This window comes from Roseburia sp. OM03-7AC, from assembly GCF_003462625.1.
Classification (GTDB): domain Bacteria; phylum Bacillota; class Clostridia; order Lachnospirales; family Lachnospiraceae; genus Roseburia_C; species Roseburia_C amylophila.
On sequence record NZ_QTZJ01000001.1, the window covers coordinates 634,386 to 865,071 of the forward strand.

The 230,686-nt window shown below is 40.9% G+C and carries 222 protein-coding genes, 1 tRNA gene, 1 pseudogene and 2 other annotated features (2 of these 226 only partly in view); of the genes and pseudogenes, 37 read left to right on the forward strand and 187 right to left on the reverse strand.

From position 1 onward, the window contains the following. From pulA to galE, 3 genes are all read right to left on the reverse strand, one after another. On the reverse strand, nt 1-1,624 hold the 5' portion of the coding sequence (gene pulA / locus DXB39_RS03140) for a type I pullulanase (protein WP_117840998.1). It extends 1,094 nt beyond the left edge of the window; 1,624 of the gene's 2,718 nt are visible here — the first part of the coding sequence; the start codon lies at nt 1,622-1,624; its stop codon lies beyond the left edge, outside the window. A gap of 318 nt (nt 1,625-1,942) precedes the next feature. Next, nucleotides 1,943-2,014 (reverse strand) — tRNA-Glu (locus DXB39_RS03145). Between the two features lie 84 nt (nt 2,015-2,098). Further along, nucleotides 2,099-3,115 (reverse strand): UDP-glucose 4-epimerase GalE, encoded by a 1,017-nt coding sequence (gene galE, locus DXB39_RS03150; protein WP_022242586.1) that lies wholly within the window; start codon nt 3,113-3,115, stop codon nt 2,099-2,101. Nucleotides 3,116-3,299: 184 nt separating this feature from the next. On the opposite strand from galE, the gene DXB39_RS03155 reads away from it, so the two are divergent. Next, nucleotides 3,300-4,142: an AraC family transcriptional regulator gene (locus DXB39_RS03155; RefSeq protein WP_117840997.1), complete on the forward strand. Its 843-nt coding sequence runs from the start codon at nt 3,300-3,302 to the stop codon at nt 4,140-4,142. On the opposite strand, the gene spoIVA is transcribed toward DXB39_RS03155, so the two are convergent. The 9 genes from spoIVA to DXB39_RS03200 form a co-directional block, all read right to left on the reverse strand. Next, the gene (spoIVA, locus tag DXB39_RS03160; protein WP_117840996.1) at nt 4,122-5,609 is read right to left on the reverse strand and encodes a stage IV sporulation protein A; all 1,488 of its coding nucleotides are present in this window, start codon (nt 5,607-5,609) and stop codon (nt 4,122-4,124) included. The genes DXB39_RS03155 and spoIVA overlap by 21 nt on opposite strands. Before the next feature lie 52 nt (nt 5,610-5,661). Then, entirely contained in the window at nt 5,662-6,591 is a 930-nt protein-coding gene (locus tag DXB39_RS03165) for a diacylglycerol/lipid kinase family protein (RefSeq protein WP_117840995.1), read from the reverse strand. Between the two features lies 1 nt (nt 6,592). Beyond that, complete coding sequence (gene malQ, locus DXB39_RS03170; protein ID WP_117840994.1) at nt 6,593-8,110, reverse strand: 4-alpha-glucanotransferase; 1,518 nt, start codon at nt 8,108-8,110, stop codon at nt 6,593-6,595. A gap of 25 nt (nt 8,111-8,135) precedes the next feature. Further along, nucleotides 8,136-9,146 (reverse strand): LacI family DNA-binding transcriptional regulator, encoded by a 1,011-nt coding sequence (locus DXB39_RS03175; protein ID WP_117697153.1) that lies wholly within the window; start codon nt 9,144-9,146, stop codon nt 8,136-8,138. Between the two features lie 54 nt (nt 9,147-9,200). Further along, nucleotides 9,201-10,085 carry a carbohydrate ABC transporter permease gene (locus DXB39_RS03180; protein WP_117840993.1) on the reverse strand — a complete coding sequence of 295 codons (885 nt, stop codon included), beginning with the start codon at nt 10,083-10,085 and terminating at the stop codon, nt 9,201-9,203. Next, the gene (locus DXB39_RS03185) at nt 10,085-10,927 is read right to left on the reverse strand and encodes a carbohydrate ABC transporter permease (RefSeq protein ID WP_117697151.1); all 843 of its coding nucleotides are present in this window, start codon (nt 10,925-10,927) and stop codon (nt 10,085-10,087) included. Before DXB39_RS03185 ends, DXB39_RS03180 begins: the two co-directional genes overlap by 1 nt. 85 nt (nt 10,928-11,012) lie before the next feature. Beyond that, nucleotides 11,013-12,407 carry an ABC transporter substrate-binding protein gene (locus tag DXB39_RS03190; protein ID WP_117840992.1) on the reverse strand — a complete coding sequence of 465 codons (1,395 nt, stop codon included), beginning with the start codon at nt 12,405-12,407 and terminating at the stop codon, nt 11,013-11,015. 230 nt (nt 12,408-12,637) lie between these two features. Continuing rightward, nucleotides 12,638-13,048 carry a C-GCAxxG-C-C family protein gene (locus DXB39_RS03195; protein ID WP_117840991.1) on the reverse strand — a complete coding sequence of 137 codons (411 nt, stop codon included), beginning with the start codon at nt 13,046-13,048 and terminating at the stop codon, nt 12,638-12,640. Between the two features lie 90 nt (nt 13,049-13,138). Next, complete coding sequence (locus DXB39_RS03200) at nt 13,139-13,876, reverse strand: class II aldolase/adducin family protein (protein WP_117697145.1); 738 nt, start codon at nt 13,874-13,876, stop codon at nt 13,139-13,141. A 228-nt stretch (nt 13,877-14,104) separates the two neighbouring features. On the opposite strand from DXB39_RS03200, the gene DXB39_RS03205 reads away from it, so the two are divergent. Beyond that, nucleotides 14,105-15,379, forward strand: a complete 1,275-nt coding sequence (locus DXB39_RS03205) for a chloride channel protein (protein WP_117697143.1) — start codon at nt 14,105-14,107, stop codon at nt 15,377-15,379. Nucleotides 15,380-15,550: 171 nt separating this feature from the next. On the opposite strand, the gene DXB39_RS03210 is transcribed toward DXB39_RS03205, so the two are convergent. The 8 genes from DXB39_RS03210 to DXB39_RS03245 all read right to left on the reverse strand — a co-directional run bounded on the left by DXB39_RS03210 (nt 15,551) and on the right by DXB39_RS03245 (nt 25,249). Continuing rightward, nucleotides 15,551-17,254 (reverse strand): proline--tRNA ligase, encoded by a 1,704-nt coding sequence (locus tag DXB39_RS03210; protein WP_117840990.1) that lies wholly within the window; start codon nt 17,252-17,254, stop codon nt 15,551-15,553. 72 nt (nt 17,255-17,326) lie between these two features. Then, nucleotides 17,327-17,554 (reverse strand) — a binding site (T-box leader). Nucleotides 17,555-17,592: 38 nt separating this feature from the next. Continuing rightward, the gene (locus tag DXB39_RS03215) at nt 17,593-18,231 is read right to left on the reverse strand and encodes a DUF4340 domain-containing protein (RefSeq protein ID WP_117840989.1); all 639 of its coding nucleotides are present in this window, start codon (nt 18,229-18,231) and stop codon (nt 17,593-17,595) included. Beyond that, nucleotides 18,231-20,336, reverse strand: coding sequence for a Gldg family protein (locus DXB39_RS03220; protein WP_117840988.1), 2,106 nt, complete (start codon nt 20,334-20,336; stop codon nt 18,231-18,233). The genes DXB39_RS03215 and DXB39_RS03220 overlap by 1 nt, the downstream gene beginning before the upstream one ends. Next, nucleotides 20,336-21,277, reverse strand: coding sequence for an ABC transporter ATP-binding protein (locus DXB39_RS03225; RefSeq protein WP_117840987.1), 942 nt, complete (start codon nt 21,275-21,277; stop codon nt 20,336-20,338). Before DXB39_RS03225 ends, DXB39_RS03220 begins: the two co-directional genes overlap by 1 nt. A 113-nt stretch (nt 21,278-21,390) precedes the next feature. After that, nucleotides 21,391-22,038, reverse strand: coding sequence for an HAD family hydrolase (locus DXB39_RS03230; RefSeq protein ID WP_117840986.1), 648 nt, complete (start codon nt 22,036-22,038; stop codon nt 21,391-21,393). Nucleotides 22,039-22,048: 10 nt separating this feature from the next. Then, nucleotides 22,049-23,818 carry an arginine--tRNA ligase gene (argS, locus tag DXB39_RS03235; RefSeq protein WP_117840985.1) on the reverse strand — a complete coding sequence of 590 codons (1,770 nt, stop codon included), beginning with the start codon at nt 23,816-23,818 and terminating at the stop codon, nt 22,049-22,051. 67 nt (nt 23,819-23,885) lie between these two features. After that, nucleotides 23,886-24,734, reverse strand: coding sequence for a diaminopimelate epimerase (dapF, locus tag DXB39_RS03240; RefSeq protein ID WP_117697129.1), 849 nt, complete (start codon nt 24,732-24,734; stop codon nt 23,886-23,888). Between the two features lie 65 nt (nt 24,735-24,799). Beyond that, a complete protein-coding gene (locus tag DXB39_RS03245; RefSeq protein WP_118540617.1) occupies nt 24,800-25,249 on the reverse strand; it encodes a hypothetical protein in 450 nt (149 codons plus the stop codon). A 174-nt stretch (nt 25,250-25,423) separates the two neighbouring features. Here DXB39_RS03245 and sigG point away from each other — a divergent pair, with 174 nt between their 5' ends. Then, on the forward strand, nt 25,424-26,209 hold the full coding sequence (gene sigG / locus DXB39_RS03250; protein ID WP_022242606.1) for an RNA polymerase sporulation sigma factor SigG: 786 nt from the start codon (nt 25,424-25,426) through the stop codon (nt 26,207-26,209). Here sigG and DXB39_RS03255 read toward each other — a convergent pair. Further along, the gene (locus DXB39_RS03255) at nt 26,188-26,727 is read right to left on the reverse strand and encodes a biotin transporter BioY (RefSeq protein WP_117840983.1); all 540 of its coding nucleotides are present in this window, start codon (nt 26,725-26,727) and stop codon (nt 26,188-26,190) included. The two genes, sigG and DXB39_RS03255, sit on opposite strands and share 22 nt — an antisense overlap. 211 nt (nt 26,728-26,938) lie before the next feature. Here DXB39_RS03255 and DXB39_RS14625 point away from each other — a divergent pair, with 211 nt between their 5' ends. Beyond that, nucleotides 26,939-27,133 (forward strand): hypothetical protein, encoded by a 195-nt coding sequence (locus tag DXB39_RS14625; protein WP_147337963.1) that lies wholly within the window; start codon nt 26,939-26,941, stop codon nt 27,131-27,133. Nucleotides 27,134-27,391: 258 nt separating this feature from the next. Here DXB39_RS14625 and trpD read toward each other — a convergent pair whose 3' ends face one another. From trpD to trpE, 7 genes are read right to left on the reverse strand one after another with little or no spacing between them, the layout of a single operon-like run. Beyond that, nucleotides 27,392-28,405, reverse strand: coding sequence for an anthranilate phosphoribosyltransferase (gene trpD, locus DXB39_RS03260; protein WP_117840982.1), 1,014 nt, complete (start codon nt 28,403-28,405; stop codon nt 27,392-27,394). Nucleotides 28,406-28,419: 14 nt separating this feature from the next. Beyond that, on the reverse strand, nt 28,420-29,211 hold the full coding sequence (gene trpA / locus DXB39_RS03265) for a tryptophan synthase subunit alpha (RefSeq protein WP_117840981.1): 792 nt from the start codon (nt 29,209-29,211) through the stop codon (nt 28,420-28,422). Between the two features lie 10 nt (nt 29,212-29,221). Further along, entirely contained in the window at nt 29,222-30,409 is a 1,188-nt protein-coding gene (gene trpB / locus DXB39_RS03270; RefSeq protein ID WP_022242610.1) for a tryptophan synthase subunit beta, read from the reverse strand. Further along, nucleotides 30,402-31,013 (reverse strand): phosphoribosylanthranilate isomerase, encoded by a 612-nt coding sequence (locus DXB39_RS03275; protein ID WP_117840980.1) that lies wholly within the window; start codon nt 31,011-31,013, stop codon nt 30,402-30,404. Before DXB39_RS03275 ends, trpB begins: the two co-directional genes overlap by 8 nt. An 11-nt stretch (nt 31,014-31,024) precedes the next feature. Further along, nucleotides 31,025-31,837, reverse strand: a complete 813-nt coding sequence (gene trpC, locus DXB39_RS03280) for an indole-3-glycerol phosphate synthase TrpC (protein WP_117840979.1) — start codon at nt 31,835-31,837, stop codon at nt 31,025-31,027. A 3-nt stretch (nt 31,838-31,840) separates the two neighbouring features. Beyond that, entirely contained in the window at nt 31,841-32,410 is a 570-nt protein-coding gene (locus tag DXB39_RS03285; protein ID WP_117840978.1) for an anthranilate synthase component II, read from the reverse strand. Next, nucleotides 32,407-33,813, reverse strand: a complete 1,407-nt coding sequence (gene trpE, locus DXB39_RS03290) for an anthranilate synthase component I (protein ID WP_117840977.1) — start codon at nt 33,811-33,813, stop codon at nt 32,407-32,409. The genes DXB39_RS03285 and trpE overlap by 4 nt, the downstream gene beginning before the upstream one ends. Before the next feature lie 79 nt (nt 33,814-33,892). Then, nucleotides 33,893-34,195, reverse strand: a binding site (T-box leader). Nucleotides 34,196-34,379: 184 nt separating this feature from the next. Between trpE and DXB39_RS03295 the strand changes: the two genes are divergently transcribed. Continuing rightward, the gene (locus DXB39_RS03295) at nt 34,380-35,891 is read left to right on the forward strand and encodes a hypothetical protein (RefSeq protein WP_117840976.1); all 1,512 of its coding nucleotides are present in this window, start codon (nt 34,380-34,382) and stop codon (nt 35,889-35,891) included. Nucleotides 35,892-36,015: 124 nt separating this feature from the next. Here the strand turns inward: DXB39_RS03295 and DXB39_RS03300 are convergent, their stop codons facing one another. The 7 genes from DXB39_RS03300 to DXB39_RS03335 form a co-directional block, all read right to left on the reverse strand. Then, on the reverse strand, nt 36,016-36,273 hold the full coding sequence (locus DXB39_RS03300; RefSeq protein WP_117697112.1) for an HPr family phosphocarrier protein: 258 nt from the start codon (nt 36,271-36,273) through the stop codon (nt 36,016-36,018). A 111-nt stretch (nt 36,274-36,384) separates the two neighbouring features. Continuing rightward, nucleotides 36,385-38,295, reverse strand: coding sequence for a PTS fructose transporter subunit IIABC (locus DXB39_RS03305; protein WP_117840975.1), 1,911 nt, complete (start codon nt 38,293-38,295; stop codon nt 36,385-36,387). A 15-nt stretch (nt 38,296-38,310) separates the two neighbouring features. Beyond that, nucleotides 38,311-39,225, reverse strand: coding sequence for a 1-phosphofructokinase (gene pfkB, locus DXB39_RS03310; RefSeq protein ID WP_117840974.1), 915 nt, complete (start codon nt 39,223-39,225; stop codon nt 38,311-38,313). Beyond that, nucleotides 39,222-39,971, reverse strand: coding sequence for a DeoR/GlpR family DNA-binding transcription regulator (locus tag DXB39_RS03315; RefSeq protein WP_117901598.1), 750 nt, complete (start codon nt 39,969-39,971; stop codon nt 39,222-39,224). The genes pfkB and DXB39_RS03315 overlap by 4 nt, the downstream gene beginning before the upstream one ends. 298 nt (nt 39,972-40,269) lie before the next feature. Next, nucleotides 40,270-40,770: a GreA/GreB family elongation factor gene (locus DXB39_RS03325; protein WP_022242620.1), complete on the reverse strand. Its 501-nt coding sequence runs from the start codon at nt 40,768-40,770 to the stop codon at nt 40,270-40,272. A 25-nt stretch (nt 40,771-40,795) separates the two neighbouring features. Beyond that, nucleotides 40,796-41,779 carry a phosphate acetyltransferase gene (gene pta / locus DXB39_RS03330; protein WP_117697104.1) on the reverse strand — a complete coding sequence of 328 codons (984 nt, stop codon included), beginning with the start codon at nt 41,777-41,779 and terminating at the stop codon, nt 40,796-40,798. Between the two features lie 115 nt (nt 41,780-41,894). Continuing rightward, nucleotides 41,895-42,569, reverse strand: a complete 675-nt coding sequence (locus DXB39_RS03335) for a Crp/Fnr family transcriptional regulator (RefSeq protein WP_117697103.1) — start codon at nt 42,567-42,569, stop codon at nt 41,895-41,897. 86 nt (nt 42,570-42,655) lie between these two features. Here DXB39_RS03335 and DXB39_RS03340 point away from each other — a divergent pair, with 86 nt between their 5' ends. Continuing rightward, nucleotides 42,656-43,435, forward strand: coding sequence for an ATP-binding protein (locus DXB39_RS03340; RefSeq protein WP_117840971.1), 780 nt, complete (start codon nt 42,656-42,658; stop codon nt 43,433-43,435). Between the two features lie 29 nt (nt 43,436-43,464). Here the strand turns inward: DXB39_RS03340 and DXB39_RS03345 are convergent, their stop codons facing one another. Both DXB39_RS03345 and DXB39_RS03350 read right to left on the reverse strand, forming a co-directional pair. Further along, nucleotides 43,465-45,162, reverse strand: a complete 1,698-nt coding sequence (locus DXB39_RS03345; RefSeq protein ID WP_117840970.1) for an alpha-glucosidase — start codon at nt 45,160-45,162, stop codon at nt 43,465-43,467. A gap of 78 nt (nt 45,163-45,240) precedes the next feature. Beyond that, a complete protein-coding gene (locus DXB39_RS03350; RefSeq protein ID WP_117840969.1) occupies nt 45,241-45,543 on the reverse strand; it encodes a hypothetical protein in 303 nt (100 codons plus the stop codon). Nucleotides 45,544-45,843: 300 nt separating this feature from the next. Here DXB39_RS03350 and DXB39_RS03355 point away from each other — a divergent pair, with 300 nt between their 5' ends. Continuing rightward, nucleotides 45,844-46,785 carry an AraC family transcriptional regulator gene (locus tag DXB39_RS03355; RefSeq protein ID WP_117840968.1) on the forward strand — a complete coding sequence of 314 codons (942 nt, stop codon included), beginning with the start codon at nt 45,844-45,846 and terminating at the stop codon, nt 46,783-46,785. A gap of 85 nt (nt 46,786-46,870) precedes the next feature. Here the strand turns inward: DXB39_RS03355 and DXB39_RS03360 are convergent, their stop codons facing one another. From DXB39_RS03360 to DXB39_RS03370, 3 genes are all read right to left on the reverse strand, one after another. Beyond that, complete coding sequence (locus DXB39_RS03360) at nt 46,871-47,623, reverse strand: DUF6033 family protein (RefSeq protein WP_117840967.1); 753 nt, start codon at nt 47,621-47,623, stop codon at nt 46,871-46,873. A gap of 101 nt (nt 47,624-47,724) precedes the next feature. After that, nucleotides 47,725-48,555: an undecaprenyl-diphosphate phosphatase gene (locus DXB39_RS03365; protein WP_117840966.1), complete on the reverse strand. Its 831-nt coding sequence runs from the start codon at nt 48,553-48,555 to the stop codon at nt 47,725-47,727. Between the two features lie 90 nt (nt 48,556-48,645). Continuing rightward, the gene (locus DXB39_RS03370) at nt 48,646-48,903 is read right to left on the reverse strand and encodes a heavy-metal-associated domain-containing protein (protein WP_117840965.1); all 258 of its coding nucleotides are present in this window, start codon (nt 48,901-48,903) and stop codon (nt 48,646-48,648) included. Nucleotides 48,904-49,080: 177 nt separating this feature from the next. Between DXB39_RS03370 and DXB39_RS03375 the strand changes: the two genes are divergently transcribed. Genes DXB39_RS03375 through DXB39_RS03385 form a run of 3 tightly spaced genes read left to right on the forward strand, consistent with a single transcriptional unit; the run spans nt 49,081 to nt 51,503 of the window. Further along, nucleotides 49,081-50,052 carry a TAXI family TRAP transporter solute-binding subunit gene (locus tag DXB39_RS03375; RefSeq protein WP_117840964.1) on the forward strand — a complete coding sequence of 324 codons (972 nt, stop codon included), beginning with the start codon at nt 49,081-49,083 and terminating at the stop codon, nt 50,050-50,052. 11 nt (nt 50,053-50,063) lie between these two features. Continuing rightward, a complete protein-coding gene (gltS, locus tag DXB39_RS03380; RefSeq protein ID WP_117697084.1) occupies nt 50,064-51,254 on the forward strand; it encodes a sodium/glutamate symporter in 1,191 nt (396 codons plus the stop codon). Between the two features lie 15 nt (nt 51,255-51,269). Then, nucleotides 51,270-51,503 carry a hypothetical protein gene (locus tag DXB39_RS03385; protein ID WP_117697081.1) on the forward strand — a complete coding sequence of 78 codons (234 nt, stop codon included), beginning with the start codon at nt 51,270-51,272 and terminating at the stop codon, nt 51,501-51,503. A gap of 116 nt (nt 51,504-51,619) precedes the next feature. On the opposite strand, the gene DXB39_RS03390 is transcribed toward DXB39_RS03385, so the two are convergent. The 6 genes from DXB39_RS03390 to DXB39_RS03420 form a co-directional block, all read right to left on the reverse strand. After that, nucleotides 51,620-52,978, reverse strand: a complete 1,359-nt coding sequence (locus tag DXB39_RS03390; RefSeq protein WP_158565938.1) for a DUF5808 domain-containing protein — start codon at nt 52,976-52,978, stop codon at nt 51,620-51,622. Between the two features lie 5 nt (nt 52,979-52,983). After that, nucleotides 52,984-53,349 (reverse strand): GntR family transcriptional regulator, encoded by a 366-nt coding sequence (locus DXB39_RS03395; protein WP_117697075.1) that lies wholly within the window; start codon nt 53,347-53,349, stop codon nt 52,984-52,986. A gap of 127 nt (nt 53,350-53,476) precedes the next feature. Next, nucleotides 53,477-54,292 carry a hypothetical protein gene (locus DXB39_RS03400; RefSeq protein ID WP_117840962.1) on the reverse strand — a complete coding sequence of 272 codons (816 nt, stop codon included), beginning with the start codon at nt 54,290-54,292 and terminating at the stop codon, nt 53,477-53,479. Between the two features lie 695 nt (nt 54,293-54,987). Then, nucleotides 54,988-55,695 carry a nicotinamide riboside transporter PnuC gene (pnuC, locus tag DXB39_RS03405; RefSeq protein ID WP_199484358.1) on the reverse strand — a complete coding sequence of 236 codons (708 nt, stop codon included), beginning with the start codon at nt 55,693-55,695 and terminating at the stop codon, nt 54,988-54,990. A gap of 97 nt (nt 55,696-55,792) precedes the next feature. Beyond that, the gene (locus tag DXB39_RS03410; protein ID WP_071143405.1) at nt 55,793-56,293 is read right to left on the reverse strand and encodes a pyridoxamine 5'-phosphate oxidase family protein; all 501 of its coding nucleotides are present in this window, start codon (nt 56,291-56,293) and stop codon (nt 55,793-55,795) included. A 403-nt stretch (nt 56,294-56,696) separates the two neighbouring features. Beyond that, nucleotides 56,697-57,368 carry a helix-turn-helix domain-containing protein gene (locus tag DXB39_RS03420; RefSeq protein WP_025488760.1) on the reverse strand — a complete coding sequence of 224 codons (672 nt, stop codon included), beginning with the start codon at nt 57,366-57,368 and terminating at the stop codon, nt 56,697-56,699. 495 nt (nt 57,369-57,863) lie between these two features. Between DXB39_RS03420 and DXB39_RS03425 the strand changes: the two genes are divergently transcribed. From DXB39_RS03425 to DXB39_RS03435, 3 genes are all read left to right on the forward strand, one after another. After that, entirely contained in the window at nt 57,864-58,925 is a 1,062-nt protein-coding gene (locus DXB39_RS03425) for a replication initiation factor domain-containing protein (protein ID WP_278336361.1), read from the forward strand. Beyond that, nucleotides 58,925-59,128: an excisionase gene (locus tag DXB39_RS03430; protein ID WP_002610247.1), complete on the forward strand. Its 204-nt coding sequence runs from the start codon at nt 58,925-58,927 to the stop codon at nt 59,126-59,128. The genes DXB39_RS03425 and DXB39_RS03430 overlap by 1 nt, the downstream gene beginning before the upstream one ends. 78 nt (nt 59,129-59,206) lie before the next feature. Further along, nucleotides 59,207-60,400, forward strand: coding sequence for a site-specific integrase (locus DXB39_RS03435; protein ID WP_055157190.1), 1,194 nt, complete (start codon nt 59,207-59,209; stop codon nt 60,398-60,400). Between the two features lie 575 nt (nt 60,401-60,975). Here the strand turns inward: DXB39_RS03435 and ppdK are convergent. From ppdK to leuB, 15 genes are all read right to left on the reverse strand, one after another. Then, nucleotides 60,976-63,612: a pyruvate, phosphate dikinase gene (ppdK, locus tag DXB39_RS03445; RefSeq protein WP_117840960.1), complete on the reverse strand. Its 2,637-nt coding sequence runs from the start codon at nt 63,610-63,612 to the stop codon at nt 60,976-60,978. 205 nt (nt 63,613-63,817) lie between these two features. Beyond that, entirely contained in the window at nt 63,818-65,215 is a 1,398-nt protein-coding gene (locus DXB39_RS03450; RefSeq protein ID WP_022243038.1) for a glycine--tRNA ligase, read from the reverse strand. Between the two features lie 18 nt (nt 65,216-65,233). Beyond that, nucleotides 65,234-65,845, reverse strand: a complete 612-nt coding sequence (locus tag DXB39_RS03455; RefSeq protein ID WP_117697063.1) for a hypothetical protein — start codon at nt 65,843-65,845, stop codon at nt 65,234-65,236. A 104-nt stretch (nt 65,846-65,949) separates the two neighbouring features. Beyond that, nucleotides 65,950-66,690, reverse strand: coding sequence for a DNA repair protein RecO (gene recO / locus DXB39_RS03460; protein ID WP_022243040.1), 741 nt, complete (start codon nt 66,688-66,690; stop codon nt 65,950-65,952). Next, a complete protein-coding gene (locus tag DXB39_RS03465; protein ID WP_117697057.1) occupies nt 66,635-66,823 on the reverse strand; it encodes a YqzL family protein in 189 nt (62 codons plus the stop codon). The genes recO and DXB39_RS03465 overlap by 56 nt, the downstream gene beginning before the upstream one ends. A 78-nt stretch (nt 66,824-66,901) precedes the next feature. Beyond that, on the reverse strand, nt 66,902-67,813 hold the full coding sequence (era, locus tag DXB39_RS03470) for a GTPase Era (protein ID WP_022243042.1): 912 nt from the start codon (nt 67,811-67,813) through the stop codon (nt 66,902-66,904). Between the two features lie 45 nt (nt 67,814-67,858). Next, nucleotides 67,859-70,777: an insulinase family protein gene (locus DXB39_RS03475; protein ID WP_330416444.1), complete on the reverse strand. Its 2,919-nt coding sequence runs from the start codon at nt 70,775-70,777 to the stop codon at nt 67,859-67,861. A 151-nt stretch (nt 70,778-70,928) separates the two neighbouring features. Continuing rightward, on the reverse strand, nt 70,929-71,129 hold the full coding sequence (locus DXB39_RS03480) for a cold shock domain-containing protein (RefSeq protein ID WP_022243044.1): 201 nt from the start codon (nt 71,127-71,129) through the stop codon (nt 70,929-70,931). A gap of 120 nt (nt 71,130-71,249) precedes the next feature. Continuing rightward, nucleotides 71,250-72,161, reverse strand: coding sequence for a mechanosensitive ion channel family protein (locus DXB39_RS03485; RefSeq protein ID WP_117697049.1), 912 nt, complete (start codon nt 72,159-72,161; stop codon nt 71,250-71,252). A gap of 31 nt (nt 72,162-72,192) precedes the next feature. Continuing rightward, nucleotides 72,193-73,431: a DUF1015 domain-containing protein gene (locus DXB39_RS03490; protein WP_117697047.1), complete on the reverse strand. Its 1,239-nt coding sequence runs from the start codon at nt 73,429-73,431 to the stop codon at nt 72,193-72,195. Between the two features lie 120 nt (nt 73,432-73,551). Beyond that, complete coding sequence (locus DXB39_RS03495) at nt 73,552-74,715, reverse strand: phosphoglycerate dehydrogenase (RefSeq protein ID WP_117840958.1); 1,164 nt, start codon at nt 74,713-74,715, stop codon at nt 73,552-73,554. Further along, a complete protein-coding gene (gene serC, locus DXB39_RS03500; RefSeq protein ID WP_022243048.1) occupies nt 74,715-75,797 on the reverse strand; it encodes a 3-phosphoserine/phosphohydroxythreonine transaminase in 1,083 nt (360 codons plus the stop codon). The genes DXB39_RS03495 and serC overlap by 1 nt, the downstream gene beginning before the upstream one ends. A gap of 52 nt (nt 75,798-75,849) precedes the next feature. Next, nucleotides 75,850-77,523 carry a biosynthetic-type acetolactate synthase large subunit gene (gene ilvB, locus DXB39_RS03505; RefSeq protein WP_117840957.1) on the reverse strand — a complete coding sequence of 558 codons (1,674 nt, stop codon included), beginning with the start codon at nt 77,521-77,523 and terminating at the stop codon, nt 75,850-75,852. A gap of 58 nt (nt 77,524-77,581) precedes the next feature. After that, nucleotides 77,582-79,264, reverse strand: a complete 1,683-nt coding sequence (gene ilvD, locus DXB39_RS03510) for a dihydroxy-acid dehydratase (RefSeq protein WP_117840956.1) — start codon at nt 79,262-79,264, stop codon at nt 77,582-77,584. A gap of 50 nt (nt 79,265-79,314) precedes the next feature. Further along, nucleotides 79,315-80,415 (reverse strand): 3-isopropylmalate dehydrogenase, encoded by a 1,101-nt coding sequence (leuB, locus tag DXB39_RS03515; RefSeq protein WP_022243051.1) that lies wholly within the window; start codon nt 80,413-80,415, stop codon nt 79,315-79,317. Between the two features lie 449 nt (nt 80,416-80,864). Between leuB and DXB39_RS03520 the strand changes: the two genes are divergently transcribed. Next, on the forward strand, nt 80,865-81,206 hold the full coding sequence (locus DXB39_RS03520) for a phenylpyruvate tautomerase MIF-related protein (protein WP_117697038.1): 342 nt from the start codon (nt 80,865-80,867) through the stop codon (nt 81,204-81,206). A gap of 18 nt (nt 81,207-81,224) precedes the next feature. On the opposite strand, the gene DXB39_RS03525 is transcribed toward DXB39_RS03520, so the two are convergent. The 5 genes from DXB39_RS03525 to tgt all read right to left on the reverse strand — a co-directional run bounded on the left by DXB39_RS03525 (nt 81,225) and on the right by tgt (nt 85,135). After that, the gene (locus tag DXB39_RS03525) at nt 81,225-81,608 is read right to left on the reverse strand and encodes a PAS domain-containing protein (RefSeq protein WP_117697035.1); all 384 of its coding nucleotides are present in this window, start codon (nt 81,606-81,608) and stop codon (nt 81,225-81,227) included. Next, on the reverse strand, nt 81,592-82,572 hold the full coding sequence (locus DXB39_RS03530) for a nucleotidyl transferase AbiEii/AbiGii toxin family protein (RefSeq protein ID WP_117840955.1): 981 nt from the start codon (nt 82,570-82,572) through the stop codon (nt 81,592-81,594). Before DXB39_RS03530 ends, DXB39_RS03525 begins: the two co-directional genes overlap by 17 nt. After that, nucleotides 82,559-83,323, reverse strand: coding sequence for a type IV toxin-antitoxin system AbiEi family antitoxin domain-containing protein (locus DXB39_RS03535; RefSeq protein ID WP_117840954.1), 765 nt, complete (start codon nt 83,321-83,323; stop codon nt 82,559-82,561). Before DXB39_RS03535 ends, DXB39_RS03530 begins: the two co-directional genes overlap by 14 nt. 227 nt (nt 83,324-83,550) lie before the next feature. Next, nucleotides 83,551-83,886 carry a preprotein translocase subunit YajC gene (yajC, locus tag DXB39_RS03540; protein WP_022243061.1) on the reverse strand — a complete coding sequence of 112 codons (336 nt, stop codon included), beginning with the start codon at nt 83,884-83,886 and terminating at the stop codon, nt 83,551-83,553. A gap of 97 nt (nt 83,887-83,983) precedes the next feature. Continuing rightward, entirely contained in the window at nt 83,984-85,135 is a 1,152-nt protein-coding gene (gene tgt / locus DXB39_RS03545; RefSeq protein ID WP_117840953.1) for a tRNA guanosine(34) transglycosylase Tgt, read from the reverse strand. 145 nt (nt 85,136-85,280) lie between these two features. Between tgt and aroC the strand changes: the two genes are divergently transcribed. Further along, nucleotides 85,281-86,384 (forward strand): chorismate synthase, encoded by a 1,104-nt coding sequence (gene aroC / locus DXB39_RS03550; protein ID WP_117840952.1) that lies wholly within the window; start codon nt 85,281-85,283, stop codon nt 86,382-86,384. Nucleotides 86,385-86,471: 87 nt separating this feature from the next. Here aroC and coaBC read toward each other — a convergent pair whose 3' ends face one another. The 12 genes from coaBC to mtaB form a co-directional block, all read right to left on the reverse strand. Next, nucleotides 86,472-87,665 carry a bifunctional phosphopantothenoylcysteine decarboxylase/phosphopantothenate--cysteine ligase CoaBC gene (gene coaBC / locus DXB39_RS03555; protein WP_117840951.1) on the reverse strand — a complete coding sequence of 398 codons (1,194 nt, stop codon included), beginning with the start codon at nt 87,663-87,665 and terminating at the stop codon, nt 86,472-86,474. Nucleotides 87,666-87,670: 5 nt separating this feature from the next. Then, nucleotides 87,671-88,516 (reverse strand): ECF transporter S component, encoded by an 846-nt coding sequence (locus DXB39_RS03560; RefSeq protein ID WP_117840950.1) that lies wholly within the window; start codon nt 88,514-88,516, stop codon nt 87,671-87,673. A 235-nt stretch (nt 88,517-88,751) separates the two neighbouring features. Continuing rightward, nucleotides 88,752-89,804: a lactonase family protein gene (locus DXB39_RS03565; protein ID WP_117840949.1), complete on the reverse strand. Its 1,053-nt coding sequence runs from the start codon at nt 89,802-89,804 to the stop codon at nt 88,752-88,754. Between the two features lie 3 nt (nt 89,805-89,807). Beyond that, nucleotides 89,808-91,034: a peptidase U32 family protein gene (locus DXB39_RS03570; protein WP_117840948.1), complete on the reverse strand. Its 1,227-nt coding sequence runs from the start codon at nt 91,032-91,034 to the stop codon at nt 89,808-89,810. Nucleotides 91,035-91,069: 35 nt separating this feature from the next. Beyond that, complete coding sequence (locus DXB39_RS03575) at nt 91,070-91,711, reverse strand: O-methyltransferase (protein WP_117840947.1); 642 nt, start codon at nt 91,709-91,711, stop codon at nt 91,070-91,072. After that, nucleotides 91,708-92,097: an endolytic transglycosylase MltG gene (locus tag DXB39_RS03580; RefSeq protein WP_022243069.1), complete on the reverse strand. Its 390-nt coding sequence runs from the start codon at nt 92,095-92,097 to the stop codon at nt 91,708-91,710. The genes DXB39_RS03575 and DXB39_RS03580 overlap by 4 nt, the downstream gene beginning before the upstream one ends. Before the next feature lie 15 nt (nt 92,098-92,112). Continuing rightward, the gene (locus DXB39_RS03585; RefSeq protein ID WP_022243070.1) at nt 92,113-92,457 is read right to left on the reverse strand and encodes a YlbF family regulator; all 345 of its coding nucleotides are present in this window, start codon (nt 92,455-92,457) and stop codon (nt 92,113-92,115) included. Nucleotides 92,458-92,472: 15 nt separating this feature from the next. Then, the gene (locus DXB39_RS03590) at nt 92,473-94,137 is read right to left on the reverse strand and encodes a ribonuclease J (protein WP_117840946.1); all 1,665 of its coding nucleotides are present in this window, start codon (nt 94,135-94,137) and stop codon (nt 92,473-92,475) included. Nucleotides 94,138-94,203: 66 nt separating this feature from the next. After that, nucleotides 94,204-94,464 (reverse strand): DUF1292 domain-containing protein, encoded by a 261-nt coding sequence (locus DXB39_RS03595; RefSeq protein ID WP_022243072.1) that lies wholly within the window; start codon nt 94,462-94,464, stop codon nt 94,204-94,206. 2 nt (nt 94,465-94,466) lie between these two features. Continuing rightward, nucleotides 94,467-94,904 carry a Holliday junction resolvase RuvX gene (gene ruvX, locus DXB39_RS03600; protein ID WP_022243073.1) on the reverse strand — a complete coding sequence of 146 codons (438 nt, stop codon included), beginning with the start codon at nt 94,902-94,904 and terminating at the stop codon, nt 94,467-94,469. 10 nt (nt 94,905-94,914) lie between these two features. Next, nucleotides 94,915-95,178: an IreB family regulatory phosphoprotein gene (locus tag DXB39_RS03605; RefSeq protein ID WP_022243074.1), complete on the reverse strand. Its 264-nt coding sequence runs from the start codon at nt 95,176-95,178 to the stop codon at nt 94,915-94,917. A 136-nt stretch (nt 95,179-95,314) separates the two neighbouring features. Beyond that, nucleotides 95,315-96,667 (reverse strand): tRNA (N(6)-L-threonylcarbamoyladenosine(37)-C(2))-methylthiotransferase MtaB, encoded by a 1,353-nt coding sequence (mtaB, locus tag DXB39_RS03610; protein ID WP_117840945.1) that lies wholly within the window; start codon nt 96,665-96,667, stop codon nt 95,315-95,317. An 89-nt stretch (nt 96,668-96,756) separates the two neighbouring features. On the opposite strand from mtaB, the gene DXB39_RS03615 reads away from it, so the two are divergent. Next, entirely contained in the window at nt 96,757-96,987 is a 231-nt protein-coding gene (locus DXB39_RS03615) for an HPr family phosphocarrier protein (RefSeq protein WP_022243076.1), read from the forward strand. A gap of 182 nt (nt 96,988-97,169) precedes the next feature. Here the strand turns inward: DXB39_RS03615 and thiI are convergent, their stop codons facing one another. The 15 genes from thiI to gpr all read right to left on the reverse strand — a co-directional run bounded on the left by thiI (nt 97,170) and on the right by gpr (nt 115,099). Next, nucleotides 97,170-98,357: a tRNA uracil 4-sulfurtransferase ThiI gene (gene thiI / locus DXB39_RS03620; protein WP_117697007.1), complete on the reverse strand. Its 1,188-nt coding sequence runs from the start codon at nt 98,355-98,357 to the stop codon at nt 97,170-97,172. Nucleotides 98,358-98,374: 17 nt separating this feature from the next. Continuing rightward, the gene (locus DXB39_RS03625; protein ID WP_117840944.1) at nt 98,375-99,541 is read right to left on the reverse strand and encodes a cysteine desulfurase family protein; all 1,167 of its coding nucleotides are present in this window, start codon (nt 99,539-99,541) and stop codon (nt 98,375-98,377) included. A 30-nt stretch (nt 99,542-99,571) separates the two neighbouring features. Further along, the gene (locus DXB39_RS03630; protein ID WP_117840943.1) at nt 99,572-100,312 is read right to left on the reverse strand and encodes a 16S rRNA (uracil(1498)-N(3))-methyltransferase; all 741 of its coding nucleotides are present in this window, start codon (nt 100,310-100,312) and stop codon (nt 99,572-99,574) included. A 5-nt stretch (nt 100,313-100,317) separates the two neighbouring features. Next, nucleotides 100,318-101,274 carry a 50S ribosomal protein L11 methyltransferase gene (gene prmA, locus DXB39_RS03635; RefSeq protein WP_117840942.1) on the reverse strand — a complete coding sequence of 319 codons (957 nt, stop codon included), beginning with the start codon at nt 101,272-101,274 and terminating at the stop codon, nt 100,318-100,320. A gap of 240 nt (nt 101,275-101,514) precedes the next feature. Further along, a complete protein-coding gene (locus DXB39_RS03640; protein WP_242986051.1) occupies nt 101,515-102,045 on the reverse strand; it encodes a molecular chaperone DnaJ in 531 nt (176 codons plus the stop codon). Between the two features lie 284 nt (nt 102,046-102,329). Beyond that, nucleotides 102,330-103,505, reverse strand: coding sequence for a molecular chaperone DnaJ (gene dnaJ / locus DXB39_RS03645; RefSeq protein ID WP_117697001.1), 1,176 nt, complete (start codon nt 103,503-103,505; stop codon nt 102,330-102,332). A gap of 77 nt (nt 103,506-103,582) precedes the next feature. Then, nucleotides 103,583-105,463, reverse strand: a complete 1,881-nt coding sequence (gene dnaK, locus DXB39_RS03650; RefSeq protein ID WP_117840941.1) for a molecular chaperone DnaK — start codon at nt 105,461-105,463, stop codon at nt 103,583-103,585. An 18-nt stretch (nt 105,464-105,481) separates the two neighbouring features. Continuing rightward, nucleotides 105,482-106,135, reverse strand: coding sequence for a nucleotide exchange factor GrpE (grpE, locus tag DXB39_RS03655; RefSeq protein WP_022243084.1), 654 nt, complete (start codon nt 106,133-106,135; stop codon nt 105,482-105,484). A gap of 20 nt (nt 106,136-106,155) precedes the next feature. Further along, entirely contained in the window at nt 106,156-107,199 is a 1,044-nt protein-coding gene (hrcA, locus tag DXB39_RS03660) for a heat-inducible transcriptional repressor HrcA (protein WP_022243085.1), read from the reverse strand. 206 nt (nt 107,200-107,405) lie between these two features. Next, on the reverse strand, nt 107,406-108,593 hold the full coding sequence (hemW, locus tag DXB39_RS03665; protein WP_117840940.1) for a radical SAM family heme chaperone HemW: 1,188 nt from the start codon (nt 108,591-108,593) through the stop codon (nt 107,406-107,408). Nucleotides 108,594-108,610: 17 nt separating this feature from the next. After that, on the reverse strand, nt 108,611-110,422 hold the full coding sequence (gene lepA, locus DXB39_RS03670; protein ID WP_022243087.1) for a translation elongation factor 4: 1,812 nt from the start codon (nt 110,420-110,422) through the stop codon (nt 108,611-108,613). Between the two features lie 4 nt (nt 110,423-110,426). Continuing rightward, nucleotides 110,427-111,314 (reverse strand): GDSL-type esterase/lipase family protein, encoded by an 888-nt coding sequence (locus DXB39_RS03675; protein WP_117840939.1) that lies wholly within the window; start codon nt 111,312-111,314, stop codon nt 110,427-110,429. 12 nt (nt 111,315-111,326) lie between these two features. Beyond that, a complete protein-coding gene (locus DXB39_RS03680; protein ID WP_117840938.1) occupies nt 111,327-112,661 on the reverse strand; it encodes an MBOAT family O-acyltransferase in 1,335 nt (444 codons plus the stop codon). Between the two features lie 116 nt (nt 112,662-112,777). Continuing rightward, on the reverse strand, nt 112,778-114,091 hold the full coding sequence (locus DXB39_RS03685) for a stage II sporulation protein P (RefSeq protein WP_242994194.1): 1,314 nt from the start codon (nt 114,089-114,091) through the stop codon (nt 112,778-112,780). A gap of 60 nt (nt 114,092-114,151) precedes the next feature. Continuing rightward, complete coding sequence (gene gpr / locus DXB39_RS03690) at nt 114,152-115,099, reverse strand: GPR endopeptidase (RefSeq protein WP_117840937.1); 948 nt, start codon at nt 115,097-115,099, stop codon at nt 114,152-114,154. 192 nt (nt 115,100-115,291) lie between these two features. On the opposite strand from gpr, the gene rpsT reads away from it, so the two are divergent. After that, on the forward strand, nt 115,292-115,555 hold the full coding sequence (gene rpsT, locus DXB39_RS03695; RefSeq protein ID WP_022243092.1) for a 30S ribosomal protein S20: 264 nt from the start codon (nt 115,292-115,294) through the stop codon (nt 115,553-115,555). Nucleotides 115,556-115,628: 73 nt separating this feature from the next. On the opposite strand, the gene holA is transcribed toward rpsT, so the two are convergent. The 12 genes from holA to argC form a co-directional block, all read right to left on the reverse strand. Beyond that, nucleotides 115,629-116,606 (reverse strand): DNA polymerase III subunit delta, encoded by a 978-nt coding sequence (gene holA / locus DXB39_RS03700; RefSeq protein ID WP_117840936.1) that lies wholly within the window; start codon nt 116,604-116,606, stop codon nt 115,629-115,631. Nucleotides 116,607-116,649: 43 nt separating this feature from the next. Further along, nucleotides 116,650-119,124 carry a DNA internalization-related competence protein ComEC/Rec2 gene (locus DXB39_RS03705; RefSeq protein WP_158565940.1) on the reverse strand — a complete coding sequence of 825 codons (2,475 nt, stop codon included), beginning with the start codon at nt 119,122-119,124 and terminating at the stop codon, nt 116,650-116,652. Nucleotides 119,125-119,243: 119 nt separating this feature from the next. Beyond that, entirely contained in the window at nt 119,244-120,206 is a 963-nt protein-coding gene (locus tag DXB39_RS03710) for a GerMN domain-containing protein (RefSeq protein ID WP_117840934.1), read from the reverse strand. 10 nt (nt 120,207-120,216) lie between these two features. Beyond that, a complete protein-coding gene (locus DXB39_RS03715; protein WP_022243096.1) occupies nt 120,217-121,665 on the reverse strand; it encodes a sensor histidine kinase in 1,449 nt (482 codons plus the stop codon). A gap of 32 nt (nt 121,666-121,697) precedes the next feature. Then, a complete protein-coding gene (locus DXB39_RS03720) occupies nt 121,698-122,387 on the reverse strand; it encodes a response regulator transcription factor (protein WP_022243097.1) in 690 nt (229 codons plus the stop codon). Between the two features lie 8 nt (nt 122,388-122,395). Beyond that, complete coding sequence (locus DXB39_RS03725) at nt 122,396-122,971, reverse strand: helix-hairpin-helix domain-containing protein (protein WP_117696976.1); 576 nt, start codon at nt 122,969-122,971, stop codon at nt 122,396-122,398. 106 nt (nt 122,972-123,077) lie between these two features. Continuing rightward, nucleotides 123,078-124,223 (reverse strand): hypothetical protein, encoded by a 1,146-nt coding sequence (locus DXB39_RS03730; RefSeq protein WP_117840933.1) that lies wholly within the window; start codon nt 124,221-124,223, stop codon nt 123,078-123,080. Nucleotides 124,224-124,232: 9 nt separating this feature from the next. After that, the gene (locus DXB39_RS03735; RefSeq protein WP_117696970.1) at nt 124,233-125,426 is read right to left on the reverse strand and encodes an aspartate aminotransferase family protein; all 1,194 of its coding nucleotides are present in this window, start codon (nt 125,424-125,426) and stop codon (nt 124,233-124,235) included. Continuing rightward, on the reverse strand, nt 125,419-126,318 hold the full coding sequence (gene argB, locus DXB39_RS03740) for an acetylglutamate kinase (protein ID WP_022243101.1): 900 nt from the start codon (nt 126,316-126,318) through the stop codon (nt 125,419-125,421). The genes DXB39_RS03735 and argB overlap by 8 nt, the downstream gene beginning before the upstream one ends. Nucleotides 126,319-126,383: 65 nt before the next feature. Beyond that, entirely contained in the window at nt 126,384-127,607 is a 1,224-nt protein-coding gene (gene argJ / locus DXB39_RS03745) for a bifunctional glutamate N-acetyltransferase/amino-acid acetyltransferase ArgJ (protein ID WP_117840932.1), read from the reverse strand. 63 nt (nt 127,608-127,670) lie between these two features. Next, complete coding sequence (locus DXB39_RS03750) at nt 127,671-128,132, reverse strand: GNAT family N-acetyltransferase (protein WP_117696967.1); 462 nt, start codon at nt 128,130-128,132, stop codon at nt 127,671-127,673. Nucleotides 128,133-128,144: 12 nt separating this feature from the next. Then, nucleotides 128,145-129,200 (reverse strand): N-acetyl-gamma-glutamyl-phosphate reductase, encoded by a 1,056-nt coding sequence (argC, locus tag DXB39_RS03755; protein ID WP_117841242.1) that lies wholly within the window; start codon nt 129,198-129,200, stop codon nt 128,145-128,147. 315 nt (nt 129,201-129,515) lie between these two features. On the opposite strand from argC, the gene DXB39_RS03760 reads away from it, so the two are divergent. Continuing rightward, entirely contained in the window at nt 129,516-130,742 is a 1,227-nt protein-coding gene (locus tag DXB39_RS03760) for an argininosuccinate synthase (RefSeq protein WP_022243105.1), read from the forward strand. 70 nt (nt 130,743-130,812) lie between these two features. Here DXB39_RS03760 and pdxR read toward each other — a convergent pair whose 3' ends face one another. From pdxR to DXB39_RS03780, 4 genes are all read right to left on the reverse strand, one after another. Further along, the gene (pdxR, locus tag DXB39_RS03765) at nt 130,813-132,222 is read right to left on the reverse strand and encodes a MocR-like pyridoxine biosynthesis transcription factor PdxR (protein WP_117840931.1); all 1,410 of its coding nucleotides are present in this window, start codon (nt 132,220-132,222) and stop codon (nt 130,813-130,815) included. A 12-nt stretch (nt 132,223-132,234) separates the two neighbouring features. Continuing rightward, entirely contained in the window at nt 132,235-133,086 is an 852-nt protein-coding gene (locus DXB39_RS03770) for a DUF2225 domain-containing protein (RefSeq protein WP_117840930.1), read from the reverse strand. Between the two features lie 15 nt (nt 133,087-133,101). Continuing rightward, nucleotides 133,102-134,772 carry a glutamine--tRNA ligase/YqeY domain fusion protein gene (locus tag DXB39_RS03775; protein ID WP_117840929.1) on the reverse strand — a complete coding sequence of 557 codons (1,671 nt, stop codon included), beginning with the start codon at nt 134,770-134,772 and terminating at the stop codon, nt 133,102-133,104. Nucleotides 134,773-134,873: 101 nt separating this feature from the next. Then, on the reverse strand, nt 134,874-135,734 hold the full coding sequence (locus DXB39_RS03780) for a hypothetical protein (protein ID WP_117840928.1): 861 nt from the start codon (nt 135,732-135,734) through the stop codon (nt 134,874-134,876). Nucleotides 135,735-135,984: 250 nt separating this feature from the next. Between DXB39_RS03780 and DXB39_RS03785 the strand changes: the two genes are divergently transcribed. The 3 genes from DXB39_RS03785 (at nt 135,985) to htpG (ending at nt 143,524) form a co-directional block, all read left to right on the forward strand. Further along, a complete protein-coding gene (locus tag DXB39_RS03785; RefSeq protein ID WP_117840927.1) occupies nt 135,985-140,232 on the forward strand; it encodes a 2-hydroxyacyl-CoA dehydratase in 4,248 nt (1,415 codons plus the stop codon). Nucleotides 140,233-140,239: 7 nt separating this feature from the next. After that, entirely contained in the window at nt 140,240-141,196 is a 957-nt protein-coding gene (locus tag DXB39_RS03790; protein WP_117840926.1) for a glycosyltransferase family 2 protein, read from the forward strand. A 216-nt stretch (nt 141,197-141,412) separates the two neighbouring features. Continuing rightward, nucleotides 141,413-143,524, forward strand: a complete 2,112-nt coding sequence (gene htpG, locus DXB39_RS03795) for a molecular chaperone HtpG (RefSeq protein WP_117840925.1) — start codon at nt 141,413-141,415, stop codon at nt 143,522-143,524. 98 nt (nt 143,525-143,622) lie between these two features. Here the strand turns inward: htpG and DXB39_RS03800 are convergent, their stop codons facing one another. From DXB39_RS03800 to DXB39_RS03905, 22 genes and pseudogenes are all read right to left on the reverse strand, one after another. Continuing rightward, nucleotides 143,623-144,612, reverse strand: a complete 990-nt coding sequence (locus DXB39_RS03800) for a peptidylprolyl isomerase (protein WP_117840924.1) — start codon at nt 144,610-144,612, stop codon at nt 143,623-143,625. A 47-nt stretch (nt 144,613-144,659) separates the two neighbouring features. Then, nucleotides 144,660-146,063, reverse strand: a complete 1,404-nt coding sequence (locus tag DXB39_RS03805) for an NAD(P)/FAD-dependent oxidoreductase (RefSeq protein WP_117840923.1) — start codon at nt 146,061-146,063, stop codon at nt 144,660-144,662. A gap of 18 nt (nt 146,064-146,081) precedes the next feature. Then, a complete protein-coding gene (locus DXB39_RS03810; RefSeq protein ID WP_022243115.1) occupies nt 146,082-146,342 on the reverse strand; it encodes a hypothetical protein in 261 nt (86 codons plus the stop codon). Nucleotides 146,343-146,360: 18 nt separating this feature from the next. Continuing rightward, on the reverse strand, nt 146,361-146,966 hold the full coding sequence (locus DXB39_RS03815) for a Maf family protein (RefSeq protein ID WP_117840922.1): 606 nt from the start codon (nt 146,964-146,966) through the stop codon (nt 146,361-146,363). A 536-nt stretch (nt 146,967-147,502) separates the two neighbouring features. Next, on the reverse strand, nt 147,503-151,120 hold the full coding sequence (gene addA, locus DXB39_RS03820) for a helicase-exonuclease AddAB subunit AddA (RefSeq protein ID WP_117840921.1): 3,618 nt from the start codon (nt 151,118-151,120) through the stop codon (nt 147,503-147,505). 3 nt (nt 151,121-151,123) lie between these two features. Then, nucleotides 151,124-154,552, reverse strand: a complete 3,429-nt coding sequence (addB, locus tag DXB39_RS03825) for a helicase-exonuclease AddAB subunit AddB (protein ID WP_117840920.1) — start codon at nt 154,550-154,552, stop codon at nt 151,124-151,126. Nucleotide 154,553: 1 nt separating this feature from the next. After that, complete coding sequence (locus DXB39_RS03830; protein WP_117699096.1) at nt 154,554-155,564, reverse strand: LacI family DNA-binding transcriptional regulator; 1,011 nt, start codon at nt 155,562-155,564, stop codon at nt 154,554-154,556. Between the two features lie 44 nt (nt 155,565-155,608). Beyond that, entirely contained in the window at nt 155,609-156,202 is a 594-nt protein-coding gene (locus DXB39_RS03835; RefSeq protein ID WP_117840919.1) for a ribonuclease H1 domain-containing protein, read from the reverse strand. A 105-nt stretch (nt 156,203-156,307) separates the two neighbouring features. Further along, nucleotides 156,308-156,985, reverse strand: coding sequence for a DUF6198 family protein (locus DXB39_RS03840; protein ID WP_117840918.1), 678 nt, complete (start codon nt 156,983-156,985; stop codon nt 156,308-156,310). A gap of 14 nt (nt 156,986-156,999) precedes the next feature. Continuing rightward, entirely contained in the window at nt 157,000-157,542 is a 543-nt protein-coding gene (locus DXB39_RS03845; protein WP_117840917.1) for a DUF3877 family protein, read from the reverse strand. A 94-nt stretch (nt 157,543-157,636) separates the two neighbouring features. Further along, nucleotides 157,637-158,512 carry a hypothetical protein gene (locus tag DXB39_RS03850; protein ID WP_117840916.1) on the reverse strand — a complete coding sequence of 292 codons (876 nt, stop codon included), beginning with the start codon at nt 158,510-158,512 and terminating at the stop codon, nt 157,637-157,639. Between the two features lie 291 nt (nt 158,513-158,803). Further along, on the reverse strand, nt 158,804-159,040 hold the full coding sequence (locus tag DXB39_RS03855) for a hypothetical protein (protein ID WP_117699318.1): 237 nt from the start codon (nt 159,038-159,040) through the stop codon (nt 158,804-158,806). A gap of 266 nt (nt 159,041-159,306) precedes the next feature. Then, on the reverse strand, nt 159,307-159,621 hold the full coding sequence (locus DXB39_RS03860; protein ID WP_242986319.1) for an XRE family transcriptional regulator: 315 nt from the start codon (nt 159,619-159,621) through the stop codon (nt 159,307-159,309). 250 nt (nt 159,622-159,871) lie between these two features. Further along, the gene (locus tag DXB39_RS03865) at nt 159,872-160,093 is read right to left on the reverse strand and encodes a hypothetical protein (protein ID WP_242986320.1); all 222 of its coding nucleotides are present in this window, start codon (nt 160,091-160,093) and stop codon (nt 159,872-159,874) included. Then, nucleotides 160,080-160,328: a hypothetical protein gene (locus tag DXB39_RS03870; RefSeq protein ID WP_117840915.1), complete on the reverse strand. Its 249-nt coding sequence runs from the start codon at nt 160,326-160,328 to the stop codon at nt 160,080-160,082. The genes DXB39_RS03865 and DXB39_RS03870 overlap by 14 nt, the downstream gene beginning before the upstream one ends. A 4-nt stretch (nt 160,329-160,332) precedes the next feature. Then, entirely contained in the window at nt 160,333-160,890 is a 558-nt protein-coding gene (locus DXB39_RS03875) for a hypothetical protein (protein WP_242988719.1), read from the reverse strand. A gap of 474 nt (nt 160,891-161,364) precedes the next feature. Continuing rightward, nucleotides 161,365-162,252, reverse strand: a pseudogene (locus DXB39_RS03880) (type IV secretory system conjugative DNA transfer family protein); the annotation flags it as partial. A 105-nt stretch (nt 162,253-162,357) separates the two neighbouring features. After that, the gene (locus DXB39_RS03885) at nt 162,358-162,630 is read right to left on the reverse strand and encodes a hypothetical protein (RefSeq protein WP_242986327.1); all 273 of its coding nucleotides are present in this window, start codon (nt 162,628-162,630) and stop codon (nt 162,358-162,360) included. A gap of 448 nt (nt 162,631-163,078) precedes the next feature. Then, entirely contained in the window at nt 163,079-163,390 is a 312-nt protein-coding gene (locus tag DXB39_RS03890; protein WP_117699360.1) for a type II toxin-antitoxin system RelE/ParE family toxin, read from the reverse strand. Beyond that, on the reverse strand, nt 163,380-163,640 hold the full coding sequence (locus tag DXB39_RS03895) for a type II toxin-antitoxin system Phd/YefM family antitoxin (protein WP_117840913.1): 261 nt from the start codon (nt 163,638-163,640) through the stop codon (nt 163,380-163,382). The genes DXB39_RS03890 and DXB39_RS03895 overlap by 11 nt, the downstream gene beginning before the upstream one ends. Before the next feature lie 417 nt (nt 163,641-164,057). Continuing rightward, entirely contained in the window at nt 164,058-165,353 is a 1,296-nt protein-coding gene (locus tag DXB39_RS03900) for a tyrosine-type recombinase/integrase (RefSeq protein WP_009321335.1), read from the reverse strand. A 160-nt stretch (nt 165,354-165,513) separates the two neighbouring features. Continuing rightward, on the reverse strand, nt 165,514-166,143 hold the full coding sequence (locus DXB39_RS03905; protein ID WP_009243739.1) for a helix-turn-helix domain-containing protein: 630 nt from the start codon (nt 166,141-166,143) through the stop codon (nt 165,514-165,516). A 175-nt stretch (nt 166,144-166,318) separates the two neighbouring features. Between DXB39_RS03905 and DXB39_RS03910 the strand changes: the two genes are divergently transcribed. The 6 genes from DXB39_RS03910 to DXB39_RS03940 all read left to right on the forward strand — a co-directional run bounded on the left by DXB39_RS03910 (nt 166,319) and on the right by DXB39_RS03940 (nt 171,669). Then, nucleotides 166,319-166,549 (forward strand): helix-turn-helix domain-containing protein, encoded by a 231-nt coding sequence (locus DXB39_RS03910; protein WP_002578307.1) that lies wholly within the window; start codon nt 166,319-166,321, stop codon nt 166,547-166,549. 144 nt (nt 166,550-166,693) lie between these two features. Further along, the gene (locus DXB39_RS03915) at nt 166,694-167,008 is read left to right on the forward strand and encodes a DUF3847 domain-containing protein (RefSeq protein WP_002578306.1); all 315 of its coding nucleotides are present in this window, start codon (nt 166,694-166,696) and stop codon (nt 167,006-167,008) included. Nucleotides 167,009-167,336: 328 nt separating this feature from the next. Further along, nucleotides 167,337-169,058: a MobA/MobL family protein gene (locus DXB39_RS03925; RefSeq protein WP_109214826.1), complete on the forward strand. Its 1,722-nt coding sequence runs from the start codon at nt 167,337-167,339 to the stop codon at nt 169,056-169,058. Then, nucleotides 168,997-169,746 (forward strand): DUF6040 family protein, encoded by a 750-nt coding sequence (locus tag DXB39_RS03930; RefSeq protein ID WP_009243742.1) that lies wholly within the window; start codon nt 168,997-168,999, stop codon nt 169,744-169,746. Before DXB39_RS03925 ends, DXB39_RS03930 begins: the two co-directional genes overlap by 62 nt. 155 nt (nt 169,747-169,901) lie before the next feature. After that, nucleotides 169,902-170,360, forward strand: coding sequence for a MarR family transcriptional regulator (locus DXB39_RS03935; protein ID WP_024738910.1), 459 nt, complete (start codon nt 169,902-169,904; stop codon nt 170,358-170,360). Continuing rightward, the gene (locus tag DXB39_RS03940) at nt 170,350-171,669 is read left to right on the forward strand and encodes an MATE family efflux transporter (RefSeq protein ID WP_117840911.1); all 1,320 of its coding nucleotides are present in this window, start codon (nt 170,350-170,352) and stop codon (nt 171,667-171,669) included. Before DXB39_RS03935 ends, DXB39_RS03940 begins: the two co-directional genes overlap by 11 nt. 133 nt (nt 171,670-171,802) lie before the next feature. Here DXB39_RS03940 and DXB39_RS03945 read toward each other — a convergent pair whose 3' ends face one another. Continuing rightward, a complete protein-coding gene (locus DXB39_RS03945) occupies nt 171,803-172,039 on the reverse strand; it encodes a DUF6061 family protein (protein ID WP_002578301.1) in 237 nt (78 codons plus the stop codon). 313 nt (nt 172,040-172,352) lie between these two features. Between DXB39_RS03945 and DXB39_RS03950 the strand changes: the two genes are divergently transcribed. Continuing rightward, entirely contained in the window at nt 172,353-172,955 is a 603-nt protein-coding gene (locus DXB39_RS03950; RefSeq protein ID WP_117901599.1) for a Type 1 glutamine amidotransferase-like domain-containing protein, read from the forward strand. Nucleotides 172,956-173,200: 245 nt separating this feature from the next. On the opposite strand, the gene DXB39_RS03955 is transcribed toward DXB39_RS03950, so the two are convergent. Next, complete coding sequence (locus DXB39_RS03955; protein ID WP_117840909.1) at nt 173,201-173,461, reverse strand: type II toxin-antitoxin system Phd/YefM family antitoxin; 261 nt, start codon at nt 173,459-173,461, stop codon at nt 173,201-173,203. A gap of 292 nt (nt 173,462-173,753) precedes the next feature. On the opposite strand from DXB39_RS03955, the gene DXB39_RS03960 reads away from it, so the two are divergent. From DXB39_RS03960 to DXB39_RS03970, 3 genes are all read left to right on the forward strand, one after another. Further along, complete coding sequence (locus DXB39_RS03960; RefSeq protein ID WP_117840908.1) at nt 173,754-174,335, forward strand: methyltransferase family protein; 582 nt, start codon at nt 173,754-173,756, stop codon at nt 174,333-174,335. Between the two features lie 140 nt (nt 174,336-174,475). Then, nucleotides 174,476-174,976, forward strand: a complete 501-nt coding sequence (locus DXB39_RS03965; RefSeq protein WP_197420879.1) for a helix-turn-helix domain-containing protein — start codon at nt 174,476-174,478, stop codon at nt 174,974-174,976. 60 nt (nt 174,977-175,036) lie between these two features. Then, a complete protein-coding gene (locus DXB39_RS03970) occupies nt 175,037-175,480 on the forward strand; it encodes a GNAT family N-acetyltransferase (protein ID WP_117840906.1) in 444 nt (147 codons plus the stop codon). 477 nt (nt 175,481-175,957) lie between these two features. Here DXB39_RS03970 and prfA read toward each other — a convergent pair whose 3' ends face one another. From prfA to rho, 5 genes are all read right to left on the reverse strand, one after another. Further along, nucleotides 175,958-177,031, reverse strand: coding sequence for a peptide chain release factor 1 (gene prfA / locus DXB39_RS03975; protein ID WP_022243126.1), 1,074 nt, complete (start codon nt 177,029-177,031; stop codon nt 175,958-175,960). 1 nt (nt 177,032) lies between these two features. Further along, the gene (gene prmC, locus DXB39_RS03980; protein WP_117840905.1) at nt 177,033-177,863 is read right to left on the reverse strand and encodes a peptide chain release factor N(5)-glutamine methyltransferase; all 831 of its coding nucleotides are present in this window, start codon (nt 177,861-177,863) and stop codon (nt 177,033-177,035) included. A gap of 18 nt (nt 177,864-177,881) precedes the next feature. Continuing rightward, nucleotides 177,882-178,802, reverse strand: a complete 921-nt coding sequence (locus tag DXB39_RS03985) for a DUF1385 domain-containing protein (protein WP_117840904.1) — start codon at nt 178,800-178,802, stop codon at nt 177,882-177,884. An 80-nt stretch (nt 178,803-178,882) separates the two neighbouring features. After that, nucleotides 178,883-179,083 carry a 50S ribosomal protein L31 gene (rpmE, locus tag DXB39_RS03990; protein ID WP_022243129.1) on the reverse strand — a complete coding sequence of 67 codons (201 nt, stop codon included), beginning with the start codon at nt 179,081-179,083 and terminating at the stop codon, nt 178,883-178,885. 129 nt (nt 179,084-179,212) lie between these two features. Then, nucleotides 179,213-180,691: a transcription termination factor Rho gene (gene rho / locus DXB39_RS03995; protein WP_117840903.1), complete on the reverse strand. Its 1,479-nt coding sequence runs from the start codon at nt 180,689-180,691 to the stop codon at nt 179,213-179,215. 208 nt (nt 180,692-180,899) lie between these two features. On the opposite strand from rho, the gene DXB39_RS04000 reads away from it, so the two are divergent. From DXB39_RS04000 to DXB39_RS04010, 3 genes are read left to right on the forward strand one after another with little or no spacing between them, the layout of a single operon-like run. Continuing rightward, nucleotides 180,900-182,051 carry an NAD(P)-dependent malic enzyme gene (locus tag DXB39_RS04000; protein WP_117840902.1) on the forward strand — a complete coding sequence of 384 codons (1,152 nt, stop codon included), beginning with the start codon at nt 180,900-180,902 and terminating at the stop codon, nt 182,049-182,051. Next, nucleotides 182,051-182,995 carry a TIGR01212 family radical SAM protein gene (locus DXB39_RS04005; protein ID WP_117699011.1) on the forward strand — a complete coding sequence of 315 codons (945 nt, stop codon included), beginning with the start codon at nt 182,051-182,053 and terminating at the stop codon, nt 182,993-182,995. Before DXB39_RS04000 ends, DXB39_RS04005 begins: the two co-directional genes overlap by 1 nt. Nucleotides 182,996-182,999: 4 nt before the next feature. Next, on the forward strand, nt 183,000-183,515 hold the full coding sequence (locus DXB39_RS04010) for a DUF4364 family protein (RefSeq protein ID WP_022243133.1): 516 nt from the start codon (nt 183,000-183,002) through the stop codon (nt 183,513-183,515). Nucleotides 183,516-183,644: 129 nt separating this feature from the next. Here the strand turns inward: DXB39_RS04010 and DXB39_RS04015 are convergent, their stop codons facing one another. From DXB39_RS04015 to acgA, 16 genes are all read right to left on the reverse strand, one after another. Further along, nucleotides 183,645-184,244, reverse strand: a complete 600-nt coding sequence (locus DXB39_RS04015; RefSeq protein WP_117840901.1) for a flavin reductase family protein — start codon at nt 184,242-184,244, stop codon at nt 183,645-183,647. An 82-nt stretch (nt 184,245-184,326) separates the two neighbouring features. Next, nucleotides 184,327-185,979 carry a putative manganese-dependent inorganic diphosphatase gene (locus tag DXB39_RS04020; RefSeq protein ID WP_117840900.1) on the reverse strand — a complete coding sequence of 551 codons (1,653 nt, stop codon included), beginning with the start codon at nt 185,977-185,979 and terminating at the stop codon, nt 184,327-184,329. Between the two features lie 24 nt (nt 185,980-186,003). After that, nucleotides 186,004-186,798 carry a hypothetical protein gene (locus DXB39_RS04025; protein WP_022243136.1) on the reverse strand — a complete coding sequence of 265 codons (795 nt, stop codon included), beginning with the start codon at nt 186,796-186,798 and terminating at the stop codon, nt 186,004-186,006. Between the two features lie 53 nt (nt 186,799-186,851). After that, nucleotides 186,852-187,598, reverse strand: a complete 747-nt coding sequence (gene trmD / locus DXB39_RS04030) for a tRNA (guanosine(37)-N1)-methyltransferase TrmD (RefSeq protein ID WP_117840899.1) — start codon at nt 187,596-187,598, stop codon at nt 186,852-186,854. 8 nt (nt 187,599-187,606) lie between these two features. Further along, nucleotides 187,607-188,152, reverse strand: coding sequence for a ribosome maturation factor RimM (gene rimM / locus DXB39_RS04035; RefSeq protein WP_117699014.1), 546 nt, complete (start codon nt 188,150-188,152; stop codon nt 187,607-187,609). 162 nt (nt 188,153-188,314) lie between these two features. After that, complete coding sequence (locus tag DXB39_RS04040; RefSeq protein ID WP_117840898.1) at nt 188,315-188,722, reverse strand: hypothetical protein; 408 nt, start codon at nt 188,720-188,722, stop codon at nt 188,315-188,317. 93 nt (nt 188,723-188,815) lie between these two features. Further along, nucleotides 188,816-189,268 (reverse strand): transcriptional regulator NrdR, encoded by a 453-nt coding sequence (gene nrdR / locus DXB39_RS04045; RefSeq protein WP_022243140.1) that lies wholly within the window; start codon nt 189,266-189,268, stop codon nt 188,816-188,818. A gap of 164 nt (nt 189,269-189,432) precedes the next feature. Continuing rightward, entirely contained in the window at nt 189,433-189,684 is a 252-nt protein-coding gene (locus DXB39_RS04050) for a YlmC/YmxH family sporulation protein (RefSeq protein ID WP_022243141.1), read from the reverse strand. 61 nt (nt 189,685-189,745) lie between these two features. Further along, nucleotides 189,746-190,846: a redox-regulated ATPase YchF gene (gene ychF / locus DXB39_RS04055; RefSeq protein WP_117840897.1), complete on the reverse strand. Its 1,101-nt coding sequence runs from the start codon at nt 190,844-190,846 to the stop codon at nt 189,746-189,748. A gap of 219 nt (nt 190,847-191,065) precedes the next feature. Continuing rightward, a complete protein-coding gene (locus tag DXB39_RS04060) occupies nt 191,066-191,329 on the reverse strand; it encodes a Txe/YoeB family addiction module toxin (RefSeq protein ID WP_117840896.1) in 264 nt (87 codons plus the stop codon). Beyond that, nucleotides 191,322-191,588 carry a type II toxin-antitoxin system Phd/YefM family antitoxin gene (locus DXB39_RS04065; protein ID WP_117840895.1) on the reverse strand — a complete coding sequence of 89 codons (267 nt, stop codon included), beginning with the start codon at nt 191,586-191,588 and terminating at the stop codon, nt 191,322-191,324. The genes DXB39_RS04060 and DXB39_RS04065 overlap by 8 nt, the downstream gene beginning before the upstream one ends. 110 nt (nt 191,589-191,698) lie before the next feature. After that, nucleotides 191,699-192,628: an SIR2 family NAD-dependent protein deacylase gene (locus DXB39_RS04070; RefSeq protein WP_117840894.1), complete on the reverse strand. Its 930-nt coding sequence runs from the start codon at nt 192,626-192,628 to the stop codon at nt 191,699-191,701. A 28-nt stretch (nt 192,629-192,656) separates the two neighbouring features. Continuing rightward, nucleotides 192,657-193,439 (reverse strand): protein-ADP-ribose hydrolase, encoded by a 783-nt coding sequence (locus DXB39_RS04075; RefSeq protein WP_117840893.1) that lies wholly within the window; start codon nt 193,437-193,439, stop codon nt 192,657-192,659. Between the two features lies 1 nt (nt 193,440). After that, nucleotides 193,441-194,055 (reverse strand): 4Fe-4S binding protein, encoded by a 615-nt coding sequence (locus DXB39_RS04080; protein ID WP_117840892.1) that lies wholly within the window; start codon nt 194,053-194,055, stop codon nt 193,441-193,443. A gap of 43 nt (nt 194,056-194,098) precedes the next feature. Then, on the reverse strand, nt 194,099-195,160 hold the full coding sequence (gene acgM / locus DXB39_RS04085; RefSeq protein ID WP_117840891.1) for a radical SAM/SPASM domain protein, ACGX system: 1,062 nt from the start codon (nt 195,158-195,160) through the stop codon (nt 194,099-194,101). A gap of 29 nt (nt 195,161-195,189) precedes the next feature. Next, the gene (gene acgA, locus DXB39_RS04090) at nt 195,190-195,384 is read right to left on the reverse strand and encodes an ACGX-repeat peptide (RefSeq protein ID WP_117840890.1); all 195 of its coding nucleotides are present in this window, start codon (nt 195,382-195,384) and stop codon (nt 195,190-195,192) included. A 200-nt stretch (nt 195,385-195,584) separates the two neighbouring features. Between acgA and DXB39_RS04095 the strand changes: the two genes are divergently transcribed. Further along, complete coding sequence (locus tag DXB39_RS04095) at nt 195,585-195,914, forward strand: winged helix-turn-helix transcriptional regulator (RefSeq protein ID WP_117840889.1); 330 nt, start codon at nt 195,585-195,587, stop codon at nt 195,912-195,914. Nucleotides 195,915-196,060: 146 nt separating this feature from the next. Here DXB39_RS04095 and DXB39_RS04100 read toward each other — a convergent pair whose 3' ends face one another. The 10 genes from DXB39_RS04100 to DXB39_RS04145 all read right to left on the reverse strand — a co-directional run bounded on the left by DXB39_RS04100 (nt 196,061) and on the right by DXB39_RS04145 (nt 204,934). Continuing rightward, nucleotides 196,061-198,688, reverse strand: a complete 2,628-nt coding sequence (locus DXB39_RS04100; RefSeq protein WP_117840888.1) for a hybrid sensor histidine kinase/response regulator — start codon at nt 198,686-198,688, stop codon at nt 196,061-196,063. Nucleotides 198,689-198,766: 78 nt separating this feature from the next. Next, nucleotides 198,767-199,702, reverse strand: coding sequence for a cysteine synthase A (gene cysK, locus DXB39_RS04105; protein ID WP_256385699.1), 936 nt, complete (start codon nt 199,700-199,702; stop codon nt 198,767-198,769). Nucleotides 199,703-199,718: 16 nt separating this feature from the next. Beyond that, a complete protein-coding gene (locus DXB39_RS04110; protein ID WP_022243145.1) occupies nt 199,719-200,621 on the reverse strand; it encodes an NAD(P)/FAD-dependent oxidoreductase in 903 nt (300 codons plus the stop codon). After that, on the reverse strand, nt 200,615-201,025 hold the full coding sequence (locus tag DXB39_RS04115) for a M67 family metallopeptidase (protein WP_117840886.1): 411 nt from the start codon (nt 201,023-201,025) through the stop codon (nt 200,615-200,617). Before DXB39_RS04115 ends, DXB39_RS04110 begins: the two co-directional genes overlap by 7 nt. A 60-nt stretch (nt 201,026-201,085) precedes the next feature. Further along, nucleotides 201,086-201,892, reverse strand: coding sequence for a HesA/MoeB/ThiF family protein (locus DXB39_RS04120; RefSeq protein ID WP_117699072.1), 807 nt, complete (start codon nt 201,890-201,892; stop codon nt 201,086-201,088). Continuing rightward, entirely contained in the window at nt 201,876-202,097 is a 222-nt protein-coding gene (gene thiS, locus DXB39_RS04125; RefSeq protein ID WP_022243148.1) for a sulfur carrier protein ThiS, read from the reverse strand. Before thiS ends, DXB39_RS04120 begins: the two co-directional genes overlap by 17 nt. 29 nt (nt 202,098-202,126) lie before the next feature. Further along, nucleotides 202,127-202,450: a thioredoxin gene (gene trxA, locus DXB39_RS04130; protein WP_022243149.1), complete on the reverse strand. Its 324-nt coding sequence runs from the start codon at nt 202,448-202,450 to the stop codon at nt 202,127-202,129. Nucleotides 202,451-202,471: 21 nt separating this feature from the next. Continuing rightward, entirely contained in the window at nt 202,472-202,723 is a 252-nt protein-coding gene (locus DXB39_RS04135; RefSeq protein WP_022243150.1) for a sulfurtransferase TusA family protein, read from the reverse strand. Nucleotides 202,724-202,800: 77 nt separating this feature from the next. Further along, the gene (locus DXB39_RS04140) at nt 202,801-203,667 is read right to left on the reverse strand and encodes a 4Fe-4S binding protein (RefSeq protein WP_117840885.1); all 867 of its coding nucleotides are present in this window, start codon (nt 203,665-203,667) and stop codon (nt 202,801-202,803) included. 16 nt (nt 203,668-203,683) lie between these two features. Beyond that, nucleotides 203,684-204,934 carry an O-acetylhomoserine aminocarboxypropyltransferase/cysteine synthase family protein gene (locus tag DXB39_RS04145; RefSeq protein ID WP_117840884.1) on the reverse strand — a complete coding sequence of 417 codons (1,251 nt, stop codon included), beginning with the start codon at nt 204,932-204,934 and terminating at the stop codon, nt 203,684-203,686. A gap of 289 nt (nt 204,935-205,223) precedes the next feature. On the opposite strand from DXB39_RS04145, the gene DXB39_RS04150 reads away from it, so the two are divergent. Beyond that, complete coding sequence (locus tag DXB39_RS04150; protein WP_199535112.1) at nt 205,224-206,228, forward strand: FecCD family ABC transporter permease; 1,005 nt, start codon at nt 205,224-205,226, stop codon at nt 206,226-206,228. Continuing rightward, nucleotides 206,221-206,979, forward strand: coding sequence for an ABC transporter ATP-binding protein (locus DXB39_RS04155; protein WP_117840883.1), 759 nt, complete (start codon nt 206,221-206,223; stop codon nt 206,977-206,979). Before DXB39_RS04150 ends, DXB39_RS04155 begins: the two co-directional genes overlap by 8 nt. 5 nt (nt 206,980-206,984) lie before the next feature. Here the strand turns inward: DXB39_RS04155 and larE are convergent, their stop codons facing one another. The 23 genes from larE to def form a co-directional block, all read right to left on the reverse strand. Beyond that, on the reverse strand, nt 206,985-207,818 hold the full coding sequence (gene larE, locus DXB39_RS04160) for an ATP-dependent sacrificial sulfur transferase LarE (protein ID WP_117840882.1): 834 nt from the start codon (nt 207,816-207,818) through the stop codon (nt 206,985-206,987). An 11-nt stretch (nt 207,819-207,829) separates the two neighbouring features. Beyond that, nucleotides 207,830-208,774 carry an Rpn family recombination-promoting nuclease/putative transposase gene (locus DXB39_RS04165; RefSeq protein ID WP_117699068.1) on the reverse strand — a complete coding sequence of 315 codons (945 nt, stop codon included), beginning with the start codon at nt 208,772-208,774 and terminating at the stop codon, nt 207,830-207,832. Nucleotides 208,775-209,153: 379 nt separating this feature from the next. Next, a complete protein-coding gene (locus DXB39_RS04175; protein ID WP_117840880.1) occupies nt 209,154-210,851 on the reverse strand; it encodes a sulfate adenylyltransferase subunit 1 in 1,698 nt (565 codons plus the stop codon). A gap of 1 nt (nt 210,852) precedes the next feature. Then, complete coding sequence (gene cysD, locus DXB39_RS04180) at nt 210,853-211,752, reverse strand: sulfate adenylyltransferase subunit CysD (RefSeq protein WP_117840879.1); 900 nt, start codon at nt 211,750-211,752, stop codon at nt 210,853-210,855. Nucleotides 211,753-211,785: 33 nt separating this feature from the next. Next, complete coding sequence (locus tag DXB39_RS04185) at nt 211,786-212,100, reverse strand: 4Fe-4S dicluster domain-containing protein (RefSeq protein ID WP_117840878.1); 315 nt, start codon at nt 212,098-212,100, stop codon at nt 211,786-211,788. After that, nucleotides 212,084-213,796 (reverse strand): adenylyl-sulfate reductase subunit alpha, encoded by a 1,713-nt coding sequence (locus DXB39_RS04190; protein WP_117840877.1) that lies wholly within the window; start codon nt 213,794-213,796, stop codon nt 212,084-212,086. The genes DXB39_RS04185 and DXB39_RS04190 overlap by 17 nt, the downstream gene beginning before the upstream one ends. 6 nt (nt 213,797-213,802) lie before the next feature. Continuing rightward, the gene (locus tag DXB39_RS04195; RefSeq protein WP_117698499.1) at nt 213,803-214,864 is read right to left on the reverse strand and encodes an ABC transporter ATP-binding protein; all 1,062 of its coding nucleotides are present in this window, start codon (nt 214,862-214,864) and stop codon (nt 213,803-213,805) included. 1 nt (nt 214,865) lies between these two features. Beyond that, nucleotides 214,866-215,729 carry a sulfate ABC transporter permease gene (locus DXB39_RS04200; RefSeq protein WP_022243162.1) on the reverse strand — a complete coding sequence of 288 codons (864 nt, stop codon included), beginning with the start codon at nt 215,727-215,729 and terminating at the stop codon, nt 214,866-214,868. A gap of 12 nt (nt 215,730-215,741) precedes the next feature. Further along, nucleotides 215,742-216,590: a sulfate ABC transporter permease subunit CysT gene (cysT, locus tag DXB39_RS04205; RefSeq protein WP_117840876.1), complete on the reverse strand. Its 849-nt coding sequence runs from the start codon at nt 216,588-216,590 to the stop codon at nt 215,742-215,744. A 14-nt stretch (nt 216,591-216,604) separates the two neighbouring features. After that, nucleotides 216,605-217,594 carry a sulfate ABC transporter substrate-binding protein gene (locus tag DXB39_RS04210; RefSeq protein WP_243005995.1) on the reverse strand — a complete coding sequence of 330 codons (990 nt, stop codon included), beginning with the start codon at nt 217,592-217,594 and terminating at the stop codon, nt 216,605-216,607. 89 nt (nt 217,595-217,683) lie between these two features. Then, the gene (cysK, locus tag DXB39_RS04215) at nt 217,684-218,616 is read right to left on the reverse strand and encodes a cysteine synthase A (RefSeq protein ID WP_117698496.1); all 933 of its coding nucleotides are present in this window, start codon (nt 218,614-218,616) and stop codon (nt 217,684-217,686) included. A 130-nt stretch (nt 218,617-218,746) separates the two neighbouring features. Further along, nucleotides 218,747-220,162 (reverse strand): uroporphyrinogen-III C-methyltransferase, encoded by a 1,416-nt coding sequence (gene cobA / locus DXB39_RS04220; RefSeq protein ID WP_117840875.1) that lies wholly within the window; start codon nt 220,160-220,162, stop codon nt 218,747-218,749. Between the two features lie 48 nt (nt 220,163-220,210). After that, nucleotides 220,211-221,251: an ABC transporter substrate-binding protein gene (locus DXB39_RS04225; RefSeq protein ID WP_117840874.1), complete on the reverse strand. Its 1,041-nt coding sequence runs from the start codon at nt 221,249-221,251 to the stop codon at nt 220,211-220,213. 199 nt (nt 221,252-221,450) lie between these two features. Continuing rightward, complete coding sequence (locus tag DXB39_RS04230; protein WP_117841239.1) at nt 221,451-222,098, reverse strand: thiamine diphosphokinase; 648 nt, start codon at nt 222,096-222,098, stop codon at nt 221,451-221,453. A gap of 1 nt (nt 222,099) precedes the next feature. Continuing rightward, entirely contained in the window at nt 222,100-222,759 is a 660-nt protein-coding gene (gene rpe, locus DXB39_RS04235; RefSeq protein WP_022243170.1) for a ribulose-phosphate 3-epimerase, read from the reverse strand. Between the two features lie 105 nt (nt 222,760-222,864). After that, nucleotides 222,865-223,743 (reverse strand): ribosome small subunit-dependent GTPase A, encoded by an 879-nt coding sequence (gene rsgA / locus DXB39_RS04240; RefSeq protein ID WP_022243171.1) that lies wholly within the window; start codon nt 223,741-223,743, stop codon nt 222,865-222,867. Nucleotides 223,744-223,751: 8 nt separating this feature from the next. Further along, a complete protein-coding gene (pknB, locus tag DXB39_RS04245; RefSeq protein WP_117840873.1) occupies nt 223,752-225,815 on the reverse strand; it encodes a Stk1 family PASTA domain-containing Ser/Thr kinase in 2,064 nt (687 codons plus the stop codon). Next, nucleotides 225,809-226,552 (reverse strand): Stp1/IreP family PP2C-type Ser/Thr phosphatase, encoded by a 744-nt coding sequence (locus tag DXB39_RS04250; RefSeq protein WP_022243173.1) that lies wholly within the window; start codon nt 226,550-226,552, stop codon nt 225,809-225,811. Before DXB39_RS04250 ends, pknB begins: the two co-directional genes overlap by 7 nt. 10 nt (nt 226,553-226,562) lie before the next feature. Beyond that, nucleotides 226,563-227,600 carry a 23S rRNA (adenine(2503)-C(2))-methyltransferase RlmN gene (rlmN, locus tag DXB39_RS04255; protein ID WP_117840872.1) on the reverse strand — a complete coding sequence of 346 codons (1,038 nt, stop codon included), beginning with the start codon at nt 227,598-227,600 and terminating at the stop codon, nt 226,563-226,565. Continuing rightward, nucleotides 227,597-228,907 (reverse strand): 16S rRNA (cytosine(967)-C(5))-methyltransferase RsmB, encoded by a 1,311-nt coding sequence (gene rsmB, locus DXB39_RS04260; protein ID WP_117840871.1) that lies wholly within the window; start codon nt 228,905-228,907, stop codon nt 227,597-227,599. The genes rlmN and rsmB overlap by 4 nt, the downstream gene beginning before the upstream one ends. Continuing rightward, the gene (locus DXB39_RS04265; RefSeq protein WP_117840870.1) at nt 228,900-229,604 is read right to left on the reverse strand and encodes a zinc metallopeptidase; all 705 of its coding nucleotides are present in this window, start codon (nt 229,602-229,604) and stop codon (nt 228,900-228,902) included. Before DXB39_RS04265 ends, rsmB begins: the two co-directional genes overlap by 8 nt. 15 nt (nt 229,605-229,619) lie before the next feature. Next, nucleotides 229,620-230,561 (reverse strand): methionyl-tRNA formyltransferase, encoded by a 942-nt coding sequence (fmt, locus tag DXB39_RS04270; RefSeq protein WP_117840869.1) that lies wholly within the window; start codon nt 230,559-230,561, stop codon nt 229,620-229,622. Nucleotides 230,562-230,563: 2 nt separating this feature from the next. Further along, nucleotides 230,564-230,686 carry the 3' portion of a peptide deformylase gene (gene def, locus DXB39_RS04275; RefSeq protein ID WP_117698487.1) on the reverse strand. The gene runs 348 nt beyond the window's last position, so the window shows 123 of its 471 coding nt (coding positions 349-471); its start codon lies beyond the right edge, outside the window — the gene reads right to left on this strand; it ends in the stop codon at nt 230,564-230,566.

A 230,686-nucleotide genomic window follows, 5' to 3' on the forward strand; every position in this document is an offset into this window, starting at 1 on the left:
TATGATATTCATCTGCCCAGTATTTTACTGAGTCCACAATATATTTCTTCACCATGGAACGCTCGGATGCGGTGTCATTTCCACAGCCGGAACCATTAGAATAAGTCCCATTATCATTTACTCTCGAGAAATACTCCGGCACAATTACGTTAAAACAGAATTCTCCTGCATTGTATACATGATTGTAAACCACGTCCATAACGACACTGATATCATTATCATGTAACGTCTTTACCATTTCTTTAGCTTCTTTCACCCGGACTTCTCCATGATATGGATCCGTGGAATAAGAGCCTTCCGGTACGTTGTAGTTGACCGGATCATATCCCCAGTTAAATTGCGGTGTATCCAGCTTTGTTTCATCTACGGAACCATAATCATAAAACGGAAGTAAATGTAAATGTGTGATTCCCAAATCCTTGATATGGTCAAGTCCGGTCGGAACACCATTTTCAGTTGTGGTTCCGGTCTCTGTCAGTCCTAAATATTTTCCAACGTTTTCAATTCCGGAACTGGAACCTGAAGAGACGTCACGGATATGCATTTCATAAATAACAGCATCATTAATACCCTCTCCGGCATGTGGATTACTGTCACTGTCCCACCCTTCTGGATTGGTGGATTCCAAATCAATTATCATGGCACGTTTTCCGTTGACACCTGTGGTTCTTGCATATGGGTCATTGGCTTCTTTTTCCTCACCATTAATGGTAACGGTATAAGTATAATAGGTACCATTTAAATCTCCATCCTTTGATGCCACCCAGGTTCCGTTTATATCTGCAGTCATTGGAATGGATTCGATTAAATCATCGGTTCCTTCTGTTCCTGATTCATAGAGATTTACAGAAACAGCCTGTGCGGTTGGTGCCCAGAGACGGAACGCTGTGCTGTCTTTTGTCCAGGTTGCACCAAGGTCATCTCCGTCATAAGTATATTCTTCTTCAAATTCTTTGGTGGAATATACGCTCGGCATCACTACTTTATATTCAGTTCCTTCGTATGTAATCTGATAGCTCTTATAAGCATCTAATGGTTCTTCCACAACTACCTGATATACGAAATCATCATCTTGTGTTACTTCTTTGATAGTAACCGCCACACCATCGGCACTCTTAATGGAAAATGCCTGCATCAGATCCCCTTCAACTGCTCCGGTCATCTGAACGGTTACTGCGCCTTCCCCATCATATTTGGCTCCGGATAATTTAGTTCCGGTTACAGCATCATCACCATATTCTTTGGTATATCCTTTCACACCGGACTCCACATAAATATCCACAGTGCCGGATACCATCTCAGAAATATCAATGAACTGGTCTTCATCAACATCCTTGGTCCAGTCTGCTGTACGCACAATAAATCCCACAGAGGTTGTACCCGGTGTTACTTCCATGGTTGCCACATGGTCACCATCTTCCTCTGCCAGTTCATAAGCTGCACCATCCGCACCTTCTCCCCACATCCAGACATCCCATCCATCGTAATTGTCGTCTGCTCTGTGGTAATGCAGCTTAATCAAAAGTTCGTCAGCCTTTACCATTGCCGCATCTGAGACTACTGAAAAAACAGTCATCATGATAAGCAGCAATGCCATCCCCAATGCTTTTCCTCTTCTCTTCATGTCACCCTCCATCATACATTTGTTAGATTTGCTTATTTTTTCCTTGTTTATTACCGGAAACATAGTAAATTATAACATAATATATGCTGATTTGGAAGAGATATTTTCGTAAATTTTAGTTAATTATTGCAATTCGAATTTTTACGCAAAATAGTATAAACACACTTTGCGAGTTTCTCGAGTTATCGCAGTGCTTGCCAAATATGCATGCAAGCATGCGATTTTTCTCGCTACTCGCGTAAATAAAAAATGCTGTAAAACCATTATCTGGCTTTCAGCATCTTCTATGGGTTGGGTTATTAAATTATTAATAGTGAGCAGTTCATAGGGGAATCGAACCCCTGTTTCCGCCGTGAGAGGGCGGCGTCTTAACCGCTTGACCAATGAACCGGACAAGTGATACTATAACACGACGCCCTCTAAATTGCAAGCACTTTTTTTAATTTTTTTGTAATTTTTTTCTTCAGCTTCTTTCTAGTCCTCATATCCATTCGGATTATTCTTCTGCCATCTCCAGGAATCGGCACACATTTCACGAATGCCAAACTCTGCTTTCCAGCCAAGCTCCCGCTCTGCCTTTGAAGGGTCGCAATAACAGGTCGCAATGTCGCCGGCACGACGTGGCTTAATGGAATAAGGAATCTTTACGCCTGTTGCTTCTTCAAAATTCTTTACAATATCAAGTACACTATAACCATGTCCGGTACCAAGATTGTAAATACTTAATCCGGCATTTTCCTCAATCTTCTTTAATGCCTTTACATGTCCCTTTGCCAGGTCTACTACATGAATGTAGTCTCTTACCCCGGTTCCGTCCGGTGTATCATAATCATTTCCAAATACGCCAAGCTCTTTTAACTTTCCAACTGCCACCTGGGTAATATATGGCATCAGATTGTTCGGAATTCCATTCGGGTTTTCTCCCATAGTTCCGCTCTGATGTGCTCCGATTGGGTTAAAATATCTTAATAAGATAACATTCCATTCCGGATCAGCTTTCTGCATATCCATAAGAATCTGCTCTAACATGGATTTCGTCCAGCCATATGGATTGGTACACTGTCCCTTCGGGCATTCCTCTGTGATTGGAATCTGTGCCGGATCACCATATACGGTCGCGGAGGAAGAAAAGATAATATTCTTGCAGCCGTGCTGGCGCATCACATCTACTAATGTCAATGTTCCTGCAATGTTGTTATTATAATATTCCCATGGCTTTACCACAGATTCTCCAACTGCTTTTAATCCTGCAAAATGAATGCAGCAGTCAATCTTCTCTTTTTCCATGATTTCATTTAAGATATCACGGTCTAATATATCTCCACGGTAAAATGTAACTTCTTTTCCAGTAAGCGCTTTTACACGCTCCAATGATTTTTCGCTGGCATTGGATAAATTATCCAGCACTACTACGTCATAGCCTGCCTGCTGTAATTCCACGCAGGTATGACTTCCGATATAACCTGCTCCACCTGTAACTAAAATAGACATATTCTCCACTCCTTTGTACTAAAATATGTATTTTCGTGTTCCTTACAAATAAGAGTATACCTTATATTCCTGTATTTGAACAGTATCTATTGTATAAACAATATGTATTTTTGTTGCATCTGCAAAGGACAGCCTCTATAATATATCTATAATCTATCTGCAAATTCCAGAAGGGAGGCATACGATGGACCCAAAATATAAGAATTCTTATAAAGTAAATAAAAAAGAACTGGTTTCCCTTTCCGTCTATAATGTCGGTTTCCAGAAATGTGAACCTCTTTACCAGTGGGGACCGGGAATCCGTGACCATTATCTGATTCATCACATTCTATCCGGCAAAGGATATTATTCTGTTGGTGGTAAAGTTTATGCCCTTTCCACCGGAGATACCTTCCTTGTCTACCCTCAGACCGAAATCACCTATTATGCAGACGAAAAAGACCCGTGGGAATATGCCTGGGTAGGCTTTAATGGCAGTGACGCTGCCATTATTTTGAATGCCACAGATTTTTCCAGGGAGTTTCCACTGATTCACCAGACGCCGCTTTCCGAATCCATCCGGGAACACCTTCTCGGTATCTATGAAGCCTGCGGAAATGATTTCATGGATTCTGTAGAAATGACCGGACGGCTCTATCAGACGCTGGCTCTTTTTATGAAACATGCCAGCAATAATGAACAGTATAACAGTTCCAGCAACTATGTCCAGAAAGGAATTGCCTATATTTCCGCCAACTATTCCTACCCGATTCATGTAGAAGATATTGCTGATTATGTAGGCGTAAGCCGGAGCCATCTGTACCGCTCTTTTGAAACCATACTGGGTCAGTCGCCGAAAAATTATCTGACCCAGTTTCGTTTAAAACAGGCATGCTATCTCTTAGAACACTCCAGCCTATCCATTACTGCTGTAGCTAATTCCGTAGGCTTTGACAATGGGCTGCATTTTTCCAAGACGTTCCATAAGCTGAAAGGAATATCGCCCCGGGATTACCGGCTTGCATCCTTAAATAATAATACAGACTAATCCGCCATTATTATCATTTACAACCTTCTGCATGGTATCCTGCAGTTTCATCTGGCTTTCATCATCCATCATGCCAATCTTGCTGCGGATACCGTCTTCCATCAGTTCTCCAATGGATTTTCCAAAAATGCTGGTTCCCCAGACTCCATCTTCTGTGCTCTGTCCCTCTTTGATATAATGAATCAAGTCGTTTGCCTGCTCTTCACTTCCTACAATCGGTGCAATCTCCGTTTCAATATTTGCCCGGATCATATGAACAGACGGTGCTACTGCCTTGATTTTTACACCAAACTTATTGCCATGTTTAATCAGCACCGGATCATCCATTTTAATATCTGAAAGCTTCGGACTCACCACTCCATATCCTTTCATTTCTACCGATTGTACCGCATCCGCTACCTTCTCATATTCCTTACGTTTCTCAGAAAGCTCTTTTATCATGGAAATAAGCTGGTATTCCCCGGTCACTTCTGTTCCGGTCAGTTCACTGATATTTTCATAATAATACTGATCTGCAATATCCAGCCGGATATCTGCTGTGCCATTTTCCAGATTCACCGCCTGCATCATCATATTGGAAATGTAATCTCCCTCCGGAGCCATCTTGTAATCCATCAAATCTTTAATCAGAGTTACTTCCGACAGCATTTTTCCAGCATTTGCAACCACATTTTCTTTGATTGGATGACTCATTTCCAACATTTCTACCCATTTCGGAAGAAAGAAATTCATCTTCACCACCGGGAATTCATAGAGGATACCCTTCAGCACTGCATAGACATCTTCTTTTCGAAGCTGCTCACAATTCAGTGGAAATACACTGACTTCATATTTTTCTTCTAATTCTTTTGCCAGTTGTGCCGTTTCCTCGCTGTATGGTTTTACGGAATTCAGTACCATAACAAAGGGTTTTCCGATTCTCTGCAGCTCTTTTATGGTTTCTTCCTCACCTTTCACATAATTCTCCCGCGGGATATCTGTGAAACTGCCATCTGCAGTTACTACAATTCCAATGGTTGCATGGTCATTAATAACCTTTCTGGTCCCGACCTCTGCTGCCTTTGTAAAAGGAATTTCCTCTTCAAACCAAGGCGTCTTTACCATTCGCTCCACACCATTTTCCAGATGTCCGGTGGCACCCTCTACCATATAACCCACACAGTCAATCAGCCTCACTTTTACTTCGGCATCTTCGCCAAGCCGGATTTTTGCAGCATCTTTTGGAATAAACTTCGGCTCTGTTGTCATAATGGTTTTCCCCTGGGCCGCCTGTGGCATTTCATCCACCGCACGCTGGCGGCTGTTTTCATCCTCCATAAACGGAAGTACCATCAGCTCCATGAAACGTTTGATAAAAGATGACTTTCCGGTCCGCACAGCTCCAATCACACCTATGTAAATTTCCCCATTTGTCCTTGCACTGATATCTTTATACATATCATAAGTGCCTGTATTAAAATTTTCCATATAAATTCCTCCTGCCTATACTGTTATATGTATATGCAGGAGGAAGTCACCTTTATAACAAAATATTCAGTTTTCCAGAAAGACATCTAAACTCTGCGTGCGTCACATCCCCGCAATATTCTCCGTCAGCATGCAATACCATTGGTTTTTCCAAATCCACGCTGAATTTTCTGCAGTTATGGATATCAAAGCACTTAAATCCTGTATGTTTTCCCTTTACCAGAAATGGCAGCAGAAAAAAGGTACGCCACCTTGCCACTCCATAGCCACAGCAGACCGAAAATTCTCCGTCCGTAGCCACTGCATCCGGAGCCATCGGCACTCCGCCGCCTTCACAATACTGATTCATTCCAGCAATAAAAATCATCCGGGAAATCGGCTCTTCCACTTCATCATCAAATACTATCTTCGCCTCTGCTGTCGGCATGGTAAACAGGGATTTTATCGTAAGACAGACGTAGGTTAATGAACCAAGTCCCAGTTTATTTAATGCTTTCTTTAATCCGGAATGCAGTGCCTGTTTACATACATCCGCATCCAGTCCAAGACCGGAACTAATTGCAAAAATCTTCTGTTCCTTCTGTCCTTCTTCCACCCAGCTGACACAACCTAAGTCAATCGGCGTTGTCTCTTCCGCCTGAAGTATCCGCTCTAAATTTTCTGTAGGTGTTCCATTGATTTTCATACCTCTTGCGAAATCATTCCCGGAGCCGGTCGGTATGTAGCCAAACCGGATTTTTTCAAAATCATGCATCCCGTTCAGTACTTCATTTAACGTACCATCACCACCGACCACAATAAGATACACTTTTTCTCTATCAATATCACATACACGGTCTGCAAGCTTCTTCGCATGGCCCTCATACTCTGTAAAATGTGCTTTATACCTTATTTCATGCTCCAGAAGGTAATTCTGCAGTTCCTCCCAGACCCGTTTGGACCTGCCGCCTCCCGAGGTATTGTTTACTATAAAATGATACATTTTATTCTGCTGTTTCTAAAGCTTCCAGCTCTTCTTTTGTTTTTCTCTTTCTACAGTAGATTTCCATATTTTTGCAGACTTTCTTTGCAAGTGCCGAAGTAATCTGTCCATCTACTGCACGCCATTTCCAGTTCATGCCAAGTGTAGATGGTGTATTCATACGTCCTTCACTGCCAATTCCAAGAATATCCTGCATCGGAACAATAGCCATATCACCAACACAGCCCCATACTGCTTTCATGGTGCCCCAGTTATATCCTTCTTCTTTGTTTAATCTTAAATATTCTTTGGCATATTTAACGCTTTCCTTTGGAGCCGTCTTGAACCATCCCATAATGGTATCATTATCATGAGTTCCAGTATAAACAACACAATTCTTTTGATATGTATGTGGAAGGTAATCACTCTCTTCTCTGCTGTCAAAAGCAAACTGGATTAACTTCATTCCAGGGAAACCGGTATCCTTTAACAACTGTTTTACGGACGGTGTTAAATAACCCAGATCTTCTACAATAATATTTAATCTGCCAAGTTTCTTTTCCAGAGCATTGAACAGGTCCATACCAGGACCTTCTCTCCACTCTCCATTTCTTGCTGTCTTATCCTTTGCAGGAATTGCGTAATATGAATCAAAACCTCTGAAGTGGTCAATACGAACAACATCATACAATTCAGACATTGCTTTGATACGTTTTGTCCACCAGGTATAACCATCCTTCTTCATAGCATCCCAACGGAATAACGGGTTACCCCATAACTGTCCATCATCAGAGAATGCATCTGGAGGACATCCGGATACATCAATCGGATCCAGGTTCTCATCTAAATAGAACTGTCCCGGATTTGCCCATACATCTGCGCTGTCACCAGCAACATAAATAGGTACATCACCGATAATCTGAATGCCTTTTTCATTAGCATATGCTTTCAGCTCTGTCCACTGTTTGAAGAACAGATACTGCAGCATTTTCCAGAATTCAACATCATCTGCAAATTCTTCTTTCGCATTTTCAATTGCTGATGGTTTGCGGAGTTTTAAATCTTTCTTCCATTCAAACCATGCAACCCCGCCATTTGCATCCTTCAATGCCATAAACAGTGCATAGTCCTCTAACCAGTCACTGTTTTTCTCACAAAAGTCCGCAAAATCATCCGGTAATGCTTTTTTAAAGCGCTGATATGCTTTTTTCAATAAAGGAAAACGGTTTTCATAAAGTGTTCCATACTCTACAAATTCCGGATTTTCTCCCCATTCATAGCTTAAACATTCCTTTTTTGTCAGTAACTTATCCTTACAAAGATAATCTAAGTCAATAAAATATGGATTCCCCGCAAAGCTTGAAAATGACTGATACGGAGAATCTCCATAACTGGTTGGGCATATCGGTAATATCTGCCAGTAAGTCTGTCCTGCTTTATCCAAAAAGTCTACAAATTTTCTGGCTTCCTTTCCCATTGTACCAATTCCGTATGGTGACGGAAGTGAAGATATATGCATTAATATCCCACTTGTTCTCATAATTAAATTCCTCCTGCAAACTAGATTATTTTCCTATCTCACGAACACTTTCCCCCAGTGCAAGTTCAAAAGGTATTATCTCATGTACTGCCTTGGTTTTCAAGTCAATTGTACGAAATAGTATTTCAAGACTGCGTTGTGCCATCGTCTGGTACCGCTGTCTTATAGTGGTCAGCTTTGGATTATAGTAATCCGCCATTGGTATTCCGTCAAACCCCACAACGGAAATATCATCCGGTACCAACAGACCTCTGTCTCGTATCGCACGAATTGCTCCAATTGCCATGACATCACTCATCGCAAATATAGCAGTCACATCCTTTGCCTTCTCCAAAAGTTTTTCCGTAGCCCGATATGCACTTCCAAAGTCAAATCTTGCTTTCACAAAATATTTATCGTAATCAAATATTCTTCCCTTTTCACCAAAGCATTTCTCGCACCCGATATAACGCTGTTCACTGACATAAGAGGAACTTAAATTTCCTCCAATTACCCCAATATGAACATGCCCCTGATTCACCAGATAATTCATGGCACATTTCGCTGCTTCCACATCATCTGTTGCTACACTGGACAGGTTCGGAAAGCCAAGATCTTTTCCTGCTGTAGACACTAATACCGATGGAACTTTTACTTCATGAAACTTTTCCCTGAAAAATGCAGGATTACCTCCGAGGAATAAAATCCCCAGAGGTTTTCTTTCACGACACTGAATAATTGCCTGTTCTACTTCATTTTCTTCTTCATCCAGATATATCATATTCAATGTATAACTGGTCTTATTTACAATCGTCTGAATTTCTTCTGCTATCCCTGAAAAAACCATATTTGACGTACCTTTTACCAGTACGCAGATGGTTTTAGAGGCAATCTGTTTCAAATGTTTGGCATTTCCATTTGGAACAAAATTGTGTTCTGCAACAATCCGCCGAATCTTCTTTTCTGCTTCCGGACTCACATCATCCCTGTTATTCAGAACCCTCGACACAGTACTTACTGAATATCCGGATTCTTTTGCAATATCTTTTATTGTCATGTTTTGTCCTGCCTTTACACTATATCTATAGCGAAATACTTATTATATAAATGCTTAACCTTTTACAGCTCCTGCAACAACGCCTTCGATAATATATTTCTGGCAGATTCCATAGAAAATGATAATTGGAAGAATTGCCAGTACCAGCATAGCCATCATTGCACCCCAGTCGATAGAGCCATATCCACCTTTCAAATACTGAATTGCAATCGGAATCGTTTTCCATTTTCTGATATCGAGTACCAGATATGGAAGAAGGTAGTCATTCCAAATCCACATTACCTGAAGAATTGCAACTGTAATTGCCGTAGGCTTTAAAATCGGGAATACAACCTGGAAATATGTCTGAATCGGGCTGCATCCATCAATCATTGCTGCTTCTTCGATTTCAAGCGGGATACTCTTTACAAAGCCGGTAAACATGAATACCGCAAGTCCTGCTCCAAATCCAAGATATACTAAAATGATTCCAACCGGATTTCCAAGATGTAACATATTGGACAGCTTGGATAATGTAAACATTACCATCTGGAAAGGTACAATCATGGAAAACAGGCAAAGGCAATATAAACCTTTTGAAAACTTATCATTCACGCGGATGATATACCATGCACACATAGATGTGCAGAGAATAATTACTGCAACAGAACATACTGTGATAAATAATGATGTTCCAAACGCATTAAAGAAGTTAATCTTGCGGATACCTTCTGCATAGTTGGTTAATCCAACAAATGCCTTCTGTACTCCGGCAACAAATCTGTCCCATCCGTCAGTCATTTTAAACGGTCCTAACTGGAACGGGAATCGGTTAATATATGCCTTTAATTTAAAGGAGTTCATAAATACGATTACAATTGGAAGTACCCACAGTACACTTAAAATAGTAAATATAATGGTAAAAATCCAGCCATGTTTTGCTTTTCTTACATTACTCATTACTGCTGCACCTCCTTACGTCTGGTCAGATAGTTCTGTCCAAGTGCAATTATTGCTACCAGAATAAAGAATACAACTGCTTTTGCCTGACCAACGCCTTCCCATCCGTTTCTACCATAGAAAGTATCATAGATGTTCAATGCTAAAAGCTGTGATCTCTTTGCAGGTTCACCTGCTGTCAATGCTAAGTTCTGGTCGAATAATTTAAATCCGTTGGTCAGTGTTAAAAATGTACATACGGTAATAGATGGCATTACCATCGGTAAGGTTACATTTTTAAGTACCTGCCAGGAAGTTGCCCCGTCGATTTCTGCAGCTTCAATCAAATCTCCAGGAATATTCTGGATACCTGCGATATAGATAATCATCATATAACCTATCTGCTGCCAGCACATCAGGATAATCATACCCCAGAAACCATATTTTTCATTATATACCAATGTTCTGCTGTAATTTGCGAGAATACCATTGAAAATCAACTGCCAGATATATCCTAATACAATACCACCAATCAGGTTCGGCATGAAGAAAATGGTACGGAACGCATTTGTTCCTCTAATACCCTTTGTTAAAAGCATCGCAATTACGAATGCAAAAAAGTTAATGGCAAGCACAGAAACAATTGTAAAGAGTGCTGTATACCATAATGAGTGAACAAATGTCTCATCTCCAAAGATTTTGGTATAGTTAGATAGTCCTACAAACTTTGCATCCGTAACAGTTGTGAATTTACAAAAAGAAAGATAGATACCCATAGCAAAAGGAATTATAAAACCAATTGTAAATGCAACTAACGTTGGAAGTGCAAAAAGAGGAAAATATTTTTTAATTGATTTGTTCATAATATTTTTCCTTTCCCTTTATAAAGGGCAGGCGATATCCGCCCGCCCTTTTTTCACATATTGTTTTAATTATATGCGATAAGTCTTACTCGTTTGCTGCTGCGTACTCAGAAGCCCAGCCATCAACGAATGCAGTTACAACATCATCCCAGGAACCTGTTCCAGCAGCATAAGCTGTTAATGCAGAACCTACGCCATCTTTCCAAGCCTCAGAAGGCATTGTTGTAAAGCACCAAGCTACAGAAGTCTTACCATCTGCAATGTACTGGTTAGCTGCATCCATGAATGCATTGCTTGCCTGATATCCATCATCAAATGAATCAAATGGTGTTGTGAAGCCCATCTGGTTAGCAACAACGTCACGTCCTGTGTCACTTGTAATAACCCAGTTCAAGAAATCTTCTGTTGCTTTGATGTTTTCTTCAGAAGCATTAGCATTAATACACCAGTAGTTCTCAGATCCTGTACAAAGTCCCTGATTCTCTTCTCCATCAACTCCGATGTAGATAGGCATCATTCCAAGGTCATCATCTGTTAATACACCAGCATTGATAATATCATTGTATGCCCATGTACCATTCTGATAGAATACAGCTTCGCCTAAGCCAAATTCAGCTGTTGCATCATCACCAGTCTTGCTTGCTAACATAGAGCCTTCGCAAGTAGAATCTGTTGTGTATAAATCCCAGATCTGTTTGTAGTTATCAAGGTAAGTTCCTTTGATAGCATCTGTAGATCCGATTCCATCTGCTTTGTATTCATAGTAGATTGGAAGGTTTGCTAAATGGGTTTTGAATCTCCAGTCAGAAGATGAATCCATACCAGCTGAAGTAAATGCACCCTTAAGGTCATATTCAGGACCAGCTGCTTCACTTACTTCTGCAAGTCTTGACTGAATATCATCTGCTACTTCTTTTAATTTTGCAAAGCTGTTGATTTCATCGATAGAAGTAACTTTAGCTCCGTCCATTCCGCAATATGCGTTTAATACGGTTTTGTTGTAAATAAGACCATAAGTCTCAAGTACATATGCGATACCTTTTACTTCGTCTCCATCTTTCAGTACAAAGTCATCACTCTTAACATGTGAATAAACATCTGTTCCTGATAAGTCTGCGCAGTAATCTTTCCATGTTGCAAGACCAACCGGTCCGTTTACCTGGAAAAGTGTAGGTGCATCAGATTTAGCCATCTCAGACTTTAAAGTCTCTTCATATGTACCAGATGCTGCTGTAACAACTTCAACTGGGACACCAGTCTCATCTGTGTAAGCTTTTGCAAGATCCTGCCACTGCTGATCCTGTTCTGGTTTGAAGTTCAAGTAGTAAACAGAACCACTTGCTGCTTCTTTGCTGTCATCTGTCTTCTCTGTTCCTGCTGCATTATTGTCAGCTGCTTTCTTGTCGTCGCTTCCACATCCAGCAACCATAGCTGCTGTCATAGATACAACTAACATAAGAGATACTAATTTTCTTTTCATAGTACATCCTCCTAAAATATAATATGCTGTCCTTCCTGAAAACCTCTTCCCCAATCTGTATACCGACTTGTCTGGAACCTAGTTGGTTACGTTCTCGGTAACGTTTTCAGTGGATGTATATAATATAACCCCATTACTCAAAAATAGCAATGGGGTTTTCAACATTTTGTACACTTATATAATTTTGACATTCTGTTTTTGTGCACTTTTACCATAAAATTGTGTTTTTTCTATGAAAACAAGTGCTCTGCTATACGGACTGCATCTTCAATACAGCCATCGCAGCTCCGCAAAACCTTTCCGGTTTCAATTCCTTTCAATTCTTTACAGATATGAGAGCCGTTTTTTTCATCAAATGCTGCTGTCAGTCCCTTTACTGTCTGATATGTTCTGCCTTTGGTCATGCCCTTTTCAATTGCTCCCGAGCTTCCCAGTGCTCCTGCAATCATATACATGCCGGTTACTGCTCCACAGGTTCCCTGCATATCTGCCATTCCTGCGCCGAATCCTTCGGACAGACGGAATAAAGTTTCCTCGTCAATTCCAAGCTTATCACTGTAACTGCATAATACTGCCTGTGCACAGTTATAACCACTGTGATGTTTTTCTTCTGCTAATTTTACTCTTTCTTCTATTGTCATCTTCTAATCTCCTTTTTCTGTTTCCTGCTATTCTCTGTAATAACTTTTTCTTGCTTATAAAATGCTGCCTTCTGCCAAACGTTTTCTTTTCTATCCATCTGGTAAAAGATTTTTCCTGCGGATACACTCACGGCAGCTTTCAAATAATAATTTCTTACTGCCACAGACTGTTTCCGGATTCTTCATTCCTGCCTTTTCCCGCATCAGACATAATTTGTGTACCGTATCTGCATCCAGCTCCCGGTCCATTTCCATCATTTTACTCTGGTAAAGAAGTCTTGCATATAATTCTACCGACTCCATCCGGTAATAAGCTTCCGTCAGGTCCTTTCCATAAGTCAGTGCCCCATGATGCGCTAAGAGCAACGCATCAAAATAGTCAAGATATGGTGCAATGGCATCCGGTATTTCCTGCGTAGACGGCAGCCCATATTCTGCTACCGGCACACAGCCAAGACTTACAATGGATTCTGATATGATTGCACGATTTAATGCCTGACCGCCAATCGCAAAGGTTGTGGCATATGGCGGATGCGCATGTACAACTGCTCTTACATCCGGACGTTTTTCATATACTTTCAAATGCATCTTCATTTCAGAAGACGGGCGGAACCCATCCTGACAGGATAAGACTTCTCCCTGCAGATTTATCTTACATAAACATTCTTCCGTCATATATCCTTTAGATATTCCGGTTGGCGTACACAAAATTTCATTCTCTGATATACGCACAGAAAGATTACCATCATTGGCAGCCACCATTCCACTCTGATAAATTCTTTTTCCAATCTCTATCATCTGCCGGCGTATCCTGATTTCTGATTCCATCTTTCTTCCTCCATTGCCTGTAATTTCCAGATTTTATAGAAAGCCTTCACTTATTATAGTCACCCCGGTTATTTTTTGCAAATAAAATTCTCTTCATTTATCTCTTCATTCATCTTGTAAATTTATTTCCAGAATGCTACTATTTCTTATAGAATATATATTTTTCAAAAAATACAAACAATTTCTGCTTATAATATTTACTTTATATAAAAAAGGAGTTACTACATCATGAACGAACCAGTTACCAAAGAACTTGTGATACATAAAATCAAACACAATCTGCGTCGTCTGCGTACCGCCATAAAATGGATTATTTTTTCTATTCTGTCCGGTCTTCTCATCGGTATGGTGGGAATTGCCTTTTACTTTGGCATGACATGGGTCACCGATACAAGAACTGCTTATCCATGGCTCATCTTCTTTCTTCCGCTGGGTGGAATCGTGATTGTACTGCTCTATCATCTTCTCCATGATGAAAAGGATACTGGAACCAACCTGGTGCTTTCCGCCATCCACTCTGGGGATGAAATTCCACTGCGTATGGCTCCGCTTATTTTTATCTCCACCTTAATCACACACCTCTTTGGTGGTTCTGCCGGCCGGGAAGGTGCAGCACTTCAGCTTGGCGGAAGCATCGGAAATTCTCTCGGAAGACTTTTCCGTTTTGATGAAAAAGATAAACATATTATGATTATGTGCGGCATGAGTGCTGCTTTTTCCGCCTTATTCGGAACACCGATGGCTGCCGCTATTTTTCCGCTGGAAGTAGTCAGTGTCGGCATCATGCACTATTCTGCATTAGTGCCATGCGTTATCTCTGCTTTAGTAGCACATGGTCTGGCATTACACTTTCAGATTGCGCCGCCGTCCTTTGCTATTTCAGACATTCCGGAATTCGGAATTTCTTCTGCAGTTACCGTAACGATTCTTGCCGTTTTATGTGCATTGGTCAGTATCCTGTTCTGTATTTCCTTACATTACAGTGAAACCATTTACCGTAAATTTATCAAAAATCCTTACCTTCGTGCTGCGGCAGGCGGCTGCATCATTATTCTCCTCACCCTTCTGGCAGGTAATCAGGATTACAACGGAACCGGCGTTAATATTATTTCCAAATGCTTTGACGGCACAGTGGCACCGGAAGCTTTTCTTTTAAAAATTATTTTTACTGCCCTGACTCTTGGTGCCGGCTTCAAAGGTGGCGAAATTGTTCCTACTTTCTTTATCGGTGCAAGCTTCGGCTGTCTCTTTGGAACGTTGACCGGTTTCTCCCCAACCTTATGTGCCGCCATCGGTATGGCCGCCATTTTCTGTGGTGTCACCAACAGCCCGATTACTTCTTTGCTGATCAGCTTTGAAATGTTCGGCTTTGCTGCAATGCCGTTCCTGCTTCTTGCGATTGCATTCAGTTATATGCTCTCCGGCTATTACGGACTGTACCGCAGCCAGAAGATTATGTATTCAAAATTTAAGACAAGCTATATTAATAAACAGACGCACTAACTACGAGAAACACGCTTTGCGAGTTTCTCGAGTTATCGCGGTGCTTGCCAAATCTGCATGCAGGCATGCGATTTTTCTCGCTATTCGCACAAAAAGAACTTCTGCTGATTGTTTTCCAACCGGCAGGAGTTCTTCTCATATCATTCACAATATGCTATTTTTAATCTCTTCTTATAAGTACTTCTGAATCTCTTCAAATACGTTTTCTACCGGAACCTGTTCCTTTAAAGTCTTATCACGGGATGTCACTTCAATGATTCCCTGCTTCATATTTCTTGGGCTTACGATAACACGAAGCGGAATTCCAAGAAGGTCTGCATCGGCAAACATAACGCCGGCACTTACGGTACGGTCATCATAGATAACTTCAATACCGGCATTCTGCATTTTCTCATATAAATCATCAGCAAAAGCCTTTACTTCTTCATTGTCCGGTCTTACTGCACAAAGGTGGACCTGCCATGGAGCAATTTCCTTTGGCCAGATTGGACCATACTCATCATGATGGGCTTCACATACAGCAGCAGCAAGTCTTCCGACACCGATTCCATAGCAGCCCATGATTGGAGTCTGTCTCTCACCATCTTTATCTACATAAGTCATCTTCATGGACTTGGTATATTTGGTTCCGAGCTGGAAGATATTTCCCACTTCAATACCTTTAGAAATACGGACGGTCTTCTTACCACATTTCGGGCAGATTCCGCCTTCGTATACCTTAGCAAAATCATGATATTCTGCGTCTTTTACATCACGCTCCATATCAAGTCCTTTGAAGTGGTATTCCTCTTCATTTGCTCCGCAGGATAAGTTATTTCTTCCTTCCAGAGACTTATCATATAAAACCACATGAGGTGCATTGATATGTAAGCCAACTGGTCCGATATAGCCTGCATTTAATCCGCATTCTTCTGTAATAACAGCAGCATGAATCTGATCACCAAGATAATTAACAAGCTTGGTCTCATTGATTTCCAGATCGCCACGGATAAATACAACCACATAGCTGTCATCTGAATTTTTCTGATAAACAACTGCTTTACAGGAGTTGTTTGTCTTATCGCCAAAGAATTCACAGATATCTTCAATAGTATGGATATTTGGTGTATGAACCTTTTCCAGTTCTGCTGATTCTGCGGCTCTTGGAATATCAGAAATATTTTCTGCAGCTTCCATATTTGCTTTGTATCCACAATCATCACAAAGTACAATGGAATCTTCTCCAATCGGAGTAAGAAGCATGAACTCATGGGAAAGGCTTCCGCCCATCATACCGGAATCAGATGCAACGGATACCACTTCCGGAATACCGGCTCTTTCAAAAATACGCTCATATGCCTTGTGTACTCTCTGATAATACTGCTCCAAATCTTCCTGGCTGGTATGGAAGGAATATGCATCCTTCATGGTAAACTCTCTTACACGGATTAATCCGGCACGAGGTCTTGCTTCATCACGGAATTTGGTCTGAATCTGATAAATCATAAAAGGATATTTGGTATAGCTCTGTGCATACTCACGAACCAGCTGTACGGCTGCTTCTTCGTGGGTCATGCCAAGTACCATCCTGGCACCGTTTCTGTCTGTGAAACGAAGCAGCTCGTCTCCGATGCTTTCATATCTTCCGGATTCTTCCCAGATAGATGCAGGCATAACAACCGGGAACTGAACTTCCTGTCCGTCTACCTTGTCCATCTCTTCACGAAGAATCTGCTCAATCTTACGTGTAATTCTCTTTAATGGCAGGAATGAAGAATAGATACCATTTGCCACATATTTGATGTATCCACCTTTTACCATAAGTGCATGACTGTCAATCACACAATCTGCCGGTCTCTCTTTAAACCGGTCACCAACTAATTTTTCCAGTTTCATTTTCTTATCTCCTTTTTCTATTCTTGCAACTCATCTGCTTAAAGCAATATAAAAGCCCTAAGCTATGATTTAGCTTAGGGCGAATGTTTCATCCGTGGTACCACCTAAATTCAGGACTGCTCCTGCACTCCGGCACATCTTCTTATGCCTTCTCTCTGTAACGGGAGAACCCGACATACCTTCACTTCTGCTTGGATATGCAGCTCCAAGACTGGTTCATCATCTTCCGTCAAAAACTCTCACCTGCCGTTTTCTCTCTGAAGGCTTCCAATGATTACTATTTCTCTTCCACACTTTCTCATATATTTTACCAACGGATATTTTACTTGTCAATCCTTTTATTCCGCAATTTCGGTTGTGCTTTCCGTATCCCCGTCTTGTAGAGTATCAGCTTCTTCTGTCTCTTCCGGCTGTTCAGTCGCCGATTCCTCAGTACTCTCCGTTACTGTAAGATCCGCGATTCCTTTCTGATAAGTGGTATATACTGCACTTCCTGCCAGATAAATACTATTAGACTGATCCGTCTTTACATAATACTGGCTCAGCATGTCATTTTTATTTCCAATCAGAAGTGTTGTTGTTCCATCCCCTGTCGTCAGGGTAATGGTATTTGACGGCGTTTCAAGCCCATACTCTGATAAGTCCTCATAATCCTTGATTTCCTGCTCTGCCGTAAGCTGTGCTGCGGTGGTAACCAATGTTTCCACGGCATCCTGGTCTAATGCAATGCTTTTATCTGCCTCATAATACCATGTATCATCTTCTTTTACAAAAGACAGTGTCTCATTATTATATTGATAAGAAAATGCATTTACATCTTCTGTGTTAACATCTGTCACCGTTACTTTTGAAGATTCTTCCTCTTCCTGTTTTTTCTGTTCCTGGCTCTTATTCCACTTCGTCAGGCCAACCCATGCCACAATGCAGATAAGAAGCAGGATGCATAAAGCAATCAACTGTTTTTTCTGTTTCTTCATTACTTCTTTCTCCTTCTCATCCAGATTACGATACCGATTGCAAGAAGCAATAACGGAATTACTGCAATGCCGATTACAGCTGATGCAATGACAACCGAAGCCGGTACGGTCAGGGTACTGCTGTCATATTCTTTGACCGGAATCACAACTGCTGAACCGCTGTCTTCCGGAATATAGTTTGCAATGGATTTTGAAAATACGGATAAATTATTTCCGGATACCATACTGTCTGCATCATCCGTAAACATACTCATGGAAGAATATACAAGAATATCTGCGCTTGTATCATCCATGGTTTTTTCCGCCTTTAATCCTACCGTAAACGGTCCTGCAATATCATCCTCCGTCTGCTCTAAGGAACTTGTAGCATCTGTCTTACTGTACGCTGCATCCGAAGTGGTAAGTAAAGGTGTATAGGTTACATTTTCGGTATCGGTATTATAGGTAAGACCTACTGCATACGGTGTAAATACATAGCCATCCACACCGGAAGTCAGTGCACCGCTTTCTACATTTGGCAAAAGATAATATGGTGCCTGATAATAAGAACCGGTATTGCTCTCCATCACCATTCCATCTACTGCAGTAATGCCAAACTCATTTAAAACCGAATAAAAATTACTCATATCAGCATCTGTATAAGATAGCGTTACAAAAAGTTTTCCACCTTTATTGATATAATCAATTACTTTTGACGCATCATCGGATGAAAAATCAGAGGTCGGTCCATTGATAATAAGTGCCTGTGCATCTTCCGGAATGCTGTCTGCCTGCATCAGGTTGAGGCTGTTTAAAGTGACATTTGCTTTCTCAATAGCATCTTTAAAATCACCACTCAATGCTGTCTCACCATGTCCCTGTAGTTCGTACATAACCGGCATTTCATCCGATGTGACATAGGAAATGGCACTGGTAAGCTGTCCCTCTCCATCATAACCTGTAGTCTGGCTGCTATAAGTACTGTAATCTATACTGGTCTCATAAATATTGCTGTAATTAATTACTTTGGAACGTTTGCTGCTTTCTACAATCAGACTCTTTCTGGTGATAGAGGTATCATCCGTATAATCCCGGTAAAAATTCGGATAAACGGATGGGTCTTTATATTCTACTGAAATATGGGAAGATTCGCCTTCATAACGCTTTAATGTCGTTGCAAGGGTATCATCCATATTTCCTTCCGCTTCCAGAACATAAATTGTGACATCCTCATCCAGATTATGAAGAATCTCTTTTGTATCATCAGAAATGGAATACATCTTCTGGGCTGTCAAATCAATAGACGTAATGGAAGATGGCAATGCATTTGCTACAAGGTTTACTGCAACTGTAACAACGATTCCGATTACAACCATGGCTGAACTGAATACGCCAAGCTTTAATTTCTTACTGCTCATGCTCCAGCGGCGCTTCTGTATGGACTGTACTGTCAGGAATAAAAACAGGATAATCATGGATAAATAATATACAATGCCGGATACATCAAGAATTCCCTGCATCAGCATATCCATGTGTTTTGTCAAATCATAACAGCCTAAAATCTTTGTAATCATATTTCCATTCTGTGAAATCAGATTGGTAATTCCGGTCATCAGATATCCCACAAAGAGAAATACAAAGGTTAATACTGCAGAAATTACAATACTTTCTGTCAGTGAAGATACAAAGGTTCCAATGGCAATACAGGTCATACCATATAACCAGAAACCCAGTACTCCCACATAGCTCTTTGCAAAAGCAACGTTTCCATATGCTGACATAATTAACGGTGCCAGACACATAACCGCTACACTGATGGTAAATACGGTTCCGGTGGCGAGATATTTTGCCAGAACCACTTTTTCTACTGATACCGGCGAAGTTAAAATCAGCTGGTCTGTCTTATTCTTCCGCTCCTCTGCCAGGGTACGCATCGTAAGAATCGGCACAGTAACCAGAAACAGAAACGTTACTGCTGATAAAGTACTGCTGATATCTGTCGAACCATAATACATATTGTATACATAAAAATAAAGGCCAAACAGTGCCAGTGTTGCTGCAATAAAAAGCCATCCTGTCACCGTCTGAAAATAAGATTTTAATTCTCTTTTCCATATTGCACGCATTATTCTTCCTCCTTTGAAGTAAGTTCAAGAAAGATATCTTCCAGTGATTTACCACCATTTATCATTTCCAAAATCGGCATATCACTTTCTGCGCAAATATGAAAAATCTCTTCTCTGACATCTTTATTTTTTTCTGCCGTTACAGTCACCTCAGTAACTCCATCCTCCGGCAGTTCTTTCGTCTCTACTGCAGTAATATGTTCTGCATCTGCAAAAACTTCTTTTACTTTTTCTTCTTCAGCTTTTAATTTAAGCTCGATTACCTGTCCACCGGACATCCGCTCTACCAGTTCTTCTGTTTCTTCCGATGCAACTAATTTTCCATGGGAAATAATAAATATGTAATCACATACTGCCCGGACTTCCGAAAGGATATGGGAACTTAAAATTACAGTATGCTTCTTGCCAAGACTCTGAATCAAATCACGGATTTCAATAATCTGTTTCGGGTCTAAGCCTACTGTAGGCTCATCTAAGATAATAACTTCCGGATAACCTAAAATTGCCTGTGCCAGTCCGACTCTCTGCCGGTATCCTTTGGACAGATTTTTAATCAGTCTGCCTTTCATATCAGTAATCTTTGTGGTTGCCATGGCATCTTCTACATATGGTTTCCGGTTCTCCTTTGGAATCTTCTTAAGTTCTGCTGCAAACAAAAGATATTCTTCTACCGTCATATCCATGTATAAAGGTGGCAGCTCTGGCAAATAGCCAATACATTTCTTTGCTTCCTCCGGCTGTGCCAAAATATCAAATCCATTGATTTTAATGGTTCCCTCTGTTGCCCCCAGATATCCGGTAATCATGTTCATTGTAGTTGATTTGCCTGCGCCATTCGGTCCTAAGAAGCCATAAATTCTTCCCGGCTCAATAGTAAGATTCAAATCATCTACCGCTACATGCGTCCCGTATTTTTTCGTCAAATGACTAATCTCTATCACGCCTCTTCCTCCTTATAACATCTTACCTCAGAAAGTTTATGAGAAAGTTGTGTTAAAAAGACGATGTTTTTGTGATAAAAATGCGGTCAAACTGTGTTTTTTGTGTGACGGAATTAATCTAATAATTCTTCAAAGCTTAGGATATAGCGGTCAGATAGCTGCATGATTTCATTTTTCTCATAGGAGGAATGGATATCTTCCACACCTACCACATAGAAATCATCCATCTTTGCACCTTCCACACCTTTTAAAATATCTTCATATACCACACACTGCTTTGGTTTCAAAGAAAGCTTTTCTGCTGCAAGCTGGTACACATCCGGGAATCCTTTTCCCCGCTTCACTTCCTGCGTCACTGTAAATGCATCAAAATATTCCATGATGCCGCAATGGGTAAGACAAGGACGAAACAGCCTCTCATCGGAAGAAGTTGCTGCTGCAATCTTAATTCCTTCTGCCTTCAATTGCTTCAGATAATCTATAACACCGGCTTTCAACTTTACTTCATTGGTATAAGCTTCAATCGCCATATCAAACCATTCTTTGATAATCTCTTCTTCGGACTCCGGCAGATTGAAACGCTCTTTGGTATATTCTGCTGCCGCATCAAAGTTCTTTGAAGTAATTGCTACCAGATAATCATCCGGCACTATAAATCCTCTTTTTCCAAGAAAATCCTCATCAATTTTCCGCCATACTCCCATAGAGTCTAAAAGAGTGCCATCTAAATCAAAGATGGCACCCATTCTATTGTCAATCATATATTTTCCTTTACATTCTGTCTGGTGCAGAAAAACCTAATACATCGATACAAACCTCTAATGTCCGCCTGGTCAGTGTTAATAAACGAACATAGGAAGCCTGCACTGCCTCGTCTTCTTCTGCCATAATCTTTGTCTCATGATAAAAATGATTCAATGCATTTGCCAGGTCATAGATATAAGAACATACCTTATGTGGTGCTGTCTCTTCGTAGGCATTTTCCATCATGGCATTGAAACGGGTCAGCTCTAACATCAATGCCTTCTCGCTTTCGGAATGTGCCGGAAGAATTGCTGCTGTTCCTGCTTCTTTTCCTGCTTCTTTATATTTGTTCAGAATGGATTTGATCCGGACAATCGTATAAAGAATATATGGGCCTGTATTTCCTTCAAATGAAGTAAAACGGTCGATATCAAAAATATAATCCTTGGAAGCCTGATTGGAAAGGTCTCCGTATTTTACTGCAGAAAGTGCAACTACTTTTGCGGTTGCCTTTGCTTCCGCTTCTTCTACCGTACGGTTCTCTGTAATCTTGCGGTACATCTCATCATTGATGCTGGAAAGCAGTGTCTCTAACCGCATGACACCACCCTCTCTGGTCTTAAATGGTTTTCCGTCTTTTCCATTCATGGTACCAAAACCTAAAAACTGAAGCTCTGTATCATCATCCACAAGATGTGTCTTTCTGGCACAACGGAACACCTGTGTAAAATACAGCTCCTGACGTTTATCCACTACATAGATAATTTTATCCGGATGATAGTCTTTCATACGCCATACAATCGTCGCAAGGTCTGTTGTGTTATAAAGAGAGGCCCCATCGGATTTTAAAATCATACATGGCGGGATCTCTTTCGTATCAGTCTCTTCTTTGACATCTACTACCAGTGCACCATCACTGATATATGCATAACCGTCATCCTTCATCTTCTGTACCATGTCCGGGATATATGGCTGTGCGTCAGACTCACCCTTCCATAATTCAAAAGATACATTTAAATTAGCATAATTCTTCTTTAAATCCGTTACAGATACATTTAAAATATGGGAAAGTAATGCCTGATAGCCTCTTCTTCCATGCTGCAGTTCATAGGTTGCCTGCATGGCAGCTTCTTTATAAGCTGCATCCTCTTTGGATTTTCCGCTGGCTGTCGGATAAATTTCTTCCAGCTCGGAAATGGTAAATGGAGGCTCAACTGGATATTCTCCCTCATAATCTTCATCAAAATAGCAAAGTTCCGGTTTACGGAGCTTTAGCTCAGTAATAATCAGTCCCATCTGAAGACCCCAGTCACCCAGATGCACATCACCAATCATATTGTGTCCCATGAATTTACCAATACGTTTGATGCTTTCACCGATAATAGCAGAACGTAAATGTCCTACATGAAGTGGTTTTGCAACGTTTGGTCCGCCATAGTCAATCATGATGGTCTTTGGATGTTCCACCTTATCACAGCCTAAACGCTCTGTATCCTCCTGCATCTTACTGATATAGGAAGCCACAAATTCATTATTCAGCTTTAAGTTAAGGAAGCCAGGTTTTACAGCTTCTACGGATTCAAACATTGCGTTATCCTTAAGCTGTGCTACTACTTCCTCCGCAATCATAATCGGTGCTTTCTTATATTCTTTTGCAGCAGCCATAGCGCCGTTGCACTGATATTCACATAAGTCCGGTCTGTTTGAAACAGTTACTTTTGCATATTTTGCATCAAGTCCGGCTGCTTCAAATGCTTTCACCATCTCATCTGTTATTAAATCCAGTATCTTTCTCATTCTTTCTCATGTTCCTTTCTGAGCATTCTATTTTTCCATTTTATACTCAAAGGCAAGCAGTTGTCAACTACGCCAGAAAGTGTTCTGCCATCAGAATTGTTCCGATTTTCTGCACCTCTCCGGTAAGGAACACACTGCCATCCTCTCCGATTTCTATCAGTAACTGCCCACCCGGCATCGTGACTTCAATTCTGTCATCCACCAGTCCCAGCTTATGGGATGCTGCCGCTGCTGCACAGGCTCCGGTTCCGGAAGCTAAGGTATATCCGGCTCCCCGCTCATAGATTTCCACCCGGATATGACCTCTATCCATTACTTTACAAAGCTGCATATTAATCCGGTTTGGAAAATAAGATGCATTTTCCACATAAGGTCCTAATTCCATTGCCTTTTCTTTACTGATTTCATCTAAATGAATCACGCAGTTCGGATTTCCCATGGAAACACAGGTTGCCCGGTAAGGATGGTCATGAAAAACCAGAGGCCTGTTTATAATTTCCGGAGGCGTACCTACATAAGCAAGTACCCCTCCGGTAAATTGTGGTATTCCCATATTTACTTTCATAAGACTTCCGTCTTCATTTAAAAAATCAATCCTTACTTCGCCTGCCTTGGTATAAAGGCTAAACGGTCTGTGTCTGATATATCCGGCATCTAATAAATATTTTGCAAAAATCCGAACACCATTTCCGCTGCGCTCTGCTTCACTTCCATCCGGGTTAAATATCTTTACATAAAGCTTCTCATCCTGCCATATCGGTCCATATAAAATGCCATCAGCTCCTGCACCAATATTTCTTCTGCATAGCTTTACAATATGACGTTCCAATAAATGTATCTTATTCTTATTCGGGTCGAGTACAAGATAATCATTTCCTAATCCATGATACTTCTGTAACAGCAAGGCATCATCCATACTTATGCTCCAGTTTTACTTCTTATTACAATATATGAATGAGATATTGTCCGTTAGAACCCGACTTATTCCTGTTCTGTTTCAACGGTCGCTTCTATGACCTCAGGCACTTGTTCTCCACTGTCTGTCTGTTTCTCCACCACCTGCGGTGTTTCCACCTCCTGTGACACTTCCGCTGCCTGCGGTGTTTCTTTTCGTTCAGGACTCTTTTCTCCTAAAATAGCAGATAACTTATCATCTGAAATCGTTCCATCTGCTTCTTCTTTCTGTAAACGTGCTCTTTCTTCCTCAATCTGCTGCCTTACTGCCGCATCAATCTCACGCTGCTTTTTTTCTTCTTCCTCTGCAGCCACTCTTGCAAGACGATCAAGAATCTCCTGTGCCCGCTGTTCATCCTGCTGTTTCTTGCGTGCGGCTAAAATCTCTTCTTCCGACATGTAATGAACATTCCAGCGTTTCACAATACTATGAGCAATTCGATCTCTTTCATTTCTCTTATCTATTGCATCCTGCATATTATTCCACTTCCATTTTTTCTCTTTATATATATCATAGCTTTCACTCATTCGTTTTTCAAGATGAAAAATTATTAAATTTTTATTGTTTCCGGCATATTTTTATGTAAATAAGGACATCCTTTCTGTATCAGCCAATGGCTGCAAAAACATTTTAACCCGGAGGTACGCATCATGTCCGTCTACAAAGTTGAAATCTGCGGCGTAAATACCGCAAAGCTTCCAATCCTAAAGGAAGAAGAAAAGGCTGCTCTATTTGCCAGAATCAAACAGGGGGATATGACTGCAAGGGAAACATATATCAAAGGGAATCTTCGTCTGGTCTTAAGTGTGATTAAACGTTTTTCCGGAAATCAGGAAAATATTGATGACCTCTTTCAGATTGGATGTATCGGACTGATTAAGTCCATTGACAATTTTGATGATACACTGGGGGTAAAATTTTCCACCTATGCCGTTCCTATGATTATTGGCGAAATCCGCCGCTATCTGCGGGATAACAACAGCATCCGTGTCAGCCGTTCCCTGCGGGATACTGCCTATAAAGCCATTCATGCCAAAGAAATCCTGATGAAAAATTCCATGCAGGAGCCTACTTTACAGGAAATTGCAAAAGAAGCCGGACTTACCAAAGAGGAAATCGTCTATGCCCTAGATGCCATTCAAAGTCCGGTCAGTCTTTATGACCCGGTCTATACGGATGGTGGTGATACACTCTATGTGATGGATCAGATTAGTGATAAAAAGAATAAAGAAGATAACTGGGTGGAAGGGCTTGCCCTTTCCGATGCAATGAACCGGCTCAACGACAGAGAAAATCATATCGTTAAGCTACGGTTCTTTGAAGGCAAAACCCAGATGGAGATTGCTGATGAGATTCATATTTCCCAGGCTCAGGTCAGCCGTCTGGAAAAAACTGCTCTTAAGACTATGAAAAATTATCTTGCCCTGCATACCTGAGCTCTGATTTTTGGTGCAATTAAAATTGCCAGTGCCATTTTTACCAGGTCACCAGGAATAAAAGGAATTACACCAGCCCATAATGCTGCCATCATGTCCATCTTTGCTTCATAAGCAAGCCATGCTGTTCCTAACGCATAGCAGACAATCGTTCCAATAATCATTGCCAGCAGACATAAAAGCCATTTCTCAGTATATTTATCAATTACAATACCGGCAATGATTGCCATTGGAATAAATCCGATTAAATATCCACCGGTTGGGCCAAAAAGTTTCGCCGGTCCTGCGGTAAATCCTGAAAATACCGGTACACCAACCAGTCCAATCAGAAGGTAAATGACGTAGCTTAACGTTCCAAGCTTCCAACCCAGTAAATACAATGAGAAGTAAATAACCAGATTGGTAAGGGAAATTGGTACCGGACCAATTGGCAATGAAAATGGTGCCAGGATACAGGTCAGTGCTGTCATGATTGCTACCAGTGCCATCTGCTGTGTTGTTATTTTTCTTTTTTCCATAATAATGCTCCTATCATTGTGTTTTTTTCAGGCGATTATGAAAGGAAATACCCTATCATTCACTAAAATTTCAGCTATTCAAAGGACATATCTTTTAAGCCACCAGATGCCGCAATTCTAAACAGCATGTTTTCCTTTTTGCTATGAAAACAGTCTTTCCAATGTTTGACAAGATAGCGGCACTGTCCGTTGAAGGTACGGATGCATTAGAATGACTGTTAGGGGCACTTGGAATTTCGTCTGTCACCCGGCAACGCTGGCACAGGGATGTGCCAGCGAGGCGCATCTGAACATGGATGTGAATATGCGCCGGTTGCCAGACGAATCCATATATGTTCCGAAATTCTTAGTGCCCCTTGCAGACGTTCGGCTGCATCCGTATTCAACGGACAGTGCCGCTATCTAAGTCAAAGCAACGGAAAGACAGTCTGCATTCAAGGAAAACATGCCGCTAAGAATTGCTGACATCTGGTGCCGTATAAAATATAGTCCTTTGAATATCTGAATATTTTATTGGTAATATTGGTATTTCTTTTCACAATCGCCTAAAAATACCCTATAGATTTTATCCATAGGGTATTATATGGTATTCTGGCTTATATTGTCAACCTATATTTGTAAAAGGTTAACATTCCGTTTTTACGGTGCAGATTTATTTCTGTTTTTACGCTTCGTTTGATACCTTCACCAGCTCCGCTAACTTCCCTGCTGCTTTTCCACTGTCGATTGCTTCTTTTGCAAGGGTGATTCCATCTTCAATGGTGGATGCTGCTCCACCAACATACAGGGTTGCACCGGCATTCAGTAATACGATGTCACGTTTTGCGCCTTTTTCTTCTCCGGAGAGAATTTTCTTTGTGATAACGGCGTTTTCTGTTCCATCACCACCACACAGTTCTTCTAAGGAAGCACGTTTTAAACCAAACTGCTCCGGTGTTATGGTAAATGTATTTACTTTCCCGTCCTTGATTTCAGATATTACGGTCTCAGTTGTTGTTGTGATTTCATCCATATTGTCTTTGCCGCTTACTACAAAGGCACGTTCAACGCCAAGTCTGCTCATGGCAAGGGCAATTTTTTCTGTCAGGGCTGCATCATAAACACCTACCACCATATTTTTTGCTCTGGAAGGATTGGCAAGAGGTCCTAAAATATTGAACACAGTACGCACACCCATTTCCTTTCTTGCCTGACCTACATATTTCATGGATTTGTTAAAGAGCTGTGCAAACATAAATCCGATTCCGGCTTTCTCCACGCAGGCTTCTACTTTTGCAGGCTCTGCCATAATATTTACGCCCAGTGCCTCTAATACATCACCGGCTCCGCTCTTTGAAGAAATGGAACGATTACCATGCTTTGCTACCGGGAGTCCGGCTGCTGCAACGACAAATGCAGAAGTGGTAGACACATTAAAAGTATAAGTACAGTCTCCACCGGTTCCAACCAGATCCACATAATCAGAAACCTTCGGTAAAATAGTATCTGCCTTATCCCGGAGTACTCCTGCAAACCCGGTTAATTCATCTAAGGTCTCACCTTTCATACGAAGTCCCATTAAAAAAGCACCAATCTGAGCTTGGGATGCTTCCCCGCTTAATAAGATTTCCATTGCTGCTTTTGCCTGTTCTTCTGTTAAATCTTTTCCTTCTGCAACCAGTTCAATATATTCTTTCATCGCAAATTTCTCCTTTACTGATTCAGTTCTTTTTTAAATGTGCCACAATAAGTTCCAATTTTCTGTAAATCATAATCATTTTCTTCCATCAGCCTGATGAAATGTGAGCCTACAATCGCTCCATCGATAATATCCTTCATCGGTGCAACATCCTCTGCAGTACGGATACCAAAGCCCATCATAACAGGAATCTTTGATACTTCTTTTACACTGCCAAGATAATCAATTACACTCTTATGGAAGGTTGCTTCCTGTCCGGTTACACCCATGGAAGATACGCAGTAAACAAATCCTCTTGCATCCTTTAAAATCTCAGGGATTCTGTCTTTCGAAACCGGAGATACCAGTTGGATAAGAATCGGTGCATTTTCCTTCTGTAAAAATTCCTTTATCTCATCCTGTTCCTCTAATGGCAGATCCGGAATAATCAGTCCGTCTACTCCGCTTTCAATACATGCATCCACAAAGGCTTCCACACCATAGTGAAGTATGGTATTGTAATACATCATAAATACAATTGGAATCTCAATTTTTGCACTGCGAAGCTTTTTCATGGCTTCTAATACTTTCTTTAAATTCACACCTTTTAAGATGGCATGATAGGAAGCATCCTGAATAACCGGACCGTCTGCTACCGGGTCTGAAAATGGAATTCCAAGCTCGATGATGTCTGTCCCCGCCTGCTCCTGTGTGCGGATAATCTCCTGCATTTTATCAAAGTCCGGCATTCCTGCTGTCATATATGTAATAAATGCTTTTTTGTTCTGTTCTTTTAACTGTGCTAATTTTTCTTCGATTCTGTTCATGCTGCACCTCCTAGTTTAAATAACCCTTTCCTGCAAGATAATCTGCAATTGTATTTACATCCTTGTCGCCTCTTCCGGAAAGACAAACCACCATAATATCATCCGGTTTCATTTTCTTCGCCTGCTTCTTTGCATATGCCACTGCATGGGCACTTTCGATTGCCGGTATGATACCCTCTAATTTACAAAGCTCCATTAAGGCATCCATGGCTTCATCATCCTTGATTGCAACATATTCTGCTCTGCCGCTGTCCTTAAGGTATGCATGCTCCGGTCCAACACCCGGATAATCCAGTCCTGCGGAAATGGAATGGGCAAGCTGCACATTTCCATCCTCATCCTGTAATAAATAGGAACGCATACCATGTAATACGCCAGGCTCGCCCAATGCCATGGCACTGGCATGCTCCCCTGTCTCAATTCCCTTTCCGGCAGCTTCTACACCAATCAGTTTTACATCCTTTTCTTCAATAAAATCTGCAAACATTCCGATAGAATTAGAACCTCCGCCAACACATGCCATAACCACATCCGGCAGTCTTCCTTCCTGCTCTAAAATCTGTTTCTTTGCTTCTTTGCTGATGACGCTCTGGAAATATTTTACCATCTTCGGATAAGGATACGGTCCAACAGCGGAACCGATTACATAAAAGGTATCCTCTGCGGTTTTTGCCCAGGTACGAATTGCCTCATTAGTAGCATCCTTTAAGGTATTACTTCCGGATGTAACCGGCACTACTTTAGCTCCCAGCATTTCCATACGCATTACATTCAGTGACTGACGTTTCATATCCTCCGCTCCCATATATACGGTACATTCCATATTAAAAAGAGCTGCTCCGGTTGCAGTTGCCACACCATGCTGACCGGCTCCGGTTTCTGCGATTACCTTGGTTTTTCCCATTCTCTTTGCCAGAAGAATCTGACCGATTACGTTGTTAATCTTATGGGCTCCGGTATGGTTTAAATCCTCTCTTTTTAAATAAATCTTTGTTCCATATGCCTCACTCAGACGGCTGGCAAAATAAAGTGGTGTCTCTCTTCCTACATATTGTTTCAGATAATAGTCCACTTCCTTTAAAAATTCTTCATCCTTTGTATACTTTTCAAAAGCATCATCCAACTCTTTTAAAGTATTCATCAATGATTCTGCTACATACTGTCCACCAAATGCTCCATAATAACTCTTCTTATTCATGTTCTCTCACCTTTCTTACAAATGCTTCTACTTTTTTATAATCTTTTCCATGTTCTCCTTCTACCGAAGAACTGACATCTACTACATCAGGTTCAAATAACCGGATACCTTCTTCTACATTTTCACTGCTTAAGCCGCCGGCTAAAATAAATGGTATCCTTCTTTCCTGCCATTCCCTTCTTTTTTTCATCGGAAAATCCTGCCAGGAAAAAGTCTTTCCACTGCCATATTCCGGTGCGTCTAATAAAATGCCGGAAGTACCATCCAGAACATTTATTTCTTCTGCTTCTTTCCTGCTTCGCACCTGATATGCTACCCAGACCGGAATTTTAAGATTTTCAGGGAATTCCTGCATCTTATGAATCTGCAGAATATCAAAACCTGCTTCTATGATTTCATCTATCAAATCCAGTGCCGGATTTACAGTAACTGCCACAGTTTTAATAGAAGGCTTCAAATGTTTTTTAATTTCTTTTGCCTGCTCTATCGAAACGTTTCGTTTGCTTTTTTCAAAGAATACAAAGCCTGCATAATCTACCTGCATCCGGTTCAGCACTTCTGTCTCAGATTCTCTTGTGATGCCACAAATCTTAATCTTTGCCATGCCAGTTCTCCTTACTTTGCGGCTTCCTTATAAACCTGTTTCCAGTGGGCTGCCAGTGCCTTGGGGTTTTCATGTTCCATAAATGCTCTTCCGATTAAGAATCCGCTGACACCGCAATCTGCAAGATATGCCACATCATCATCTCTTACAATTCCGCTTTCTGCGATTAAGAGTTTATCCTTTGGCACCATCTTAGAAAGTGTTTTGGTTCGTTCCAGCGAAATGGTAAAATCTTTAAGATTACGGTTGTTGATTCCAATGATGTCTGCATCCAGCTTCAATGCCCGTTCCATTTCCCATTCATCATGGGTTTCCACCAGTACATCTAACTTTAATTCCTTTGCAAGCTGATAAAAGTCATACATTTCCTTGTCATCTAAGATTGCTGCTATCAGTAATACCGCATCTGCATCAATGGCTTTTGCTTCATAAAACTGATATTCTTCAATCATGAAATCTTTCCGTAACATTGGAAGCGGAGTCAGATTTCTTACTTTCCGGAAATAATCAGTATTTCCAAGGAAATGCTTCTCTTCTGTCAGGCAGGATACCGCATCCACAGAAGCGGTATAATCTTCCATCCGCTCTTCCAATGTAATCCTGCTTTCTATCTTTCCAAGGCTTGGGGATGCATTTTTAAATTCTCCGATAATGGAAAGTCCATCTTTGGCAAGATTCTGATAAAAGCTTCTTACATTTTCTTTCTTTGCTGCTTCTTCCCTTAACTTCTCTTCTGCCAAAGTCCGCATCACGGTCAGATCTGTTTTCTGCTTATCACGAAATAGCTGCTCTCTTTTATCTGCAACAATTTCATCTAATATCATGTTCTATATCCTCCCATTCAAGAAATTCTCTATCATACGCTTTCCATGCTGTGTATAAATGGATTCCGGATGGAACTGTAATCCAGCTACCGGATAATCTTTATGGCGCATTGCCATGATTTCTCCATCCTCTGTCTCCGCCGTTACCACAAGGCACTCCGGAAGACTATCTTTCTGAACAGCCAGGGAATGATATCTTGCCACCTGAATCGGGCTTTCAATTCCCTGAAAGATTCCTGTGCCGTCATGGGCAATCAGGGACTGTTTTCCATGATATAATTCCTTTGCATAGCTCACTACGCCGCCAAAGGCTTCCCCGATACACTGATGTCCTAAGCAGATGCCAAGGATTGGAATTGTCTTATAAAATTCCTTCACCACATCCATACAGATGCCGGCATCCTTCGGTGCTTTTGGTCCCGGAGAAAGAATGATGCGTTCCGGGTTTATGGTGCGGATTTCTTCTATTGTAATCTTGTCATTCCGTTTTACGATAATGTCCTTCGTAAAAGTTCCTATATACTGATACAGGTTATAGGTAAATGAATCGTAGTTATCAATCAGCAGTATCATAAGTTCTCCTCCTCAACCAAAGTCTTTGCCAATGCCATTACTTTATTGCAGCATTCATAATATTCATTTTCCGGTACGGAATCTGCTACGATTCCGGCTCCTGCCTGAAGGTATACCTCATTTCCTTTCTTTACCATGGTCCGGATTGTAATACAGAAATCCATGTCTCCACCGAAATCAATATATCCGGTTGCTCCACCATATAAGCCTCTTCGTACACTTTCTAATTCATCAATGATTTCCATGGCCCGAATCTTTGGTGCTCCGCTTAAGGTTCCTGCCGGAAGGAAGGATGCCACCAAATCTAATGGATGGGATTCTCCTTTCTTGCGTCCCTCTACCTGGGAAACAATATGCATTACATGGGAATAATTCTGTACTTCCATAAACTGTGTTACCTTTACGGTTCCAAATTCACTGATTCTTCCCATATCATTTCTTGCAAGGTCTACTAACATAACATGTTCTGCCCGCTCTTTTTCATCGGAAAGTAGTTCATCCCGTAGCCGTTTGTCTTCTGCTTCATCTTTTCCTCTCTTCCGGGTTCCTGCAATCGGACAGGTGAACACTTTATTTCCCTGCTTCTTTACAATCATTTCCGGTGAACTTCCGATTACTTCAAAGGTTCCGTAATTAAAATAATAAAGATATGGAGAAGGATTTAATTCTCTTAATTCCTTATATAATTCAAAACCGGTCTGTCTGGTTTCAATCGTCCAGCGCTGTGACAATACGGTCTGGAACACATGGCCTTCTCTGATATAATGTTTGATTTTCTCTACCTTTTCGCCATATTCTTCGATACTGTCTGACTTCTTAATAATTTTTCCATCGTGGTAGAAGTTCCGTTTGCATTCCTTCTTCTCCATGGCTTTCTTTATCATCTGTCCTGCCTTTTCCATTGCCTGCTCTCTTCCTTCTTCCGAAGGCTCTTCTAATACTACAGCAGTCAGTGTTTCTGCTACATGGTCTACCATAAGGAAAGAAGTCATCAACATCATCTGTATGGTTTCGATTCCGATTTCATCCGGGTTATTGTCCGGAAGCACTTCAGAATATCTTACGAAATCATATCCAAGATTTCCAACCAGTCCACCGGAGAAGGACAGCTCTTCATCTTCTTTTTCGATATGAAATTCACTGTAATATTCTTTCAGACGCTCCAGCGGATTTCCTTCTCTTACTTTCTCTGTGCCATCTGCTTTTGTAATCACCAGTGCATTTCCTCTTGATGTTACAATTTCTTCCGGCTCCATGCCAAAGAAAGTATAGCGGTCATAATTCTTATCGTAACTTTCTAACAGGAAGCCTTTTTTATCTCCTACCAGACTTTCGTACATGTCTGTTGATTTTTCATTGACAATGCTCACTGTTTTTTTGAATACTTTTCTGTTTCTTACCATAATCATCCTCCTATAAACCGGCTTTATAAATGCTGCTCGTGCAAAGAAAAAGTCCCTGACCGGAAAATGTTCTTTTCCAGTCAGGGACGCTTATCGCGTGGTGCCACCCATCTTCGCTATGTCTGCTTTTTACCTGCAAGTAACTAAAAAAGCGGATATTTTCAATCAGAAAATATCCGCCACTAATTCAAACACAACCTCTTGGATACAGAAGTCTCCTTCGATATCCTCGTCCCTGTAACGTGGGAAAACGGCATCCGCTACTATTGTTCACTTTGCATCTGACAAATCCATTCCGAATAAACTATCTTACCGGCTTCCACCAACGCCGGCTCTCTGTAAAGAAATCATTTACCGTACTACTTTTGCTCACTGATTTTATTTATTCAGTTCATTAATTGAGCATAGTTTATCACTGTAAAGTGATGATGTCAATGTATTTTTATAAATTTTTGATTTTTTTCTGTAAAAAAACGCAAAAAAAAGAAAAACATTGTCAAGCTGACTTTAATATGATACCTTAGTAGAGTGTAACCATTCACATAATATATGAAAAGGAGAAAGTTATGTATAATTTAAATGGAGAAAATGTAAACGACAACCCAAATGGTTTTTCCGGAAATGAACCTGCCGGAACTCCAAACCCAGACAACAATGCTCAGATGAACTATGGTCAACCGGCTCCTGAGCAGCAGACGTACAACCAGCCGGAAAATGGTCCTCAGACCTATGATGCCCCAAATGCAAATCAGCAGCAGGCATTCAACCAGAACGATTATAATCCAAACAGCTTTAATCAGAGTGACTATAATCAGAACGCTTATAATCAGTCGGCTTACAATCAGCCAGATTACGGACAGCAGGCATTTAACAATGGAAACACCTATAATGGAAACAGCTACAATGCAGCACCTTCCTACAATATCAACGGTGATGCGCCGAAAAAATCCTGTGTTTTTGGTGTCCTTGGTCTGATTCTTGGTATCGCAGCTTTACCTTTCGGATGGTTTGTTCCAATTATCGGAATCATTCTTGGTATCGCTGCTATCATTCTTTCCATTCTTGGAATGGGTAAGAACCGTGACCTTCGTGGTGCAGCAATTGCCGGATTAATCATTTCCATTCTGGCAACCATCTTTTCTATCGGTGTTATTGTATATGCAGTTATCAATGTTTCTAAAACCTTAAGCAATGCTGGAAAAGAACTTTTTGACAACAGTGGTATCACATCTGATCTTGATGACTTTGATTTTGATTCCGATTCAGATGATAGTGATGACTATGATGACAGTGATTACAGTGATTACAGCTATGGCGATGACAAAGAAGTTCCTTTAGATAATGTTGTATTATACTCAGCTAATGATGTTACCATTACAGCTACCAGTATTGTATACAGCTACTATGATGATTCTGTAATTCCGGAAATTAAAGTTACTGTTGAAAACAATACTTCTAACGACCTTGGAATCAATGTTGATTATTGTGCAATCAATGGTGTAACCATGTATGGTTATATTTCAGGTGACGTCGCTGCCGGCAAAAAAAGCAACGAAGAACTTAGCATTTCTTCTGATGATTTCACTTTAACCGGTTTTGACAGCATCGATAATATTAAACTTCAGGTAAGCTTCTATGATTCTGATACTTATGATACTTTGATTGATGATGGTGTTGTACAGGATATCAATCTTTCCGATTCCTATACCCCATTCTCTATTTCCTCTGTTCCGGGTGCAGTTGCATTAGATTCCTCTAATGGCATCAATGCATATTATGTCGGCACAACAACCGGTTGGGATGATACACTTGTATTTGTATTCTATATTGAGAACACTACAGATAAAACCTGTGTTGCTGAATCCGATGATTTCTCAATCAATGACTTTATGCAGGATGATTACGGATATGGATATCTTCTTCCTGGAACCGGTACCTTTATGTCAATTGAAGCAAATGATGATATTACATCTATTGATGATGTAACCAATGCTTCTATTAAATTTGAAGTACGTGATTATGATTCTTATGAGACATTCTATTCCTCTGATGAATTAACATTTATCTCAAATAACTAAGGAATTTTAAAATAATACAAATCATCATAAAAGGACCTGCCACTTATCATAAGTGACAGGTCCCTTTTCATCGCTGTGAACACCTTTTCCGAAATGCACTTCAGCTTAAATATTCTTCCTGGCTTTACAGATTCTCCTGTAAGAATGCACTTAATTTTTCAATTGCTGCATCTTCATCTTCACCTTCAGCACGAAGTGTGATTTCTGCACCTTTCTTAGCACCCAGCCCCATAACGCCAAGGATTCTCTTTGCATCTACTTTCTTACCATCCTTTTCAATGGTAATTGCACTTGCAAATCCTGCAGCTTCCTTTACCAGTAATCCTGCCGGTCTTGCATGGATTCCCTGCTCATCTGTGATTGTGTAAGTAAATTCCTTCATGTTCTTCCTCCTAAAAAGTTATATTTTTTCCCGTTTTTTATACCATAGTTTTAATTTGCAAGTATTTTGACTCGCTTATGCTCACTATTCGTGAGTACATCATTTATTATATCATACAATCTTCTTTTTTAACAATCCCAAAAGCAGACAAGATACTGCTGAACCTACAATCAATGATAAAAGATACCAGATTGCATTACCCATTACTAAGAATACGAAGATTCCACCATGTGGTGCCATCAGTGTACAGTTAAATGCCATAGACATTGCTCCTGCAATTGCAGAACCTACCACACAGGCTGGAATCACGCGCAGCGGATCCGCTGCTGCAAACGGTATTGCACCTTCTGTAATAAAGGATAATCCCATAATAAAGTTTGTCGGTCCGGCTTTTCTTTCTTCTGCTGTAAATTTATTTTTGAAAAATAAGGTTCCAAGTGCAATGGCAATTGGTGGTACCATACCTCCAATCATAACGGCTGCCATAATATTATAGTTTCCAGCGGCAATGGATGCAGTTCCAAATACATATGCTGCCTTATTTAAAGGACCACCCATATCCACAGCCATCATTCCAGCTACCAATGCTCCCAGTAATACCGAGCTTACACCATTCATATGTGCCAGTCCTGTATTAATTGCAATATTCAAAGCTCCGACCGGTGGTTCGATGATAAAGGTCATCAATGCACCTATTAACAATACACCAAGCAGCGGATACAGTAGAACCGGTTTCAATCCATCCAGGCCTTTTGGCAGTTTGTCAAAGATTTTCTTTAATAACTGGATGATAAGACCTGCGGCAAATCCGGCTACTAAGGCTCCAAGGAAACCTGATTTTCCATTTGCTGCAATTGCTCCTCCAACGAAACCTACTACCAGTCCCGGACGGTCTGCAATACTCATGGCAATATAGCCAGCCAGTACAGGAAGCATAAAGCCAAATGCCAGTCCTCCAATGGACTTAAAGAATGCTGCTGCCGGAAGAATTGTACCAAAATTAGCACGCTCATCCGTAGGAAGTGATGCAAGGTCTACACCAAAGCTGTCGATTAAGAATGCAATGGCAATCATAATACCACCACCGACAACAAACGGAAGCATATGGGAAACACCATTCATCAGATGCTTGTAAACTTTGTGTCCAAAACTTTCTCCGCCCATGCTTTCACTTTCTGATGCTTCGCCGCTGCCTTTATAAATTGGTGCATCCTTTGCCATAGCGCGCTGTATTAATTTATCTGCTTTACTGATTCCATCGGAAACCTGACAGATGATAACCGGTTTTCCGGCAAAACGATCCATCGGGACTTTGGTATCGGCTGCAACAATAATGCAGTCTGCTTCTTCAATTTCTTTTGCAGTAAGCACATTTTTTGCTCCGCCGGAGCCTCTTGTTTCCACCTTAATAAAGCAACCTAATTCTGCTGCCTTCTTTTCCAGACTTTCTGCTGCCATGTATGTATGGGCAATTCCAGTCGGACATCCGGTTACTGCAAGAATCTTTTTCTGATTTTCTTCCGGTTCCTTTATTTCTGTTTCCTTCTGTTCTTCCTTTTCTTCCTTCTCAGACTCTGCTTCATCAATGACTTTTAAGAATTCTTCAACCGAAGCAGCCTGTTTTAATCCGTTGGTGAAATTCTCATCCATCAGAAGAACAGACAGACGGCTTAATACGTCAAGATGTACATTATCTTCTGTATCCGGTGCTGCAATTAAGAATATTAAATGAACTTTCTCTCCATCTAAGGCATCAAAATCTACCCCATCCTTTAATACCATTGCACTTAATCCCGGTTTCTTTACGGCTGCTGATTTGCAATGAGGAATTGCAATGCCCTCTCCAATTCCTGTGGTACTCTCTTCCTCTCTTGCAAAGACTCCTTTCCGGTAATTCTCTTCATCTGTAATTTTTCCACTCTTTACCATCAGGGAAACCATCTGGTTTAATACATCTTCCTTTCCGGTTGCTGAGCCATTCAACTGAATGCTTTCCGGTGCCAGCAAATCTCTGATTCTCATATACCTTCCTCCTTCTTAAAATGGAAATGCATGATTCTTTAATAATTGTTCTACTTCTTCTTTCGTTGCAAGTTCTTCTGAAAATGCACTGGCACTTCCGGTACAGATTCCCATCTTATACGCCTGCGCATAATCCTTATTCTTTAAATATCCTGCCAGAAAACCTGCCACCATGGAGTCTCCTGCTCCTACGGAATTCTTTACTTTTCCCTTCGGAGCTTCGCTCTCATAAGCTTTTCCCTCTTCTGTCAAAAGCACAGCTCCGTCGCCAGCCATGGAAACAAGGACATTTCTTGCACCCTGCTCCTGTAGTTGTGCTGCGTATTTCTTTACATCCTCTTTGCTGTTGATTGTCACACCAAATAACTGTCCTAATTCATGATTATTTGGTTTAATCAGGAATGGATGAAGCGGAAGTACATTTGCCAGAAGTTCTCTGGTTGCATCTACAGCAATCATGACATCCTTTCCTTCCAGGTATTTCATGATATCCATATATATGGACTGCGGCATAACATCCGGTATACTTCCTGCCAATACCAACACATCACCGGCTTTTAAAGCATCTAATTTAGCATAAAGTTTCTCGATATCTGTGCTGCGAATCATCGGTCCCTGGCCATTGATTTCTGTTTCTTCAGTGGACCGAAGCTTCACATTAATTCTTGATATTCCTTCCTCTACCTGAATGAAATCGGTATTTACACCCTCTTCATCCAGACGCTTACTGATTTCTTCTCCGGTAAAGCCAGCTAAAAAGCCCCAGGCGGTACTCTTTAATCCCAGATGATTCAGTACGATGGATACGTTGATTCCCTTTCCTCCCGGGAACATTTTCTCCTGTTCCGTCCGATTTACCTGACCGGTTTTGAAGTTTTTTACATCCACCACATAATCCAATGACGGATTAAACGTTACGGTATAAATCATTCTTCCACCTCCTTTATATTTTTATACTTCCGATAAGATTCCAACGTAAGACCTGTTGTAATCACATCTGCTGAAGCAAATGGTGCAAATGTCACACTGGATATCTGTGCAAATTTGCTCTTATCTCCCAGAATATAACACTGTCTGCAATTTGCCATTGCTTTCTTCTTTACCATAGCCTCTTTCACATCTGGTGTGGTATATCCTTTTTCTACATTAATTCCATTAGTTCCGAAGAAACCTTTTGTAAAGTTATATTTATCCAAGGACTCCACTGCCTCAGCACCTACCACAGCTTCTGTGGATGCCTTGAACTCTCCGCCGATGATATAAACCTCACATCCCAGTTCAGAGAGCCGTTTTGCATGGGCTACTGCGTTGGTTACCACACAGGATGGCTTCACATCCATAAAATCAATCATGCAGTCTGTTGTGGTTCCTGCATCCAGATAAATAAAATCATCTGCTGTAATTAAGGATGCTGCATACTTCGCTATGGCTGCCTTCTCATCACGATGCATGTTTCTTCGAAGTAGCACATCATCATCCTGTGTATGAAAAACTGTTCCTCTTAAAATTGCACCGCCATGAACCTTCAAAAGCTTTCCATTTTCGTCTAAAGTATTCAAATCTCTTCGTACCGTTGACTCGGAAGCATCGAAAAGCTGCATCAGCTCAGTTACTTTAACACTGCCCTGTTCTTCCAGCAGGGAAAGGATTTTTCCATATCTTTCCTCTGTCAGCATATCATCCCTCCCATTCCTTTTTTCTATTTTCTGCTTTCTATGGTTTTATTATACGTTCAAAAACCGTCATGGTCAATCATATTCCGTCATTTTCATTCACAAAAATCCATTTCACAATTTGTGCAAAATATACAAAACAGGATACACCTTGGTACATCCTCGCGGAGCTTTTTTTACTTTACAGGAAAGCAATTTCCTGTAAAGTAAAAAAAGAAGCCTGCAAAAGCATCACCTTTTACAGACCTCTTCTCGCCTTTTTAAACCGTTTTCCGGTTCTTATTCTTATTCTTATTATCTTTTAGAAGCTTCGGATTTTCTCGTTCTCTTCTCCGGTATTTTCAATTTTACGGATTATAACATCATAACTGTAATCGTCATTTACCTTCACACTGACACGGTCTCCTACCTTATGACCAAGCACTGCTTTCCCCATAGGAGATTCGATACTGATTAATCCTTTCAGCGAATTTCCACGCATGGTAGTCACCAATTTGAAGGATTCTTCCATATCATCTTCTTCAATATAAACCGTCACCGTATTATTGATACCTGCCTCGTCTTCCTTAGAGTCATCTGATACCACGACTGCAGTACGAATCATGCGCTCTAAATAACGAATTCTGCTTTCGTTTTTATTCTTATCTTTCTTGGCGGCATAATACTCGAAGTTTTCACTTAAGTCACCCTGTTCTCTTGCTTCCTGTACAGCACGGATTGCATTCTTTCGTACCACTAATTTCCGATATTCAATTTCTTCTTCCATCTTCTTGATATCACTTTGTGTTAATTCGTTATGCATACCGTCACCTTTTCATTCTAACAGTTTAAGCTAATGCAGCTGTAATAATTGCCATGGAATATACTTCTGACGCATTACATCCGCGGGATAAGTCATTGATTGGTGCATTCAATCCAAGAAGAATCGGACCATATGCATCGAAGTTACCAAGACGCTGTGCAATCTTATATCCGATATTTCCGGCATTGATATCTGGGAAAATAAAGGTATTTGCATGTCCTGCCACTTTGGATTCCGGACATTTGGTACGTGCAACTCTTGGAGATACGGCTGCATCAAACTGAAGCTCTCCCTCGATTGGAAGCTCCGGATATTTTTCTCTTGTCTTGTTTGCAGCATTACGCATCTTATCTACATCCTCGCCCTTTCCGGAGCCTAATGTAGAATAGCTTAAGAATGCCACCTTTGGATCTACACCGAATATCTTTGCACACTCAGCTGCTTCTCCGGCAATTTCAACCAGCTCATCTTCTGTCGGATGAATGTTGATTGCACAGTCAGCCATTGCCAGTACTTCATTCTCGCCGGTTGCAGAAGGACGTACCAGAATAAAGCAGGATGATACAATGCTGTTACCCGGTTTTGTCTTAATTAACTGTAATGCTGGACGAACAGTATCTGCTGTAGAATAGGTTGCTCCACCTAACAGTGCATCAGCATATCCCATTTTTACTAACATGGTTCCGAAATAATTAGCCTGTGAAAGAATTCCTTTTGCCTGCTCCGGTGTTACGCCTTTGCTCTTTCTTAAATCACAGAACATGGTAACCATTTCATCAAATTTTTCAAAATGTAATGGATCGATAATTTTGGCTCCACGAATATTAAATCCGCTCTCCTCTGCTGCTTTCTGAATCTCAGCCTCATTTCCAACCAGAATCGGGCTTAAGAAATTACTTGCCAGCAGACGGGATGCTGCCTCTAAAATTCTTGGGTCATTTCCCTCTGTAAACACAATTTTCTTTGGGCTTTTCTTCAAAATATCAATCAGTTGACCAAAACCAAACATATCTTTCTCTCCTCTTTTTCTATGTATTATTTTAACTGCATATTATTGTACCCTCTTTTAAATAAAAATCAAGTTTTGAATTCAATACAATTTCTCAAGAGTGCATTTTCTTCTATTACAAATATGCATCTCTGTTCAGGCAAAAATGATTCTTCCGGAAAGAAAGCCGTCCCTCATCTCTTAATTTTCCAAGCTCCGTTGACATCGCACTCCGTTCCACAGAAAGATAATCTGCTAACTGCTGTCTGGAAAATGGAATATCAAACTCTGATGTTCCATGCTTCTGTGCCTCTGCTGACAGATAGGACAATAACTTTTCCCTGGTATTGCGTTTTCCCATATGGGTTAATTTTTCATTAAAGCGAAGATTCTTTTCTGCCATATTCTCTAATAAATTCCGAAGCAGAACCAGCTTCCAGCCTTCCGTTTCTCCATCTGCATCCAATATATTCCGAACGTTCAGCCACAGCACATTTGCTGCCTCTTCTGCAATCACACTTACATTAATATTCCGCCTCTGCATACAGGCAAAAGTCTCTGCAAAAACATCCCCCGGTTCTATTTTTGCAACCAGATTCCGGTTTCCCCAGAAATCCTCCTGCACAATCAAAAGTCCGCCAGAAACCAGCAGCCCCATTTCTTTTACCTGCTCTCCGCAGTGCAGAATATAATTTTCTTTATCATAAGTCATCTCATGGGCATCTAATCCCTTTAAGACTTTCTCCTCTTCTGTTTCCTCAATTCCTTCAAAAAAAGGTGAATTTTTCATTTCTACAGGAAATTTTTTCATTTTATAACCTCCGTTGTTTTTCCAACCGATTATTTATTGCTATTATAGTATACTGACTATACAAAATCAACGAGGAGGAATCTAAAATGATTCGTAAAATAATTCATATTGATAAAGAAAAATGTAATGGATGCGGTTTATGTGCATCCGCCTGCCACGAAGGTGCCATCGGCATGGTCGATGGAAAAGCCCAGCTTTTAAGAGAGGATTACTGCGATGGGTTAGGTGACTGTCTTCCGGCATGTCCTACCGGTGCTATTACCTTTGTACAGAGGGAAGCCGCAGCTTATGACGAAGCCGCTGTAAAAGAGCACTTAAAGAACCGTGAAGCGGCTTCGGTAAAACCTGCAGTTTCAGCCAATCACGCAGCTCCGGTTTTCAGCGGATGTCCGGGCAGCCGGATGCGCTCCATGCAGCGTAAAAACACGGAAAATACTTCTGCAGGCTCTAATACCGCATCCGATACTGCATCCAACGCAGTCACAGCAGGAAACGCACCGGAAAGCCAGCTTACCCAGTGGCCGGTTCAGATTAAATTAGCACCTACAAATGCTCCGTATTTTGACAATGCAAGACTGCTGATTGCTGCAGACTGTACAGCTTTTGCCTATGGCAATTTCCATGAAAAATTCATAAAAAACCACATCACCCTGATTGGATGTCCCAAACTGGATGATGTGGATTACAGTGAAAAGCTTACTGAAATTATCCGCAATAACAATATCAGAGATATCAGTATTGTGCGCATGGAGGTTCCGTGCTGCGGCGGCATTGTAATGGCTGTCCAGAATGCCTTAAAGCAAAGCGGGAAAATGATTCCATGGCAGGTTGTTACCATCTCTGTTGATGGCAAGATTATGGAATAAATTTCCAGATTAAATTGCTTCCACAAATCTTACTTTTCTAATTCTAAGACAACGGTTTCACAGCTGTCTAATGTAATTGTTCCATTTAAGGCTGCCTCAGCATTGATTGCTTCCTGGCGGCCTTCATTGGTTAACAATACCTTGGCAATTCTTTGCTCTAATGTGATGGTATGCTCTTCTGTTCCAAAGTTTGCAAGAATCAAAAGCTTCTGACCGCTTTCTTCATTTACCCGTTCAAAAGCAAATATGTCATCTGCATTTTCATATTTTGGTTTAAAAATACCATAAGTGAAAGTATCTTTGTATTCTTTTGCCTTACGCAGTGCAATTAATTTCCTATAATAAGCCAATACAGAATCTGCCTTATGTTCCTGGGCTGCTACGTTGATTTCCATGTAATTCGGATTCATGGCAAGCCATGGAGTTCCATCTGTAAATCCGCCATTTTTTCCATCGGACCACTGCATTGGTGTTCTGGCATTATCACGGCTGTTCTCATAGCAGCATTTCAAGGCTTCTTCTTCACTGAGTCCTGCACGCAACGCCTCCTGATACTGGTCGATGGTGCTGATGTCATCATATTCTGAAATATCATTTCGTTTGCAGTTGGTCATCCCGATTTCCTGTCCCTGATAGATAAATGGAATTCCACGCAAAAGAACGGATACGGTTCCAAGCATCTTCTTTCCTGCATCATTTCTGGCATGCTCCGGCAGATAATGAGTTGCTCCTCTTGGTTCATCATGATTTTCAATAATGTTTGCCTTAAAGCATTTTCCCTGTAATTCCTGCTGGGAATCGAAAATTACTTTCCGCCATTCCTCAAAACGTAATGGTTTCTGGTCGTACCAGCCATGCTCACCAAAAGTAAGCACATGGGCGCTGAAATCAAACATCGTAGAGAAATGTCCATCCTCTCCGATAAATTCCAAGAGTTCATCTTCCTTCATATTAAAGACTTCTCCTACTGTAAAGGCATCGTGCTTCTCAAAGGTCTCATGCTTTAATTCCTCTAAGAAATCTCCTACTCCATTTACCTCTTCTACCATCCTGATGCAGGTTACAAGTCCGTCCGGTCCATCCGGCTCAAAGGACGGGAAATTAATATCTTTCTTAATATTGATAATTGCATCAATACGGAATCCCGCCACGCCTTTGTCTAACCACCAGTTCACCATTTCATAGATTTTCTGACGTACTACCGGATTCTCCCAGTTTAAATCCGGCTGCTCTTTGGCGAACATATGAAGATAGTATTTATCACTGTTTGGCACCTTCTCCCAGGTGCTTCCGCCAAAATAGGAACGGTAATTACTTGGAGCCTTGCCATCTTTTCCTTTCACAAAATAGAAATAATCTGCATACTCTCCATCCGGGTCTGCCAGTGCTTTCCGGAACCACTCATGCTGGTCGGAGCAATGATTTACCACCAGATCCATTACGATATACATATCACGTTTCTTTGCTTCCGCAAGCAGCTCATCAAACTCTTCCATGGTTCCGAATTCTTCAGCAATATTATAATAATCTGAAATATCATATCCCTGGTCTACAAATGGGGATTTATAAATCGGTGAAAGCCATACGATATCGATACCCAGTTCCTTTAAATAATCCAGTCTGGATATGATTCCTCTCAAATCACCGATTCCATCTCCGTTGCTGTCCTGAAAGCTCTTTGGATAAATCTGATATGCTACCTTGTCATGCCACCATTTTTTCTTCATGTTCTCATCCTCCATATTTCCATTATTTCTGTATTTACACTTCGTTCTTTGTATGATACTGTTATTATATACGAAGTTTTAGGAAGTTTCTTCCGTGATATTTGCGTTTTTATTGCACAATCCTGCTCTTTTATGTAAAACAAAATAAACGATATGATTATGGATTTCAGATGCAGACGGTGGAAGGTAGGTTATAGGATACAAAATAGCAGCATTTCTTAGATACATTTTTTCTTGATTATAAACTGTCTTTCCGCTTGCTTTGACGAGGATATCTGCACCGTCCGTCGAGTGTGGATGCTGCATAAAGATAGTAAGGCGCACTAAGAATTTCAGTATTAATATTATTTTATCTGCCAACCGGCGCAAATTCACATCCATGTTCATATGCGCCTCGCCGGCACGTCCCTGTGCCAGCGTTGGCTATTGCTGTATGAAATTCTAAGTGCGCCTAACAATCCTTATCATGCATCCATACTTCGGCGAACGGTACAGATATCTTGTCAAACATTGGAAAGACTGTTTTTATCATAGAAAGAAAAAATGTATTTTAGAAATGCACTGTTTTGCATCAGACCTACCTTCCATCGTCTGCATCCAAAATTCCATTTCTTTCATTTTGTTTGTATAAAAAATCAGGATAAATGCTGTTTAAATAAGCAACATTAAAAGGAGATTCCCATGAAAGATAAAAAACAACTCCCTCTGGAACAAAAAGAAAAGGCCGTTCATGGCGAACGAATTTTTCCATTAAAGAAATATCTTACTACGTTGCAGGAACGGTATCCCATTGTTACGCCACACTGGCATGAAGAGGCTGAATTTACTCTGATTACCAGCGGTGTCTGTACGTATCAGGTTGACCTTGAAAGCTTTCAGGCTATGCCTGGAGATTTCGTTTTCATTCCTCCTCTGGCTCTGCATTCCATTGCCATATTACCTGCCGGGCATATGCATTCGGAAACATATGTCTTTCACCTTGATTTCCTTGGTGCATCCTCTGCAGATATCTGTGCCATGCGATATCTGATGCCCCTTGCCAAGCAGCAGCTGATTCCCCCTTTTCATATAGTAAAAGAGCACCCGGTCTACCCGGATGCCCTCGCATTGTTCTATGAAATCAGCAGCTGTTATTCCGCTGCCCAGCCGGGATATGAACTGATGTTAAAATCCCTGCTGTTAAAGCTTCTTACCCTTCTACTTCCGTACTGCAGCAAAAGTTCTGAGCAGCCACAGCTTCAAAGCGAACATACCCAGAAGATTAAGGGTGTCTTAGAATATATCGGATTACATTATACCGAAAATATTTCTATTGAAAGCCTGGCATCCTCCTGCTATTTCAGCGAATATCATTTCATGCGCTTTTTTAAGAAATATGTCGGAATGTCATGCTTAGATTATATCAAGAGCCTGCGCCTGCAAAAGGCTGCCGACCTCTTAGAACAGCAGGAGCTATCCATTACAGATGCCGCCATGACTGCCGGTTTCAGCAGCCTTTCCTACTTCTACCGGGAATTTAAAAAACGCTATGGCATGACACCACGCCAGTTTATCCATTCCCTTCCGGAACGTCAGCATACGAATCGTACCTCTACTCCAGGCAGTCCTTTTTCTCCACTTTGATTTCCCAGTGGATTAAGAAAGTCAGGGCTGCCCGGAGTGCAATATATAGGGGTTCTTTTCCATATTGTATCCTGCCTTTTATTAATTATCCACGAAAATCTACATTCCAGCCAACCTGTTTTTCCCGTGGTGTAAATACATAATCGCTCATGCTGTCATATAACATATCCTGGATTTTCTTTTCCAGTTCTTCCAACGAACCAGCAGTAACCGTTACAAGCTCTTCACTCTTACCAGTTTTATCCGTGCTGTCAGTCCTGTCCGATTTCTTAACGGAAGATGTATCTTCATCCTCCTTATTCATTCGTTTCTCATAAGCTTCCTTCTGAGCTTTCTTACGTTCTGCACGGTTTTCTTCCTGTTTCTTTTCGATACGTTTCTTCTGAAGAGATAAAGACTTATCTACAACTGCAAAAAATGATGCATTGCCGCCATCATTTACCTGAATGCCATATGCCTTCACACCACTCTGTCCATTAGCAAACCGACTCTGCATGGTTGCAAGCTGACTGGATGCATTGGCTATGATTCCCTCGTACTGTTTCCGGTAAGACTCATCTTCTGCCATCCGCTCAATCTTCTCTTCATCAATCAGGACCACCATTTTGTTGGCATTGGCATACTGTCCTGCATTGGCTTTTGCTGTCTCTTTCATATCCTTGGATACCAGAATGAAATCCATCGTGCTAAATTTCTTTTTCAGCTTCTCATAATACTCTTTCGCCTTATCCGAAAGCTTTGGCTCTCCAATGGTTTTTCCGGAGACTTTGCTGCTCTTTTCCGATTCCGTATAACCAGAAACGTTTTCTGCCACCTGATTTACTGCGTTTGTGTTCATAAAAATTCCTCCTTGAAAATATCTATAAGCAAATCCTTTTGCTTAAAACAATCTGTTCCATTCTTTATATCGGAAGAATCTCTCATTTTCTTAAGCGGTTCCTATAGTGCAAAATAGCCTAAAACAATGGCTCCAAGAATAATCCGGTACCAGCCAAATACTTTAAAATCGTGTTTTTTGATATAGCCCATCAGAAAACGAATGACTACTACAGATACCGCAAATGCTACCACGCAACCTAAGCCTAAGACACAAAGTTCCTGAGTAGAAAACGCAAAGCCGAACTTAATAAGTTTGATCAGGCTCCAGCCAAACATAACCGGCACAGCCAGGAAAAATGTAAACTCTGCTGCAGCCACACGGGATACTCCGATTAAAAGTGCTCCGATAATGGTTGCACCGGAACGGGAGGTTCCCGGAATAATTGCAAGTACCTGAAAAAGTCCGATAAAAAATGCTGTCTGATAAGTAATATCATTTAAGCTTTCCACCCTTACTTTCCGCTTTTTATTCCAGTTTTCAATCAGAATAAACGCAAAACCATAGAAAATCAATGCAGCAGCAATCACAAGCGGTGTATGAAAATGTGCATCCACATAATCATCAAACAAAAGCGTTACCACAGCTCCCGGTATGCAGGCAGCTACAACCTTAAACCATAAAGAAAAAATATCTTTCCGGATGACCGGCTGTGTCTTGTCTTTAAACTGAAACGGGAACATTTTCTTCCAGAACAAAAGCACTACCGCAAGAATAGCTCCCAACTGTATCACCACGAAAAACATCTCTTTGAATGAATCTGTCATATCAAGCCTGATAAATTCATCCACTAAAAGCATATGTCCTGTGCTGCTGATTGGAAGCCATTCTGTAATTCCTTCTACAATTCCAAGAAAAATAACCTTCAGCATTTCTACAAAATCCAATAACATTTCGTTGTCCTCTTTTCCTATTATTTCCGATTCCTCATTTTAACATACTATGCCGATAATATATATATTATTTTTCTTAAGATATTCTGTTTATTTGCGGAATGCTGAAAATAATCCCTTCTTCTCATATGGTTCTTTTGTTACTTCTAACGCATCATATCCACTGTTTTTAATCACTTCCTTGATTTTTTCCTCCGGAATATCAGTATCGGTAATAATTACGGTCTCTTTTTTACTGTGGGATGAAGTTACTTTCTTTACCGGAAACGCTGCCCGCACTGCATCATTTACATGTGCCTCACACATTCCACACTGCATACCATCTACTTTTACTGTTATTTTCTGCATAAATCCTTCCTCCTTCATTTCCTTCCATCACATTATAATCTCTTTTTTTCTAAAAAAATATAGGATTAACGATATTTTTTCTCACCACTTTGCCACTATTTTCGCTCTTCCTTTTCTGAAAAAATTATTGTAAAATATTTCTTTGGGATTAAATTTTAAAAAGAAAGGATTTTATATATGAAAAAACCATTCCGTCTTCTTCTATGTCTTGCGCTGCTTTTTGTGAGTGGATGCAGTGGTTATCAGAAAACCATCCGCTTTGGTGCCGCTGACATAGGTGGAATCTACTATACCTTTGCCAATACCTTTACCGGACTTGCCTCCTCGGAGGATGATACCTATCAGTTTGAAGTTAAGACAACCGCAGGCTCTGCTGCCAATCTAAGGCTGCTCTCCGGTGGATATATCGAACTTGGATTAGCCCAGTCTGACCTGATTGCCTCCGCCTATGAAGGCAGTGGAATTTTTGAGGGAGATCCTTGTCAGGGATATTCCGCTATTGCCGGGCTTTATACGGAAGCCTGTCAGATTGTCGTCCGTGCAGACTCCAATATTCAGACGCTGGATGATTTACAGGGCAAAACCGTCAGCATCGGTGCAGAGGATTCCGGTACTGAACAGAACGCTAACCAGATTCTGACCATGAGCGGACTTACCACTGAGCTGGTGAAAACAGTAAACCTCGATTATACCGATGCTGCTGACCAGCTTATCAATGGAAAAATCGATGCATTTTTCTGTACTGCCGGTATCCAGACAACTGTAATCGAAGAATTAGCCAAAGAATGTGATATCCGTCTTTTGGATATTGATGAGAAATGCAGGAATAAATTGCTGTCTGCTTATCCATCCTATAGTGAATATACCATTCCTGCCAATACTTACACCGGACAGACGGAAGATATCCATACCCTTGGTGTCAAAGCGGTTCTCCTTGCTTCCGACAAGCTCTCTTCCGATACGGTAGAGCACTTGACGGAATGGCTTTTTTCCCATGCGAAGGATTTACAGTATGCAACTTCTTTAAACCTGCAATTAGATGAAACTTATGCTACTGATGGCATACCGATTCCATTCCATCCGGGTGCTGTTGCCTATTATGAGAAACAGGGCATTACGCTTTCTTCCGAAAGCAATACACCAAACTAGAAAGGAACACTATGAATATACATTTAGATATGTACCAGACCTTAGCTGTTGCTGTGCTGGTACTCATGCTGGGAAGTTTTTTACGAAAAAGAATACATTTTCTGGAAAAATTCTGTATTCCGGCACCCGTTATCGGCGGTCTGCTCTTTGCGATTTTCACCTGTATCTGTTACAGCACCGGAGTTGCAGAATTTTCCTTTGATGATACCCTGCGGGAAGTATGTATGGTATTCTTCTTTACTTCCGTAGGATTTCAGGCTAACTTAAAAGTCTTAAAAAGTGGTGGGAAATCCATGGCAGTATTTTTAGGACTGGTCATTACCCTTATTATTACCCAGAACTTTCTTGCCGTTGGATTATCCAAACTATTAGGATTAAATCCATTAATCGGTATGTGTACCGGTTCCATTCCAATGGTGGGCGGACATGGTACAGCAGGTGCTTTTGGACCGGTACTGGAGGATTTCAATATCCATGGTGCCACTACCATCTGTACCGCTGCTGCTACCTTCGGTCTGATTACAGGAAGCCTGATTGGCGGTCCTTTAGGAAAACGCCTGGTAGAAAAGAAAAATCTTCTCTCTACTGTTGCTTCCGAAGATGACAGCCTCTTAGTGGAAGATGAGAAAAAACACGAACGCCATACCAACATGTATGCTTCCGCTGTTTTCCAGCTTATCCTTGCCATTGGACTTGGTACTATTTTCTCCTATTTTCTAACAAAAACAGGACTGACTTTTCCAATTTATATTGGTGCCATGTTAGCAGCCGCACTGATTCGTAATATTGTGGAATACTCCCATGGCAATGCCACGATCCACATGGGAGAAATTAATGACCTGGGTGGTATTTCCCTGTCATTATTTCTTGGTATGGCTATGATTACTTTAAAATTATGGGAACTGGCTTCTCTGGCACTTCCGCTTATCATTTTATTAAGCTCACAGGTCATTCTGATTGCTGTATTTACTTACTTTATTGAGTTCAATATTATGGGGCGGGATTATGATGCAGCAGTCCTTGTTGCAGGTACCTGCGGATTCGGTATGGGTGCCACACCAAATGCCATGGCAAATATGCAGGCTCTCTGCGACCGCTATGTTCCATCCGTCAAAGCATACCTTCTGATTCCACTGGTGGGAAGTCTGTTTGCCGATTTCATCAACAGCCTTGTAATTACATTTTTTATTAATATTTTGTAAATAAAGGAGCACCTTATGTTTCATTTTAAAAATAAAATCAAGAATGCAAGAAAAGAACGTGAAAAGAAAAATTATGATCTGACTTATGATAATGTTGCCATTCCAGAGGTGCACAAGACATCTTCCACTCCGGATACAGCAGAAAATACCACTGCTGCCTTTCCATCTGAATCTTCCGATGAACAGACTTCCAGTGTCAGCTTTGATAATGTTGCGATTCCGGAAATTCATATACGAAAGAAAAACTAATTTCACTTTTGAATACAGACCGCCGGCAGGAAAAACACATTCCTTTCTTATGTGTTTTTCCTGCCGGCCGTTTTCAATCTTTCCTATTTTTTCAATTTTCTATTTTCAATCTCTTTCTATCTGCTCAGAATTTCCTTATAAATTTCTTCTGTCTGTGCATCATCCACTCCACTCATATAATATTGTTTTCCATTTGCCGAAAAATGCAGAAATTTCTTATTCTGCGGATTTAAAAACTCCTGACATTCTCCCTGCTCATAAATCTTAAATGTTCCTTTCTCAAGATTATCCATTCCTGTTCCATTTATCTTAGACCTGCGCGGAAGTTCTGTCACCATTTCCACCTCTTCTATGGTATCCAGCGGAAGCTCATAATCGGTGCGGATATGCTCTGCACAAAGATTGCCATTTTCTATTTCCAGATGAATCGGTGTAAACTCTTCTGCAATCACCCAGGCACATAAAATTGGAATAGTAAGAAATACCAGTGCTGTAAATAGCATTGTTGCTTTTCCAGCTTTTGACGCCATATTTACAGTTGTTCCAATGCCGACTTTTTTATCTACCATCGTATGCGGATCATTAGGATTATAATAAAGAACACCGCCTATCCAGTTTCTATCATCTTCTGTTCCGTTGCTTAAATCATGTTTGCCTGCATAAGCCTTTTCCACTTTTCCCAGTCTGATAAATACCGGAATGCATATCACCAGCAGGAGAACTGCATACACTATCATGGCAATAAGCATTATGCTTTCTACCTTCTTATCTACGAATGAAATTGCCAGAAGAAATAATATCAATATGGTATTCATCCAGATACAGCAAAGCCAGAAATTTTTCCAGATATTTTTCTTTGCCCTGCTATAATTGATATTAATGTCACTATCTGAACTGATGACCTGTATCGGCTGTCTGTCCATAATAACTGCGACCAGAAAATAAATGAATCCACAGGCAGCTCCAATCAGACAGGATATTCCAACCATTTTATAAACCGGCAGTGCTAAAGCTGCGCCTATAATGCCTATGGCAAGCGGAAGAAAGAATTGGAAAAAATGTATGCACCGAATGGCTCCCGCATTCTTTAGTTCCACATATCGCTCTGTTGACTGTGTCTCATAGTATCCCTTTTGCCGCTTCCATTCTTTCAGCCGGCTATTGGCAAAGACCAATGGCAGCATCAGTAATATAATTGCTCCAAACATCCATACCAACCAGATCGTCATCTGGATGGAAAAATACGGTGTCAAAAGACTGCTAAAAGGAATTACCGCAAGCAGCAGCCCATACCATCTCATTTCTCTTTTAAACCGCTTCTGAATTGCCTTTACTTCATCCTCTTCGAACCATTCCGGTTTCATATTTACACCAAAAATACTTCCATTCTTCTGTCCGCTTTGCAGCGCCATTACCACATATACAATAAATAATACCGGATACAATGTTGCAAAAAATATAATATTAAGAAACATCTTCATCACCCCTTATACATATTCCTGCATAATGCTAAAAATTCTTCCTGCGTTATGCCACATATCTTTGCCTCGGAAATCACCTGTTGTAATATTATTTTGGATTTCTCCTGCAGTTCCTTTGTCTCAGTAAATTCATTCCGCACATGAGCGCCATTCCGCCGGTCGGTATAAATATATCCTTCCTGCTTTAATAATGCATATGCCTTATTTACTGTCATAGAATTGATTCCTATCTCTCCTGCCAAAGCCCGGACCGTTGGAAGCTGCTCACCTGGCTTTAACCTGCCATCCGAAATTCCCAGTACAATCTGATTACGAATCTGCTGGTAAATCGGCACTTCCGCTGTCTCATCAATCGATATGACCATCTGAAAACTTCCTTTCTAAATTTTCTTTCTAAAATTTTCTTTGTCTCATTTGTGTTATTAATTATAATACAAATGAGACAAAGATGCAAGGAATATATTCACATCATATATCCAATCTGACAGCATATTATTCTGTTTCATCAATCATCATATGTATCATCTTCTTTACACCTGAAATATCAAATGGACTTTCCGAAGATTCATAAGTAAAAATAACATCCCGCCCCGGCATAAGATAATTTTCTATATATAAATTCTGCTTTCGGATAAAATTTCCTACATAAGATATATTATCCATCATTCCCGCATGTTCCCAATAAAGAATCCGCCCGGTTTCCTTATTTAAAATTGTAAAATCCGGATATATTTCTATCTCTTTTCCTTTCTTTTTTAACTTTAATGGGCGTTCATACTTATATAGCAGAATGTCTTTTTTCTGATGCAGCATATTAGCTATAAGCACTTCTGACTTGGAACGCACCAGTTCCCCATGCTCCGTCTCATATCGTAAATTCTCCGGATATTCTATATTCTGCTCATATTTTTCCTCTTCCCATTCCTTCAAAACAACTTCTTCCGGTTTTAGATATGGTGTGATCAGCTTCTTCCTCTGGTATTCCTGCTCCTCATAAATCTCTCTCATCCATCCTATATCATAATCAGCCTCCACCTGCTGAAGTATTTTTAAATTTCTCTCTGCTTTGGTCTTAAGCTTTTTGCAATAGCTCTTCTGTGCCAGAATACGAATAAAATTCATTTCTCTTAGTGGAAGATATTGTTGTATCATCTTCCCTTCTTCATCTTTCATCTGCCTGTAATAATACGTTTTTCCATTTTTATTATGAATTCTCAGCGTACCACTTGGTGCTTTCTCTTCAAAATGCTTTATATCATTGAGTATCTTCTGCAATTCATTTATTTCATTTTGTATCCAATTTTTCATAAGCATTATTCCTTTCTTTTATAAGATTTAAAGTTCTTATATTCTTTACAGTTCTTGTATTCTTCACAGTTCTTATAGCTTTTACAATTCTTGTATTCTTTACAGTTCTTATAGTTTTTATAGCTCTTATATTTTCATATTTAAACAATGATTCCTATTGTCACATACTTCGCATGATAGTCTGCCTTATGCCATAATCATACTTCTTTTTCTTGCAGCATATATCTGGTATGATTTTTTCAACACTTTTTCAGCTTTCTTCATACTAAAAAAATAGATTCTACTGTTTAGTATGATTTTTTTCATTTTTCAGGGATTTTTTTGATATAAATGGAGATTTTTTCATACTAGAAACTTTAAAAGAACTGAATTAGTATGATTAGACTAAACAATATGATTTGACTATATAATATGATTAAACCAAACAATATGATTTGACTATATAATATGATTTTACCTAAATTTTATATATAATTTTCGATTATTCGCATAAACACTATACTTTCAAGCAATTTGAAGTATAGAAAATTATTCAATTTACCACGAATTTACCACGATTGAGTGAGCCTTGATATGACAATAAAATAGCACTAAAAAGACACCCTTAACACCTAAGCGGTGTCTTTTATTAAAAAGCAGTCAATCCTAAGACTAACTGCTTTGTGTGTATGGATATGAAATTGTCAAACTGGAATTTACATTATGCTCACAACATTAGTTATTTCTTGCTGTCTGGTTTTCATTTTTCTCCAACTTACAAATCCGTATATATCATTAGCAAAGAACGCAATAAAACATACTACCACCGAAACATATCTAATATCATACAGACTTGCCAATATCCATAATATAATCAAAACAATATCATTGGCAGCGTATGCCAATGCAAAATACGGACTTCTCCTAAAGGTAAGGTATACTGCAAGAAAACTTGTTGTTACCGATATAGTGCTCGGGATGATGTTAGCTGTATTAAAACACTTCAAAATCAAATAGAATAGAAATGTAACAACAAATGTCACAATCCACATACAGACATTTTCTCTTTTTCCAATGCTATTAACTTTAACCTCCGCTTTGTTTCCGTTATACGGATTCTTCAGCCATGATATTAAGGCAAAAATTGCCATCGGCATTGTCATTCCAAGATATGTAATCATCTCCCCATAATACGAAAAGGTATATGAAATAATCCCATACAGCAAACTGAATACAACCATAAGTAATTGTCCAAACGGATTTCCCTTTGCGTTAAATATCAAAGATGTTACTCCTATTAGCGATGCACACAAAGTCATATAATTTATTCTGTCAAAAACACAGAATGAAATTATAATAACCATTACAGAAGAACTCCACAAAACAATTTCACTTTTTGAAAAATAGTCCTTAAACTCTTTCATAATAACCTCCAAAAAAATAAGCATCCGAATATACATCTTCAAAGACCTAACGATGTACAGTCGAATGCTTTACGCATCTACTACCCGGTGGCAGTGCTTATTCTTTATCAACTTTTTTCATTTTAACCAGGTCAATTGCTTCTTTACCAGTCAGGTGTTCAATTGTCATTTCAATGATTGCCATGTTTCTGATAGAAGAATCAATTTCTTTAGGAATTCCATCTTTGTAATCTGCTGAATATTTCATAAAAAGCAAGGTTGCAATACGACGCATTTCATTCATATCTTCTACAAGATGTACTTTACCGAACGCAATGACGCTTCTGAAATATGTAGTATATTTCTCCGGCACAATATGATCTTGATCAATTACGCAAAAAGATGCTTTTTCATGTTTAATAATTGCATCAATTTTGTGTCCGCTTTTAGCAGAATGGAAATACAGTTTTCCATCTATATAAACATAGCTTATAGGAACGGCGTATGGATAATCATTATCTCCGATTAACGCTAAAGTTCCGCTTGTATTTCTGTTCAAAATTTCTATAGCGGTTTCTTGTGGCAATAACTGCTTAAATCTTCTCATTTCTCTAAACATGGTTCTTCTCCTTTTAATGTTATAAAAGAAAAAGCATTTGAATGCACATCTTCAAAGACCTAACGATGTACAAACAAATGCTTTACGCATTCACTACCCGTTGGCAGTTTTTATTCTATATTAACATTATCTATTATAATAAATAACACCTCAAAAAACAATAGAAAATTCTAATTTGTCCTTTTCTTCATACCATATTATAACAGTTCCATATATCCGCCACAATAAAAATCAGCATACCCTTTGAATATTTTCTGCATTGAACATACACACTTTTTCTTTCTTCCTCTTGATTACCTACCACAGAAAAGAAAAAGCCCTGTCAAGAGCCTTGCCACCATTGGTGGTGCTTTGCACTCTTTACTGGGCTTTTTGTTTGCTGTATCTTCCATGCAAGAGGAAATTAAAGACCTCTGTTCCATTTCGCCTTTAGATAATCTTCATAATCTCCCTCGTTAAAGTCTACTTGTGGAGAAGTATTAGGAATATTATTTCTGTTGTCAATATCCGCAAGCTGACGGAATATCCAATCATCATAAGGGTCGTGGTATTTATATTCTTTAGGCTGTTCTCTGTATCGGTCTAAACCTCGCATTTCCTTATGCACTTTCATTATGCGTTCCAATTTCTGACGCTGTATCAACTGCTTGATTTCCATAAGTTCTTCCAACTCCGTAACCTCATTGGTAATGTAGTTATGAATATACTGTATGAGTTTATATTCCATGTAAAATCTACATTCTCTTTCGTCATTGAAAAATTCATTTTCAGACAGATAATCTAAAGAAACATTAAAATCCTGTTCCCGTTTGATAACGTCCATGATATATGGCTCGGTGTGGTCGATATATTTCCATTCCCCTGATAACAATTCATTGGGCGTTACACCCAGCACGTCCATTATCTTCTCCAACGTATCAAAGGTAGGATAATTCACACCACGTTCAATCTTGGAAAGGCTCTGCATATTGATACCGATTTTGTCCGCAAGTTCCTGTTGTTTCATTTTCCTGTGTTTTCTTATGGTTTGTATGTTCTCTCCTAAGAAACTGATTTTCTTTTCATAATGCTCCATAACTTAGTATAACCGCTCCTTTCGTTGCTTTTCTTGGTATTTATAAGCATATCATACTTAATATATATCCAAAAGTCAACAAAAACTTCTTGACAAGTAATTCTAATGGCGTTATTATCGTATTAGAAAGAGTGATTAAGCACGCTAGGGTCAATCACATGCTTGAGTAAGCATATAGAATAGATATTTTCACTTTGATAGCATGAATAGGCATGGACTATCAGACTGAAAATCGGGTTTCTGACTGGGCTGTTCCGTTTAGCCACGAGCCTTACAAGGCTCGTGAGCGTTAAGAACGGGGCAGACACAGGAAGAAAGGGAACGCCTTTCGGCGTTCGTAAAGGGCGTATATGTAACACCGCCCTGCGTATACATGTCATAGTACCTAGAAACTGTGATAAATAAAGGAAAAAACACAATTTTTACCCCGCAAAAAAACGGGGCATACGAAAGGAGAAATGCACTATAACTACACACAAAAATTTATCCGTTAAGATTGATTACATCAGCATTGTATTTGAAACGGCAACCGCTGAAGATGTAATCATGCACATTTTAGATTTACCGACTGACATTTTCAATGTTTATCCAGCAATGATAAAATTCAAGACTTATCAAGCACGCTGGCAGATTGGAGATATTTATGTATCGGGGGACGCAAGAAAGACAGAGGATAACCCACAGGGGCTAGGCTGTTATCTTGTTATGACTGGCAGAGGTTGTGATGATATTTTCCGTATTCTCGATAGTAGGAATTGTACCTTTGGAGATATGTTCCGACGCTGTGAGCGAAGATACGGACTGGATAACTTCCATTTTACAAGACTTGATATTGCCATTGATGATAAGAACGAAAAGCCATTCTTTATCATAGAGCAGATAAAGAAGAAATGCGAAAAAGAGGAATTTATTTCTAATAGTGAGGGCTACCACTTTGACGAAAGCAAGTTTGATGATTTCGACACCGCAAAGACTGTTTATATCGGTGCTGGTAAATCGGGATTGTCCTACCGCTTTTATGATAAAGATAAGGAAGTCTGTTCAAAACATAATAAGACACTTGATGAAGTTGGCAGTTGGAAACGGACAGAAATGCAACTGCGTGATGATAAGGCTCATGCTTTTGCCATGACATTCAAAGACAGACCGCTGGAACTTGGGGAACTGGCTTTCGGGCTATTGGCAAACAACCTACGCTTTGTCGTGCCAAACAGAAATGAAAGTAATAAGAGCAGATGGAAAACGTGTCGGTTTTGGGAACGCTTTTTAGGGGCTGTGGAAGTCTTGAAAGTGCAAGTACCGAAACTACATAATTCTCTTGAAGAAACACAGCAATGGCTCACAGAGGGTGGCGTGATTTCCGCTGTCAAAAGTTTTTACTTCTTAGAAGAACATGACGCATTAGGTGGACTGGAAAAAGTGGGAACTATGCTTGATAAGGCAAGATACAGTAATTCCCTTTCCAGCAAACTAACCGCCCACTTACAGAGGATAAACCGCACCGACCTTATCCCCTATATCCAGTATGACACAAAACAAGGGAAAGGGGGTATCTAATGAATAACAACGATATTCCTGTATGGGAAAAGTACACCCTTACCATTGAAGAAGCGTCAAAATATTTCCGTATCGGAGAAAACAAGTTAAGACGATTGGCAGAGGAAAACAAGGACGCTGGCTGGCTCATTATGAATGGCAACCGCATACAGATTAAACGCCGACAGTTTGAAAAGGTCATTGATAAATTGGACGCAATCTAATGCAAATGAGCCTTGTATGTGTTATGATGAACACAAGTCATATCAAGGCTCTTTCCAACAAGGAAAGGAGCAGACACCATGAAAGAAAAAAGACGGGATAGCAAAGGACGTATCCTGCATACTGGAGAGAGCCAGCGAACAGACGGAAAATACTTATATAAATATGTGGACGCATTTGGAAACACAAAATATGTGTATGCTTGGAGATTGACACCCACAGACCCGACACCAAAGGGAAAACGGGAAAAACCCTCACTTCGTGAACTGGAACAGCAGATAAGACGGGATATTGAGGACGGTATCGACAGCACAGGCAAGAAAATGACGCTTTGCCAACTCTACGCTAAACAGAACACACAGAGGGCAAACGTGAAGAAAAGCACACAGAAACAACGGGAACAGCTCATGCGGTTATTGAAAGAGGACAAGTTAGGTGCTAGGAGCATTGATACGATAAAACCCTCTGACGCTAAGGAATGGGCATTACGCATGAAAGACAAAGGCTTTTCCTATAACACCATTAACAACCATAAACGCTCGTTAAAAGCGTCATTCTATATCGCCATACAAGACGATTGTGTAAGGAAAAACCCTTTTGATTTCAAGTTAAGTGAAGTCCTAGAAAATGATACCAAAGAGAAAGTCGCATTGACAGAGGAACAGGAACAAGCCCTACTCTCATTCATCAAGACGGACAATGTGTATCACAAGTATTATGATGATGTGCTGATACTGTTAAAGACAGGACTTCGTATCTCGGAACTGTGCGGACTGACAATCATGGACGTTGATTTTATCCATGAGGTTGTGGTTATCGACCACCAGTTACTAAAGAGCAAGGAACAGGGTTATTATATTGAAACGCCTAAGACAAAAAGCGGAACAAGGCAAGTGCCATTAAGCAGAGAAACGATACAAGCATTTCAACGGGTTATGAAGAAACGCCCAAAGGCAAAACCATTTGTGATAGACGGACGGGGCAACTTTCTATTTGTCAATCATAAAGGCAAGCCCAAAGTTGCCATTGATTACAATATGCTTTTTGTCCGTATGGTAAAGAAATACAACAAGCACCACAAAGACAATCCCTTGCCACATATCACACCGCATACACTACGCCATACATTCTGCACAAGGCTGGCAAGCAAGAACATGAACCCGAAAGATTTACAGTATATCATGGGGCATTCAAATATCAGTATCACAATGAACTGGTATGCTCATGCGTCCATAGATACCGCAAAATCAGAGGTTCAGCGTCTAATCGCATAAGAAGTATTTACCACGATTTTAACCACGCTTGATAGCGAAAATATAAGAAGATAGACCTAGATATGTGAGGTTTACCACAAAAGAAAAATGCCCGTAGAGCCGATAAAATAAGGCTTTGCGGACATTTAAGAAGATATAAAAAGATAGTCAAAAAGACATATATAATTTAAACTAAATAATATAATTAAACTAAATGATATGATTACTTTCAAAATATAATTACTTGAATATTATGCCTTAACTGAATTTTGTAATTAAATGGAATTTGATAAAGAAACTTAAGATTTTTTAACAAATAAGCGAATGGATTCGTAATAAGAATATTCTGTTATCATCCTGCCGGAAGAATAAGAACCTGGCAGCAAGCGAAATATAAGGTCATATAACAATCATGCTGCACAAGCTAAAAAGCACTATGCAATATAAAAATGCTATGCAATACAAAAATACTATACAATATAAGTACCATTTCACAAGATAGATAAGCCTCACCATACGGTGAGGCTTATCCTGCATATACAGCATTCCCACGATATATGAGATATGCTGTATATTATATTGTTCCTGTCCAATAATTATTTGTTAGCGATTGCTGCCTGAGCTGCTGCTAATCTAGCGATTGGTACACGGAATGGTGAACATGATACATAGTCAAGACCAATCTTGTGGCAGAATTCAACAGATGAAGGATCTCCACCGTGTTCTCCACAGATACCAACGTGAAGGTTCGGATTAACTGGCTTACCAAGTTTCAGTGCCATATCCATAAGTTTACCAACACCAGTCTGGTCTAACTTAGCAAATGGATCGTTCTCGAAAATCTTCTTGTCATAGTAAGCATCTAAGAACTTACCAGCATCGTCACGGGAGAATCCAAATGTCATCTGAGTTAAGTCGTTAGTACCGAAGCAGAAGAAGTCAGCTTCTTTAGCGATTTCATCAGCTGTAAGAGCAGCTCTAGGAATCTCGATCATAGTACCAACTTCGTACTCTAATTTAACGCCTGCAGCTGCGATCTCAGCGTCTGCTGTCTCAACAACTACTTTCTTAACGTATTTAAGCTCTTCAACTTCACATACTAATGGAATCATGATTTCAGGTTTCACATTCCAATCTGCATGCTCTTTCTGAACTTCGATTGCTGCACGGATAACAGCTTTTGTCTGCATCTTAGCAATTTCAGGATATGTTACAGCAAGACGGCATCCTCTGTGACCCATCATTGGGTTGAACTCATGAAGTCCATCGATGATTGTCTTAATCTGCTCAACAGTTTTGCCCTGAGCATCTGCTAATTTCTTAATATCAGCTTCCTCTGTAGGAACGAACTCATGAAGAGGTGGATCCAGGAAACGAATAGTAACCGGGCATCCTTCCAGTGCTTCATAAAGAGCTTTGAAGTCTCCCTGCTGATATGGAAGAATCTTCTCAAGAGCTGCTTCTCTTTCTTCTACAGTGTCAGAACAGATCATCTCACGGAATGCTGCAATTCTGTCTTCTTCGAAGAACATATGCTCTGTACGGCAAAGTCCGATACCTTCTGCTCCAAGCTCACGAGCTTTCTTAGCATCTGCAGGAGTATCTGCATTAGTACGAACTTTAAGTTTTCTATATTTGTCAGCCCAAGCCATAACACGGCCGAACTCACCAGCGATGGTAGCGTCAACTGTCTTGATTTCGCCATCGTAGATGTTACCTGTTGTACCATCGATAGAGATGAAATCTCCCTCATGGAATTCTTTTCCAGCAAGAGTGAATTTCTTATTCTCTTCGTCCATAGCGATATCACCACATCCGGATACACAGCATGTACCCATACCACGGGCAACTACAGCTGCGTGAGATGTCATACCACCACGAACAGTTAAGATACCCTGGGAAGCTTTCATACCTGTGATGTCTTCCGGAGATGTCTCAAGACGAACAAGTACAACTTTCTCTCCGCGAGCGTTCCAAGCTTCTGCATCTTCTGCTGTAAATACGATCTTACCACAAGCTGCTCCAGGAGAAGCTCCTAAACCTTTTCCGATTGGTGTAGCTGCTTTTAATGCTGCTGCATCAAACTGTGGATGAAGAAGTGTATCTAAGTTACGAGGATCGATCATAGCTACTGCTTCTTCTTCTGTCTTATGTCCTTCATCAACAAGGTCACATGCAATCTTAAGAGCTGCTGGAGCAGTTCTCTTACCATTACGGCACTGAAGCATGTATAACTTCTTGTTCTCTACTGTAAACTCCATATCCTGCATGTCATGGTAGTGATTCTCAAGAGTCTCACAAACCTTGATGAACTCAGCATATGCTTCTGGGAATTCCTGCTCCATCTGAGCGATTGGCATAGGTGTACGAACACCAGCAACTACGTCCTCACCCTGAGCATTGATTAAGAACTCACCCATTAATTTCTTCTCGCCTGTAGCAGGATCACGGGTAAATGCAACACCTGTACCAGACTCATCATTTAAGTTACCGAATACCATAGGCATTACGTTAACAGCTGTTCCCCAGGAATATGGGATATCGTTATCACGACGATATACGTTTGCACGTGGGTTATCCCATGAACGGAATACAGCTTCGATAGCTAATTTTAACTGCTCTACAGGATCAGATGGGAAATCGGTTCCTAACTGGTTCTTGTACTCAGCTTTGAACTGCTCTGCTAATTCTTTTAAGTCAGCGGCTGTAAGTTCAACGTCGAACTTAACTCCTCTGTCTGCTTTCATCTTATCGATGAGCTGCTCGAAATATTTCTTACCAACTTCCATAACAACGTCAGAGAACATCTGGATAAAACGTCTGTAAGAATCATATACGAAACGCTCGAATTTAGGATCTGGGTTTCCAGCGATCATTGCTGCAACTACTTCGTCATTCAGTCCAAGGTTTAAGATGGTGTCCATCATACCTGGCATAGATGCTCTGGCACCGGAACGAACAGAAACAAGTAATGGATTCTTGAGGTCTCCGAATTTCTTTCCATTGATCTCTTCCATTTTCTTAACGCCTTCCATAGCCTGTGCCATGATTTCGTCGTTAATCTTGCGGCCATCCTCATAATACTGAGTACAAGCCTCTGTTGTGATTGTGAATCCCTGTGGTACTGGAAGACCGATATCAGTCATCTCGGCAAGGTTAGCACCTTTTCCACCAAGGAGATTACGCATGGACATGTTTCCTTCACTGAACATGTAAACCCATTTGTTTGCCATTTTGAATTCCTCCTAATAAATTTACTTTGGTTTATTGATATGCGAACATCGTCTGTTATCAACAACAATTGATATCCACAATGTCACCCATTATGCGTGCCACTTGTCCACAAGCGCACATATTTATTTTATCATAATTTTATAGTTTCGCAACCATTTTTTCGAAATCAGACCATTCAGTCATGTAAAAAATAAAGTGTTTGATTTAGAAAGTGAATTTTTCTGCAAAATATGTATCTAAATCTTCGATTTTGATACGCTCCTGCTCCATGGTATCACGGTCACGTACCGTAACTGCTCCGTCTGTTTCAGATTCAAAATCGTAAGTTACACAGAATGGAGTTCCGATTTCATCCTGACGACGATAGCGCTTACCGATATTTCCTCTGTCATCAAATTCGCAGTTGTATTTCTTGGAAAGCTGTGTAAATACTTTCTCTGCACCTTCATTTAATTTCTTGGAAAGCGGAAGCACACCAATCTTAACCGGTGCAAGTGCCGGATGGAAATGAAGAACGGTTCTCATATCCGGTTTCTCTTCTGTTCCGATGTTCTCTTCGTCATATGCTGCACAAAGGAATGCCAGTACCACACGGTCTGCGCCAAGAGACGGCTCAATAACGTAAGGAATGTATTTTTCATTCTTGGTATCATCAAAGTAAGACATATCCTGGCCGGATGTATTCTGATGCTGTGTCAGGTCATAGTCGGTACGGTCTGCAATTCCCCACAGTTCGCCCCATCCGAATGGGAATAAGAATTCAAAGTCGGTAGTTGCTTTACTGTAAAATGCAAGCTCTGCTGGATCATGGTCACGAAGACGTAATTCTTCATCTTTCATGCCAAGGCTTAACAGCCAGTTATGGCAGAAGGTTCTCCAGTACTGGAACCACTCAAGGTCGGTACCCGGCTCACAGAAGAACTCCAGCTCCATCTGTTCAAACTCTCTGGTACGGAAAGTAAAGTTACCAGGAGTAATCTCGTTACGGAAAGATTTTCCAATCTGTGCAATACCGAAAGGCACTTTCTTACGGGATGTTCTCTGCACGTTTTTGAAGTTAACAAAAATACCCTGTGCTGTTTCCGGTCTTAAGTATACCGTATTCTTTGCATCTTCAGTTACACCCTGGAAAGTCTTGAACATCAGGTTAAACTGACGGATATCTGTAAAGTTATGTTTTCCACAGGATGGACATGGAACACTGTTATCTTTGATGAAGTTCATCATTTCTTCCTGACTCCAGCCATCTACGGAAGTCTCTAATGTAATGCCATGCTCTTCTGCATAATCTTCAATAATCTTATCTGCACGGAAACGTTCATGACACTCTTTACAATCCATAAGAGGGTCTGAAAATCCGCCTAAATGTCCGGAAGCTACCCATGTCTGCGGGTTCATAAGAATGGCACAGTCTACACCAACATTGTATGGATTTTCCTGTACGAATTTCTGCCACCAGGCACGTTTCACATTATTCTTTAATTCTACACCAAGGTTACCGTAATCCCATGTATTTGCCAGTCCACCGTAAATCTCGGAACCCGGATATACAAAACCTCTTGCCTTTGCTAAAGCTACAATTTTTTCCATTGATTTTTCCATAAAATTCTTCCTCGCATTCTATTTATAAATAATATATCTTGCTTCTGCTGTCTCACCAGCAGGAATTTCATCCACGGTTGCAGTGTTCTTATCCTTGACGGTTACTCCGGAAGAAACATACTGCAGTGTTCCATCTACCGTAACATCTACACCTTTGCTTAATACGATAACATGATAGTCATCATTTTTCATGACATCTTTGCTGTCCGCTGCATCTCCGGCAGCTCCATCTGTTACCGCTACGAAATCTGTATTAAAATCATATCCGGCAGCAATTGCCTGTACCACCGTTCCGGTAAATACGGTATCTCCCACAAATGCAGAATATGCTGTGCTGTCACTGTAATGCATACCAAGCTTTGCGACTCCGTCTTTTACGGAAAGATTTTTTAATTTTACTGTCCCGGCTCCATCATTGTCTTCATATTCTTTGATGGAATCCTTTACATACTGTTCTAACTCATTCTCATCATAATTGTCTTTGTCAAAGTCACCTACTGCAACTTCTGTGATTCCACCCTTTTTCTCCGGAAAGAGTGTTGTGGTATCTGCATCTTTTGTAGCACCGCAGCCGCCAAATATTCCACAGGCTAACAGCATTACAAGGAGTGCACTTATCTTCTTCTTCATACGAACCTCCAAATCCCTGTATCTCATAATCTCAACAATTATACTATTTTCGGTTTGGTATTTCAAGCGTTACCTCAGGCAAAATGCCCGGCTTCTCCTATAAATCAGAAAAGCCCTTCTAAAAATTGCTCTGATTTAAATGTATGGGGTGCATATTTTTCCCGAAATTCCTTCACCGTCCGAATCAGTTCAAACAACACTTTTTCTGATACTGCAAAATGAAAAAGCTTTGCTGATTCCGTGGTAATAATATACTGCATCGTATAAATGGTAGATGCATCTAACCGTCTGCCATGCTCGGTTTCGCTGCAGGAATCACAAAGAAGCCCGGCGCGCTGCACACTGAAAAACTGCATCGGTTCCTTTCTTCCACATTTCTGGCAGGAAAAAAGATTCGGATATACTCCATTTAGCACCATCATTTTCAATTCATAAATCACGCGGACCAGCCGGTTATCAAAATTCTTCTTTCCAAGTGCCTTTAAGGACTGGTAAAGAAGCTTTAGCATTTCCCGGTCATCACTGTTTTCCTGGGCATAATATTCTGCCATCTCAAGAAAATAAAATCCATAGTATGTATCATTCAAGTCTGTGGTGAGTTCGGTAAAATAATTTTTAATTTCTGCCCGCACCACATTGTAGGAGGTACGGCCCTCATAGACTTCAAACTGTCCGAAGGAAAAGGGATTGCAGGCTGCCAGCAGTGTACTGTTCGGTCTTCTCGCACCTCTGGCAAACGCCGTAATCTTTCCCCTCTCCAGGGTCAGTATCGTAATTCGTTTGTCATATTCACTGATTGGCATTGCGGTAAGCACCATACCCGTAACCATCACGTTTGTGCCCACGGTCCTGTTCACCTCTTACTTTCTCTTTCAGGCTGCCCAATCCATCCTGTTCTTCTTTTTCCTGTTCCTTAAACTTAAGATAATCATCTACACTTCCGGTCAAAGTAAAATGATTCCAGCTTGCTCTTACCATATGCTTCCTTCCTGCCCTTTCTTCATACTTGTATGAAATTAGGTTTTCCAGAAGCACTTAAGATAATACTGTCAATATTTAGAATTCCTCTTCCCGGTATCCAAAGTTCTTAATCATATAATCGCTGTCACGCCAGTCTTTTTTCACTTTTACCCAAAGCTTTAAATTAACCTTGGCATCTAAGAGGTGCTCAATCTCATATCTGGCATTGGTACCAATCTTCTTTAACATGGCTCCCTGCTTGCCGATAATAATTCCCTTGTGGGAATCCCGCTCACAGATAATCGTGGCATCAATATCAAACATTTTCCTGCCTTTGCGTTTCTTCATCTGGTCAATAGAAACGGCAATTCCATGAGGAATTTCTTCATTTAAAGCATGTAAGGCTTTTTCACGAATCAGCTCTGCCACAATCTGACGCTCCGGCTGGTCGGTAATGGTATCTTCATCATAGAACATCGGACCATACGGCAGATATTTAAAAATCAAATCAATGATAACATCCGTATTTTCTCCCCGCAGTGCAGATGCCGGTACGATTTCCGCAAAGTCATAAACTTTACGATAAGTGTCAATATACTCAAGCATCTTATCCTTGTTATCCAAGGTATCTAATTTATTGATAACCAGAATAACCGGTGTCTTTACGGTCTTTAATTTTTCGATAATATGCTGCTCTCCTGCACCGATAAAATCACTCGGTTCCACCAGCCATAAAATGACATCCACTTCATTCAATGTGTGTTCTGCCACATTTACCATAAATTCGCCCAGCTTATTCTTTGCCTTATGGATACCAGGTGTATCCACAAAAATAATCTGTCCTCTGTTTTCATCCGTATAAATAGTCTGGATACGGTTTCTGGTAGTCTGCGGTTTATTGGATGTAATTGCAATCTTCTGTCCAATCAGATGATTCATCAAGGTGGACTTTCCTACATTCGGCCGTCCAATCAGTGTTACAAAGCCTGATTTAAAATTTTCCGTCATACTTACTCCTTCTTATGTATGCTGCGGGACTATTACCCACAGCTTTTAATAAAGATTCTTTACTTCTAAGAACATATCTTTTTCTGCTTCTACATTTTCCTCTGCACCGATGACACACAAGGCATCCTGTGCGAGTACCGCTTCAATAAGTCCTGCGAGATTTTTGATGTTTTCCGGCTGTGCATCTAAAACTTCATTTCTCTCACGCTGTAATTCCTCATAAGAAATATTGGTAAGATAAGCACTTACGGAACGCATGCCCTTGGCAGCCGGATTCAACGGGGTATCCATATCACTTACTGTTCCGATGATATATTTTGTCATATCACGTTCATCTGCATCAAAAGCTCTTAAATATGCCGGGATACCTTCGTAAATCTCATTGGTGCTCTTAAGGTTCGGGTCACGGTAAGAAGTGAAATATGCATCTCCGTTCCGCATAAATCCGCTCATACAGCCATATGCACCACCCTTTACCCGGACATTAATCCAAAGGTAATCATAGCTTAAAATTACTTTTAAGATACGAAGTGCTCCGGTATAGGAATATCCTTTCGATAAATAATTTCCGGCTCTGGATACATACTGTACTTTGGATGCATCTAAGAAGCCTTCATTCTTTTTCTCACAATGGAAGGTAACTGCTTCTCCCTCTTTCTCTCCATCCGGTAAAACAGTTAAGAACTGCGGGAATTTTTTTTCTAACAGCTGATATCCTTCTGCGTCTGCCGTCAGGGAAATCAACAGTCTGTTCTTTACAAATATTTTCTCTGTAAGGCTTCTTAATTTATCCATTAAGAACTGCTTCTTTTCTTCAAAATGTTCTTCTAATTCTGCAATCGTCCGGTACAGTGCAATTCCGCCAACCAGGTCATTGAATCGGGCTACCGGTGAGAAATAAGACATTGCCCGCATGGCAGATACGGAATGTCCGGCAGAGCTTAAGGACATCTGCAGTCTCGATTTGATACGCGCTAAAATCTCATAGAGACGTTTTTCATCTGTAATCTGTGTGCCCATCAGAATCTCAGAAAGAAGTCTAAGCCCCTCTTCTAAATTCTGATAAAGAATCTTGGAACGTACTTCGTATTTTGCATGGAAACTGTCTTTTTTCTTGGTATCCGCATAAATATTAATCTGGGATGAGATACCGCCGGTCTTAAGATCAATCTCATTTGCTAAGTCTGCATAGTTATAATGCTCCGTATCCATATAACCAAGTACAGCTTTTAACACCCCAAGGTATGGCAGTTCTTCTTCTGTAATATCACCGATATCAAACATCAGATTCAGATAATGAATGCCATTGGAATAAATGTTGGTATGAATGGTTTCGATGCCATTGCAGCTTACCTTTTCATATACCAGCGGCTGTGCTTCACGCTTCATGTCCTGCCGTTTTAACATCGGAATCTTCATCAGGTCTTCCTTTGGTGACGGCTCTTCCTGATACTGTTTTAAATGCTTTGTATCCTCTACTAACTTATCAATCTCTTCTTCTGATAAGTCTCTCTTATAAGCAGCCAGTTTCTCTTCTAATTCTTTTTCCAGCCTGGCATTTAAGCCTTTTTCCGGTTCAATGGATACATAGGATTTATGGCTGTTATCCAAAAGATATTTCTGAATCAGTTCTTCAAAATATCCTGTTTCAATCTTTTCCTTTAATGCTGCAAATACGTCTAATATTTTAAGATATAAGAATGGTTCGTCATCATCATAAAGCCAGCTGTCCATACAGGATAATCCATAAATTAATCCCTTCGGGAAATTACCGTAATCTGCTTCACGGAATTTGAATTCTTCACTGTTGATTCCTGCTAACAGGGATTTTCTATTGAGACCGTCTTTGACGATTTTCTTTAAAGTATCTTCGATAATTCCTACAAACTTCTCTTCGTCTTCTTTATTGGCATTCTTTGCCACCACTGAAAAGATTGGCTGTAAGGTGCTGTTATCAAATCCACCCATGATATCTTTTCCGATTCCTGCATCAATAAGTGCCTGCTTCAACGGTGCTCCCGGTGCACTTAACAGTGCATAATCCAAGACATCAAATGCCAGAGTCAGTTCACTCTCAAGATTCGTTCCGATTGCCACATTATAGGAAAGATATGCATTATCCTCTAAGCTTTCGGAAGATGCAATGGAATATGGCTTGCTGATGGTTACCGGCTTTTCAAAAGGAGCCTGCAGCTGAATTGCGGAATCTACTTCGATTTTATCATAATGGCTTAAATATTCTTTATCGAGAAATTCCAGTTTTTCGTCCATATCCATATTTCCATAAAGGTAAATATAAGAATTACATGGATGATAGAATTTCCGGTGGAAATCAAGGTACTGCTCATAAGTAAGCTCCGGAATTACTTCCGGGTCACCGCCGGACTCATTACTGTATGTGGTATCCGGGAACAGGGAATTTAATACTACACGGTCTAAGACACCTTCCGGAGAAGAAAATGCGCCCTTCATCTCATTGTATACCACTCCATTGATGGTAACCGGTGCATCTTTATCCTCTAATTCATAATGCCAGCCTTCCTGTTTGAAGATTTCTTCTTTCTTATAGATATTCGGATGGAACACAGCGTCTAAGTATACATCCATCAGATTAGCAAAATCTTTATCATTGCAGCTTGCCACCGGATAAACGGTCTTGTCCGGGTAAGTCATGGCATTTAAGAATGTATTTAAAGAACCCTTCACCAGTTCCACAAACGGGTCCTTCACCGGGAACTTGTCTGAACCGCACAATACCGTATGCTCAATGATATGTGGTACGCCGGTGCTGTCCTCTACCGGAGTACGGAATCCAATATAAAAGACCTTATTTTCATCATCATTGGAAATAAGGCTGATTTTAGCTCCACTCTTTTTATGTCGAAGCAGATATCCCTTTGCATGGATGTCTGTCAGATTTTCTTCTTTGATTAATTCATATGCTGTTAACGCTGCTAAATTCAAATGTTTTATCCTCCATGTTCTCATAATCTGACTCACAGTCTTTATCAGTATAACACATTTTTTTTACATTTACACCTGATAAACCTAAAAACAGGAAGACGGATATCCATCTTCCTGCTCTGCGCTTATTTCATATTCAACTCTATACGAATTAACCTAAGCGAACTACGTTAGCTGCCTGAGGTCCTTTTTCTCCTTCTACTACCTCAAATTCAACTGCTTCTCCATCTTTAAGCTCTTTGAATCCATCCATATTTAATGCGGAGAAATGAACGAATACATCATTTCCTTCTGCATCTGAGATAAATCCATAACCCTTCTTTGCGTTAAACCATTTTACAGTTCCCTGCATTTCTTTTTCCTCCTAATACACAATAAATCTAAAAAGTTGCACAAAATTGTGCACGACTACATGGCTAACAGTAGCATATTTTCCAATATTTGTCAAACTTTTTCACTTTTTTGCCCGATTTTATACCGGATTCTTTACGTTGACATCAAGCTGCGGGAACGGAATTTCGATTCCATTTTCATCCAGAGCATTTTTCATCTCCTCAGTCAGTGCCCAGCGGATATCCCAGTATAAATCAGTCGGCACCCACACTCTTGCACCAATGGTAACACTGCTGTCTCCCAATTCCGATACAAAGACCTGCACCGCCTCATCCTTAAGCCGGCGTTCTTCGGAAAGAAGCAACTGCTCTATCACAGCCTTCGTCTTCTTTAAATCCGCCGAATAGGACACCCCTACTTCCAGGTCAATCCTGCGTTTCTCACTGTAGGTTACATTGGTAAGGCTGCTGTTAGCTAAGATTCCATTTGGAATTACGATAATCTTATTGTCAACACTCTTTAACTTGGTGTAGAAAATCGAAATCTCTGTTACCGTTCCTTCGTTGCCATGGCTGTCTTCTACAATATAATCCCCCACTTTAAACGGTTTTAACATCAGTATTAATACGCCGCCGGCAAAGTTGGATAAGCTTCCCTGCAGTGCCAGGCCTACCGTCAGTCCTGCAGAACCTGCAATTGCCATTACAGATGTGGTTGCAATTCCAAAGAGCGAAAGAATGATTACAATCAAGAAGAAATATCCAATGCACTTGACCAGTGCATCCATAAACTGTTTTACACCCTTGTCAGCATCCTTTTTATCCAGCCATTTCCGGACGAGTTTCCGGAAAAGTTTGATTAACTTTACGCCAATGGCATATACCACGCAGGCAATCACCACCTGAAAGAGAAACGCCAGTAAATCCGGCACCAGCCCCTCCAGGTAAGTACGTATCACGCCCGGTTTCTTCATCTGTTCAATAGCATCGCTGACTTCTTCCGCTGTAATGCCCTCTGTGCTGGCCTCTAATGCGGTCAGATAAAATCCCATTTTAATATCCTCCAGTTATTTATGAAAGTTATTATGAAAGTGCATGAATAAATAATCCACTGCGAAGTTTTGGCTCAAACCAGGTGGATTTCGGCGGCATCAGTCTTCCGGCATCTGCTACTGCAAACAACTCTCCGATGCTGGTCGGATACATGGCAAATGCCACTTTACAGTCACTATGTACTCTGCGCTCCAATTCCTCCAGTCCACGAATTCCACCTACGAAATCAATCCGCTTATCGGTCTTCGGGTCTTCAATGCCAAGTACCGGATGCAGTAACACATTCTGTAAAATTGATACGTCCAGCCCATCTACCGGGTCACTGCTTAAATCCGCCTCTTTCATCCGGCAGGCATACCAGTTATCCCCAAGGTACATGCTGAAACTTCCTTTTTCAGCCGGATGAACCGCTTTCTTCTGTGGTGCTCCCACTTCAAACAGGTCGTTCATCTTTCCAAGGAATTCCTCTTCTGTCATTCCATTTAAGTCTTTTACCACACGGTTATAATCCATAATCATAAGCTGGTCATCCGGGAATAATACGGATAAAAAATAGTTAAATTCCTCAGTTCCGTCATAATCCGGATGCTCTGCTCTCCGCATCAGTCCTACCTTTACTGCGGATGCTGCACGGTGATGACCGTCTGCGATATAAATTTCTTTTATCTTTGCAAATGCTTCCTCGATAGCCGCAATATCTTCTGCCTCTGCAATTCTGTATACACGATGTCCGATTCCATCCTCTGCCACAAAATCATAAAGAGGTGCTGTCTTCTTTACCTTCTCTACCACTGCATTGATGACATCATTGGAACGGTATGCTAAGAAAATCGGTCCGGTCTGTGCATCACAGATATTTACATGGTTGATTCTGTCCTGCTCTTTATCTGCTCTGGTATTCTCATGTTTTTTAATGACCTGATTCTGATAATCATCAATCGAAGCACAGGCTGTAATACCGGTCTGCACCCTTCCGTCCATGGTCAGTTCGTAAATATAATAGCACGGTTTCTCTTCTTTTACGAAATCACCTTCTGCTACCATATCCCAGAGCATGTCATGGGCTTTCTTATATACCTCCGGTGCATAAGTGTCTACGGAATCATCAAACTGTGTCTCGGCACGGTCAATGCGAAGAAAGCTTTTGTCATGTCCTTCTACCGCTTTCTTTGCTTCTTCTCTGTTATATACATCATACGGAAGTGCTGCAATCTCTGCCGCCTCATCCTCTCTTGGTCTGATACATAAAAATGGTCTGATATCTGCCATTATTTTCTCCTTCCTGCGTAATTGCGAAAAACACGCTTTGTGAGTTTCCTGCGTAAGAGAAATGGACTGTCGCGGCGTAACCGGGCAGTCCATATATTATCTTTTTCTCACCTGCATTTATTATTTTACAATACGAACCTTTAATACACCATCTAAGGTCTGAAGTTTCTCTTCTACTTCTTTGGTAACAGGTGCATCTACATCAAGCAATGTACATGCATAATCGCCACGGCTCTTATTGGTCATATCAGAAATGTTGATATTTGCATCTCCTAAAATAGAAGTATAGCTGCTGATCATTCCCTTTACGTTACGGTGTAACAGTAACAGTCTTCCTGCACTCTTGCACTCGCCCATATTGCAGTCCGGATAGTTTACAGAATGTGTAATATTTCCATTCTCTAAGAAATCACGAATCTCTTTTACTGCCATTACTGCACAGTTATCTTCGGATTCTTCGGTAGAAGCTCCAATATGAGGAGTTACGATACAGCCTTTCTTTCCAACTGTGGTTGGATTTGGGAAGTCGCTGACATATTTTGCAATCTTTCCTTCCTCTAATGCTACTACCATTGCCTCTTCATCAACCAGTAAGTCTCTTGCAAAGTTCAATACTACAGTGGTAGGTTTCATCATTGCAATTGCTTCTGCATTAATCATTTTCTTGGTAGAATCTAAAAGCGGAACATGAATTGTGATATAATCACAGTTCTTGTAAATTTCTTCTACAGCATTTACATGATTTACATTGCGTGATAAGCTCCATGCAGCATTTACAGAAATGTATGGGTCATATCCGTATACTTCCATACCAAGATGTGTCGCAGCATTTGCTACTTTAACACCGATGGCACCAAGTCCGATAACGCCAAGCTTCTTTCCTGCAATTTCGCTTCCGGCAAAGTTCTTCTTCTGTTTCTCAGCAAGTTTTGCAACATCTGCATTGCCTTCCTCGCCTTTTACCCATTCGATTCCGCCGACTACGTCACGGGCTGCCAATAACATTCCTGCAAATACCAGTTCCTTTACACCATTTGCGTTTGCACCCGGTGTATTGAATACTACGATACCTGCTTCTGCACATTTATCCAATGGGATATTATTTACACCTGCACCGGCTCTTGCAACAACTTCCAAAGTCTTTGGAAGTTCCATATCATGCATTGCTGCACTTCTTACCAGGACTGCCTGTGCATCTTTGATATCATCTACTTTGTTATATTCATCTGACAAAAGGTCTAAGCCTACACCAGCGATTGGATTTAAACATGTATAGTTAAACATTATGCGTTCTCCTCCTCAAACTTCTTCATAAATGCTACCAGCTTCTCAACACCCTCTTTTGGCATTGCATTGTAAATGCTGGCACGCATACCGCCAACGGTTCTGTGTCCCTTTAAGTTTACAAAACCGGCTTCGGTTGCTTCTTTGACGAATTTTGCATCTAAGTCAGCATCACCGGTAACGAATGGTACGTTCATAAGAGAACGGTCTTTTGGAACTACAGTTCCCTTGAATAACTTGCTCTGATCTAAGAAATCATAAAGAATCTTAGCTTTCTCTTCGTTACGCTGTTTCATAACTTCGAGTCCGCCCATCTTCTTTAACCATTTGAATACTTTACCACAGATATATATGCCGTAGCATGGTGGTGTATTGTAAAGAGAATCTGCGTCTGCCTGAGTCTTGTATTTTAACATGGTAGGTGTTCCCGGAAGAACATCATCTGTAATTAAGTCTTCACGAATGATTACGATTACAACACCTGCAGGTCCAACGTTCTTCTGAACGCCGCCGTAGATTACTCCGTATTTGGTTACATCAACCGGTTCTGATAAGAAGCAGGAAGATACGTCTGCAACAAGTGTATGTCCTTTGGTATTTGGAAGTTCTTTGAACTTGGTTCCATAAATCGTATTGTTTTCACAGATATATACATAATCTGCATCTTCCGGAATATCCAGATCTGAACAATCCGGAATATAAGAGAAGGTCTTATCTGCTGAAGATGCTACTTCTACTGCATCCCCATACATTTTTGCTTCCTGGTAAGCTTTCTTAGCCCACTGTCCAGTTACAATGTATGCAGCTTTCTTATTTTTCATCAGGTTCATTGGAATTGCAGCAAACTGCTGGGAAGCTCCACCCTGTAAGAATAATACCTTGTAATTATCCGGGATATTCATTAAGTCTCTTAAATCAGCTTCTGCCTCTTTGATGATGTTGTCATATACTTTGGAACGATGACTCATCTCCATTACGGACATTCCACATCCTCTGTAGTCTAACATCTCATCTGCTGCTTCCTGTAAAACTTCTTCCGGTAATACTGCCGGACCTGCAGAAAAATTATATACTCTGCTCATTTTCTAATTCCTCCTCACTTCTTACACATATCTTTCTATATGTAATGGCTTATTATTTTAAATCTTCCTCGGTAAACACCTCAGATATAGCTGCCCCCGGTGCTACCATTGGCCACACCTTATCATCACTATCAATTATACAGTCTATAACAACTGGTGTACTACTTGCAAGTGCTTTTTTCAAAATATCGACAAATTCTGCCTGACTGGTTGCCCGATATCCCGTTGCTCCCATGGCTTCTGCCAGTTTTACAAAATCTACTCCATCGTCTAAAACAGTTGCAGAATAATGCTTCTCATAGAAAAGTGTCTGCCACTGTCTTACCATTCCAAGCACATGGTTATTAATGATAACTTCGATTAACGGAAGCTTCTGACGGACTGCTGTTGCAATCTCATTCATATTCATACGGAAACATCCGTCACCGGCAATATTGATAACCTGTTTATCCGGATTTGCTATCTGCGCACCGATTGCTGCCCCCAGTCCATAACCCATGGTTCCAAGTCCGCCGGATGTCAGAAGTGTTCTCGGCTGTTTGTATTTATAATACTGTGCTGCCCACATCTGATGCTGTCCGACCTCCGTTACCATGATAGCATCTCCGTTGGTCTGACGATAGATTTCTTCGATTACGAACGGACCGCTTAATCCTTCCGGATGATAGCTCAATGGATATTCTTTCTTGTATTCCATGATGTGCTCCATCCACTCTTTATGCTCCATCGGAGATAACATCGGATTGATTCTTGCAAGAATCTTCTTTAAATCACCAATTACGCTGTTTGTTACCATGATATTTTTATTAATCTCTGCCGCATCCACATCAAACTGTAAGATTTTTGCATGATGGGCAAATTTCTTAGCATTTCCAAGCACACGGTCTGAGAAACGGACACCTACTGCAATCAGAAGATCGCACTCGCTGACTCCTAAGTTTGAAGTCTTGGTTCCATGCATTCCAAGCATTCCGGTATAACGTTCATCGGTTCCGTTAAATGCACCTTTTCCCATCAGGGTATCACAAACCGGTGCATCCACCTTATCCACAAACTCTCTCAATTCATCCGAACAATCGGAAATCACGGCACCGCCGCCCACAAAGATATATGGTTTTTTCGCTTTCTGAATCAAAGCAACTGCTTCTTCTAAATCTTCCTCCCGGATGGTTTCTGTCACACGCAGTACCGGTTCAATACGCTGTGCGTTATATTCTGCCCTGTTAGCAGTGACATCCTTTGGAATATCCACAAGAACAGGACCCGGTCTTCCTTTTTTTGCAATGCGGAATGCCCGGCGGATGGTATCTGCCAGATCATTGACATCTTTTACAATAAAGTTGTGCTTGGTAATCGGCATGGTAATTCCTGCAATATCAATTTCCTGGAAACTGTCTTTGCCAAGAAGCGGCACATTGACATTACAGGTAATTGCTACCATTGGAACAGAATCCATATATGCGGTTGCAATTCCGGTTACCAGATTAGTTGCACCCGGTCCGCTGGTGGCAAAGCACACACCAACTTTTCCGGTACTTCTTGCATATCCGTCTGCCGCATGGGAAGCTCCCTGCTCATGGGAAGTTAAAATATGTTTTATTTCATTACTATGTTTATATAACTCATCATATACATTTAAAATTGCACCGCCCGGATAACCAAATACCGTATCCACGCCCTGCTCTTTCAAACATTCTATTACGATTTCAGCACCTGTTAAGAGCATTGAAATTTCCTCTCTTTCCAACTTATCTTTCTGCTGTATATTTACAGATTACCGGTTCTTATTTTTCTTCCCCGGTACCTGGAATCTGTAAAATTGCACCGCGGTTTCCTGAAGTAACCATGGAAGCATAACGTGCCAGATATCCGGTTGTTACCTTCGGTTCTCTTGGCTGCCATTTTGCTTTACGGGCTGCCAGTTCTTCATCGGATACTGCAAGTTCTAACTTCATTTCCGGAATGTTAATCTTAATGATGTCGCCTTCTTCTACCAATGCGATTGGTCCGCCTACGGCTGCTTCCGGTGAAACATGACCGATGGATGCTCCACGGCTTGCGCCGGAGAAACGTCCGTCTGTAATCAATGCTACGGAAGAACCAAGTCCCATTCCTGCGATTGCAGAAGTCGGATTTAACATCTCACGCATACCAGGGCCGCCTTTTGGTCCTTCGTAACGGATCACGACTACATCACCGGCAACAATTCTACCACCCTTGATTGCTGCAATGGCATCTTCCTCACAGTCAAATACTCTTGCCGGTCCTTCATGAACCATCATCTCTTCTACGACTGCGGAACGTTTTACAACGCCGCCGTCCGGAGCAAGATTTCCTTTTAATACGGCAAGACCACCGGTCTTACTGTATGGATTATCCAGTGGACGGATAACTTCCGGATTCTTATTGACTGCATCTTTGATATTCTCGCCTACGGTCTTACCGGTTACGGTCATACAGTCTGTATGTAAAAGTCCTGCATCTGCTAATTCTTTCATGACAGCATAGACACCGCCGGCTTCATTTAAGTCTTCCATATAGGTCGGGCCTGCCGGTGCCAGGTGGCAGAGGTTCGGAGTCTTCTCACTGATTGGATTTGCAAAGGAAATATCAAAATCAAATCCTACTTCATGTGCGATTGCAGGCAGGTGAAGCATACTGTTGGTAGAGCAGCCTAACGCCATATCTACGGTCAGTGCATTTAAAATAGCATCCTTTGTCATAATATCTCTTGGACGGATATCTTTCCGATACATATCCATAACTGCCATTCCGGCATGTTTTGCTAATTTGATACGCTCGGAATATACGGCAGGAATAGTTCCGTTTCCACGTAAGCCCATACCAAGTGCCTCGGTCAGACAGTTCATGGAGTTTGCGGTATACATACCGGAACAGGAACCACAGGTCGGACATACTTTCTCTTCATATTCTCTTACTTCTTCCTCTGTCATTGTACCTGCTGCATAGGAGCCTACTGCCTCAAACATGGAAGATAAGCTTCTCTTGCGTCCCTTTACATGACCAGCTAACATCGGGCCACCGGAAACAAATACGGTAGGAACATTAATTCTTGCTGCTGCCATCAGAAGTCCCGGTACGTTCTTATCACAGTTTGGCACCATAACCAGTGCATCAAACTGATGGGCTAATGCCATACATTCGGTGGAATCTGCAATTAAGTCTCTTGTTACCAGGGAATATTTCATTCCGATATGTCCCATGGCAATTCCATCACAAACTGCAATTGCAGGGAATACAACCGGTACTCCACCTGCTTCTGCAACACCTAATTTTACAGCGTTTACAATTTTATCCAGATTCATATGGCCCGGTACGATTTCATTATAAGAACTTACGATACCAACCATTGGTTTCTTCATTTCTTCTTCGGTAAATCCCAAAGCGTTAAAAAGACTTCTGTGCGGAGCCTGCTGCATTCCGGCTTTTACATTATCACTCTTCATCTTTATTCTTCCTCTCTTTTTTATTGTTCTGTCTGAAAATTTCTTATCTCTTACAGATTCTCTACGATTAAGTCACCCATTCTGGCTGTTCCTACCTGGGTTACGGTTGCTTTCTTTGCTTCTTCCTGTGGCATAATGTCAATAGTACGATAGCCTGCCTTTAATACCTTCTTTACGGCATTTTCAATGGCATCTGCTTCTTTATCGAGATCAAAGGAATATCTTAACATCATCGCTGCACTTAAAATGGTTGCAATCGGGTTTGCAATTCCTTTTCCTGCGATATCCGGTGCAGAACCGCCGCTTGGCTCATAAAGACCGAATTTCGTATCATTTAAGCTTGCAGAGGATAACATTCCGATGGAACCGGTTACCATACTTGCTTCATCCGATAAAATATCTCCAAACATATTCTCAGTTAAAATTACATCGAACTGCTTCGGGTCTTTTACCAACTGCATGGCACAGTTATCTACCAGCATATGCTCATATGTTACTTCCGGATAATCCTTTGCTACTTCTTCTACAATCTTTCTCCAGAGTCTGGAGGAATCCAGTACGTTTGCCTTATCCACGCTGGTTACTTTCCTGCGGCGTTTCATGGCAATGTCAAATCCACGTTTTGCAATTCTGCGGATTTCATTTTCGTTATATGTCAAAGTATCGGTTGCCGTCATCACACCGTCCACTTCTTCTGTCTTTCTCTCGCCAAAATAAAGTCCGCCGGTCAGTTCACGCATAATCATCATGTCAAATCCGTCTCCGATAATATCATCACGCAGTGGACATGCTTCCTTTAATTCTTCATAAAGGTATGCCGGTCTTAAGTTAGCAAAAAGGTTCAATGCTTTTCTCAATTTCAAAAGGCCTGCCTCCGGGCGAAGGGATGGCTCTAATTTGTACCAAGGGGATGTTGCTGTATTTCCTCCGATGGAACCCATCAGAACTGCATCTGCCGCTTTTGCATGTGCAATGGCATCATCGGTCAGCGGTACACCGGTTGCATCGATAGAACAACCGCCCATCAGTATCTCGTCATATGTAAAGGTGTGTCCGAATTTTGCTCCAATGGCATCTAACACCTTTCTTGCTTCGCTTACAATCTCCGGTCCGATTCCGTCACCGGCAATTACTCCAACATTATAATTCATGGGTAAATCCTTCTTTCTTTTCCTATTGCATGCATCCCAATTTCATAACTACTGATTATGGTAATGCTCATTATCCTATATCATAGCTTATTTATCCGAAGAATTCAATAAATTTTACCATTATAGTTTCTCATAGTATTTATAATCTGTGGTTATATTCTATTCTTTTGGTATGATTTGTTGTTATTATACAAATCTTTTTCTTGTCAGAATGGGATTGGTACAGTAGACTTGAGGTAGGTATTTTATAGGAGATGAGAAAGGTTCTATGATTCATCAGATATGGATGCGAGGCAAAACGGTAAGGGGCAGCAGGCATTTCTACCGCAATACTAATACCGTACGGCAACCGGTGCAGATTCACATCCATGTTCTGATGAATCATAGCTTTTTCACTCTCACCTATATAACGAGCCAATTAACTTATCCATTCGTAAGGAGGACTAACAATGCCATTTATTAACATGAAAACTACTGCTACTTTAGATATTGCCAAAAAAGATACCCTGTCCAAAGCACTCTGCACCATTACCAGAGACTGCATTGGCAAAGGCGAGAACTGGGTTATGACCGGGTTCGAGGGTAATGCTTCTCTTTGTTTTTTAGGGAGCACCAAAGATATTGCTTATGTAGAAGTGAAATGCTACGGCTATCCGACTAAGCCACAGATGAATCTTATGACAAGAAAAGTCTGCTCTCTCTTAGAAACTGAACTTGGTATTCCGAAGAAGCGAATCTACGTTGCTTACTTCCCGACCGAGGACTGGGGATGGAATGACAGTAATTTCTAGGGGATTAGAAAAGGGATTTTACCACAAATCATATTTTTCCATGGTTTCCGCATTTCTGAATTCGTGCTTCTCATAGTAGCCAATCAGCTTTTCTTCAGCATCCCTTAACGCAACCATATACACATCTTTATTCTGCTTCTCATTATGGGAGGTATAGATGAGATTGTGGCTTTCATCTGCTGCGAACCAGTCGATTACCTGCTGGATGCGTTTTTGCGATTCTTCATTATGGCAGTTTAAAAGACTTCTTCCAATAAGGCTTTCACCGCCCCATTTCTCATAGCTTTTTACTGCAGTTGGATTCATATAAATGATTTCGTGCTTTAAATTGCATATCACAACGGAACAACGATCCTGGTCAATGATGCTTTTAAAATATGTTGCGTTAATGTCTGTCTGCATGGTTATGCTCCTTTTCTTTCTGTTCTTTCATTTTCCATATTGCCATAGGATGACTACAAATATTATCTAAAATTACTTTATCATCAAACAACAACTCTGGTCTATACTCTTTTCTTTCAAATGCCTCTAAATATTCCCTTTCTTCTGGTGTCAACATCATAAGTTCCTGTATATATGTTTTTGCCTTCTTCTTTCTCTCTTCCAGATTAAAATTATCTTTCTTCCTCAAAACCGGAAACAAATCTCTCCTGATTTTCGTAAAATTCAAGCCATCAATTGCAGATGTGTCAAAATTCCTGTTAATTACTTCTGCTGATACTGAAGCATAAAATATAATACATTTTCGTAGAAGAATTTCTTCCTCTTTTCCAAATAAACCATATGTTATCATATTATTGAAATCATATAAGTCCCTCGCTGCAGCCCTGCTCATTAATGCATTTGCCTTGGCAGCAAAAATTTCCATCGGATGTAACGTCCGAATCATCACATCTTCCTGAAACATATCCGTCACAATTTTCCTGTTTGTGGGTTCAAACAAATGCGACCGCAAGGAATAATTAATTTCCACCTTGATATTATCCCTATTTCCGCCTGCATTTTGATATAAAAACAAAAATGCATCTAAGCTATGGCTATATCTTGATGCTTCAGACCGGTGATACCCCAATTCTTCCATGTATTCACATAATTGCTCTGTAATCTGTTTTCTATGCATCTGCGTATCATCTTTGGATAAGTTCGGAGTAAAATCCAAATCAATATCTACCGACAAACGTGGCAGATTGAATATTGTCATATTAATTGCTGTACCACCTTTTAACGCCAAATGCTCCCTTAAATACGGATCACTGTTAATATATTTCAACACTTCTTTCAAACGTAGCACTTTTTCAAATGTATCTCTGACAAATCCTGCCTGTTTTGCCGCTTTTTCTAATTCAATTTTTTTATATGCTATCATGTAACACCCCATTTTTCATGCCATATATATCATTTGGAACAACCAGCTTCCAACTGTTGTCATATTTTCCACCCGTCATCTCCTTCGTCAGATATCGCTTACTTTTTCCGATTTTTCCCCTGCAAAATTCAAAAAAATCATCACTTAATCCAAGCTTATTTTTATACGCCCAAAGCAGATACCCTGTCTTTTGATACAGGAACTGATTATGATACGCTTGCAGATACTGTAACAAACGTTTTTCCTGTAAGTGTGTCACTGCTTCTATATCTGCTATTACCTCCTCAATGCCGGCTATTTTATCCATATCTTTAATACTGTCAACAACTGTCCTCTCCTTAGTTGTCACCCGTATACCACCACTGTACATAATCTCATCAATACCGATATCACACTTTGAAGCAACATAACAATAATTATAACCATCAAATTCAAACTCTTTAAATGGTGTTTTAGACGAAACATATATATCATAATATATCTGATCACCCATACCATAATATTCCATTGCTGTATGATGCGATATATACGATGATTCCGTAATAGCACATCCTATCTGGTACTTGTTTGCAACAGGACTATCTGTTTCTCCACTTATGCAAGTGTACATATTCTTTTTTATCCGAACAATGCGCCCCTTATTCAACAACCGTCGAACTGCTGAACTGGCTGATTCCATATTATGATAAAACTGATTCACATCATTTAATGTAAATACCGGTTTTTTTAGCAGTTCATAATATACATTCATAAATGATTAACCTCATTTTTTCTTTTATTATTATCTATACTAACTTATTTAACAGTGTATTTCAAGTTTATTTTTTATTTCAAACAGTTTGTTTTTAAACTGTTTGTATGTTTTTTTAAACTTTTTTTCTTTGCAAACTATAAGAAACACGATTTGCGGGTTTCTCACATAAAAAAATCCGTGGCTTGTACATCTCGCACACTCCACGGATTTTCTAAGGTCTTATCTTATTTCTTCTCTTTGGTTTCTTTTGCTTCTACTGCTTCTTCCGGTTTCTCGATTGCTGCAATTGCGGCTTTCTGCATTGGGATACGGCAGTTTCTGTTGCTGCCAAACTCAACGATAACAGTATCATCTTCAGATACGTCAATTACGATTCCGTAGAAACCGCTGGTTGTCAGTACGGTATCTCCTACTGCTAACTCTGACATCATCTGCTCTTTCTTCTTTGCTTCTTTCTTCTGTGGACGAATCATGAAGAAGTATACAAATACAACCATAATTACTACCCACATAATAATGCTTCCCCAGGCCTGTGCCTGCTGTGATGCTAAAATAGACATTTCTTTTCCTCCTGAATTACAAACTTAAGTTCATGAAAAACATTGTACACAAAAAGACTGCGTTTCACAAGTATTTTCCCGATATTTCATTCTTTTTTTAGATTTGTGCCTCTTTTTCCCTGTTTATCTGGTTCATACCATAGAGTTTTTCCTCTTTGTATGACTTGTAGCTGCCGGCATCGATGGCGTCTCTGATTTCTTCCATCATGGTATTGTAGAAATACAGATTGTGCAATACGCAAAGGCGCATGCCAAGCATTTCCTTTGCCTTTAACAAATGGCGGACATAGGCTCTGCTGTAACGGCGGCAGGTCGGACACTGACAGCCTTCCTCGATTGGGCGCATATCCTTTTCATATTTCTTATTGAAAAGGTTAATCTTTCCCTGATTGGTATAAAGATGTCCGTGGCGGCCATTACGGGTCGGATATACACAGTCAAAGAAATCCACGCCACGGTCTACTGCCTCTAAAATATTTGCCGGAGTTCCGACACCCATAAGATAGGTTGGTTTCTCAAGTGGCAGATATGGAACGGTCTGGTCTAAGATATCATACATCTCTTCGTGGGTCTCGCCTACTGCAAGTCCACCTACTGCATAGCCATCTAAATCCAATTCACTGATTCGCTTTGCATGGTCAACCCGGATATCCGGATAAATGGCTCCCTGGTTAATTCCAAACAGCATCTGATTTTTATTAATGGTATCTTCCAACCCATTCAGTCTTGTCATTTCCGCCTTACAGCGTGCCAGCCAGCGGGTTGTTCTGGCTACGGATGCCTCTACATATCCACGGTCAGCCAGTGCCGGTGCACATTCATCAAATGCCATGGCAATGGTGGATGCCAGATTAGACTGTATCTGCATACTTTCTTCCGGTCCCATGAAAATTTTTGCTCCATCAATGTGGGAATGGAAATAGACTCCCTCTTCTTTGATTTTACGGAGTCCTGCCAGTGAAAATACCTGGAATCCACCGGAATCGGTAAGGATTGGTTTGTCCCACACCATGAACTTGTGCAGTCCGCCCAGCTCTTTGATTAATTTATCTCCCGGACGTACATGCAGATGATAGGTATTGGATAATTCCACCTGTGTCTTAATCTGCTCTAAGTCTTCGGTAGAAACAGCTCCCTTTATGGCAGCGACCGTTCCTACATTCATAAACACCGGGGTCTGTATATCACCATGTACAGTATGAAAAATGCCCCTCTTTGCTCTTCCATCCTGTTTTAATAATTCGTACATATAATCTCCTGTTTCTGTTCTTTTTACAAATACTATCCTAGCATACCTTGTTTTCGTACTTTTTGCAACTGTGGGATTGCCAGTATCTGAAAAATCTTCTATAATAGAGTCTGACTTTTTTACAAAAACAAATCAGGAGGATGCTATGGCAGGCTCAACTATTGGAACTAACTTTAAAATTACAACCTGGGGAGAATCACACGGATCAGGAATCGGTGTCGTAATTGACGGCTGTCCTGCCGGACTTTCCCTTTGTGAAGAAGATATACAGACCTATTTAAACCGGCGTAAACCGGGACAATCTGCTTTCTCTACCCCGCGAAAAGAGGATGATGCAGTACATATTCTTTCCGGTGTCTTTGAAGGCAGAACCACCGGAACTCCAATCTCACTGATTGTGGTAAATGAAAACCAGCATTCCAAAGACTACCGTGAGATTGCTTCCTACTATCGTCCGGGACATGCTGACTTTACCTTTGATGCCAAATACGGTTTCCGGGATTACCGTGGCGGCGGACGTTCTTCCGGCCGTGAGACTATCGGACGTGTGGCTGCCGGTGCGGTTGCCGCAAAAATTTTAAAGGAACTTGGCATTGAGATTCTCACCTACAGTAAGAGCATCGGTCCCATCACCATTGACGAAACCAGATTTGACACCGCAGAAATCACGAAGAATCCGCTCTATATGCCGGATGCAGATGCTGCTGCAAAAGCTGCTTCCTATCTGGAAGAATGCAAAGCCATGCAGAACTCTGCCGGCGGTATTATCGAATGTGTTATTACCGGTGTTCCTGCCGGAATCGGTGACCCGGTATTCGAAAAAATCGATGCAAATTTAGCCAAAGCAATTTTCTCCATTGGTGCTGTAAAAGGCTTTGAAATCGGTGATGGATTTGCCGTTGCTGCTGCTACCGGACTTACCAACAACGATGCCTTTGTAACGGATGAAAACGGTTCTGTCACAAAAGAAACCAACCACGCCGGCGGTATCTTAGGCGGCATGAGTGATGGCTCGCCGATTGTATTCCGTGCTGCCATCAAGCCGACTCCTTCCGTTGCCTCCACCCAGAAGACCATAAAGAAAAACGGCGAGGAAATCGAAATCAATATCAAGGGACGTCACGATCCGATTATCGTTCCAAGAGCTGTTGTGGTTGTCGAATCCATGGCTGCCATTACTATTTTCGATGCCATGCTTTCTAACATGAGTGCCCGGATGGATGGAATCAAAGATTTCTACAAGAAATAAAGGCTTCTATCAGAAATAGCAAAATCCCTGTCTGCTACAAGTCACAAACTCAGGTGACCTTCCGCTGACAGGGATTATTATTATTTTCTACGCCTGCATTTTGCTTAGAATCTCATCAAAGATAGCTGAGGCAACTTCATCCTTCGACATAATCGGAAGCTCTTTTTCTTCTGATTCTGTAATCAAAGTTACCACATTGGTATCGGTACCAAATCCGGCTCCCGCTGTCTTAAGATTATTGGCAACAATCATATCAAGCTTCTTCTTTTCTAACTTGGCTTTGGAATTTTCTTTCAGATGCTGTGTCTCCATGGAAAATCCACACAGGAACTGGTTTTCCTTCCGGGCAGAAACTGTTCCTAAAATATCTTTCGTGCGTTCCATTTCCAACGCCAGTCCGCCATCGGCCTTTTTGATTTTTTCATCCGCAACGGTCTTTGGACGGTAGTCTGCTACTGCTGCAGCCATGACTGCAATATCCTGTTCTGCAAATGCATCTGTAACAGCCTGATACATCTCTTCTGCCGTAACCACCGGAATTGTATTTACAAAAAAAGGCTTTTCAAGGCTGGTCGGTCCGGTGACCAGTGTTACCTCTGCCCCTCTTCTTGCCGCATTCTTTGCCAGTGCATAACCCATTTTTCCAGTGGAATGGTTGGTCACATAACGTACCGGGTCAATTGCCTCCTGGGTGGCTCCTGCTGTGATGAGAACCTTCTTTCCTGTCAGGTCTTTCTCACAGGCAGCTTCCTGCAGAATATATTCTAACAGTTCTTCCGGTTCCGGAAGTTTTCCCCTTCCGGTATCACCACAGGCAAGATAGCCTGAGGACGGCTCAATGATGTGATAACCATATTCTCTTAGCTTCTTAAGATTATCCTGTGTTACCGGATTGTCAAACATATGTGTATTCATTGCCGGGGCAAGATATATCGGAGCCTCACAGGCTAACATAGTAGAAGTGAGCATATCATCTGCAATTCCGTGTGCCAGCTTTGCAATAACATTTGCAGAAGCCGGAGCAATCATCACCACATCTGCTTCCTGTGCCATGGCAATATGTGCCACATGATATCCGCTGTTGCGGTCAAAGGTATCGTCAATCACCTTATTTCCGGTCAGTGTCTCAAAGGTAACCGGTGATATAAACTGCTCTGCATTTTTCGTCATAATCACATGCACATCTGCGTGCTGCTTTACCAGCATACTGGCAAGCGAAGCCGCTTTATATGCTGCAATACTGCCTGTCACTGCCAGTAATATATTCCTGCCCTTTAACATATGAATTACCTCCTGTGTACTTTATTCAATACCATTCCAATTGCGGCTACCAGAACGGCTGCTACAATTGCTTCTATAATTCCATTAAAGCTGATAACGCCAAGGATTACGCCCATAACTGCGCCCGGCTCAATGCTCAATGCGTTGGCATATGCCTCTTTATAGAAAATATAAATCATCGGCATTACAAGCAGTGTATTGGTCAATGCTCCGGTTACGCCGGCATAGACATAGCCCAAGAATCTACCATCCTTCTTTCTTCCGGTCAGTTCCATTACAATAAAATAAATAACTGCTGCAGCTGCACCTGATATCCAGCCAATCATTTCCTTCGAATCTGTTGTCAGCATTTTAGCAAAGAACGCATGGATACCAACCAGTAAAAGTACGCTGATTACAAGATTACTGATTACCTTTGCAGCCTTTGCATGGCTGGATGTGGTTAATTTTACAATTCCACGATATACGAAATATGGGATGATACCTACTAAAATTCGTGGTACAAAACAGATAATGGTACTCTTTACCACTCCTGCTGCGCCATCAATGCTGCTTGCCAGTATCGGTGAAAATACAAATGCTGACATTGAAGTTGGCATCAATGTATTTTTAATAAAACTGGTTAATCCAAATACAAATCCCAAAAAGGCACCTTTTTTCGGTCCGCAGAAAATTGCACCTAAAATAACCGGTATATGGATAATCGTTGCATTAATTACTACTAAAGGAATAAATCCTAACGGGGTAAAAGCCATTACGACGATAATGGCGGTAAATAAAGCTGTCAGAACCAGCTCATAAGATTTTGGGATACTTCTGTCCCTGGTAAAAGCTACGTTTTTTTCACTCATAGTCTCTTCCTCTTTTCTTAAATTTTCTTTTTTCTCCGCATTTTAAGGCTTTGCGGCCAAGCACTTCCATTGATAGCCTCCGGACCGGTAGGCTTCAACCGTGTTATTCTATCATAGTTTTTCCAAAAAAGAAAGATGTCGTCTGTTATTTTTTTAACAAATGACATCTTTTTTTACCCTTTTTACATGAATACCGAAAAATGCCTGATTAAAGCATGTTTCCTGCAGTTCGCTTTTAACTTAGTTTATGAATATAAATGCAATTCGGCTTGTCTACCGGAATCGGCTTCTCTTCCATCAGAATGTATTTCTTCTCATAATCTACCTTAAACATGGTAATCTCATTGGTCTCATTATTAAGGCTCATGAAATGCATTCTGTCCGGACAGATACCAATCATTTTCGGATAATCACCACTGATTTTCGAATTACACATCATGGTAAGACATCCACTCTCTTTATCAATTTCATAAATCGATACGGAGTTTGCACCTGCATTACTGCAGAATAAATATTCACCATCCATTGTCACTTCCAGACCGGATGCAGCACAGACATCAGCTTCCTTCGGTGTGGTCGTTGTAATGGTCTGAACCTTCTCGAAATGCGGCTGGTCATTTTCTAACATATAGGAAAATACCTCTATCTGATTCAACAGCTCATAGAGAATATAAGCAAATCTTCCATCACGGCTGAAGCGAATCATATGCGGTGCAGATTCCAACGGACAACGGATGATATCTGCAAGCTTCATCCTGCCATTCTCATAGTCAATCCGGTAAATCTTTACATGATCTAATCCATTATCCACTGCACACAAGAACTTCTCGTCCGGTGTCAGCTTCACGCAGTCTACATGTGGCTTGGAACTTCGCTCTGCAATGGTCCGTCCTATTCCCTTATGAAAGATACCGTCTGCGATTTCTCCGATGCTGCCATCTTCTTCCAACTTCATCATGGTCACTCTGCCATCATGATGACCGCCTACGAAAAGATAACGGTTCTTACTGTCCACTTCCACATAACAGCCACGCATACCGCCAATCCACTGCTTGTTCATTGGCTCAAGGTCTCCGTCCGGCAGAATGTGAAATGCTTCCACGCCTTCATCTGCGATGGAATATAAGAATCTGCCATCCTTCGATACCAGCAAATCGGAAGGATTATTGATGGGAACCACTTTCCGTTCCTTCATTTCTCCGCTTTTTGCATCCAAATCATATAAATGGATTCCGATACTGTTCTCATGGGTATACGTTCCGACATAAACAACATACTTTTCTTCCATAGGTCATTCCTCCTGTCTGCGTAAAATATCATACATCTCCAGTTCCTGTCCTAAATCAATGTAAAGCACCTGTTTGGGATGTGGTGCTGATTCCATTTCATTTCCATCTTCGTCCACAATCCGTTTTACGGTAACCGGAATATTTCTTCCATCCGGTTTCATGACTTCAATCTGTTCCCCTACGGAGAATTTATTTCTCTGTTCAATTTGATATAATCCCTCTTCGTTGCGTTCTCCTACAATTCCAAGGTAGGTATACTCTTTGATATAAGTGTTATTATCGTAAATCTGGCTCTCTTCCGAAGGCTTTCCAAAGAAAAAGCCGGTGGTAAACTGGCGATAAGTACAGTTAGAAATCTGTTCTAAATACCAGTCCATATTTTCTTTATATTTCTCCGGTGAGGTAAGATAATCATCAATGGCTTTCCGGTAAGTACGTGCTACAGTAGCAACATATAGTGCTGTCTTCATACGTCCTTCTATCTTAAAGGAATCAATACCTGCCTCAATCAGTTCCGGGATGTGCTCAATCATGCACAAATCCTTGGAGTTAAAAATATAGGTACCACGTTCATTTTCATAAACCGGCAGATACTCTCCCGGACGTTTTTCCTCTACCACTGCATATTTCCAGCGGCACGGATGAGTGCAGGCTCCCTGGTTGGCATCTCTTCCGGTAAAATAATTACTTAAAAGACATCTTCCGGAATAGGAAATACACATTGCTCCATGCACAAATGTCTCGATTTCCATTTCATCCGGAATATTTTTGCGAATCTCAGCAATCTCATTTAAAGAAAGCTCTCTTGCTGTTACCACACGCTTTGCGCCCTGGTTCCACCAGAACTGATACGTTCCATAGTTGGTATTATTGGCCTGGGTACTGATATGACACTCGATTTCCGGGCAGATTTCTTTTGCAATGGTATAAATACCCGGGTCAGAAATAATCAGGGCATCCGGCTTGATTTCCTTTAACTGGGTAAAGTACTCTCTTACACCTTCCAAATCCCCATTGTGAGCCAGTATATTTGCTGTTACATAAACTTTTACGCCATGCTCATGGGCAAACTGGATGCCCTCTGCCATATCCTCCATGGAAAAGTTTTTTGCCTTCGCACGAAGTCCAAATACTTCTCCGCCGATATATACGGCATCTGCTCCATAAATGACTGCAATTTTTAATACTTCCAGACTGCTGGCTGGAATCAGTAATTCTACCGGTCTCATTGATTTATTTCTCCTAATATTTCAATCTGTATCATCTATTTCTTAATGCTAATGGTAACACCGTCTCCAATCGGAAGCACCGATGTGGTAAGACTGTCATTGTGTGTCAGTTCATAAAGATATTCCCGCATTCTCTTATGAATGGTCCGGTTTCTTCTGGTTACTGCATAATGGGATTCGATAATATCTCCCTCCTGCAGCACATTGTCAGATACCAGTAATGCACCAGGCTTCATCAGCCGAAGAATATCCGGCAGGAAATTGATATACTGTCCCTTTGCCGCATCCATAAAAAGAAAATCATAAGGATCTTCTAACGTCTTTAACACCTCTGTGGCATCTCCCGGAATCAGTGTGATTTCTTTCTCTTTTCCGGCACGTTTAAAATTTTCCTGTGCAATAGGAATTCTTTTCTCGTAATTTTCTATAGTTGTAATCCGGCATGGCACCGGATTATATTCTTCCATCAGAAGTGCAGAAAATCCTACTGCAGTTCCCACTTCCAAAATCCGCTCCGGCCGCTTTAATGCCAGCATGGATTTTAAAAAGCTCTGCATTTCCTTACGAATAACCGGCACATAATTCTTCTTTGCCTCTGCCTCAATTTCCTCTAAAAGCGGTGTATTTCCACTGTCTAAGGAATTGATATACGTTACTAATCGTTCCTCTACTATCACGTTGTACCCTCTGTATCTTTTTCCGAAACCGGTGACATGGCTTCCATCATTTCTTTCGCTGTCATGGAAGTATTCAGCGTATATATTCCCGGTTTGATTTTTTTAGAATACGCAGAAAGCTTTAACTGCACTGCAAAAAGCCTGGCATCACGGATAAGTCCTTTCTCCTCTAACATACTTCCAATATCACTACCGGACATTCCAGCCTCTATCTGAACCACAATATCCTTGCCATCACCGGATGACACCGGCTGCTCTGTATACACGCGATATCCGAAATCATATGCATAGCTTCCTGCCTTAAAAAGTACAAAAATCACCAGTACAACAACAAGAACAGAAAAACTGATTCGGACAATTTTCATCACAATCTTACTGGCACTCATCGCACAACCTCTCCATTATCTTTCGTTTACAAAACCTACTTCAAAATTCAGGCCGCCAACCAGTCTGAAATTAATTTTCTGCAGCAGACGGCAGAATGCAAGCTCTGCTGTCATAAATTCTTCTGCAACCGGATTCTTGCGGATATCTATATTTTCCCGCTCCAGCTGGTCTACTTCCCAGAACAGATCCACATTTTTACTGTTCTGGATCTGGTAATTCTTCTGGCGGAATGCAAATACAATCTGCTCTAATTCCGGATTCGCATGCAGCTTATTCTTTGCTTCCTGATAACGCTTATATTCATTGGTATCCTGAATTGCATTTACAAGTTCTGTTACCTTATCTTCTACTACGCTCATGTTCATCCACCCACATTAAACTTCCATAATAATTGGAATAATCATCGGTCTGCGCTTTGTCTCTTTCCAGACAAAATCACCTAAAGCATCTTTGATTTCTGTCTTAATCTTGCTCCAGTCTGTAATATTCTTATCCATGCAGTGTTCCATGGTTCCCTCTAATACATGACGAGCTTCCTCCATCAGGCTTTCTGCCCCACGTACATAGACAAATCCTCTGGATACGATGTCCGGTCCTGCCAGCACCATTCCGGAGCCACTTTCCAATGTCATTACAACAATAATGATTCCTTCTTCTGCCAGATGCTGTCTGTCACGCAATACAATATTTCCTACGTCACCAACACCAAGTCCGTCTACCATGACATCGCCTACCTGTACATGTCCGGTAACTGCTGCGCTTTCCTCATCCAGTTCTAATACATCACCGGAAGACAAGAGGAAAATATTTTCTTTATCAATGCCAAGTTCTTCTGCAATCTTAGCCTGGGCAACCAGATGACGGTATTCTCCATGAACCGGAATTGCATATTTCGGTTTTACCAGTGAGTAAATCAGTTTGATATCCTCCTGACAGGCATGACCGGAAACATGAACATCCTGGAAAATAACCTCTGCACCTTTCATGGTCAGTTCATTAATGACACCGGACACTGCTTTTTCATTACCCGGAATCGGGTTGGAACTAAAAATAATGGTATCCTTTGGTTTAATTGTTATCTTACGATGCATGCCGGATGCCATACGGGATAATGCCGCCATGGATTCTCCCTGGCTTCCTGTTGTAATGATAACCGTCTGCTCATCCGGATAATTCTTCAGCTGTTCAATATCAATCAGGGTCTGCTCCGGGATGGTAAGGTATCCCAGCTCAGACGCAATCGTAATGATATTTACCATGCTTCGTCCTTCAATCACTACTTTTCTGCCATACTTATTGGCAGAGTTCATAATCTGCTGTACACGGTCTACATTGGATGCAAAGGTTGCAATAATGATTCGTGTGCTCTTATGGTCTGCAAAAATATTATCAAAGGTCTTTCCTACGGTACGCTCCGACATGGTAAAGCCAGGACGCTCTGCATTGGTGGAGTCACACATCAATGCCAGTACACCCTTCTTACCAATCTCACCAAAACGCTGTAAATCGATAGCATCACCATATACCGGTGTATAATCCACTTTAAAGTCTCCGGTGTGGACAACTGTTCCTGCCGGTGAATAAATGGCAAGGGCTGCCGCATCCTGAATACTATGGTTGGTACGGATAAATTCCACGCGGAAGCAGCCTAAGTTAATATGCTGTCCGTATTTTACTACCTTACGTTTTACTTTCTTGAGCATATTATGCTCTTCTAACTTGTGTTCGATAATTGCAATCGTAAGCTTGGTTGCATAAATCGGCACATTGACTTCTTTTAAAATATAAGGGATTGCTCCGATATGGTCTTCGTGACCATGGGTAATAAAAAATCCCTTTACTTTGTCAATATTATCTTTTAAATAAGTCACATCCGGGATAACAAGGTCTACACCAAACATGTCATCCTCCGGGAATGACAAACCGCAGTCCACAACAATAATACTGTCTTCGTATTCAAAGGCAGTTATGTTCATTCCAATCTGCTCTAATCCGCCTAATGGAATGATTTTCAATTTTGAATTTGCTTCTTTTTTCAAAATATTACCTCCATAAATTCTTTCTTTTCGCGCTCATTGCATTTGTCCGCAATTACATAAGTTCTCCTAGAATTCAATGTCTACATCTTCCATTAATTCTGCGAAAATTTTTGCAAGTGCTTCTAACTCTTTATCATCTTCCACCATTTCATAGATGGTATTGTGATCATCTTCATTCTGTGTTTCTTTTAAAATAAATGCATCCGAATCACCCTCTTCGTCTACTGTGACAAGAAGGTAATTGATTCCCCGTATGGTTGTCTGCTCTAATACATAAAATTCTGCTGACTCATTGGTATCCGGGTCTGTAAAATTTACTTTTTCCATATTTACTCCTGATTCTTTTCATTCTGCAGATAGTCAAGGTATCCCTGTAAAATAAAGGATGCCGCTATCTGATCCACATATTCTTTGCGATTCTCTCTTCGGATTCCGGCTTCCATCATAAGATTATCCGCCGCAACAGTAGTAAGGCGTTCGTCCCACAGTTCTACTGTAAGTCCGGTACGCCTTTCTAACATTTCTTTAAATTCTAAGGTTTTTTCACAACGCTCGCCTTCACTATTATTCATATTTTTCGGAAAGCCGAGAACAATTTTCTCCACGTTATATTCTTTGATTAATTCTTCAATACGTGCCAATGTCTGACGCAGCTTATTTTCTGATTTTCTGCGCACAATCTCAATTCCCTGTGCAGTAATAAGCAGTTCATCGCTAACGGCAACTCCAACGGTTTTAGAACCGAAGTCAAGACCGATTATCCGCATCAACTGCCTCCTACTTCCATGAATTTGTATGGATATATTCCTTTAATATCTCTTCTACAAGTTCGTCACGTTCTACTTTCATAATCAGACTTCTTGCATTATTGTGACTGGTAATATAAGTCGGATCACCAGACATAATATATCCAACAATCTGATTGACCGGATTGTATCCTTTCTCAGATAATGCCTCGTATACAATCTTAAGTACATCATGTACCCTGATTTCCGGTTCTTTTTCAACTCTAAAATATTGTGTGTTATTCATGTTCTGCATTTTTTCACGCCCTTATTTTGCTCTTTTGTTCTTCCTAATGAAAAAGCATCGCTAAATCTATTCTAATATAAAGTACTGCAAAATTCAACCATTATTCAAAATACACTTCTCATACACTTATCTTTTCCCGATAATTCTACTCTGCTTTTTCCATATTTTCCATCCGGTATACATCCGCTGAAATCCGTCCGGTCACTACACCTTTCACCAAAATATTTTCTTCCCCTTCTGCCTCCGGCACTGCTATCTTTACATATTCTTTGGTATATCCGGTAAAATATACATTTCCTGCGATTTCATCGGTTTCTTCTAATAATATTTCTTCCGGTCTGCCAACATAATACTCCCGGAATTCTTCTGACATTTCCTGTGCCAGTGCCAAAAGCACCTTACTGCGTTCTGTCTTCACCTGTTCTGGCACCTGATCCGGCATCACTGCTGCCTTCGTACCTTTGCGCTTGGAATACTTGAAAATATGCATCTCATAAAAATGAATCCGCTCTAAGAATTCCTTCGTTGCCTCAAATTCTTCCTCTGTTTCTCCCGGGAATCCTACGATAACATCTGTGGTAATTGCCGGATGGGTAAAATATTTCCGAATCAGCTTACAGCCTGCTTCATAAGTGGCTGTATCATATTTCCGGTTCATCCGCTTTAAGGTTGCATCACATCCGCTCTGCAGGGACAGGTGAAAATGCGGACAGATTTTTTCTAATTTTGCCAGCTCTTTCACAAAATTCTCATCGATGATTCCAGGCTCCAAGGAACCCAGACGAATCCGGCGGATACCTTCTACTTTATGCACTTCCTGAATCAGATGTAAAAGATTATCTCCATGGTCTAATCCATAGGAACTTAAATGGATTCCGGTCAGTACCACTTCCTTACAGCCATTTGCTGCAAGTGTCTCCACTTCACGCACGACCTCTTCTGCCTTACGGCTTCTGATTCTACCTCTCGCATATGGAATAATACAATATGTGCAGAACTGGTTGCAGCCATCCTGCACCTTTAAGAAAGCTCTGGTATGTTCTTCCGTCCGGCTGATAGACAGTGCTTCATATGCTCTGCCTTTCTCATTAATATCGCAGATATTTTCCTTCCAGTCATCCACTCCTTCGGTTTCTTCGTTTGCATTTTTCTTCTGGTTCATACAGTTTTCAATAAGCTCCACCAGTTCATGTTTCTTGTCATTTCCGATAATGATATCCACGGATAAATCCCTTGCTGCTTCTTCCGATGAAGTCTGGACATAACAGCCGGCAGCGACAACGATACTGTCCGGATTTTCTTTTTTTGCTTTATGAAGCATCTGGCGGGATTTCCGGTCTGCCATGTTGGTTACCGAACAGGTGTTAATCACATAGACATCCGCCTGTTCCGTAAAAGGAACAATCTCATAACCTGCCTGTTCTAATAACTGCTGCATAGCCTCCGTCTCATATGCGTTCACCTTGCATCCCAAATTGTGCAATGCTGCTTTTTTCATTCGATTTTTTCCTCACTTCTAGTTGACTTTTACCTCCAAAGAAGTTACTATTAAGAAAAAGTATTTATAGCAACCAAGGAGGTCTTACTATGAAAACAGTTCAAATTTCATTAAACTCAATCGATAAGGTGAAATCCTTCGTAAACGCAATCACACAGTTCGAATTTGATTTCGACTTAATCTCTGGAAGATACGTTATCGATGCTAAATCTATCATGGGTATCTTCAGCTTAGATTTATCCAAACCAATCGACTTAGCAATTCATGCAGAGTCTAATCTGGATGAGATTATGGAAGCATTAAAACCTTATCTTGTATAATTGAATTGATGTAAATGAATTGGGGGGATTGCGAAAGCAATCCCTTTTTTTATTTGTGCAGGAACCCGCTACGCTGTGCGAGTCCCTTATTTAATTCCGTTTCTATATATTGCTCTGCTTTTATATATTATCTGTTTCTACGTAATATTCTGCTTCTAAACAGCATTCTATTTCTATTCACACTACTCTGCTTCTACGTGAATCACTTCTACCGTATCAATTGCAGTCTGCATCAGTTCATCAATCTTCTCTTCTAACTTTGTTTCAGATTTCTTGATGTATTCAATGTTCGGTTTGGTAACCGGATGCTTTGCCACAAAAATGGTACAGCAGTCTTCAAACGGCTGGATAGATGTCTCATAGGTATCAATTTTTTCTGACACTTCTACGATTTCCTGCTTGTCAAATCCAATCAATGGGCGGTATACCGGCATGGTACATACTTCATTGGTTGCCGCTAATGACTGCATAGTCTGGCTTGCAACCTGTCCGATACTCTCTCCGGTAATCAGTCCTAAACAGCGGTTTTCTTTAGCAAAATGCTCTGCCAGTTTCATCATATAGCGGCGCATGATAATGGTAAGCTCCTCATGTGGACATTTCTCATAAATATAAAGCTGGATATCGGTAAAATTCACTACATGAAGATTGATAGGTCCGCTGTATCTTGCTACCAGTTTTGCCAGATCCACTACCTTCTGTTTTGCACGTTCTGAAGTATATGGCGGTGCATGAAAATAGGTTGCGTCCAGCGCTACTCCACGTTTTGCAATCATATAACCTGCTACCGGACTGTCGATTCCGCCGGATAATAATAACATTGCTTTTCCGTTAGAACCTACCGGCATTCCACCCGGTCCCGGAATTTCCTTGGAATAAATATTGATAAGGCTTCTGATTTCAATGCAGACCATAACCTCCGGGTTATGCACATCTACCTTGCTCTCCGGGAACGCATCTAAGATTTTTCCACCCAGTTCAGCATTGATTTCCATGGAATCAAGGGGATAATTCTTTCTTGCTCTCCTTGCATTTACTTTAAAGGTAAAGTTCTTTTCCGGATATTCTTTACCCAGATAATCTACCACTGTCTCCGCTAATTTATCGAAGCCTTCATCCTCTACCTGAAGTAATGGACAGAATCCTACAATACCAAATACACGGCTTAATGCTTCTACGGTCTCGTCATAATCATAGTCATCGGATACTACATTGACATAGATTCTTCCCTGCTCTTTGGTTACTTCAAACTCGCCCTCTGCTGTCTTTAACGCATGGCGGATCTGCTCCATTAACATATTTTCAAAAATATAACGGTTCTTTCCCTTTACTCCGATTTCTCCATATTTTACCAGAAATGATTTATACATATGATTTCCTTTCTCTTTTAATGTCTTGTATATTTCTTCAATACCGGAAGCAGCTCTCCCAGTACTTCTAATGCGTAATCAATCTCTTCTTCCGTTGTATGCACACTGAAGGAAAAACGCAGTGTGGAATCCAGAAGGTTTTCCTTTAAATGAATGTTTCTAAGGGTCTTGCTTCCCTTCTGTTTGCCTGCATGATTATTGGAAGAACAGGCAGAACCGGAAGATACATAAATCCCCCTGTCTTCCAGTGAATGTAATAATACTTCACTTCGGATTCCTTCAAAGCTGACGCTGACGATATGTGGTGCAGAATCCTCTCCGGTCTTTCCATTTACATGGGTTCCTTCCAGCTTTTCGATTCCGTCGATAAAACGCTGCTTTAATCCGTAAAGATGTGCTCTCTTTTCATCGAGATTCTCATAGATTTCTTCTGCTGCTTCTCCAAGACCTGCAATTGCCGGTACATTTTCCGTTCCGGAACGCATTCCCTTCTGCTGTCCACCGCCTAATATCAGCGGCTTTAATTTCGTCTTTTCCTTCACCCAGAGGAATCCGCTTCCCTTTGGACCGTGAATCTTATGTCCGCTGACGGAAAGCATGTCTATGCCAAGCTTCTTTGGATAGATATACATTTTTCCATAAGACTGGATTGCATCTACATGAATCAGTGTATCCGGATTCTTTTTCTTAATAAGCTCTGCAGCTTCTGCAACCGGCTCAATGGCTCCGATTTCATTATTTACCTGCATCATGGAAACAAGAATAGTCTGTTCCGTCACTGCTTCTTCTAACTCTTCCAGTGAAATAATTCCATTCTCATCCACAGAAAGATAAGTAATGTCAAAGCCCTGCTCCTTTAAGAATTCCATTGGATTCTCTACGGATGCATGTTCAATGGATGTGGTTATAATATGATTTCCCGCTCTGCGGTTTGCCATTGCAGCACCGATAATCGCAAGGTTATTTGACTCCGTTCCACCGGATGTAAAGATAATTTCTTTTTCTAATACTCTTAATGTTTTTGCTATTTTCTTCTTTGCAGTCTCAACAAATCGTTCTGCCTCAATTCCTTTCATATGAAGGGAAGATGGATTGCCATAATCCTTCGTCAGAAGGTCTACCATTAACTGACACGCCCGGTCACTGCAGCGGGTGGTCGCAGAATTATCCAGATATGCTTCCATACTTTTCTACACTTTCTTACTGTTTTTTCGTTATATACGGCTCTCTAATTGCAGCATCAGCATGGACATCATGCAGATACCTGCTGTATCTGTCCGAAGTATTCTTCTTCCTAAGGAAATGGACTGCATGGTCTCTCTTGCTTTTGCAATCTCTTCCTCTGCAAATCCGCCTTCCGGTCCTATCATAATGCTGATACTCTTCCCCGGTTCGATTTGCTCTAATACTGTCCTGGTTCCTTCCATGCCATTTTCATTTTCATAAGGCACTAAGCGGATATCACAGTTTTCTGCCAGCTTTACGGCTTCCTTGAAAGATACTACTTCATGAATCTTTGGAATGATACTGCGCTTTGACTGTTTTGCTGCAGTCTCTGCCTGCGCCTGCCATTTTTGTACCCGTTGTGCTGCCTTTTTTCCTTCCAGCTTTACCACACAGTATTTCATGGCTACCGGAATGATTTCATAGACACCAAGTTCTACTGCCTTTTCAATCACCGTTTCCATCCGATCTCCCTTCGGCAGTGCCTGAAATAAATAGATTTTAGACGGAAGTTCGGTTCCTTCTTCGTCCACAGATACTATGTCTGCCTGCACGAAATTTTCTCCGGTTTCTGCAATCTTACAAAAATAATTGCCACCTTCCCGGTCACTGATGCGAATCGTCTCTCCGATTTTCATACGCAGTACATTCCGGATATGATTTACATCGCTTCCGGTTATGGTAACATATTCTTTGCCCACCTGGCTTTTTTCAACAAAAAACTGATGCATCTATTTTACCTCTGATTTTTCCGTGCAGTTACATTGACCCATTCGCCCTGATGGTTGACTTCTAAGATTTCAAAGCCTGCCTGCTCTAAAGCTTCTTTTACTTCGTTTTCTTTAAAATCAATAATTCCGGAAGTAATAAGCACTCCCTGCTCTTTCGCACACTGATAAAGTGCCGGTGCCATCGGAATAATAATATCCGCCAAAATATTCGCTACGACCAGATCATAACCTGTGCCAATCTTTTCCTGAAATGCTTTATCGTCAATCAGGTTTCCAACATAAAATTCACCTGAATTTTCTGCCAGATGATTGACTGTCATATTTTCATGAGTTGATGTGATACAATCTCCATCCACATCCGTACCCACTACGCTGCCTGCACCAAGCTTTAATGCTGCAATGGATAAGATTCCGCTGCCGCATCCTACATCCAGAACACGCTCGCCCTCTTTTAAATATTTACGAATCTGGCGGATACAAAGCTGTGTTGTCTCATGCTTTCCGGTTCCAAAGGAAATACCCGGGTCAATCTCGATTAAGAATTTATTTTTATCCTCTTCCTTTAATGGTTCCCAGGTTGGTTTGATTAAAATATCATCGATATAAAAAGACTGAAAAAACTGTTTCCAGTTATTAATCCAGTCAATATCCTCGGTCTGGCTGGAGGTAATATCTCCGCTTCCGATTTCTACCATGCTTCTTAACTGCTCTAAACCAATGCGGACTGCCTTTAAAGTCTCGGTATGGTCTTCGCCTGCCTCTAAATAAAAGCTGACTTTGCTTTTTCCTTCGTCTGGTGGAAGCTCCGGCGGAAAATCAATAAACATTTCTCCTGTTTCTTCTTTCGTCAATGGTACATTATCTTCGATTTCAATTCCTTCAATGCCATTTTCTGATAACATCATGCTGATAAAATCCTCAGCTTCTGTTGTTGTATCTATTGTATATTTATCCCATTTCATAGTTTCTGCTCCTGTTCTTATCTTAACCTTCTATTATAAAAAGCAAACATTTTAATCTTAACATAGCTTTTTATTTTTCGCAACTGTAAGGGAATCAACGGCAACCAGCAGACAGCTTCTTTAGATACATAGCGACGCCTATGCATGTCTGGTAACACAAAAACAGCGGAACATATTTCTTCTGCCCGCTGATTTTCCTGTTTATTGCTATGTCATTGCTGTGCTATTATTGCAATCTTATTACTGATATTTTACTTCCAGTTTCTGCATCAGCACCTGATATTCCCGGTTAATTTCCTGAATGGTACCGGTGTCTCCATTGAGATTATCCGGATGATATATTTTAATCAAATCCTTATAACGCTTCCGCAATGATTTTTCATTGCCCACGCCCATAAAGAACATTTCTCCCTTCACCACATTGGATGATTGGTTTCTATTCTCCTGTTCAAATTCATGTACTCTGCTGTAAAAGTCTCTCTGACGCTCCATTTTCTGCTTTTCGGCAGCAAGTTTCTGAAGTTCACTTTCTAATATTTTCCACTTCATGTCAAAAAGATGCTGTTCCCGCTTCATCCGCTCCTGTTCAAGATTCTTCTCCATCTCGAATTTCCGCTTCTGACGTTCTAACTCCCTCTGATGGTGTTCCATCTCGCGTTTGGAATTTTCCAGTTCTCTCCTTGTATGTTCCAGTTCCACAGTCTGCTGAAAACACCATTTATCAAACTGTGCTGCATCCTTCTTAATCACAGCGCTGTTATGCTGCTTCATAAATCTCTCTCCTTGTCTCATAAACGGTTGCCTAAATCAACATATGGTTACAAAAAACTTATGAATCAGAAACAGTATACAATATGTTGTCACAAAATGCAACAACGAGAAACTCACTTTTGCAGTTTTCCCGAGTTATCACAATACTCAACTACGAGAAACACGCTTTGCGAGTTTCTCGAGTTATCGCGGTGCTCGCCAAATCTGCATGCAAGCATGCGATTTTTCTCGCTACTCGCGTAAAAAAAGCTGCCTCCATTTTTCAGGAAACAGCTTTATCATTTTTATAAATCATCGAAGGACTCTTTAATTTTTCCCATAAATCCCTTTTTCTTTTTCGTGCCTGCCGCACCATTCTGTGTCTTTAATGAATTACCGGTCTCTGCATCAAACTGGCGCAGTGCCTCCTTTGCAGCTTCATTTAATCCGGTCGGAACCTGAACCACAAGTGTAACATACTGGTCACCACGGACTGCCTTGTTACGCAGGGATGGGATTCCTTTTCCTTTCAGACGGATTCTGGTGTCGGTCTGTGTACCAGGTTTTACTTCGTAGACCACATCGCCGTCAATGGTTGTAATTCTTACTTCTCCGCCCAATGCTGCCTGTGCAAAACTGATTGGTGCTGTTGAATATACATCCATGCCCTGTCTCTGAAGGATTGGATGGCGGGATACTACTACTTCTACCAGAAGATCTCCTCTTGGTCCGCCATTTACACCCGGCTCACCTTTTTCACGGATTCTTACACTCTGACCGTTATCAATTCCGGCAGGAATGCTGACCTTAATCTTCTTCCTGCTGGCAATGTAGCCGGTTCCACGACAGTCCGGACATTTGTCACGAACAATTTTACCGCTTCCGTTACATTCCGGACAGGTCTGTACATTCTGTACCATACCAAATAAGGACTGCTGGGTATATACCACTTTTCCTTTTCCCTGACATTTGCTACAGGTCTCCGGACTGGTTCCCGGCTTCGCTCCTGTACCATGACAGGTCTTACATTCATCCTTTAATACTAAATCAATTTCTTTCTCACAGCCAAATGCTGCCTCTTCAAATGTAATTCTGACACTGGCACGTACATTGGCTCCCTTCATCGGTCCGTTGCTGCTGCTGCGTCTTCCGCCGCCAAAGAAATCTCCGAAAATGTCTCCAAAGCTTCCAAAAATGTCTCCCATATCCATACCTGAGAAATCAAATCCGCCTGCTCCGCCGGCACCTCCATCAAAGGCTGCATGACCAAACTGGTCATACTGTTTTCTCTTCTCCGGGTCGCTCAGTACTGCATATGCTTCAGATGCTTCCTTGAATTTCTTTTCTGCTTCTTTATCCCCCGGGTTCATATCCGGATGATATTTTTTGGCAAGGACACGATATGCTTTTTTTATTGCTGCGTCATCTGCGTTTTTATCAACGCCTAAGACCTCGTAATAGTCTCTTTTCTGTTCTGCCATAATCTATTCCCTCTTTACCGTTTGTAAGGGTTGACAGTAAAACTGCCAACCCTTTCTACTGCTTTTTATCTGTAGAATTATACTTCTTTGTAATCAGCATCTACCACATCATCATCTGCAGAACCTGCAGCTGCTCCACCGGCTGCACCTGCTCCCATATCAGGGCCTGCACCAGCGGCTCCCTGAGCTGCCTGAGCATTCTCATACATCTTAGCAAATACTTTCTGTGCACTTTCCATCAGTTTCTCTTTTGCTGCTTTCATCTCAGCAACCTGATCATCTGTCATGTTTTCAGCCTGTGGATTTGCATCTACTAAAGCTTTCAGTGCATTTAAGTCAGCCTCTACTGCAGATTTATCTGCCGCATCAAGGTTATTTCCAACCTGGTCTAATGCCTGCTGTGTCTGGAATACGAAGGCATCTGCATCATTTCTGGTGTCAATTGCTTCTTTTCTCTTCTTGTCCTGTGCTTCAAATTCAGCTGCTTCTTTTACTGCTTTATCGATATCTGCATCAGACATGTTAGATCCGGCAGTAATTGTAATATGCTGTTCTTTTCCGGTTCCTAAGTCTTTTGCTGATACGTTTACAATACCGTTTGCATCGATATCGAAAGTAACTTCAATCTGAGGAACTCCACGACGTGCTGGTGGGATACCATCCAGACGGAACTGTCCAAGGGATTTGTTATCTCTTGCGAACTGACGCTCACCCTGTACTACGTTGATATCTACTGCTGTCTGATTATCTGCTGCTGTTGAGAAAATCTGGCTCTTTCTTGTAGGAATTGTTGTATTTCTCTCAATCAGTCTTGTTGCAACTCCACCCATGGTCTCGATAGACAGTGACAATGGCGTAACATCCAGAAGAAGGATATCGCCTGCGCCGGCATCTCCTGCTAATTTACCACCCTGGATACAAGCACCAAGTGCTACACACTCATCCGGGTTTAAGGATTTACTTGGCTCTTTGCCTGTTAACTGTCTTACTTTATCCTGAACAGCCGGGATACGTGTAGAACCACCAACCAATAATACCTGGCCTAAGTCTGCATTGGTTACGCCTGCATCTTTCATAGCGTTCTGTACCGGGATTGCTGTTTTTTCTACTAAGTCATGTGTCAACTCATCGAATTTTGCTCTTGTCAAGTTCATATCAAAGTGCTTTGGTCCTTCTGCTGTTGCAGTAATGAAAGGCAGGTTGATATTGGTTGTTGTTGCTGAAGACAACTCTTTCTTAGCTTTCTCTGCAGCTTCTTTTAATCTCTGAAGAGCCATCTTATCAGTAGATAAATCAACGCCTTCTGCTTTCTTGAATTCGTCAATCATCCACTGTGTAATCTTGTTATCGAAATCATCTCCACCTAATCTGGTATCACCATTTGTAGATAATACTTCGATGACTCCGTCACCGATTTCGATGATAGATACATCAAATGTACCACCACCTAAGTCGTATACCATAATTTTCTGTTCTTTTTCGTTGTCCAGTCCATAAGCAAGTGCTGCTGCTGTCGGCTCGTTGATGATACGTTTTACATCAAGTCCTGCAATCTTACCTGCATCCTTGGTTGCCTGACGCTGTGCATCATTGAAGTATGCCGGTACAGTAATAACTGCTTCTGATACTTTTTCTCCTAAATATCCTTCTGCATCAGCTTTTAATTTCTGTAAAATCATTGCAGAAATCTGCTGTGGAGAATACTGTTTGTCATCAATGCTTACTTTGTAATCGGTTCCCATATGTCTCTTAATGGAAGAGATTGTTTTCTCTGCGTTGGTTACTGCCTGACGTTTTGCTGGTTCACCAATCAGACGCTCACCTGTTTTTGTAAATGCTACGATAGATGGTGTTGTTCTTGCACCTTCCTGGTTTGCTATAACGGTAGGTTTTCCACCTTCCATAACTGCCACACAACTGTTTGTTGTTCCTAAATCAATACCAATAATTTTACTCATGTTCTTATCCTCCTATGCTTAATTCGCTACTTTTACCATGCTATGTCTGATTACATTTTCTTTGTACTTGTAACCTTTCTGTAACTCCTCGGCTACTACATTCTCACCGAGTTCTTCATCTTCCACATGCATTACTGCATTATGGAGATTCGGGTCAAACTCCTGACCGGCTGCTTCAATCGGTGTTACACCAACCTCTGTCAGCACTGTCATCATCTGCTTATAAATCTTATCCATACCTTCTACGAAGCCATTGTTTTTGTCTTCTTCCGGTACAGCTGCAAGCCCTCTTTCAAAATTGTCGATAACTGGAAGGATTTTCTCTAAGATTGCGCTGGCTCCCATGTCATACATCTGGCTCTTTTCCTTTTCCGTTCTCTTACGGAAGTTTTCAAATTCTGCCATCTGACGTTTCAGCCGGTCGGTTAAATCTTCAATCTGTTCGTCCTTCTTATCTTTCTTGTCTTTCTTTTTAAAGATACCTTTCTTTTTCTCCTCATCTTCTTTCTCTATTTCTTCCGGTTCAGATTCGGTATCTTCCGTTTTTTCTTCTGCCTCAACTTCTTTTTCTTCTGAGGCGGTATTCTGTGCTTCTTCCTGCTTTTTTGCATCCTCTGCTTCTAAGTCTTCTAATACTTCCTCAAGCACTTCTTCTTTCTTTTCTTCTGCCACTTCCTTACCACCTTTCTATGCTATTCTTTCTTCGGCTTATCAAATATGCCTTCTAGTTGTGATTTCAAATTTTTCAGATTATCCATGACGTTCTCATAATCCATACGCTTTGGTCCGATAATTCCTATCGTTCCCTTCACGCCTTTACCAAGTTCATAGGTAGCTGTTACCACACTGCAGTCCTTCATGGTCTGAATTGGAGATTCATCTCCTATATAAACCTGTATGCCGTTCTCCTCATTGCTGAGGTTATCCGTCACCAGACTTACTAACTGTTTCTTCTCTTCTAACGCATCTAAAAGCTCTCCTGCTTTCTGCGAATCCGATAACTCCGGATATTTTAAGATATTCGTTGCACCGCTGGTATATATCTCCAAATCCTCGTCTTCGCTGATTGCTTCTGCTACTGCATCCAATACATCACTGATGACTTTGGAATGGATACCGGCTTTCTCTTTCAACACTGCTATGGTGCCCAGATTAATCTGATCTAATGACAATCCATTTAAATGTGTATTCAAAAGCATGTTAAGTTTTAACATATGCTCATTATCTATCGGCTCTTCTATCGGAATCATCTTATTTTTCACAAGATTGCCTTCCAATACGACAACTGCCAGAATATGTTCATCATCCACATTGGATAACTGGATGAACTTCAGGCTGTTGTGGTGATACTGCGGTGCTGTTATCATGGTGGTGTAATTCGTATTGTTCGCCAACAGCTTTGCCACCTGCTGCAATACCTGTTCCATCTTCTCCGTATGTTCAATTACGAACTCTTTCATATCGGATACTTCTTTGTCCTTCTCTGCAATCAGATTATCTACATAGAAGCGATATCCCTTATCGGATGGAATTCTTCCTGCCGATGTATGTGGCTGCAAAATATATCCCATCTCTTCCAAGTCCGACATCTCATTCCGGATTGTTGCGGAACTTAAGTTCAAATCCGTATACTTGGAAATGGTTCTTGAACCAACCGGCTCACCTGTTTCCAGATAGTTGCGAATGATTGCATTTAAGATTTTTGTTTTTCTTTCATCTAATTCGTTCTCGTTCATTCACGTTCTCCTGAAAATGAAACTTTTATAGGTATTTGAAAAAGCTTTTTGTACTGCTTTTTCTTAGTTGTTAGCACTCAACTTGAAAGAGTGCTAATTTCTATGTACTTAAGATAGCACCATTCGTTTTTTTTGTCAACAGAATTTTATAATTTTATATTTTCTTTAGATTTGTTCTGATTCAATGCGGTTCAACACCGCACTACTTAATCCAGTAAAAACTGGGCGAGTACATAGTTGCTGATGTCCATGCCATGGTCGCTGAGCTTTATTACACCGGCTTTTTTCTCGATTAAGTCCTCTTCCTGAAGCTGGTTTAAGACTTCGCCATATACTGCTTCTATTTCCACGCCAAAAGTCTCTTTGAATTCTGTTCTTGTAACTCCCTTTAACATACGCAGGCCTAAAAACATGAATTCTTCCATCTGGGCATGGCGGCTGATTGCATCTGCACTCTCATGGAGATTCAATGCCGGTACTCCATCTATTTCCTTCGCCGAAATATTACCACATGCTTTGATATACGCTTCAATCTCTCTTATATTACTGTAGCGTACTTCTCCAATCAGGGACGCTGCCCCAAGTCCTACCCCAAGATACGGCACCCGCTTCCAGTATCCGATATTATGCCTTGCCTCTTTCCCCGGCTTTGCATAATTGGATACTTCATAATGCTCATAACCTGCCTCTGCAAGAATCTCCTGAGTCTTTTTATAAATCTCATACTCTGTCTCTTCAGATGGCAGATGCTCTGTCGGCTTTCCGGCTTCCCGGAGCACTGCCTCGAATTTGTATTTTTCATAAAATGGTGTTCCCTTTTCGATAATCAGGGAATAGGCTGAAATATGCTCCGGTTTTAATGCTATGACACGCTTTAAGCTGGTAACAAATTTCTCCGTACTCTGATAAGGCAGGGCACTCATCAAATCAACATTGATATTTTCAAATCCACATCTTCTGGCACATTCATAATTCTCCAAGAACTGCCGGTAAGTATGGATTCTTCCTAATATCTTTAATTCATCATCAAAGGCAGACTGTAACCCTATGCTGAGACGGTTAATGCCTGCTTCTTTATAAGTAAGAAGTTTTTCCTCATTTAAAGTTCCGGGATTACATTCTATGGTAATCTCTGCATCTGCTTCCACCTCAAAGCTTACCTGAATCTGTTTTAAAAGAAGTGCGATATATTCCGGTGCTAAAAGAGACGGTGTTCCGCCCCCTATATATATAGTAGAAAGAGCCGGACGTCCCATTATCTGTCCGTAATATCTGATTTCATGCAAAAGAGCACCCACGTAGCGGTTTTGTAGCCGCTCGTCCGCAGGTGCTGATAAGAAATCACAATATTCACATTTTCTTACACAAAAAGGAATATGCACATAAAGTTCCATCTATGTTCTCCTGTCATCTATTTCTCATCTAACTTCAGTACACTCATAAATGCTTCCTGTGGAATCTCTACATTTCCCACCTGACGCATACGTTTCTTACCTTCCTTCTGTTTCTCTAACAGTTTACGCTTACGGCTGATGTCACCGCCGTAACATTTTGCCAGCACATCTTTTCGCATTGCTTTTACTGTCTCACGGGCAATTACCTTGCTTCCAACGGCTGCCTGAATCGGGATTTCAAATAAATGTCTCGGAATCTCTTCCTTTAACTTCTCACACATCTTTCTTCCACGCTCATAGGCGGTATCCTTAAATACAATAAAGGAAAGAGCATCCACTTCTTCTTTATTAATAAGAATATCCAGCTTCACAAGCTCTGACTGCTCATAACCCTTCATCTCATAATCAAAGGACGCATATCCTTTAGAACGGGATTTCAATGCATCAAAGAAATCATAAATAATTTCATTTAACGGAAGGTCATATTTAATAACTGCACGGGTCTGCTCAATATATTCCATACTCTTATAGATACCACGGCGTTCCTGGCACAAATCCATAATGGCACCTACATATTCGGATGTCACCATAATTTCTGCTGCAACCATCGGCTCTTCCATATATTCGATTTCGGATGGATCCGGAAGATTGGATGGGTTTGTCAATTCTATCATGGTACCATCCGTCTTATGTACCCGGTATACAACGCCTGGTGCTGTCGTTACTAAATCAAGATTAAATTCTCTCTCTAACCGCTCCTGAATTACCTCCAAATGAAGCAGTCCCAAGAAACCACAGCGGAAACCAAAGCCCAATGCAATGGAAGTCTCCGGTTCAAACTGTAAGGCTGCATCATTTAACTGTAATTTTTCCAAAGCGTCACGAAGATCCGGATATTTGGCTCCATCTGTTGGATATAATCCACAGTATACCATCGGATTAACTTTCTTATATCCCGGCAATGGTGCATCACAAGGACGCTTTGCTTCTGTTATGGTATCACCCACACGGGTTTCTTTCACATTCTTAAGGCTGGCAGTAATATAACCTACCATTCCGGCTTCTAACTCATCACATGGAATGAACTGTCCGGCTCCGAAATATCCTACTTCTACTACATCTGCTTCTGCTCCGGTTGCCATCATGCGGATGGTTGTCCCCGGTTTTACGGAACCTTCCCGGATTCTGCAGAATACAATAACACCTTTATAAGCATCATACACAGAATCAAAAATCAACGCCTGAAGGGGCGCTTTGGCGTCCCCTTTTGGTGCCGGTAATTTATGCACAATCTGCTCTAATACTTCTTCCACATTCAACCCTGTTTTGGCAGAAATCCGTGGTGCATCCTGTGCCTCAATTCCAATCACATCTTCAATTTCTTCTACTACTTCTTCCGGCCTTGCACTCGGCAGATCAATTTTATTAATGACTGGAATCACTTCCAGATCATGGTCTAATGCCAGATATACATTGGCAAGGGTCTGTGCCTCAATCCCCTGTGCCGCATCTACTACCAGCACAGCACCGTCACAGGCAGCAAGACTTCTTGATACTTCATAGGTAAAGTCCACATGTCCCGGTGTATCAATCAGATTGAAAATATATTCTTCTCCATCTTTGGCATGATATATAATACGGACTGCCTGGGACTTAATGGTAATTCCACGTTCCCGCTCCAAATCCATATTATCTAAAACCTGTGCCTGCATTTCGCGGCTAGTCAGAAGTCCTGTCATTTCGATAATACGGTCTGCAAGGGTTGATTTACCGTGGTCAATATGGGCAATGATACAAAAATTACGAATCTTACTCTGGTCGATTGACATATATTTACTCCTTCTTTATTCCATGTTTCAAAAGGAAATCCGTCCACAGGGAATAATATTTTCCCAGCAGGTGAATCTCATCATAAGTATATTCCGGATTCAGATTTCCTGTTTCGTCAGTCACTACTTCATTTACATCAATATAAAATATATCGTGATTATTTGCAAGCATTGCAATTCTGTCATTCCGTTCTTTGATTGCCGGATTGTTAAAAATCGGGTCGGTCTCTGACTTTTCCTGTTTTACATACATAATGCCCTGTAAGAAAATCAGTGCATCCGGCTGTAATTCCCGGATATGATTGACAGCTTCTTCATATGCTTTCATAAAGCTGTCTACTGTACCGGTTCCCATTTCGTTGATTCCAATCATCAGATAGACTTTACCAAACTGATGCTCGCTTAATGCTTCTTCAACGGTAATCTTCGCGCCGTTTTCCTCGACAATCGGCGTATCAAACATATCATAGACCGTAAGTCCGATACTGGCATAATAAGTTGCATTATCCCAGCCGCCATAATCCCTTAATCCAACGGTTCTGGAATCTCCGATAAATACTGCATCATCAAAATAATCCTGGGTTACATCGGTAAAAGTATAAGTCTTATCCTCTTCTGCCTCCGTATCTGCAACTGCTTCTGCTGCTTCTTCCGTTGCCGGCTCCTCTTTGTCAGCATATACGCTTTCCAAATCCTCCTCCGGTTCTGCCTTATCCCATGGCAGAACGCCCTCTTTGGATGCCTGCATCATGCCAGCCACCGCCGGAACCTTCGGCCAGTCCTTATTATATTCTTTATATGCGCCCTTTGTTCCGGCTAAGGCAACACCGCTTACCAGCAGCATACTGATTGCCGTAACAATAAGAAGCGGACATTTCTTCCATTTCTTCATGGCAGCCTCCCATTAAAAACTAAAATACATAAACGGATTGTTCAGTCCATTTGCAATCTGATAAATACAAATCCATAATACAACAAACAAAATTGCTTTCATCCACCACTTCTTCCAGCATTTTTTTAATATCTTATCCATAAAAGGAAGTGATACCACAAATGCCAATAGGAAAAACACTCCATAGGTTCTGCCGTATTTCAGATAATCGCCTGCATTGACTGCGATTCCGGTTCCAAAGAACGGGAACAGTCTTGCAAAATATACTTTCAAATCAGATAACTTCGTAATTGCAAACACGACCCAGGTCAGAGGGATTACAAACCAGATGTAAAGGTGTGCCAGCCATCCATGTTTCTCTAAAAAATTTCTGATTACAAATCGTTCCAACGCAATAAATACAAATAAAATCAAGCCCCATAATGGAAAATTAATGGTAGAACCATGCCACATTCCGGTTACAACCCAGACAATCAGCAGATTGAAAAATGTCCACGCATTTCCCTTCCGGTTGCCTCCCAAGGGAATATATAAATAATCACGGAACCATCTTCCCAGTGTAATGTGCCACCGGCGGTAAAACTCAGACACTGTCCTGGAACGATACGGATGGTCAAAGTTCTTCGGCAAATCAAATCCAAGCATCTCTCCGATTCCGATTGCCATCAGGGAATATCCCTGGAAATCAAAGAATAACTGTGCAGAATAACCGAATGCTCCCATCCACGCTAACGGTGTGGAAATACTCTCAAAACCAATGCCCTGAATATCACGCCAGAGAATTGCCAGATGATTTGCAATAATTACTTTATATCCCAATCCTATGATAAAAAGAGTCAGACCATGTTCGATTTTCTCCAGACGGATTGGATGTTTCTTTAACTGCCCTGCCATATTGGCAAACTGGGCAATCGGTCCGGATATCAGTTTTGGGAACAAAAGGATATAAGTTCCATATTCCAGATAATCCCTCAACGCTGCAGTTTTCTTCTTATAGACATCCAGCACATAGGAAAGCATGGTAAAAGTATAAAAGCTGATTCCAAGCGGAAGCGACAATCTTGTATATTTAAATATACACAATAATCCGATATTATAGCAAAGCAAAATCACAAGCATGGTATTTCTGCTGCTCTTCCTTCTTATATGATCCATCAGTAATACTAGAATATAGTTCAGACTCATGGAAAACAGTAAAAGAAGTGCATCCTTCCAGCTTCCCATGGCATAAAATACCAGACTGCCAAAGAAAAGTACCGGATTTTTATACTTTACCGGTACCAGATAATATATAATAAGAAAAATCGGCAAAAACCGAAATAAAAATTCTAAGCTTGAAAATTCCATGATAACTCCATATCTTTCGTTTTATTTTACGCATCTCTTTTATTATATAAGAAATGCAAGTGATTTCAATGTGTTTTTCCGAAAAAGTTATTACATTTTCATTACGAAATATTTTTCTAATTTTCTCCATGCAACACTCTGTTCAAAAGGTCTGCCAGTGGAACCATGGCATTGCGTGCCTCCTCCTGCGTGTTGGTATAGGAACCCATTTCGATCAAAAGATATTTCTCTTTAAAATGCATATTATACCGGTATCCTTTTAAATAAATCGGGCGGGTAAGATTCGGATAATACTCTGCCGCTGCAATCTGCATCTGCAGGGAAAAAGCAAGATTCCCGGTAAGGTTTGGATTATTGAGATAAGAAATATCTCCCAGCGCTTTTGTCCGGCTCAGTCCGTTAAAGAACATAATCGGTGCCATCTGCACCCCGTTTACCTCCCGCACCATATGCTTATCCACTGCATCACGATGTAAATCTATTACCACTTCTATGCTCGGATTCTCTGCTAACAGCTGCTCAATGGGCCCCTCCGCATTGGCATAGGCGTGATCTCTGTCTCCCACATCATACTGTCCCATATGATGCATGACCTGAAATCCATATTTTTCCTGTAACAGGCTGGTAAGATATTCCCCTGTTCCCATAACGCCCGTCATTACATCATTTGGGTCGGAATCTGCAAACATTTCCTGGGAATGGGTATGGTAAATCAGAATCTGTGGCTGGTCTGCCGGCGTTTTTATGGTTAAATCCATATTTAACAATTCTTCTGCATTTAACTGACTGCTATTGATGGTTGTTGTATTGTCCACCTGATAAAAATTCTGAATCAGATAATCAAAATCATTTAATTTTTCTCTTGGAATCTCCACCAACGGCTGAGAACTGACTGCTGTATTATCCGGGGCTGCCGGCTGCTCTGCCGCTTCTGCTGCCGCATCTGCTCCTGCCTGCGCATTTTCCTGCTCCATTTCTGCCACTATGCAGTCCTGATTCTCTCTGCTGGCTGCCTCCGCCATCTGTCTGGCCTCTACTTCCGCTTCATCCTTTCCTTCCAGTGCAACAATCTCTTCTTCTGAAAGGCTGCTCTCAATTGTCGTTTCATAAGTCCTTATGGTATCTGCATATCCGATAAGTGGTATCTGGTCTGTCACTTTTTCCAGCAAAAAATCACTCAGTGTCTGTTCCTGCCTGCCCTCTGCCATATAGGCAACAGTCGGAATATACTGTCTGGTCATGGACATGGATATCTCATTTTGTATATAGGAAAAAAAACGTTTTGCCAGTGTTTCCCTTCCGGTTCCCGCTTTCACCATAAGAAAAAATGCATACAACAGAAAAAGTGCAATAGCAGACTGCCTGTACCATTTTTTTCGTTTCCTGACCAGTTCCGTTTTTCCCTGATATCTTTGCCCATAGACTCTCATGCTGCCAGCACCTCCTGTTCTGCCATAGCAAACACTATATTCTATGCAGCTTCTGTCCCTTTAGAACCGGGAGAATGCCAGATTCAGTCCCTCTGATATGGTATAGCTCAGCCTTTTTACCGCTTCATCAATATCTTTTGGGGTTACAAACATTGCATTCAAATGTGGAGATAAAAGTTCTCTTGCCAGCTCATGCTTTTCAATTTCATCCAGACCTGCCAGCCCATTTCCCACACTTTTTAGCTGCGCTGACTCCCGCATGGCTCCGATTAAGTCACTCATGGTATCTGAAACTATCGTTGCGGCATCTACTACGGTAGGAATTCCTATGGCAATTACCGGAATTCCCATGCTTTCTTTATTAATGGCGTGCCTGTGATTGCCCACACCGGAACCGGGATTGATTCCGGTATCCGTAATCTGGATGGTACGGTTCAGACGCTTCACGCTGCGGGCCGCCAGTGCATCCACCACAATTACAATATCCGGTTTCGTCTCTTCAATGACTCCCCGGACAATCTCTCCTGATTCCATGCCGGTCTGTGCCATTACGCCCGGCACAATTCCGCTTATCTGGCTCCTCACCTTATTTCCAAAGGCATATTGTCCATATTCCTTGATAATGTGCCTGGTAATCATCATATTATCTACTACATAAGGTCCTAATGCATCCGGTGTCACTTCCCGGTTACCAAGACCCACTACCAATATCTTGAGTTCTTCTTTTTTCCCCGGCAGCATGGTTTCAATCACTTTTGCCAGCTGCCCGGACACTTCTCTGTGATAATCCTCATCTTCTTCCATCATGTCCGAAGCCTCAATGGTAATATAGGTTCCCTTCGGTTTTTTCATTGCCTTTGCTCCGTTTTCTGTGTCAATGAACACTCTTGTAATCATGATTTCCGGTGAAATTCTCTCCTCATCTACCCGTACTCCCTTTACTTCAATATGATCTTCATCAAATTTTTCTCTCGTCTCTAATGCGAGGTCTGTTCTTATCTGAAACATAGCTTCACTTCCTGTAAACAATTTTTCCAAATAAATTTTCTTTATTATTTTTTACATTTTTTCTCCAAATATGTATTGACAGATGTAAATATGTGGGATAAACTATCATAGTATGTTTACATTAGAACGTCCGTGTCCGGCTTTAATGAAACAACCAAAAACAATAAAACAATCATATTGGAGGTGTACAGGTTGGCTAACATTAAATCTGCTAAGAAAAGAATTCTTGTAAATCAGACCAAAGCTGATAGAAACAAGGCTATTAGATCAAAAGTTAAAACATCTATTAAGAAAGTAGACGCTGCAATCGCTGCAAACGATAAAGAGGCTGCTGCTGCTGCATTAGTTGCTGCAACATCTGAAATCAACAAAGCTGCTACTAAGGGTGTTTATCACAAGAACACTTCTTCCAGAAAGATTTCACGCTTAAACAAAGCTGTGAACAAGATGGCATAATTGCCGGAAGAGCATAGATTATAAACGATTATAAAAAAGAACGTTTCGTACCGTCATTCGAAACGTTCTTTTTTTATGCACTGTATTTTACAATCAGAAGTTCTACGGCTAACTGGTCTGCCATTCTTCCCGTCTTGACATCCTCTTCTGCCTGTCCGCAGTCTTCAATTGCTTCCTTTAACTGATTTATTTTAAAAGCTCCTGCCTGCCGAAGATTCTTCTGCACTGCAAAGCTTGGCATCCCTGCAGTCTTTGCAATACTGACAGCAGGATATCCTTTTGCTGACATACTTTTTATCAAAAGCAGATTCTGGAACTGTCTTGCAATCAGGAATAAAATCCGCATGGGTGCTTCCTTTAATGCCAGTAAATCGTAATATAAGTCCAAAGCCTTCTTCTGATTCCTGGCAGAGATGGCATCAATCATTTCAAAGATTTTATTTTCCGTCTGTCCGGTACAGATTGCCTCTACATCTGCCGCAGAAATCTCTGTCTTATCCAATGTATAACAGATAAGCTTTTCTAATTCCTTATCAATATTTTCCATATCGGAACCGGTCTTTGACAGGAAAAGCTGCATCACGGACTGGGTAATTTTCTTCCCTTCCCGCTGGATTCTGCCCAGTATCCAGCGGACCAGCATATCTTCCTTCGGGGTCTCAAATTCTACGGCACTTCCAGCCCTGGATGCCGCTTTAAATAATTTGGAACGCTTATCCACTTCTTCTTCCACAAAAACAAAGCAGGTGGATTCCGGCACCTGGCTCATATATTCTGCCAGGTCATCACAGCTGTTTTTAAAGAAGCCACTGTTTTCCACCAGAATCATACGCTTTTCTTTAAAAAATGGCAGTGTCTCCGATAAATCAATCAGTTCCTTTGGATTAATATCCTTTCCCTCATATGCTGAAAAATTCATCGTATCATCCGGCTCTACCAGTGCATGTTTTAGCTTATCACGATACTGCCGTTTCAGATAGTCTTCCGTTCCATATAAAAGATATACGTTTTTTAATTGTCCCATTTTAATGTCATTATCTATTGTTTTCATAAAGGATATTATACTATATTTTTACTTCTTTATCAAAGCATACTTACCGAAAGCTTTGAATTGTGATCCTTCCCTTTTCCTCTTCCAGCGAAATCTGACCGCCTTCCATCGTATCAAAAATTTCTGCCGAAGCTTCTTTTAATCGATTTATGGTCTCCTGATGAGGGTGTCCATATCGGTTGTTTTCCCCACAGGAAATCAATGCCAGTTCCGGCGAAAGTGCTTTTAAAAATTTTTCTGTCGAGGAATACTTTGAGCCATGATGTCCTACTTTAAGAAAATCTACTTTCCACAACCGCTGCTTTTCTAAGAGCCAATTTTCTTCTGCTTCTCCGGCATCTCCGGTAAATATCCCGGAAATATATTTCGTCTGATAGAGCAATATCATGGATTTTCCATTCTCATCCTCTGCCTGATACTCTCCGTCCGGAAGGAGGCAGCTTATGGTATCCTCGCCACTTCTTATGCAATCTCCTTCTTTCATATATACGATGGGAATGTTTCTCCGCTCTGCCAGTGCACATATGCTCTGATAATTCTTTACATCCGGCTGTTTTCCAGGCAATATAATATTTTCAACAGAATACTCCGTCTCAAGAACTTCTAACAATCCGTTCACATGGTCTTCGTCATAATGGCTTATAAACCAATAATCTATCTTTGTGATTCCATTGCTTTTTAGAAATGGCAAAATCCGATACGTTCCCACCTTAGACACATCAGTGCTTCCGCCATCCAGAAAAAGATTGGTATCTTCCCCCAGTCGTACATAGATGCCATCTCCCTGCCCCACATCAAGAACTGCCATAAGATGATTACTCTTTACCGGACGAAGAACCAGAAGTAACACCACGCTTCCAATCAAAACAATCGGAAACTTTCTAAGGAGTATATTTGTATTTGTATTTGTATTTCTATTCCCATCTCTGTTTCCGCTTTTCTTTGTCCGGTTTTTTATCAGCAAGCAGGTGGCTGCAAGCATCAGATAATAGAATATGATGCGCTGTATCGGCCACTGTCCTACTATCTTCGTAGCTCCCGGGAGCCGGCTGCACCAGCTGACTCCAACATAAATTCCGTCCAGCAATAATTCCAACATCATGATTACCGGTCCCGCAAACAGCCTTCCTACAACAATTTTTCCCATACACATGAGCAATGTTGCAGTTATTCCATTTATTAAAACTACACTTAACAAAGAAACTATCAGTAGATTCAGAAGCAAAGCATAGACCGGCACTTCATAATAATAGTATGCCACCAGTGGAAGTGTTGTAAGTTGAACGGAAAGCGAAACTAAAAAGTTCTGCCGGATTTGCCGTTTCCATATTTCCCGTATTTTATTTGCCGCCTTATCGCCTGTTTTCCGTTCCTGTGTTTGCTGTTTTTGCTCCCTTGGAAACAACTGTTCAATACATTTTGCCACTACTACCACACCAAGAATTGCAGCTACCGAAAACTGGAGTCCTGCATTTTCAACCAGATACGGGTTTTTCCATAAAAGCACCAGCACTGCCACAGAAAGAGCGGTTCTGCTATCATAGCTTCGCCCGGACAGCTTGGCTGCCATAAGAAGTGCAAACATAATCCATGCCCGGATAGCAGATATTCCCATCCCGGTCATTTTCACATAACAGAACAAAAATACAACCGCTGCCGTACAGGCACAAAGAGAATTTCCTTTTTTTCTAAGAAGTCCATAACAGAACAGTCCAATGCAGGAAATATGCATTCCACTGATTACCAGCACATGGCTGGCTCCTGCCTGTTGAAAGACTGTTGAAACTTCCTTTTCCAAAAGTTCTTTATCTCCTAAAAGCATTGTTCCAAGAATCCCAGCATTTCTTTTCGATAAATTATTTATATAATCTTCTTTTAATTTTTCTTTTATCAAAAATAATTTCTCTGCCAGTACATCTTCTCTTCCATATTCCTCACAAATCCTTTCGGCATCAAAATGATAATCCATATTCAGACTGTGATAATATTGAAATTCATCATAATTACCATCATTGGCAGCGTGATTCAGTTGTCGGATATTTCCTTCTAATACAATGGTTGTTCCAATACGACACGATTGGTCAGATGGTTCTTGCTTCAGTCGAACCAGGACAGAATTGGTTTTATAGGTTTTATCTCCAATCCGCAAGAAAACATGATTAAGATATAATCTTGTCTGATTGTTTTTTCGTTCTTTCTTCTCTATCTTCCCCTGTAAAATTGTCTTTTCATTTTCCGTCTGCCAGCCTCTGGAAGCATCTGTTTCTACAGAAAGGCTGGTCTCCTGCTCTTTTAAAATCGTCTCAATGGTATAGCTTTGCTGCTGCATATACCAGATTCTTGCAATTCCCAGCAGAAAAAATCCTATTCCAAGTACTGCTGTAAACCGGTATACCCTCCGTTTTCTTTGCCGCAGGGCATACAGCAGATACGTCTGACACCCTGCCACAAAGCTGATAAGGATAACTTTTATGACCGTCGGAACAGACAGGCAGACAATAATACCACACAGGAACAATATCGTTCCATAGCATAAGGGGCGTTTTATAATTTCGATATAACCCCTCCTAAATATTTTTCTAAGATATTTCTTCTTAATATGTTACTTATAAGATACTTCTTCTTAAGACCTTCTCCTTAAGGTGTCTCTTCTGTTTGTGCTTCTGTAGATACCGTCTCGTTCTCATCTGCACTTACCACATAGTCAAGGTTCCGTTCATAAAGCTGGTCTAATGCAAAACTATCCCGGTAAACACCGCTGGTCTTTCCATTTACAGAAATCTGCACCTTACTGATGGTTGAAATCTCCGATAAAGAGTCTACAATAGAATAAATGACAATTGGCTCCTGTATTTCATAATTCTGATTCAGGAACGCCTCATCTAATGTAACATAGCAGGTTCCATTGGTTGTCGTAACATTGACAAGATTTGTTCCTTCCGGAAGTGGTGCTTTCAAATTCTTATCATCCGGTCCCTTTAAAAGATTCTCCATAATCAGTTTTTCCAAGGAAATGTTACTGCTATACTGTACTTCTTTTTCGCACTCTACCAGTCCGTTTCCATCAGCATTTGCATAATATAAATGTAATGTTGTTGTCTGAATGGAATTAATCTGTTTTCCCGGATTCTCAACAAAGCTTTCTTCTGTCATCAGTCCGATTACATTATCCCGGCTGTCTGCCAACGGTGCATCTCCCACATAAAAAGATACATATTTTACATCCGGAAGCTGTACCAGTGTCTTTACCACTGCTGCCCGGCACAACACCTCATCCGTAGACTGCATTTTGGAATAATTATCATTAAAGTAAAGGAACAGCTGATTGCTTTCCAGTGACCAGTCTGTAATTGTAACATCACCAGGAACCGGTTTCTGATACTCCACACTATCCGTATTGGTGCACAACGCATCTAAAAGAGTGGCTATCATGTCCTCTGTCTTGCCCTCTTTTAAATCATATGGCTGCTCTACCACTTTTGTTTTTTCTTTATTCAGATAATAAATATGATACGCCGAGTCATCTGTCTCCTGTCTGCCACACCCTGTGAACAGCGATACCAGAAGGATAAAACTCAGCCATCCTGCAATTTTCTTCATGCCAGACCTCCTAGGCAATGTAATTCAGCGGAATCCGCACAGTAAAGAGCGTTCCCTCACCCTCTGTACTAAATACCTTAATTGCACCACGGTGCATTAATATTGCATTTCTTGTAATGGCAAGTCCAAGTCCGGTTCCACCTATTTCTCTGGAATGGGACTTGTCTACGCGGTAGAATCTTTCATAAATATGCTCTAAGGAATCCTCCGGAATACCGATGCCGGAATCCTCTACCTTAAGATAGAAATACTGATAATCTGCATTCAGGGACACATGTACCCAACCGTCTTCCTTATTGTATTTGATTGCATTTTCCACCAGATTGGTAATGGCAAGCGTCAGCTTTACCTCATCAATTTCCGCTGTAACAGGCCGGAAGCTTTCCAACACCAGATCTACATGCTGTTTTTCCGCAATCGGTTTTAATCTCTTTAAAATTAAATCCAGCATCTCATTGATGTTAACTGACGTGATATTCAAATCTGATGCAGACTTATCCATCTTAACCAGCGAGAGCAAATCATTGATAATTTTATTTTCACGTTCAATTTCATTTCCAATGTCTAACATAAATTCACGATACAGTTCTACCGGAACATCTTCCTGTCCATTCAGTGAGTCTGCCAGTACCTTCATAGAAGTAAGCGGTGTTTTCAGCTCATGGGACACATTGGACACAAATTCCTGTCTGGAGTCATCCAGCATCTTCATTCTGCTATAAAGTTTATTAAATTTTTCCGAAATCTGAACTGTTTCAGAATAATCCTTAATCATCAGCTCCCCATCACTGGTTCCATATCCATTCTGAATCTCAGCAATAGAGGATGCCATATTCTTCAACGGGTTTGTCAGACGAACGGATAAAAATACGCTGACTGCAAACAGTAAAACTGCCCCGAAAATCTGAAGCACTAATGCAGCATTTCTCATATATTCCAGATTGGCAAGAATACTATCTGTCGAAACACTGATAAGAAGCACTCCGATAATACTCTTCTCCCCTGACTCTACGTTATCTGTAGTCAGCGGAATCGTCATTTCCACATAATGATTATCCACATCATAATTCATAGAATCCTCACCGCGGAATGACTTTATGACTTCTTCTGAAATAATTGTTTTATCGGTATCCAGATCATAAGTATCTTTTATAATATGAAAAGAAGAATCTATCAGAAGAATTCTTCCATCATAAATACGTGACATCTGCTGCAACTGTGAAGTGATGCTTTCCGACTCCGCTCCATTGATATAATCTGTGGATACCATCTGGTTTGCAAGAATCTTTGCCTGACCAATTACATCTACACTCCGGTTAGAAACTGCATGTTTCTCATAAGCAGTTAAAATCCCGGTCCGGATTAAAATTCCGGTCAAAATACCGATCAGCATAAAAAGACAAATCAGCCGGAATTTCATGCTTTTCAAAAAATTACGAATACCTTTTTTTCTATTCATAAGTCTGTACCTTCATCCTCTGCTTATCGCTGTTATTTCTGATAGAAATAACCTACACCCCATTTCGTATGCACATATTTTGGCTCACTCGGATTCGGTTCAATCTTCTCACGCAGTCTACGCACATGAACATCCACCGTTCTGACATCGCCCGGATATTCATAACCCCATACCAGATTCAACAGATTCTCACGGCTGTATACCTTATTCGGATTCATAACAAGAAGCTCTAACAAGTCAAATTCCTTGGCTGTCAGATTAATCTCTCTTCCCTGGACAAACAGTCTGCGGCTCTCACAGTCTAATTTTAAATCGCCGCTCTCTATCACTTTGGAATTTTCTTCCTTCGGTTCACTGGCAGCAGTTCTTCGCATAATTGCTTTGATTCTGGCTTTCACCTCAAGAATATTAAACGGCTTGGTAATATAATCATCTGCACCATATTCCAGTCCTAAGATTTTATCCATATCATCGCCTTTTGCTGTCAGCATGACAATTGGCATATTAGAAAACTCCCGGATTGCCTGACACACTTCAAATCCATCCATCTTCGGAAGCATGATATCCAGTAAAATCATATCAAACTTATTCTCCTGTGCCAGATGCAGTGCCTCTTCACCATCATACGCACAGGTTACTTCCATTCCATCCTGTTCCAATGAAAAACGGATTCCTTTCACTATTAATTTTTCGTCGTCCACAACCAGAACTTTTTTTGCCATTTTACACCTCAGTTAACCCTTATATTATCTTTTATTTTTTCAAAAACGCCATTTTTAATTCCGGGAATATTCATTAAATCTTCAATAGTCTGAAATGCGCCATTTTTTTCCCGGTAAGAAATAATTGTCTCAGCTTTTGATTCTCCAATTCCGGAAAGTGTCATAAGCTGTTCCTTTGATGCAGTATTCAGATTGATTCTGCCATCCTCCGGCTCTGCTGCCGAATCAGCACTCCCTGTCTGCTGCAAAAGGTAAGTTTCCTGATCCGGCACCTTTATCATCTGTCCGTCAACAACCGGTTCTGCCTGATTGAGTGCCTCTTTTGCTGCAGCCTCGTTAAAACCTCCTGCCAGCTCCAATACATCGCAGATTCTGGCTCCATCTTCCACTTCATATACTCCCGGGTGCACTACCTCACCACAGACATATACATAACAAGAAGCCGGCGGGCATAAGACAGCTTCTGTAACCTCTTCACTCTCCATTTGCGTATCCGGCTCAAAATATACGGTATCTTCTTTTCCACATGCCGTATATATAATCCCACAATATAAAGCCAGAGCTAATAACCCGACTTTTTTCATCTGTATCACTCCCTTACATAAATTCTGTTATGCAAGAAAGTCCCCTAATGCTTACTGTTTTCTATTTTAACGAAAATTTGCCCTTTATACAAGTAGTATTTTCAAATTATTCCTGTGGCAGGCTTCCACCATTCCACAATGCCTTCATCTGCCTTGTAAATTCTGACCAGAACTCACCTGCATTTGCAGCATCCGGTACCAGCTGGCTGTTCTGATACTGCATAAAAGCTGCCTGTTCTGCTTCATCCCGGCTGGCACCTTCATCTGTAGAAATATGACCGGTCATTGCATGCAGGGTATCCACTTCTTCTTTTTCTATAAAAGCAGCAAAATCAGCCGCCATATCTTTTTCCCCCGAAAATTCATTTACCAAAAGGATCCCCGTTCTGACAACCCCCTGCATCGGTGTGGTATCGTCTAACATCGGCAGCCCGCAAACGCCATAATTTTCTGCTGTCATCTTATTTAAATCATCAGAATCAATGATTGCACACAAAGATGCTCCCTGATTAAAATTCTCCACTACCTGATTTCTGCTAATTTCATCCGCATCAATTCCCACGGTTTCTGAAAGGTTTTTAAAGAAAGTTAATTCATCATTATATTTTTCTCCATATGTCGTCAAAAGGGTATAGTCCGTCTCATTCCATTCCACTTCAGTCCCCACAAATGGATAATCATAAAATCCATCTGCCACATTCCATTCCAGCAGATTTCCTACACCTTCTCCTAAAAGGTTATTCTGTCCATAGTCTAAAATTTCCGAAATACTCTCCGGTGCTTCCGGGAAATTCTCTTTCTGATATACCATCACCAGTGTATCAAAAAACAATGGGTATTCTTCTTCCGTTGCAACACCATATAAATACGCCTTGTCTTTTGCATCATTCCAGGCAAGATACAAATCCGGATAGTCTTCTTCCGTCATCGTTGCATCATAAATCTGTTCAAGATAAGATTCCTCATCTACATAACGGATCCCCACTGCGATACCGGTTTTGGCATAATAATCCACTGCACACTGTTCAAAATAATTCCTGCAGTCTGCATCGCTGTACCAAAAGGATAGCTCCTTTTGTGCTGCTTCATATGCTTCTTTCGTTTCCTGCTCAGATGTTATCTGCTCTTTTCTGTCTGTTTTTAACTCTGTTTTCCCTGTTTCTTTGCTGCTGTAAAAAGCAGCCGCTGACAGCAGGATAACTCCCACTGCCAGCGTTGTTGTTTCTATGATTTCCTTTGTTTTCTTTTTCATATACCCTGCCTACATACGATCCAGTACGTTTTTCAGTTTCGTTATCATTTCATCCACATGCTCTTTTTCAATCACAAGTGGCGGCACCATACGGATTACATCTGCGCCGGCTGTTATAATAATTAAACCTTCTTTTAATGCTTCTGCCGCGATGGTTCCAACTGGTTTTGTGCTTACAAGCCCCTGCATCAGTCCCATACCACGGCGGGCTGTAATAAAATCATATTCTTCTACCAGCTTATCCAGTTCGCTTTCCAGATAAACTGCGATTTCTTTTACATGGTCTGTAAGCTTTAATTCTTCAAATAAGTCCATTACCTTACTGACCGCTGCTCCGACAAACGGATTACCTCCATATGTGGTTCCATGGTCACCCGGTGCAAGTGATTTCTCTGCCACACGTTCTGTCATGGCAAAAGCTCCTACCGGCACTCCACAGCCCAATGCCTTGGCACTGGTCATAATATCCGGTTTGATTCCATAATGCTGCCATGCAAACATTTCTCCGGTTCTTCCCATTCCACACTGGATTTCATCTAAAATAAGAAGAATATCTTTCTCTTTGCAGAGTGCAGAAATCTCTTTCATAAAGGATTCCTCTGCCGGATAAATTCCACCCTCTCCCTGCACGGTTTCAAAGATAATGGCACATGTTTTTTCTGTTACCTGAGCTTTTACACTTTCAATATCATTAAAATCAGCAAATTTCACACCACCGCAGAGTGGCTCAAACGGTTCTCTGTAATGGGCATTTCCGGTTACGGATAATGCACCCAGGGTTCTTCCATGGAAGGAATGGTTCATGGCTATAATCTCATGGTCTGCATGACCATCTCTGGTATAGGCATATTTTTTTGCTGCCTTAATTGCTCCCTCAATGGCTTCTGCTCCACTGTTGGTGAAGAAAACCCTGTCCATTTTGGAAACTTTTAAGAATTTCTCTGCAGCTTCCATAATCGGGACATTATAATAAAGATTTGAAGTATGTGTAATTTTATCAATCTGGTCTTTTAATGCCTGCTTATACGCTTCATTGCTGTATCCTAACGCTTCTACCGCAATACCTGCCGCAAAATCAAGATACTTCTTTCCATCGGTATCATAAAGATATACGCCCTCACCATGATCTAATACCAGAGGGAAACGATTATAAGTATGTAATAATGCTTTATCTTCACAATCCATATATTCCTGTTTATTCATGATAAAACTTTTCCTCCGCATCTCCTAAAATTGCTGTTCCGATTCCTCGGTTTGTAAAGATTTCCAGTAACAGACAATGTGCAATTCTACCATCTAAGATATGTACTCTGGATACACCATTTTCAATGGCATCGATACAGTTATTTAATTTTGGAAGCATTCCGCCGCCAATATAACCATCTTCAATCAGCTTGTGTGCATCTGAAATCTTAAGTTCGGAAATCAGTGTAGATTTATCATCCGGATCTTTGTATACACCTTCAATATCTGTAAGAAATGCAAGTTTTTCTGCCTGTACGGCACGGGCAATTGCACACGCTGCATCGTCCGCATTGATATTATAGGTATCATAATTATCATCAAGACCTACCGGGCAGATAATCGGCAGGAAATCTTTTTCGAGAAGATCATATAAAATCTTTGGATTTACTTCCTTAACTTCACCCACATACCCGATATCCTGTCCATTGGATAATTTCTTATTTACCTTCAGCAGTCCACCATCTTTACCGCTGATACCTACTGCGTTCACGCCAAGCTTTTCTACCATCTGAACCAGTGATTTATTGACTTTTCCAAGAACCATCTCTGCAATTTCCATGGTAGGTGCATCGGTTTTACGAAGTCCATTGATAAATTCCGGCTCCATTCCGGCTTTTGCAACCCATTTGCTGATTTCCTTACCGCCACCATGAACGATAATCGGTTTGAAACCAACCAGTTTTAAAAGAGTTACATCCTGGATAACGCTCTGCTTTAACTCTTCATCTACCATTGCACTTCCGCCGTATTTTACTACAATAATTTTGCGGTTGAAACGCTGGATATATGGCAATGCCTCAATTAATACCTCAGCTTTTTTCAATATTTCCTGCATACTGTTTTCTTCCATCTGACCAATCCTCTTTCCTTTTCTTAAAAAATCTTTTTTCATATATTTTTTCAATCAAATCTTTTTTAAGAACGATAATCTGCATTTATTTTAATATAATCATAGGTCAAATCACAGCCCCATGCTGTTGCACAGGCTTCACCCATCTTCATATCTGCAATGGCAGTTACTTCTTTTTCAGATAAAATCTTAGTTGCCTCTTCCTCGGAATAATCTACGGCAACACCATCTTTGATAATCATCAGCTTGCCGGCTGCACTTTCAAAGTAAAGGTCAACCTGCTCCGGATCAAATTCCACGCCGGAATAGCCCAATGCACATAGGATTCTTCCCCAGTTAGCATCATGTCCAAAGATTGCAGCCTTGGTAAGGCTTGATGTTACTACGGATTTGCTTAAGATAACCGCATCTTCTTTGGATGCCGCATGCACTACTTTTACTTCAAATAAAGCAGTTGCGCCTTCGCCATCTCCTGCCATCATCTTAGCCAGTGCTTCATTGACATAATAAAGTGCTTCACAGAATGTTTCGTAATCTTCATTCTTCTCTTTGATTTTTTCATTGCCTGCAAGACCATTTGCCAGTACCAGGCAGGTGTCGTTGGTGGAAGTGTCTCCATCTACGGAAATCATGTTATAAGTATCTGTTACGGTACTGCTCAGTGCTTCCTGCAACATTTCTTTTGAAATTGCCGCATCTGTTGTGATAAAGCTTAACATGGTACACATATTCGGATGAATCATGCCAGAGCCTTTACACATTCCACCGATGGTAACCTTCTTACCGGAAAGCTCTACCTCCACTGCAGCCTCTTTCTCATGGGTATCTGTTGTCATAATAGCAAGTGCTGCATTATGTCCACTAGTTAAATCACCACTTAATTTTTTACTCATCTGTTCCACACCGGCACAGATACGGTCAATCGGAAGCTGTTTTCCAATTACTCCTGTGGATGCCACAAGAACTGCATCCTCCGGAATATCCATTAACTCTGAAGTTTTCTTTGCGGTATCTTTGCAATATCCTAATCCTTCTGTTCCGGTACATGCATTGGCAATTCCGGCATTTACTACAACTGCCTGTGCAAATGCACTGTTCTTTACAATGTCCTTATCCCATTTTACCGGTGCTGCCTTTACGACATTCGTGGTAAATGTTCCGGCAACTGCACATGGCTCTGCGGAATAAATCATTGCCATATCTGTTCTGTCTTTATACTTAATACCTGCTGCTGTGGATGCAGCCTGAAAACCTTCTGCTGCGGTAACGCCGCCTTCTACTTTTTTCATAATATGCCTCCTGTCCTGCTTTCTTCTGTCTTTTATCTTAAGCTGTCTGCTTTCCAAATTTATTTATGGATTAAATACAGTTACATTTTCCGGATTCAAATCAAATTCATAATAATTCATATCCTTCCGGAATGTCCAGCCCATATTCTTCCAGAATCCATTGCCCAGCTCATTACTGGTAAATGCCACCAGATTTACTTTGTTGATGCCTTCTTTTTTCAATGCTTCCATTGCCATCATTGCCATTGCTTTTCCAATACCATGTTTCCGGTAATCCTCATGGACGCATACATGATAAAAGCATCCTCTTCTTCCATCCTGTCCGCAAAGAATAGCTCCTACGATTTTTCCATCCATACATGCCACGATACTGGTGTCCGGATTTCTTCGGATAAAACGTTTCACATTTTCTTCCGAATCATCAATGCTCCGGATACCAAATCCGTGAATGCTCATCCAGAGTGCATGGACTTCATTAAAATCGTCTTCTTTCATTGTTCTTAATATATATGTAGCTTCTGCCATATTCTCTCCTGCTTACGGGAACATCGGTACCAGTTCGAGACCTTCCGATTCCTTTAATCCAAATAATAAATTCATATTCTGAACCGCCTGACCGGCTGCTCCTTTTACCAGATTATCCAGCGCACCCATCATAATCACTCTTCCGGTACGCTCATCTACTACAAAGTTCACATCTACATAGTTGCTTCCTTCTACCCATTTGGTTTCCGGGCACACACCATCCTCTAATACCCTGACGAATTTCTCGTTCTTATAATATTTTTCATAAGCTGCACGAATCTCTTCTTTGGATGGATAACTTCCGTCTGCTTTCTTTACCAGTGATGCGTACTCTGTTGCTAAGATACCACGGTTCATCGGAACAAGATGTGGTGTAAAGCTGATGGTAATCTCTTTTCCGGCTGCATAACCTAACTGTTCTTCAATTTCCGGTGTGTGTCTGTGGGTTGCCACGCCATATGCCTTCATATTTTCATTTACTTCACAGAACAGATTATTGACCTTTGCTCCACGTCCTGCACCGGAAGTACCGCTCTTTGCATCCACAATCAATGTATTGGCATCAATCAGTCCCTCTTTTACCAACGGATATGCGGTTAAAATAGAACAGGTGGTATAGCATCCCGGGTTGGCTACCAGTCTTGCATTTTTCACCTTTTCACGATTGATTTCGCAAAGTCCGTAAACGGCTTCTTCAATAAACTGTGGACTCTTATGCTCAATTTTATACCATTTTTCATAAGTAGCCACATCTTTAATACGGTAATCTGCGCTCAAATCAATTACCTTTGTCTCGGATAAAATCTTCTCATTCAATACAGAGCCAAGAAAACCCTGCGGTGTTGCTGTAAAAATAACATCCACCTGCTTTGCCAGTTCTTCTATATTATCATCGAGGCAGGTATCCTCTACGATTTCAAACATATTACGGTAAACATCTGCATACTTCTTATCTATATAACTTCTGGAGCCATACCACTTAATCTCTACGGAAGGATGTCCCATAAGAATCCTTACCAGTTCTGCTCCTGCATATCCGGTTGCTCCGATAATTCCTGCTTTAATCATTTTTACATCTTCTTTCTTCTTAAGATTATGGCACACACGAAATCTGCATGCCATTTACAGTGCATAATTATACATTCGTTTTATACATTATGCAAGTATTATTTTCTGTTTTCACGCTTTTTCAGTTAGTTTGTGATTCTATAAGTCTTCTTTTATTAATATATTATCCGTTTTTTATACATAAATATGTACCCTTTGTATATAATTATGCATTTTTATAAGTATATTATGTATATTTTTTCGCTTGCGTATTTAATTTTTTTGTTGTATATTAGTCCTAGTTAAAAAACATCTGAAGAAAGGATACCTATTATTATGAAAGAAAAAGTTGTTTTAGCGTACTCTGGCGGACTTGATACAACCGCTATCATCCCATGGTTAAAAGAAAATTATGATTATGAAGTAATCTGCTGCTGCGTTGACTGCGGACAGGGTGAAGAGCTGGATGGTCTTGATGAAAGAGCAAAATTATCCGGTGCAACCAAATTATATATTGAAGATATTACAGATGAATTCTGTGATGACTATATTGTTCCATGTGTTCAGGCAGATGCCGTATATGAGAACAAATATCTCTTAGGAACTTCTATGGCTCGTCCTGGTATTGCCAAGAAATTAGTTGAAATTGCACGAAAAGAAAATGCTGTTGCTATCTGCCACGGTGCAACCGGTAAGGGAAATGACCAGATTCGTTTCGAGCTTTCTATCAAAGCACTTGCTCCTGATATTAAAATTATTGCTCCTTGGCGTGATGATAAATGGAAAATGGATTCCCGTGAATCCGAAATTGAATACTGCAAAGCACATGGCATTCATCTTCCATTCTCTACTGACCAGAGCTACAGCCGTGACCGTAACTTATGGCACATCAGCCACGAAGGTCTTGAGTTAGAGGATCCCGCAAATGAGCCAAACTATGACCACCTTTTAGTTCTTGGTGTTTCTCCGGAAAAAGCTCCGGATGAGGGCGAATACGTAACCATGACCTTTGAAAAAGGTGTTCCTACTGCTGTTAATGGAAAGAAAATGAAAGTTTCCGATATCATCCGTGAATTAAACCGTTTAGGCGGCAAACATGGAATTGGTATCATCGATATCGTAGAAAACCGTGTTGTTGGTATGAAATCCCGTGGTGTATATGAAACTCCTGGCGGAACTATCCTGATGGAAGCACATCGTCAGTTAGAGGAACTCGTATTAGACCGTGCTACTATGGATGTTAAAAAAGATATGGGCAATCGTATGGCTCAGATTGTTTACGAAGGAAAATGGTTCACACCTTTACGTGAAGCAGTTCAGGCATTCGTTGAGTCTACCCAGGAATATGTAACCGGTGAAGTAAAATTCAAGCTCTACAAAGGAAACATCATCAAAGCCGGAACAACTTCTCCATACTCTCTCTACAGTGAGTCACTGGCAAGCTTTACAACCGGAGACCTTTATGATCACCATGATGCAGATGGATTCATCACACTGTTTGGTCTTCCATTAAAAGTTCGTGCTATGAAAATGCAGGAATTAGAAAAAAATAACCAGAAATAGAATTTTCTAACACAATATAGAATGTAAAAAAGGCATTACATTCGACAGCCGCCGATATGTAATGTCTTTTTTATTTATCCAGAATCTCTCTTAATACAGCAAGACCCTGTTCCATTTCATCTTCTGTCAGATTACCATATCCAAGCACCAGTGTCGGAACTTTCTTTTCCTTTGGCTTTTGAATCACATATTCACCCAGTCCATGAATTTCAATATGCTGCTCTCTCGCCTGCTCTACCACTTCTTCTTCCTTCCACTTCACATCCAGTTCTACCAATACATGCAGGCCGGCATTATCACCGTAAATGCGGCAGACCCAGTCTTCCTGCTTTAAAAGACGCATAAAAGTATCATGCTTATTCTTATAGTTATTACGCATACGGTTCAGATGCCGTTCAAAATGCCCTTCTTCCATAAAATGGCACAATACTTCCTGACTGTTCCGCGGCACCGTACAGGCATAGAAACCACAGAAACTGTGGTACCGCTCCATCAGGGAATGGGGCAATACCATAAAACTGATTCGAAGAGAAGGTGCAATACTTTTTGAAAAAGTTCCTATATAAATCACATGCTCTCCGGTATCATTTCCCCACAAAGCCGGAATCGGCTTTCCTTTATAACGGAACTCACTATCGTGGTCATCTTCTATGATATAACGTTCTTCTCCTTCAGACGCCCACTGTAAAAGTTCCAGCCTTCTTCGCAGCGGCATGACATTTCCCAACGGGAACTGATGGGATGGCATGACATAAACCATATCCGGATTTTCTTTCCGGATAGCCTCCATACAAATTCCATCTTCATCAATTTCTTCTGCCAGCACCCGATATCCCATATTACAGAAAGTATAATATGCCTGCAAATAAGTATAATTCTCCATTGCCACTTTCTTATCCCGCCCCATAATCTGAGCTAACAATAACAGAAGATACTCATTACCGGCACCAATAAGAATCTGTTTTTCATCGCAGACTACCCCTCTCGCCTGATAGAGATAGCGGCTGATTGCCATTCTAAGATTCAGTTCTCCCTTTGGATTTCCCGAAAGCAATAAATCCGGGTTATCCTCCGGCACTACACTCTTATGCATCCGATACCATATTCCATAGGGAAAATGCTTCCGGTCAATCTCATAAGGAGAAAAACTGATTTCATACTGCTTTTTCTGCCGCTCCATGAGTCTTCCCTCTTCTGGCTTTTCCTGTCCACGGCTCAGCTGATACAGCATGCTGATATCGCATACAAAATAGCCTGCACAGGGTTTTGGTTCAATATAACCCTCTGCTGTAAGCTGTTCATATGCCAGTTCCACGGTACTCCTGCTGATTTGCAGATTTTTGGCCATAAAACGAGTAGACGGTAATTTTTCCCCCGGGGAAATCTTACCGTCTGCTATATCCTTACGAATATATTCGTAAATCTGCTCATAAAGTGCGTGTGGAGAATCCGGCTGTAAATCAATCCATAATTCCTTCATCCCGTTATCCACCTATCGGTTTTTCTTAAGCTCTTTTAAAATAATTTCTTTTAATTCCAAGGATTTATCCTTAATCTTACGATTTGCACTTGCGGAACTCAAAACACGGCTTAAGCATTTTGATGTTATATCATACTGCTTATAATGGAATGCCATATTTGCAAGAAGATAATCCATAGTACTCTGATCCATTCCACAAATCGGGAACATCTCTGTACTTACTGCCTTCATCATGCCATCATAGGCCTCTTTATAGAAAGATTCCTCTTCCTGTCTGCAGGCTGCTGCCTCTTCTTTTTTACCGGCAGTCTCTAATTCCTCTGCTTTGGTGCGAAGCAACCATGCAAGAATCAGACAGTTATATGCTTTTTCACTGGTTCTCGCTTTCTTTACCATCGAATTAAACAGGGATAACTTATGCATTTCAATTGCCTTATCATAATCCCATGTTGCATCGTCAGATGGTGCCTGCGGATGAAAATTCCGGCTAATCTGTTCCTTAATCAATTTAATCTGACCCATGGTAATATGTTCAAAATAACGATTCAGTGAAGTATATCCGCAATTCGGGCAGGATGCCACATCATATTTCAAAGAATCCACATACTGCTGTCTCGGTCTCAAATCTGCATCCGGCTCCAATCGCTTCACCTTACCGGCTTTTACCATTTTCGTCTTAAATTCTTTATCACATACCGGGCAGCGCACGGTCTTATCTAAAAGGAAATCCTCTTCCTTTGGCTGTACTACGGCTGTTTCTACTTTTTCTTTTGTTTTCTTTTCTGCTACTTTCTCATCGGCATAAAGGTCTGTACTGTCAGTTGCCTTTATTCCGAATTTTTCCAATCCAGAAAATAAATTCATATCTATTCCTCCGCTCTACTGCTGAGCTGGCAGTTTATAAGAACTCTTTAGTGAAACGATGCGGTTAAATACCAGTGCATCTTCTTTTGAATCTTTCGCGTCTACACAGAAATATCCCTGTCGTACAAACTGGAAGCTGTCATATCCTTTTGCATCTGCAAGACCTGGCTCTACATAGCACTCTTTTAATACGGTAAGAGAATTCGGATTTAAGTTCAGGCTTCCGTCTTCGTTATATACGCCCAACTCTTCGTCCACAATATTCTCGTATAATCTTACTTCTGCTTTCACTGCGGTTGGTGCTGCTACCCAGTGAATGGTTCCTTTTACCTTTCTTCCATCCGGGCTGTTTCCGCCTCTGGATTCCGGGTCATAGGTACAGTGAATCTCTGTCACTTTTCCGTTCTCGTCTTTTACAAAGCTGTTGCATTTCACAAAATATGCATGCATCAGACGCACTTCGTTGCCCGGGAACATACGGAAATATTTTCTTGGCGGTTCTTCCATGAAATCTTCTCTGTCAATGTAAAGTTCTCTTGCAAATGGAACTTTACGGCTGCCGAGAGCTTCATTTTCCATATTATTGACCACATCAAAGTATTCTATCTGGTCTTCCGGATAATTGTCAATGATAACCCTAATTGGATCTAATACTGCCATCACGCGGGAACGTTTTAATTTCAAATCCTCACGGATACAATATTCTAACATAGCATAATCTACCGAACTGTTTGCCTTGGAAACGCCGCACAGCTCTACGAACATTTTAATAGACTCCGGTGTAAAGCCTCTTCTTCTCAAAGCGGCAATGGATACCAGACGCGGGTCATCCCATCCATCTACAATATGTTCCTCTACCAGCTTCTTAATATAACGCTTACCGGTTACCACATTGGTAAGATATAATTTTGCAAACTCAATCTGCTTTGGTGGATTCTCATACTCTAACTCACGGACAACCCAGTCATATAAAGGTCTGTGGTCTTCGAATTCCAGCGTACAGATAGAATGTGTGATTCCTTCAATGGCATCCTCGATTGGATGTGCAAAATCATACATCGGATAAATGCACCACTTATCTCCTGTATTCTGATGGGTCATATGTGCCACACGGTAAATAACCGGGTCACGCATATTCATATTTGGAGAAGCCATATCAATTCTGGCACGCAATACCTTCTCACCGTCTGCATACCTGCCATCTTTCATTGCTTCAAACAGTTCTAAGTTCTCTTCTACACTTCTACCGGCTGACGGATCTTCTTTTCCCGGCTCCTTTAAGGTTCCGCGGTACTCGCGCATCTCTTCTGCGCTTAAGTCAGAAACATATGCTTTCCCTTTCTTAATCAGTTTTACAGCTGCTTCATACATCTGATCAAAATAATTGGATGCAAAAAACAATCTGTCGCCCCAATCCGCACCCAGCCATTTAATATCCTCTTTGATTGACTCTACGAATTCGCTTCGCTCTTTGGTCGGATTGGTATCGTCAAAACGCATATTAAATAAGCCGTTATATTCCTGTGCAAGTCCATAATTTAAAAGAATAGATTTGGCATGTCCGATATGCAAATAGCCATTTGGCTCCGGTGGAAATCTGGTATGCACCGTTTTGCAATGTCCTTCTGCTAAATCTTTGTCGATAATCTGCTCAATAAAATTCTTGGAGACAGCTTCGTTTTCCATTTTGTCTTCCTCCTGGGTTCGTTTCTTCACTAATATATCTATTATAAAGTCAAACGTCTGCTAAATCAATAACGATTTTTGGAGTTCCGTCAAAATATTGTCTAGCTGTGCTTAATATGCTGATGGGTAAACAGATGATCCTGACAATATTCGTAATTACCATCGCACTTGGAGCAGAAACGGAATTCCAGGTTTGGATCATCCAGTTCAGTCCTTCCGCAGACTGCACATTTATGCTTTGTCACCATGCCGCCTCTCCTCGGCTCCCGCATCTGAGCCTTAAATACCTGCTTCCGGTGAATTTCCTTCGGGGATACCCTTCTGTAATTTCTGGTAGACAGGAAGAAAATCAGGAAATTTAAAATAGACATAATGATAGCAATTCTTCCGCCCCAGCTGGTTAAAATCAGATTAATCGCAATCAGTACTGCATATACCACTGCCATCCACTTCATTTTTACCGGAATAATAAAGAACAGTAAAATCTGCATTTCCGGATACATGACCGCAAAGGCAAGGAATATGGTCAGATTGATATAATTCGTAGTGAAAGTAAGGCTTGAAATCAATGAAATTGTTTCTAAGCTTCCTGTTCCGGCTGCTGCATATATTCCATATAAAATAAACGCTCCGATTACGGTAAATAACATTCCGCCGAAAATATAAACATTAAAACGGAATGTGCCCCAGCTCCGTTCCAGTGCAGAACCAAGCTGATAATAAAGAAGCGCCATAATCAGCAGTGAGAATACTCTGGTGTCTGTCGGCATCAGAATCCAGGTAATCAGTCTCCACACCTGTCCATGCAGAATGTGATAAGGGCTTAAGGTCAGCATCAACATAAAGTTCGGATTTACCGTATAAATCACAAATCCGATGCAATATGCTGCAATCAGATAAATCATCAGATTCGGGATGGCGTATTTTCCAATTTTGCGCTCCATTTTATTCAAAAAATTCATATTACACCTCATATTTCATAAATTAGTTTATTGCAATCTGTCTACTATTATAGAAGTATCCCCAAAGATTTGTCAACGACACTAGGACTTCTTCATAAAAATTTCAGATTCACCACTATTTCTAAACAATCCATAAATTCTTTTATTAGGAATTGTTTTTTGAAAAATACTGTCGTATAATGAATTTTGTTTTGGAATTTATGAAACACATTATTAATATGAAGTAACAGACTAATACAGGGTGATTATTATGGAAAACAAAAATCTTAACAAACTGGGAATAGACATCGGTTCCACAACCGTTAAAATTGCTGTTCTTGGAAAAAATAACGAGCTGCTGTTTGCAGACTATGAAAGACATTTTGCCAATATCCGTGAAACCTTAACGGATTTATTAAAAAAGGCATTTGATAAGCTTGGGAATTTAAAGCTGGCACCGATGATTACCGGTTCCGGCGGACTTACCCTTGCCAAACATCTTGGCATTCCGTTTGTGCAGGAGGTTATTTCCGTATCTACTGCCTTACAGGACTATGCGCCACAGACTGACGTTGCCATTGAGCTTGGTGGTGAGGATGCCAAAATTATTTATTTTGAAGGTGGTAATGTGGAGCAGCGTATGAATGGTATCTGTGCCGGTGGTACCGGTTCCTTTATTGACCAGATGGCATCTTTGATCCAGACAGATGCATCCGGTCTGAATGAGTATGCCAAAAATTATGATGCCATCTATCCGATTGCTGCACGATGCGGTGTATTTGCAAAAACCGATATCCAGCCATTGATTAATGAAGGTGCTACCAGAGAGGACTTATCTGCTTCTATTTTCCAGGCAGTCGTAAACCAGACCATCAGTGGTCTTGCCTGTGGAAAACCAATCCGTGGTCACGTTGCTTTCTTAGGTGGACCACTGCACTTCCTTTCTGAATTAAAGGAAGCTTTCATCCGTACCTTAAAACTGGATGATGAACACATTATTGCACCGGAAAATTCCCATCTGTTTGCAGCCATTGGTTCTGCATTAAATTATAAAGAAGATGTCACTTACGATTTATCCGATATTTTAGACAAATTGTCTTCTGATATTAAAATGGAATTTGAAGTAGCCCGTATGGAGCCTCTTTTTGCAACCCAGGCTGACTATGACGCCTTTACTGCCCGTCATAACGGACACAATGTAAAGACAGCGGACCTTTCTACTTACAAAGGAAACTGCTATCTTGGAATTGATGCCGGCTCCACCACAACCAAAATTGCACTGGCAGGAGAAGACGGTTCTCTTCTCTATTCTTTCTATAGCAGCAACAACGGAAGTCCTCTGGCTACTGCAATCAAATCCATCAAGGAAATCTATTCCTTATTACCGGCGGATGCACATATTGTACACTCCTGCTCCACCGGTTATGGAGAGGCTTTATTAAAAGCTGCCCTTATGTTGGATGACGGTGAGGTAGAAACCGTTGCCCACTACTATGCAGCGGCATTCTTTGACCCGGATGTAGACTGTATCTTAGACATCGGTGGTCAGGATATGAAATGCATCAAGATTAAGAACCAGACCGTTGACAGTGTTCAGTTAAATGAAGCCTGCTCTTCCGGATGCGGTTCCTTTATCGAGACTTTTGCAAAATCATTAAATTACAGTGTGCAGGATTTTGCCAAAGAAGCTTTATTTGCTGAAAACCCGATTGACCTTGGAACCCGTTGTACCGTATTTATGAATTCCAAGGTAAAACAGGCTCAGAAGGAAGGTGCAAGCGTTGCTGATATTTCCGCCGGTCTTGCTTATTCCGTTATCAAGAATGCTCTTTTCAAGGTTATCAAGCTTTCCGATGCAAAGGATTTAGGTGAGCATATCGTAGTTCAGGGTGGAACCTTCTACAATGATGCGGTACTCCGGAGCTTTGAAAAAATTTCCGGCTGTGAAGCGGTAAGACCTGATATTGCAGGAATCATGGGTGCTTTTGGTGCTGCTTTAATTGCAAGGGAGCGTCATGAGGAAGGTTACCAGACTTCCATGCTTTCCATTGATGAAATCAATGCACTGACCTTTGATACCAAGCTGACCCGCTGTCAGGGATGTACCAACCACTGTCTTTTAACCATCAACCGTTTCTCCGGCAACCGTTCCTACATTACCGGTAATCGTTGTGAACGTGGACTTGGCAAAGAAAAGAATAAAGAAAATATTCCAAACCTTTTTGAATATAAGAATGAACGGCTTTTTGCTTATCCTCCACTGAAGAAAGAAGAAGCCACCCGCGGAACCGTAGGACTTCCGAGAGTATTAAATATGTATGAGAATTACCCATTCTGGGCAACCTTCTTTGCAGCTTTAAAATTTGAAGTAGTACTCTCTCCACAGTCAACCAGAAAGATTTACGAGCTGGGTATTGATTCCATTCCAAGCGAGTCCGAATGTTATCCGGCCAAACTTGCCCACGGTCATGTATCCTGGCTGATTCAGCATCAGGTAGATTTCATTTTCTACCCATGTATTCCTTATGAAAGAAATGAATTCCCGGATTCTAACAATCACTACAACTGCCCGATTGTTACATCCTATGCCGAAAATATCAAGAATAATGTAGATGAAATTACTTCAGGTCAGGTTCGTTTCTTAAATCCGTTTATGGCATTTACCAACCTTGACGTTCTGACCGAGCAGTTAGTACATACCTTTACCGAAGAGTTCTCCATTCCGGCAGAAGAAATCAAAGCTGCCGCGAGAACTGCATGGCAGGAGCTTTCCAATGCCAGAGAGGATATCAAACGCAAGGGCGAAGAAACTTTAGCATATTTAAAAGAGACTGGGAAACGTGGTATTGTACTTGCCGGCCGTCCATATCATGTGGATCCGGAAATCAACCATGGTATTCCGGAACTGATTAATTCCTATGGTCTAGCTGTACTTACAGAGGATTCCGTAGCACATCTCCATGAAGTAGAGCGTCCGCTTATCGTTATGGATCAGTGGATGTATCACTCCAGACTGTATGCTGCAGCAAACTTTGTAAAGACACAGGATAATCTTGATTTAATCCAGTTGAATTCCTTCGGTTGTGGATTAGATGCCGTTACAACAGACTGCGTCAATGACATTCTAAGCAAATCCGGCAAGATTTATACCTGCCTGAAAATCGATGAGGTAAATAACTTAGGGGCTGCAAGAATCCGTATCCGTTCTCTTCTTGCTGCTATCCGTGTCAAAGAAAAACGTCAGGAAAAACGTACCATCGTTCCTGCTAACTTTAACCGTGTGGTATTTACCGAAGAAATGCGTGACAGTTACACAATTCTCTGTCCGCAGATGTCACCGATTCATTTTGAACTCTTAGAGCCTGCTTTCCAGGCTGCCGGATATCATCTGGTTGTACTTGATAATGATAACCGCGACTCTGTGGATGTGGGATTAAAATATGTAAATAACGACGCCTGCTACCCTTCCCTTATGGTTGTCGGTCAGATTATGAGTGCTGTTATGTCCGGAAAATATGACATGACAAAGACTGCAATTTTAATCTCACAGACCGGTGGTGGATGTCGTGCCAGCAACTATATCGGATTTATCCGCCGTGCCTTGGAAAAAGCCGGTTATAAAGACGTTCCGGTTATTTCCATCAACTTAAGCGGCTTAGAGAAAAACCCTGGCTTTAAGTTCACACCACAGCTTATCCAGCATGGTCTTTATGCCTTAGAGTTTGGCGATATTTTCATGCGCTGTCTCTACCGCACCAGACCTTATGAGGAAGTACCTGGTTCTGCCAATGCACTTCATGAGAAATGGAAAGAACGCGTCATTGCATTTATTTCCAGGAAGGGCTTTGTCTCCCACCGGAAATACAAAAAGATGTGCCGTGAAATCATCCGTGACTTTGACCGCCTTCCGATGAAGGACATTAAGAAACCTAAAGTTGGTGTCGTTGGTGAGATTCTGGTTAAATTCCTTCCAGCCGCAAATAATTATCTGGTAGACTTACTAGAGGCAGAAGGTGCTGAGGCTGTTGTTCCTGACCTTACCGACTTCCTGCTCTACTGCTTCTATAACCAGAACTTTAAAGCAGAACACCTTGGCATGAGCAGGAAATCCGCAAGAGTCTCAAACCTCGGTATCAAATTCTTCGAATGGCTCCGTTCCGCTGCCCGTGACGAATTTGAAAAGAGTGAACACTTTGATCCGCCTGCCCACATTGAAACACTAGCAAAATATGCTTCTGAGATTGTATCCCAGGGTAACCAGACCGGTGAAGGCTGGTTCTTAACCGGCGAAATGTTAGAGCTGATTCATACCGGGACCAATAATATCGTATGTACACAGCCATTTGCCTGTCTGCCAAACCATGTGGTTGGTAAAGGTGTTATCAAGAAGCTGCGTCACCAGTACCCTCTTTCTAACATCGTGGCTATCGACTATGACCCGGGTGCCAGTGAGGTTAACCAGTTGAACCGTATCAAACTGATGCTCTCTACTGCCAACAAGAACCTTGCAAAGGATTGATTCTTTTATGCAAACAATGACGATTATTGTACCCTGCTATAACGAAGAAGAAGCACTTCCCTATTTTTACGAAGAGATTTCAAAAATCAGGCAACAGCTTACAGAGATTTCTCTTAAGCTGCTGTTTATCAATGATGGCTCAACGGACAATACCCTTGCCATCCTAAAGAAGCTTGCTTCTTCCGATAACAGTGTATATTATATTTCCTTTTCCCGTAATTTTGGAAAAGAAGCGGCTATTTATGCCGGTCTGAAAAATTCAACCAGTGATTATACTGCCATTATGGATGCAGATTTACAGGATCCGCCTTCCCTGCTTCCTTCGATGCTTCACGCCATCCGGGAAGAAGGCTATGATTCGGTTGCCACACGACGGGTAAACCGCAAAGGAGAACCGCCTGTCCGCTCTTTCTTTGCCCGGATGTTCTATAAGCTTATCCGCAAAATGTCCGATACAGATATCGTAGATGGTGCCAGAGATTTCCGGTTGATGAACCGTCCTTTTGTTGATGCGTTGTTAGAATTAAATGAATACAACCGCTTTTCCAAGGGGTTATTTGGCTGGGTCGGTTTCCGTACCAAATGGATTGAATTTGAAAATACAGAGCGGATTGCCGGAGAAACCAAATGGTCTTTCTTCCAGCTGGTCCGCTACTCCTTAGACGGAATGATATCCTTCTCTACAGCTCCGTTGAAGCTTGCATCCTTTACCGGAATGTTTATGTGTATCATTTCCTTCCTTGCCATTATCTTTATTATTGTAAGGCAGCTTTTATTCGGTGGCTCCGCTTTCGGCTGGCCGTCCATGGCATGTATCGTTATCTTTATCGGAGGTATCCAGCTTCTGTGCATCGGAATCTTAGGTTCCTACCTTTCCCGCACTTATATGGAGGTCAAAAAACGGCCTATTTATATCTGTCAGGAAAGCAATTTAAACCCAGATAAAGCTGTTAAATCTAAATGAAAAAATGATTAAACAGAAAGTTTATAAACTTTTAAGAAATCCGCAGCGTCCCATAAATACTGGTGTTGCGGATTTTTGTTAGCACTCTTTTCTAAAGAGTGCTAATTTTCTATTGACTTTTAAATTTGCAAAGTATAATATTTCTATTAGGATTTGTAGTCTGACACTACAAAATAGAACAAGAAATTATATAGAGAAAGAAAAGGAGTGTTTTAAATGAGTAATAAACATGGAAATTTATCAATTAGCAGCGATAACATTTTTCCGATTATAAAGAAATGGATGTATTCCGATCATGATATTTTCTATCGTGAACTGATTTCCAATGGCTGTGATGCCATTACCAAATTAAAGAAGCTGGAAATGATGGGCGAATATACCCTTCCAGCCGATTATAAGCCTGAAATCCACGTTATTGTCAACCCGGACGACAAAACACTTACCTTCATCGATAACGGTCTCGGAATGACCGCTGATGAGGTAGAAGAATATATCAACCAGATTGCCTTCTCCGGTGCTACTGATTTTCTGGAGAAATACAAAGATAAAGCCAACGAAGACCAGATTATCGGTCATTTCGGACTGGGCTTCTATTCCGCTTTCATGGTTGCAGATGAGGTTCACATTGATACCCTTTCTTATAAAGATGGTGCTACTGCTGTTCACTGGGAATGCGATGGCGGTACAGAATTTGATATGAAAGACAGTGACCGTACCGAAGTCGGCACCAAAATTACTCTTTTCTTAAATGAAGATGCTTTGGAATTTGCCAACGAATATCGTGCAAGAGAAGTCATTGAGAAGTACTGCTCTTTCATGCCGGTACCAATCTATCTGACCAAAGCAAATGCTGAGCCACAGTATGAGACCATCAAACCGGAAGATAAATTAGATACCGATACTGTCATTGAAACAATCGTTGAAGAAGCAAAAACTGAAGAAAAAGAAAATGAAAATGGCGAAAAAGAAGTCGTAGAAGTATCTCCAAGAACCGAAAAGCTTAAGATTTTAAAACGTCCGGTTCCATTGAATGATACGAACCCACTGTGGACTAAGACTCCGAGCGAATGTACCGATGAAGAATACAAAGCTTTCTACCGTAAAGTATTTATGGATTATAAAGAGCCTTTATTCTGGATTCACCTGAATATGGACTATCCATTTAACTTAAAAGGTATTCTGTACTTCCCGAAGATTAATACGGAATACGATTCCATCGAAGGAACTATTAAATTATATAATAATCAGGTATTTATCGCAGATAATATTAAGGAAGTGATTCCGGAATTCTTAATGCTCTTAAAGGGCGTGATTGACTGTCCTGACCTTCCGCTTAATGTTTCCCGTAGTGCTCTGCAGAACGATGGCTTTGTAAAGAAGATTTCCGATTACATCAGCAAAAAAGTTGCAGATAAATTAATCGGTATGTGCAAGACCGAAAAAGAAAGCTACGAAAAATACTGGGATGACATCAGCCCATTTATCAAATTCGGCTGCTTAAAAGATACCAAGTTCTGTGACAAGATGAATGATTACATTCTCTTTAAGAACTTAGACGATAAGTACCTTACTCTTCCGGAGCTTCTGAAAGAAGACGAAAAAGCAGAAGAAAATACGGAAGGAAATACCGAAGATACAAAGGCTGAAGATACCGCTTCAGACAATGTGTCTGATGCTGATAAGACCGCTGATACTGCTTCTGACTCAGAAGAAAAGGATGAAAGAAAACCGATTTACTATGTTACCGATCCGGTTCAGCAGGGACAGTATATCAAGATGTTCAAGGAACAGGGCATGGATGCAGTTATCTTAAATCACAATATCGATACCTCCTTCATCAGCCAGTTAGAGCAGCGTAATGAGAAATTCAAATTCATGCGAATCGATGCAGACCTTACCGATTCCCTGAAAGAAGAAAATGCTGAAGAGACTAAAGAGACTGAAGAAACACTGTCCAAAGTATTCAAGGATACTTTAAAGAATGATAAGCTTACGATTAAAGTTGCCAAACTGAAAAATCCCGACATTGCTTCTGTTATTACTCTCTCCGAGGAAGGCAGACGTATGCAGGATATGATGAAAATGTATGCCATGAATGGCATGGGCGGTATGGATACTTCCATGTTTGCGGCAGACCAGACACTGACCTTAAATACCAGTCATCCTCTGGTCCAGTACATCTTAAATCACAAAGATTCCGAGCATGTACCAATGTTCTGTCAGCAGCTTTACGATTTAGCTGTTTTAAGCAACCAGCCATTATCCGTAGATGCTATGACAAAATTCATCCAGCGTAGCAACGATATCATGATGCTGCTGGCAAAGTAAAAGTTCAAGAAGAACTACCCAAAAGGGAATCTGATTTTCATCAGATTCCCTTTTATAGTTGCCAGCGGCAGATTCTGTAGATTTTTTCTACTATTGTTCTACTCTTCTAACTGATAATACTTATCCAGCACTTCAAAAAAACTGTTGGTGGTTATGGTTCCGTCTGTTTTAAGTTCCAGTTCTTCCCAGACTTTTTCATTGAGGCTTGAAGATAAATCTGCCACAAAAGCGTCATATTCGTCATTAAATGCTTCTTTCTCACGCTTTTTAACAATCTTATCCTTATTTGCATCCGTCAGCTCCTGATTGAATTTATTGATGCACTTGATAAAATAATAACCATCCTCTGTCGCAATGCTTTCTGATATTTCATCATCATTTAAGTTAAATGCAATATCCTCTACTTCCTTTGGCATCTCATCTCTTCCAAAGGTAATATCAATCTGGGCAGCCTCATTATAATCTGCTGCTACTGTCCGGAAATCCTCTCCATTTGCCAGTCTGGATGCCACCTCTCCTGCACGGTTCTGATCCTTTACATAAATCTGCTGTGCTTCCATAACCCTTGCTTCATCATCACTGACTTCCTCATTGACACCGGTTGTTAAAGATGTATACACCTTGCTTGCCAGTGCATAATTCTCATAGAGCTTCTCTATGGTTGCCTCACTGACATCCATATAACTTTTTTCCTCTTCATTCAATGACTCATAATATTCTTTTGCAGCCAGCTTCAGATTGGTCTTTTCTTCTTTACTTAAAGTAATTTCCTTCTGCTCTGCCAGCTGGTCCATACAGATTACCCTGGTCATTTCCGATAATGTAACGTCCTTCACATACTGCTCTAAATCATCGGTCTGATACTGCTGTTCCCACAAATCGATTCCATAGACATTTCCATATAGATTCTGGTAGTTACAAAGATATACCTTGGCTTCTGCCAAAGATACCTTTTCATGCTCTATCTTAAAAACTTCATTAGCAGATAAGCCTGTTGTAAATACAATGTCAGTTTTTCCAAGACTGCATCCACCAAGAAATACGGAAATGCTTAAGACCACTGCGGCAATTTTACTCTTTCGTCCCATGAATTTTCTTCCTTTTCTTATTCGAAAACCAATTCTTTGGTATGTTTTTATGCTTCAAGACTCTTTAATATACTTCTTGCCACGCTGATTCCGTTTGCAGATGCCTGCTGTAATCCTCTGGTTACGCTTGCACCATCACCGATGGCACGCAGACCTTTAATGCTGGTTTCAAAATCTTTGCTGACAACAACTTTATTGGAATAGAATTTTACTTCTACACCATAAAGTAATGTTTCATCACTGGCAATACCAGGTGTAACCTTATCCAGTGCCTCTAACATTTCTTCGATATCTACCATAATACGATGTGGAAATACCAGTGATAAATCTCCCGGCACTGCATCCTTTAAAGTTGGAATCAGATTGTTTCTCGCCAGGCGTTCCTCTGTAGTTCTTCTGCCCCGCTTAAAGTCACCAAATGTCTGTACTAAAATTTTGCCATCACAAAGCATGTTGGAAAGCTGTGCAATCTGCTTACCATACTCAATCGGAGTCTTAAATGGCTTGGTAAAGTTCTTGGATACCAGCAATGCAAAGTTGGTATTATTTGTTTTCATATCTTTCGACTTGTAAGCATGTCCATTTACAACCGCAAGTCCGTCATCATAATATTCGGTTGCTACTTCACCGGATGGGTTTGTGCAGAAAGTACGCACTTTATCGTCAAAGGTTGGTGTATGATAAACGAGTTTTGCTTCATAAAGGTTTGTATTTAAGAAATCCATAACCTCATCACGCACTTCCACACGGACACCGATATCAACCGTACCTACCTTGGTTTCAATCTTTTTTTCCTTACAGATATGTGAGAACCAGTCTGCGCCTTCACGTCCTACTGCAGAAATGATTTCTTTCGCATAATATGTATCTCCCTTTTCTGTTACAGCACCGGTTACGGCATTGTTTTCTACCAGAATATCCGCTACCATGGTATTAAAGAGAATCTCCACACCAAGGTCTAACAAATGCTTCTGCAGACGTGCATAAATCTTATATCCTTCTTCTGTTCCAAGATGACGAATCGGACACTCGATTAATTTTAAGTTGGCATTGATTGCTTTTCTGCGAATCTCGCGGATTTCTTTTTCCTTATCCACACCATAAACATTGGTGTCTGCACCGAATTTCAGATAAATATCATCCGATTCTTTAATTAAGGATAATGCTTCTTCATATCCTAAGATTTCCGGCAGATTGCCACCTACATCCGGTGATAATGATAATTTACCATCCGAAAATGCTCCTGCTCCGGCAAATCCTGTTGTAATCGAACACGGCTGACATCCTACACAGACCTTTGTCTTACGCTTCGGACACTGGCGTTTCTCAATGCTTCTTCCCTTTTCTATCATGAGAACCTTTAAATCCGGTCTCTTTTCCTTTAATTCATAGGCACAGAAAATTCCGGACGGACCTGCACCGATAATGATTACATCATAGTTATTGCTCATATTTAATACCCCTTTCGTTTACGCTTCTACCACCAGATATCTGCCATCCGGCAGTGAAAATACTTCTTCTGCTTCTTCAATTTCATGATTGCTCATTCCGGATACATCCGCACCGCTTTCGTCTAAGAACTGTTTTACTTCTTTGATGCTGTCACAGATAACTGCCATACAGTCCTCTAAAAACGCTTCTGCCTCTTCTAAACTGTCTGCCACATTTTCATCAAATAACTGTGACTGATGCTCCAAAAAGTAATTCAGACATACCTCATCGTATTCCATTTATTCTTTCCTCCTGTTTTAAGAAAATTTATACACATCAATACCTAATTGTTTTAATTCCTGATAAATCCGGGCAATCGGCAGACCTACTACATTGTTGTAATCACCTTCAATTTTTTCGATAAATGCAGCTGCTTTTCCCTGAATTCCATATGCACCTGCTTTATCCATCGGTTCCCCGGTATCTATATAACGGTTCAGTTCCTCATCTGTAACCGGATACATGGTTACTTTCGTACATTCATAAAAACTGTATTGCACTTTCTTTCCATCCTCCCGCATCCAGAGCGAAACTCCGGTATAAACTTCATGGATACTTCCGGAAAGTCCTTTTAACATTGTAAATGCATCCTCCCGGTTCTTCGGTTTACCCAGCACTTTGCCATCCTTTACCACGACGGTATCTGCTCCGATTACCAGACTGTCCTGTTCTCCTACTTTGGCTTCTATCATCTTTTCATAAATTTCTCCCGCTTTCTGCTTCGCCAGATTCATGACAATCTCAGAAGGCGTATCTCCCACCTGCTTTTCTTCTCCCTGTGCCGGAAATACCAGAAAGGTAAGTCCAAGCTGCTCTAAGAGTTCTTTTCTTCGTGGGGAAGCTGATGCTAAAATTATTTTCACGTTTTTTCTCCTTGTGTTCCGGTATATTATAAGTGAGTGGATGAAACGGTTAATAGAAAAGTTTTTACGTCTAAAGGCATTTGCTTTAACCTTTGAAATGCCGAAGTTCTAAGGCATATGTTTTCCTTTTTTCTATAAATACAGTCTTTCCAATGTTTGACAGACACATTGCACGGTTCGCTGCCTGCGGATACATGAATAGGCTTGTTAGGGGCACTTAGAATTTCGTCTGCAACCAGGCAACGCTGGTACAGGGATGTACCAGCGAGGCACAGATGAACACGGATGTGAATTTGTGCCGGTTGCCAGACGAAGTTCATATATTAGCCGAAATTCTTAGTGCCCCTTACAGGCGTATGCGGTATCCGCAGACAACGGACAGTGCGACGTGTCGGTCCAAGCAACGGAAAGACAGTTTATCATCAAGGAAAATATACGCCTAAGAACTGCTGGTATTTCAAAGAAACTAAAACAAATGCTCTTCATACGCAAAAACTTTTCCTATTAACACTTTCCCTCCCATCACTTATGACACCTTATACTTCAATTGCCTGATTCAGCCGGAAGGAATAAAGATACTTCTCCTTCACCGGAAGCGGGAATATCCGTTCTAACGCTTCTGCATATAAATCCAGCTGTTCTTTATACATATCCCGCAGCCTTGTGGCACTATCTACCCGGTCTGTCTTATAATCAAGCAGTACAATTCCATCTTCTTCCACCCAGAAAACATCTATGATTCCCTGGATTAAAACCATCTCTTCTTCCATCTCATGATTTCCCATGACAAACGGCTTCTCGCGGAACAAATCATCCCGCATTGCAGCTGCTTTCATACGGGGTGCAAGCTGCGATTTTAAGAATAATTCCACGGATGGTATACGGATTAATTTTTGCATATCCTCAGATACTTTACCCATTTGTACCAGTCCTGTCAACTGCTTTTTTATATTCTCTGCAAATTCATCGGAACGATCCGGCATTTTCGTAAAATCATAGCATTCCATCAGACGATGCATTGCTGTTCCACGCAGTGCTCCCTGATTTACTTCTGCTTTTCCTTCCATAAATGCCGGAACATATGGGGTAGATACTTCTTCTAAGAATTTCGGTGTAACATCCTCTTCTTCCTTTGCTGCAAGCTCCCTCATTGCCCGGTGTTTTAATTCCGATACAGAATATTTTGTCACCAGATGAATGGCATCCGGGTGCGGATACTGATAGGATAATTGTTCCTTTATCTTTTCATACAGAGTATCCGAAACTTTCTCCGCCTGCTGCACACGCTGCCTCAATGACACATGTTCTGTTATCTGATGCGCCGCCTCGTCCTCTAACATGCTCCATGGTGTCACATAGGAAACCTTGTCCCAGCTGCCACTGGCGGCTGCCGCCGGAAGGATCCACTCCAGGAAGGTCTTTGCTTCTGCCCGCTCCTTAAAATTAAGTTCTGTTCGGTTACTTCCGCAATAAATTTCTCTTATCTGCTGCAGCATTTCTTCATCCTTGATGCAGCCCGTTATAATCAATTTTTCTTTGGCTCTTGTAAATGCCACATATAAGACACGAAGCTCCTCACCGAGACTTTCTAATTCTGTCTGCCTTGCAATTACCTTCTTAAAAAATGCAGGTACTTTTATCCGCCGGTCTTCCTCAATAATATCAAGTCCAACGCCAAGGTTCGGATGCAGAATCATCTTGCTGCGGCTATCCTGCTTATTAAAGGATTTGCCCATTCCACTGACAAAGCAGACCGGAAATTCCAGTCCCTTACTCTTGTGTATACTCATTATATTTACTGCATCTTCATTTTCACCCACAAGTTCTGCTTCCCCAAAGTCCACATCATACTTCTGCAGCTCATCAATGTATCTTATAAAATGATAAAGTCCGCGATAACTGGTTTTCTCATAGGCAATAGCTTTCTCTGACAGCATATGAAGATTTGCAAGTCTCTGTCTGCCCGCCGGCAATGCCGATGCATATCTGGCATATCCCGTTTCCTTCAATACCTTTTGCAGCAGTTCGTGCATTGGTATATCCATGGTCTGTCTACGAAGTTTTTTATATGTTTCGGAAAAACGTTTTAATTTTGCCCGCATGTCTTCATCCGCTGTTGATTCTTTTTCTGTCAGTTCTTCTTCCGCTTCCAAAAACATCTTTACACACTGATGATACGGCTTGTCCTCTGCCAGTAACCGGAGTCTTGCAAGCTGCTCATCGGAAAGACCTGCCATTGGGGATTTTAATACTGCTGCCAGTGGAATATCCTGTCTTGGATTATCTAATATCCTAAGATAATTTAATACCGTCCTGATTTCTAATGTGGAAAAATATCCGGTTCTTGAAACCGTATGTGCCGGAATTCCATTGGCATTTAAAACCTCTGCAAAAAGATCCGCCCATTCACTTAAACTACGCAGTAAAATTACAATATCGCCATAGCGGACTTTCCGGAATTCTCCGGTTTCTTCGTCTACCACTTTCTCTTTGCCTACCATCTTCCGAATCCGGTCTGCAATTAATTTTGCTTCCAGTTCCTGCTTTGAAATCCGCTGTTTTGTTTCCTCTTCCAGTTCCTGTGTAGTTGTAAGAAGAATCTCACTGTCAAAAGCGTCTGCTTTCTCGCCCGCCGGATAATCTGCACCACAATACAATGCCGCCTCATCGGTATAATCCACACCGCCAAGATTCCGTTTCATAATCTGATAGAAAATATCATTGGTAAAAGTAAGCACCGTATCTCTGCTTCGGAAGTTCTTATGCAGATCAATCCGCTGGCAGGGTGCATCTGTTGTCTCATAAGTATCAAACTTTTCCATGAAAAGCTCCGGTCTCGCCAGACGAAAACGGTAAATACTCTGTTTTACATCTCCTACCATAAAAAGATTATTCTGTCCGACCACTTCTCTTGAAATTGCCCGGAGAATCGTCTCCTGCACATAGTTGCTGTCCTGATACTCATCGATCATAATTTCTTCATAGGCATTCTGAAATTCTTTTGCTGTCTCCGTTGGTTTCCCGGTCTCTTCCTCTACCAATATCTCTAATGCAAAATGCTCAAGGTCTGAGAAATCCACCAGATTCTTATCCTGCTTTCTTTCTGCGAAAGCATCGATAAAACGCTCCGTCACTTCAGCTAACGCTTCTGCTGATGGCTGTACCAGAGCGAGCTGCTCTAAGATTTCCTGAAAAGTAAGGGCAAAGCAGTCACTTTTTAACTTTCCGATTCCATCCTTAAGCTTCTTACGTTCTGTCTTTACCTGCTCCTGCTTTTCCGGACTTCCGATATAATCCTTTGCTCTTCCTAATGTTGCAAATTTACATTTTCCTAATTCTTCATAAAAATTCTGATAAGTACTGCAGGAAAGCAATTTCTCCATCCGCTCTTCATCCTGCTCACAGGCTTCCTCATACATATAGGGGCCATCGACATCCTGACAAAGTTCATGATAATGCTCTGCCTGCTCTAAATAGCCCTTTACCATCTGCTTCCCATATTCTACCGTCATTTCAATAAAAGGCGCCTGCTCTAATTCCTGCTCTGTTTTTATCTCATAACAGCTTAACGCTTCCCGAAGCCACTGCTTCGGCCATGGATAACTCTGTGCATAGGAATAAAGTTTAAAAATCATATCCCGCACCGGTGCATCACTTCTACTGGTTCCATAACAGGAAATGAGATGCAAAAACCCCGGATGTTTTTCTTCATAACACTGTTCAAACAATCCGGTCATTACATCTTCCCGAAGAAGCTTTAACTCGCCTTCATCTCCAATACGGAAATTCGGCTCCAGACCGATTTCATGAAAATGATTCCGAAGCACATAAAGGCAGAAACTGTCTATGGTAGTAATCTGCGCATTCTGCACCAGTGCAGCCTGCTGCTGTAATCTCACATCGGAAGGATTCTCCTGCAATGCCTTTTCCAAGGCTTTTGCTACACGCTCTTTCATCTGGGCTGCCGCCGCATTGGTAAAAGTTACCACCAGAAGATGGTCAATGTCTACCGGATGCTTCTTATCCAATACCAGCTCTTTGATTCGCTCTACCAGTACGGCTGTCTTTCCGGAACCTGCTGCCGCAGACACTAAGATATTACGGTTTCTTAAATCAATGACCTGCTGCTGTTCTTTTGTCCATGTCATTCCCATTTCTTAAAAAACCTCCTTCATGCGTTCATAGATTTCCTCGGAAGATAATTCTTCCAACCGCCTTACTTCATATCCCGGAATTTTTTTATCAAATCCACAGACCGCAGCATATGGACAATAATCACAGCTGCTCCGGTTCTTTAAAAGATACGGATTCACCTCTGTATTTCCCTTTAAAATAGCATTTCCAGCTTCTGCAATCCGATAGTTAGCATAATCCGCAATCAGCCTAAATTCTTCCTTATCCACAGCCTTATCGCTCTTTCGCACCGTTCCGTCCTTATTTACAGAAATCGGAAGGACATTGGATTTACCGGAAAGTTCCACATCCATGGCACGGTAAATATCATCCTCTGTATTTACCACTCCATCCAGACGTAAATTTTCCAATATCTTTCTTCGAATCTCTTCTTCAGATTCACTACCGGTTCCTTCCACCATCGGATCATCAATATGATAGTAGAACATACCTGCCGGCACTACCTCTTTTGCCGGATTTTGCTTTGCAAATAATTCCATTGCTGCATTCATATAAACCACAAGCTGAAGCTTCAGTCCATGATACAGAGATAGCAGTTCAAAACCGGTATTACCGGATTTATAATCAATAATCTTTACATATAACTTATCTTTGTCTTCATAAGTATCAATACGGTCAATTCTTCCCTGGAGCCGCATATGCTCTTCTTCACTGAGTTTAAAATTCACTGCATTTAAATCATCCGTATAGGAAAATCCCACCTCAAACTGCGATGGTTCAAATTTTCCCTGACGGATCTGGCTGGTCAGTGCCCAGATGGTCCGTGCAAAAATCTTTTTCATCTTTGCTACCTGATAACGGTTTGCCGCTGTATCTGCCATGGCTGCATTTCCACTGGAAGCAATTGCTTCTTCCATCGCCCGCTCCATAAGCTGTTTTTGTGCTTCTTCTGTAATATCAAACCAGCTATAGGATGATTCTTTCAGATACCGGCTATAATTTTCCAATGCCTGATGATAGATATTTCCCATATCCGCCATACGGAATTCAAAGAGTTCCCGTTCCTGTAAACGCAGTCCATACGTCAGGAAATGGGCACAGGCACAGGCTGCATACTGTTCCAACCGCGTAACACTGTTCTTTAACTCATTTCCATAAAGAGCCTTTGCCACAGCCCGGCTGATTGGCTCTGCATGATATTTAAGCTCTGCTGCATCAAGAATAGCTTTTACCTGCTCCCGATATGCCGGTTCCTTTTCATACCAATGCAGCAAAGCCTGCCAGAGTACTTCCTTCTCATCATTCCACCCGGCATCTTCCTGATACAGTCCCTCTAACAGAAATGCCATGCTGCTCTCCGGTGTTACCAGTGTTTCATCAACCTGTTCTCCCGTTATCAGCTCTGCTCTTAACCCCGGGAACAGTCCCTCAATCATATGAATAAAATAGGACGGGCGCTTTGCACTTCCATCACTGCCTACCCTTGCATAGGTAAGATAAAGTTTTTTCGATGGCTTTGTCACTGCAAGATAAAGGTAAAAACGCTGGATAAAAACACGTTCCCTTGCTGTAGGAGCCAGTTCCATATGATTTTTCGCAAGTTCTTCTCTTTCCAGCTGGGAAATGATGCCGCCACGATTATCGGATTTTGGCACAATACCATCATTGACTCCCACGATAAACAATACTTTTATATCGTCAAGACGGGTTCTTTCGATATCACCAATCATCACGCAGTCATAGCCACCCGGAATCACGCCTACTTTGGCTGCTTCAAAGCCAGCTTCTAAGACCTTGGCATATTCGGATATGTCCATGACTTCATCACCCAGAAGCGTTGCCATCTTATCCAAAATATCCATTACGATGCGATAAATCTGTGCATATTCCTTTGCCTTGGCTAAGTCCTTCGCCTCTTTATACTGATTCTCCCGGTATTTTAACTGCTGCTCTATCTGTAAGGACACAATAAACTGATAGAGTGCTGTCGTGCATTCCCGTACGGTAGCACCTTTTTTACGAAATACAGCCGTCAATTCCGAAAATGGCTCCATTACACGGATCCGGAGTTCATTTAATGCTTCTAAATCTTCTTCCGTAACCTCATGGGTGGTATAAATAAATCTTGCCTCCCATTTTTTCTTTCCACGGATGCCTGCTGCCAGTACATAATTTTCCAGCAGGTCAATCTCATCCTCACTGATTTGTGATAATCCGCAGCGCAGATAACGGAACATTGCTTCCTCTGAAAAATTGTCCTCGATTACCTGCAAAAGAGACCGGACAAATTCCAAAAATGGATGCAGTAAAATATTTTTCGTTGTATCTAAGAAAAACGGAATGCCAAACTCCTCCATAATCTGCGGCACATAGCTTCCATACTCTTCTATGGCACCGGAAATAATGGCAAAATCCCGGTAGCGGTATGCTCCGGTATGCACCAGCCTTGCAATCTCTTCTGCTGCATACTGCAGTTCTCTTCTTGGATTTGGCAGGGATAAAATCTCTATGCCTTCTTTGATTTCTTTCTCATCCTTCTTTTCGTAGCTATGATGTCTGGTACGGAACAGATTCTGCTCTAAGAACCGTAGTACCGGTGCCTCCCGGAACCGGTCAGCTTTGGGATTCTTTAATACCACCGGCTCTGTTACTTCAAAATGCTTCTCTTCTGCCATTTTCATTAGGCTGGCTACAGTCTTCTTACTCATGGCAAACAGCTCCTGCATATCATGATAGGAATAAATATCCTCTGCCGGGTCAATGGTTACTGTCACATATATATCTGATACAATTCCCATCAGGCGGTACAGCACGTTATTCTGAATCGGTGTAAATCCGGTAAATCCATCGAAAACCAGCACGGCATCCTGTAAAAGCTTTGATTCCTCTGCCATATCACAGAAGGCTTCTAAAACTTCTTCAGCAGTAATATACATCCCGGAAATTGCACTTCGAAAACCCCTGTACATGGTCAGGATATCCTGCAGTTTATAGGAAAATGCCGGTGGCATATTCTGCTCTTCAATAAATGTTTCCAAAGTATCCGGATCGATATTATACTGTGTCAGCTCTGATATCAGGGACTTCACTTCACTGATATATCCCATCTTTTTCATATTTCCCTGCATGACACATAAATCATCCATCCGCTCTTCGGCAACCTTACGCAATACAAGGTTTTTCCCGGTCTCTTCTAAAACTGCCATATTCGTCTTTCCTAATTCATCGAAAATACGATATGCCAGTCGCTGGAAGCTGACCACATCTATATTCATAATACTGTTTTTTTCCTGTAACCGAACAAGTTCACGCTGCGTCTGCATCGTGAACTGTTCCGGTACTACTACATAATAATTTTTCTTTAAATTCTTCTGAGCTTCTTTGACTGTTTTGCGGAATACATAGTCTGACTTTCCGCTTCCAGCACTGCCCAGCACAAATTGCAGTGCCATATCAGATTCCTCCTACTGATTCTCCTACCAAAAGTTCTCCATTGATAATCACACGCTCCACCAGCGTTGTCTTAGGCTGCTCGATTCTCTGTACCAGACGTTTTACGGCCTCTTCCCCAATCTTTCTGGTATTCTGCCGTATAGTCGTAATCTTTGGACTCATCATCTGGGATACTTTTGTTCCATCAAAACCTGCAATAGAAATATCATCCGGTACTTTAAGTCCCATTTCATCAATTACATTAATCCCACCAATTAATGCTGTATCATCCGGGTAGAGAATACAGGTCGGCGGGTCAGGCAGATTTAAAAGTTCCCTGGTTGCCTTTGCCACAAGCCTGGTATCTAAATATTCTCCTTCCTTTAAATAGTCATCCGGAACATTCAGATTAAAGCTCTCCATTGTCTGGAAAAAGCTGGTCAGACGATCTCTGGTAACAGCCGAATGTTTTTCCCCATAAATGTATGCAATTTTCCGGTGTCCCTTGGAATAAATATAACGTACCAGTTCATTCATCCCTTTTACATTATTAGAAGAAACAACCGTGCAGTTGTAATATACATAATCCACAGTAACAATCGGAATATTACTCTGCAAAAGTTCCTGTACCTCCGGTTCCTCAAACCTGGCACACACAATTCCAACTCCGTCAAAATTCCGGTATTTGCAGTGTTCAAGATATGACATCTTATGATTCACATGCTCATTATTAATAAAAGTGATATCATAGCCTAATTCTTCCGCCTTTTCTTTAAATCCATTTAAGATGCCAGAGAAATATTCATGGGTAAGCCCTCTTCCGGCCTCCTCTTTAAAAAGTACTCCTAAGTTATAAGAACGGTTCGTCTTTAATGCCCTTGCTGCCGCATTCGGAAAATACCCCATCTCCTGTGCTGCTTCTTTAATCCGTATCCTGGTCTTCTCTCCAATATCGCTATGTCCATTCAACGCTTTACTTACTGTTGCCGTTGAGACACCACAACGCTTCGCTACGTCCTTTAATGAAACCATTTCTTTCCTCCTGTTTTATCCCCGTATCCACTCTTCTGCAGATACTATAGCTCAATTCCGACTGCCTCTTTTGCCAGCCGGTCTGCTTCTTCATTTCCTTCTACTCCTGAATGCCCTTTTACTTTTACAAAATGAAGTGTAATTTTATCCTTTATGCCCTGAATATAGTCATAATAGGCAATGGTTCCTTTCTTATTCCGTTTCCATGCTCCTGTTGCCCACATTTCAATGCCCATATAGTCATAATATATCGTAAGCTCTGCCAGTCCAAGTTCCACTGCCTTCTCAATGGCAGCCATGCTTCCTAATACTTCTCCTGCCACATTATGCATGGATACCATTTCTTCTTCCGATCCTGAGCCCTGCAGCACTTCTTTTTTCCCATCTGCCATCAGAAAGCCGCCGTATCCGTATACCTTAGTTGCAATATTATAAGAGCCATCCACAAAGGCATAATTTTCCGGCTCTTTTTCTACTGTCTGCTGCTTCTGACCGATATATTCTTCTGCCGCTTCCCTTGTTGGAAAGCTTTTAAACTCTGCTCCCGGAAAACCATCGGTCTGCTGCTTACATATATCCCAGCTCATATAAATACCCGGTTTCTTTCCTTTTCGGACTGCATAAAACTTTGCTGCCATTCTTCTTCCTCTTACTATCTTTTATTTCTGTGAATTTTCTTCTTTTCTTAATTTACATCATTAATTCTATTCTATCATTTTTCCCTTTGAAAGGCTAGGACAAGCTTAGGATTCGTAACGATATTTTCCAAAGAAATGATTGTATACTGCAATGACTCTTCCTACTCCAATCACTGCCAGCAATGTTCCAATTCCGATTCCAAGAATTTTTCCTTTTATCAAAAGTCCTGCCACACAGGTTATTGTTACATTGCATGCATCAAAACAGTTTTTGGTAAATCCTACTGATTTTCCTGCGAAATCTGCAATTGCCTGAACAACTCCGTCTCCCGGATTCGGTATGATTCTCATATTCAAAGACATGGCCGCACCTACACCGGTTAATATGATTGCCAGCATCAGCAGTAAAAGTCTTCCCGGAATGCCACCCCAGAATGTGCCCTCACAGTCTTTGGCAAATTCTGGAACAAAACCGGCAAATAAATTCATAAAACGGGTAAATACAATACTCAGTGGCAGCTGCAAAATGTCTAATAACAGTCGTTTCATATATTTTCCTTTTTCCCGCCGGATGGTATGCAATATCATTTCTATCAGTACAAAAATGCTGTACAAAATCAATGTCATATCTCCTAAATTCCACCCACTGATTACTGACATGCTGTAAGCCACGGATATAATCGGTGATACACCAAGTCCTGTTTTCGTATTTAATATGATTCCCATGGCAAGCAGCAGTAATCCTGCAATATATACCAGCACCCTGTTTATTTTCTTCTGCATCTTTTCTTCCTCTTTTACTCTATGTTATCTGAAAACAAATCCCGGTAATCCTCCGGCATAAAACGATGATAGATGATATGGCAGCCTTCGTCCTTAAAGCAGTAATAATAAGAATCCTCTCCATGTTCAAAATAAATAAGATAATCAAAATCCTCTGTCTCAATTTTCTCAAAATGTATCTTCTCGCCGGTTCCTAAGAACAGCTTATGGATATCCTCTATGGTGCAAGGATGTGTCTGCAGCAGAGCCACAAGCTTTTTAATAAAAGAATTTCCACTTCTTTTTTCATGCACATATTCTGCACCTTCTTCCGGCACTACAAAACAAAAGCGGTCCTTGTTTCTGCTAATTTCTACTCTGCCAAGCCGTATTCCTGCTGCTTCATAAAATTCTTTTTCCAATTCTTCCGTTGATTTTCCGCTCACTTCTTCTCCCAGAAAATGCTTTAATGAACTCAAAGGATAATATAACCGGATTTTTTCTTTCCGGTATCCAAGTTTTACCTGCTCTTCCTGTATGAAATCCATAATTCCTTTTTCTAATCTGCTATAATCCATTGTATGCTCCTTTAGACGTGGAAAAACAGAACCACCTTTCGACGATTCTGTTTCATGCTGATACAAAGTAAGCTTTGCCCACTTTGCTCAATTTCTATTCTGCATTGATATACTCATAATCCCGGTCTAACTCAATTGCCACACTTCCATCATTGATTGTGCCATCAAATGTATGTGCTTCATCTGTTCCAAGACCCTTTACAATTCCATTTTCATATTCTTCTGCGGTACGCTGTGTCTGTAATACGAACAGCAGTCCCTTATATTCTGCCGGTGCTGTTACTTTATAAGTCTCTTTTATTTCATAGTAAGTCACCATCGGATACTCACTGCCATCCTCTACCGTCCAGTCACCAAATGTTGTCTCTGTATCTTCTGTGGCTGCCACCTGATATGTTGTGCCGGCACAAGCCACTTCTGCCATCATAGCCATGGAACTGTCTGTTGCAGCTACATGCTGCGGCAGCACCATTCCGGTAGTTGCATCCACGAGGCTGATGTCTTCATATTCGATATAAGCTTCTGCATCCGTCTGTATGCCATTCCACGGAATCTTTGCAGATAAAGTAACCGTATAAACTGTATTTCCTTCTTCGTCTGCCTCAGTACGATTCCAGCTTATCTCATACTCCGCCTGATTTAAATGATTGGTAAAATCAGATGCCTGCACAAAGGTCTCACCATCCATGGTTCCTGCCATATTGTATACATTGACATTTTTTATCACAGCGGTATTCTCTTCGGTTTCCATTTTGTGCTGATACATACCGGATAAAACATACCAGGTATCTTCCTTAAGATTTCCCTGTGCCTCTGTCTCCGTCTCTGTGGCATGGAGCCCTTCCACTGCTTCTGTTTCTGTATTTCCTGCTGCTTCCTTGTCTGTATCTTTCTCCTTTGGTCCGCATCCATCCAGCATTCCTAATACGACAATGCAAATCAAAGCTGCCGCCCATATTTTCTTCTTCATTTCCTGCTCCTTCACTCTATCCATAACACAATATATTCATTCTTATCCCCGCATGCGATTGGTTGCACACGGACTTTACGATTATACCGTAGATGAAGGGGAAGTGCAAGGAGTTAATAGAAAGATAATTGTGGTATATACTCTGTAGTTATATTTAGCAAAAAACAGCCACCAATCGTTAGATTTGAAACCTAACTTTTGGTGGTGGCACACAATAACCTCTCCTGTATTACTTTTATATTATTCTTTATAAATTATTCCAATATATTCCCATAATAATTTTGGGCTAACTTAAAAATCGTATTGAGATGATTCTTTCCCTTCATAACTACCATTTGGGATTGTTTTCTTAAATGCAACTCCAATCGGCAAAATCCCCCTTATTATTCCCTGCCGAATAAACTGCTGGTCTTTTCCCATTAGTTTAGCAACTTCTATAATAGGAACATTCTTACCTGAAAACTCTGGAAGAATATAATAGATTTTATTATTAAACTTATTAGTTTGCTCCTGTGTTTCCTGTTCCATATGTGCTCACCTCATCTATATATTCTACTTCTTCAAATAGTATTTCCAATTGAATTTCTCCCTTTTTACAAAAGTGTGTCTGATGCATACTAACTCATTTTTATTCGCTTTCCCACACTTTTATTCATTTTCTATTCATTTCTTACTAATGGGTATTCTTTTTTACTCTAAGTTGTCGTGCAATTTATTAAATTTGAATTTTGAAAAAGCCAGCACCTTGAATGGACTGGCTCTTTCAATGTCTCCTGTAATTGACAAACTTGAATTTATCGCTTCTTATAGGTAATTACGATTCCAATAACAGAAGCAATGAAAGCAAATGGCGCTAATCTCACAAAGACAAATTCAAATCCATGTAATATTGTTCCTGCAACTGCAAATTCCGGGTTATTATAATCCCACCCTAGATAAGAACTTTTCATAATCGCAAGAGCAATAAAAACAAGCACTATAAACGCACATAGCGAGATAAATATCCAACGGATCGTTTTTACTTTGACCATGTTTCTCTTTGCCAACTGTAAATTAATTACCTCTAATTTTTCAGAGATTGCTTTTAGGTCATCTGTCATTGACTCCATTACAGTTTCTCCAAGCAATACACTTACAGAAGTATCCAATTCATCTGCTAATGTAATCAGCATATCCGAATCTGGAACTGATAAACCTGCTCGTGTCAACCCTAGACCAAAAAAAATTTAATTTTTTTGTACCCTCAAATATCACTTTCCATTATACCTGCTATTGCAGTATATTGAAAGCAATATTTATGCCTGCATAAGAAAGGAGTGCCACATTTTCTCGGCACTCCACACTCTTTAAACATCCATCTTACCTGAAAAATGGATCATCTGTATTCCATACAATCTCTATATTGTCCTCTCCATTGATAATCACTTTTTTGATTACCTTCTGGATTTTCTCTCTGTCAAAAGATTCCATATTGATGATACTTTCTAACTGTGTCTCAAACTTACTGGAAGAATTATCTTCTGGCGGTATTTCTGTTTTAAGCTGTTCAATTTCCTGATGCAATTCATCAATCTTCTCCATGGTAAAAAGAGTCTTCTCTTGGTAGTACACCAAATAAATCACTTATATCCTCTTCTGTCAATCCCATCTCTTCCAACTGTACTACTATGCTTTCCATCCCATCAAATAGAACTCCCAACTGTTGCTCAGTTATTGTGGACGAACCTGAAGCCATTGCGGTATAACTTTGAGAAAGTACCAGACTGACCGCAAGCACAATTGAACACATAAATTTTACAATCTTTGTTTTTGCCATACTTTTATCCTCCCATGTTTTGATTCAGTTTTTCTTGATTCCAATAAAAACTTAATTTTACTAGCAAGCCTTTTCTTTCCACATCTATAGTTGCATAAAGTTCATCACCTCCATAAACATAAAGCTCATCATCAACCGATTTCCATACAACATTTATATCACTTAAATTGTAATCTCTAAATATAAATACATTTTCTTCCACAATTTGTTTTGATATTATTTCTATGTCTTCTGTATTTTTTACATAATACTCTAGTATAAAATCACCATTATGCTTATAGTCATCTTCCGCATAAATAACATTACCCTCAAAATAATTTTTTTTGCCCAAATACAATTCTAAGGAGTTCATTCCATAATCAAATGTATGATCCACCCCTGATGCCGAACCCATCATTGTACACAATATTCCAAAAAATACCACCCAAAATCCATAGATAAAATAAAATTTTTTCTTTTTGCATTTTTTATCTCTATATCTGCCAAAGCACATTACATGCGTTATCTGATGTGCGAAGAAGAACGTTAAAAATAATGATAGCGCTAAATAGTAAACTTTCAAATTGTTCTCACCTCTCATCATGCATAATATATTCATTTAGTTATTCATATATTTCTCTGTATAAAAACCATAATAATTATTATACAAAAAAATTTAATTCTAATGTTGAAAAATATTGTTTACTTTTTTTTGCTTCTATTTGTAAATGACAAAATAATTTTGTACACAATAATATAAACTAAAATCAATATATAGTATCGTGAATCACGAACTGTTCCAATAGCAATAAAAAATATAGTAGTCAATATAATTAGTATTGAAAAAACAGTAAAAATAATTTTTTTCATAAATATCTCCTATCGAAATTGTAACCCTTAATTGCATAAAAACGTTATACAACAATTAATGTGTTCATTCTACTTATTCTTTAAATTTAGTTGTACGCTTTACTTACCTAAAATATCAACGAATTTAACATCATTTTCATTTACATAGACACAGTATAACATAATTCCTGTGCCTATGCGATATCATTTAATGCTTATTCCGATATGAACTCATCTTCTCCACAGTTACCTCCGCATAAAAGTAAGTAAGAATCGTTGCCTTCGGAACTCCTGCAGCAAGTGCTTTCTTCACCTCTTCCTTCTGCTCCGGTGTATATGACCAGTGTAGCATTCTGTTTGTGATGGTATCCTCCCACTTAGGCTTTTCCCTCTCAGGATTCCTTACAGGCTTAGCTCCAGTACTTCCATTAGACGCATTGGCACTTTCTGCAGCATCAGACTTCTGCGATTCATCGACATACTCAAGCTCATTTGCTTGCTCCCTGTCAATCTTTGCCTTCTGCTCTGCTTCATCCTGCATTGAGAATCTTCTGCTTAATTCCGCATCACCAAGCATCATAAACTGCTCATAGGTAAGAGAATCTATATACACATTCTCGCCCTTATCCTTCAGTTTTTCATAATACTTAACTGCCTTATCTGACAGAATCTCAAATGGTGGACCGATAAGATTATCTGCTCCCATTATCTGATGAACATAAGGCTCTCCCTTGCCATCTGCTGTCTGGTTAAACATCGGATGATTGAATGGTATGAACTTATTGTCCATGATAGGAACAAAACCACGGATAAAGATAATACACTTTTTGTTATCCAGCTTTCTGACCTCATCGGGTGTAAACAGTTCTCTTCCTAATACATCATAGTTTCTTGAAGAGCTTCCCTGTCTGCCCTTTGTCTCCCCGCTTGACTTCTTATCAATCGTCCCTTTGCACAAAAGCTCCGAGACATACTTGTGTGTACTCTGCTCATTGCCTCCAAGATAAATGAAAGTATCGCAGTTGCCGGGAATTGTCTCCCAGGTATCTTTGAAAAGTGCCTTTAACTGGGCAAAGTTCTGAATGATGATGCGTGACTTATACAAATGCTGTCGCATTTAAGGTTATGCCGGATACGGCATTATGTTCGTAACAATGGGACTTTTTTACAGCCCCTCTGCACTATGTTAAATATTACAATTTCAATCCAAAGAAGTTATGATTATATCATTTTCAACATCTGTATGCAGTATCTTATTCCGAATAGTTCTGGCTGCTTCAAGCACCTTCGATATCAGTAGTACAAGTTCCGTAATCGCCATATTAAGTATCAATGCTAATCGTTGTGGTTTGTTTCCATACAGTTCAATCGACCTTTTTATCGGTTCTGTGATATGTTCCCTTTTTTTCTGTAAAATCTCATCCATAGGAACATCACTTATGATTGCTCTGTCAACCTCCCGATTCCAGTCCATCCGCAGTTTATTATCCTGCTCAATCTGTTCAGTTTTGGGATTATTTTTTCCAATCTTCTTGGTAGCAAGATATGGACCATTACGATCAAATACTGTAGCTCTTCATTGGTGAGTGCCATGGCATGAACCTCCTTGCATAAACAAAATTCATACCCTTAAATGCACCCTATGAATATAAAAAGGCTTCCCAGATTATCTGGAAAGCCTTATGGTATTGTATTTGAATTTGGAATACTTGATTTTCTAATTGCATACGCAATTCGTGAAATGTATAATTATACTGTTGATACATCAGACACACAAATGTAAATAGGGACTTGAATTTTATTTATACGGAACTAACAGACCTGTCATTTTTATTAGTTGCAATATCTTCCATTACTAAATTTTACTTTGCAGTATTTCTATTATACTAAATTTAATTTGTAGGATGAATACAACACATTTTTTATAATTTACTTTGATAATTCTCTAACTGATGAAAAATACCAACTACATTTACAACATCCGCTCTCACATCAAAAACGATAATATAATTCATCTGTGACACAACTGCCTCACGATATCCTCTTTTAGCAAGATATGCATCTCTGCACTCTGCGAACTGAAATGGATTAACCTCTAGCCTGTCACAGATAGTATCTATACTATCCAACAGATGCTTTGCTGCCTGTTCATTCCTTAAGCAATAAATTAAATGATACACAAGATTATCAAGCAGTTCATTCGCATGTTCAGTAACATTTATTTTATATGCCATACTTCGCCCTCATTTCTCTAAGCGCAGTTCTGGCATCCTTTACCTGTCCTTCCTCTATTTGCTTTTCAGATATTTCAATATCTCTGTACATAGCAATCTGTCTCATGGTTGACTCATAAGTCTCCATGCTCATAATTACCATATCTCCATATCCATTTTTCGTAACATAAATTGGTTCCTCTGCTTTATGACACATATCAGATATCTCTGATGTATTCTTCAAATCTTTAATTGGAATTATTTGTGGCATAATGTACACCTCCTATTCATGGTCTAATTATACCATAATTATGTCTTTTTTCAATTTAATTATCACGTAAAGTGAAATTTTTAATTTTTAATTTCTATGTCCCTATTTACATTTGTGTGTCTGATGTATCAACAGTATAATTATACATTTCACGAATTACGTATGCAATTAGAAAATCAAGTAGTCCAAATTCCATAAAATGAAATTTTAGGGCAAATTACAGACATTGGCTTGGCTGTAGTATTTTTTAACAACGTGTGTTAGACTACTGTTATACAAATCGGAATTTGTGGAGAGATTTCCTGAACTTTCCTTATTTTACAGGCTTTTCAGCCCATTAAATAGTGAAATGATATGTATTTTCCCTTATTTTTGCCCTTATGCGGAATCCGCAAGGGAAATAAGGGAAATTTTTAGTTAAGCATTGCTCGCTACTTTATCAAGAAGTCTTGCGGAATCCCGTTTTGCTTTTCTTGTTGAGTGAGCGTAAATATTCATTGTGGTACTGACATCAGAGTGTCCTAACAGTTCCTGTACATCTTTCGGTGCAGCTCCATTGGAAAGCAGATTGCTGGTATAAGTGTGACGCAACTGGTGAAAATGGAAATCTTCAAATCCTTCCAGCTTCTTTGCCACTGATCTGCATACAATGCTGAGTGTACTCGGCAGTTCCAAAGAGCCATCTGGTCGCAGGCAGACAAAGGAGATTTCTTTGTAATCTGTCGGGACTTCCTGTGTTCCGTCAAGATGATAGTATTCATAATATACCCTGTTTTTCACATGCACTTCTTTGTAGTAATTGCGGTGATATAATTCGCCATACTGCATCCGGTTTTTGAGCTGTTCTTTTCTGGCAGCTTTCAGTATTTCAGTCAGCGTATCTCCAAAATCAACAATCCTTACTTTTTTCCGTTTCGTTGGTCCGATAATATTTTTGTGTTTCATGCCGTCGTAGCGGATACTGCGTTTTATGGTCAGGCATTGTTCCTCAAGGTTAATGTCCTGCCATGTAAGACCACAGGTTTCCCCGATACGGAGCCCGGCATAATACGCAATTTGAATCGGAAGAATAGCAGGTGGATTTTTCTTTTCCAGATATTGGATAAGCCGTTCATAATCCTCATGTGAAATCGGCTGTGTACCTTCTTCCACTTCATCATCGGAAAAGAGGTCAACTTCCTCTGCCTGCTTTTTCAGCTTAATATACTGCATCGGATTGAAACTGATTAACTGTTTTGGAAATACTGCAAAACGGAATGACTGCTGTAACACTGCGGAAAAAGAATGGATATAATCTTTGCTGTATCCCTTTTTTACTTTCCCGTCTGGAAACTCACCACCGAATGTAAGCAGATCAAGAAATGCCTGTAAATGTTCGGCAGTAACTGTTTTCAGTTTGCGGTCTGCAATCGGGTGTTTTTTGATACATCGGATTGCACCAAGATAATTTTCCACTGTACCGTTGCTGAGTGTCCCAGTTTTCAGTTCTTCTTCTGCCCACATATCCAGAAGTTCCCCTACGGTAAGATTATCTGCCTTTGCAACAAACTTCTTATCTTCGTAGTCTTCCAGTGCCTTGCGGAGAAGCTTTTCCGTCTCACTTTTACTTTCGGTTCCGGCGTATTCTTTCTGAACCATTTTACCGCTTGCATCTTCTACATAGAAACGATAGTACCATTTTTTTCCTTTTTTTCTAACAGATCCTTTTGCCATAATCGTATGTCTCCTTTCGATATCAGACAATCGGAACTGCTGAAATGCTTCTTGCGTGTAGGCATCTTATGGACAAGTCCATAAGCCAATTCGCCGCTCGTCAAATCTGTAAACAGCTTGACTCGCTTGCGCTCATTGTATCATAACTCCGATTATCTTACTATACCGATTCAGAATCGTCATACATAACTTCGGATAAAAGATTTGCAAGCCTTTGTTCTGCCGCTTCCGGTTTCTTTGAATAGAGCCTTACAACATCTGCCATATCATTAAATGCGTTGACAGTATGTGTGATCTCCCTGAGAAACATAATCTCATTATATTCATCTTTCGATTCAAATCCCATTACTTTGGCAATGTCCGCATCTTTGGTACTGCCTTTGTAATTTTTACAGGCGAACTGAAACGAATCCAGAAACAGTTCATATTGCTTTAACATTAACAGCAGTAAGTCTTTAGAAAAAGCGTCTTCTGTTTTATTGAGGTCAAGAGGAAACTGTTTGAGAATGTCGCCCATCGCATCACGAATCTGCAATTCTTTCTTATCCGTAATATCAGTTTCATATTCATCGGTTTCCCCTTTGAGCCATTCAATCGATACATGAAGTGCTTCCGAAAGACCTTCCAGTACCATCTTTTTGGTATTGTCAATCGAACCATTCTCATAACGCAGGATTGTGGAAGCGGTAACTCCCATCTTCTCTGCGACATAAGGCTGTGTCAGATTTAATTCCAGACGGCGCTGTTTTGCCCTGCTGCCAATCAGCTTGCGTAGTTCTTTATCTTTCATGCTGATGTGCCTCCTTTTTCGGTATGTCATTACTATACCACGCAACAAAATATATTGCAATATGCAATTTTAAGAAAAGCAGAAAAATTTCATAATGCTTGACAAAGCAATATAAACACGCTATACTGACAGCACAAATGAAATTGCATAATGCAATTCGAAAGGAGGTGGTCATATGACGCAAAGAAAGATTGCCTTATCTATTGAGGAAGCTGCTGATTATACGGGAATTGGCAGGAACACCCTGCGAAAGTTGGTAGAGTGGAAGAAACTTCCGGTATTGAAGGTTGGGAGAAAAGTCCTGATCAAAACGGATATGCTGGAACTTTTTATGGAAGCCAACGAGGGCAGGGACTTGAGGGATAAGGGAAATGTGAAAGCAGTCACAAGAAACGGTTCAACTTAAAAAAGCGGTTCCCGAAGAAACCGCCAAAGGTTCTATCAGACCGGAGTCATGATATACCTACACGCAAGCAGATTATACCATGTACTTCGTCTGACAGACAACAGGAAACTTATGTTTGGAAAAAAAGAAAGGACGATGATATTTATGGCAAGATCAACAAAGAGTTATGAGGAGCGTATGCTCCAGTTGGAAAAGAAAGAACAGGAAAGCCTTGAGAAAGCAAAACAGTATGCAGCACAGAAACGGGAACTGAAGAAACGTCAGAAAGATGTGGAAACCAAAAAACGGACACACAGGCTCTGCCAGATTGGCGGTGCAGTGGAATCGGTACTGGGTTCTGCGATTGAGGAAGATGATATCCCAAAGCTGATCGGCTTCTTAAAAAGGCAGGAAGCAAATGGGAAATTCTTCTCAAAGGCAATGCAGAAAGAGCCAGTTGCAAATACGGAGGAAGTGTAATGCCGGAGGGAGTGGAGTTTCCATTCCCTTCATTGCTTTTTTATGAAGGGCGCACTTATGGACAACCAGAGGTCGTCCGTATAAGTTTGCCACAGGTGGCAACCGGTCTGCGCTTACGCTTGCCGGGCTCGTTCCGTCGGCGGGGCTTTCAGCCAGACCTGCTCATGCCGCAGGAGGCACTCTTCGCCAGATGGGCACATTCCATGCAGGCTGTTATGCACAGGGCACTCTTACGCAGAGGGTGCTCCGGCAGATACCATTTTCTTTTAGGAAAAACGTTACCTGCCGGAAATCAAAGCCGGATACGGCAGAATGGGGGAAACGGAGCATGGCGATTTTTCATTATACAGTAAAGATTGTTGGACGCAGCAAAGGAAAATCCATCATATCGGCGTCTGCTTATCTCAATGGCGATGTGATGAAAAATGAAGAAACAGGCAGGATCAGCTACTATACTTCAAAAAAAGAAGTCGTTTATACCAGCCTGCTGATGTGTGAAAATGCACCACAGGAATGGCAGAATGTACCTGCTGAAAATATCAGACGGTTCCAGAAATCTGTCCGATATAAAAGGGCAGATAACCAAAATGCTGCACTGGAAAAATTCAAACTTACTTTTCAGAAGCAGCGTTTATGGAATGAAGTCTTGAGGATAGAAAAAAGTTCAGATGCACAACTCGGCAGGTCATTTGAGTTCTCACTTCCGAAAGAATGGAGCCGACAGGAACAGATTGATTATACAACTGAATATATTCAAAAGACCTTTGTAGATAAGGGAATGTGTGCGGATTGGAGTATCCACGATAAAGGAGATGGTAATCCCCATGTGCATTTATTGGTGACGTTGCGACCATTCAATTCAGACCACTCATGGGGTAACAAAGAAATCAAGGATTGGGAGTTTGTCAGAGATGAAAATGGAAATATTGTGGTGGATGAATCCCATCCGGACTGGTGGCAGGATAAAAAGAACCCTGACCGTCATGGAATCCGAATCCCCGTACTTGATGAAAATGGAGTCCAGAAAGTCGGGACAAGGAACCGCAAACAGTGGAAACGTGTATTAACCGATGCTACCGGGTGGAACAATCCGAAAAATTGTGAGCTATGGCGGAGCGAATGGGCAAACGTCTGTAATGCACATTTGAAAACGGAAAATCACATTGACCATCGTTCTTATGCAAGGCAGGGAAAATTAGAGATACCGACGATCCATGAGGGCGCAGATGCCAGAAAAATTGACGAGAAATTTCAAAACGGACAGACATCCTCTACTTCATGGAAAGTAGAGGAAAACCAGATCATAAAAAGACAAAATGCACTGCTGGATAAAATACAGATTTCTTTTGGAAAAGTATCCAGTGCATTAACACAATGGAAGGAGCGATTGCGTGACATTAGAAGAAAGCCGGGAAGTCATTCCCATGATGGAGACAATGATAAACCAGATCGAGGAACAGCAGAATCTTATGGCAGAGATGGTACAGGAATTGCAGGAACGGGACAGGCAGCTCCTGTCTTTTCAGGAGCAGAACCAGAGTTTAAAAAGCTTAAACAGCGAATTATCCAGGCTGCTAAATCTTTTGCCAGATACAGAAGAACTGCTCTCACAGATCGAGCAACAGAAAACCAGAATCGAACAGTTGGAAAACGAGAATCAGCAATGGCAGGAATTAACGCAGAAGCTGAACAACGAGAACAGCTTATTGCAGAAACAGAACAGCGAATTGCTGACCTTAAACAGCAGATAGAGAAAGCGAGGGAGATCGATGAGCGAATGCAGAAACTTAGAGAACGTCGGGCAGGTGGAAGAACTTCTGCTGATGACCGAACAGATGCAGGACGAACTGGATCAGAAAGACCAGACAATCCAGGAACTAAACAGGCAGCTAAGCGAATCGCTGACCTTGAACGAGAAATTGAACAGCGAAAACAGAGCCGAGAATATCGAAGCATTGCGGACAAGATTAAGGCAAACAGAGGAACGATTGACCAGCGAGACAGACAGCAGGAAAAGAGCCGACGCAGAAGCCGTGGCATGGAAATTTAAGTATGAAAAAGCAGAGCAGGAAAAACTTTATGCACAGACACACCAAAAGACGGTAGAGGTAGCTGTTGAGAAAAAAGTGCCTTATGAGAAATGTGAAAAATGTGACCGTACTGCTTACCGGAAAGCAAAAGAAAAATGCGATAGCCGTAAAAGCCAGTTAGAAAAGAAATATAAAAATATGACGATTGGTTATGAAAGTATCTTGTTTCTACTGGCATGGTACAGCATAACAACAACACTGTTTACTGCGATTCTTTCGCCGGTTTTCCTTAACGACTGTATCGTCTTTTTCGGTGCGTTAGGAAAAGGAATGGGAAGTTTATTTCGGGAGTTTGTGACAGGTGCAGACTCTTTCGGACAGTTAAGCAGTGGAATACCTAACAGTATTCTTTCCGGGATTGTGTACTGGCTGATTGCCGGTACTGTCATGGCAATTTTATTCGTAATAACCGGGTGGCTGATAATCGGGATTGGTTATCAGGTAGGAAAAATCTACCGGAAATATTGTTGGGATATCATCAGTATCGTGGTAGCGATAACGAGTACAGCTGTTGTAATTTACTTTGGAGAATGGATTAAAAACGCTAATCCGATAAATCTTATTGTATTGCTATTACTGTCGCATATTATTTATATTGGAATCAGATGTTATGTGAAAGACTGGATGGAAGAACGAGGATATTATTAAAAGAGGACAGGGAAATTTCATAATCTTCCTGTCCTTAGTAAGGGACTATTGATTGTTTATATAAAGAAAAAGTATATAAATAAATCTTGACAATTAGTACGAACTCGGACTATATTATAAAAGTCCGGATTCGTACTAATTTAAGGAGGAAAAAGATGAGAAAAGATAATAATATGATAATACAGTTGCAACGATATTATGCTTTATGGGAAGAATGTACAGCAATGTATGAGGAATGGTCAAAGGATCAGGGACTGTCTTCAAATGGAGTTTTTGCTTTGTATTCATTTTATGAAAGTAATGGAAGATGCACGCAGAAAATGATAAGTGAAAAATGGAATATACCTAAGCAAACGGTAAATACGATACTAAAAGATTTTCAGAAAAAAGGATACATCAATATGGTATCTGATGATTCAGACAAGAGAAATAAGCTGATATGCCTCACAGAATCAGGAATGGAATATACGAAAGATATCATAGAAAAACTGCACTCAAAAGAAATATATGTAATCGAAAAAATGGGATTAGAGAATATAGAAAGTCTTAATGATAATACAGAGCTGTTTATCAGACTTTTCAAGGAAGGAGATTGTAAGAAAAATGAATCATAAATCATTATTTTTTAAATATGTTATTCCATCTATTATAGCATTTGCATTATCAGGAATATATGCGATAGTGGATGGATATTTTGTAGGCAATACCATAGGAGATGCTGGACTTTCGGCTATTAATATTGTATATCCGATTGAGGCTTTGATTCAGGCTCTTGGAACAGGAATTGGTATGGGAGGAGCTGTTTATTACTCAATTAATGCAGCAGAAAAGAAAGGAAAACGGGCAGAAGAATTTATTGCTACAAGCTGGTGGCTTCTTGTAATAGTAAGTGTTATCAGTACCATAATTATTTACTCCTTTTCGTCTAAAATTTTAGGATTGCTTGGAGCAGATGGAATTATATTAACAAATGCGACAGATTATATCAAAATTATAGCACTTGGAGCAATATTGCAGATTCTTGGAACTGGAATGATGCCATTCATTAGAAATTATGGAAACTCTTTCTGGTCAATGTTTGCGATGGTTGGTGGATTCATAACCAATATTGTTCTGGATTTTATCTTTGTATGGATATATGAAATGGGCATGAAAGGTGCAGCCACAGCTACAATAGCCGGACAGGGTGTGACTGCAGCAATTGCAATCATATACGCATTATATATTAAAAAGTTTTATGTGTATGTATCCTTAAAAAATGTAAAAGAAATGTGTGGCGCTATATTCAGAGTAGGTCTTGCACCATTTGGGCTAGCATTGACTCCTAATATTTCATTGGTGTTTATAAACCGATTCTCCGCTTCTTATGGGGGAGAAAAAGCTATTGCAACTTATGCATGTGTATCCTATATTATCTGTATCATATATCTCATATTGCAGGGCGTAGGTGATGGAAGTCAACCTTTAATGAGCCGTTTTTATGGTGAGAAGGATCAAGAAAGCCTGAGAGGAGTTCAGAGAATGGCATACATTTTTGCAATAATTCTTGCTGTTTGTGGTGGAATTATCATGTATGTAAACAGAGCAAATATTGGAGGGGTTTTCGGAGCTTCTTATGAAGTAAGTATTGAGATTTCTAAAATTGTACCTATATTTTTAGTGTCATTACCATTTGTTGCGATTACCAGAATAGCGACAGCTGGATTTTATGCTACTGAAAAAAGTGGATTGTCATACATTCTTACATTCATTGAACCAGTATTGATGCTGATATTTATGCTTGTTTTACCACCTTTATTTGGTGGACAGATTATGATATGGTGGAGTACGGTATTGGCACGTGTTTTTTCAGCGATTCTGGCATTCATACTAATAAAATATTGCGAAAAGGGAGATTTGCAATATGGAATACAGAAAATTTAACAATCAGATAGTAGCAAGAATAATCTAGGTTTATCTATTGTATTTTTAAGGACAGCCTCATAGCAATAGGGCTGTCCTTTTAAAATTATGAAGCTAATTTTTAATAAATTCTAGTAGATTTTGATTGGAATAATCATAACTCTAATGAATCTTCAGCATCTACCCACATCTGTAAATTCCCATCAAGATATAACCTTGCATATTCTAATGGCTCATCGATTGCAAGCGATGTCAAAGCACAATCAGATCCAGGTGTGGTTCTTAAATTTTTTTCTGCTTCCCAACAATCAATACGGAGTATATAGCCCGTATTAGTATATACATCAATGCTGTTGCACTGTGGATTGTATTCTGCAAATATTGTTCTCATCGTATCCCATCTCCTTATCATTTAATCAATCAGTAGTAGCAAAAATTAAGAAGCATTTCAATCAGTTCACCATGTCACTTTTATTTTGTGTTATACTGTCTTATAGATTTTTCTTGCCCTTGTATTTGCCCTTATCAGAGTGCATAAACACTGATGGGACGATATAACACAAGGGAAATAATAAGGGAAAGCTCACCTGCGACAAATCCAGTGTTTTCAAGGGGTTGCGAAGAATTTAATAATAAAATATAACAGTTATTAAATTTCTTAAAACAGGTGAAATCTCAATCGGAATTTATAAAGGAGAATATTGATGAAATTATTTTTATGTTCGCACTTTTCAAGTGTAGGAAGTCTGATAAAGGAAGAAATTGAAAATAAGAAAGTCGCATTTATTCCAACAGCTTCACTGCGTGAAGGCTACACCGGTTATGTCGGCTCGGCTCGAAAATTATTCAAAAAGTTGGGAGCAATCGTAACTGAAATTGATATTTCAACGGAGGCTTATTCAACGATACAGTCTGTTTTTGAAGAAGCAGATGTAATATATTTTACCGGTGGAAATTCTTTCTTTCTTATGGACCAGCTCCGTAAAACGGGAACTGATGGACTGCTGAAAAAGGAATTGGCAAATGGAAAATTGATGATCGGCGAGTCGGCAGGCGCAATTATATGCGCTCCAAACATCCAATATATCGAGCAAATGGATGAAAAGCCGGAGGACTACTCACAAGAAGATGATGCAGGGATTGATTTGATTGATTTCTATGTTCTTCCGCATTATCTTACAGCACCATTTAAGAAAGTTACCGAGAAAATAATGACTGAGTTTTCGGATTTGAATCTATGCCCGATTAACAACCGTCAGGGAATTGTAATTGATGGTGAAGATTCAAAGGTTATTTGCAAAGACTAATTTGAAAATTCCAGTTTGTCAATTACAGGTGACATTGAAAGAGTCAGCCCATTCAAGATGCTGGCTCTTTCAAAAATTCCATTCTAATAAATTGCACGACAACTTAAAGTAAAAATGAATAAAAGAGTGGTGTTTCGTATAATTATGAGTTAGTATGCATCAGACACACTTTTGTAAAAAGGGAGTAAATTAAATAATGCATAAGATTATCAAGTAGTTCATCCGCATGCTCCGCAACATTTATTTTATATGCCATACTTCGCCCTCATTTCTCTAAGCGCAGTTCTGGAATCCTTTACCTGTCCTGCCTCTATTTGCTTTTCAGATATTTCAATATCTCTGTACATAGCAATCTGTCTCATGGTTGACTCATAAGTCTCCATGCTCATAATTACCATATCTCCATATCCATTTTTCGTAACATAAATTGGTTCCTCTGCTTTATGACACATATCAGATATCTCTGATGTATTCTTCAAATCTTTAATTGGAATTATTTGTGGCATAATGTACACCTCCTATTTATGGTCTAATTATACCATAATTATGTCTTTTTCAATTTAATTATCACGTAAAGTGAAATTTTTAATTTTTATGTCCCTATTTACATTTGTGTGTCTGATGTATCAACAGTATAATTATACATTTCACGAATTACGTATGCAATTAGAAAATCAAGTAGTCCAAATTCCATAAAATGAAATTTTAGGGCAAATTACAGACATTGGCTTGGCTGTAGTATTTTTTAACAACGTGTGTTAGACTACTGTTATACAAATCGGAGTTTGGAGGTACACGATGATAATAAAAATTGTTACAATTTCACTGATGGCAGTGTTCTACATCTGCTATTTTGCAAAGCTGATTAGTCAGAAAAAGCAAGGCATAAAGACAGATCAATTAGGAAAAGGAAAAGAGGGATTTGTCAAATTTATAGAAGTGGCTCTTAAAATAATCACATATTTGCTTCCTGTAATACAGATTATCAGTATTGTGTTTTATTCGGGAACAGCACATATTGTGTTGCAATTTACAGGAGTTGTAATAACAATGTTCGGTGTACTTGCTTTTATTGTTTCTGTTACACAGATGAAGGAGAATTGGAGAGCAGGTGTGCAAAAAGAAGAAAGGACCATTTTGGTAACAGCGGGCATCTATTCTATTAGCAGAAATCCTGCATTTTTGGGTTTTGATTTAATGTATATAGGAATATTGTTTTCGTTCTTTAATTGGTTCCTTTGCTTTGCCACAGGTTTTGCAGTGGTATTTTTTCATTTGCAGATAGTCAATGTAGAGGAAGATTTTTTGATAGAAGCATTCGGAAATGAGTACCTGCAATACAAATCAAAAGTATGCCGATATTTAGGAAGAAAAAGATAACTTGAAGTTCTTGGGGCTAAAGCCAATATAAATAATACTAGACAGATTTGTCCAATAGCGTAAATACGGCATTTTCTCGCTTTGTGTCGTGTTATGTTTAGTAGAATAATATTACTCTGTCAATGAAAGGAGGAAACAGTATGGATCAGAAAAAGATTGGACGTTTCTTAAAAGAACTTAGGAAAGAAAAGAATATTACACAGGAACAGCTTGCTGAAAAGATAAAAGTTTCAGGCCGAACGGTTTCTAGATGGGAAACAGGTTCTAATATGCCTGATATTAGTTTGTTGGCTGAATTGGCTGATTTTTATGATGTTAGTATACCTGAAATCATTGGTGGAGAAAGGAAAAGCGAGAATATGAATGAAGAAATAAAAGAAACAGTATTGAAATTATCTGATTATACAGAGACAATTAATCAAAAAATTAAAGGAAAGTTATTTGTACTTACGGTTATTGCAATAATAGGAATGATTGCGTTTGTGATTATTGAATTTACAGGACTAGATACACCTGGAAGTGTCTATGAAAGAGTAGCAAGTGCAGGTCTTGGGTTAGATTGTGGTATGTTAATAGTCCTTGCAATGTATCTTTCTGGACTTTTAGGAAAGATTAAGGCAAGACGAAAAATGAAACGATAGTACAACTGTAAATAAAAAGTCTGATAGACCGTAAAATTCTAGTTTGACGGAGTAATAGATATGAAAATCCGAGAAGTGAATGAGAATAAAAAGCAATTTATAGCATTATTGTTATTAGCTGATGAGCAGGAAAATATGATTGATCACTATCTTGAAAAAGGTACTATGTATGTACTTGAAGATGGTAATGTAAAAGCTGAATGTGTCGTTACTGATGAAGATAATGGAATACTTGAAATTAAAAATATTGCAGTTGATCCTCAGAATCAAGGACAGGGCTATGGGAAAGCATTGATTGACTTCCTTGTAAGTAAATATTCAGATGAATATTCTATTTTGCAGGTTGGAACAGGTGACAGCCCGTTGACCGTACCGTTTTATGAAAAATGCGGATTTGTCCGATCTCACAATATTCCGAATTTCTTTACGGACAATTATGACCACCCAATTTATGAGTGTGGTGTACAGTTAATAGATATGGTATATTTGCAAAGATGTTTATAACTTCCAGTTTGTCAATTACAGGTGACATTGAAAGAGTCAGCCCATTCAAGATGCTGGCTCTTTCAAAAATTCCATTCTAATAAATTGCACGACAACTTAAAGTAAAAATGAATACCCATTAGTAAGAAGTGAATAGAAAAATGAATAAAAGAGTGGTGTTTCGTATAATTATGAGTTAGTATGCATCAGACACACTTTTGTAAAAAGGGAGATTTCTATTTACTCTTCCATTCTTGTTTTTCTTATAGACTCTAATACTTGACTCTCCAAAGTATCCTAATACCCACAACAAAGAATGTACCTTGGCACATTCTCGCACCTGCGGCGGTCGCTTGCGACATCTACCTTATACGCCGCAGTGCGCATCCTCGCGAAGCGTTTTTTACTTTACAGGAAAGCAATTTCCTGTAAAGCAAGAAAAAAGCAATCCTTTGACCTAACCAAAAGACCGCTTTTCTTGATTCTTACTAATTCATATTAATTCTCATTCATCTTCGCCAATTTTGCTGCCTGGTCTGCTGCAATCAGAGCATCTAAGATTTCCTGGATGTCACCATTCATGATTTTATCCAGTTTATAGAGCGTAAGATTGATTCTGTGGTCGGTTACACGTCCCTGTGGAAAGTTATAAGTACGAATCTTCTCCGAACGGTCACCAGTACCAATCTGGCTTCTTCTGGCTTCTGCTTCTGCATCATGCGCCTTCTGGCATTCTATGTCGTATAATTTAGCACGCAAAAGGGCAAATGCTTTCTCTTTATTCTGAAGCTGTGATTTCTCTGTCTGGCTGTAGATTACAATTCCGGTTGGATAATGAGTCAGACGAACCGCAGAGTCTGTAGTATTGACACACTGTCCACCGTTTCCGGATGCACGCATAACGTCGATTCGGATATCCTTTTCATCAATCTGGACATCAACTTCTTCTGCCTCCGGCATTACTGCTACTGTAATGGTAGACGTATGGATACGTCCGCCGGACTCTGTCTCAGGTACACGCTGTACACGATGTACACCAGATTCATATTTCATAACAGAGTAAGCGCCCTGTCCAGTAATCATGAAAGTAACACTCTTCATTCCACCGATTCCGATTTCTTCGCATTCCATCGTCTCAACTTTCCAGCGTCTGCTCTCTGCATAATGGACATACATACGGTAAATCTCAGCTGCAAACAAAGCTGCCTCATCTCCGCCGGCACCGGCACGGATTTCCACAATGACATTCTTATCATCATTCGGATCCTTTGGAAGAAGAAGAATTTTCAGTTTCTGCTCTAATTCTTCTACTCTTGCCTTGGAATCATTTAATTCCTCTTTGGCAAGTTCTTTCATCTCTTCATCTGTCTCTTCGTCCAGCATAGCAAGCGAATCTTCAATATTCTGCTTACACTGTTTGTATTCTTTATAAGCTTCCACGATAGGTGTCAGATCACTCTGCTCCTTCATCAGCTTACGAAAACGCTCCGGATTATTTGCCACATCCGGTTCACTTAACTCACTCATCAACTCTTCATAACGAATCAATAAATCCTCTAAACGATCAAACATTTTAATTTCCTTTCCCTTTTACCACACGATCATTTCGTGCAAGGTCTTTGATTACTTCAACTTCTGTAAATCCTGCGTTACGCATCAGCTCAGAGACTGCTTCTCCCTGGTCATAACCAATTTCCATGTAAACATATCCGCCAGGATTCAAATAATCCTTTACCTGTCCGGCAATCTTCCGATAAAAATCAAGGCCATCCGCTCCGCCATCTAATGCGTTTTCCGGCTCAAAATCCCGTACCTCCGGCATCAGTGACAGAATCTCTCCTGTCGGGATATATGGTGGATTTGCCATGATTACATCAAAAGTCTCGGTAATATTATCAAATAAATCACTCCGTACCCACTCGGCATCCACTTCATGCAGCTTTGCGTTTTCCTTCGCTACTAATAAAGCTGTTTTGGAAATGTCGCTTCCCATACCGGTAAGTTCCGATGCATTTTTCAGCACACTAATCAATACACAACCAGACCCTGTACAAAGGTCTAATACTTTCATCCCCGGCTTTACAATCTTCAATACCTGCTCTACTAAAGTCTCGGTATCCTGCCGCGGTATCAGAACATTGGAATTTACTTTGAATCGAAGCCCCATAAATTCCTGTTCTCCAATAATATATTGTAACGGAATATGTTCAGCTCGTTTCTGTACTGCAATCTCATATTCTTTCTGAGCATCCTGTGTAATATCTTCTTCCCCGTGAACGTAGTAGTAACTGCGTTCAATCCTGCATACCATCTGTAAAAGATACCATGCATCCAGTGCGGCATCCGGCACTCCTGCATCTGTAAGACACTTTGTACCAAATTCCACTGCCTCTCTATAAGTCATATATTACGCCCTTTTCTTTTACATTTCGCTCAAATATTTTTTCCAGTCAAATACTGCTTCCACGGAAGCAATACCAACCTCAATCATAGAATCATCCGGTTCTCTTGTTGTAAGCCTCTGCAGCCACAATCCAGGTTTACTTAAGAAATTCACTACCGGATTATTACTTTTTCCGGCAAGCCGGATAAATTCATATGACACACCAGCAATCACCGGTATCAGCAGCAAACGAAGCACTACCTTCAAAATCCGGCTCTTTACATCAATAAATGCAAAGAAAATAATACTGATAATCATTACAAACAGGAGAAAACTTGTACCACACCGCTTATGCAGTCTGGAACTCTTTCTCACGTTTTCTACATTCAGCTCCATTCCATGTTCAATGCAGTTAATGCATTTGTGCTCTGCTCCGTGATACATGAATACACGCTGGATATCCTTCATTAAGGAAATTGAAGCAATATATGCCAAAAAAATCATCATTCGGATGATACCTTCAATCAGCGCCAGTGCCACATGGGATGTAATAAATTTCTGAAAAATCAAAGAAAGATAATATGGCAGAATCATAAAGATTCCAATGGCAAGTACAAAGGAAAATGCAACAGTAATACCCATTTCTGCCTTTTCTTTTTTTGCTGCTGCCTCTTTTGATAATTCTTTCTTTTTTGCTTTGGTGTCTTCCTCATCCTCTTCAAAGAAAGATGCGGAATATGTAAGCGTTGATATTCCAAGTGTCAAAGACTCCACAAAACTTAACACTCCGCGTAAAATTGGAATGTTCCGCAATGTCTTGTTTTTAATCAGTCCATAATACTCTTTGGTATCAACGGTAATCTCTCCATCCGGCTTCCGGACTGCCACGGCGTACTTTTCCTTATTTTTCATCATTACGCCTTCTAAAACTGCCTGTCCACCGATTCCCGAATATTTCATGTGTGACCTCTCTTCCTGTTTCTAAAAAAAGGTTGAGATTAGAAACCTCAACCTTATCTTTCAGTCACATTGTGCAATTTCTATTTCATGCCGTATTTCTTATTGAACTGCTCAATACGTCCACGAGCCTGGTTAGCTTTCTGCTGTCCAGTATAGAATGGATGGCATTTGGAACAAATTTCAACGTGAATATCCTCTTTGGTTGAACCAGTTACGAATGTGTTACCACAGTTACATGTAACTGTTGCCTGATAATAATCTGGATGGATTCCTTCTCTCATGTCTCTCACCTCTCATATATGAATTGCTTCGCAATTACGACATTTGTCTAATTTAAGTGCGATACTGTTTAGTTTCCGAATAAACAGCTTATTCATTGTAGCATAGGAAAAGCTGTTATGCAAGTGTTTTTAAACAAATTTTGTCTTTTTTACAGTCTGGATATATTCCCGGTTGTTTTTCGTCCGGACAAACATATTCAAGATGCTCTCAACCGCTTCATCGGTACGCATGCCATTGATTGCCTTACGCATAATAAATACGGCCTCCTGCTCTTCCTGTGTCAGTAAGAGGTCTTCTCTTCTTGTACCGGATTTTACAATGTCAATTGCAGGGAATACACGTTTCTCAGATAACTTACGGTCAAGCACCAGTTCCATGTTACCGGTTCCCTTAAATTCCTCGTAAACAACATCATCCATCTTGCTTCCGGTATCTACCAGTGCTGTTGCAAGGATTGTAAGGCTTCCGCCCTCACGCATATTACGGGCTGCACCAAAGAAACGCTTCGGCATATGGAGGGCTGCCGGATCAAGACCACCGGATAAGGTTCTTCCACTTGGCGGAACTGTAAGGTTATATGCTCTTGCAAGTCTTGTAATACTGTCTAAGAGAATCATAACATCCTTCTTATGCTCTACCAGACGTTTTGCTCTCTCAATTACCATCTCGGATACTCTCTTATGATGCTCCGGCAATTCATCAAAGGTAGAATAAATAACTTCTACATTTGGTCCTTCAATTGCTTCCTTAATATCGGTAACTTCCTCCGGCCGCTCATCAATTAATAAGATAATCAGATGCATCTCCGGGTTATTCTGCTTTACTGCCTGTGCCACACCTTTTAATAATGTAGTCTTACCTGCTTTTGGTGGGGAAACAATCATTCCACGCTGTCCCTTACCAATCGGAGATACTAAATCTACAATTCGCATTGCCATTGCACTATGGCTTGTCTCAAGCCGGATTCTCTCATCTGGAAAAATCGGAGTTAAATCTTCAAAATTCTTCCGTTTTACAGCCTCTGACGGATGCAGGTCATTAATAGAAGTAATGTATAATAATGCAGAGAATTTTTCAGCCTGTGTCTTAATTCTGGTATTTCCGGTCACAATATCTCCGGTTTTCAGATTGAACTTACGAATCTGGGACGGAGAAACATAGACATCATGCTCTCCCGGCAGATAATTTTCACAACGGATAAATCCGAATCCATCCGGCATAACTTCAAGAATTCCATGTGCCTTCACACCGCTGTCCAAATCCTTGTTTTCTTCTGCCACACGCTCCGTTTCATCTTTTTCCGAAATATGCTCATCCGGTGTATGTCTTACTGTGTTTCGACGCATCTCTCCCTCATGTCCCCTCGCTGCATTTTCCCGGTGCGGACGTTCTGCGCGATAGGTTCTGGTTTCTGCTACCTGCTCCGTAGTTTCTGTTGTACCTTCTGCTTCTTTCTTTGCTTCCTGCACCTTTGCTTCCTTTTCATCTTCCGCCAGCATCGCTTCTACTAACTCAGCTTTCTTTAAGGTAGAAATTCCTTTCATTCCCCTTGCTTTTGCCAGTTCACGCAACACTGCTGCAGAAAGACTTTCATACTTCTCTCTCATTCTATTCTCCTTACCTCTTGCTTATTTGATTATCTGCTAAATAATTGGGATTTCTTTTTGAAATAAAAATAATTGGAACGTAAGATTCGTCTTTTCGTATTATACAACAGTTTCTTTCAAATAGGAAGTCCTTTTTCTTGCTTTAAAAATTTTTTAATGATATGATACTAGACGGAAGTAATCAATGGCTAAGAAAAGGAGACGAACTATGGATACCAACGAAAAAGCAATTGAAATGCATAAAAAATGGAATGGAAAATTAGAAACCATCTCCAAGACACCGGTAAAGACCCGGGAAGATTTATCTATCGCATACACACCTGGTGTTGCGGCACCTTGCCGTATCATCGCAGAAAATAAAGAAGAAGCTTATACTTATACCATGAAAGCCAACACCGTTGCCGTTGTATCAGACGGAAGTGCTGTTCTTGGTCTTGGAAACATCGGACCGTACGCAGCCATGCCGGTTATGGAAGGAAAATGTGTACTGTTTAAAGAATTCGGAAATGTCAACGCTGTTCCAATCTGCCTTGACACACAGGATACCGAAGAAATTATAAAAACTGTTAAAAATATTGCTCCGGGATTCGGCGGCATCAACTTAGAGGATATTTCCGCTCCACGTTGTTTTGAAATTGAAGAGCGTTTAAAGGAAATGCTTGATATTCCGGTCTTCCATGACGACCAGCATGGTACTGCTATCGTTGTGCTTGCAGGAATTATCAACGCATTAAAAGTAACTGGAAAAGAAAAAGAGAAATGCCGTGTTGTTGTAAACGGTGCCGGTTCTGCCGGTGTTGCCATCACCAAACTGTTACTGACTTACGGCTTTAAAAATGTTATTATGTGTGACCGCATGGGAATCATCGGCAAAGATTATCCTGACTTAAACTGGATGCAGAAAAAAATGACCGAAGTTACCAACCTTTCCAATGAATCCGGTACCCTTGCCGATGCATTAAAGGGTGCTGATATCTTCGTTGGTGTTTCCGCACCGAATATTGTGACTCAGGAAATGGTTTCATCCATGAATAAAGATGCGATTCTTTTTGCCATGGCAAATCCTACTCCGGAAATCATGCCGGATCTTGCCAAAGCTGCAGGTGCTAAAGTAGTAGGAACCGGAAGAAGTGATTTCCCGAATCAGGTAAACAACGTCGTCGCTTTCCCGGGAATCTTCAAAGGTGCTTTAGAAGGACACGCTTCCCAGATTACAGAAGAAATGAAGCTTGCTGCTGCAAAAGCTATTGCAGGATTAGTATCTGATGATGAATTAAATGAAGACTTTATTATGCCGGAAGCATTTGACCCGCGTGTTGCCGAAGTGGTAAGCCAGGCAGTCAAATCACACATCCGCTAATGAAAAACGGCACGATTACACTGTGGGGGGAGAAGCGCTACCACTCTCTGGACTACTATTTAAAAAATACCTATCACGAAAAGGTATACCGGATTGCATTAAATGCCGGACTCAGTTGTCCCAACCGTGACGGACGCTTAGATACCAGAGGCTGTATTTTCTGCTCTGCCGGTGGCTCCGGAGATTTTGCCGCCTCTCCCACACTTTCTATCACAGAGCAGTTAGAAACTGAAAAAAGGATTCTGAGAGCAAAAAGAAACTGCAACAAATTCATTGCATATTTTCAGGCATTCACGAATACTTATGGTTCTGTGGAACACCTGCGGAATCTTTATATGCAGGCAGTAAATGACCCGGATGTGGTTATTATTTCCATTGCCACAAGACCTGACTGTCTGCAGCCTGAGATTCTTTCACTGCTTGCCGAAATCAATGAAAAGAAAACCGTCTGGGTGGAACTTGGTTTACAGACAATCCATGATGACACCAGAGAGTTTACACGAAGCGGCTTTACTTATGAGACTTTTCAAAAAAGTCTCTTCGCCCTTCACGCCCTTTCTATCAAGGTGATTGTTCATCTGATTTTAGGACTGCCCCACGAAACCAGAGAAATGATGTCTGCTTCCGTTCAGGCAATTGCAAATCTCCCGGTCTGGGGAATCAAGCTACAGCTGCTTCATGTATTATCCGGCACCGATTTAGCCGCTTATTATGAAAAGACACATTTTCCGGTATTTTCCATGGATGAATACTGTGAAATGATTATTGACTGTCTGGAGCTTCTGCCTCCGGAAATGGTGATTCACCGGATTACCGGCGATGGTCCGAAGGATTTACTGATTGCGCCGATGTGGAGCACCGGAAAACGGACTGTTTTAAATCAGATTCACCGCCGCTTAAAAGAGCGGAATACTTACCAGGGACGCTTAGCAACTAAGAGGTGATTTTATGGCTGAACCAGCTACTTTATATAAATTAATTATTCTGCACATGCTTGAACATATTGATTTTCCATTGTCCAATGCGCAGATTTCAGATTTCTTTTTAGACAGGGAATATACCGACTACTTTACGATTCAGCAGGTCATTCATGACCTGATGGATTCCGGGCTTGTCCGTACGGAAAACACCCACAACAGTACACGGTATATCATTACTCCTGCAGGAAAAGAAACACTGCATTTTTTCCATGACAAAATATCCCCTTCTATTGAAGAAGATATTGCTGCTTATTTTCAGGCAAATAAGCTTGCCATTAAAACAGAAAATGCATATCTATCCGATTATTACAAAACACCGGAACAGGAATACGGTGTGCGATGCCAGCTCCGGGAAAAAGGCCGTACCCGCCTTGATTTTACTTTAACTGTCCAGACAAAGGAACAGGCGGAAGCCATCTGCACCAACTGGCAGAATCAGGCAGATGATGTATTTGCCTGTCTTATGGATTTACTTTTAAAATAAATATCTAAAATAAATGTTATTCAAAAAGCGGAACAACGAGAAGATTTTTCTCTCTGTTCCGCTTTCTATAATTTCTTATATTTTCAGTTATTTTGTCCTTTTTATTTTATTCTTTTTTATTTTGCTCTTTTACTTCGCTTTTTTCTTTCTGCCATTCTTTGAAGGCTTCTGCTTCTTTACGCTGTAACCAAAACTTCCAAGCCTCTTACCCAGCAGAAAATATTCTCCATGGGAATAAGTCACCAGCCCGCTCTGATTCAGTTCGAATTTACCTTTTTCATTCATATAGGAATCATCAACGGTAACGCCTACTACATCTGCCAGAAACATATCATGGCTTCCAAGATGTAATATCTGGCTTACCTTGCAGGCAATGTTTACCGGACTTTCTGCAATTCCCGGTGCCGATACCTGCGGAAGGTTCAGTGGTGTCAGATGCATGGCATCAAACTTGTCAACGTCACGGCCGGATTTTACGCCACAATAATCCGTGGCACAGACCAGATCCTTCGTCACAAGATTTACAACAAATTCACCGGTTTCCGCGATTATTCCATGGGAATATCGTTCCGGACGGACAGATATGGAAAGCATTGGCGGATTCGTACATACCGTTCCTGCCCACGCTACCGTAATAATATTCGGTTTTTCTGTCGGTCTCTGGCAGCTTACCATCACTGCTGGAACCGGATATAACATATTACCCGGCTTCCATGTTTCTTTCGCCATTTCAATTCTCCTGTATAAGTTGTTATCTTATTTCTGTCTCTGATATGGGCATTTAAACCTGCTGTCATCCTGCCGTAAGCATTTACGCTTGCTGCAATCCTGCCATTAATGTCGGAATCATCTGTTTCTTACGGGATACTACTCCCTTTAAGTAAAAGCTGCCTGATTCATCCGGCTCTCCAAAGCACTCCTTTAAAAGGCTGCCTGCCTGTGCTCCGGCATAGATTACTTCCGAATTCTCATCCAGAATGTCCGTCAGCATCACAAATACGGCATCCAGTTTCTGCTCTCCCAATGCAATTTCCAGATATGGCTGCAGCTTCTTCTTCGCCATGCCAAGCTGCACGTCACTCATGGCACTAAGCTGTGCTACACCAAAATCAAATTCATCGGTATGGAAGGTTTTAAAATCCTGATAAAACAGTTCTTCTGTTGTCTTTTTCTTAAAATCACTGCCGGCTTCAAACATCTTCTTGGCCAGCTCTTCAATATCTACTTCTGCAATCTTCGCCAGTGCTTCTGCTGCTGCCCGGTCCATCTGTGTACAGGTCGGTGAACGGAACATCAAGGTATCTGAAATAATTGCTGCCAAAAGAATTCCGGCTGTCTTTTTATCAATGATTGCTCCCTTTTCCTGATACATCTGATAAATAATCGTTGAAGTACAGCCCAATGGCTGGTTCCGGAAAAATACCGGAGCAATCGTCTCAAGGCTGCCCAGTCGGTGATGGTCAATAATTTCTAAGATTTCTGCATCTTCGATTCCATCTACTGCCTGGGATTTTTCATTATGGTCAACAAGGATCACCTGTTTTTTCTGTAAATTTAAAAGATTTCGTCTGGAAAACATACCGACATATTTTCCATTCTCATCCAGTACCGGAAAATCACGATGACGCACTTTAGACATAGTCTCTTTCACATCATCCACATAATCCTCTAATTCGAATGTAATCAGATGCTCCTTTTTCATAATATATTTAATCGGCATACTCTGATTAATCAAACGCGCCACGGTAAATGTGTCATATGGTGTGCTGATAAGCATACAGTCTTTCTCTTCTGCAAGCTGCACAATGGTCTTTGTAATCTTCGCTCCGGAACAGACAATCACACAGCTTGCATTCATTTCCAATGCACAGAACTGTGATTCATAACGGTCTCCTAAGATAACCATATCGTCATCTTCAATATACTGCTCCATCATATCCGGTGTGGTAGCCGCAACAACAACCTTACCTTTTATGAAGTAACCATGCTCATTTCCTGTTACAAGAGTTCCATTTAAAGTTTCAACAATATTCTTATACTGCGTCCGGGCAGTTGCAAGAATCCGGTTGTCCAATACATCCATATAGGATTTTGCAATATCACTGGTAACAACCATTCCCTGCAGATTGTTCTCATTGTCAGTAATCGGCAATGACACGACATCTAAATTCTTCATCAGCTCCCATGCCCGTTTAATGGAAATGTGACTGCTGACGCCCTCCGTTCTACGATATTCAATATCCTTAATCTGTGCACCGACATCTGTTACCAGTTCCGGTTCCGGTACATCAAAAAATTTTAGGACATACTTCGTCTCTTCGTTCATATGTCCTGCTCTTTTCGGTATAAAAATACCGTCCTCTGTTTGATTTTTTAAATCTGCATAGGCAATCGCCGCACAAATAGAATCTGTGTCCGGATTCTTATGTCCAATTACCCATGTCTTTCTCTTTCCCTGTGTCATATAATTCCTCGTTTTAACTACTGCTTAAAAATTAAATACTCCAAGAGAATATAGAATAAATGCCACCAATACTACAAAATTGATAACAGAAAACCAGGTTAAGCATTTTGCATAACCTTTTACGGTATTCAAGCTCTTCTCTAAAGTATCATTTTCCTCTAACTTAACGGTAAGCTCTTTAATTAAGTCCTGCATATTGCGGTAGCACTTTACATCTTCGGTATGTATTTTCTCAGCCAGTTCCAGTTTCATGCTGTCTAACTGCTGGGAAATTTCCTGTAAAGATGCCTGCATCTGTGCAGTTTGTTCTGCGGTTCTTCCGGTGGAATCACTTACGTCTGCTGCAATCTTTTCAGACAGTGCATTCAATTTTTCTTCTACACGGTTAATCATTTCTTCCATCTGACCGTGTACTCCGGTAAGAAGAACATCTGCTTCTGATTTACGTGCATTTAAAACATGCTGCAGTTCTTTTGCTTTTTCTTCTCTTTCATCTACGATATTCTGTAATTCCTGCACTTTGTCTTCTTTTGTAACAAGCAAAGCCTGAAGCTGTTTTGCTTTCTCACGGAATTCATCAATCTGCTTTAATAAGAAATCTTCCTTATCCATTCCTTTATCCACCTTACTGTTTGTCCTCTCTGACCTGTTATGCTGTTCGTTTTCTTTTAACGAAGGGGCTGCCTTTCTGGTCTCTGTATTTCTTATCTGTACCTTCTGTTGTGTCACCGGCTCTTTTCTGCTCCGGTCCGGCGTCCCATAACTCTTCGCATTTTTACGGTAAAACATCGTTTTCAGCACATCAAAAAAGCTTTTCACTACCGTCTTCCTCCTGCGGAATCTCTTCCATTCCTATTACTGCTAGACACATTCTAGCATTTACCCTGTGATTTGTCCAGCAAATGCTCAACCATTGCTTTCTCCTTTGCTGTCAAATCTGCATCTGCCAGCAAATCCGGTCTTCGTTCCATGGTTCTTTTAATGGATTGTTCTCTCCTCCATGCTTCTACCTTTGCATGGTCTCCGGAAAGTAAAATAGCTGGAACTTTCTTTCCCATCCAGTCTTCCGGTCTGCTATACTGCGGATATTCCAATAAATTTCCTTCAAAGGATTCTGTGGTTCCGGATTCATCATTTGCCAATACGCCAGGCACCATACGGGATATCGAATCCACCATGACCATTGCCGGAAGTTCTCCTCCTGTCAGCACATAATCTCCAATCGACACATAATCCGTCACAATTTCTTCTAACACACGTTCATCGATGCCCTCATAATGCCCACAAAGCAATACCAGGTCTTCTTCCTTCGCATAATCCTTTGCCATTTCCTGCTGAAACGTATTGCCCTGAGGTGTAAGATATACTGTTCTTGGCTTTCTTCCAATCTTCTGTGCCACTGCCTGCCACGCATCATAAATCGGCTGTGCCTGCATTACCATCCCGGCTCCGCCACCATACGGATAATCATCTACTTTTTTATGACGGTCTAACGTATAATCCCGGATGTTAATTGTTTCTATATTTAAAAGTCCTTTGCCAACTGCTCTTCCGATGATACTGGTATTCAGTCCCCGTTCTACCATATCCGGAAATAATGTTAATATATGAAAATTCATTTTGCTACCTACTTCTTATTAATATCACGAAGCCCATTTAAAAGGTGTACCATAATGGTGCCTTCCTCTATATTGACATTTTTTACACAATCCTTAATTGCCGGAAGTAAAATATCATCTTCCCCATCTTTATGTAATACATAAATGTCATTTGCACCGGTCTGAAGTACATCCTTTACTTCACCTAAATCTTCTCCGTCATCTCCGACTGCCTTTAAGCCAATCAAATCAGCCACGAAATATTCATTCGGAGCCAGCTTTACAGCATTTTCCCTTGTTACATATAGCCCTCTGCTCTTATACTTCTCTACATCATTTATATTATCAAATTCTTTGAATTTTAATATTACCAGATTTTTAAAGAAGCGCGCCTGTGTAACCTGAAGCTCCATCGGTTCTTTTCCAGTATCCAAAAATACCTGCTTCAGCTTTTTAAAACGCATGACATCATCTGTTGTCGGATATACCTTCACTTCGCCACGCACACCATGTGTATTGGTAAGTACTCCTACCTGCAGCATTTCTTCCTTCCAGTCTTCCTGCACTTTCTTCATATCCTATCCTCTTTCTCTCATACTTCCCGTTCTTCAGGCAAGCCTGAATTTAATTATACAAAAGAAGCATAACTGCCGCAAGTAAAAAAGGTAAGATTCTTAAGAATTCTTAGGAATCTTACCTTCTAACGGTCTCTTACTTTTTTATAATCAAAATTGCTCTTATAAATTAAAGTTTTCTACATTTCGCACTTTTGCAGTATCCGTTGCAGTAATCTGCCGGATTCCGCTCTGTTCAATGTTCTCTCCCACAAAAAACTGATACTGCTGCAGTACCTGATCTTTGTGCATATCAGATAATGCCTTTTCAACATCCAGGCTATGTATATCACTTTCAGAACCTTTCATCTCATAGGTACGATCCGGCTGATATTGTGCCGCATAATCTGCTGCCCCAAAATCCTGTTCTCTTCGTACCGGAGTCTCTAAGGTATCCTTCTGCTGCTGTTCAGATGCACCGGCATCTGCTGCCGTCTTAACAACCGGTGTATCTTCTACTGCATTCCGGATATTCTGTATGCTGTTGTAATCGTAAAATCCCGCATTGGGACGAATTCCTGAAATATTCATAACGATCACGTTCCTCACATCATAATTATCTGCTACTAATTTTATCGGATAAATTCAACAAAAATCAACCCTTTTCTCCTAAAAGATTTTCTTTTATTTATCCAGCATTTTCTTTAACTCATTCATAAAGGTATTTACATCCTTAAATTCACGATATACAGATGCAAAACGAACATACGCCACTGCATCTAAATCTTTAATCTTATCCATCAGAATCTCACCAATTACGGTACTTGGGATTTCCTTTTCTTCCCGATTAAAAATCTCTGTCTCCACTTCATCAACCAGTCTGGTTATCTGCTCCACGGATACCGGTCTCTTATGGCAGGCACGAAGTACACCTGCTTCAATCTTGGAACGGTCATACTGCTCTCTGCAGTTATCTTTTTTTATTACAATCAATGGAATTGTCTCAACTTTTTCATAAGTTGTGAAACGTTTTCCACAATCATCGCATAATCTTCTCCGGCGAATGGAGTTATTGTCATCTGCCGGTCTCGAATCAATTACTCTGGTATTTTCACTGCTGCAAAATGGGCACTTCATCTTTTTTCTCCTATTCTAAAAGCTATGCAAAACACGCTTTGTGAATTTTGCATAAATAATACCGTTTTTCCATCACCAAACGTTCATAAAGAACTGTTGATATCAGCTTTTACAAATATTGGTCGTACTATTTTTAGTATAACTTTCTCGTATTCTTATGTCAACTAACTTTTCACATCTTCTACACAGACATCTACCAGAATAATATCCGGTCCAATCCGCACAACACGTTTCCATGGAATAATATATTCGCATGCCGGACAAAAAATACAGAAAAATTTTCCCGGCGCAGCTACAACCAGTGCACAGATTCTTCCATTGCACTCATCCAGTTCCAAATCCACCACATTTCCCAGGCAGCAACAGTCTGCAATATTAATCACCTGCTTTTCACACAATTCACAATAGCGTATCATGTGCCTGCCCCACTGTGCCTTTTCTTCTATTTATACTATGCCGGATTTTTCAAAAGGTTCCTTATACGTTGAAACGGAATAAAATAATATCGCCATCCTGAACAACGTAATCTTTTCCTTCCAGTCTTACCAGTCCCTTTTCTTTTGCTGCTGTCATGCTTCCACACTCAATCAGATGGTCATAGGATACCACCTCTGCACGTATAAATCCACGTTCGAAGTCGGTATGAATCTTTCCTGCCGCCTGCGGTGCCTTGGTTCCCTTGGTAATAGTCCATGCTCTTGTCTCATCTTCTCCTGATGTAAGGTAGCTGATAAGTCCTAACAATTTATAGCTTGCTGCAATCAGTTTCTCAAGACCGGATTCTTTTAATCCAAGGTCCTCTAAGAACATTGCTTTTTCATCATCATCTAATTCCGCAATTTCCTGTTCAATCTGTGCGCAGATAACAAATACTTCACTGTTTTCTGCGGCTGCCTGTTCTCTTACTCTTGCAACATGTGGATTGTCTGCACCATCATCTGCAAGGTCATCCTCACTTACATTCGCTGCATAGATAACCGGTTTTGCAGTTAATAAATTATAAGATGCAAACCATGCCTGCTCGTCCTCATCATCACTCAACGGATAAGTCTTTGCCATCTTTCCTTCTTCCAGATGTGCCTTTAAGGATTTCAAAAGTGCCTCTTCTTTTGCAAGTGTCTTGTCCATTCTTGCCTGCTTGGTAACTTTTGCAATTCTTCTTTCCAGGATTTCAATATCAGAAAAGATAAGCTCTAAATTAATGGTCTCAATATCACGAACCGGGTCAATGCTTCCGTCTACATGGACTACGTTGGTATCTTCAAAACAACGTACAACATGAACGATGGCATCTACTTCACGAATATTGGCAAGGAACTGGTTTCCAAGTCCCTCTCCTTTGCTGGCTCCTTTTACAAGTCCTGCAATATCTACAAATTCAATGACTGCCGGTGTTACTTTCTTGGAATGATACATCTCGCCTAACACCTTCAGACGGTTATCCGGTACGGTTACGATTCCCACATTCGGGTCAATGGTACAAAACGGATAATTGGCTGATTCTGCGCCTGCTTTGGTCAGTGAATTAAATAATGTACTTTTTCCTACGTTTGGTAAACCTACGATTCCTAATTTCATTTTATCTTTTACCTGTTCGAAAATCCTTAAGTTATCAGGTTTTTCGCCTTTCTATGTTATTTTACTACATAATTTATCATGCAAATTTTTAAGCTGTATCAAACTCTTTTCTGCCATGTTGGCAAAAGGAGCTTAATACAGCTTATTATTATATCATAAGTCTTATTATTTTGAAACCATCAAAATTTAAAGTTCAGAGTTTCCATCTATTGATTTGTTTTACATATCACTATAATGATATCTGCAAGCTAAAATATATACGTTTTCATCATCTATCTTATATATAAGCCTGTCTTTATCATTTATTCTTCTACTCCAAAATCCAGTCAAATTTCCTGTTAATGGTTCTGGCTTCCCGATACCTTCATTTCCATTTCTGCATATATCCTCTATCAGACTATTTATTTTCTTTAATGTCTTACGGTCTTCTGTCTGCCAATATACATAATCTTTCCATCCGTTATCGGTGAAAACTTTATTCATCCACAGATACCTCCGCAAGATTCCGAACAGAATAATTGCCCTTCTCAAGCTGTTCTTTTGATTCCATTAACCAGTCATAATTTGCTTTATTACCCATTACATAGACATTTTCCATTAAATTGTTATAGGCTTCCTCTGATAGCATTACAACATTTTTATTGTCCTTTCGTGTTACAATCATTGTTTCGTAATCATCTGTAACTTTATCCATATATGTTTTCATATTATCTCGTAAATTTGTATAATTAACCGCTAGCATAAGACCACCTCCATAAAGCAATGTACAGTTTTCTGTACTCTTATTATATTGTACAGTTTTCTGTACGTCAAGTACCTCTATCCTTTTATTTTATGGAAAAATCGTATAAATTATTCTGATTTACAACTGGCAGCAATATCCCGGATACTTTCTGCCATGTCCGCATCTATGCACACTGCCCGTTTTCCAAAACTTTCCGGCACGACCGCTGCGCCAAGGTTTAATCTTATCAGACTTATATTTTTATGCTCCCGCACCAGCTTTTCAAATGGGAAACGGATGATGGTCGGCGTATTAAATCCAACGCCAAGTTCCAATAATACAAGTTTCTTATGCACCGCTTCGCTAAGATATTCCGAGAAAAGTTTTTCCGCATGATACCATGCCTCATCCTGTACAAAATGCCCGTCTTTTCTTAGATTCATATCCATTGATCCGCCACAGACCGGACATTTCGGTACCATGTAGGATGGAATCTTACAGTCTTTTCTCGCCTGATTCATCTGGGAAAAAAGCTTTCTTGCATCATAAATCTTATTATGGCAGCCCCGCCTGCACTGGATATGAAAATAGTCTCCCTGGGTACAGAATATTTTCTCTTCCGGCAGTCCGGCTTTCACAAACTGCCCATCTGCATTGGTGCTTAATACAAATATATTTTTATCAGAAAAAGCCTCTAATAAACACTTATGAAGTGGTGTTACATCCAGTTCCATGCCACCGAGCAGTGCCTGCTTCGACCAGTAGCCCCAATAGCTTTCTTCATCCGGATACGGATAAAAACCTGCCGAATACATATCCTGCATATAAGGCCCTTTTCCATACTTTTTCTGGAATTCTCCAAAATTTTCTTCAAAAAAGCTGCCGCCATACTGTGCACCTGCTGCCGTGCTCATTCCGGCTCCCGCACCAATCAGAACATAATCGGCATCCTTTAACATCTTTCCAGCTTCATTTATCTGTTCCTGATATGGAATATCCTGAGTGATATAATCCCTTACCGGTATTCCGCAAAGGAAGTTTTCAAACGTTATTTTCATGTGTACTCCTTAACTTAATTTTTCTCACTTACAACAGGTCTCTGTAAAACGCTTCATCATAATCCTTAAAAACATTAAAGACTACTTTTATCCGGCTTCCGGTTCTCTTTTTATATGCTTTCACCGTTTCCACTGCAATCTCAGCCGCCCGCTCATTTGGAAACATAAATACACCGGTAGAAATGCAACAGAAGGCAATGGACTCTAAGTTCTTTTCATCGGCTGCTTCCAGACAGGACTGATAGCAGGAAGAAAGAAGTTCCTCATGTTTCTTTGTAAGCCTGCCACTTACAATCGGTCCTACTGTGTGAATCACATATTCACAGGGAAGATTATAGGCAGATGTAAGCTTCGCCTGACCGGTTGGTTCTTCATGTCCCTGTCTTTGCATCAGCTTCGCACATGCTAACCGCAGCTGGACTCCCGCATAAGTATGGATACAGTTGTCAATGCAGTTATGGCAGGGCTGGTAACAGCCTGTCATTCCGCTGTTGGCAGCATTTACAATGGCACCCACCTTAAGTCTCGTAATGTCTCCCTTGTAAAGATAAAGCTCCGGCTCTAATTCTTCCATTTCAGAAAATGTCACGATTCCCTTTTCGGCATTTACCTGCTGCAAATAAGCATCCTGTATGTGCAAAAACTCTTCATCTATAGCAGATGGCATTCTGACATTCATCAGTGACCGGAGCAGTATTTTCTGTTCTTCTTTTCCGGCTGGAATCTGCATGGTCTTATCTTCTTTCCAATATCCCTTGCGCTCTTCTAACAATCTTTCGATTAAATAACGTCTTCTCTCTGACTGATTCATGCTATCCTCTTCTTTCAATTGCCTGCACCGGACAATTTTCATAACAGCTTCCGCAGTACAAGCAATGATTCTGCTGTATTGTAAATGGCTCGCCTTCTGTGATACAGCGTTGCGGACAACTGCTCTGACAGGTACCACATCCGATGCAGGCATCCGTTATGTAATATCCCTTTTCTTCTATTCCAGCATTTCCCAATTGATATGTCTCCCGGAATATGGGATTAACACCCAGATTAAAATATTCTATTTCTGCTCTGTCGATGCAGAAAACAATTCCGATATTTCTGGTATCGCCCGGATATACATTGCCAAGATAAGGCTGTTCTTCAAAAATAATATCCCGCAATTTTTCCTGTTCGCTCTCCGCCACTGCATAAGCTTTTCCGGACATCCGAATCATTTCCTTATATCTGGTATAACAAAGAATCTGCACTCTGCCATCCTGTTGAATCTCCCTGCAGAAATTTTTCCCTCTTGCTGTAAAAAAGTAAATTGCATCTTCTTCATAATGTATCGTACTGATATTTCGAATCTGTGGTGCGCCATCTGCATCCACCGTTGCAAATGCCAGCACACCTACTAACTGCATTTTCTTTAAACATGTTGCCAAATCCATTTTCTGTCACCTCTATTTTATTATCACTATTTGATGATATCCATTAACATGATAGCACCTCCCCGGTAATCTCATTTCTTGTCTTCCAGCACTGTGGATCTGCTCCATAGAAATTTCCAGCTGCTCCGTTTGCAACAGCCGGACAGCCTCTGCACCATGCTTTCAGTTCGCATTTACTGCATTTTACAAATTTATCATAGTCCCGGTATTTCTCCATCTGGCAGAGCCAGACATCTGCCAGCCGGTCTTCGAATATATTTGCCACCTTGCTGTCCATCACTCTTCTGCATGCCATCACATCTCCGTTTGAAGATATTGTAATATGACAGTTTCCACAGTTGCAGCCTCCATAAATCATTCCGTCCACTGCATTCTGTGGCAATTTGAACTGACCGTTTTCATATTCGTATAATGTCCACAGATGGTCTTTTCTATTAAAATAGGTCTCACATCCCGCCGCCTCATATGCTTTATATTTCGCATCACAGATTTCCAGTAAATCTCTATACTCCTGTGGAGTCAGATTGCTGTCTACCTCTCCGCCAGTTGAGACATAGCGGGAAAATGCATATACCTTAACTTTCGCTTTTACTACCGCATCAATAATATCCGGAATTTCCTTTAAATTAGTCTTTGATACGGTGCTCATAATAATGCTTTTGATTCCTGCCCGGTTAAGGCAGCTAACCTTTTCCAGTGTCAAGTCAAAGCTGCCCGGTTTGCGGAACCAGTCGTGTGTCTTTTGCATTCCATCCAAAGACATCTGGTATTTCTCGCAGCCGCACACCTTTAACATTCTGCAGATTTCATCATTTAAATGAAAGGGATTTCCCATTAATGTAAATGGAATATTTTTGCTTTTCAGCAATACCAGCAGCTTCCAGAAATCCGGGTGAAGGATAGGATCTCCTCCGGTGATATAAAAATATGGTACCCGGTTATAAACCTTGCAGAAGTCTTCGCAATTTGCTACCACTTCACGCATCTGGCCGAATGTCATGCTTTTTAATTCCTTACATCCGTCTCCCGAAAAAATATAACAATGTTTACAACGCTGGTCACACTCATCTGTAATATGCCATTGAAACGAAAAATACTGACTCATCCTATCCTGCCCTTCTTTCCTAATCTTTCTTATTTATCAGATGCACCACAAGCTGTTCCGCACGCTGCCGGTTTCTCCTCTGATTTGTCTGCTGCTCCGCAGGCTGTTCCGCACGCTGCCGGTTTCTCCTCTGGTTTGTCTGCTGCTCCGCAGGCTGTTCCACACGCTGTACTTGTCTTTGCATACACTTTGTTGTTCCATCCAGAAAGATTTGATAATGCCATTTTTGTTTCCTCCTCTGATTCTTTTATTTTTCGGCAATTTCCTTGTTGCAGACTTATCATAGCAAGAGTTTTTCCACTAAAAAAGTACGCACTTTTTTATTACATAGGCACCTTTTTGTAACCACTATACACATGCAGATTTATATGTTACATTATTTTTGAATCTAATATCATAATTTGAACAAATGGAGGGAATACAGATGTTGACAAAAGACGAATTACCTGAATGTCCGGTTGCTACCACGGTCCAGTTAATCGGCAGCAAATGGAAACTATTAATTATAAGAAATCTTTTAGAAAGACCCTGGAGATTTAATGAATTGAAAAAGAATTTGGAAGGAATCAGCCAAAAGGTTTTAACAGACAGCTTACGTGCCATGGAAGAGGATGGAATTATTACAAGAACTGTTTACCCGGAAGTTCCGCCTCGTGTAGAATATGCACTCAGTGACCTCGGCGAATCCATGCGTCCGATTCTTACTGCCATGCAGGAATGGGGAGACAATTATAAAGCGACCTTTCTTTCCTGAGCTTTTTTAAATTATTCTTTTCTATAAACTATGTAAACAAAGGCTTTAAAAACTCAACTTATAAGAAAAAGCACGCCGTTAAAATACATTTTCATGGTCAGCCACTTTGTATTTCCATCGACGTGCTTTTCTTAATAACACTCTTTTTATAATACTCTTTGAACAGCATCTACTACCTGCTGCCACTCTTCCATGGCTTCCGGATAAAAATGCTCTATCTTTTCGAGGTTTTTTTCCTTTCCGGCACACTCCAGCTGGTAAAAGAAATCCCCAAGCTTTCTGGCTCCGATGCCCCAGGCCTCACCCTTTAGTCCATGGGACTGGGTTACGAATGTTTTCCATAATTCGTTCATCATTTCTGTATCTGTTGTAGCTTCTGAATCTATGATAGTTGCAGCTTCTTTCATTGTTACTACATGATTTATCTTAAGAGATTGGAACGCTTTCTCTAAATGATGCTGCTTCTTCTCTTTTTCTTTTGCAAAGATACCTAACAATTCTTTATAGAACTGTTCATCTCCATCCGCATAGGATAAGCCTTCTTCTGCTGCAATTCCATGCTTCTCAAGATAATGTAATAAGCCTCTTAGCTTTGTTATCTCTGTATCATCCATGTTTCCCTGGAAAACCATATTTTCTTCCGGCAGATAATCCCTAAGATATTTCTGCAGCATAATCTCCAGTGTGCCCGGTTTTACCGGCTTGGTAATATACTCTGCAAATCCTTCGCTTTTGTACAGTTCTTTTGCACCAGCTGTTGCATTAGCGGTAAATGCCACTGCCTGAGTATAATGATTTCGTCCTTTCTCATCTGCACGGATGAGGTGCAGCGTCTCTATACCATCCGGCTTCGGCATCATATGGTCTAAAAGAAGTAAATCATATGTTTTCTCTTCACATTTTTGAATGGCAGTATTTCCATCCATCACGGTTTCCATTTTAACCTTTGTCTTATGTAAAAGATGTTCTAATACCATCAGATTCTGCTCATTATCATCTACCGCAAGAATGGTAAAGCTGCTGTAATCCGCATTCATACTTTTCGCACTCTGTTTTGTAAAATGATGTTTTTCCGATACTTCTACCCACGGAATCCGAACCGTAAAGGTACTTCCCTTTGTCACTTCACTACTCAGGCTGAGACTTCCACCCATAGCCTCTGCCAGTTGTCTTGCAATATCCAGTCCGAGCCCGATTCCGTCTTTCCTGCTGTTTCTGGCATTATTGCCCCGTTCAAAGCTTTCAAAGATTTTATCCTGATCTTCTTTTCCTATTCCAATTCCACTGTCAGTTACAGTTATCTTTAAAAAGGTATCTCCATTTTCCGCCGCCTTTTCTACACCCAGCTCCACAAAGCCTTCATCTGTGTATTTCACCGCATTTTCCAGAAGATTTATGATAATCTGACGGATATGTGCCTTGTCTCCATAGAAATGTTTTCCCGGTTTTAATAATGGTTCCTCCATCCGCTGCCGGAAGTTTAAAGATTTCTTCTCTGCCTGTGGTCTCATCTGGGCTGCTGCGTCATTGATAACCTCTTCTAAAGCAAATGCATCCTTCTTTATCTGAAGCGTACCACTCTCTAACCGTGAAGCATCTAACACTTCTTCTATCAGTGCAATCATACTGTCACCGGCAGATGCAATTTCTCTGGTATATCTACGGATTTTCTCTTCTGATGTTTCTTCGGAAATCACTTCATTCATACCAAGTATCGTATGCATCGGAGTCCGCAGCTCATGGCTCACTTTCATTAAAAATCTGGTCTTCGCTTCATCCGCACTACGGAGTCTCTGCATCATTTCCAAGTTTTCTGTCTGGTCGATAAACCAGAGCATGCAGCCATCTTTTTCACCATTTTCCACTATATCTTCCATACGAAGTTCATAGATGCGGTCATTTTTATGCAACAGCCTTTCCCGGTTTGTCAGTGCCTGCAGGATTTCTTTTTGCCTGCTTGCGGCACTTCCTACCTTTATTTCCGGGAAAAGTTCCTTCATACGCTGATTGACGGAAATAATTTTATTTTCTGCATCCAGGATAATCAAGCCTTCTTTTCCATGATTAAATGCATTATCCACCGCAGCCTGCAGAGAGCCAAAATATCCATAACGAATCATTGCCATCATCATGCAGAACATCATAATTGTCATGGCAATGACTACCGGATTATAACTGCCAAATACACCCAGACCCTTTAAGATTAATTCCAGTGCAAAAGTTCCCACACCTGCTATCATATAAATAATCCGCTTTTTATGAATCGGTGAACTCTCCCCGTAACGCATGATACACAAAATAAATACCGCAAGTATTACCGTTCCCAGATGTATATAATGCAGTTTCCAGATGATTCCGGGTATAACTTCAATCCGGTGATATATGCCATCTTTCAATATCCGCATTGTTTTATAAAAATATGGATGATATTCTGCCGTAAATACTCCTGTCAAAACAATTGTATTAATTACTGCCTGAATAAAATAAATAAACTTTGGAATTTTTAATCTGCCAAATTCCGATGCAAACCAGAGAAATGCCATTAAAAATCCTGCCTGTCCAACATACTGGATGCACAGCCCGGCAAGTGCCTCACCAACGGTATCCGAATGCACCAGTTCCAGATGAACTCCCACCACAAACAGCATGGTAAAAATATCATAAATAATAAATGCAAGCTGTGCTTTGGAGAGCTTTTTACGAAGGCAGACTGCCAACATAAAAAGCATCAGGATAAGCGCTATAATATTTACCAACACAAGAAAATAGAACATACTTCTTTTCCTTTCGTAAAAGTCTTTTTGACTCTTTTACCATATTATAGCGGAATGCCTGATGCTTTTCCACTGATTTTATTTTGCAAACAAAGGAGTAGATAAATAACGGTCTCCGGAATCCGGAAGCAATACCACAATGTTCTTTCCTTTATTTTCTTTTCTTTTTGCCAGCTCAACAGCTGCCTTTAATGCAGCTCCTGCACTGATTCCCACAAGAATTCCCTCGCTGCGGGCAAATGCCCTTCCTTCTTCAAAGGCATCATCATTTTTGATTGGAATAATCTCGTCATAAACAGAAGTATCCAGTGTGTCCGGAATAAATCCGGCACCGATTCCCTGAATTTTATGTGGTCCGACTTTTCCCTGGGAAAGTACCGGGCTGGTTGCAGGTTCTACTGCAACAATGTGTACGGACTTCTTCTGTTTTTTCAGATATTTTCCAACTCCGGTTATGGTTCCACCAGTTCCGACTCCTGCCACAAAAATATCAACGCTGCCTTCTGTCTGTTCCCAGATCTCCGGTCCTGTGGTTTCTTCATGGGCTTTTGGATTTGCCGGATTTTCAAACTGTCCTAAAATAATTGAACCCGGAATCTCTTTATGAAGTTCTTCTGCTTTTTCGATTGCACCCTTCATTCCCTTATACCCTGAGGTCAGCACAATATGCGCTCCATACGCCTGCAGAAGATTCCGACGTTCTACCGTCATGGTTTCCGGCAATGTTAAAATTGCATGATACCCTTTTGCAGCCGCCACAGAAGCAAGTCCGATTCCCGTATTACCGGAAGTTGGCTCGATAATCGTAGCTCCCGGCTTTAATCTGCCCTTTCTCTCTGCATCTTCAATCATGGCAAGTGCCACTCGGTCTTTTACCGAACCTGCCGGATTAAAATATTCCAGCTTGGCAATGATTGCCGCATCCTCTACACCTGCCTCTTTCATATAATTATGAAGATAGAGCATCGGCGTCTTTCCAATCAGTTCCGAAGCACTGTCCACTATTCCTTTCACACACGTTTCCTTCTTTCTATTCCATTCCTTTGATATATCCGGTTGCAGACTGAATTGCCACTGCACCATCTGCAACTGCTGTGACTACCTGACGCAGGCTTTTCGTCCGCACATCTCCTGCCACGAACAGTCCCGCAAGACTGCTGCTGCAGTCTTCTCCTGCAATCACATAGCCTTTCTCATCGAGAACGTCAAGGTTCTTTAATAATTCCGTATTTGGAATCATTCCAACCGCTTCAAAAACACCATCTACAGCTATTGTCCCACCGTTATCTAAAATAATACCATCTACTTTATCTTCCCCGGTGATTTCCTGTACTCTCGTATTGGTAAGTATCGTTACATTGGAAAGCTCTTCTAATTTCTTTTTTGTCTTCTCTGCTCCACGGAATTCTGCTCTCCGGTGAATGAGATATACCTGTTCGCAGATATCGGATAAATACAATGCATCATCCAATGCGGTATCTCCACCACCGATGACTGCAGCTTTCTTTCCCTTATAAAAGGCACCGTCACAGACTGCACAAAAAGAAACTCCTTTTGCCAGCAGCTTTTCTTCTCCCGGCACCCCTAATCTGCGGTTCTGACAGCCTGCTGCATAGACTACGGTTTTCGCCTCTATGTTCTTTCCATCTTCACAGGAAATGACAAAGCTTTGCTCTTTTTTTGTAATGGCTGTAACCTCTGCCTCTTCAATGGTTACTCCAAGTCCTTCGGCATGCTCTAAGAATGCCTCTCCTAAAGAATAACCGTCTTTGCCCGGCAGTCCCGGGTAATTATCTACCCGGCTGCTGTATGCAATCTGTCCGGTTCCAAGATATTCTTTTTCCAGTACAACCGCATCGAGGTTTGCCCGCTTAGCATAGATTGCCGCACTTAAACCTGCCGGCCCGCTTCCAATGATAACTACATCTAACATATTACCAGATCTTCCTTCGTTGATTCGTCGCCTTCAATATGAAATGAATTGAGTACCGGCTGTTCCGGTTCCATCAGAGAAAGAATCATATAGCTTGCTTTACTGTCATATGCAAGACGCTTATCTTCTTCGGATGGTCTCGAAGGAGATTCCGGATGGGAGTGCCAGTTGCCTAAAGGCATGAGACCATTGGCACGCATATCCTTCACGGCTGCTAACTGCTCTTTCGGATCCAGTGTAAAATGCTCATTGGAATGGTCGATATTGGTCAACAGATATACCTTTTCTACCACCTTATCCTCTCCGTCTCTGGTTCCTGCAATCAGTCCGCAAGCCTCTTCTGGTACACAGCTTTTGGCATGTGCCAGTATTTTTTCATAATCTGCTTTTTTTAATGAAATCATGCTATCCTCTTTCTATGTTTCATGGGTTATGTATCTGATAACATTTATTTACTGATACATTTATTTATCTGTACATTCTGCCTGTTCATAATCAATCAGCTCTGTTATGGTCGGATGTTCTCCACAAACGGCACATCCCTTGCCATTCCAAGGAAGCTTAATCTTGTGGAATTCCTGCTTAATTGCATCATAGGTCAATAACTGACCGGTCAGCAGATCTCCTACTCCAAGGATGTATTTGATTGCTTCCATTGCCTGAAGGCTTCCGATGACACCACCCATTGCGCCGATAACACCAGCCTGCTTACAGGTCGGTACGGCATCCTTTGGTGGTGGATTCTTAAATACACAGCGGTAACATGGTCCCTCTCCCGGAACATAGGTCATTAACTGACCTTTGAAACGGATGATTCCTGCATGGGAAAATGGTTTCTTTGCCATAACACAGGCATCGTTAATTAAGAATTTTGCCGGGAAGTTATCGGTTCCGTCAATGATAAAATCATAATCTGCAATGATGTCCATGATATTTTCACTGGTAATGAATTCACGATATGTACGGACTTCTACATCCGGGTTCATTGCATTAATAGTCTCTTTTGCAGACTGCACTTTTGCTTTGCCTACATCTGCTGTCTGATGAATAATCTGTCTCTGAAGGTTACTTAAATCTACTTCATCTGCATCTGCAATTCCGATGGTACCTACACCTGCTGCTCCAAGATACATTGCTGCCGGTGCTCCAAGTCCACCTGCTCCGATGATTAAAACTTTTGCATTTAAAAGTTTTTTCTGACCCTTAGCGCCAACTTCTTTTAAAATGATATGTCTGGAATAACGTTCAATCTGCTCATCCGTTAATGCCATAGCTTCCACCTCCCATGAAGTAAAGGAATTCTACATTATCACCATCCTTAAGAACGGTTGTTGCCTTTGCTTCTGTTTCTATAAATTCATCGTTAATGGATACAGTTACATATTCCGGTGTCTCTACATTTTCCTGCTCAATTAATTCCGGAAGTGTTAATCCGTCTTTTACTTCTTTCTTTTCGCCTGCTACTGTAATCTGCATAATTTCCTTCCTCTCACTTTTCTTTATTTTTATTTGTCAAGGGACTGGGTAATCCACTCCTCAAGTACCGCTTTTTTCTCTGCACCACTCTTACGGGCAATTTCTTCGCCATCCTTGAAGAGTACAATGGTTGGTACAGACATTACACTGTATTTTTCTGCCAGTTCTGAATCAAAGTTGGTATTTACTTTATAGACATTTAATTTTTCTGTCTGTTCGTCTGCGATAGCGCCAATGACCGGTGACATTTTCTTGCACGGAACACAACTGTCTGAGTAAAAATCAATCAGCACCGGGAGGCTGCTCTTCAATACTTTTTCTTCAAAAGTGTCTTTTGTTACGCGTTCTGCCATTTCTTTCTCCCTTCCAGATGTTTAGTCCTCAACCTTCTTTACAATGAGGTTATAGGTTCCATCTTCGTTATTAACCAGTTTTAAAATCTGATGTCCTTCTTCTTTAATACTGCGTGGTACGTTCTGTACCGGCTCGCCATCATTCATACGGATTGCAATGACTTCGCCATCCTCTAACTCATCAATTGCAACCTTTGCCTTTACAAAAGTAAGCGGGCACACTTTATCGGTAATATCTACTGTATCATCAATTCTGATTCCTTCGATTTCCATCTTATATCTCCTCGTATAATAATTTTTATTTTGAATTTTCATTCCGATTTTTTCTTTTTCTGCTGCTTCCGGCAACTTTATTTTTCTTCAAATGCATTGCGGATTACTTTGCGGAATTCATCTTCTCCCACACGCTGTAAAAGTAAACGGAAACGTTCACCCGGATTTGCATGCTCTTCAAAGAATCCAATGGCTGCATCAGTCACACGGAATAATGTCTCTTCATCGGTAATCAGCGGAAGTAACTGTTCTCCTTTATAAATATGATTTCCAAATAATCCACCAAAGGATACGATATATCCGCTCTTTCCTTCCCATGCATCTGTCGGGCAGGATTTTACACAACGGCCACAGTTGGTACATTTATCATAATCAATGGTAACTTCTGTTCCGGTACATTTGATAGCATCTTCACGGCATGCCTTTTCGCAGACACCACAATTGATACATTTATCTGCTACCCAGCTTACTTCCATACCACCTTTTACACCGATATCATTTTCTTCTGCCTTAAGACAGTTGTTCTGACATCCGGTAACACCAAATTTGAATTTGTGCGGAAGCTCTCTTCCGAAGTAATGCTCATCTAATTTCTTTGCCAGGCTGTAGGTATCGATACATCCGCTCGGGCAGATTTCAGAACCCTGACATGCGGTAACGGTACGGACTCTCGGTCCACATACACCAGGTTTTACACCACCGTCTGCTAACTTTGCACGAACCTCTTCTATATCTTCAAAGTTAATAAATGGAATCTCAATGCCCTGTCTGGAAGTCATATGAACATAGCCTTTTCCATATTTTTCTGCCACATCTGCTACTGCTTTAATATTTTCTGCTGTCAGGTTTCCTCCAACTACCTGAATTCTTAAAGAAAAGAATCCTTTCTGTTTCTGGCGCATAAATCCGCCTTTTTTCAATGCCGCATAATCAATTTTTACCATTGTCTGCTTCCTCCATTTACTCTTTGCTTTTCTCTGGTTTGCTCTGATCCATTGCCTGTCTGAAGTCTTCGATTAAATCTTCGACATCTTCAATTCCAACACTGATGCGGATCAAGTCATCAAATACTCCGGCGTCTCTTTTTTCTTCCGGGGTACTGTGTACATTTAATGTAGATTCCGGATGAATCACTAATGTTTTCGTATCTCCGATATTGGAAATAATCAGCGGAAGCTTTAATGCATTGATTATTTCAAATGCCCGTTTCTTGCTTCCGGTCCGTATGGTTAAGATTCCACCAAAACGGTCCTTAAACTGTTTCTTTGCGATTTCATGCCATGGACTGCTCTCCAATCCCGGATAATTGACTGTTACATCCGGATATTCTCTTACAAAAAACCTTGCCAGTTCTGCTGCATTGTCACAGATACGCTCCATCCGGATTCCCAGTGTCTCTAACCCGATGCAGTTATAAAATGCATTCTGCGGAGACAGACAGGCTCCTGTGTTGCGGAACAGTCCATTCCGAAGCTTGGCAGTATAGGCAAATGGTCCAAACTTCTTAAAGTCTGCCATGCCCGGATATTTTTCCACATCCCACTTAAATCTGCCGCTGTCCGTAATAATTCCGCTGATGGAATTGCTGTGACCATTGATGTATTTAGAGGAAGAATTCATTACAATATCCGCTCCTAGGGAAAGCGGCTTCACTAAGAATGCAGTAGCAACCGTATTATCTATAATGAGCGGTACCTGATGCTCATGTGCCAGATTTGCAAGTGCCGTAATATCTGTCACATCAAGTCTTGGATTACCAATGGTCTCTGCAAAGTAAAGACGGGTATGTTCATTGGTCTTTGCTTCAAATGCAGCCAGGTCATTGTTTTCCACATAATGTGTTGTGATACCAAATGCCTCTAAGTCACGGAATAAATCAATGCTGCCGCCATAGAGACTGGCACTGGATACGATTTCATCGCCGGAACGAAGGATATTACAAAATGCATTGTAGAGTGCTGCCATTCCTGATGCACAGGCAACGCTTGCTACGCCACCCTCTAACGCCGTTACTCTTTTTTCAAATGCATCTACCGTAGGATTACTGATTCTCGTATAGGAATATCCCGGTGCCTGATTATGAAAAATCTTTTCTAACTTCTCTGCCGACTCATGTGCAAATGCACTGGATTGATAAATCGGAGTTGTTGTTGCACCTGTATTCGGTTCTCCCTGAAAATCTCCATGTAATAATGCGGTATTAAACTTCATCTTACGCTCCAATTCCTGCACGTCTTATTGTGCACTAAATACTTTGAACTGCCTTAGGAAATCTAATTACGATTATTCCTATTGGTTTTGTATGAATTATATTTTACTATATTTTTCTAATTTGTCAATACTAATTTATCAGAGCATTGTTATTTCTCTCCGAATATGTTATTTTATTCACGCAAGCGACCGCCGCAGGCGCGAGAATGTGCCAAGGCTCATTCTTTGTTCCAACAATACTTTTCAGGAAACACAATACATATTTCTGGAATAACGGAAAGGATTTCCTATGTACACGAGAAAAAAAATTATTTTATCTTTTGCCGGAATGTTTTTCCTGCTGCTTCTTATGATGTCAGCAAGTCTTTTTTTCGGCAGCGTTTTATTAAATCCGAAAGAGATTTTATCCTGTCTGATTCAAAATGACCGGACTTCTGTCACAGGTCTGTTACTTTTTCATATCAGAATTCCACGGATGTTTGGTGCCATTGCTGCCGGCATGGGTTTATCCTGCGCCGGAGTTATCTTACAGACTGTTATGAATAATTCCCTTGCCAGTCCGAATACCATCGGTGTCAATTCCGGAGCCGGATTTGCCGTTATGATTGGGCTTGCCATCTTCCAGGGCCGTGCAACCCATAATGCCATCTTTGCATTTGCAGGTGCCTTTCTGACAACACTTCTTATTTTTGCACTGGCGTATATGGCAGACAGCAAACGTACTACTATTATTCTTGCCGGAATTACCGTTTCTTCTTTTTTAAGTGCCGGAATCAATACGGTAAAATTATTAAGTGATGATATCACTTTAAACCTCACTACCTTTATGATTGGTTCTCTTTCTGATGTCACCACAAAAACGCTTTTTGCTCCCGGCATTGCTATTGTCATTGCGGTTATCATCTCCTGCTTTTTCGGAAGCCACATGAATGTTCTGAGTCTTGGAGAAGATGTTGCCCGCTCCCTTGGCATTCCGGTATCGCTGCTCCGTTTTCTGCTGTTGATGCTTTCTAGTATACTGGCAGGCTGTGTGGTAAGCTATGCAGGACTTTTAAGCTTCGTCGGGCTGATTGTTCCTCATATTGCAAGACGGCTCTTCGGCAATGATCTGCGGCTTTTAGTTCCCCTTTGTGCTCTCTTAGGTGCAAGTTTCGTCCTCTTCTGTGACACCCTTGGACGTGTTATTGCCGCACCATATGAACTTCCTGCCGGCATTATTCTTTCTTTTGTTGGCGGACCGTTTTTCTTATATCTTTTATTAGGAAAGAAAGGAGGCCGCAGAGTCCATGCTTAAATTTAATTCCGTTTCCATTGGCTACCACAAGGTGCCTCTGATTAAAAATCTGTCCGTTGAAATTCCTACCGGCAGCATCACAACCATCGTAGGACCAAATGGCTGTGGCAAAACAACGCTGATTTCCGTATTAAATAAATCCAGCCAGCTTTTTAACGGCTCTATCACATTAGATGGCGAAGATATTTATCATATGAATGGACACCTTCGTGCCAGGAAAATTGCACTCCTTCCACAGATTCGCGAAGTAATTCCTGCTCTTCCGGTTCATACCTTAGTGGAGCATGGACGTTTCCCTTATCTTGGTTTTTCGAGACGCCTCACCGAAGAAGACCGCGGACTGGTGGAAGATGCCATGGAATTTACCCATATTACGGATTACCGCAACGTTGCAACTGACACTCTTTCCGGCGGAATAAGACAGCGTGTCTTCTTTGCCATGACTTTAGCCCAGAACTGCGATACGATTATTTTGGATGAACCGACTACCTTCTTAGACTTGGAAAGCCAGAATAATTTCTACCGGATGCTTCCAATCTTAAAGGCACAGGGAAAAACAATTCTTCTGGTGCTGCACGACCTTGCCAAAGCACTTACTATTTCAGACAAACTTATCGTCATGGAATCCGGTGCCATCTGCTTTCAGGGCACTCCGGATGAATGCGTACAAAAAAACGTCTTAAATAAAGTATTTCATACTTCACTTAAGACGTTCTCTGATGCAGAAGGAACTTACTACTTCTTTGAGTAAGTTCCTTACTTTTCCAATGTTTCATTCATACTTCCCATTCGGTAACCGCAAAGATCTAAGGTTACATAGGTAAATCCATATTCCCGGAAAGCTTTTATAATTCTTTCCCTGTTTTCCACTTCCATCAGTTTTGAAAACTCTTCCGGTTCAATCTCTATCCTTGACATCATTCCATGAATTCTTACCCTCACCTGATGAAATCCCATATCCAGCAATAACTGTTCTGCTTTATCTACCATTGCAAGTTTCTCTTCGGATATGGTCTCTCCATAGACAAACCGGGATGACAGACAGGCAAAGGACTGCTTTTCCCAGTTTGGAAGATTCAATGCCTTCGAAAGAACACGGATATCCTGCTTGGTAAAACCACAGTCTCTGAGCGGACTTTTTATGCCTAATTCCGCTACTGCTTTTAATCCCGGACGATAATCTCCGTTATCATCAAGGTTAGAGCCTTCCGCCACATAGACAATTTTCTGCTCTTCTGCAATCTTTAATATCTTTTCAAATAATTCATGCTTGCAAAGATAACAGCGGTTCTTAGGATTCTGTGCAAATCCTTCGATTTCAAGTTCTTCCGATTCTGTAATAAAATGTCTTATATTTTCTTTCCGGCAAAATGCTTCTGCTTCTCCTAACTCTCTCTTTGGAAATGAACAGGAGGACGCAGTTACTGCTATTGCCCGCTCTCCCAATACATCATGCGCCACTTTCAAAAGATAGGTGGAATCCACACCACTTGAGAATGCAACTGCCACGCTGCCTAATTTTTCAAAATATTGTTTTAACGCTTCCTGCTTTTTTAACTGTTCCGGAGTTGGTGCTGCTATTTTATCCATTTCTTATGCCTCTACTTCACTTCTTCTCTGAGTTCTTTTACCGTAGCAAGCTCCAGTCCGACCTTTTCTGCAATTACTTCATCTGTCAGAAGGTCTAAAAGGTTTCTTGCAACACTGATTTTTTCTCTGGCAATTCCACGGGCTTCACCAATTTTAATTCCTTTTGCTTCGCCAATCTTAATGCCCTGCGCTTCACCAATCTTGATGCCCTGCGCTTCACCAATCTCTATTCCCTTGTTGGTCATCTCTTCTGCAAACGTACACATTGTAATCACCTCTCCTGCCTTCACACGTTCTGCTACTGTTTTCTCTATTTTGACATAGGTTTTATCATTTGTAAACACCCGAAGTAGATTCAAAACCGCTTCTACATGGCAGATTGCCTCCGGATGTTCCTTGGGATTATATCTTCCAAGACGTTTTTCTGCAAAAAAATCTGCTACAATTTTAAAATCGCTCTTAAACTCTTTTCGGACTTTCTCCGGCAAAAATGCAATATTAAAAACAAATATTTTATAATCATTTACATACGGTCTTAGTTCCGGAGAAACATCTAAAATGTCAAATAGCGCATTCGGACTTTTCCATTCTGTATCACTGAAATTTAAAACAATCGTAATTGCCGGATATTTTCGTTCTTCCCCACGGTCAATCTGCGCCCGATACACAGCATAATCATACCCCATAATCCGGATGGGCATATTTTTGTCTATCCGACTTTCATTTTCAATCCCAAAAGATGCCACTTTGTATAACCCATTCTTATATAATTTCACAGTATCCCGAAACTGATTCCGAAGATTGTTTTCTTCCACCTTATAGATGCTTTCTGTTGGTCCCTCTTCCAATCCTTCTTCCAAAAGAATCTCCTTTCGAAAAAGTAATACATTATATATGTCAGCAAAAACATCCGAAAATGATTCCAGATATTTTTCTGCCAAATCCTTATCTGCCAAGTATTTTCCCCCTGTTAAATAAATATTTTGGATAAAAAGATTCTGAAAATATGAATATAAGATTATCACGAATACAGGCAGTTCAACACGCCTGCATAATAGATGAATATCGAATATTATTATGAACTGATTTTACTTAAGTATAATAGCAAAAATATTCCGAAGAGCACAAGTACTCTGCGGAATATTTTAATCCAATTTAATAGAATTTATATAATCTTTACAAAGATAAAACATTTTTTCTGTTTTTGTAACTATTTTCTTCTCATTTTTGTCATTTTCCATGTAAACGTTTGCGCACATGTACTTTAACTGCATCACTTTAGATGTAGTACTCCAGACGATTGGTATTTTCCACCGAAGTACAGCTTTCTTATTTTTATAACCAGATTTCATCCTTGAAAATAATCTTACGATATGTTTCAAAATGCAGCCACTTATTGAAGAAGTCACTGGATGGTTTTTCACCTGCTGCAGCCAGATCGTCTAAGAATGCCTGTGCATCCTGTGCAGATGTAATGGCAACGGCAAAGCCTCTTCCGTTGATAACCGGAACATTGCTGTACTGGTATTCTGCCAGCGGTGCAATCTTTTCTACCTTGCGTCCACGAACCTGTACAAAGATTCTTTCTCTTAAGATGACAATATCGAAGTCATCCGGATACTGATAGCTCTCTCCGCTTACCGGAATTTCATCTCCAATGGTATAGGTCTTCTGAACCGGACGTACCTTGGCAATCGTCATACTCTCAAGGTTATAATAGAACTCTTCGAAAATGTCTCCATTTCCCTTAAGGCTTCCATATACGAAAGCTGCTTTTAAATCCTTGCTCTCATCTACGGCAGCATCTTCTACTACACCGCAGGCAGAAGTCATATTGGAAATACGGTCAATCAGAATCAGCTCTCCTAAAGTCTTATGCTTTTTGAATTCATCGATGACAACCGGCTCCTGCAAATCAAGGTCACAGACTGCAATCTCATTTTTCTTAAGCTGTCCTGCCGGAATAAATTCACCGGTATTTACATCAATCTTATACTGAATGTTCTTTAAGATACCAGGAATCTGCTTGGTTCCAAGTTTTACCAGATAATCGGTTCCCGGTGTCAGCTCCTCATCATCCATCCAGAGAATGGTTGCTGTAAAGGATTTGCTGATTGGCAGGTTATTGCCGGATGCAATGACACAGCCTCTGGATACGTCTACTTCTTTATCAAGCTGCAGTGTAACCGGCTGTCCCATAAAGGCACTCTGGCTGTCTTTATCTCCTACTAAAATGCTCTTGATATGCGCACGCTCATTGCTTGGCAGGGTAACGATTTCGTCTCCGACTTTTACTTCACCGGATTCAATCTGTCCCTGGAATCCACGGAAAGTATGGTCCGGACGGCACACTCTCTGTACCGGCATATAGAAGCCCTCTTCCTGCTTCTTCTCTGTTACATCTACTTTTTCAAGGTATGGAAGCAATGCCTCTCCCTTGTACCAGCTAATTTTATCGGATTTGGTTGTTACATTATCACCTTCTGTTGCAGAAACCGGAATAATGTAAATGCTCTCTAACTTCAGTTCGTCTGCTAATTCTTTAATCTGTGCTTCGATTTCTTTGAAACGCTCTTCGCTGTAGTCTACCAGATCCATTTTGTTTACTGCAAATACAAAGAACTTGATTCCCATTAATGCACAGATTCTGGCATGTCTTCTGGTCTGTACCAGTACCCCTTGTTTTGCATCAATTAAGATAACTGCAAGGTCTGCAAAGGATGCACCAACCGCCATGTTTCTGGTGTACTCTTCATGACCCGGTGTATCTGCTACGATAAAGCTTCTGTTGTCTGTTGTAAAATAACGGTATGCTACGTCAATGGTAATACCCTGCTCACGCTCTGCCATCAGTCCGTCCAACAGAAGTGAATAGTCAATTGCTCCGCCACGGCTTCCTACTTTTGAATCTAATTCCAATGCTTTTTCCTGGTCTGTATACAAAAGCTTTGCATCATAAAGAATGTGTCCAATCAAAGTGGACTTTCCGTCATCCACACTACCGCATGTAATAAATTTTAATAATCCACTCATCTTAGAAATACCCCTCTCTCTTTCTTCTTTCCATACTGCCTGCTGCTTCGTTATCAATGACACGGGTGGTTCTCTCGGAAGATACTGCACTTAAAGTCTCATCGATAATTTCATCCAATGTAGTTGCTGTTGACTCTGTTCCTCCGGTCAAAGGATAGCATCCTAAGGTACGGAAACGTACACTCTTGTACTGGATTTCCTCTCCCGGAAGCAGACGCATACGGTCATCATCCACCATGATAATATTTCCATCACGATATACTACCGGACGTACTGCTGCAAAGTATAACGGTACAATGTCAATTTTCTCACGTTTGATATACTGCCAGATATCAGTCTCAGTCCAGTTGGAAATCGGGAATACTCGAATGCTTTCGCCTTTATTGATTTTAGCGTTGTAAAGCTTCCACATTTCCGGTCTCTGGTTCTTCGGGTCCCAGGCATGATTTTCATTACGGAAGGAGAATATTCTTTCCTTTGCACGGGATTTCTCCTCATCACGTCTGCCGCCGCCAAATGCTGCGGTAAATCCATATTTATTTAATGCCTGTTTCAATGCCTGTGTTTTCATGATGTCGGTATATGCAGAGCCATGGTCGAATGGGTTAATCCCCTTCTTTACACCATCTTCATTGATATACTCTATCATTTCAATGCCAAGCTTCTTTGCTGTCTCATCACGGAATTGAATCATTTCCTTGAATTTCCATGTGGTATTTACATGCAGAAATGGAAATGGCGGCTTCTCCGGATAAAATGCTTTCATGGCAAGATGCAGCATTACGGAGCTGTCTTTTCCAATGGAGTAAAGCATAACCGGCTTCTCGCACTCTGCGGCCACCTCTCTTATGATGTAAATTGCTTCTGCTTCCAGTTCATCCAAATGTGATAATTCACCCATACTTACCTCTTTCTGCCACCCTGTGGCGATTTATTAATATTGATTCGATTGCTTTCTGTCAATAACGATGGTTTCTACGGTGCCATCCCGTTTCTCTATCTTCCAGTCCAGATACTGTTCCCGGCTTGCTACACTCATCTTACTTCCCATGCCGCCCATATCTGCACCCAAGTAAAGTGCTATGGCATCTACCTTACATTCCTTAATACAGGAGCAACAGCCCCAGCAGTCCTTCGGATACAGCATACATGCCTTTCCATCAGAGTCCATTCCAATCAGTGTTCCCGGACAGACCTGACTGCATCTGCCACATCCCACACATTTGCTTTGATTAATAGCTATGCTCATAGGTCTCACCTCGCTTTACTAATTCCCGGAAGAGCACATGGATTTTACCATTTTCTTTTCTGGTATTCACATATTTTAACCACTCATCACTCTTATCCGGATAATCTAAGTTTTCTGCAAAACTGTGCCAGCGGGTTTCCTTTCTGGCTCTCAGATGATAAATCAGTGTCTCACAGACCGTCAGCCGGTTCTTAAGCTCATAGACAAACATCAGTTCATGCATATTGGAAGCTCCAAGCTCCTTCGAAAGTTCCTTTAACTTTTCGATTTTCTCTTCTGCCAGATTCAGCTGGTTTTCATTAAACTGATAATGATTGCTGATTCCGCCTGCATAGGTATCCATTACCTTCTGCATGGCTTCTTCTAACTGTTCCGTATCATATAAACCGGACTGATTTGTTAAAATCTTATCATATTCTTTCATCTTTTCTTCAAATCTGTTGTCACAGAATGCTTTTTCTTCTTCCGTCATTTCATAGCTTGCAGCCTTTTCTTTTGCAAGGTCTTCTACCATTGCCTTTGCTGCAATCTCGCCCTCGACCATGGCTCCTGTTACATATTTCTGTGGACAGCCTCCTGCCACATCTCCGGCTGCATACAGTCCGTGAATCGTAGATTCTCTTCTGGTGTCAACCCAGTAACCACTGGCGGTATGTCCACCTACCACATACGGCTCGGTTCCTTCGATTTCCACATTCTGCTCACTTGGGTTCTTTCCCTGCTCAATCCATTTTAAGGTCTGGCTCGGTGCCATGTTAAGATAAGCCTTCTTTAAGGAATCATCCTGCTCTGCACTGATTCCTTCTGTCCGAAGATAGCATGGACCATGTCCTAATAAATTCTCTTTTACGGTTCCATACACACGCTGTGAAGTGGTAAGTCCGTATTTTGTCTCATATACTTCGCCAAGGGCATTTATCTGCTTTGCTCCCACACCCTGTGCAATGGTTCCGGTCGGTGCGATGGTATCTTTGCAACGCAGTGCAATAAAACGCATTTCAAAGGTGGTCATCTCTGCTCCCGACTCAATTCCCATGGCATAACCGGCTCCGGTATTAAATGGTGGATACCACATCTTATGTCTGGAGAATCCCGGATTGTTCGGCCGGTAAAGACCGGATGCTCCACCGGTTGCACAAAGCACTTTCTTCGCCCGGATTTCTACTGCTGTCTCATTTTCAATGGAAAATCCCACTGCACCATAAATCCTGTTCTCCTTTACCAGATAATCGGTAATTGCCACCCGGTTTAATATGATAACATTCGGCAGCGCTTCTACTGCAGAAGCAAGTAGCGGCTTGATATTCTCACCGTTGATTTTGATATTCCGGTTTCCTCTTGCCACATATCTGCCATTTTCATCTTTTAAAATGACAAGACCAAGCTTCTCCATTTTCTCTGTTACACGGTTTAAGCCCTCCGACATAGTAAGAAGCAAATCCTCTCTTACGATGCCGTCTGCATCCTTTTTGGCATAATCCACATAATCTTCCGGCTTTCTGCCCTCTACGATATATGCATTAATGGCATTTACTCCGGCTGCAAGACAGCCGCTTCTTTTGATGTTGGCTTTCTCTGCAATGATAACTTTCGCATCGGACTGTTCTGCAATGGTCAGTGCTGCATAACAGCCTGCGGTTCCACCGCCAATAATTAAAATGTCTGTATCCATTATTTTTCTGTTCTTAATTTCCATAGCAACTTAGATGTAGAATACATCATCCTCCTGCATTTCTTTATTTTCACAGAGATACGTCCGCTCTTTATCCAGCACATATAACCGGTAAATCAAAAGGCTTACCTTCTCTCCGATTTCAAGACTTTCTTTTTCCAATGGCCACTCACAGATTATCTCAATGCCGCCTACGTCTACCGTAACATCCAGACGGTTTCCACGGAATACGATATCCTTTACAATGCCATCCTGGGATGCACTCATATAGCGGTCAATTTTGCCAAATTTATGTATCTTTACAAATTCCGGTCGGATGACTGCTTTCGCTGCACCCTCGATTTTATCAAATCCATGCAGTTCTTCGTAATGTTCCACTAGGGAAGAACGTCCAATAAACTGTGCTACAAACGGAGTATCCGGTGTATTATAAATCTCTGCCGGTGTTCCAATCTGTTCGATGGTTCCGTGATTAGTAATGATAATCTCATCTGCCACCTCAACGGCTTCATCCTGGTCATGGGTTACGAAAATGCTGGTGATTCCAAGCTTTGTAACTACACTGCGAAGCCAGAGTCTTAATTCCGAACGAACCTTGGCGTCAATTGCTGCAAACGGTTCATCCAAAAGCAGTACCTGTGGTCTTGGTGCCAGTGCCCTTGCAAAAGCAACTCTCTGCCGCTGTCCGCCGGACAACTGGTTCGGATACCGCTTCTCCATACCGGAAAGTCCGGTAATCTCCAAAAGCTCCATTACCCGCTTCTTAATTTCTTTCTTTGGCACCTTCTGAAGCTCCAGTCCAAATGCCACATTGTCATATACCGTCATATAGCGGAACAATGCGTAGTTCTGAAAAACAAATCCGATGCCTCGTTTGGAAGCCGGTACATCATTGACCCGTTTTCCATCGATGTAAATGTCTCCGGAATTTGGCATTTCCAGTCCTGCAATCATACGAAGCAGTGTTGTCTTTCCACTGCCGGATGGTCCAAGCAGTGCCACCAGTTTTCCTTTTTCAATGCCAAAGCTGACATGATCAGAAGCTTTAAAACTGCCATATTGTTTGCATATATCTTTCATTTCAACATACATATCAGCGGCTCTCCCTTCTTGTTTTTGCCCGATATTCCAGAATATTTCGAAGGAATAATATAATAACTGCCAGAATAACCAAAAGCGAGGATACTGCAAATGCTGCAGTAACGGACTGCTCTGTACCCGACATATATAATGCATCGATTTCCAGTGGAAGTGTAAAGGTCTCTCCTCTTGTCTTTGACAGAGCATTGACCGCACCGAACTCTCCCAACGCTCTCGAGGTACAAAGGATGACTCCATAGAGCAATGCCCATTTCATCTGTGGAAATGTAATCTTAAAAAAGATTTTCAGTCCGCCGGCTCCCATCAGGGCTGCTGCTTCTTCTTCGTCCTTGCCCTGAGCATTTAAAACCGGAATCACTTCCCTTGATACATAAGGAAATGTTACAAATACCGTTGCTAAAATAACGCCCGGAATTGCAAAAGCGATTCTGATATTCGTTCCAAAAAACTGGTTAATTGCCCGGATAAATGGATAGGTCCAGCCCAGTCTTCCAAATGTCATCAAAAATGCCAGTCCCACGATAACCGGTGAAATGGAAAACGGAATATCAATCAAGGTTGCCAGCACCTGTTTTCCTCGGAAGGAAAACTTGGTTAAAAGCCATGAAACACATAATCCAAAGAATGTGTTAATCACCACCGCTGCCACTGTTGCAATCAGAGTTACCTTTAAAGCACTCTTTACATAATCTGTCCGGATGGACTGCATGTAAAAGGCAAATCCTTCTTTTAAGGAACTTGCAATGATGCAGAGCAGCGGAAGAACCAGCATCAGGAACAGGAACAGTACACTGACTGTAATCAGAATATGACGCGTACTTTTTTTTCTTTTTTCCAGTTTTTCAAGCTCATTCATACTTTTCTCCTTCTATAACTGATTCGTGCGTTGCGCCTGCTTCATCTGAATGATATTCACTGCAAATAAAATAAGGAATGATATGATTAACATAACCAGTGCAATTGCTGTTGCAGAGGTATAATCGATATAATTTAATTTCTGCATAATAACATAGGAAATTACCTGTGTATGCTCCTTGGCACTATTGCCGGATATATAGATAACACTTCCATATTCTCCTACCCCTCTGGCAAATGCCAGTCCAAATCCGGTTAAAATTGCCGGTTTCATCTCAGATAAGATTACTTTGAAAAATGTTTTCGACGGTGTCGCTCCAAGGATATAAGCTGCTTCTTCATACTGTCCATCCAATTTTTCCAATATTGGCTGAACGGAACGCACGACAAATGGAATTCCCACAAATACCAGTGCAATGACCAGTCCCACATGGGTATATGCTGCTTTTATTCCAAGGACTGCTAACGGCTTTCCGATGACTCCGGTGTCAGAATACATCTTTGATAAAGTAATACCCGCAACTGCAGTAGGCAGTGCAAATGGAAGTTCAATAAATCCATCTAAAATCCGTTTTCCCGGAAAATCATACCGGGTCAGCGTCCAGGCTAATATCACACCAAATACCACATTGATACATGCTGCTAAGAAAGAACATCCGATGCTGGTGGCAAATGCATATAATACATTTGACTTGGTCAGAAGTCCGAAAAATTCTGACAGAGATAACTTTAAGGAATATACCATTACGGATGCCAGTGGAATCAGTACAATCAGTGAAAGCATTGTAACTGTAATTCCAAGCGTTAAATGAAATCCCGGTATGACTCTGATTTTTTTATTTTTACGGAATCGTCTTTTCATACTTGCCTCTTCTTCTAGTAGTTATATATCTCATCGAACCAGGCATCATCATCAAAATAATCTTTGTATGCCTGATCCCAGCCACCAAAATCATCAATACTCCAAAGTGCCATCGTCAGATCAAAGGTATCTTCATATTCCTTTAAAATTTCCTGATTGGATGGACGGTAACCATTCTCTGCGGCGAGCCGCTGTGCATCATCTTCATATAAATAAGATAAATATGCTTCTGCCACATCTCTTGTTCCATTGAAATCTACATTATCATCTACCACTGCCACACTGGGCTGTGCTAAGATACTGACCGTCGGAGAAATCAGTTCATATTCTCCCGGATAATTCTTAAGTACTGTCATGGCTTCATTTTCCCATGCAATCAGTACATCGCCTTTTCCATTTTCCACAAAGGTGGTTGTGGAACCTCTTGCTCCGGAATCCATCACGGAAACGTTGGCATAAAGTTCTTTTAAAAATTTCTTTTGTTCTGCTTCACTGTAACCCTTTTCCTTTGCATAGCTTAATGCTGCCAGAAAGTTCCAGCATGCACCGCCGCTGCTCTTCGGATCCGGCGTGATTACTTCAACACCCGGTTGAATCAAATCATCCCAGTCTTTGATATTTCTCTCATTTCCCTTTCGTACCAGAAAGACAATGGTTGAAGTATATGGTGCGGATTGATCCGGGAACTGATCCATCCAGCCCTCATTAATCAATCCGGTATCCTCTATCAACGAAATGTCATGTGCCAGTGCCAGTGTCACCACATCCGCATTACAACCTTCCACTACGGAACGTGCCTGCATGCCGGAGCCTCCATGAGACTGGATGACTTCCACTTTTTTTCCGGTTTCTGCTTCATAATGCTGTATGAACATTTTATTATATGCTTCATAAAACTCTCTGGTCGGATCATAGGAAACATTGGTTATGGTAATGACATCACTCTTTTGTCTGCCACATCCACTGAGCAGCAACATCATGACTGCAAGTAAAAGTGCAGTCATGCGGTAACGATATGTAATTTTCTTTCCCTGCTGTTTTCTGCTCTTCTGCATGTCACCCAACATTTCCTTTCTATCTCTTTTCATTGATTTTATAATTCGAATAAAGAGGTGGATAAATACCGCTCTCCGCTGTCCGGCATTAAGATAACAATATTTTTATCTTTATTCTCCGGTCTGCCTGCCAGTTCTTCTGCTGCATGTAAGACTGCACCGGACGAGATTCCAATCAGGAGTCCATCCGTCTTTGCCACTTCTCTTGTGGTATCAAATGCCACATCATTATCTACCGGAATAATCTCATCAACCAGTGACAAATCCATAACCTTCGGAATAAATCCTGCGCCGATTCCCTGTATCTTATGTGGTCCCGGTTCTTTTCCGGAAAGAACGGCGGAAGTTGCAGGTTCTACTGCCACAATCTTAATGTCTGCTTTCTTTGCCTTTAAGCCTCTTGCTGTTCCGGTCAGTGTTCCACCGGTTCCTACAGAAGCTACAAAAATATCTATCCTGCCATCCGTATCCCGCCAGATTTCCTCTGCGGTAGTAAGCTCATGGATTTTTGGATTGACCGGATTTTCAAACTGTTGCGGAATAAATGCATTTCCATATTCTTCTTTTAACTGGGCTGCCTTCTCAATTGCGCCCCGCATGCCAAGCCGTCCCTGGGTCAGTACCACTTCTGCTCCCAGTGCTGTTACAATCTTTCTTCGCTCAACACTCATGGTATCCGGCATGGTTAAAATCAGATGCAGCTTCTTTGCCGCACATACAAATGCCAGCCCAATTCCGGTATTGCCACTGGTCGGTTCTATAATAACGGTCTTGTCATTAATCAGCCCGTCTTTTATTCCCTGCTCTATCATTGCTTCTGCCACACGGTCTTTTACGCTGCCCAATGGATTAAAATACTCAAGCTTTGCTAAAAGGTGTGCCGGAAGATGCTTTGCTTCTTCGTAATTTTTCAGTTCCAGTATTGGTGTATTACCAACTAATTCTGTCAGAGATTGTGCTATTTTCGCCATTTCCTTTTTTCTCCTTTCCTGTAACTATTTACCATAATACCCTATAATTCATATATGGTCAATAGGAAATGTAAGAAAATTTTTTTCAGGACCTCGTTTTTCCGAAAAGTCCTGAATTTTTTTCTTTTTCTTACTCCGGTAAACGGACGGTATCTCCTACCACAATCACTGCCGGCATTGGGATCTGTTTCTCCTGCACTTCTTTTTCGATGGTAAGAAGTGTTCCATATGCTGCCCGGCTGCTTCCATCAGAAGTTCCATGAATTACTGCTACCGGTGTCTCTGCCGCTGCACCGCCGTTTTGTAATTCTCTTACAATCTCCGCAAGTCTTGTGTATCCCATCAGAAAGACACAGGTTCCATCCATGGCAGCCATTTTGTGAATCTCATCTTTTAATGATTCCTCATCTCCGGCAAAATGCCCGGTCATTACATGAAAGCTCCGGCTGACCTTCCGCTCCGTCACCGGAATTCCGGCAAGCTCCGGCACTGCAATGCAGGAGGAAATGCCGGGAATTACTTCTGTTTCAATGCCAGCCTCCGTCAGTGCGTCTACTTCTTCATTTCCTCTGCCAAAGACAAATGGGTCACCGCCTTTTAACCTTACAACATGCGCACCTTCTTTTGCCTTCTCTATCAGCAGCATATTAATCTCTTCCTGCTTCATGCTGTGTCTGCCACTGCGTTTTCCTACACAGATTTTTTCACAGTTTTCAATGGTAAAATCAAGAAGCCTTGTATCAATTAACGCATCATAAATCAGCACCTGTGCTTTTCTGATTTCCTGCATGCCGCGCAGTGTTATGTATTCATAGGACAGACAACCGGCTCCCACCAGAACCACCTTTCCTGGGGATACTTTCCTGACCGGACAAGCTTCTTTTAGGGTTTTGCTTTGATAATTTTCCAGTAAAATTTCGCATTCAGTTTCTGTCAGGGGACGTCCTTTTCCCATACACACATCTGCCAATTCCATCAGAAAAGCAGCTCTCTTTTTGTCATCTTCGATTGCCATTTTTGCAAAAGGACGAATCTTTTCAAGATAATCCAGGATTTCTTCCATCCGCTCCGGGATGTCTGCGCTTAACCGGGCACGGAACGTGGTTGCTACTCTTGGACTTGCTCCTTCGGTAGAAATGCCGATACTGAGCTTTCCCTCCCGAATCAGCGACGGGAACAGGAATCCACATTTTTCCTTATCATCTACAACATTTACCAGAATATTCCTCTCTTCACAAAGCTTTGCAATCCTTGCATTCAATGTTTCATCCGAGGTTGCCGCAATAACAAAATCCATTTTTTCCAGATTTGTAGTTTCAAAATCCCGCTCGGATAAAATAAGTTCCGACGTATCTTCGTTCTTTTTTCTTTTCTCTTTTATTTCTTCGGAAAGTTTCCAGATTCCATTATCAATCTTTGGTGCAACAACCAGAAGCTCCGGTTCATAAGGCAGCAGCTTTCTTACCTTGCGTTCTGCTACAATACCGCCACCGACAATCAGTCCTCTTTTTCCTTTTAGTTCCACAAAAAATGGAAAATATCCCATCCCGCTTCTCCTTTATTGCCTATACTCTGTCACTTAAGTTTCTGCGTCTTAGTTTTCCTGATATAAAATGTCTGCCAGTTCTTTATACGCTTCTCCCCAGCGGGCATTTGGTTTCAGGTTGTAAAGCCGTTTATCCAGTACATAATAGTGATTCTCTTTCACTGCAGTAAGACTGCTCCATACCGGACTGTTAATTAATGTTTCCTGCACATTTTCCAGTGCCGCATCTGTATCGGTTCCCTGTGTAGTCACGAAAATATAATCCGGATCTGCGGTTACGATTGCTTCAAGGCTCAGATTATCCAATAATCCGCTGTCGCTGTCTGCAATATTCACACATCCCAAATCCTTTAACAGCTCACCACCTACGCTGCCTTCACTTCCTTTGGCTTTTACACCACTTGCTGCTGCACGTAAAAATAATACGCTTGGATGGGAATCATCTACCCTTGCCTTGATTTCTTCAATCTGTTTCTGAACCTCAAGTCCGTTTTTCTCATATAAATCTTTTCTTCCGGTAATATCTGTACAAATGTCTAACATCTGAAGATATGCGTCAAAATCAGATACATCAAAATATGCTACTGTAACGCCTGCTTCTGTCAGCATATTTTCCATCTCCACATTAGAAGTAGTATTGGTGCTTGCAATTACAAGATCCGGCTGTGCGGCAAGTAATGCTTCTGTATTTGGCTCCTGAATACTTCCAAGATTTACCACATCATCTCCTAAGTCAAGGTCTAATGACTCCCATGAGTCATTGGCTGTTGCCACCAGTTCACCACCGGATAATAACCAGACATCTGCAAAGCTTCCAATCATGGCTGCCACACGGTCATGGGAAGTTACGGTTACATCTCTTCCCAGTGCATCCGTAAAAGTAACCGGATTCTCTTCACTGGCTCCCTCTGTCACTTCATTTCCTGCTTCTGTCACATTTTCTGTACTCTCAATTACCTCTGTCACAGACTGCTGCTCCGTGCTTAAGGTCTCCTTTGTATCCTTATTTCCACACCCTGTCAGTGCTGTAAACATTAATGTTACGCAAAGACCGAGTGCTGTTAATTTTGTTCTTACGCTTCTGTTCATCTTCCTTTTCATCCTTTTCCTATTCATTTACTATGAATTGTATTGTACTATATTTTTTTAATTTGTCAAGATAGAAACGGTCTTTCCGTTAAAAGAATAATGGTACAGTCTATCCGCTCCAATACAAGCATAAAGCCTGAAGAAGCTTAATAACAAAAAAGAGACCTCTTCTGTCTTACAGAATTCAGTCTCTCAAAAATCAGTCTCTCGATTCAATCATAATCAATATTCCGTTTTCTAAATCTATCACCGCTTCATCGTCTGCAATTTCATTACTGACACCTAATGTATTATCACTGGTAAATGCGGCATCCTGCAGAGGATATTTCATTCCGGTCAATGTTACTCCGGTTACTTCTGTGGTAAGAGGAAGTAAGGATACATACTTTCCGAACTGCTGACTCTTTCGAAGAACCGCGCGCTCTTTCAACAGGCGAATCCGGTTATGGGAATCTATGAGAAAACACGGAATATCTTTTGCCAGCGGCTGCATCAGAAGCTGTATATTACCTAACACATGGTCAAGCCTTGTGCCGGTGCCACCTAATATATGGATTTCACTACTGTTTCGCTCCATAGCTTTTCCGATGGCAATTTCAGAATCGGTATAATCCTTCTCCGGCTGATACTGGTGCCACTCAATGCCGCTTTGCCGTCGAAATGCTTCCAATATGGTTTTATCTGCCGAATCATAATCTCCTAATATGACATCCGGTTTTATCTGATTGCGGTAACAGAATTCCATGCCACGGTCTGCTGCTAAGATACAATCCGGTTTTACCCTCTCTATATAACTTAATGCAAATGCATCCTCTATTGTTCCGCCATTGATAATCAATGTTTTCATCTTATTTACCACCATTAATGAGATTTAAGAAACATCTGGTGTTCTCTTCCGCATCTCCGCCAAAAACTGCGCTTCCGGCAACAATAATATTTGCTCCTGCATCCATCAATGTTTCAACATTGGAAAGGTTTACGCCGCCATCCACTTCAATATCAAGCTTCAGCTTCCGCTCCTGCACCATTTTCTTTAACTGACGCACTTTATCGATAGTATAAGGAATCAGCTTCTGTCCGCCAAAGCCCGGATTTACTGTCATGATTAATACCATATCCACTTTTTCTAAAATATGTTCAATGGCAGTTAATGGTGTAGCAGGATTTAATGCTACTCCTGCAATGATGCCACGTTCCTTAATAGCTTCAATGGTCCGGTCTAAATGCTTACAGCTTTCTGCATGCACCGTAATCAAATCGGCTCCACAGTCTACCAGCTCATCAATATAACGGATTGGCTCATCAATCATCAGATGAACATCAAATATTTTATCAGTGCATTTTCGAATGGAGCGGATTACCGGCATTCCAAAAGAAATGCTTGGCACAAAGCTTCCATCCATTACATCGATATGAATGTACTGCGCCCCGGCTTCATCTACCGTCTTAATCTCTTCTCCTAATTTACTAAAATCTGCTGATAAAATAGATGGGGATAAACAATTCATCGTCTGATTCCTTTCTGTATCTGATATTTCTTTCGTATCTTATTTGGCTGTACCTTATTTTCGATATCCTATTTTCTATCTCTTCTCTTTCGATACTCTAATTATTTAATACTTCTTTCTGTCCTTTAATTCTCCATAAAGCTGGCAGTAATTTTCATAACGCACCGGATGAATCTTTCCTTCTGATAAAGCTTCTTTGACTCCGCAGTCCGGCTCACTGATATGGGAACAGCCCTGAAATCTGCAATACGGTTCAAAGGCTGCAAACTCCGGATAACAATCCTGCAATTCTTCCTTCTCCATTTCCGGAAGATAAAGAGAACTAAATCCCGGTGTATCCATGATATAACCATCGCCCTTAAGCTGAATCAGTTCTGCATGTCTTGTGGTATGACGGCCGCGCTCTATCTTCTTACTGATTTCACCGGTCTCCATACAGGCTTCCGGTGCTAAAAGATTAATAAGTGAAGATTTTCCCACTCCGGAAGGTCCTGCTACCGTTGTAGTCTTTCCTTCTAATATTTCCTGAAGTTCTTTCAGTCCCAGTTCCTTTTTTGCACTGACAAAGAGTATCTTGCAGCCGCTTGCTTCATAAATAGATGCAATCTCCTGCTGCTGTTCCTCCGTAATCAAATCACACTTATTAAAACAAAGGATTACCGGAACATCCTGCCGTCCCATCATTACCAGAAAGCGGTCCAAAAGATTAAAATTGGGATTGGGACTTGCCGCCGCGAAAATCAAAAGAGCCTGGTCCACATTGGCAACTGCCGGACGAATCAGTGCATTTTTTCTTGGAAGAATTGCTGCGACATTTCCGGTCTTCTTCTCTTCTGAAATAATATCAATCTCTACATCATCTCCCACCAGTGGTTTCATCTTCTGCTGGCGGAATATTCCTTTTGCCTTACATTCATAAATTCCGGATTCCACTACATGAACGTAGTAGAATCCGGAAATTCCTTTGACTATTTTTCCCTGCATGTGCATCCTTATTTTTCAGTAAAGTTTACAGAGGTCGATACCACATTGGTTCCTGTTGTACCATCTTCGTTGGTATATGTCCAGTCAACCTCAAGGGTACCGCTGCTCATATTTTTAATATTATCCACGTTCACAGAACCAGGTGTTGTTCCCTCGAAGGTTGTAGTCCAGAGGGTACTTCCATCAGAACCTTTCAAAGTAACGGTTCCGCCGGTATAATTCTTGCCATCCTGCGGTACTGCTAATGTATCACTCTTATAAGAATAGTATGTGGTCTTCTTGCCTAAGCTGATGGTCAGGGTAACGGTTGTTCCACGGTCAACAAACTTGCCATTTACCGGATCCTGGCTGATAACCTGACCTTCTGCCACATCATCGCTGTAATCGGTCTTGGTTGTAACATTTAAGCCTACACCGGTTAATTCATTTTTCGCATCAGTTTCTGAGTGTCCTCTGACATCCGGTACCTGTACGCTTTCAATACCACGGCTCAAAATCAGGGTAATGGTATCACCCTTCTTCGCATTGGTTCCGATATCCGGTGTAGTCTTGATAACATAATCCTGCTGTACGGTATCGCTGTAATCATAATCCGTGCTTACCTTAAAGCCCATATCCTCTAATTTTTTCTGTGCTTCCGAAGACTTATAACCGGCTACGTCAGGAATCGGAACATCTCCTGCTCCGCTGCTGATACGGACAGTAACGGTATCGCCAGCCTTTACAGATTCACCCTTCTTCACACTCTGCTCGGCAATCTGTCCTTCCTCATAATCATCAGAGGAAATCTCCTCGCCTTCTTCTAACTTGATATCAAGCTTCTTATCTTTGATTTCATTCTGTGCTTCTTCAAAAGTAAGACCACGCAAATCAATCATTTCGATTTTATCTTCGGTGTCTGTTTCGGTTTCTGTTGCAATCTCTGTCTCGGTATCATTTTTCTTGCTGCCGCCAAATCGGAAAATTCCAAGGATATTACCAACCAGGCAAATGACGATTCCTACGATGATAACTGCAGCGACAATTCCCATAATAGTAACTGCTTTTTCCATCTTCGGATTGAGAATTCCATTCTCCTTCTCCTCATCCTCTGTTAATTCATCCTCATCCGGTTCTTCTTCCTCTCCTGCTTCTTCCTCTTCATCATAGGAAACTTTTCCGGAGCCTTCTCGGATCTGCTCTAATTCATCCTGTCCGATGACTCTTGTCTTATCATTGCTGCCAAGTGGAACCATGGTAACAAAATCTTCATTCGGACTAATCAGACATTTCTTTAAATCAATCAACAGTTCGCCCATATTCTCATAACGGCGGTCCGGGTTCTTCTGTGTACATTTTAAAATAATCTTCTCTAAGCTGATTGGAAGGTCCGGTGTATACGCAGTTGGTGGAACCATTTCTTCCTGTAAATGCTGGATTGCTACCGCAACCGTAGTATCTCCATCAAAAGGAACTCTTCCGGTTACCATTTCATACATGACAATTCCAAGAGAATAAATATCACTCTTGCCATCTACGAAACCGTTTCTTGCCTGCTCCGGAGAAGAATAATGTACGGAACCCATAACATCTGAATTAATGGTGTTGGAAGTTGCTGCACGGGCAATTCCAAAATCGGTTACCTTTACTTTTCCTTCTGTGGAAATAATAATATTCTGTGGCTTGATATCACGGTGCACAATATTCTTATTGTGTGCAGCCTCAATACCTCTGCCTACCTGAATGGCAATGCTGACCGCTTCTTTGTAAGTCAGTTTGCTTTTCTTCTCAATATATGTCTTTAATGTGATTCCATCCACATACTCCATGACAATATAATGCATGCCGTTTTCGCTTCCGACATCATAGATATTTACGATGTTTGGATGCTCTAATCCTGCTGCTGACTGTGCCTCTGTACGGAACTTTGTCACAAAATTAACATCTTCACTGAATTCCTGCTTTAAAACTTTAATTGCCACAAAACGTCCTAAGACATGATCCTTTGCCTTATAAACATCAGACATTCCGCCTGCGCCTATTTTCCCAATAATTTCATAACGTTCTGCGATAAACATTCCCTCTGTTAACATATCTTCACCTCATCCGAAAATGGTTTTATTACAATTACTGTAATGTTGTCTTTACCGCCATTTTCATTGGCAGTCTTTACCAGTCTTTCTGCTTGTTCTGCAATATCACGCTGACTGAGCATAATATTTCTGATATCTGCATCCTCTACCATGTTGGTTAATCCATCGGTACACATAAGTATTTCATCTTCCGGATCCAGATTAATCTCAAAGAAATCCACATCCACTTCCGGGACTGCTCCGATTGCCCTTGTAATAATGTTTTTATCACGGTGATTCCGGGCTGTTTCTTTGTCCATCTCACCCATCCGCACCATTTCTTCTACCAGCGAATGGTCTTTCGTAATCTGCCTGATTTCTTGATTTACTACATATAGTCTGCTGTCTCCCACATTGGCAACCGTAAGCACGTTGTCATGAATGGTACAAATTACCAGAGTAGTTCCCATTCCCTTCATTTCCTCATGGTTATTCGCTTCCTCTAACAGCATGGTATTTGCCTGCTTTACTGCAGACTCAATAATTGCAGCCGGCTCTGACAATGTCGACTCACGAATCAGCTTCTCCAATGTCTCTACCGTATATCTGGAAGCATAATCTCCCGCTTTATGTCCTCCCATTCCATCTGCAACAATGAAAAGATTTGGCAGATTACCAATCGGCTGCTCAGAGGAAAAGACATAGTCCTGATTGGAGCTGCGCTTTTGTCCGATATCTGTAATTGAAAAAGTCTTCATGATAGTCCACCTACCTTTCTAAAAATTTCTTTCTTAACTGTCCACAGGCACCATCAATATCTCTGCCCATTTCCCTTCTAATAGTAACATTAATTCCGTTTTTTTCAAGTTTATTTTTAAATTTGAGGATTTCCTCATGGTCTGACTGCACATAATCCCGCTCTTTAATGGGATTTACCGGAATCAGATTAATGTGGCAGTTCATGCCGGAAACCAGCTTAACCAGCCGCTCTGCATCCTCATCCGTATCATTGACGCCGCCCACCAGACTGTACTCAAAAGTGATTCTTCGTCCTGTCTTGTCAAAATAATATCTGCAGGCATCTAAGACCTCGGAAAGCTCATAACTGTTGGCAACCGGCATCAGCTCTTTCCTCTTTTCCTGTGAGGATGCATGCAGGGAAAGTGCCAGTGTAATCTGAAGTTTCAAATCAGCGAGCTGCTTCATCCGTGGCACCAGTCCACAGGTAGATACCGTAAGATTTCTCTGGCTGATATGAAGTCCATGCTCGTCTGTCAGCAGTTCAATGAATTTTACAATATTATCATAATTATCCATAGGTTCTCCGCTTCCCATGACTACCACATTGGAAACACGTTCTCCGATGCTCTCCTGAATCCGGTATATCTGCTCTAAGATTTCCGATGGTGTCAGATTACGCACCAGTCCGTCCAGTGTGGATGCACAGAACCGGCAGCCCATACGGCAGCCCACCTGGGAAGAAACACATACGGAATTGCCATGCTTATATTTCATCAGCACACTTTCTATCATATTCCCATCTGCCAATGCAAATAAGTACTTTCTCGTTCCGTCAATCTTCGAAATCTGTACCAGTTCTTCTTCTAATACTATAAGGTCTGCTTTCTCTTTTAATGTCTCCCTTAAATTCTTCGAAAGATTTGTCATTTCATCAAAGGAGGTGACATGATGGATGTGCATCCATTCATATATCTGCTTTGCCCGGAATTTCTTCTCTCCCAGAGACAAAAGAAATTCTTCTAATTCTTTTAAATTCAAGGATTTTACATCAACTTTTTCTATCATACATTCTGTTTCCTTAATCTGGCAATGAAAAATCCGTCACTGCCTAATTCATCCGGCAGAATCTGTTCCATGCTTTCTACTTCAAATTCTTTATGATTTGCCATAAACCACGCAACATTTTCTTCATTCTCTCCCGCATCAATGGTGCAGGTACTGTAAATCATTCTGCCACCCGGCTTCACATACTGATGAACCGTGGATAAAATCTCCCGCTGTAATGCGATCAGTGACTTGATATCTTCCGGCTGCATCCGATATTTGATATCCGGTTTCTTCCGGAGCACACCCAGTCCGGAACATGGTAAATCGGCAATAACCACATCTGCTTTGCCGATACTGCCTTTATCTGATACACAGGCATCCCACTGCTCGGCTGTCATATTGGTCACCTGATGACGTCTGATATTCTCTTCTATCAAAGAGACTTTATACTCACTGACATCCCTGGTGATGACCCTTCCACTGCCGGAAAGCAGCTGTGCAATATGTATACTCTTTCCACCAGGTGCTCCGCACACATCAATGACAGTATCATTTGCTTTTACCTCTGCCGCCTCAGCCACCTTCATGGAGCTTAAATCCTGCACATAAAAAAGTCCTTCCGCAAATTCCGGAATGCTGCCAAGATAATCCACACCTCTTACATGCAATGCATAAGGAAGTTTTTCATCTATGTTCACTTCCATGCCACGATTTTTCAAGCGCTCCACCAATGCTTCCGGTGTAATCTTTGTAATATTACACCTTATGGTCAGTGGTTCTTCTTTCAAAAATGCTTCTGCTATCTTTTCAATCCGTTCTAAGGAATAATTTTTCTCCCAGAGTGTAATCATCCATTCCGGGATGGAACAGGTTACGGATAAATACTGTTTATAAGCTTTTTTCTTATCCGGGTATGCAATCTTATCAAGATTTCTTCCGATATTCCGAAGCACTCCATTGACAAATCCGGAAAGCTTTCCAAAGCCTTTTTTCTTTGCAAGCTTTACTGCTTCGTTGCAGGAAGCCGATACCGGAACACTGTCCATATATTTCATTTCATAGACTGCACTCCGGATAATACAACGGATTACCGGCTTCATTTTATTCACCTTCACACGGGAAAACTGATTGATAATATAATCAAGCTCCAGCATACGCTCCAGAGTACCCTCGCTGACTCTGGTAATAAAGCTGCGCTCCTGTTTCTCAAGATACTGATATTTGGTCAGTACATCAGAAATCGCCACATGGCTGTATATGCCATCCTTTGTTACCGCCAGCAAAATTGCAAGCACCAGTTCCCGGCTGTTCACCGAATCAGTCATCCCGTCGTCCTCCAAATAATAAAATCAGACGCAGTAACTGAAGAATCGCTGAAGCTGCTCCCGCTACATAGGTTAACGCTGCAGCTCCTAAAACTTTTCTCGTATAGCCCAGTTCCTGTTCTCCTAAGATTCCTGTCTCTCCAAGGATTCTTACTGCTCTTCTCGATGCATTAAATTCTACCGGAAGTGTTACAATCTGAAATAATACTGCCAGTGAAAAGCAGATGATTCCTGCTGTAATCAATGCCTGACCACTGCGGCTGCTGATAAATAATCCAATCAGGATCAGCGGCCATGCCAGTGTAGAACCGATATTGGCTACCGGAACAATGGCACCACGAATGGTAAGCGGTGCATAATTCTTCTGATGCTGGATAGCATGTCCACACTCATGGGCTGCTACACCAACCGCCGCAACAGATGCCGAACTATAGACACTGTCTGAAAGACTTAAGGTCTTATTTCTCGGGTCATAATGGTCGGTAAGGTTTCCGGAAATATGGCGGATTTCCACATCATAAATGCCTGCTGCATTTAAGATTCTCTGTGCCGCCTGTGCCCCTGTCATTCCGGACATACTGCGGTATTTTGAATATTTTTTAAACGTATTGTTTACATGGGCAGATGCCAGAAGGCAGATTACTGCACCAATAATTACTAAGAAATAAGTCGGGTCCCACCAATAATAATATGGCATATGAATTCCTCCTTTTTATTGCTGTTTTGTTCCAAGCACCGTTCCGTTTCCGATTGTAAATCCACGTAAGAAATCAGCAACCGGCATACGTTTTTTTCCTTCTAACTGCACTTCTTCCAGCGAAAGACGGTCAACGCCTGTCTGTATGACAAGGCTCTGTTTATCTGCCTTTACCACTGTTCCCGGTGCAGCATCCGTATTGCCCGGATGTACCGTTGCCTTCCAGATTTTCAATGTCTTACCGGAAAGGTAAGTATAGGCACTCGGCCATGGATTCAGTCCACGAATCAGCCTCTCAATCTGCACTGCAGATAAAGACCAGTTAATCTTTCCCAATGACTTCTGAATCATTTTGGTATGCGTTGCAATCTCATTATCCTGTGGTGTATACACTGCTGTACCATCTTCAATGGATTTCATGGTTTCTACACACAATTGTGCCCCGGCATCCTGCAATTTATCAAAAAGGCTGCCACCGGTCTCCTGTGCATCCAGTTCCACAGCCACAGATGCTATCATATCTCCGGTATCCAGGCCTTCATCCATACGCATAATCGTTACGCCGGAAGCCTTCTCTCCATTGATTACTGCCCACTGGATTGGTGCAGCCCCACGATATTTTGGAAGCAGGGATGCATGGACATTGATGCAGCCATATTTTGGCATCTCTAAAATTTCTTTTGGAAGTATCTGTCCAAAGGCTGCTACCACAATGATGTCCGGCTGATATTTTGCCAGATATTCTATGCATTCTAGGCGGCGTACCCGCTCCGGCTGATATACTTCGATTTCATGGGCAATTGCAGCTTCCTTTACCGGCGGATACTGCATGCTCTTTCCTCTTCCCTTGGGTTTATCCGGCTGTGTTACCGCAAGCACTACTTCATGGCCTGCTGCCACAATTGCCTCTAATGTACCCACCGCAAAATCCGGTGTTCCCATAAATATTACTTTCATTTCTAGCCCTCCTCATAGACTACATCATGAAGCTCGCCCTCTACTTTTTCCATATACATATGTCCATCCAGATGGTCTAATTCATGACAGATTGCTCTTGCTAAAAGCTCTGTTCCCTCAATCTC

Excerpts from the sequence above, each read along its gene's own strand:
- pknB (WP_117840873.1), bottom strand. The coding sequence starts at position 225,815 with ATGTTAACAGAGGGAATGTTTATCGCAGAACGTTATGAAATTATTGGG.
- DXB39_RS03490 (WP_117697047.1), bottom strand. The coding sequence starts at position 73,431 with ATGGCAGATATCAGACCATTTTTATGTATCAGACCAAGAGAGGATGAG.
- rimM (WP_117699014.1), bottom strand. The coding sequence starts at position 188,152 with ATGAAGAAAGTGCAGGAAGACTGGAAGGAAGAAATGCTGCAGGTAGGA.
- DXB39_RS03155 (WP_117840997.1), top strand. The coding sequence starts at position 3,300 with ATGGACCCAAAATATAAGAATTCTTATAAAGTAAATAAAAAAGAACTG.
- DXB39_RS03325 (WP_022242620.1), bottom strand. The coding sequence starts at position 40,770 with ATGCATAACGAATTAACACAAAGTGATATCAAGAAGATGGAAGAAGAA.
- hrcA (WP_022243085.1), bottom strand. The coding sequence starts at position 107,199 with ATGAACGAGAACGAATTAGATGAAAGAAAAACAAAAATCTTAAATGCA.
- DXB39_RS04080 (WP_117840892.1), bottom strand. The coding sequence starts at position 194,055 with ATGGATTTGGCAACATGTTTAAAGAAAATGCAGTTAGTAGGTGTGCTG.
- DXB39_RS03435 (WP_055157190.1), top strand. The coding sequence starts at position 59,207 with ATGAAAGAAAAAAGACGGGATAGCAAAGGACGTATCCTGCATACTGGA.
- DXB39_RS03190 (WP_117840992.1), bottom strand. The coding sequence starts at position 12,407 with ATGAAAAGAAAATTAGTATCTCTTATGTTAGTTGTATCTATGACAGCA.
- DXB39_RS03305 (WP_117840975.1), bottom strand. The coding sequence starts at position 38,295 with ATGAGAATCAGAGATTTGCTGGCACCGGAAAGCATTCAGTTGAATGGC.
- yajC (WP_022243061.1), bottom strand. The coding sequence starts at position 83,886 with ATGTCTATTTTAGCATCACAGCAGGCACAGGCCTGGGGAAGCATTATT.
- DXB39_RS04020 (WP_117840900.1), bottom strand. The coding sequence starts at position 185,979 with ATGACACAGGGAAAGAGAAAGACATGGGTAATTGGACATAAGAATCCG.
- DXB39_RS03850 (WP_117840916.1), bottom strand. The coding sequence starts at position 158,512 with ATGAAGAAGAAAATATGGGCGGCAGCTTTGATTTGCATTGTCGTATTA.
- DXB39_RS04115 (WP_117840886.1), bottom strand. The coding sequence starts at position 201,025 with ATGATTTCATTAAAAAAAGCAGATTATGAAAAAATACTGGCACATGCC.
- DXB39_RS04150 (WP_199535112.1), top strand. The coding sequence starts at position 205,224 with ATGTACACGAGAAAAAAAATTATTTTATCTTTTGCCGGAATGTTTTTC.
- DXB39_RS03375 (WP_117840964.1), top strand. The coding sequence starts at position 49,081 with ATGAAAAAACCATTCCGTCTTCTTCTATGTCTTGCGCTGCTTTTTGTG.
- ilvD (WP_117840956.1), bottom strand. The coding sequence starts at position 79,264 with ATGAAGAGTGATAATGTAAAAGCCGGAATGCAGCAGGCTCCGCACAGA.
- prfA (WP_022243126.1), bottom strand. The coding sequence starts at position 177,031 with ATGTTTGATCGTTTAGAGGATTTATTGATTCGTTATGAAGAGTTGATG.
- DXB39_RS03495 (WP_117840958.1), bottom strand. The coding sequence starts at position 74,715 with ATGTTTAACTATACATGTTTAAATCCAATCGCTGGTGTAGGCTTAGAC.
- DXB39_RS03175 (WP_117697153.1), bottom strand. The coding sequence starts at position 9,146 with ATGACAATAAAAGATATTGCAAAAGAATCCGGATATTCAGTAAGTACT.
- nrdR (WP_022243140.1), bottom strand. The coding sequence starts at position 189,268 with ATGAAGTGCCCATTTTGCAGCAGTGAAAATACCAGAGTAATTGATTCG.
- DXB39_RS03965 (WP_197420879.1), top strand. The coding sequence starts at position 174,476 with ATGGATCAGAAAAAGATTGGACGTTTCTTAAAAGAACTTAGGAAAGAA.
- DXB39_RS03900 (WP_009321335.1), bottom strand. The coding sequence starts at position 165,353 with ATGGCAAAAGGATCTGTTAGAAAAAAAGGAAAAAAATGGTACTATCGT.
- DXB39_RS03530 (WP_117840955.1), bottom strand. The coding sequence starts at position 82,572 with ATGATAGCATATAAAAAAATTGAATTAGAAAAAGCGGCAAAACAGGCA.
- DXB39_RS04040 (WP_117840898.1), bottom strand. The coding sequence starts at position 188,722 with ATGAATATTTCAGGAATTCGTCCCAATGCGGGATTTTACGATTACAAC.
- tgt (WP_117840953.1), bottom strand. The coding sequence starts at position 85,135 with ATGTACGAATTATTAAAACAGGATGGAAGAGCAAAGAGGGGCATTTTT.
- trpA (WP_117840981.1), bottom strand. The coding sequence starts at position 29,211 with ATGAACAGAATCGAAGAAAAATTAGCACAGTTAAAAGAACAGAACAAA.
- galE (WP_022242586.1), bottom strand. The coding sequence starts at position 3,115 with ATGTCTATTTTAGTTACAGGTGGAGCAGGTTATATCGGAAGTCATACC.
- DXB39_RS03950 (WP_117901599.1), top strand. The coding sequence starts at position 172,353 with ATGAAATTATTTTTATGTTCGCACTTTTCAAGTGTAGGAAGTCTGATA.
- DXB39_RS03785 (WP_117840927.1), top strand. The coding sequence starts at position 135,985 with ATGGAAAACAAAAATCTTAACAAACTGGGAATAGACATCGGTTCCACA.
- dapF (WP_117697129.1), bottom strand. The coding sequence starts at position 24,734 with ATGGATGATGCCTTGCTGTTACAGAAGTATCATGGATTAGGAAATGAT.
- DXB39_RS03805 (WP_117840923.1), bottom strand. The coding sequence starts at position 146,063 with ATGAGCAATAACTATGATGTAATCATTATCGGTGCAGGTCCGTCCGGA.
- DXB39_RS03735 (WP_117696970.1), bottom strand. The coding sequence starts at position 125,426 with ATGAATAAACAGGAATATATGGATTGTGAAGATAAAGCATTATTACAT.
- DXB39_RS04145 (WP_117840884.1), bottom strand. The coding sequence starts at position 204,934 with ATGAAGTTTAATACCGCATTATTACATGGAGATTTTCAGGGAGAACCG.
- rlmN (WP_117840872.1), bottom strand. The coding sequence starts at position 227,600 with ATGATAGAAAAAGTTGATGTAAAATCCTTGAATTTAAAAGAATTAGAA.
- DXB39_RS03895 (WP_117840913.1), bottom strand. The coding sequence starts at position 163,640 with ATGCCACAAATAATTCCAATTAAAGATTTGAAGAATACATCAGAGATA.
- DXB39_RS03845 (WP_117840917.1), bottom strand. The coding sequence starts at position 157,542 with ATGGATTATAGCAGATTAGAAAAAGGAATTATGGATTTCATACAGGAA.
- cysK (WP_117698496.1), bottom strand. The coding sequence starts at position 218,616 with ATGGCGAAAATAGCACAATCTCTGACAGAATTAGTTGGTAATACACCA.
- trpD (WP_117840982.1), bottom strand. The coding sequence starts at position 28,405 with ATGAAAGAATATATTGAACTGGTTGCAGAAGGAAAAGATTTAACAGAA.
- addA (WP_117840921.1), bottom strand. The coding sequence starts at position 151,120 with ATGGGAATGACATGGACAAAAGAACAGCAGCAGGTCATTGATTTAAGA.
- DXB39_RS03775 (WP_117840929.1), bottom strand. The coding sequence starts at position 134,772 with ATGGAAAACGAAGCTGTCTCCAAGAATTTTATTGAGCAGATTATCGAC.
- DXB39_RS04190 (WP_117840877.1), bottom strand. The coding sequence starts at position 213,796 with ATGGAAATTAAGAACAGAAAAATAATGGATACAGACATTTTAATTATT.
- DXB39_RS04265 (WP_117840870.1), bottom strand. The coding sequence starts at position 229,604 with ATGCCATATTATTATTGGTGGGACCCGACTTATTTCTTAGTAATTATT.
- ilvB (WP_117840957.1), bottom strand. The coding sequence starts at position 77,523 with ATGCTCTTAACAGGTGCTGAAATCGTAATAGAATGTTTGAAAGAGCAG.
- DXB39_RS03180 (WP_117840993.1), bottom strand. The coding sequence starts at position 10,085 with ATGAGTAATGTAAGAAAAGCAAAACATGGCTGGATTTTTACCATTATA.
- DXB39_RS03870 (WP_117840915.1), bottom strand. The coding sequence starts at position 160,328 with ATGGCAAAAACAAAGATTGTAAAATTTATGTGTTCAATTGTGCTTGCG.
- dnaK (WP_117840941.1), bottom strand. The coding sequence starts at position 105,463 with ATGAGTAAAATTATTGGTATTGATTTAGGAACAACAAACAGTTGTGTG.
- argJ (WP_117840932.1), bottom strand. The coding sequence starts at position 127,607 with ATGAAAAAAGTAGAAGGCGGCGTTACCGCAGCAGAAGGTTTTCAGGCT.
- DXB39_RS03195 (WP_117840991.1), bottom strand. The coding sequence starts at position 13,048 with ATGACAATAGAAGAAAGAGTAAAATTAGCAGAAGAAAAACATCACAGT.
- argS (WP_117840985.1), bottom strand. The coding sequence starts at position 23,818 with ATGAGAAAGATACTGGATTTAATAACAGATGAGATGGTGAAAGCATTT.
- DXB39_RS03715 (WP_022243096.1), bottom strand. The coding sequence starts at position 121,665 with ATGAATAGAAAAAAAGGTATTCGTAATTTTTTGAAAAGCATGAAATTC.
- cysD (WP_117840879.1), bottom strand. The coding sequence starts at position 211,752 with ATGGGTGAATTATCACATTTGGATGAACTGGAAGCAGAAGCAATTTAC.
- DXB39_RS03420 (WP_025488760.1), bottom strand. The coding sequence starts at position 57,368 with ATGGAGCATTATGAAAAGAAAATCAGTTTCTTAGGAGAGAACATACAA.
- DXB39_RS04195 (WP_117698499.1), bottom strand. The coding sequence starts at position 214,864 with ATGTATGTTGAAATGAAAGATATATGCAAACAATATGGCAGTTTTAAA.
- DXB39_RS03955 (WP_117840909.1), bottom strand. The coding sequence starts at position 173,461 with ATGCCACAAATAATTCCAATTAAAGATTTGAAGAATACATCAGAGATA.
- DXB39_RS04225 (WP_117840874.1), bottom strand. The coding sequence starts at position 221,251 with ATGAACAGAAGCGTAAGAACAAAATTAACAGCACTCGGTCTTTGCGTA.
- trxA (WP_022243149.1), bottom strand. The coding sequence starts at position 202,450 with ATGGCAGAACGCGTAACAAAAGACACTTTTGAAGAAAAAGTATTGAAG.
- DXB39_RS03630 (WP_117840943.1), bottom strand. The coding sequence starts at position 100,312 with ATGCATCAGTTTTTTGTTGAAAAAAGCCAGGTGGGCAAAGAATATGTT.
- ychF (WP_117840897.1), bottom strand. The coding sequence starts at position 190,846 with ATGAAATTAGGAATCGTAGGTTTACCAAACGTAGGAAAAAGTACATTA.
- DXB39_RS03570 (WP_117840948.1), bottom strand. The coding sequence starts at position 91,034 with ATGAGACCGGTAGAATTACTGATTCCAGCCAGCAGTCTGGAAGTATTA.
- DXB39_RS03465 (WP_117697057.1), bottom strand. The coding sequence starts at position 66,823 with ATGGTAAGAGCAAGCTGGAATCATTTTACTTTGACCGGAAGTGTAGAT.
- trpE (WP_117840977.1), bottom strand. The coding sequence starts at position 33,813 with ATGGTAAGAAACAGAAAAGTATTCAAAAAAACAGTGAGCATTGTCAAT.
- DXB39_RS04095 (WP_117840889.1), top strand. The coding sequence starts at position 195,585 with ATGTTGACAAAAGACGAATTACCTGAATGTCCGGTTGCTACCACGGTC.
- DXB39_RS04185 (WP_117840878.1), bottom strand. The coding sequence starts at position 212,100 with ATGAGCATAGCTATTAATCAAAGCAAATGTGTGGGATGTGGCAGATGC.
- DXB39_RS03370 (WP_117840965.1), bottom strand. The coding sequence starts at position 48,903 with ATGCAGAAAATAACAGTAAAAGTAGATGGTATGCAGTGTGGAATGTGT.
- DXB39_RS03360 (WP_117840967.1), bottom strand. The coding sequence starts at position 47,623 with ATGAACACAAACGCAGTAAATCAGGTGGCAGAAAACGTTTCTGGTTAT.
- DXB39_RS03365 (WP_117840966.1), bottom strand. The coding sequence starts at position 48,555 with ATGTTATTGGATTTTGTAGAAATGCTGAAGGTTATTTTTCTTGGAATT.
- DXB39_RS04135 (WP_022243150.1), bottom strand. The coding sequence starts at position 202,723 with ATGGAAATCGAAGGAATCAGAATTGATGATACAGTAGATATTACCGAT.
- DXB39_RS03685 (WP_242994194.1), bottom strand. The coding sequence starts at position 114,091 with ATGAGAGTCTATGGGCAAAGATATCAGGGAAAAACGGAACTGGTCAGG.
- DXB39_RS03830 (WP_117699096.1), bottom strand. The coding sequence starts at position 155,564 with ATGGTTTCATTAAAGGACGTAGCGAAGCGTTGTGGTGTCTCAACGGCA.
- DXB39_RS03960 (WP_117840908.1), top strand. The coding sequence starts at position 173,754 with ATGATAATAAAAATTGTTACAATTTCACTGATGGCAGTGTTCTACATC.
- DXB39_RS03970 (WP_117840906.1), top strand. The coding sequence starts at position 175,037 with ATGAAAATCCGAGAAGTGAATGAGAATAAAAAGCAATTTATAGCATTA.
- spoIVA (WP_117840996.1), bottom strand. The coding sequence starts at position 5,609 with ATGGAAAATTTTAATACAGGCACTTATGATATGTATAAAGATATCAGT.
- DXB39_RS03400 (WP_117840962.1), bottom strand. The coding sequence starts at position 54,292 with ATGAAAAATTGGATACAAAATGAAATAAATGAATTGCAGAAGATACTC.
- DXB39_RS03760 (WP_022243105.1), top strand. The coding sequence starts at position 129,516 with ATGAAAGAAAAAGTTGTTTTAGCGTACTCTGGCGGACTTGATACAACC.
- DXB39_RS03940 (WP_117840911.1), top strand. The coding sequence starts at position 170,350 with ATGAATCATAAATCATTATTTTTTAAATATGTTATTCCATCTATTATA.
- DXB39_RS03395 (WP_117697075.1), bottom strand. The coding sequence starts at position 53,349 with ATGGTCATATCGATTGATGAGACAGCGGAAGTGCCGATTTACCAGCAG.
- pfkB (WP_117840974.1), bottom strand. The coding sequence starts at position 39,225 with ATGATTTATACCGTAACGTTTAATCCGTCATTGGATTATGTGGTGGAT.
- DXB39_RS03810 (WP_022243115.1), bottom strand. The coding sequence starts at position 146,342 with ATGGAATACGATGAGGTATGTCTGAATTACTTTTTGGAGCATCAGTCA.
- lepA (WP_022243087.1), bottom strand. The coding sequence starts at position 110,422 with ATGTCAATCGACCAGAGTAAGATTCGTAATTTTTGTATCATTGCCCAT.
- DXB39_RS04230 (WP_117841239.1), bottom strand. The coding sequence starts at position 222,098 with ATGAAAACATTGATTATCAATGGCGGAACAATAGAGGATGCATTTGCA.
- DXB39_RS03230 (WP_117840986.1), bottom strand. The coding sequence starts at position 22,038 with ATGATTGACAATAGAATGGGTGCCATCTTTGATTTAGATGGCACTCTT.
- pdxR (WP_117840931.1), bottom strand. The coding sequence starts at position 132,222 with ATGAAGGAATTATGGATTGATTTACAGCCGGATTCTCCACACGCACTT.
- DXB39_RS04155 (WP_117840883.1), top strand. The coding sequence starts at position 206,221 with ATGCTTAAATTTAATTCCGTTTCCATTGGCTACCACAAGGTGCCTCTG.
- DXB39_RS04060 (WP_117840896.1), bottom strand. The coding sequence starts at position 191,329 with ATGAATAAAGTTTTCACCGATAACGGATGGAAAGATTATGTATATTGG.
- DXB39_RS03725 (WP_117696976.1), bottom strand. The coding sequence starts at position 122,971 with ATGAAAAAAGTCGGGTTATTAGCTCTGGCTTTATATTGTGGGATTATA.
- htpG (WP_117840925.1), top strand. The coding sequence starts at position 141,413 with ATGAGTAATAAACATGGAAATTTATCAATTAGCAGCGATAACATTTTT.
- holA (WP_117840936.1), bottom strand. The coding sequence starts at position 116,606 with ATGAAAACAATAGATAATGACATTAAAATGGGACAATTAAAAAACGTA.
- DXB39_RS03890 (WP_117699360.1), bottom strand. The coding sequence starts at position 163,390 with ATGGCATATAAAATAAATGTTACTGAACATGCGAATGAACTGCTTGAT.
- DXB39_RS03200 (WP_117697145.1), bottom strand. The coding sequence starts at position 13,876 with ATGGAATCAGAAATCAGGATACGCCGGCAGATGATAGAGATTGGAAAA.
- DXB39_RS03640 (WP_242986051.1), bottom strand. The coding sequence starts at position 102,045 with ATGAAGCAGCATAACAGCGCTGTGATTAAGAAGGATGCAGCACAGTTT.
- DXB39_RS03345 (WP_117840970.1), bottom strand. The coding sequence starts at position 45,162 with ATGAAGAAAAAATGGTGGCATGACAAGGTAGCATATCAGATTTATCCA.
- DXB39_RS04010 (WP_022243133.1), top strand. The coding sequence starts at position 183,000 with ATGGCTGAACCAGCTACTTTATATAAATTAATTATTCTGCACATGCTT.
- DXB39_RS03275 (WP_117840980.1), bottom strand. The coding sequence starts at position 31,013 with ATGGCAAAGATTAAGATTTGTGGCATCACAAGAGAATCTGAGACAGAA.
- DXB39_RS14625 (WP_147337963.1), top strand. The coding sequence starts at position 26,939 with ATGACTGTTAGGGGCACTTGGAATTTCGTCTGTCACCCGGCAACGCTG.
- DXB39_RS03770 (WP_117840930.1), bottom strand. The coding sequence starts at position 133,086 with ATGAATTTATTTTCTGGATTGGAAAAATTCGGAATAAAGGCAACTGAC.
- DXB39_RS04000 (WP_117840902.1), top strand. The coding sequence starts at position 180,900 with ATGGATACCAACGAAAAAGCAATTGAAATGCATAAAAAATGGAATGGA.
- DXB39_RS03840 (WP_117840918.1), bottom strand. The coding sequence starts at position 156,985 with ATGCAGAAGAAAATAAACAGGGTGCTGGTATATATTGCAGGATTACTG.
- DXB39_RS03835 (WP_117840919.1), bottom strand. The coding sequence starts at position 156,202 with ATGGCAGCAAAGTTTTATGCAGTCCGAAAAGGAAAGAAACCGGGTATT.
- dnaJ (WP_117697001.1), bottom strand. The coding sequence starts at position 103,505 with ATGGCAGAACAGAAAAGAGACTATTACGAGGTCTTAGGCGTTGATAAA.
- DXB39_RS03315 (WP_117901598.1), bottom strand. The coding sequence starts at position 39,971 with ATGCTGACAGAGGAAAGATATGGAAAAATCCTTTCCCTGCTGGAAGAA.
- DXB39_RS04005 (WP_117699011.1), top strand. The coding sequence starts at position 182,051 with ATGAAAAACGGCACGATTACACTGTGGGGGGAGAAGCGCTACCACTCT.
- DXB39_RS03455 (WP_117697063.1), bottom strand. The coding sequence starts at position 65,845 with ATGAAGAAGAAGATAAGTGCACTCCTTGTAATGCTGTTAGCCTGTGGA.
- DXB39_RS03580 (WP_022243069.1), bottom strand. The coding sequence starts at position 92,097 with ATGAGTGCCAGTAAGATTGTGATGAAAATTGTCCGAATCAGTTTTTCT.
- rho (WP_117840903.1), bottom strand. The coding sequence starts at position 180,691 with ATGAGAGAGAAGTATGAAAGTCTTTCTGCAGCAGTGTTGCGTGAACTG.
- DXB39_RS03780 (WP_117840928.1), bottom strand. The coding sequence starts at position 135,734 with ATGAATTTTTTGAATAAAATGGAGCGCAAAATTGGAAAATACGCCATC.
- DXB39_RS03220 (WP_117840988.1), bottom strand. The coding sequence starts at position 20,336 with ATGCGTGCAATATGGAAAAGAGAATTAAAATCTTATTTTCAGACGGTG.
- fmt (WP_117840869.1), bottom strand. The coding sequence starts at position 230,561 with ATGAAAGTAATATTTATGGGAACACCGGATTTTGCGGTGGGTACATTA.
- pnuC (WP_199484358.1), bottom strand. The coding sequence starts at position 55,695 with ATGAAAGAGTTTAAGGACTATTTTTCAAAAAGTGAAATTGTTTTGTGG.
- rpmE (WP_022243129.1), bottom strand. The coding sequence starts at position 179,083 with ATGAGAGAAGGAATCCATCCAGATTATTATCAGGCAACAGTTACATGT.
- DXB39_RS03855 (WP_117699318.1), bottom strand. The coding sequence starts at position 159,040 with ATGGAACAGGAAACACAGGAGCAAACTAATAAGTTTAATAATAAAATC.
- DXB39_RS03430 (WP_002610247.1), top strand. The coding sequence starts at position 58,925 with ATGAATAACAACGATATTCCTGTATGGGAAAAGTACACCCTTACCATT.
- rsgA (WP_022243171.1), bottom strand. The coding sequence starts at position 223,743 with ATGCAGGGAAAAATAGTCAAAGGAATTTCCGGATTCTACTACGTTCAT.
- DXB39_RS03585 (WP_022243070.1), bottom strand. The coding sequence starts at position 92,457 with ATGAGCGTAGTAGAAGATAAGGTAACAGAACTTGTAAATGCAATTCAG.
- gpr (WP_117840937.1), bottom strand. The coding sequence starts at position 115,099 with ATGTTTCAGATAAGAACAGACCTCGCATTAGAGACGAGAGAAAAATTT.
- DXB39_RS03885 (WP_242986327.1), bottom strand. The coding sequence starts at position 162,630 with ATGGACTGGAATCGGGAGGTTGACAGAGCAATCATAAGTGATGTTCCT.
- DXB39_RS04250 (WP_022243173.1), bottom strand. The coding sequence starts at position 226,552 with ATGAAGACTTTTTCAATTACAGATATCGGACAAAAGCGCAGCTCCAAT.
- DXB39_RS03680 (WP_117840938.1), bottom strand. The coding sequence starts at position 112,661 with ATGGAATTTTCAAGCTTAGAATTTTTATTTCGGTTTTTGCCGATTTTT.
- DXB39_RS04140 (WP_117840885.1), bottom strand. The coding sequence starts at position 203,667 with ATGGTAAAAATTGATTATGCGGCATTGAAAAAAGGCGGATTTATGCGC.
- aroC (WP_117840952.1), top strand. The coding sequence starts at position 85,281 with ATGGCAGGCTCAACTATTGGAACTAACTTTAAAATTACAACCTGGGGA.
- malQ (WP_117840994.1), bottom strand. The coding sequence starts at position 8,110 with ATGAGAACAAGTGGGATATTAATGCATATATCTTCACTTCCGTCACCA.
- thiI (WP_117697007.1), bottom strand. The coding sequence starts at position 98,357 with ATGTATAAATCATTTCTGGTAAAATATGGAGAAATCGGAGTAAAGGGA.
- DXB39_RS03865 (WP_242986320.1), bottom strand. The coding sequence starts at position 160,093 with ATGGAGAAGATTGATGAATTGCATCAGGAAATTGAACAGCTTAAAACA.
- DXB39_RS03295 (WP_117840976.1), top strand. The coding sequence starts at position 34,380 with ATGTATAATTTAAATGGAGAAAATGTAAACGACAACCCAAATGGTTTT.
- DXB39_RS03985 (WP_117840904.1), bottom strand. The coding sequence starts at position 178,802 with ATGAAATATTCGGGAATCGGTGGACAGGCAGTTTTAGAAGGCGTAATG.
- acgM (WP_117840891.1), bottom strand. The coding sequence starts at position 195,160 with ATGAGTCAGTATTTTTCGTTTCAATGGCATATTACAGATGAGTGTGAC.
- trmD (WP_117840899.1), bottom strand. The coding sequence starts at position 187,598 with ATGAATTTTCATATATTAACATTATTTCCGGATATGGTAGAACGGGGA.
- DXB39_RS03450 (WP_022243038.1), bottom strand. The coding sequence starts at position 65,215 with ATGGAAAAATCAATGGAAAAAATTGTAGCTTTAGCAAAGGCAAGAGGT.
- ruvX (WP_022243073.1), bottom strand. The coding sequence starts at position 94,904 with ATGCGGATAATCGGTCTTGACTTCGGTTCTAAAACCGTTGGAGTTGCC.
- DXB39_RS03710 (WP_117840934.1), bottom strand. The coding sequence starts at position 120,206 with ATGAAGAAAATTGCAGGATGGCTGAGTTTTATCCTTCTGGTATCGCTG.
- DXB39_RS03485 (WP_117697049.1), bottom strand. The coding sequence starts at position 72,161 with ATGGGATTTTATCTGACCGCATTAGAGGCCAGCACAGAGGGCATTACA.
- DXB39_RS03675 (WP_117840939.1), bottom strand. The coding sequence starts at position 111,314 with ATGAAGAAATGGAAGAAATGTCCGCTTCTTATTGTTACGGCAATCAGT.
- DXB39_RS03355 (WP_117840968.1), top strand. The coding sequence starts at position 45,844 with ATGAAAGATAAAAAACAACTCCCTCTGGAACAAAAAGAAAAGGCCGTT.
- gltS (WP_117697084.1), top strand. The coding sequence starts at position 50,064 with ATGAATATACATTTAGATATGTACCAGACCTTAGCTGTTGCTGTGCTG.
- DXB39_RS03300 (WP_117697112.1), bottom strand. The coding sequence starts at position 36,273 with ATGAAGGAATTTACTTACACAATCACAGATGAGCAGGGAATCCATGCA.
- argC (WP_117841242.1), bottom strand. The coding sequence starts at position 129,200 with ATGATTAAAGCAGGAATTATCGGAGCAACCGGATATGCAGGAGCAGAA.
- DXB39_RS03525 (WP_117697035.1), bottom strand. The coding sequence starts at position 81,608 with ATGCAGACAGACATTAACGCAACATATTTTAAAAGCATCATTGACCAG.
- DXB39_RS03285 (WP_117840978.1), bottom strand. The coding sequence starts at position 32,410 with ATGATACTGCTGATTGATAACTACGATTCATTTACCTATAACCTGTAT.
- DXB39_RS04110 (WP_022243145.1), bottom strand. The coding sequence starts at position 200,621 with ATGTTAGATGTAGTTATCATTGGAAGCGGGCCGGCAGGTTTAAGTGCG.
- serC (WP_022243048.1), bottom strand. The coding sequence starts at position 75,797 with ATGAGCAGAGTATATAATTTTTCTGCAGGTCCGGCAGTATTACCGGAA.
- cobA (WP_117840875.1), bottom strand. The coding sequence starts at position 220,162 with ATGGGATATTTTCCATTTTTTGTGGAACTAAAAGGAAAAAGAGGACTG.
- DXB39_RS04070 (WP_117840894.1), bottom strand. The coding sequence starts at position 192,628 with ATGAAAATAACGTTTGAAAACTTCCTTTGCGGAATACCGGTAAGGGAT.
- DXB39_RS03480 (WP_022243044.1), bottom strand. The coding sequence starts at position 71,129 with ATGCAGGGAACTGTAAAATGGTTTAACGCAAAGAAGGGTTATGGATTT.
- era (WP_022243042.1), bottom strand. The coding sequence starts at position 67,813 with ATGACGGAAAATTTTAAATCAGGCTTTGTAACACTGATTGGACGGCCG.
- DXB39_RS03245 (WP_118540617.1), bottom strand. The coding sequence starts at position 25,249 with ATGCAGGATGCAATAGATAAGAGAAATGAAAGAGATCGAATTGCTCAT.
- DXB39_RS03915 (WP_002578306.1), top strand. The coding sequence starts at position 166,694 with ATGGCAAGATCAACAAAGAGTTATGAGGAGCGTATGCTCCAGTTGGAA.
- DXB39_RS03390 (WP_158565938.1), bottom strand. The coding sequence starts at position 52,978 with ATGTTTCTTAATATTATATTTTTTGCAACATTGTATCCGGTATTATTT.
- DXB39_RS03215 (WP_117840989.1), bottom strand. The coding sequence starts at position 18,231 with ATGAAGAAACAGAAAAAACAGTTGATTGCTTTATGCATCCTGCTTCTT.
- sigG (WP_022242606.1), top strand. The coding sequence starts at position 25,424 with ATGTCCGTCTACAAAGTTGAAATCTGCGGCGTAAATACCGCAAAGCTT.
- DXB39_RS03560 (WP_117840950.1), bottom strand. The coding sequence starts at position 88,516 with ATGAGTGAAAAAAACGTAGCTTTTACCAGGGACAGAAGTATCCCAAAA.
- addB (WP_117840920.1), bottom strand. The coding sequence starts at position 154,552 with ATGGCACTGCAATTTGTGCTGGGCAGTGCTGGAAGCGGAAAGTCAGAC.
- DXB39_RS04175 (WP_117840880.1), bottom strand. The coding sequence starts at position 210,851 with ATGAGTGGATTATTAAAATTTATTACATGCGGTAGTGTGGATGACGGA.
- cysT (WP_117840876.1), bottom strand. The coding sequence starts at position 216,590 with ATGAAAAGACGATTCCGTAAAAATAAAAAAATCAGAGTCATACCGGGA.
- DXB39_RS03925 (WP_109214826.1), top strand. The coding sequence starts at position 167,337 with ATGGCGATTTTTCATTATACAGTAAAGATTGTTGGACGCAGCAAAGGA.
- DXB39_RS03935 (WP_024738910.1), top strand. The coding sequence starts at position 169,902 with ATGAGAAAAGATAATAATATGATAATACAGTTGCAACGATATTATGCT.
- DXB39_RS03605 (WP_022243074.1), bottom strand. The coding sequence starts at position 95,178 with ATGCAGAACATGAATAACACACAATATTTTAGAGTTGAAAAAGAACCG.
- larE (WP_117840882.1), bottom strand. The coding sequence starts at position 207,818 with ATGGATAAAATAGCAGCACCAACTCCGGAACAGTTAAAAAAGCAGGAA.
- DXB39_RS03340 (WP_117840971.1), top strand. The coding sequence starts at position 42,656 with ATGATTCGTAAAATAATTCATATTGATAAAGAAAAATGTAATGGATGC.
- DXB39_RS03625 (WP_117840944.1), bottom strand. The coding sequence starts at position 99,541 with ATGGAAGCATATCTGGATAATTCTGCGACCACCCGCTGCAGTGACCGG.
- DXB39_RS03615 (WP_022243076.1), top strand. The coding sequence starts at position 96,757 with ATGAAAACAGTTCAAATTTCATTAAACTCAATCGATAAGGTGAAATCC.
- rsmB (WP_117840871.1), bottom strand. The coding sequence starts at position 228,907 with ATGACTGATTCGGTGAACAGCCGGGAACTGGTGCTTGCAATTTTGCTG.
- DXB39_RS03535 (WP_117840954.1), bottom strand. The coding sequence starts at position 83,323 with ATGAATGTATATTATGAACTGCTAAAAAAACCGGTATTTACATTAAAT.
- DXB39_RS03210 (WP_117840990.1), bottom strand. The coding sequence starts at position 17,254 with ATGAAACTGGAAAAATTAGTTGGTGACCGGTTTAAAGAGAGACCGGCA.
- DXB39_RS03910 (WP_002578307.1), top strand. The coding sequence starts at position 166,319 with ATGACGCAAAGAAAGATTGCCTTATCTATTGAGGAAGCTGCTGATTAT.
- prmA (WP_117840942.1), bottom strand. The coding sequence starts at position 101,274 with ATGAAATGGGATAAATATACAATAGATACAACAACAGAAGCTGAGGAT.
- DXB39_RS03165 (WP_117840995.1), bottom strand. The coding sequence starts at position 6,591 with ATGTATCATTTTATAGTAAACAATACCTCGGGAGGCGGCAGGTCCAAA.
- DXB39_RS03595 (WP_022243072.1), bottom strand. The coding sequence starts at position 94,464 with ATGGAAAAAGTAAATTTTACAGACCCGGATACCAATGAGTCAGCAGAA.
- DXB39_RS04100 (WP_117840888.1), bottom strand. The coding sequence starts at position 198,688 with ATGTTCTATTTTCTTGTGTTGGTAAATATTATAGCGCTTATCCTGATG.
- DXB39_RS04075 (WP_117840893.1), bottom strand. The coding sequence starts at position 193,439 with ATGAATCAGTCAGAGAGAAGACGTTATTTAATCGAAAGATTGTTAGAA.
- DXB39_RS03860 (WP_242986319.1), bottom strand. The coding sequence starts at position 159,621 with ATGGAGTCAATGACAGATGACCTAAAAGCAATCTCTGAAAAATTAGAG.
- pta (WP_117697104.1), bottom strand. The coding sequence starts at position 41,779 with ATGTTTGGTTTTGGTCAACTGATTGATATTTTGAAGAAAAGCCCAAAG.
- DXB39_RS03350 (WP_117840969.1), bottom strand. The coding sequence starts at position 45,543 with ATGGATGTGAATTTGCGCCGGTTGGCAGATAAAATAATATTAATACTG.
- DXB39_RS03790 (WP_117840926.1), top strand. The coding sequence starts at position 140,240 with ATGCAAACAATGACGATTATTGTACCCTGCTATAACGAAGAAGAAGCA.
- DXB39_RS04200 (WP_022243162.1), bottom strand. The coding sequence starts at position 215,729 with ATGAATGAGCTTGAAAAACTGGAAAAAAGAAAAAAAAGTACGCGTCAT.
- trpC (WP_117840979.1), bottom strand. The coding sequence starts at position 31,837 with ATGATATTAGATGAAATTGTTGCAGATAAAAGAGAGCAGCTATTTCGT.
- acgA (WP_117840890.1), bottom strand. The coding sequence starts at position 195,384 with ATGGCATTATCAAATCTTTCTGGATGGAACAACAAAGTGTATGCAAAG.
- DXB39_RS03205 (WP_117697143.1), top strand. The coding sequence starts at position 14,105 with ATGAACGAACCAGTTACCAAAGAACTTGTGATACATAAAATCAAACAC.
- mtaB (WP_117840945.1), bottom strand. The coding sequence starts at position 96,667 with ATGAAAAAAGCAGCATTGCACAATTTGGGATGCAAGGTGAACGCATAT.
- coaBC (WP_117840951.1), bottom strand. The coding sequence starts at position 87,665 with ATGTTAAAGGGCAGGAATATATTACTGGCAGTGACAGGCAGTATTGCA.
- DXB39_RS03565 (WP_117840949.1), bottom strand. The coding sequence starts at position 89,804 with ATGGAAGAAAAGTATGTTGTTTATGTCGGAACGTATACCCATGAGAAC.
- leuB (WP_022243051.1), bottom strand. The coding sequence starts at position 80,415 with ATGAATTATAATGTTGGAGTAATTGCCGGTGACGGAATCGGACCGGAG.
- ppdK (WP_117840960.1), bottom strand. The coding sequence starts at position 63,612 with ATGGCAAACAAATGGGTTTACATGTTCAGTGAAGGAAACATGTCCATG.
- DXB39_RS03520 (WP_117697038.1), top strand. The coding sequence starts at position 80,865 with ATGCCATTTATTAACATGAAAACTACTGCTACTTTAGATATTGCCAAA.
- DXB39_RS03945 (WP_002578301.1), bottom strand. The coding sequence starts at position 172,039 with ATGAGAACAATATTTGCAGAATACAATCCACAGTGCAACAGCATTGAT.
- hemW (WP_117840940.1), bottom strand. The coding sequence starts at position 108,593 with ATGGAACTTTATGTGCATATTCCTTTTTGTGTAAGAAAATGTGAATAT.
- DXB39_RS04120 (WP_117699072.1), bottom strand. The coding sequence starts at position 201,892 with ATGGCATTAACGGATGAGCAGATTGAACGTTATTCCAGACATATCATT.
- DXB39_RS04210 (WP_243005995.1), bottom strand. The coding sequence starts at position 217,594 with ATGACTGCACTTTTACTTGCAGTCATGATGTTGCTGCTCAGTGGATGT.
- DXB39_RS04050 (WP_022243141.1), bottom strand. The coding sequence starts at position 189,684 with ATGATACGCTATTGTGAATTGTGTGAAAAGCAGGTGATTAATATTGCA.
- DXB39_RS03410 (WP_071143405.1), bottom strand. The coding sequence starts at position 56,293 with ATGTTTAGAGAAATGAGAAGATTTAAGCAGTTATTGCCACAAGAAACC.
- DXB39_RS03335 (WP_117697103.1), bottom strand. The coding sequence starts at position 42,569 with ATGAAAAAATTTCCTGTAGAAATGAAAAATTCACCTTTTTTTGAAGGA.
- thiS (WP_022243148.1), bottom strand. The coding sequence starts at position 202,097 with ATGCAGATTACAGTAGCAGGCGAAAAGAAAGAAGTAAAAGACGGATTA.
- DXB39_RS03385 (WP_117697081.1), top strand. The coding sequence starts at position 51,270 with ATGTTTCATTTTAAAAATAAAATCAAGAATGCAAGAAAAGAACGTGAA.
- DXB39_RS03800 (WP_117840924.1), bottom strand. The coding sequence starts at position 144,612 with ATGGGACGAAAGAGTAAAATTGCCGCAGTGGTCTTAAGCATTTCCGTA.
- DXB39_RS03905 (WP_009243739.1), bottom strand. The coding sequence starts at position 166,143 with ATGAAAGATAAAGAACTACGCAAGCTGATTGGCAGCAGGGCAAAACAG.
- DXB39_RS03730 (WP_117840933.1), bottom strand. The coding sequence starts at position 124,223 with ATGAAAAAGAAAACAAAGGAAATCATAGAAACAACAACGCTGGCAGTG.
- argB (WP_022243101.1), bottom strand. The coding sequence starts at position 126,318 with ATGGAAGAAAACAGTATGCAGGAAATATTGAAAAAAGCTGAGGTATTA.
- DXB39_RS03750 (WP_117696967.1), bottom strand. The coding sequence starts at position 128,132 with ATGGCAGAAGCTACATATATATTAAGAACAATGAAAGAAGACGATTTT.
- trpB (WP_022242610.1), bottom strand. The coding sequence starts at position 30,409 with ATGAATAAGAAGAGTTATTATGGAGCATTTGGTGGACAGTATGTAGCA.
- DXB39_RS04065 (WP_117840895.1), bottom strand. The coding sequence starts at position 191,588 with ATGCTAGCGGTTAATTATACAAATTTACGAGATAATATGAAAACATAT.
- rpe (WP_022243170.1), bottom strand. The coding sequence starts at position 222,759 with ATGAATTGTTTATCCCCATCTATTTTATCAGCAGATTTTAGTAAATTA.
- DXB39_RS03720 (WP_022243097.1), bottom strand. The coding sequence starts at position 122,387 with ATGGCAAAAAAAGTTCTGGTTGTGGACGACGAAAAATTAATAGTGAAA.
- prmC (WP_117840905.1), bottom strand. The coding sequence starts at position 177,863 with ATGACTTATAGAGAGGCAGTGGAATTTGGTACAAAGTGTCTTACAGAT.
- DXB39_RS03255 (WP_117840983.1), bottom strand. The coding sequence starts at position 26,727 with ATGGAAAAAAGAAAAATAACAACACAGCAGATGGCACTGGTAGCAATC.
- DXB39_RS04015 (WP_117840901.1), bottom strand. The coding sequence starts at position 184,244 with ATGGCGAAAGAAACATGGAAGCCGGGTAATATGTTATATCCGGTTCCA.
- DXB39_RS03185 (WP_117697151.1), bottom strand. The coding sequence starts at position 10,927 with ATGAACAAATCAATTAAAAAATATTTTCCTCTTTTTGCACTTCCAACG.